The sequence below is a fragment of the Bacillus spongiae genome (assembly GCF_037120725.1).
In the GTDB taxonomy this organism is placed as follows: Bacteria; Bacillota; Bacilli; order Bacillales; family Bacillaceae_K; genus Bacillus_CI; species Bacillus_CI spongiae.
On record NZ_JBBAXC010000007.1, the window covers coordinates 1 to 219,093 of the forward strand.

The following is a 219,093-nucleotide window of genomic DNA, read 5'->3' on the forward strand; positions in this document are numbered from 1 at the left end:
ATTTCCCATAGCATTAGCTAGTAAGATCCCTGAAAGATGATCAGGTTGATAGGTTCGAGGTGGAAGCATGGTGACATGTGGAGCTGACGAATACTAATCGATCGAGGACTTAACCAAAAGAAAAAAGTGAAAGCGACTGTTCATGTGCGACAAGCACATAGGAGCTGTAGCTGGACAACGTAAGAACGGTGATTACTCACTCTTCATCAATCTTTATCTAGTTTTGAGGGTACAATCCCCAATTTAATATGTATGGTGGCAATAGCAAAGAGGTCACACCCGTTCCCATACCGAACACGGAAGTTAAGCTCTTTAGCGCCGATGGTAGTTGGGGGCTTCCCCCTGTGAGAGTAGGACGTCGCCATGCACATTTAAAAACAGCTCATCTTGAGCTGTTTTTTTGTTTATAATAAAAAAACTGAGTGATCACGAGATTTTCCTAAAGGTCCTTCTCTTACCATTATTTTTGTTATAATTGAAGAAATCTATTAAGTAGCAGGAGGCTTTTATGACATTAGTCGAAAATATTAAGAGAGGTCTTTTTTCTGATAATTCTTCCATACGAACGGTCTCTTTTCATATGCTTGAAGAAATACCGAAATTACCAGACCCATTATTAAAGGAATTGTTAGAGGCAGCGTGCGATTTTTCGGAAATAACGGAAGATGTATTGTATGTCCTTTTAGATCGAGATATTCCAGGAAGTTGTATGGATAGTTTATTAAAGCTAATTGATTTACAGAATGATTCGATATTACGTGAACAAGCCTTGCAAATATTGGAATATACGGAGCCGGCCACACTTGTTCGCCATGAAAAAGCAATATCTTCTTATTTCTCTCCAGAAAAGATTGCTTTTTTTCATTTGCTTGCCAACGGCAATGAGAAAGAGCTATGGGATGAATTTCATTTAACGCTCGTTGCATTAAACACAGGAGAAGGAAATCTTTATAAAAAGACTAGAATGCTAGCCAAGGTAATCGCTCAAAAAGGTTTGATAGACGATTTTACAATTGATTCTGTGATGAATGATGATTTAAACGAAGGTATTTTTACATTTGAAGGAATCATAATGGTTTATATTATTGGGGTATTAAAAAAATCGAAGTACATACCGATTCTTTCGAATTTATTGTATTCAGAGGATGATTTCTTATTAGATGAAGTGGAGTTGGCATTGAAAAGCTTCCAAACAGATGAAGTTGTTCACGTATTAATCCCTTATTTAACCGATCCTCATTCAATGATTTATGCCGCTTCAATAGTGGGTTCCATTCAAACACCCCTTGCTACGAAGGCACTTCAGAAGGCATATTTGGAGGTTCGTGACTTAGAAGAGAAATCGATTCTATTTGAGGTTCTATGCTATGGCTTAAGAGAGGATGCACTTCCAGAAATTAATGATTTTTTAGCAAAAGGTTATACATCACAGCTAATTGATACCGAGGAAGCTGCTTATGGATTTTTTAAGTTACTGGAATTAAAGCGTGAGGAATAAAAGTAAGAAGGGTATAAACATCACGTTTATATCCTTTTTTTGTGTGCGCTTCTCCTATAGAAGCATCACACATTTTTTTTCGTATAGTCAATCTCCATTTTTTTTGAACCTAAATTAAGCTCCAGATGAAGCCCTAGAATTATGGCATAAAAATGAATCCTTGAGCAAAACGATTTCGGTTGATAGACAAAGTGTGCAAATGGAGATTGAAGAAAAGCTGTTAATATTGTATAGTACAGTCAATGTATTAGAATGGAATAAAGGTATAAACAACTTTACCAGCATCGATATGAAATGAACCTGTGAATCGTTCAATCGATTGAAACAGAAGATATTACATTGTCACTAAATAACGGATGATATATGATCAACAAAAAGGAAGATGTTAAGATGGGTAAAAAACGATTTGAAGTGAAAGAATCTGAGTCAATTGAAGACTGTTTAGCGCGAATGAAGCAAGAAGGTTATGTTCCTGTTAAACGTATTGAAAAGCCAATTTTTAAAGAGGTTATTCAAAAAGGAGTAAAAAGCTATGAGCCTATTGGTTCACAAATCATGTTTGAAGGAAAGCGTTTTGAAAGTTAAAGGCGAACGATAGGAAGATTATTTATATGAAACGTTCGAATTTCTGTTGACTTTGATTTCCTCCTCTTGTTATGATTATGGAGGAAATCAAACAATTATATCCCCTCATATATCCACGGGAATATGGCCCGTAAGTTTCTACCCAATCACCGAGAATGATTGGACTATGAGGGAAAGTAGACATCTTGGTTAAATATACTGGGATAATTTGGTCCCAATCCTTGCCCCAAGTGCTCCTGCTTTCTCTCGTATAGAGACAGGGGCATTTGGGGTATTTCTGTTCAGACAAGAATGATAGAATGCAAGGTTTCTTAGCCTACTGTAAATTAAAGGAGGAATTATAGAATGTCAGTTGTTGGAGTTATTATGGGAAGTACATCAGACTGGGATACGATGAAGCATACATGTGACATACTAGAGGAGTTAGAAATTCCGTATGAAAAAAAGGTTGTTTCGGCCCATCGAACACCTGATGAAATGTTCCGATATGCAGAAGAGGCAAGAGAAAGAGGAATAAAGATTATTGTTGCAGGAGCTGGTGGATCTGCTCACCTACCTGGGATGGTGGCAGCGAAAACAACACTTCCAGTTATAGGTGTACCTGTTCAATCGAAGTCCTTAAATGGAATGGATTCTTTATTATCCATAGTACAAATGCCAGGTGGCATCCCGGTTGCGACTGTGGCAATAGGAAAGGCCGGGGCGACAAACGCTGGACTCCTTGCAGCACAAATTTTATCTATAGATGACGTAGAGGTCGCGAATAAACTTGAACATCGACGTGATACATTAGCACAAAAAGTGAGAGAAAGTAGTGAACAGCTTGTCTAAAACAATTATATCCCCTGGAAGTACGATTGGTATTATTGGCGGTGGACAATTGGGGAGAATGATGACCTTGGCGGCAAAACAGGCAGGATTTTCAGTCATTGTTCTTGACCCGACGAAAAATTCACCGAGTGGGCAGATTGCTGATGAAGAAATTGTGGCGAGTTATGATGATCGAGAGGCATTAGCAAAACTAGCGTCTCGCTGTGATGTCATTACGTATGAATTTGAAAATATTGACTATGAAGCATTGTGTTGGTTAGAATCGGTTGCTTATGTTCCGCAAGGAGCAGAATTAATTAAGGTGACTCAAGACAGGATCTTTGAAAAGCGAGCATTACTGAATGCAGGCGTAGAGGTTGCACCTTATGCTGAAATTAGAGAAGTAGACGACCTTTATCAAAAGATTGATACTATTGGATACCCTGCGGTATTAAAGACAGCGCGTGGCGGATATGATGGAAAAGGTCAAGTTGTACTAAAGGAAGCGAAAGATTTAGTTCGAGCACAAGAACTGCTTCAGAACGGAGAATGTGTGTTAGAGAAATGGCTCTCATTTGATAAGGAGATTTCAGTTATTGTGACAAGAAATCCAGATGGGGAGCTTACGATGTTTCCAGTGGCAGAAAATATTCATCGGGATAATATTTTATTTGAAAGTATCGTTCCGGCAAGAATATCGGATGAGACAGAAGCTGAAGCCTATATACTTGGGAAAAGAATTGCGGAACAATTTGGGCTGATAGGGACACTGGCAGTAGAGATGTTTGTTACATCGGAGGGGTCGCTATTTGTAAATGAATTAGCCCCACGGCCACACAACTCCGGTCACTATACGATCGAGGCTTGTGAAACCTCTCAGTTTGAACAACATATCAGAGCGGTATGCAATTGGCCATTGAAATCTACTGAATTGCTAAAGCCCGTCGTTATGGTCAACATTCTTGGGGAGCATATAGATTCCTTATATAAAGAAATCCCATCTCGACCGAATTGGTCTATTCACTTATACGGGAAAAAAGAAGCAATTGAAAAGCGAAAGATGGGTCATGTGACCATTATGACGGAAGAAATTGAGACGACTCTTAATGAAATTACCGACAGCGGGGTTTTTTCCCCCCTGATGAAAGTGGAGGCATAAAAAATGATTGAACGTTACACACGACCAGAAATGGGTTCAATTTGGACAGAAAAAAATCGATTTCAAGCATGGTTAGAAGTTGAGATTTTAGCTTGTGAAGCATGGGCAGAGCTCGGTGAAATTCCACATGAAGATGTAGAAAAACTTCGAGAAAAAGCTAGCTTTGACGTTGACCGTATTAAAGAAATTGAAGAGGAGACCAGACATGATGTTGTGGCATTTACACGTGCGGTTTCTGAAACATTGGGTGAGGAGAAAAAATGGGTTCATTACGGCCTAACGTCAACCGATGTAGTAGATACAGCCTTATCCTATTTAATTAAACAAGCAAATGAAATTCTACTGTCAGACTTGGAGCGCTTTATTACTATTTTAAAAGAAAAGGCAATTGAGCATAAGCACACAGTGATGATGGGTCGTACGCACGGGGTTCATGCAGAGCCAACAACATTTGGCTTAAAGCTTGCATTGTGGTATGAAGAAATGAAGCGTAATTTAGAACGGTTTAAGCAAGCGGCAGCTGATGTAGAGTTTGGAAAAATCTCTGGTGCGGTTGGAACATATGCAAATATTGATCCGTTTGTGGAACGATATGTGTGCGAAAAATTAGGCATTTCACCTGCTCCCGTTTCTACTCAAACGCTGCAACGTGACCGACATGCACATTATATGAGTACGATCGCTCTTATTGGAGCATCTATCGAAAAAATGGCTGTGGAAATTCGAGGTTTACAAAAAAGTGAAACGAGAGAAGTAGAAGAATTTTTTGCAAAAGGACAAAAGGGGTCCTCTGCAATGCCTCATAAACGAAATCCGATTGGGTCGGAAAATATGACAGGAATGGCAAGACTTCTTCGAGGCTATATGCAAACAGCATTTGAAAATGTTCCATTGTGGCATGAACGTGATATCTCCCATTCTTCAGCAGAACGAGTCATTTTTCCTGATGCTACGATTACGTTGAATTATATGCTGAATCGTTTTGGGAGCATTGTAAAGAACTTAACGGTATTCCCGGATAACATGAAGCGCAATATGAATGCGACATTGGGACTTATTTATTCTCAGCGTGTTTTACTCGCTTTAATTGATAAAGGAATGACACGTGAGGTAGCGTATGATACGGTTCAACCGAGAGCAATGGAAGCTTGGGAGACACAAGTGCCGTTTCGCACACTTATCGAAGGAGATGAGACGATTACGGCAAAGCTCTCTCCTGAAGAGATTGAGGCTTGCTTTGATTATCGCTATCACTTAAAGCATGTAGATACAATCTTTACTCGAATTGGATTAGATGGTTAATCATTATCGTGATAAAGGGAAAGGCGAATAACCCTTCGCCTTTCTAATATAAAAGTAAACTTCATATTTGGAGGAGTTTTAATGGAAAAAAGAGAGCTTCTATACGAGGGAAAAGCGAAAAAAATCTATGCAACAAATGACAAAGAGATCGTTTGGGTTCAATACAAGGATAGCGCAACAGCTTTTAATGGTGAAAAAAAAGCGGAGATTGGTGGAAAAGCCGTTTTAAATAATAAAATTTCGAGTTTATTATTTTCAAAGCTTTCCGAGAAGGGCATTGGTTCTCATTTTATTCGCTCCCTGTCAGAGACAGAGCAGCTCGTAAAGAAAGTAGATATTATTCCATTAGAGGTGGTTGTCCGCAATGTTGCGGCAGGTAGCTTATCTAAACGACTAGGGTTTACAGAAGGAACCCCATTAGCTCATCCTCTCGTCGAATTTTACTATAAGGACGATGATCTTGGGGACCCACTATTAACGGATGAACATATTCATTTACTTGAGCTGGTCACGGATGAAGAAAAAAATGTGCTAAAGGAAAAGGCACTTGTCGTGAATACGGTTTTACAGGAGCTCTTTTTAACTATTAACGTTGAGCTTGTTGATTTCAAGCTTGAGTTCGGAAAAGACAACGAAGGACGTATCTTGCTAGCTGATGAGATTTCACCAGATACGTGTAGACTATGGGATGTTAAAACGAAAGAAAAACTAGATAAAGATGTATTTCGTCGGAACTTAGGAGATTTAACGGAAGCCTATGAAACGATTTTAACGAGACTAGGAGGAGAATAGATATGGTGAAAGTAAAAATCTATGTAACTTTAAAAGAAAGCGTTTTAGACCCACAAGGAGCAGCTGTAAAAAGCTCATTACACAGTATGAATTATCATGATGTAGAGGATGTACGTATTGGAAAATATATGGAGTTAACATTACAAGATACTGAAAATGTGGAACAAAAAGTAAGGGAGATGTGTGATCGCTTATTATCCAATCCGGTTATTGAAGACTATTCGTTTGAGATTGAGGAGCGTGTAGGACGATGAAATTTGCCGTAATCGTTTTTCCTGGTTCCAACTGTGATGTTGACATGTTCCATGCTATTCAAGACGAATTAGGCGAGGAAGTGGAATACGTATGGCATGATGCTGATTCCCTTCAAGACTATGATGCTATCCTTTTACCTGGTGGATTTTCTTATGGAGATTACTTACGCTCAGGGGCAATCGCTCGTTTTTCAAAGGTAATGCGGGAGGTTGTGTTAGCAGCAGAACAAGGAAAACCTATACTAGGAGTTTGTAATGGATTTCAAATTCTTCTTGAAGTAGGACTACTTCCTGGGGCAATGAGACGAAATGAAAACTTAAAGTTTATTTGTGAAACGGTTCCACTTAAAGTCGAAAATAGGAACACAATGTTTACATCTGCTTATCAAGCAGGGGAAGTCATCCGTATTCCAATTGCGCATGGTGAAGGAAATTATTATTGTGATGCGACGACACTTGAAGCGTTGAAGGAAAATAATCAAATTGTCTTTTCGTATGAAGGTCACAATCCGAATGGCTCTGTTGAAAATATTGCGGGTATAACAAATGAAAAAGGAAATGTCCTTGGAATGATGCCACACCCGGAAAGAGCGGTAGATTCATTGCTTGGTAGTGATGATGGTTTAAAAATGTTCCAATCAATTGTACGACACTGGAGGGAATCACATGTCATTAATGCTTGAACCAAACATCGAGAAAATCAAGAACGAACAACTGTATAAAGAAATGGGTCTTTCAGACGAAGAGTTTTCGAAGGTAGAAAATATACTTGGTAGATTACCAAACTATACAGAGACGGGTTTATTTTCGGTTATGTGGTCTGAACATTGTTCATATAAAAACTCGAAGCCTGTTCTTAGTAAGTTTCCTACATCTGGAGAAAAGGTGCTACAAGGCCCAGGAGAGGGAGCAGGGATTGTTGATATTGGAGATGATCAAGCCGTTGTATTTAAAATTGAAAGTCATAACCACCCTTCTGCAATCGAGCCTTATCAAGGGGCGGCAACAGGTGTTGGCGGTATTATCCGCGATGTCTTTTCAATGGGGGCAAGACCGGTTGCGCTTCTTAACTCTTTACGCTTTGGAGAATTGGATTCTCCTCGTGTTCGCTACCTTTTTGAAGAAGTAGTAGCAGGAATTGCTGGATACGGGAACTGTATCGGGATTCCAACAGTAGGCGGTGAAGTACAATTTGATGCAGCATATGATGGTAATCCTTTGGTAAATGCCATGTGTGTTGGTTTAATTCAGCATAGTGACATTAAAAAAGGGCAAGCGCATGGAACGGGCAATACAGTTATGTATGTTGGTGCAAAGACAGGTCGTGACGGTATTCACGGGGCAACCTTCGCATCAGAAGAATTGAGTGATGCGTCAGAGGAGAAAAGGCCAGCTGTACAAGTTGGAGATCCATTTATGGAGAAGCTATTACTCGAAGCTTGTTTAGAGCTTGTGAAGATGGATGCTTTAGTTGGAATTCAGGATATGGGAGCTGCTGGTTTAACATCCTCTTCTGCTGAGATGGCAAGTAAAGCTGGCTCAGGGATTGAGATGGATTTAGATAAAGTTCCTCAGCGTGAAACGGGTATGACGGCATACGAAATGATGTTGAGTGAGTCTCAAGAGCGCATGCTCATTGTCGTGAAGAAAGGCAGAGAGCAGGAAATTGTCGATTTATTTTCTAAGTATAACCTTGAGGCGGTTTCAATCGGAAAGGTAACGGATGATAAAATGCTCCGTTTACTTCAACACGGAAAGGTAGTTGCCGAAGTTCCAGTCGATGCATTAGCGGAGGATGCTCCTGTGTACCATCAGCCATCTAAGGAACCGGAATATTTCTCTGAATTTCAACAAATGGAAAACGAAATTCCTAAGGTAGAAGATTACAAAGAAACCTTGTTAGCCTTATTACAACAACCGACGATTGCAAGTAAAGAATGGGTTTATCGTCAATATGATCATCAAGTGAGAACAAATACAGTTGTTAGTCCAGGTAGTGATGCTGCTGTTGTACGTATTCGCGGAACGAAAAAAGCCCTTGCGATGACGACAGATTGTAATTCTCGTTATCTTTATTTAGATCCAGAAATGGGCGGTAAAATTGCAGTGGCAGAGGCGGCACGAAATATTGTCTGTTCTGGTGGAACACCACTTGCGATTACGGACTGTTTGAATTTTGGAAACCCTGAAAAACCAGAGATTTTCTGGCAATTAGAAAAAGCAGTGGACGGGATGAGTGAAGCTTGTCGTGAATTAAATGCACCTGTTATCGGTGGTAATGTCTCTTTATATAATGAAACGAATGGAATCGCTGTGTATCCAACACCAGTTGTTGGGATGGTCGGGTTAGTTGAAGATGTGGATCATATTACGACTCAGTCCTTTAAACAAAGTGGTGATGTTATTTATGTTCTTGGTAAAGCGAAAGCAGATTTTGGTGGAAGTGAACTTCAAAAATTAACAGAAGGAAAAATTTATGGAAAAGCACCTGTTCTTGACTTAAACGTTGAGAAAGCAAGACAAGAGCTTGTCTTAAACGCTATTCGTGCTGGAGTAGTGGCTTCCGCTCATGACCTTGCTGAAGGTGGTTTGGCTGTCGCGTTAGCGGAAAGCTGTTTTAATACAAATGGTTTAGGTGCTAAGGTTGAACTTGAAGAATCTATAGTTGAGCTTTTTAGTGAAACACAGTCTCGTTATCTCTTATCTGTTAAACCGGAATACACAGCTCAATTTGAAGCAATCATTCCGGAAGCGAAGCGAATTGGAGAGGTGTACCAAACTGGAAGTCTAGCGATATCAAGTAATGACCGTGAAATTCTCTTTGCCCCGATTAAGGAGCTTGAAGAAGCTTGGAAAGGAGCTATTCCATGCTTGCTGAAATCAAAGGCTTAAATGAAGAGTGTGGCATCTTTGGAATTTGGGGAAGTGAAAATGCGGCACAAATTACGTATTATGGGCTGCACAGCTTACAGCATCGTGGCCAAGAAGGCACAGGGATTGTTGTTAGTGATGGAGACTCCTTGAAAGGTGTTAAAGGGGAAGGACTTGTCACGGAAGTGTTTAATACAGAAAGATTAAAAGAGCTTAAAGGGAAAGCGGCCATCGGTCATGTTCGTTATGCAACAGCTGGAGGTGGAGGGTATGAAAATGTTCAACCCCTCCTCTTTCACTCGCAAGAAGGGAGTTTGGCACTCGCTCACAACGGAAACCTTGTAAATGCAAACGCATTAAAGCACCAATTAGAACGACAAGGAAGCATTTTTCAAACAAGTTCAGATACAGAGGTATTAGCACATCTTATTAAACGGAGCGGATATCAAAGCTTTGCAGAACGAGTGGAAAATGCATTATCGATGCTTAAAGGAGCCTATGCCTTTCTAATGATGACGGAAACGGAGCTTATGGTGGCATTAGACCCGAATGGTCTTCGTCCATTATCACTTGGCAAGTTAGGTGATGCGTACGTAGTTGCTTCGGAAACATGTGCTTTTGATATCGTCGGTGCAGAGTACATTAGAGATGTCGAGCCAGGAGAGCTTTTGCGAATTAATGATGAAGGGATTACATCTGACACATTTTCTTATTCTGGTAACAAAGCAATGTGTACGATGGAGTATATTTACTTTTCCCGACCAGATAGTAATATTGCGGGGATTAATGTTCATAGTGCAAGGAAGAACCTTGGAAAGAAGTTAGCGGAAGAAGCTCCAATCGAAGCAGATGTCGTTACAGGTGTACCTGATTCAAGTATTTCAGCGGCGATTGGATATGCAGAAGCGACAGGCATTCCATACGAAATGGGTTTGATTAAAAATCGTTACGTAGGACGTACGTTCATTCAGCCATCTCAATCATTACGTGAACAAGGTGTGAAAATGAAGCTTTCTCCAGTTCGAGGTGTTGTAGAAGGAAAACGTGTTGTAATGGTAGATGATTCGATTGTGCGGGGGACAACGAGTAGGCGAATTGTCAAAATGCTAAAGGATGCGGGAGCGAAGGAAGTACATGTTGTCATTAGTTCCCCTCCAATTAAAAACCCTTGCTATTATGGAATTGATACGTCTACACATGAGGAGCTTATCGCCTCTCAACATTCCGTTGAAGAGATTCGTAACATTATTGGTGCGGATTCACTAACGTTTTTAAGTGTAGAGGGAACGGTAGAAGCGATAGGTCGAAATGAAAAAGCACCGAACTGTGGACAGTGCATGGCCTGTTTTACTGGCCAATATCCAACTGAAATTTATCCATCAACGGTCCTCCCTCATGAAAAAGAGCTTGTGAGGTAAATTTGTTGATTATGTCACCTACACGTCATCAAGTTTTTAATTAGTGAAAAGAGAAAGTTGACGTAATAAGTGACAATTGCAAAGGAGTAGTAGGGAAATACGGAGTAGGATGGATTAAGAAGTTCTCCATCATGACGTCTTTCCCTGTTACCAACACTCTACTTGTATATCATTCTTATAATCGTGTTAATAGAAAGGGAGGCAAAACGATGACGAACTCTTATCAAGAAGCAGGAGTGAATATAGAAGCAGGTTATGAATCTGTTAAACGAATGAGTGAGCATGTGAAGCGGACAGAACGATCAGGTGTGATGGGAGCACTAGGTGGTTTTGGTGGAATGTTTGATTTATCAACGCTAGGCCTACAGGAACCTGTTCTAGTATCTGGAACTGATGGTGTCGGAACAAAGCTCAAGCTTGCTTTTATGATGGACAGACATGACACAATTGGTATCGATTGCGTTGCTATGTGTGTGAACGATATTGTCGTTCAAGGGGCCGAACCGCTTTTCTTCCTCGACTATATTGCGTGCGGAAAGGCAATTCCTGAAAAAATTGAAGACATCGTTAAGGGTGTTGCTGATGGATGTGAGCAAGCAGGATGTGCTCTAATTGGCGGGGAAACGGCTGAAATGCCAGGACTATATGAAGAAAATGAGTACGATATTGCTGGTTTTAGTGTAGGGGCCTGTGAGAAAAAAGAATTGATCACAGGTGAGAAGATTCAAGCAGGTGATGTGCTAATTGGTTTAGCTTCTAGCGGACTGCATAGTAATGGCTTTTCACTAGTACGCAAAATACTATTTCAAGATCACTCCTTTCAATTAGATGACGAGGTCGAAGAACTTGGTGGGAAGCTAGGAGATGTTTTGTTAACCCCAACGAAAATCTACGCTTCCACAGTGATGGCTGCAAGAAGACGCTTTTCCATTAACGGTATGGCACATATTACGGGAGGAGGATTTATTGAAAACCTTCCACGTATGTTACCGGATGGTCTAGGTGTAGAGATTTTCCGCGGGTCTTGGGAGATTCCTACAATCTTTCTTTTCCTCCAAAAGCAAGGTGGACTTTCTCAGGAAGAAATGTTTAACGTGTTTAATATGGGGATTGGCTTTGTCTTGGTAGTGCCAGAAAAGCAAGTGGATACGATGGTCGAATTTTTTCATCAGCAAGGTGAAAAACCTTCCATTATCGGAAGAGTGAATAACAAGGAAGGCGTGGAATTTTACGATAAGTAGGAGAAAACGTTACCATGAAAAGAAAAGAGCGGATCATGATATGAAGAAAATTGCTGTATTTGCCTCAGGGAACGGAAGTAATTTTCAAGCATTAGTAGATGCTGAAAAACAAGGTGATTTGCAAGTGAGCATTGAATTACTCGTGTGTGACAAGCCAAATGCATTCGTTATTCAACGTGCACAAGCAGCTGGTATCCCTGTATATAGCTTTAATCCGAAAGATTATTCATCGAAAGAAGAATTTGAACGTGAGATTTTGCATGAGTTAGCCAATCGAGATATTGAGTTTATTGTGTTAGCCGGTTATATGCGATTGATTGGAAAAACCCTCCTTCATCATTATGTGAATAAAATTGTAAATATACACCCTTCCCTTTTGCCTGCTTTTCCAGGTAAGGATGCTGTAGGGCAAGCAATAGAGGCGGGTGTAAAAGTGATGGGGGTTACCATCCACTTTGTCGATGCCGGAATGGATACGGGAAAGATCATTGCTCAAGAAGCCTTTCCGATTCCGCCTACGGCGACAAGAGAGAAGATTGAAGAAGAAATTCATAAAATAGAACATTCGCTCTATCCAAAAACGTTAAATTATCTATTCTACCAGTAATTTAAAATATATTAATTGTGTTCAACTTGAGAGGAGATCGTTATGGTGAAAAAGCGCGCGTTACTTAGTGTTTCGGACAAAAATGGAATCATTGAATTTGCCCGTTCATTAGTAGAACTTGATTTTGAAATCATTTCAACAGGTGGAACGAAAGCAACATTAATTGAAAATGGTATTGATGTCGTTGGGGTAAATGAAATAACCCATTTTCCAGAAATTCTAGAAGGACGAGTGAAAACATTGCATCCCCATATTCATGGTGGACTATTAGCGAAACGAAATGACCAATCACATAAAGAGCAGTTGGAAGAACATCAAATTACACCGATTGATTTAGTATGTGTTAACCTATATCCATTTCAACAAACGATTGCGAAGCCGTCGGTAACGGAGGAAGAAGCGATTGAAAACATTGATATCGGTGGACCGACAATGCTTCGTGCATCCGCTAAAAACTTCGAATATGTTACGGTTGTCGTGGATTCTAACGATTATGACCACATTATTGAGGAACTGAAAAACGATGGAACCACTAGTCGTGAGACGCACATGAAACTTGCAGCAAAGGTATTCCGTCATACAGCCGCATATGATGCTCATATTAGTGAATATATGACAAAATGTGCGATGGAAGAAAATCCAGAGCAATTAACGGTCACGTTCGAGCGTCATCAATCTCTTCGATATGGAGAGAACCCTCATCAAAAAGCGACATTTTATCGAGCGCCACTTGGTTCTGATTTTTCAATTGCAAATGCCCACCAGCTACATGGAAAAGAGCTGTCTTACAATAATATTCATGATGCTGACGCTGCCCTACAAATTGTAAAAGAGTTCTCTGAGCCAGCTGCTGTTGCGGTTAAGCATATGAATCCTTGTGGAGTGGCGGTTGGGAAAAGTCCTTTTGAAGCTTTCCAACGTGCCTATGAAGCAGATTCGACGTCTATTTTTGGTGGAATTGTAGCTTTTAACCGCGAGGTGGACGCGGATACAGCCGCATTGCTGCATGAAATCTTTTTAGAAATTGTGATTGCACCAGCCTTCTCTAATGAAGCGATGGACATTTTAACAGCTAAGAAAAATATTCGCCTATTAACGGTATCTTTTGATAGTCAGCCAAAAACAGAGAAAATGTTAACATCCGTTGAAGGCGGACTTCTTGTTCAAGACCTGGATACTTTTTCTATAAATGATGCGGATATAAAGGTTGCGACAAAACGTGAACCAACAGAAGCGGAATGGAACTCGCTTAAATTAGGCTGGAACGTTGTGAAGCATGTAAAATCAAATGCCATTGTTCTATGTCAAGACAATATGACGGTTGGGGTCGGAGCAGGACAAATGAATCGCGTTGGGGCTGCGAAGATTGCGATAGAGCAAGCAGGTGAAAAAGCGAAATCAGCCGTGATGGCATCAGATGCTTTCTTCCCAATGGCTGATACGGTAGAAGCAGCCGCAAAAGCTGGGGTGACAGCAATCATTCAACCAGGAGGATCCATTCGAGACGAGGATTCAATCCAAAAAGCAGATGAATACGGAATTGCCATGGTATTTACAGGTGTTCGTCATTTTAAACATTAAAAATGGGCTGAATAAGTAGTCCGGACGGAAGGCGGGATGAGTGTGAACATACTAGTAGTGGGCCGCGGAGGTCGCGAGCATGCAATTTGCCAAAAGCTATCAGTGAGCGAGAGTGTAAACAACGTATTTTGTGCTCCAGGAAATGATGGAATGAAAGGAGACGCAACCTTAGTTTCAATCGATGAAATGAATTTTTCAGCACTCGTTGAGTTTGTCGAAAAGGAAAAAATCGATTTTACTATAGTCGGACCAGAAAATCCATTATTAGCAGGAATTGTCGACTATTTTCAAGAAAGAAAATTAGCCATTTTCGGCCCAACAAAGAAAGCGGCTGAAATTGAAGGAAGTAAAGCGTTTGCAAAGCAATTAATGAGCAAATATCATATCCCTACAGCCACCTTTGCCACATTTACCGACCTTCAAGCTGCGAAGGACTATGTTGAGCAGCAAGGTGTACCTATTGTAATAAAAGCAGATGGTTTAGCTGCCGGAAAAGGGGTTGTCATTCCCCACACTCTGGAAGAAGCTTATCGCACACTTGAAGAAATGCTCGTGCATAAGCGATTTGGAGAAGCTTCGACGAAAGTGGTTATTGAAGAGTTTCTAGAGGGGGAAGAGTATTCTCTTATGTCATTCGTAAATGGTGATAAAATCTATCCCCTTGCCATTGCTCAAGACCACAAACGAGCGTTTGATGGAGATCAAGGACCGAATACGGGGGGAATGGGAGCCTATTCGCCTGTTCCACACATTGGTGAGGATGTTATTGATAGGACATTGGCCAGTATTGTGAAACCTGTTGCTGAAGCGATGATAAGTGAAAATCGTTCTTTTACGGGCATTTTATATGCTGGGTTAATATTAACGACAGAAGGTCCGAAAGTGATTGAATTTAATGCCCGATTTGGCGATCCGGAGACACAGGTCGTTCTACCTCGCTTACAAAATGACTTGGCTCAAGTTATTCAAGGAGTGTTAGCAAGGGAAGAAGTGAGCATGGAATGGGATGAGAATGTCATGTTGGGGGTTGTACTTGCAGCCAAAGGGTATCCAAATGCTTATGAGAAGGGACTTGTGATTGAAGGAGTTTCATCAATCAGTGAAGATGCCTATGTGTTTCACGCGGGGACGAAATTAAAGGATGGTCAATTCCTTTCTAACGGTGGAAGAGTATTGCTAGTAGGGGCAAAAAATACAACAATTAATCAAGCAAGAAAGGCAGTTTACCAAGAGCTAGAGCAGGTTTCCACAGATGCTTTCTTTTATCGAAATGATATTGGTGAACGAGCCATTAAGAACGTTTCTTCGTCTTTCGAACGTACACATACAAGATAGCGATAATTCCACCAATTAAAGATACAAGTACGAAAGTCATATCCGTTACGTATTCCAAAAACATTTACTTCACTCCGTTTCTATGTGGGAGTCCCGTAAAGGACTCCCACTATTTTTAAGATGGGTTATATGGGATGTCTGGACCGTCTTGTTCGGTTTCTTGTTTTTGCTCAGCTTTTTCTGTGAATTTCTCTATCATATCGCTAAGGTCTAGCTTTTTATCGTCTAGCATAGGTGCTCCTTTTTCAAATAGTGCTGTGACAGGACAGTATTTTAAAATACCTTCACCAATTTTCATTCCAGCACACATGGCTACTAAAAGGTACGACTCACGCCAAGGTTTTTTGGAAAGCTTAGCAGTGGACCATGCTAAAAGAGTAAAACCAATCGTAATTCGGATTAACGCATTGATAATCCCTATGTTAGGAGACACTTTCATCAAAACACTTCCTTATACTGAATTTTTGATAAATTTACAATTTTAACCTAGTCTTGATTCTTGAAAATATGGTACGATAATAAAAATTAGAGTCGAAATTAGAGGAGTGTTTGAGTTGGAACGACATTATCGTTGGAAAATCAAACAAGTACGACAACAAATAGATGTTATGAATGGCAAACTTTCACCAACTGTTCTATTGAAGAACGCACGTTATCTCCACGGTATTTTAAAAAAATGGGTTCATGGTCATATTTGGATCTATGAGGATCGCATTATATATTGTGGTGAATCCTTACCCCCCACACTAAAGAATTGTGAAGTCGTTGATTGTAGCAACTATTTCATTGTACCTGGATACATTGAACCACATGTCCACCCATTTCAGTTATATAATCCCCACTCTTTCGCTAACTATGCATCCAAAACGGGAACGACAACAATCGTAAATGATAATTTAATGCTTGCTTTAGGTTTAGGTAAGAAGAAAGCGTTTTCTCTATTAGAGGAGCTAAAAAAGCACCCGGTAACGATGTATTGGTGGAGTCGATTTGATTCACAAACTGAACTGATAGACGAAGAAAAGGTCTTTTCTAATGAAGAGGTAAAGGGTTGGCTTGAGCACCCGGATGTTCTTCAAGGGGGAGAGCTTACTTCGTGGCCGAAGCTAATGGATGGGGATGATATGCTACTCCATTGGATGCTTGATACAAAAAAACTCGGAAAAAAGATGGAAAGTCATCTTCCTGGAGCCTCCGATTATACTCTCGCTAAAATGAAGCTATTTGGCGCGGATGGTGATCATGAAGCGATGACGGGAGAAGATGTGTATAAACGACTAGTACATGGGTACCAAGTAACTCTCCGTCATTCATCCATTCGTCCCGACTTACCTAAGTTATTAAAGGAAATAGAAGAACTCGACATTCAAACCTATGAGCCATTTATGTTAACAACAGATGGATCTACGCCAGCTTTTTATGAACAAGGTGTTTTAAACTGGTTAGTAAAAATGGTCATAGAATCAGGGATTCCAGAAATAGAAGCATACCAAATGGTCACGCATAATGTTGCCAAATATTACGGAATTGATCATATGCATGGCACGGTTGCAACAGGAAAAGTAGCAAACTTAAATATTTTAGCCGCAACGGATAACCCTACTCCAATCGGCGTGTTGGGAAAAGGGACATGGATCAAAAAGCTGACGGGTGAAATGTATGAAGCTCCTTCACCTAAATGGAGCCACCATTTATCACCGCTTCGCTTAGACTGGGATTTGACAGATGAAGAGCTCCAATTTTCGATGCCGTTTGGGATTGAAATGGTCAATGATGTTATTACTAAGCCCTATTCTGTATCACTGGATGCATCGTACGAATCCCTCTCAACAGACCATGATGAAAGCTTTTTATTACTTCTAGATCGTCATGGGAAATGGCGAATTAGTACGCTTATCAAGGGCTTTGCTCATTCGGTTAGTGGATTTGCTTCATCCTTCTCAAATACGGGTGACATTATCATGATTGGAAAGAATAAAAGTGACATGAAAAAAGCTTTCTCAAGAATGAAAGAAATGGGTGGGGGTATCGTTCTCGTTGAAGATGGAAAAATCCTTCATGAGATCCCCCTTCAGTTAAATGGAACGATGTCAGAAGTAGACATGGAAGAATTAATTGAGTCTGAAAAGACATTCAAACAGCTATTGCAGGATCGAGGATATAAGTTTTCAGATCCAATTTATACATTATTGTTCTTATCCTCAACCCACTTGCCATATATTCGTATTACACAAAAGGGACTATATGATGTAATGAAAAAAAGCATATTGATACCTTCAATCATGCGGTAAACTATAACAATTAGCTTAATCAGGACAAAATGGGGTGACAAGTATGTGGAAAAAAGCCTTCTTAATTATGAGCGTTACTCTGTTCGTTTCAGGCTGTAGGAGCGATGAAGAGCTATCAGAAGCAGAAAATGGCGACAATGTGCAACAAAAACCAAACGAAGAACAGCTTCCACTTGAAGAGGAGATAGTGGAGGAATTCGTCTTTCCGTTAACAGGAGAAGTAACGGGTGAACAAACTAACCAGCGATCAGTAGCTGTTATGATCAACAACCACCCGAAAGCAAGGCCACAATCAGGTTTACATGAAGCGGATATCGTCTATGAGATACTGGCAGAAGGGGATATTACAAGGCTGTTAGCAATCTATCAAAGTAGCTTACCAGATGTAGTTGGACCTATTCGCAGCGCCCGTGACTATTTTATTGATATCGCTAAAGGGTATAATAGTATGTATATTGCACACGGATACTCTCCTGAGGCAAAGAGCATGTTAGAAGACGGAGTGATTGATCATATTAACGGAATACAATATGATGGTACTCTTTTTCACCGTGAAGATTTTCGTGTTGCTCCCCATAACTCCTATATAACCAAAAACAATCTATTGAAAGGAGCCGACCAGCTAGGCTACAATATGGAAGGCTCTCCTGCAAGTTTAATGTTTAGAACAGATGAAAAAGAGTTGATTGAAGGGAATGTATCTACCTTTGCAGTCAGCTATTACGAAAACCCTTCTTTTACATCTAAATATCAGTATGTTGCAGGAAATTATGAACGCTGGGTAAATGGGGAACAAACGCTTGACCTTGAAACAGAATCCCCAGTGCACCTAAAAAATGTTCTCATCGTTGAAGTACCACATGCTACTATCGATTCTGCGGGAAGACGAGAGCTCTCCCTCACTTCAGGGGGAAATGGCCTTTTATTTCAAAATGGTGAAATGAAAGAAATAACATGGAAGAATGAAAAAGGACTCATTGTACCGTATAATGGAGATGAGCAGGCTAAACTTGTTCCAGGAAAAACATGGGTTCATGTCATTCCAACAAATCCAGGAATTTCACAAATGGTATCTTACTAATTCTGATATAAATTAAAGGAGTTTAAATACATGCAAATTGATAAATTAAGAGGGAAAGAGTTAGACCAGTTATTTCATGCGATCTTATCTCTTCAAGAACTTGAAGAATGCTATCAATTTTTTGATGACCTTTGTACTGTCAACGAAATTCAATCATTAGCACAACGTTTGGAAGTTGCCCGAATGTTACGTGAAGGAAATACTTACCATAAAATTGAAACCCAAACAGGAGCAAGTACGGCGACGATTTCACGAGTTAAACGTAGCTTGAATTATGGCAATGATGCTTATGAGTGGGCATTAGATCGTGCCAAGGAATTGAACAAGAAATAACCAAAAAGGGACTGTCTATTAAGCCCCTAAATCAAAAATCGGAGGGAAATGACCAGTATTTCTCTCCGATTTTTTCTTGTAGCTAAAAATCTCCATAGATATCGGGTCCCCTTTAAGAAAACGTTCTAAACCCCAATTTCATTTGATATAACAAATACACCTATCCACTTTTGTCTGACTTAGTTTACGGCTAAGAGCAATTTTCATTTTTCTTTCTTTTAACTTGTTTCCTTGACCTATTGTTTACTTATCGGCTATTTTAAGTTTTTAAGTAATGGTACACTTACTCCTTTTGCTTAGAAGTATGTTCTACTCAAAGCTCTTCTTGCTTTTCTTTTAGCGACCCGTTAACACATGCTATAATGAAGAAATGGACAAGAGTGAATGGAGGGAACAAGATGTATGATGTGCAAGAGTGGCGTCATGTCTTTAAATTAGATCCTAATAAACCAATCGTTGATGAAGACTTAGAGAAAATTTGTGAGTCTGGAACAGATGCTATTTTGGTAGGTGGAACAGATGGAGTGACGCTCGATCTCGTCCTTGACTTAATGGCAAGAATTCGCCGTTTTTCTATTCCATGTATATTAGAAGTATCCAATATAGAATCGTTAACGCCGGGATTTGACTTGTATTTTATTCCAACGGTGCTAAATAGCCCTAATCAGCAGTGGGTAACCGGTTTACATCATGAAGCGGTTAAAGAATATGGTGACATTATGAATTGGGAAGAGATTTTAGTAGAAGGGTATTGTATTTTAAACCCTGATTGTAAGGCCGCGAAATTGACAGAGGCATTAACAGATTTGGATAAAGAAGATGTTATTGCACACGCTCGTATCGCTGAAAAGATGTTTCACTTACCTATTTTTTATTTGGAATATAGTGGCCAATATGGAGACCCTGAGCTTGTTAAAAGCGTTAAAGATGTATTAGAAAGAACGACTTTGTTCTATGGGGGCGGTATTCGTTCTGTCAAACAAGCGGAAGAAATGGCGAGAATGGCAGATGTCGTCGTCGTTGGGAATGTGATTTATGATAATATTCAGGAAGCATTACGAACGGTAAAAGCTGTAAAACAACAAGTAAGATAGGATTTTTTCCTATTAATAAGGTATAATAAGAACAAATGTTCTAAAGTGGTGGTGACGAGATGCAATATTTATCAGAACGGTTAATTAGTGGGATGAACCCACAGCAAAAAGAAGCAATTCAAGCGACAGAAGGGCCACTGTTAATAATGGCCGGAGCAGGATCGGGAAAAACACGTGTCCTGACCCATCGGATCGCCTATTTAATGGTTGAAAAACGTATAAATCCATACAATATTTTAGCGATTACCTTTACAAATAAGGCTGCTCGTGAAATGAAAGATCGGGTTGGGAATATTTTAGGAGGAGCGAGTGAGGATGTGTGGATTTCAACATTTCACTCCATGTGCGTTCGAATATTGCGAAGGGATATTGATAGAATAGGCATTAATCGCAATTTCACAATTTTAGACTCGACGGATCAACAGTCTGTTGTAAAGCAGATTTTAAAGGAAAAAAATATTGATCCGAAGAAGTTTGACCCCCGAGCTATTCTTGGTATCATCTCGTCGGCTAAAAATGAATTAATGACAGCCGAGGAATATGCAAAGCAAGCTGGAAGTTATTTTGACCAAGTGGCGAGCGATGTTTACACAGAGTATGAAAAAAGGTTAAAGAAAAATCAGGCGCTTGATTTTGATGACTTGATTATGACAACGATTCAACTATTTCAACGTGTGCCTGAAGTATTGGAATTTTACCAGCGTAAGTTTCAGTATATCCATGTAGACGAGTATCAAGATACGAACCGTGCACAGTATATGCTTGTAAAACTGATGGCCTCAAGGTTTAAAAATTTATGTGTTGTTGGGGATTCTGATCAATCGATTTATCGTTGGCGCGGGGCAGATATAGCGAATATTTTATCTTTTGAAAAGGATTATCCAAATGCACGGGCTATTTTACTTGAACAAAATTACCGTTCAACGAAGCGGATTTTACTCGCAGCCAATCACGTCATTGAGAAAAACGCCAATCGCAAGCCGAAAAATTTATGGACTGAAAATGCAGAAGGGAATAAAATTTCCTATTTCCGTGCGGATAATCAACAAAGTGAAGCACAATTTGTAGCTGGGAAAATTAAAGAATTAGTTGATAGCGGGAAACGGAAGCCTTCTGAATTTGCCATTCTTTATCGTACGAATGCTCAGTCACGTGTTATGGAGGAAGTGCTACTCAAATCGAATATTGAATATAGTATCGTTGGCGGTATTAAGTTCTATGACCGTAAAGAGATAAAAGATATACTAGCGTACTTACGTCTAGTTGCGAATCCAGATGATGATATTAGTCTTCAACGTGTAATTAACGTCCCGAAGCGAGGGATTGGTTCTGGTTCTATCGATAAAATTGCACGATATGCCCAAACACATGACATTTCGATGTTTAAAGCATTAGCGGAAGCGGATTTTATGGGGTTAAGCCCGAAAATTACTAACGCCGTGTTAAAATTCCGTGATTTAATTCAAAACTATACACAAATGCAAGAGTATTTATCGGTTACAGAGCTTGTAGAAGAGGTTCTCGAAAAATCGGGATATCGAGAGATGTTGAAAGCTGAGAAATCCATTGAAGCCCAAAGTCGTTTAGAGAATATCGATGAGTTCCTTTCGGTCACGAAAAGCTTTGAAGAAAGCAACGAAGATAAAAGCTTAGTGGCGTTTCTAACAGACTTAGCACTTGTCGCAGATATTGACAGTCTTGGGGAAGAGGAAAATGTCCAAGACTCAGTGGTTTTAATGACACTGCATTCTGCAAAGGGGCTTGAATTTCCTGTTGTATTTTTAATGGGAATGGAAGAAGGAGTCTTTCCACATAGTCGATCATTAATGGAAGAGGAAGAGATGGAAGAGGAAAGGCGATTGGCGTACGTAGGCATTACTCGCGCAGAAGAAGAATTATTCGTAACAAATGCGCAAATGCGTACCTTATTCGGCCGAACGAACATGAACCCAGTGTCACGTTTTATTAGTGAGATTCCAGAGGATTTATTGGATGAAGTAGGCAATCAGCAGCCATCCTTCGGAGGAACATCCTTCAATGAGAGACCTAACCAACCGAGAAGACAACCAGTGAGACGCCCTGTTCAACCGACAACAGGTGGTGAAAAAGTAGGCTGGCAAGTAGGAGATAAGGCTCAACATAAAAAATGGGGGACAGGAACGGTCGTGAGTGTCAAAGGACAAGGTGATTCAATGGAGCTAGATATTGCTTTTCCAAGTCCGATTGGCATTAAACGATTGCTAGCTAAGTTTGCCCCGGTGGAAAAAGAATAGAAAGGGCTGTTTTTAGATGGAACGTCAAACAGCGGAAATTCGAGCAAAAGAACTACAAGCATTATTAAGTGGCTATAACTATGACTATCACGTCTTAGATTCTCCGTCTATATCAGACCAGGAGTACGATAGGCTGTTGAAGGAATTAATTGACATTGAGGAAGCTTACCCTGACGTACGTACACCCGACTCCCCTACTCAACGGGTAGGGGGGACCATTTTAGAAGGGTTCCAGAAGGTCGAGCATCGAACGCCAATGCTTAGTCTTGGGAATGCATTTAATGAGGAAGACTTGCGAGATTTTGATCGGAAAATACAAGAAACCGTTGGAGCGGATAGGTCTTACGTATGTGAATTAAAAATCGATGGTCTTGCTGTATCCCTTCGTTATGAAAATGGTTTTTTTGTTCAAGGAGCAACACGCGGAGATGGAACGATTGGTGAGGACATAACGGAAAACTTAAAAACGATTCGGTCAATCCCTCTAAAAATGAAAGAGCCGTATACAATGGAAGTACGTGGAGAGGCTTATATGCCCAAAAAATCTTTCCAAGCATTAAATGAGCAAAAGGATGAAAATGGAGAAGAACCATTTGCTAATCCACGTAATGCTGCGGCAGGATCTCTTCGTCAATTAGACCCTAAAATTGCTGCCTCACGTAATTTGGACGTATTTGTTTATAGCATTGCCGATGTAGGAGAAACAGGTGTTACTAGTCATAGTGAAGGACTAAGTCTGTTAGATTCTATCGATTTTAAAACGAATAAAGAACGAAGAGTTTGCGAAAATATTGATCAAGTAATTGAATATGTGGAAGGTTGGAATGAGAAAAGACCCCAACTTCCCTATGAGATTGATGGCATTGTCATTAAAGTAGATTCTCTAGCGCAACAAGCCGAACTTGGCTTCACCGCTAAGAGTCCCCGTTGGGCAATTGCTTATAAATTCCCTGCTGAAGAGGTCATAACAACCTTACGAGATATTGAATTAAGTGTGGGAAGAACGGGAGCGATTACACCGACTGCGATTTTAGAGCCAGTAAAAGTGGCAGGTACTACCGTTTCGCGGGCCTCACTTCATAATGAGGATTTAATTCGAGAGAAAGATATTCGGATTGGCGATCATGTCGTAGTGAAAAAAGCAGGCGACATTATTCCAGAAGTGGTGAATGTCCTTGAGGATCGTCGAACAGGGGAAGAGCAACCGTTTTATATGCCAACACAATGTCCTGAATGTGAAAGTGACCTAGTTCGAATTGAAGGAGAGGTGGCTCTTCGTTGCATTAATCCGAAATGTCCAGCTCAAATTCGTGAAGGGTTCATTCATTTTGTGTCAAGGAATGCGATGAATATTGATGGTTTAGGGGAAAAAGTTATTAGCCAGCTTTTCTCTGCCAACTTAATTATAGATGTCGCAGACTTATATTTATTAACAAAAGAACAGCTTATCGCCCTTGAGAGAATCGGTGAAAAATCAGCTGATAATTTATTAAAAGCAATCCACGTAACGAAGGATAATTCATTAGAAAGACTGCTTTTCGGACTAGGTATTCGACACGTGGGAGCAAAAGCGGCTAAAACGCTTGCTCAACATTTCGAATCGATGGAACGCTTACAAAGTGCGACACGTGAACAACTAACAGAGATTAATGAAATTGGAGAAAAGATGGCGGATAGTGTTGTCACTTATTTTGAATCCGAAGAAGCGAGAGAGCTTATTGGGAAGTTAAAAGAAGTCGGTGTTCAAATGGAATATAAGGGAACGAAGCGAGCAGAAGCTGGGGCAGTGGAGTCCCCATTTTCAGGAAAGACGATTGTATTAACCGGGAAACTGGAGCAATTAACTAGAAATGAAGCAAAAGAAAAGATTGAAGGCTTAGGTGGAAAAGTAACGGGATCTGTTAGTAAAAAAACAGACCTTCTCATTGCAGGGGCTGATGCAGGTTCTAAGCTTACAAAAGCACAAGATTTAGGGATTGAGATTTGGCAAGAAGAAAAGCTTGTGAAAGAACTTTTTGAGTAAGAGGTGTAATTAAATGAAAAAATGGCTAACGGGATCTTTAGCATTTGCTCTCCTACTAGGTGGTTGTGTTCCAGGCTTTCAAAAGGAAGACAAAGTAGTAGAAGAGAATAAAGAGGAAGAAGGACAAACAGGAATTATCCCCTCTTTTCAAGTTTCAGAAGACTATTATAAAATTCTTCTGCAGTCTCAAACAGGTGAGTCAAAGTTTCAACCAAGTGCGGCACGTGGAAGTGTTGTGACAAATATTAATACTCGTTTTGATGTAACAGAATTTGAAACAGGTCTTATGAGACTGGCTCAAATAGAGTTTTCTCCTGATAAATATTATTTTCGAGAAGGTCAGACGTTAGATACTGAAACAGTAAATTCCTGGCTAAGTCGAAAAATGACACCTGAACAATTAGAAGAAAAAGGGATGGAACCGGAGGAAAATGTAGGGTTAAACCCAGCGCTTTCCGATGAGGAAGCAAAGAGTCAAGAAGCGCATAAAGAAAAGCCTTTGTATATTGCACATATGCTAGAACATAATTATTACGTAAAATCTGAAGGAGATTCTGTAAAGCTTGCTGGGATGACCATTGGAATCGCATTAAACTCGTATTACTATTATCGTGAGTATCAAGAAGACGGGACGTTTATTTCAAGAGAAGTCGAAATTGATAAGAAAGATCGAAAGAAATATGGAGAACAGGCTGCGCAAGAAATTGTAAGCCGCCTACGTGCTGATGAAGACTTAAAGGATATACCGATAATGGTGGCATTGTTTGAACAGCAAGAGAAATCAGCCGTAATACCAGGAAATTTTATTGAGTATTCTTTTTTGGATAAAGGAACAACGAATATATCCAGCTGGGAATCTGTAAACGAAAAATATTTTCTCTTCCCATCAAATGAAGCAGAAGAAGCTCATCGAGATGATTATCAATATTTCCAAAATTTCAAAGGGGATGTAGAAGAATATTTTCCTAACTTTAATGGAGTTATCGGGACTGGTTTTTATCGAGGGGACGAATTAACCGAGTTAAAGATTGAAATTCCGATCCAATTTTATGGAAAAGCTGAAACGATAGGCCTTGCCCAATATATTAAAGAGCTGATTATTGATCATTTTCCGGATTATATAAAGTTACAAATCTCGGTAACGTCGGTCGATGGACCAGAGATTTTATTTGTTCGAGAAGCAGGGGAAAAAGAACCGTTTGTCCACGTATATGAATAAGAAAAAAGGAGGCTAGAATCACATTTGATTCTAGCTTTTTTCTTGTGTAAAGGAGTGCAAAAGGATTTGAAATCCTGATTCTTCCTAATTTAATTTTATTTAATTTATTGAATAGATATAAAAGAATAGATAAATAAAGAGTGGTTTATTTATAAAATGCGTATAAATATACAAGGGTATTTTAATATCAGAATGTTCATCCTGTTCTGTAAATTAAAGTATGTTACGGTTATGAATGCTGCTAAACGGATGTTCTAGAACAAATTTTAGCATACTTCCTATCTCTTAGAGGGATAGTATATATATGAAATATAAAAGTGAATGGATTCGCGGTCTATCACTTATTAGGTTTTTTGGGAAGGAGAATGCCACGTTAATATGGATACTGCTACATTAGTTACGTTTATTGTATATTTAGTTGCTATGCTTGTGATAGGGGTTGTTTCCTATCGTTTAACGAATAACCTCTCAGATTATGTGTTAGGTGGAAGAAGTCTCGGGCCAGGTGTAGCTGCTCTTAGTGCGGGAGCATCTGATATGAGCTCTTGGCTATTATTAGGTTTACCAGGTCTTGCGTATGCAACGGGATTAGATGCAATTTGGTTGTGTGTCGGTTTAATTATCGGTGCTTACTTGAATTGGAAATTTGTTGCTTCCCGTTTACGTTCTTATACGGAAATAGCAAATGATTCGATTACCGTACCCGATTTTTTTGAAAATCGTTTTAAAGATTCGTCACGAGTTTTACGGATAGTCTCAGCATTAGTAATCCTTGTTTTCTTTACGTTTTATGTTTCCTCTGGATTAGTAGGGGGAGCGTTGTTATTCCAAGAAACCTTTGGAATGAGCTATAATGCCGCTTTATTGATCGGTGCTATTGTCATTATTTCGTATACGTTTTTAGGTGGTTTTCTAGCGGTCAGCTGGACTGATTTTTTCCAAGGGTTATTAATGTTTTTTGCCCTCGTCCTTATTCCAATTGTTGCAATCGTGGAATTAGGCGGTATTGGTAGCACAGTGGATCAAGTGAGGAACATGGATCCTTCTTATTTAAATCCTGTCGATTCGGTGACGACTTTGGGAGTCATTTCATTAGTAGCGTGGGGACTTGGTTATTTTGGACAACCTCATATTATTACTCGTTTCATGGCGATTCGCTCGACGAGGGATGTACCGAGAGCCCGTTTTTATGGAATGTCTTGGATGATTGTATCGATTATAGGGGCCATTATTGTTGGAGTTACAGGCATTCCTTACTTTGCAGGAGACCCTTTAATTGCTGGGGATATTAATCAATCAGAAAAAGTATTTATTTTCTTTGCAGATTTGTTGTTTAACCCGTGGGTATCGGGAATCTTACTTGCTGCGATATTATCAGCCATCATGAGTACGATTGACTCCCAATTACTCGTTTCATCTAGTGCGTTAGCAGAAGACTTTTATAAAGCAATATTTAGAAAAGATGCTACAGATAAAGAATTGGTATGGGTTGGTCGCTTTGGTGTTGTCATTATATCAATAATTGCCATTCTTCTTGCCTATCAAGGTAATCAGACGGAAGGTGCATCCGTGCTAAATTTAGTTAGTTATGCATGGGGAGGATTTGGAGCAGCCTTTGGTCCTGTCATATTATTTTCTTTATACTGGAGAAACATGAACGGAATTGGTGCTCTAGCTGGAATTATAACGGGGGCTGTAACGGTTGTCGTTTGGAAGCAATTGACTGTTGCAAAATTCATTCCATTCAATTTATATGAAATTGTTCCTGGCTTTATTTTTGCGTCGTTGGCCATTATCCTATTTAGCCTCATTGGAAATTCGCCACCTAAAGCAATTCTAGATGAGTTTAAGGAAGCGGTAGAAAACGATAATGAAAAACCTCAAACATAATTAGTGTATGACGGTATTAGAAGATAGTAAATGAAAACACCTGTGAATGAGGGAATCGTTCACAGGTGTTTTTTGTAGAGAAGAAGTCTTTTACATAGGTTGTTTAAAAATAATACTTTCTATAGAGCATTTATCTGGAATTTGATAAGCGTTTTTTAGTGGGAAAATGATTGAATTGAAGGTTTTATTTTGAAATAATTGGTATTAGCAAACAGGGAGTATAGTTTAGTAATTAGGGATTGGAGATGCTGGGGATGAAAGCTGTTTTTTTAGACCGTGATGGTACTATTGGAGGAACTGGTGGTGGAATGCATCCGTTTGAATTTTCAATGTATGAATTTGCTCCTAAAGCTATAAGATTACTCAATGAGTCTGGAGTAAAAGTATTTCTCTTTACAAACCAAACAAGGGTTGGGAGAGGGTACTTTACAGAAGATGAACTATTAAAAGGATTCAAGATGATGAAACAGGAGTTAGGGAAACATTCTGCATTTTTAGACGACATTTTCTATTGTCCTCATAACCCTATTGATGAATGTGAATGTCAAAAACCTAATATTGGTTTATTGTTGGAGGCGCAGGAAAAATACAATTTAGACCTTAAAGAATGTTATATCGTTGGAGATACAGGAAATTCAGATATGGTAGCTGCTAGTAAAGCTGGTACCAAAAAGGTACTAGTTAAGACAGGCTGGGGAGAAGGTTCCCTTACTGAGTACCGTGATAGTTGGAAAGGGATTGATCCTGACTTCATCGCAAATGATTTAGTAGAGGCAGTAAATTGGATTACTAATGATTTACAAAATCTAGAGTTCAAGTCTTCATGAGACAGGGACCAATTTGTATTAAGAGAAGCGTAGTAATTCATAAAAGGGGTTATGGCAATGAACAAAACGGAATCACTCAAAATTAACAAAGAGGGTTGGGATAAGGTTGCTGAGGAGTTTTTTTCTGCCTGTGCCTTACCTGTTTATGGTCCCTTTGCACCTAGTGAAACGGAACTAAATCTTTTTGACGAAGTAAAATCGAAGAAAATATTAGAAATAGGGTGTGGAAGTGGTCACTCGTTACAATATTTGAACGAGAAAGGGGCAAGTGAATTATGGGGATTGGACTTATCGAGTTCTCAAATAGACACTGCCAATAAGTTATTAAAACAAAATCAAGTGAAGGCTAATTTATTTGTAAGCCCGATGGAAACAAACCCTGGAATACCAGAAAACTATTTTGATATAGTTTGTTCAATCTTTGCATTAGGCTGGACAACGGACCTTTCAGCAACTTTACGTAATATTTTTTCCTATTTAAAACCAAAGGGTACGTTTATATTTAGTTGGGAACACCCTTTATATAGTAAAATAAAGTATGATGGGGATCATTACATAATAAATGATTCTTATAATTCAGAGGGAGAGAATAAGAAGGAATCTTGGCGTGGAGTTCCCATTGTAATGAATCAAAGAAAAATGTCGACGTTTATAAATGAACTTATCAGTACAGGATTTATTCTTGAAGTGATAGTGGAAGAATTTAGTGGTGAAGTACATAATGATTGTAGTCCATATGATTGGTACTCATCTAAAAGAGCTTCTTTAATCCCAGCAACAATGATTGTTAAGTGTTATAAGCCTTTTTAACTAGCATTTATTTTTTCAACGAAAAGGTAGGATTGAGGAAGATATACATATTAGGGGGATTGTTTAATGTTCGTCGTAAATGTAGAAGGTGCTATATACAGCAACGGTAAATGGCTATTAATCTTGAGAAGTGAAAAGGAGGAACACGCTGGAGGCACTCTTTCACTAGTAGGTGGAAAGTGTGAAGTGGAAGGAGTTTCATCTGATATTCTTGAAAGGACGTTAAAACGAGAAATCTATGAAGAAGTAGGCAGTGAAGTGAATGATCTTAAATATGTTAATAGTTCCTCCTTTGTTACCGATTCAGGAATAAATGTCATTGATATTGTGTTTCTTTGTCACCATAAGTTGGGCGAACCTTATGCTAAAAGCAGTGACGAAGTGGAAGACGTTCTTTGGATGACGACTTCAGAGATTCTTGCTCATAGGGAGATACCTGCTTATTTAAAGAAAAACATTAAGCTTGCAGAAAAAACACTACAAGATAATTTGTAGTGTATTAATCATACATATTCTTATATCAGTAGAAATAACGCGGTCTCCTTTAGGGATCTTAAGCTTCTTCGTTCTTTCATTGGAAGGTTGAGTTTATCTAATAATGTGTTGATTCATAGCGAAGTTGTTGGGGGAAGGAACTTAGGCTTGAGCGGAAAGTTGTTTTAACACATTAACATCTATAATAGGCTCTACATAAAAAGGAGGATGACCGTTGGAATTTAGAAAAGGATCTTTACTGTCTTTTATATTGGTAGTCATTGCTGCTTTTGTAGTGTTCTTCGTTATGCATATTAACACTGATCATTATAATTTGACTTATATTTTTAATTTTTTTTCCGGTGGCTTAATAGGTTGCACAATTGTTAAAGGAATAAGAAAAATTATATTTTTTTATTTATTCGTTATTATCATAGTCATCATTATCAATCAATTCTTCATTACTGGTTTTGCAAATATAAATTATTTCTCCATTATCTTAATAGTGGCAGGGTTCTTTTTTGGCAGGTACATAGAAAATAAACTAGAAGGAAGCAATTAAATTAAAGGATAGTAGAAAAGATGCTTCTGCTTTATGGTGAAAATATGGAACATGTTTGCAGCACTTCATTAGAAGGTTAAATATTTATCAACAAAGAAAGAGCATTAGAATCCCTTATGAAAAGGAGAAATGGTTTTTCTGTAACCTTTACTATGCCTATAAAGTAAACATTTGTTTAATAAAGCATCCACATAAGCCTTACTCTACATCAAAAGTCGTATATAAAATCAAACAATTTCCTGAAGAGACTAATTAAACTAGCATGTATCCTATTTGTACGGAGTAGTAAGGACAACTCTGCTCTACACCCTCTACCTCTATTAGAGGGAACAAAGGACCGACGAATTTAGAGTTGTAAAAAATGAAGTACATCAGTAGTATGGTTTCAGATTATGTTACAGCAGGTATTTCAATTAAGATGGTGAACGAACAAGAATATATTTGTATGTGTTATGACAAGTATTGAAAAAACTTAACAAAGTTTTTTATAGGTAGGATTATCATATGAAGACAAACTAAGTTATGAATGAGGAAGGGGAATTTACATGCAATTATTCCATTATCATTGGTGGACAGACAAATTAGAGGATATGGAAAATTTTTATCATCAGTTAGGGTTTGAAACGACAATAAGGGTCGGTAAATATAATGGAGAAATGCAAACCTTTCATCCCCCTTTGAAATGGGATGATTTTAGGGATAAAGGAATTACTTTTAGAATTATTGAGATGGTAAAGGGTCAAACAAACATTACATTTGGTCACGGAAAAAAGGATATGTTTGACCATATTGGTTTATTAGTGGATGAAACAGAGTATACGGAAATTATGGGTAAGGCTAAAGAACTGAACTGGAGAATAAATGAAGGTGACCGAAGGACCTTTATTTTTACTCCTTGGCATTTTAAGATTGAATTGCAAAAACGAAACGATGTTATTTCCAAGGACAAACACACATTTATAGACACGATAGAGATTGACATACCTTTCAAAGAAAATCCTGAATTAATTGGGAGTCTATTAAATCTTGATACTTATCAACAAAATAACGATCAAGTAAAGGTGGGAGACAATAACTGGAATATTGTTCTTTGTAACAGTGCGGATACTAGATTAAAGTCGGTCTACTTTTCAGATGGTAACATTAATGAGAGCGATCCTGTTGGTGCGCATTTAAAAAGCAGTAAATAAAAACACTTAAACTTAATGGCAAATAGGTTGGAGCTAGTAAGAAAAAAATAGTAATAAAAAGCCTTGGAGAAATCCGGGCTTTTTTGTATTGAATGATGAATGATTCAACAAGAGAAAGAGTAATGTAGAAAAATGTCGAATGAAAATTCAGAAAAAATAAAAAGTTGCTGTTTCATTTTTGTGGTTGCTGTTATATAATACAAATGTATTCAAATAACTGTTTTATAACAAAGGAAACAAACAGATAAAAGGAAGTGACGAGGGAGAATGACCACAAAAACGGTTGGATTGACGATTATCGGTAAGGTGACGGAGAAGTACAAAGAGATATTGACACCAGAAGCCTTGCAGTTTATTGAACAGCTCGAAAGACGATTTGGTGTTCACCGTCAAGATTTACTGGAAGCGAGAAAGGAAAAACAAGCAAAGTTAAATGAGGGTGACACGTTTGCATTTTTACCTGAAACGGAACATATAAGAAGGTGCGATTGGACGATTGCTCCACTTCCTGAAAAGCTTCAAGACCGTCGCGTTGAAATAACAGGTCCTGTTGACCGGAAAATGGTCATTAATGCCCTTAACTCAGGTGCTAAAAGCTTTATGGCTTGTTTTGAAGACGCAACATCGCCTACATGGGAGAATGTGATTGAAGGACAACTTAACTTAAGGGATGCAGTGAATGAAACGATTTCATTTGAAGGAAATGGGAAGCAATATGAATTGAACGAGGAGACGGCCATTTTAAATGTGAGACCTCGTGGGCTTCATCTAGAAGAAAGGCACCTGATTTTAGATGGTAAACCAATTTCTGCTAGCTTAGTAGATTTTGGGCTGTTTTTCTTCCACAATGCTGCTCGTCTCGTACAGCAAGAGAAAGGACCGTATTTTTATTTACCGAAACTAGAAAGCTATTTAGAGGCTCGCTTATGGAATGATGTGTTTGTGTATGCACAAAAATATATTGGTATTCCAAGAGGGAGTATTAAAGCTACGGTATTAATTGAGACATTACCCGCGGTGTTTGAAATGGATGAAATATTGTTTGAATTAAGGGAACACTCGGCAGGGCTAAACTGTGGACGTTGGGATTATATATTTAGTTACTTAAAGAAACTTCGAGAAAAGGAAGAGATGATTTTACCGGATCGTTCACAAGTTACGATGACCGTTCCGTTCATGAGGAAGTATTCCTTACTCACGATTCAAACTTGTCACCGACGTCTAGCTCCAGCCATGGGCGGAATGGCTGCGCAGATTCCTGTGAAAAATGACGAGAGAAAAAATGAAGAAGCCTTTACGAAAGTAAGGGCAGATAAAGAGCGAGAAGCGATGGACGGTCATGATGGAACATGGGTGGCGCATCCTGGGCTCGTGCCAGTTGCCTATGAAGCATTCAATCGGGAGTTAAAAGACCTGCCTAATCAAATTGATACGAAAAAACAGGAGGATTTAACTGTATCAGCAGAAGAGTTAATAGAAGTACCTCAGGGTCAAATTACCGAAGAGGGTGTTCGGTTAAATATTAATGTTGGGATTCAATACATTGCTTCCTGGCTGAGCGGCCGCGGTGCAGTTCCGATTCACAACTTAATGGAAGATGCGGCTACGGCAGAAATATCAAGAGCACAATTATGGCAGTGGATTCGCCATCCAAAAGGTCAATTGCAAGATGGGCGTAAAGTGACGATGGAGCTTTATGACAAATTAAAGGAAGAAGAGCTTGAAAAAATTTGTATGGAAATAGGACATGAGGTGTACAAAGAGAGTCGCTTTGATGAAGCGGTCCAACTTTTTGACCAACTTATAAAAGAAGATGAATTCGTTGATTTTTTAACACTTCCAGGTTACGAGATTCTGACTAAATAATAGGAAAAAATATGAACTGTTTAGGGAGGAAATGAAAGTGAATAAACAAAATCGAGTAGTTAAGCTAACGGAAAATTGGGAAATGGACCCACGTTGGAACGGAATTACACGCACCTATACGCCAGAAGAAGTTATTAAATTAAGAGGGTCTGTTGATATTGAATATACATTAGCTCGTCGTGGCTCTGAAAAGTTGTGGAAGCTCCTTCACGAAGAGAATTATGTTCATGCTTTAGGAGCATTAACGGGTAATCAAGCGGTTCAGCAAGTAAAAGCAGGTCTAAAAGCCATTTATTTGAGTGGGTGGCAAGTTGCGGCTGACGCTAATTTATCAGGACATATGTATCCAGATCAAAGCTTGTATCCGGCGAATTCGGTCCCTCATGTAGTCAAACGCATTAATCAAGCACTTCAACGAGCAGATCAAGTTCAATTTGTAGAAGGTGACGATTCAATTGATTACTTCGTACCAATTGTCGCAGACGCTGAAGCAGGGTTTGGGGGACAATTAAATGTATTTGAATTAATGAAAGGAATGATTGAGTCGGGTGCAGCTGCCGTTCATTTTGAAGATCAACTTTCTTCAGAAAAGAAATGTGGGCATTTAGGTGGGAAGGTATTACTTCCAACTCAAACTGCGGTACGTAATTTAATCTCCGCTCGTTTAGCTGCTGATGTTATGGGTGTTCCAACGCTAATTATTGCTCGAACAGATGCAAATGCTGCGGATTTAATTACGAGTGATGTAGACCCAGTGGATGCAGAATTTATTACGGGTGATAGAACTCCAGAAGGATTCTTCCGAACAAAAGCGGGGCTGGATCAAGCGATTGCACGTGGGCTAGCTTATGCTCCTTATGCAGACTTAATCTGGTGTGAAACGTCAGAACCAAATTTAGAAGAAGCACGTCGCTTTGCGGAAGCCATTCATGAGAAGTTTCCTGGTAAGCTTTTAGCTTATAATTGTTCTCCATCTTTCAACTGGAAGAAGAAATTAGATGATGAAACGATTGCTAAATTCCAAGTGGAGCTAAGTAAAATGGGGTATAAATTCCAATTCGTTACTTTGGCTGGCTTCCACGCTTTAAACTATTCCATGTTTGAGCTTGCACGTGGTTATAAAGAGCGAGGAATGGCCGCATACTCTGAGTTACAAGAAGCTGAATTTGGAGTTGAACAACATGGATACACTGCAACACGCCATCAGCGTGAAGTCGGGACAGGGTACTTTGATCAAGTGTCCCTTGCCATTACAGGTGGAAACTCTTCAACGACGGCATTAAAAGGCTCCACAGAAGAAGAGCAATTTTCAAGCATTAAGTAACGATCTTTCAGGTTTAACTAGGTAGCTTATTCTCCTCTGTATCACCCGCCGTTTGTTCGGCGGGCTTTTTTATTTGTAGAAATAGGTGGGGGAGATGTTAAATGAAGGATGACAATAAGTGGGAGTGTAATTGAGTTAACGAAATGCTCAAGTTTAATCAAACGTTTGTTTAAACTGTTTTCATTACTTTTATCGAGTATTTTCGTTAAAATTATAGAAATTATGACAATTTACCCAAAAAATACAGAGGAGTTATGCTATAATACTAAGAAATTCGACAGGAACTAGGAGAATACACTTAATTTCAGGAGGGAATTATGGAAGAGACTATTAGTCTAAAGGATCTATTAGATACTTTGAGAAAGAGAATTCGATTAATCTTCACAATTACGTTAATAACAGTAGCGTGTAGTGGGTTTATAACCTTCTTTTTGTTAACACCTATCTATCAATCATCTACGCAACTTTTAGTTAATAAATCGAATACAGATGCAACGTTTTATAATACAAATGATATTCAGGCAAATTTACAATTAATTAACACGTATAGCGTCATTATGAAAAGCCCGGCGATACTTGAGATAGTAATTGAGGAGTTAAAGCTAGATACAACGGTGGAGGAACTCGATGAAAAATTGACCATCCAGAGCCAAAAGGATTCTCAGGTGCTAAAATTGTCTGTCCAACATGCGGATGCTGAAAAAACGGTCGCTATTGCAAATAAGACAGCGGAAGTATTTAAACGTGAAATTCCTACCATTATGAATGTAGATAATGTGACGATTCTCTCGGTAGCAGCTAATAGTTCTAAATTAACACCAATTAAGCCTCAACCTATTTTAAATATAGCGATTTCTCTTATTATCGGTTTATTGTCTGGTACTGGGATTGCTTTTCTATTAGAAATCATTGATAAAACAGTAAAGAAAGAAGAAGATATTGAAAAATCAGTAGGTATTCCAGTAATAGGAATTATTTCAAGGATGGATGGCCCACAGATGGAAACTTCCGAAAGACGAAAAAATCGAAATAGAAAATTACGAGGTGAGACCTTTGGTTCTTAGAAGACGAAAGAAGAAACCTGTACATAAACGAAATCTGGTAGCACATTTGAATCCAAAATCACCTATTTCCGAGCAATACAGAACACTTCGAACGAATATTCAATTTTCTGTAGTGGATGAGGAAATTCATTCTATAATGGTCACGTCAGCAGGTCCTGGAGAAGGAAAATCGACAACAGTGGCAAACCTGGCGGTCGTATTTGCACAGCAGGGGAAAAGGGTATTGCTGATTGATGCAGATATGCGAAAGCCAACAGCGCATTATACATTTAACCTAGGAAATGGTATCGGGTTAACGAATGTGCTGATGAGACAAGTAACGTTGCAAGAGGCTTCTCAAGAGACGTTCGTTCCCAACCTAGATTTACTTGCATGTGGGCCTATTCCACCAAACCCAGCTGAATTACTAAGTTCAAAATCGATGAAGCGTTTTTTAAAGGGTGTATATGATGAATATGATTTGGTCTTATTTGATTCACCACCATTATTGGCAGTAACTGATGCCCAAGTGATTGCGAACCAAGTTAGTGGAACGATATTAGTAGCTTCTTCAGAAGAAACTCACCGTGATGCTCTTGTAAAGGCGAAAGAATCACTAGTAACAGCCAAAGCAAAAATATTGGGGGTAGTATTAAACAACCTCAATATCGATGATACCAATTTGTACTATTATAATAGAAATTAATACATATACCTGACTAAAGTTTACTTCAATATATTAGTTCAAAAAAATGGGGGACATGTATGATCGATATTCATTGTCATATATTACCGAATATGGATGATGGAGCAGCAGAGCTTCAGCATAGCATTGAGATGGCACGTCAAGCAGTTAGTGAAGGCGTGAAAACCATTATTGCGACACCACATTTGAATAGTACATACTCTAATAAAAAAACAGATATACTTGCCGCTACAAAACAATTAAAGGTCGAGCTAAATGATGCTAACATCCCAATTAACATTCTTCCTGGCCAAGAGCCAAGAATTTATGGAGAGATATTACAAGATTACAATAATGGAGACATCTTAACGTTAAATCATTCTAACTATTTATTTATTGAGTTTCCTTCTAACTATATTCCTCAGTATTCAAAGCGTTTGTTATATGATATTCAGTTAGAAGGACTGACACCTATCATTGTTCACCCAGAACGAAATAAAGAATTTATGAATCATCCGAATAAATTGGTTGACTTTATTCAAAATGGATCACTTAGTCAGATTACGGCATCCAGTGTGGCAGGAGTATTCGGGAAAAAAATTCAAAAATTATCATTTCAATTAATAGAAGCTAACTTAGTTCACTTTATTGCATCGGATGCTCATAACCTTGAAAGTCGTGGGTTTAAAATGGTAAATGCTTTTGAAAAGATTGGTAAGAGAGTAGGGGCAGACTGGGTCAATTATTTTCATAAGAATGCGTATTTAGTCTCTGAAAATAAGTCAATTTACAAAGAAGTGCCTCAACCTATTCAGCAGAAGAAATTTTGGGGTATTTTTTGAGTAGTTAATGAAAAAGCCAAATCTCGTTATTTTTCTTACGAATTTTTTGCTCTAATCTAGGTCATTGGTCGTACGGGCTTTAGGTTATAGATGTATTAAAGGAGCGATTGATAAGCCTCGTTCTAATGATAAACACACCAAAATTAATAAAACAAATAAGAGTATCATTCTACTAGGTATAGAGAAAGAGTGTTACGTTCACTACAGCTTTGAGAGTAAAGGAGAGTAAACGTTCATGAAGAAAATTAGAAAGGCAATCATTCCTGCTGCAGGGTTAGGTACAAGGTTTTTACCAGCAACGAAGGCGATGCCAAAAGAGATGCTTCCAATCGTCGATAAACCTACTATTCAATATATAGTAGAAGAAGCGATTGATTCTGGGATAGAGGATATTATTATTGTAACGGGAAAAGGGAAGCGAGCAATTGAGGACCATTTCGATGTTGCACCAGACTTAGAAAGGAACTTGGTGAAAAAAGGGAAAATAGACTTACTTGAAGAAGTGCAGTATTCAAGCAATCTAGCAAATATCCACTATATACGGCAAAAAGAACCAATGGGGCTAGGACATGCTGTTTGGTGTGCTCGTAACTTTATAGGTGATGAACCTTTTGCCGTGTTACTCGGAGATGACATTGTTGTGAGTGATACACCTTGTTTAAAACAACTGCTGCAACAGTATGACGACACAGGTTCGCCTATTATTGGGGTTCAGACAGTAGAAGAAAACCAAACCCATCGATATGGTATCATCGATCCCTTAAAGAAGAAAGGAAAAAGATATCAAATAAATCATTTTGTAGAAAAACCAGCACCCGGTACATCCCCTTCAAATTTAGCGATTATAGGACGTTATCTTCTTACACCTGAAATCTTTGCTTTATTAGAAAAGCAACAAACTGGTGTATCCGGGGAGATTCAATTAACAGATGCTCTCCAAAAACTAAATGAAAAACAATCGGTCTATGCATATGAATTCACAGGTGAACGCTATGATGTTGGAGAGAAAATCGGCTTTGTTAAAACAACAATTGATTTTGCCCTACAACATGAAGAAATAAAAGAAGAGGTGTTGATGTACATGAAAGATATAGTAGGAGAGGTTGGAATTACGAAAAGGTAGCTCAAACGATATCTCATTGTAAAAATTCCACCTTCAAAGAATAGTATGACATATATTACCGAATTTAATAGGATTCTTGTGGAGTAGTACTCAATTTTGTATATATAAAGCGAGTGAAAATACAAAAACAATTGTTTAGTGTTTTTGTATTTGTACGTCATTAAATAAGAGTTTTTTTATACTAAGTAATTTTACACTTGGTTACGGTTTATACGGAACAATATGTCTATATAAATTATACGAGAGAGAATACCTACATACAGTTACTATTAATATCGGAATTCTACTAAAAATATAAATAGTAAACACTTATATTCTTTTTGAATAATAAAAAAGGCAGGGATATCTATTGACATACCACAGAAGATTAACATTACTACTGCTACTTGACTCTGTAATTGTGTTATTTGCGATTCACGCAAGTAACGCACTATTATATCCTTCCACTGTAAAGTATAGCTGGTCATTACTTCTCGTTAGTTCGCTATCTTTACTCATTAGTCACCATGTATTTGCATGGAATTATCGTTTGTATCATCGAGCGTGGTCCTATGCTAGCGTAGGTGAACTAATGGTAATTGTAAAATCAGTTACTGTATCTATTATAACTGCTGGAATAATCCAATTTATAATAGAACAACAAATCTATTATAGGGTACTTGCCTTGACTTGGATGGTCCATATCATTTTAATAGGAGGATCTCGTTTTTTTTGGCGCATTTACCGGGATTTGTTTATTAAAGAGACGCTTGGGAAGAAACGGGCGCTGATAGTCGGAGCCGGGGCGGCGGGCTCCATTGTTGTACGACAATTATTAAATAGTGATGAGTCTGATTTACAACCTATCATGCTAGTGGATGATGATGAGAAAAAAAAACGACTTCAATTGTACGGAATTACAGTAGAAGGGGCTATCTTAGATATAGCTGATCTTGTTAAAAAACACAGAATTGATCAAATTATTATTGCTATTCCTTCTTTATCTAAAATAGAACTTCAACGTATTTATCTTGAATGTGCTAAGACTAATGCAAGTACGAAAATTCTTCCACGCATCGAGGATGTTCTATCGGGAAAAATTTCTGTTAGTCAGTTTCGTGAAGTAGAAGTTGAAGATTTGTTAGGAAGAGATCAGGTACAGCTAAATATTCAATCGATTTCAAAGATGGTTACAGAAAAAACGGTTTTGGTGACAGGAGCAGGTGGCTCCATTGGATCTGAGATCTGTCGTCAGGTAGCAATATTTAACCCGAAAAAACTATTGCTGTTAGGTCACGGAGAAAATTCAATTTACTGTATAGAAATGGAAATGAAGAAACGATACGGAAATCGAATTGAACTGATTCCTATTATTGCAGATATTCAAGACAGAGAGAGGATTATGGAAGTGATGAAGGAGCATAGACCAGAAGTTGTTTATCATGCTGCGGCTCATAAACATGTTCCATTAATGGAGTATAATCCAAAGGAAGCTGTTAAGAACAATATACTTGGTACAAAAAATGTGGCTGAATCTGCAGATAGGTATGGTGTCGAAACATTTGTCTTAATATCCTCTGATAAGGCAGTTAACCCAACCAATGTAATGGGAGCGACTAAAAGAATTGCTGAAATGGTTATTCAAAACTTAGATCCAACTAGTTCAACGCGTTTTGTGGCTGTTCGGTTTGGGAATGTGTTGGGTAGCCGTGGAAGTGTTATACCGCTCTTTAAAAAACAAATTCAAGCAGGTGGTCCGGTTACCGTTACCCACCCAGAAATGACGCGTTATTTTATGACCATTCCTGAAGCGTCTCGCTTAGTACTACAAGCAGGATCGCTAGCTCGTGGCGGAGAAATCTTTGTGCTTGATATGGGTGAACCGGTAAAGATAGTCGATTTGGCCAAAAATTTAATTCAATTGTCAGGTTACTCCGAAGAAGAAATTGGAATCGAATATACAGGCATACGACCTGGCGAGAAGATGTATGAGGAATTGCTAGGAGAAAAAGAGGTTCATGTCGATGCTGTTTTTCCTAAGATTTTTATCGGTAAGTCCGTTGAGGTCGATTTTGAAAGAGTACAGGATTTGATAGTGAGCTATGAGCAATTTGACTACAATTATTTAAGGGAGTATGTGTTAAGTTTAGCGAATAACCGTGATCAAGGTTTATTAACGGTTGCTAAATAAGACGCAGTGGCGATAGAGCTATCCATAGGTGATTTAAGATAGTTGAGTCTTTCATTCATGTTTTTAGTGTTGGGTGGAGAGTGGAATTTAATGAAAGATAAAGCATAAATAAAAAATAAATTATCGTTAGTAGAAAGAGAAGGGAAGACGTAGTTCATGAACAATCGAATATATCTCTCTTCACCTCATATGAGTGATGAGGGGTACGAGATGGAATATATTAAAAATGCCTTTGATTCAAACTGGATTGCACCCCTGGGGGAAAATGTGAATAAATTTGAAGAGGAAATGGCCACTTTCGTTCGTTCGAAAGCAGGTGCAGCTCTTTCCTCTGGTACTGCTGCTATTCATTTAGCATTAAGAGCTGTAGGAGTAGAAGAAGGAGATATTGTATTTTGTTCAACCCTCACTTTTTCAGCAACGGCCAACCCGATTATCTATCAAAATGCTGTCCCAGTTTTCATAGATAGTGATGATAAAACGTGGAATATGTGTCCTAAGGCTTTAGAGAAAGCTTTCCGAAAATATCCATCTGTTAAAGCGGTAATAGTTGTTCATTTGTATGGATTGTCTGCTGATATGGATAAAATAGTTGAACTATGTAAGCGTTACAATGTTGCATTGATTGAAGATGCTGCTGAAAGTCTAGGTACTCTTTATAAAGGAAAGCATACGGGGACGTTTGGTGACTACGGAATCTTTTCTTTTAATGGAAATAAAATTATTACAACCTCCGGTGGAGGTATGCTCGTTTCTGATAAAGAAGAGAGAATTGAGAAGGTAAGGTTTTGGGCAACTCAATCAAAGGATCCAGCAAGACATTACGAGCATAGTGAATTAGGCTTTAATTATCGCATGAGTAATGTGGTTGCTGGCATTGGTAGAGGACAACTTAAGGTTTTAGAAGAAAGGGTAAAAAAGAAAAGGTATATTTATAAATTTTATAAACGAGAACTAGGCAATTTGGAAGGTGTTGAGATGATGCCAATGAATTCTTGGGATCATCCGAATTATTGGTTAAGCTGTTTGAGCCTAAAAGGAAAGGTAAGACCATTTGATATAATCGAGGCTTTAGAACAGGAGAATATTGAGTCACGACCTATTTGGAAACCTATGCATATGCAACCCTTCTTTGAAAAATATGATTATATTGGGACAGATATTTCTGAGACTCTATTTAATAATGGTATTTGTTTGCCATCTGATACAAAGATGGAAGATGAGGATCTGAGTAGAATCGTAAAGATAATAAAGAAATTGTGGTGATGACAGTGGGAATTCAACATAGAAGTATATACAGAACGTTTGTTAAAAGAAAGATTGATGTACTATTAGCTTTAATTTCAATCATTATACTAAGTCCTGTATTCATCATCGTGGCTCTCCTTGTGAAAGTTAAGTTAGGTAGCCCAATTCTATTTAAGCAAAAAAGACCAGGACTAGACGAAAAGATTTTTACAATGTATAAATTTAGAACCATGACGGATAAGCGAGATGATGAGGGACAATTATTACCAGATGATGTACGATTAACTAAATTTGGTCAGCTTTTAAGGTCAACGTCATTAGATGAACTTCCGGAATTATTTAATATTTTAAATGGGGATATGTCGTTTGTAGGTCCAAGGCCACAGCTTGTTCGAGATATGGTGTTTATGACTGAAGAGCAAAGAATGAGGCACAGTGTTTTACCTGGACTTACGGGGTGGGCTCAGGTTAATGGGAGAAATAGTGTATCATGGGAAAAAAAATTATCGTGTGATTTAGAATACATTCATAAAATTACTTTTAATGGTGATGTGAGAATTATATTAATGACAGTGGCTAAAGTAATGAGAAAAGATGGTATAAATGCTGTGGGGATGAGTACAGCCGAAGATTTGGGAGATTATTTATTAAGAAAAAAGAGAATTTCTGAGGAGAAGTATTACGCTGGATTAGATGAGAGTAATAGAATGTTATTATAGTAGTCTTTTAGCCTATAGAAAATGTAAGGGGCATAAAATAAGATGAGTCGTAAAGTTGATAACGAGCAACATGTAGAGTTTTCTGTATCAATGTGTGTTTACAAGAAAGACAATCCGGATCATTTCAAAGAAGCGTTGGGCAGTATAGTGAACCAAACTTTATTGCCGACTGAAATCGTATTGGTCGTCGATGGACCTATCCCTAGTTCGATAGAGAATGTAATAAGCAATTATGAAGGAGTCCCATTGTTTAAAGTAATCCGTCTTGCCAAAAATGAAGGCCATGGTAATGCGCGTAGGATTGGTTTAGACCATTGCTCTAATGAACTAGTAGCTTTAATGGATGCGGATGATATTAGTGTTGAAGATCGGTTCGAGAAACAGATTAAATCCTTTGAAGAAAATGACGAGATAAGTATTGTGGGAGGAAATATCACAGAATTTATCGATTCTGTAGATAATGTTGTAGGGATAAGAGAGGTTCCACAAAATGATGATGAAATTAAAGACTATTTGAAAAGAAGATGCCCCTTTAATCAAATGACTGTTATGTTTAAATTGTCTCATGTAATAAAGGCTGGAGGATATAAAGATTGGTATCATAATGAGGATTATTATTTATGGATTAGGATGTATCAAAGTGGGTCAAAATTTAAAAATTTAGAGGAGTCATTGGTTTACGTAAGAGTAGGAGAAGAAATGTATAAGCGAAGAGGTGGGATAAACTACTTCAGAAGCGAAGCCAAATTACAGAAGTACATGCTTAATCATAACATTATTCATTCAGGTACGTACGTAAAAAATATCGTCCTTCGTTTGGTCCTTCAAGTATTATTGCCTAACAAGATGAGAGGTTTTATATTTAAACAGTTTGCAAGAAAAAAAATTGAGAAAAAAGGGAAAGATTGAGATGTTTATATACCAACAATGGGATGAATTCTGTAAAAAGTTAAAGAATGAAGGGGTTGCTAGTGTTACAGCGTCGTCAGTATTGAAAAATCAATCTGACGACACTTTTATAATATTAAAACATGATGTGGAAACAAATCCTTTGAAAGCATTAAAACTAGCAGAGATTGAAAATAAATATTCACATAAGGGATCCTATTATGTTCAGGCGTATCTATTAGAAAATGAAAAAAACATTAGCATTCTAAAGAAAATTCAAGAACTAGGACATGAGGTTTCGTATCATCACGATGTAATGGATAGTAATCAAGGTAATGTAGCAAAGGCAAAAAAGGAATTTCAAGCAAATAAAGCATTATTTGAAAACAATGGTTTTACACTAGAGACTGTATGTCAGCATGGAAATCCTGTTATGGAGAGGGATGGTTACACATCAAACAGGGATTTTTTCCGAAATGCTAGCATCGCAGAAACATTTAATCAAATCTCTGAAATAATGGTGAATTTTAGAGGTAGGATTAAGCGGAATTATAAATATATTTCAGATGCAGGTTATGGGTGGAAGATCATATATGATCCGGAGAATAATGATATTATCAACAGTTCTGAAAAGGATATAGCACTAGGTCATTTAGATAACGTATTGAAGGTTATTCAAACGCAGAAATCAGTTATTGTCAGCACACATCCACATAGGTGGCATAGTAGTGCAATTCAAGCAAAGGCAACAAATATTAAATTTATTCTCGTAAAAAATACTGCAAAGCTCATGTTAAAGGTTCCATTTATGAAAAAAATAATGGGGAAATTTTATTTCTTAGCCAAAAAGATCTAAATTATTGCTACTTACGTATAGAGGAAGAATGGAAAAGGAATGAGAAAATGAAGCAAGATACAATACAAGACGTTCAAAAAAAAATACTAGAAATCATGAAGTTTATTGATAAAGTTTGTCGTGAAAATGATATTGATTACTATATTATGGGAGGAACTGCTCTTGGTGCAGTCAGACATGAAGGGTTCATTCCATGGGATGACGATCTTGATATATTTATGACTCCTAAAAATTATGAGAAATTTAAAAGGATATTTAATCAATTACATAGTGAAAAATACGCGTTACAAGAATGGAGAATAGTGGACGAGTATTTGGAGTATGCAAAAATTAGAATGAATGGTACGACATTTATTGAGGAACATTTTAAAGATCGTAAGGAAATGCACCATGGTATCTATGTCGATATTATGATCCTGCATAAATGCCCTACTAACCCTTTTATCCAGAGAGCTATTTATTATGCTTCTAAGTTTGTCACTTTACATGCGCTTTCTCAAAGGAACTGGAAACCAAAATCATTGTTTCAATCAGTAGCATTGCAGGCACTAAAGATATTACCGAATAAATTTTTCTCAAAACAATGTTATAAATTGATATATAAATATCAAAATCGTAAATCGGATTATGTGTATAATTATTTTATTACGAAGGCTAACTTTACCGAAGGAATATTTGAAAGAGAGATATTCGAAGAACCAGTAGACATTCCATTTGAATCAATAAAACTAAAGGGTCCAACTGAAATAAAAAAATATTTAAAACATAGGTACGGCGATTACATGAAGTTACCTTCAATAGAACAACAGGAATTGTCAATCCATGCGGAGATCTACGATACAAGGATTGGCTTTGAACACTATATAAACAATTAAAAGTGATGAGTTATATAAAAAGTAGAAATGAGAATAGATAATGAGATTAAGATTATGGCTGCAAAATATAAAAGACTATGGACTAAATATTTCAGCTTTTGGGCTTTATATTGTTATGCAACAATTAGTCATTTTGCCATTACTGTCAAAGGTAAGTAATGATTCAGATTTTTCGGAAATTGTATTCTTTATCTCAATTTTTAATATTATGTGTATTGTTTTTGGAGAGGAACTTGGTAACACAAGGATTGTACGTTCAAATGTTTATAAGAGAAATAACCTAAATGGTGATTACCACGTTATACTACTGACCGTCATTGTATTTATTTCTTCCATAAGCCTCATTGGAAATTATTATATTGGAGTTATGTGGTTAGATATTATTCTCTACGTGACAATTATTGCATTTGGCATTGTACGATACTTTTCGATGGCGTATTTCAAATTAAATCAACGGTTCCATCATATTTTGTTTATGAACCTTAGTTATGGTGTAGGAGCTATCATTGGCTTGTACTTTGTTACCATTTACGATTTTTATTTAGCGCCCTTTCTATTCGGTGAAATAGTGTCGGGAATTTATGTCCTGTATACCGTCTTGAATAATAAAGTGCAGCAACTGACATTAGCGGTTACAACTGAATTTCAGCATACTATGACTACTTATGCACAACTAGGAGGAGTTTCAATCATTATTAATGCCATTGCATACTTGGATAGAATAATCATTTATCCAATGTTAGGTGCAACTGCAATGGTTGTTTACTTTAGTGCATCGGCTATGTCAAAAATGATTTCGTTGGTCATCAACCCAATTTCAGGAGTGATTTTAGCTAGGCTAACACGGGTTGGGAAAGATAAAGGTGAGGAAATATTGTCTGGTCTAGTAAAGTATTTGTTTCCTTCTCTCCTTCTATTTTCGATAGGAAGCATAACCGTATCCTACTTTGGAGTTAAAATTTTCTATAGTAACTATTTTAGTGATGCGATCGTTTTAATAATACCAATAGGGTTCGCTACCGCACTATCATTAGTGTCATTTCTTCTTAAGCCATTTTTAGTTACCTACTATCAGACAAAGGGAATATTGATGATTCATGTTCTATATGCCATTGTTTTTTGTTTCTCAATGTACTTCTTTAGTGCTTGGTGGGGAATTATAGGATTTGCTTGGGCAAACGTCTTGGCACGTTTAACACAATTAGGATTATATTTCTTTATGGTATTTGCAGGAAAAAGTAGGGAGGAGGTTGAAGTTGCAAGTGTCTGAACAATTGACTAATAGAGAAAAGAGAATTCCGAGAGTATTATTCCTAGCCATATTATTCATGCAAATTCCTTTCATTATAAGTTATCATGTATTAGAAAACAGTAGTCTACTATTGCCTTTATTAACAGGTTCATATGTTGGATTAGTCTTGATGTTATTTTTTACTTTCTATAATGGCATAAAGAACTATCATCTTATTACAATTGGATTTATCGTTATTCAACTTCTCCCTCTTTATGTTAATTCAATGAAAGGAATAGAAATCAATATCCAGGATTATATCGGAACGGTTGCCAAGACACTCAATTTCTTTTTATTTTTTTGTTTACTATTTTCTGTTGGAGTAAAAAAACAGCAACTATCAAAATTTATGAAATATATTGTATGGTTTGCTCTTTTGGCTTGTATGTATAATTTTATTATCCATTTTTCAGAAATTATTAATTTACGATATATTACTTCTGGATATGAGTTAGATCTAAAGAGCTTTTTTGTTAATAGAAATCAATTTGGTGCTTTTTTATTTATTTCTATTGTCGCTCATTATTATCTAGTTTCAGGCAAGAAAATTCAACTTTATACGATTATTATATTCTTCATTCAATTATCAAACCTTCTATTAACCATGTCACGTGGGGCTATACTAGCTAGTGCTGTCTTTTTTGCCATACTATATGTACAGCACGTAAAGAATATTAAGGTAATAACAGTAATGATTGCTATAGTAATGGCTGTGCTCGTTTTCTTCCTTTCAAGTGAGGAACTCGTCGCATTCTTAACGAACAATATACTAAGGCTAGACTCTGGTGTAGCAGGACGTTCGGAAATTTGGGAGATGGGGCTAACAATCCTTAGGGAGAACAATATCATTAATGGTGTAGGATACTTTACTGGTATTGATCTAGCCAAGGCACAAGGGTTTCAGTTTGATGAATTTCATAGTTTATATATAGATACGTTAGTAAGTGGAGGCATCATTGAACTTATTTTCCTCCTATCGTTGATGATTTATATAGTTAGGCGTTGTTTAAAACAATGCTATGATCGAGGGTATAAAAAAATTTATATAGCTTCTTTCTTAGGGATTTTAATACTAGGCTTTTTTGAAAGCTTAAGTTTTTTCACATTAGGGTATGTTGGAACCTTACTGACGGTGTTTTATATATCGATTCCAATACTATTAGGGAATATGGAAGCAACATAGAACATTATTGTTGTTTAAGTTTTAGTTTTTGTAGATGTTTCAGAATTTAAAATTAGCTTAAAAGGATGGTGGGGTAAGTTGAGTAAAGTGATGGTTGATTTCAGAGAGAAGTTTAACATACCAGAATTAACAATGTTCGAAACCGAATACTGGATTTGGTCTTTAAGGCCGCACCAAGCAACTATTGGGGCTGGAATTCTTTCTTTAAAAAGAGAGTGTGCAAGCTTCAGTGATTTAAATCCAGAAGAACATTGTGATTTAAATACTATAATTAAGGTAATAGAAAAAACACTGAAAAATGTATTTGAATACGACATTATGAATTATTTAATGTTAATGATGGTAGATAAACAGGTTCATTACCATGTTATTCCTAGATACGAACATCCTGTTGAGGCGTTTAATGAAATATGGCATGACAGTGCTTGGCCTGGACTCCCTAATTTAGCTGGCGTTAAGCTTGAAGCTAGTAAACTTACGTCGATTTCTATGTTAATTAAGAATCAAATAATAAGTTAATAATATAATAATCTACGTCTATAATAGAGGAGGATTTCTTTGGATATCAAAAAAATTGGGTATACAACAGGTGTTTTTGATATGTTTCATGTTGGTCATTTAAACCTTATAAAAAGAGCAAAAGAGCAATGCGATTATTTAATTGTTGGGGTAACAACAGATGAATTGGTTTCGTATAAAAATAAAAAAGCAATAATACCGCATAAAGAAAGAATGGAAATTGTTGAAAATATTAAATATGTTGATCAAGTCGTACCTCAAGTCAATATGAATAAGATGGAGGCTTGGAAAAAATATAATTTTGACGTCATGTTTGTCGGAAGTGATTGGAAAGGGACCGAGAAGTGGAATGAGTATGAGAAACAGTTTGCTTCTATTGGTGTCGATATTATTTATTTTCCATATACAAAAGGCACATCATCTACTCAATTGAGAGAAACCCTAGAAAAAATTAAGAACATAGAAATTGCAGCTACAAAATAGATACTCTTACTGGGTCAGGACATATTGATGGAGAGGAAATATCAAGAGCTAGTCAAAATAAGTAGCTCTTTTTTTATAATTTTTCTCAACAATATCGTAGAACAAAATCTTTGTGTCGTTAAAAAGCGAATATAGGGTTTCTTATCTTCGATTTGTGGAAAAGAAGAGCATGAAAATGACGGAAGGATACATATCGTTCACATAAGACGAATAACAGTAAGCTATAGATGCCACATTTATGCCATACAGGGGTGGGGCGAAATTATATAATAGAAGTATCAAAAGCTGTAAGTATACTAATTACATATCAATTGTTAAAAACTGGAAATTCATTACCGTTTTTTCTTTTCAAAATATTTTTTGGAGAGAAACAGAGTGGCAAAGTATCGAAAAAAAAGTTGTCGTCGAAGCGCGAAAAAACAAAAGAAGTGGAATATATTAAAACGCTTAAAGGCGTCATGCATGCAAATGCAGGAGATTGTGTTGTTACAGGGATCGAGAGCGATAAGTATGAGATTTATGAAGTTATATACGAACAAGTAGAGGAATAGTTAAGACATCTTTTCAATAGTGGTTTTCTACAAAGCGCTTAGAATATTTCTAGGCGTTTTATTCGTATCACTATAACCATCGAAATTACCGGTTTTTGGGGGCACCTATTTTAGTATATCAATGCCTCGAATTGAACGATGACAATAATGAGGTCATGTATTTATCAATAAAACATCATTTTAAAGTAGATATTACTTCAAATTTAGAGAGAATAGATAGGTATAAATGATGGAAAAGTAGGGAAGTGATTTTGACATTGAGTAAATGGGGATGGGACGTATAAACGAGTTGAATAGAATGAGGAGGAGATTAGGTGAGAGATCATATCGTTGAAGTCATTAGAGCAATAGAGAATGACTATGAGGTCAAGATTCTATTCGCATGCGAATCGGGCAGTAGAGCTTGGGGATTCCCTTCCAAAGACAGTGATTATGATGTGCGATTTATATATATCCACAAGCCAACCTGGTATTTATCTATAGACCCAAAAAGAGATGTTATAGAACTACCTGGTAAGGATTCAATCTCCATTCCCGTTCACCCGTTATTGGATATTAGTGGCTGGGAGCTAACGAAAGCATTGAGACTTTATCGAAAATCAAATCCTGCACTATTTGAGTGGTTGCGTTCAAGCATTGTATATTACGAGTCGCATTCTATAATGGAAAAAATGAACGCTCTCGATCAGAAAATCTTTTCCCCAGCATCCTGTTTGTATCATTATTTAAATATGGCCAAAAAGAATTTTCACACCTATTTGCAAGGTAATGAAGTGCAACTAAAAAAATATTTCTATGTGCTTCGCCCTATTCTAGCGGCTAAGTGGATTGAAAAATATAGCGCTATTCCTCCCGTTGAAATTCAAGCATTAGTAGAAGATATTATATTACCTGGAGAGGTAAAGGAATCAATTATAGCTCTAATAAACAGGAAAATATCTGGTGAAAAAGGAAAGTTTGATTTAAAAGTAGAGGTTATTAACGAATATATTCTTAAAGAAATCGAGCATATCGAGGAATTTACGAAAGGGGTAACCAAATTCATTCCAGACCCCACGAAGGAGCTCAATAAATTTTTTAGAAATTCACTAGATGAAGTTTGGGCCAAATAGAAGAGGAACCTTCTTACTAGCAATAAACTGGATGAGGTTCAAAACTCTCTTTTTTCTTCCCTTTTAGTGAAGCTTGCTCGTGACTGGATCCGCAACAAAAGTCCTTTTGCAGCAAGATTTATGGTATGGTATTGACAGATAAGTTTAGTAGAGGTTGTGAGAAAATGGAGAGGAAAAAAGGGAAAAATGTTGCCGTAAGCTGGAGTGGTGGGAAAGATAGTTGTCTTGCTTTGTATCGTGTGCTTCAACAGAATGATAATGTCGTTTGTTTAGTCTCAATGGTGTCAGAAAAAGATGATCGAAATCATGCACACGGTGTACGGCTAGATATTTTAAGGTTGCAAGCTGCCGCATTAGGACTGCCTTTAATTTTAGTGGATTCAGCAGGAGAATATGAATTGTCTTTAAAAAGGGCACTCTATCTAATAAAAGAGGAATATGGAGTAGAGTCAATCGTTTTTGGAAGCTTATACTCAAAGGAAGATAGAGAATGGAATGAGAAAGTATCCTATCAATCTGGCCTTCAACCTTTATTTCCAGTATGGATTTCTCAAAATCATTCTTCTAATCTGCTTCATGAGTTTATATCCCTAGGTTTCCAATCTATCGTTTGTAGAGCTTCTACTAAGGTTTTTGATTCAACCTGGCCAGGCAGATTACTAGATTGGGATTTCTACAATGAAATTCATCAGACAGAGAGTTGTGTTATGGGGGAAGCTGGAGAATACCATACATTTGTGTTAGATGGTCCGATTTTTCAGAAGAAAATTGCAATTACACAATCAACGGTCGTGTTGAATTCCGGGCTATGGTCGTTGGATATTCAATCATGCCGATTATTGGATCATACATAGATTAAAAAGTAGTAAGTTTAATAGAGTCTACCTAATGCTATCAAAGGTTTAATGTAAGTGGATGGAATACATTTCTTTAGTGTTGACATTGTCTCAACGTGCATATCGAAGGGAAGGAGTGTTAAATAAATACGGATGAAAAAGCTGCAGCAAGTACTTAATCAATTTAAGTTAAATGTATTATCTGTAGACGATGTACCTCAATCATTCAGTTCAACCGTTTATAAACTTACCTTACTTGATGGTCGTACAGTTTATCTGAAAATTCCTTATTCACGAGAAAAGCTTCAAAGGGAGTATGCAGCGCTTACCCGTTTATATCATGAGTTTCCTGTTCCACAAGTGTTAGATTATTGGGAGGGGAATGACGATTTCACCGGTGCACTATTATTATCCACCATTCAAGGTGTGCCGTTAACGGGTAAGGTAGATACAAAGTTAGCCTATGATATAGGTGTGTACCATGCTAGGCTCCATGAAGTTGTTCCAAATGAACTGGATGCAACAAGCCCAGTAGAAAATGTGTATGATGATTGGTCTTCGTTTGTTGAAAGCAAATTTTATTTCTTTGCGAATGAAGTAAAGGAAATGATTCACCCACGTTTATATGAACAATCCTTACATTATTTTAATCATCATATGAAATCACTCTCGTCACCAGACGGTCCTTGCTTTATCCACCTTGACTTCCGACCAGGCAATATAATCGTCCATGAAAATCAAGTAGCTGGCATTATCGATTTTGAAAGTGTTCGTATTGGAGCTACTGAAATGGATTTTACAAAACTAAACCGAGATATTTTTATGAAATACCCAGGAACAATCGAAGCCTATCAACAAGGCTATCAGTCTATTCGTCCTCTCCTTGATTTGCAAACCATTTTACCTTTTTACCGTTTTTACGATGCTTTTAATTCCATTGGATGGGGCAAAAAGAGAAGCTTTGAAAAACACCGAGCTTTTGTAGAGGAGAATATGTCGATTTTAAAAACTATCTTGGTGGGCTTTCGATAGGGATATATAAAGCAAGTGAAATCATGATGCAACCATTGGTCTAGCACTTAAATTAATGGCAAAGTCATCATGATCGATTGTGTATCAGGATATTGAAAAGATGGTGGTTAAATGGTGAAAGTTCATACTTACCATTTCAGCATTGAGATTTTTACTCGTATTAGGGTTTTCGTGTAGTGGAGGAATGTACAAAGAGAAAAATTATTCATAAGGGGTGTGTATATGGAACTCATCGCATTTATTTTTACTTTATTAGTAGCAATCGAACATGTATACATTATGGTGTTAGAAATGTTTTTTTCAACTAGTAAAACAGCGCAAAGAACATTTAAGGTGTCAGAAGAGTTACTAAACCACCCAAAAGTAAAAACGTTATTTGCTAACCAGGGGTTATATAATGGTTTTCTAGCTGCGGGTTTAGTTTGGGGATTATTTTTTGTGCCAGACTCATTTGAAATAAGTGTTCAAGTTTTCTTCCTCCTATGTGTAATTAGTGCGGCTGTATTTGGGGCGTTAACAGCGAATAAAGGAATTTTACTAAAACAAGGACTTCCAGCGATTTTAGCTTTACTCTTCATATTGCTTTCAATATAACGAGGTTATTCTTCCGTTTTAAATGAAATGTATGCAGAATGAGTAGGTTGCTAGTGAACACTAGCACCTTTTCTTTTGGGGTCCGATTTTTATAGGAGGAAATATAATGGGACGTTCCTATTATGGTTTATTAATAAGCCAGACAACAACAAATTTAGGTTTTTCACTTTATACGATGTCTGTGGTGTTGTTTTTATACCATGCTACAGGTTCAACGACTTTATCAGCAGGAGTTACGTTGATAAGCGTCATATCCCGCATGGCAAGCAGTACACTGCTTCCTACTTTCTCAGACCGTTATCAACTGCGTTCTCTTTTGCTTTTTTCTCAAGTATTACAATGGTTTTTCCTTTTACTTCTTTGCTTTTTGTTTTCTATTGATATATCAAAAATGACAATCGTATTAACCTATGTTGTCATAGCGATTATTTCGTTCTTTAATGGCTGGTTTTCTCCATTAAAAAGTACTTTAGTACGTTCAATCGTTCCTGAACATGAAAGAGTAAAGGCAAATAGTTTACTTTCAACGATTGATCAAACATTTTTATTTGGAGGCTGGACATTTGGTGGGTTATTCCTATCCTTCTTTGGCGCAGCTGTAACGGTAGGAATGTCCGTATTTCTAGTGCTTCTATCGTTTTTATGTCTACTCACTGTAAAGGTTCAAAAGAAATCAACATTAAGTTCGAATGAATCATTTAAAGCCCGTTTAACCAATGGATGGAAATTTTTATATCGGCATAAAGGGTTACGAGTAATCGTAACAATGGACTTAATGGAAGCTTGGGTCGGAACCATTTGGATTGGTGCTGTTACTTTGGCATTTGTCAATGAAGCTTTGCAGTTAGGAGAGACTTGGTGGGGGTACATTAATGGAGCCTATTATTTAGGAACGATTATTGGAGGAGTTGTTGTCTATCACTTTTCAACCAAATTACGTGGTCGTCTAACCCCTTTTATGTTAGCTGGTGCTAGTATTTTTGGTGTTTTAACCCTACTTTATGGTTTGGTATCAAATCCTTATATGGCTTTACTATTAGTATTATTAATGGGACCAGCCTATCAACTTCGAGACCTTGCCCAAGAAACTATGTTTCAAAATAGTGCGGATCAAGAGACACTCACAAAAATTTTTGCAGCGAGATCCGTTCTCGTTCAATTTATTTTCATCTTATCTATCATTGGAATTGGAGTAGTGGTTGATCTTATAGGTGCACGCCTTGTTTATATCTTGGCGGGAGGTCTATTAATTAGTTCTTCAATTTATGGCTTCATGAATTTAATGGTAAAAAAGAATGGGATGAGTCTGGAAAGAGATTTATCTTAACATTGTCACGATAGGGACATCCATTCGTTCCCCTAGTATAGAGAGATAAATTTGATTCCTTTACTGCGAAAAGTGGATTCTTGCAAATAGTTAATGTTAATCAAACGTTTGTTTAATCTGTAGAATGTTAAATCTATTGACTGGATGGAGATAATCTTACATTAAAAAGGATGGCTAAACATGTTAAGTCGGAGCTGTATACGCTTGGTTAAGGAGTAGAGCATGTTTATTTACTCTTTATTGCCCACAAGCTTATACTGTTTAGAGAAAGGATGCAAGGTGATGTTATTTCTTCTAGGTAACATCAGTTACATTGTGTATGACCTTTTGGCTGTTGTTACATAAAGTAATAAGGAACCATTCATAATAGGTAATAAAGGAGATTTTCAAATGGTAAAAAAATCGGTCGATGATTATTTACAAGAAGGAATGTACGGGAAGAAAGAGCTCAAGCCTGATGAACGAAGACGGTATTTAGGAACATTTCGTGAAAGAGTACTTGTGGCGTTAACCAAAAGTCAAGTTCGAAAAAAGGGCGTTTATCAGGAGATTGAGGAATTAATGAAGAGCCATCCTAAAGCTCACCTTCTTCTAAATGGAAATATGAATTATTCCTATTTGTCGGATTATATTAAAAAGGCTAATCAATTTAATCTCCACTATACGATGGTGACGAATAAAGAGTATGATTGTGAATATGGCTTGGTTTTAGCCTATGATTATGCCATTAATAAAAAGGACATTTTACTATCAGACAATGAGGACTCGCCCAAAGCCTCATCTCCGCAGAAAAAACCATCATTATTTCATAAGCTCTTTAAAAAATAAGCTGTATCGATGAAGATACAGCTTTTTGTTTACGGAAACTTAGCTAGTTACTATGATACCTTCCATGAGGGTCACCTTTTTACTTTAATAGAATAAAAATTAGCTCAATTCATTGACGGATGTTGTCAGAATAAGGACAGGTTTGTTAAGATGTTTTTATTATTGTGAGAGTTCGAACATTTCGGAGGTGAAAGGATATGTCAAAAATATCAAAGGACGAAGTAAGACATGTAGCGAATTTAGCTCGGCTAGCTGTAACTGAAGAAGAGGTTGAAATTTTTACAAAGCAGTTAGGCTCCATTATTAGCTTTGCAGAGCAGTTGAATGAGGTCGATACGAGTCATGTTGAACCTACGTCTCATGTAATTCCATTGAAAAATGTCTTCCGTGACGATAAGCCGATGAACGGTCTTCCTCGTGAAGAAGTATTGAAAAATGCACCTAAGCATCAAGATGGGCAAATTGTGGTACCACCTATTTTAGAATAAGGAGGAAGAAGTGTGTCGTTATTTGAATCAAACCTAGTAGAGTTACAGCAGTTATTACATAAAAAAGAATTGACTGTGTCTGACTTAGTAAACGAATCGTTTAAACGAATTGCGGAAGTGGATGATAAAGTACAGGCGTTTATTACTTTAAATGAAGAAAAAGCTCGTCGCCAAGCAAAGGCACTTGATGAAAAACTCGGTACAGACGAAGGAAAAGGAATGCTCTTTGGGTTACCGATTGGGTTAAAAGATAATATTGTAACGAAAGGGCTTCGCACAACATGCTCAAGTAAAATTCTTGAGAACTTTGATCCTATCTACAATGCAACCGTTGTAAACAAACTTGAAGCAGAAGAAGCGATTACAATTGGGAAGCTAAATATGGACGAGTTTGCTATGGGCTCTTCCACAGAAAACGCTCGCTTTCAATTAACGCGTAATCCGTGGAACTTAGAAACCGTACCTGGAGGGTCTTCAGGGGGTTCTGCTGCTGCTGTTGCAGCAGGAGAAGTACCGTTTTCATTAGGGTCTGATACAGGTGGGTCAATTCGCCAACCTGCTGCTTTTACTGGAACAGTTGGCTTAAAGCCGACCTATGGACGTGTTTCACGCTTCGGTCTTGTCGCGTTTGCTTCATCGCTCGATCAAATCGGCCCAATTACACGTAACGTAGAAGACAATGCGTTTTTGATGCAAGCAATCTCTGGGTATGATGAAAATGATTCGACATCAGCAAATGTGGACGTCCCTCCTTTTACCCATGCCTTAACAGGAGATATAAAGGGGTTAAATATTGCAGTTCCGAAAGAGTATTTAAGTGAAGGAGTAGGAAAGGAAGCTCGCCAAGCTGTTTTAGCTTCATTAAAGGTACTTGAAAGCTTAGGCGCAACATGGGAGGAAGTATCGTTACCGCATAGCCAGTATGGTATAGCAGCCTACTATCTATTATCCTCCTCAGAAGCTTCGGCTAACCTTTCACGCTTCGACGGTGTTCGATATGGCTATCGTACAGAAAATCCTGAAAACTTACTAGATATGTATAAGAAAACAAGGGCAGAAGGATTCGGTGAAGAGGTGAAAAGGCGCATCATGCTAGGAACGTTCGCCCTAAGCTCAGGGTACTATGAGGCTTATTATAAGAAGGCCCAGCAAGTGCGCACATTAATAATGAACGATTTTGAAAAGGTATTAAATAAATACGATGTCATCATTGGACCTACGACACCTACCCCTGCATTTAACATTGGGGAAAAAATAGATGACCCACTTACGATGTATGCCAATGATCTATTAACGATTCCTGTTAACCTAGCAGGTGTTCCAGCTATTTCTGTTCCTTGTGGCTTTTCAAAAAGTGGATTACCATTAGGTTTACAAGTGATTGGACGGCATTTTGATGAAAGTACGATTTACCGGGTAGCCCATGCTTTTGAACAAGCAACCGATTTTCATAAACAAAAACCAATCTTGTAAGGGGGGATTTATTGATGGAATTTGAAACGGTTATAGGACTTGAAGTTCATGTCGAATTAAAAACAGACAGCAAAATCTTTTCATCTGCACCGAATCACTTTGGAGCAGAGCCAAATACGAATACAAATGTGATCGACCTTGGATATCCAGGTGTACTTCCTGTTCTTAATAAGCGAGTGGTCGATTACGGCATGAAAGCGGCAATGGCATTAAACTGTGACATTGCCGAAGTGACTAAATTTGATCGGAAGAACTATTTTTATCCAGATAACCCGAAAGCATACCAAATCTCCCAGTTTGATAAGCCGATTGGTGAAAATGGCTGGATTGACATTGAAGTGGATGGGAAGAAGAAACGAATTGGGATTACGCGTCTTCATTTAGAAGAGGATGCAGGGAAGTTGACCCATACTGCGGAAGGCTCCCTTTGTGACTACAATCGTCAAGGAACACCGCTTGTCGAAATTGTGTCAGAGCCTGATATCCGTACAGCGGAGGAAGCGTATGCTTATTTAGAAAAGTTAAAAGCGATTATTCAATATACAGGAGTATCAGACTGTAAGATGGAAGAAGGCTCCCTTCGTTGTGACGCTAATATTTCCCTTCGGCCGGTTGGTCAGAAAGCCTTTGGAACGAAAACAGAGTTGAAAAATTTAAATTCATTTAATTTCGTGAAAAGGGGATTGGAGTTTGAAGAGAAACGACAAGAAGAAGTCTTATTGGCTGGTGGTTCGATTCAACAAGAAACCCGCCGATTTGACGAAGCAACAGGCGAGACGATCTTAATGCGTGTAAAAGAAGGATCAGAGGATTATCGTTATTTCCCAGAACCAGATCTTGTCGAAACCCATATTAATGAGGAATGGAAGGAACGGATTCGTGCTGAAATTCCGCCATTACCTGATCAACGTCAACATCATTATGTAGAAGAGCTTGGCTTACCAGCCTACGATGCCAACATTTTGACAATGACGATTGAAATGGCCGATTTCTTTGAAGAAACCGTACAAGCTGGAGCCGATGCTAAGCTTGCGTCTAACTGGTTAATGGGAGAAGTATCTGGCTATTTAAACGCTGAACAAAAAGAATTAGCCGATCTTCCTCTAACTCCAAAAAGCTTAGCGGAGATGATTGCGTTGATTGAAAAAGGGGTTATTTCTTCTAAAATTGCGAAGACCGTCTTCAAAGAGCTCGTGGTGAACGGGGGTAGTCCAGAAGCAATCGTTAACGAAAAAGGATTGGTCCAAATTTCGGACGAAGATGAGCTATTGAAGCTAGTCGAGAGTATCCTTGACCAAAACGAACAATCCATTGAGGATTTTAAAAATGGGAAGAAAAAGGCCGTAGGCTTCCTTGTTGGTCAAATGATGAAAGCGACAAAAGGGCAAGGAAACCCACAAATTATAAATAAATTACTACTGCAAGAGTTAAACAAGCGATAGATAATGTTCGTTATGCTGGTAATGGAACGAACATTGTCATATGGAAAAAGAAAGCTCAGTGCTATTCGATAGCGCTGAGCTTTCTTTTTTTATTGCGTAGATTCTAAGAATAAACCATTATGAAGCAGTTTAGCCACCGGTAGGCCTTTAAAATATAGGCAAAAAGATTAAGACCATTTCAATCCCCATTTTATCGCCTCTTAACAAGTATAAGGTCATTTTCTTATCTATAAATTATTAAGCATTCCTCGAATTTTTGAATTAGAAGGAATTACTTAAAATAGAGCTCGATATTTGTCACTTGGAGAATGACATTATTCTTATTCATTCTACAAGACTAGACTACTAGGATATATGGCCTATTTGGTAAAAATAGGTCAAAAAGCGTCTAGTATTTTTTCTCTAAATAAAATATATTTTTTAGTGTTAATATTCCAAATATTAATAAAATTTAGAAAAGGAAGTGTTTTTATTTGAAAAAACAATTACTAGTTTTAGGTTTAGCAGCAGGATTGGTAGCAAGTCCCATTCTGTCTCAAGAGACGTTAGGTGCAGCGGATGTTCATGAAAAAATAAAGTGGAGCCAAAAGGTTGGAACACCAGAGTTTGTTGCAGGTAAGCTGACAAAACCATCTAGTAAAAACGCCGAAGAGGTTGTATTTGGATATATTAATGAGAATCGAACGAAGTTTAAAGTGTCAGGAGAGGCAAAAACCTCTTTCATTGTAAAGGAACAAAAGAAGGATGAGTTAGGGTATACATACCTGCGCCTTCAACAGGTATATAAAGGGACTCCTGTCTATGGTGCAGTCATGACCGCCCATGTAGATGGTGAAGGAGTTTTAACAGCTGTCTCAGGAGCAGTCCAGCCTGATTTAGATCAAAAAGGCGCGTTAAAAGCAGGAGGTAAGCTGAAAAAGCAAGAGGCAACAACGGTGGCAGAGCAAGACCTTATCGAATCATTAGGCTCTACTCCTGAGTACGAATATGCACCAAAATCAGAATTAGTCATTTTTGTTGATGGGGAAGAAGCTCACTATGCTTATCAAGTTAATTTAAATTTCTTATCGCCTGAACCTGGAAATTGGAACTATTTTGTTGATGCTGTTACAGGTAAGGTATTAAATAAAATCAATGAAATTCATACCGCCAAAGGTAAACCTGGAAAGCCTGGTGGGAATAATGGAACAGATGAAGTGGGAACAGGTATAGGTGTATTAGGAGGTCAAAAGTCGTTAAATACGTACTTATCTTCTTCCACCTATTATTTACAAGATAATACAAGAGGTGGGGGAATCTTTACGTATGATGCCAATCAGAGAACTCGCCTTCCAGGTAGCTTGTGGGCAGATGATGATAATGTACTGAATGCTAGCTATGATGGAGCCGCTGTTGATGCACATCACTATGCAGGTGTGACGTATGATTATTATATGAATGTGTTCAATCGAGATAGCTATGATGGAAAGGGAGCACCGCTTGAGTCAACTGTTCATTATAGCAGAAGCTATAATAATGCTTTTTGGAACGGTAGACAAATGGTTTATGGAGATGGCGATGGTTCGACCTTTATTCCACTATCTGGTTCACTAGATGTCGTTGCGCATGAATTAACGCATGCTGTAACGGATACAACAGCGGATCTTATTTACTCCTATGAGTCCGGTGCTATCAATGAGGCAATGTCTGATATTTTTGGAACATTAGTAGAGTTTGAGGCAAACAATAATCCAGATTGGGAAATGGGAGAAGATGTGTACACACCAGGTGTAAGAAATGATGCTCTTCGTTCACTAAGTGATCCAACGAAGTACAATGATCCAGATCATTATTCCGTTCGCTATACAGGCTCGGGAGATAATGGTGGTGTTCATATCAACAGTGGAATCATTAATAAGGCAGCCTATTTATTAAGTGAAGGTGGAAGCCACTATGGCGTCACAGTGAGGGGCATTGGTCAGGATAAGCTAGGTGATATCTTCTACCGCTCTTTAACACAGTATTTAACGCCAAGTTCTTCCTTTAGTCATCTTCGCGCGACGGCTGTACAAAGTGCAACAGATCTTTACGGTGCAGGTAGCGCAGAAGTGACGAGTGTCAATCAAGCGTTTGACGCAGTCGGAATCGAATAATATAGAATAAGGATAATGATAAAGAAGCGACCTTGGTCACGTACCAAGGTCGCTTCTGTTTTTTTATTCCCACCAACGCTTCCAATCCCATTTGCGTTTTTTCCCTTTACTGTTTTTTGCTAAAATATCGAATGTAATGTCGGCGTGAAGAGTGTTGTCAATCATGCCTCTGAATCTTTCACTTTGTGGTCCAAATGCAAAGACAGGTACTTCTTCCCCAGTGTGTCCACTTGTCGTCCAGCCTGAGCGAACGCGTTCGTTGGCAATGGCTTCAATGGCATTGTCGATAGCTTTACGATCACTACCCGCATCCTTTACGGCTTGGATTTCTTCTGGCGAAATCTCAAAATCGATGTTGGCCTTTAACGTATCTTCTACTGAAGCCCCATCAGCAATTAAGGAAGCCATATAATCTGGCGTGTGTTTAAACTTTTCGATTATGTTCCCATCAAATAAATACGGGCCACCACTCCCGATAGATAGTCCTCCTGTACTGTGATCCGCCGTAGCAACAACCAATGTCTCTCCATCTTGCTTCGCCCAATCGATGACATATTCGAACATGGTCGCATATTCTTCCATTTCACTCATAGCGGCAACGATATCATTGTCATGTCCAGCCCAGTCAATTTGACTTGATTCAATCATTAAATAAAAACCATCATCACTTTTGCTTAATCGTTCAATGGATTCCTTTGTCATTTCCAAAAGGGAAGGCTCCTCTTCATGGCGATCGATGGCTTTGCTTAAATCTTTCCCGAATAATCCTAAAATTTGATTGCTTTGGTCTTGTAATAGCTGAGAACGAGTTGTAACGTATCCGAACCCATCTTTTACAAATTCAGCTGTTAGGTCACGATCCTCCCGTTTAAAATATTGTTCTCCCCCACCAAGAATGACATCTACTGCATGTTGTCCATTAATCATATTGTCATAGAAATCATTCGCAATTTCATCGTAATTGCCACGATGCTCATTTTTGGCTACATAAGCAGCTGGTGTCGCATGGTTAATTCGAGAGGTAGCTACTAAACCAGTCGCTAATCCATCTTCCTTTGCTTGTTCTAGCACTGTCTTAACAGGATTGCCCTCCTCATCTACTCCAATGGCATTATTATATGTTTTAATCCCTGAGGCCATTGCTGTTGCTGTTGCAGCAGAATCAGGAATATTTTCTTCATGATCATGAGAGTAGACGGTTTGCATGCCAACAAAATAATCATCGAATATAGTCGGTTCTAAATCTTCCGTTGAAGGATCGTCTTTCATATAACGATAAGCCGTATAATAGGGTTGCCCAGCGCCATCTGCCACAATCATAATCATGTTTTTAACACCGGTTTTGTTTTTCTTCCCTCCACCCCAAGTGGCTGATGCTGTGGAACTAACGGTTAATGTAGTAAGTGCAAGAGTTGTGACTACAGCTAACGGAAGTATTTTTCTCTTAAACACACGTTTCAATGTAATTCCTCCTCTGTACTGGTTATTTCTATTTCAGCATAAAGCTAGTTTGTTAATGTAATATGAAGACAATTGGCGAATTTTGTTAAAAAATACTAAAGAAGCCATTACGTTTTCTATTAATAATCACAAAGTAATAGAATATATTTTTCAAAGAAACAGGATTTTCCGTCTAGATGGTTAAATTAATAGTAAAAGCTGTAAAAGAGGTGAGAGAATGACAAAAGAAGAATATTTACAACGACTTGATATGGCGCTTGTGGATGTACGACCAGAACGCCGAACAGAAGTCATCGACTATTATCGTCGACGAATAGAGTTAGGTTTTTCTTATGAAAAAGATGTAGATGAAATGGTGAACTATTTAGGAACCCCTGAGGAAGTGGCAGAAAAAATAATAAAAGAAGAACAACAGCCCGACCCTCAGCCAATAAAACGCAAGGAACCATCCCCACCATCCCCACCATCCCCATCGTCTGCAGGTCATGCTATTTTGGTTATCGGGCTTATGTTCTTTACTCTTGTTATTGTACTTGGTCCAGCGCTTGGGTTTGCAGGAGCCATTATAGGCTTTTTTAGTGCTGCCATTGCTCTATTATTCTCTGGAGTGATGATTCTTTTTGCAGAGCCTATTGGTGCACTATTACAGTTAGATGTAAATGTAGCAGGATTAAGCGGAGGGGAAAAATGGTTGACACTCATCTTTGCAAGCATGCTTACGGTAGGCTTAGGGCTTCTTTTTTGGGCATTTAGTGTTTGGTTAGGAAAAGGCTATCTGTTTGTGGTAAAGCAGTATTATCATTGGATGAGAAAAGTCGTAAGAGGTGACAGTCGATGAACAAACGTATAGCACTGTCAGGTTTGATTTTATTTTTAATAGGGGTTATTGGTCTATTCGTCATGCTTTTAACAACGGGCGGTTTTTCCATGGAAAAGAAACCTATTGCAATGGAGAAGGTTATTGAGATAAACGATTTAGAGCAAGTAACTGTTCAGTCCACAACCATTGACCTCCATTATCAATCACATGATAAGGAAAATGTCTTAGTGAAGCTTTCTGGTGACGTTTCAGAAGAAATTGAGGTAGACATAAGAGCAGAGCAGAAGGGAAAGACATTAGAAATCACGATTGATGAAGATAATTGGACTTTATTTTCTATTTTTCGCTTTTTAGATGTCGAAGCCACAATATTTCTTCCTAATAACAGTGTGAAGGCTCTTGACCTTCAAACGACTACAGGTGATGTATATGTTGAGGAGTTTGACGGAGCTGAAATAATGGCTGACGCGGTAACAGGAGATGTTAACATCGCCCATTTTAATGGGACGATGATGAAAGGGGAAACGACTACAGGGAAGCTTTCTCTTACAGATGTGGTAGCAGATACAAGGCTCATTAGCACAACAGGTGACGTTGAATTTAATGGAAAGCTAACAAGAGCACTTGATATATCGACGACGACAGGCAGCGTTCTCATAAGGGTGAATCCAACCCCGTCTGAATATAAACTCGTACTAGATTCTACCACAGGAGATTTTGTGATTGATTGGCCAGAACTTCAAGTACAAAATGATGGTCATTATACTCATTCCACTGGAGATGGACCAAAGATTATAGTAGGAACAACAACAGGAGATGTAAGCTTGCTCACGAAGTGAACATATTAGGATAGAGTAGTAATCACAGTATATTTTGCGATGAAACGGATTCAGGTTGACCTCAACATTCGCCAGTGAGTAGTCATGGCTCTTCTTTCGTTTGTTTTTTCCACTCATTCCCTATTCACGGAATACCGTTACTCTTGATAAAATGAGGAGGAAATGGGGGAGAATAATGATCCATCTTAAGACAAATGACATCGTGAAAGAACTACTCGAACAATTTCCTCATAAAGTGAATGTTAAGCTTGGGAGCATTCTAAAAGAAAGAGGGATGACTCAAGGAGATTTACACCGCTTAACAGGGCTTCGAGTTGCCACTATTAATGAGTTTGTTCATTTTAAGAAGAACTCACTAACGGTTGCGCATATTGTGACAATTATGATCGCCCTTCGTATTTGGGATCTTCGCGAATTAGTAGAAATCGAATTTGATGAAGAGGTTATTGAATATTTTAAGAAGGAACAGACGACTATGGTAGCAGGTTTCACGCAGGATTTGAAAAAAACAGCGGGTGAAAACGTTGCAAGAATGAACCAAAGTAAAGTATCTGTTTAGCCTTAATGAAAACAGCCATTGTGCTGTTTTTTTTTATGAAGCTGATTGGAGAGAGAGGATTTTACTATTTCGTCTTATTAAACAAACGTTTGATTAGTTCATTTGGCTTAAAAAAGCTTAATAAACAGGAGAATTCCACAGGGGAGAAGGAGTTCGAAAAAATGTATCGAAATAATTATTAATGAAACGCTTTATAAGGCCATTAAGGAAAAATATAGATATTATTTGAAAGCAGGGGACTTGATGAAAAGTATTGAGAGCGGGAAAGTGACACAGCCGTATATAAAGTCTCGTGATGAAATTCCAAATAGCTTTTTTGATAGCTTATTATTTCGTGGAATACAATTTAAAGGGAAGCGTATCGTTGACTTAGGGGCAGGTACCGGTACTCTCACTCGTAAAATTCATAAACGTGGAGGGGACATTGTCGGGATAGAACCTTCCTCACTTATTAATATTGCAGAGCAGTTGAATGAAAAATATATGACCACCGTGCCTTATCGGAAAGAATATGCGGAAAACGTATCATTAACAGAAAATGAGTGTGATATGGTGGTAGCTTTTCGTTCCTGGCAATGGTTTGAGCGACAAAAGGTATTGGGAGAGATAAACCGCATTTTAAAGAAAAATGGCATTTTCATTGTAGCGGATTCGACGATTTCGCAGAGAACTCCGGTTGTTGAAGAAACATTTTCTTTATTAAAAAGGTATCTTCCTGAAGGGTTCTGGGAGAATAATGCAAGGAAACCGCATATTAACAACCTTCCTGTTGAGTGGTTTACTGAATGGACAGATAGCGGATTTGATACGAGAGACGTGTACAAAAAATATTATGATGTGCCGTTTACAATTGATGAGTGGTGTGATTGTATTCGATTTGAGTTTGAGTCATTGACAATGGAAATGGATCGATTAGAAGAGGGTCTTCAAGCACTAAAGGAACATTTACGAAACGACTTCCAGATGAACGAGTCGTTTCTCATTCGTCATTCGTACCAAGTAGTGATATTGCATAAATTGGATGAATGATACATGGAAGCCGTCGTGGAACGATATGTGAATTACTTGTATTTAGCAAAAGAAGATCCGAATGTGAACTACTTACAGCGATTGATTCAGCACCATCTTCTTCGAGTACCTTATGAAACGGTCAGTAAATTTCACTTTTTTCTTCACGAAGATCAACGAGTACCATCTTTGGAACAATTTATTGAACAGCTTTGCCATAAGCAATGGGGCGGAACGTGTTTTACACTAAATATTAATTTTGCTCGTTTGCTAAAAGAGCTCGGTTTTGAGACAGACTTTGTACGTGTGCATCCAGGACATCTTGGTCTTATGGTGAAGGTTGCAGGGAAACGATTTTATGTAGATGTTGGATATGGAGCACCCATTATGAAACCAGTTGAGCTCGAGCAAAAAAAGCGGCATGTTCTCCATGGATTTGGGGAAGAGATTATTTTTACACAAAAGGATTTTGCTCAATTTGAAATTGACCGTCGCTCGAACGGAAAATCATTTGTGAAAAAGCTAATTGACTGGACACCGCTATCACAAAACGAAATGGATGTAGACATTCAACGGTCCTATGAAGATAAACCAGACAATCCAAACATGCGAAGAATCACAGCAGTAAAATTTCAAGGCAATACGTGTTTCTATTTACGTAATCAAACATTAAAAGTAATGACATACCGCAATCTTCGGGAATACGAGATGAGAAGTTATCAAAAGTGGCGTGACACCGTTCAACAAGTATATGGATTTCATGATCGACCATTAGAAGAAGCAGTCGAATTTTTGCAAGATCGAGGGGTTTCGCTATTTAACTAATTGTAGTTTTTTAAGAAAGCATTGAATGACTATACGCTAGTTAAATCGCCTGTTCAAAAAGAGCACCCTAGCGTTATGCGGATACGCTTGCTCTTTTCGTGGACACCCTCCGCATTTTGAGACTTTGTTTCATTTTCTTTGAAAAGAATTCAGATGAAAAATTACAGGAATGGATGATTGACACATAGAAAACTCAAACTTCCAGTAATATCTCACCTACAAAAAAGGACAATTACTTCATCCATAATAGTGAAACAGAAGTGGAGATAAGAATATTCACACTATAGAGCATACAATGAGACGGTATTTAATCAATTAAAAAAACGAGGAAATAAACTAACGGGTTTACTTTTGAGATGAAACCAACACCTTCAAGCAAAGTAATAATGAATTTATTTTTAAAAAACACACATTTTATGAACTTTTGCTATTTATTTACGAAGTTTTTAGGATATTTATGTTAAAGATTGAGATGTTATGTACTTAAACTAATGAGCAGGTTAGTAAAAAAGGATACCTACATAGTAATAACCAACTGTTGATGAACAGAGTAAAGATGAATAGTGATAAAAATGAAATGAAGACCGTGTATAGACATTTTCGTGACAAATTATATTTGTAGGGTGATAAGTCGATGATAGGAATAAGCATAGCAACGAAGTGGGAATACGAAGCAACATTGGAATACTTTAACATAAAAGATAACGAACGATTCAGTTATCCATATGGCGAGTATTTCATAAGGACAATTAATGGTACTGAACTTGTTTTTTATAGTACAGGTGTAAGAAAAGTAAATGGTGTTGGTGGTAATCAATACATGATTTCTAAATTTAATTTAACTAAAGTAATTGTTGCTGGAACATGTGCAGGAATAGATGATAAGTTTAGTAATTTAGATATTTTTGTACCCGATAAAGCCGTTCAATATGATTGCACAGTAAAAGAAGTTGAGCCTCTAATTAAACAATCCTTCATAGTTAATATTAATCTATCAAAATATGGGAATGATTTTTATAACGGAACAATTGGCACCGCTGATAAAGCAGTAGTTATGTGGAAGGACTATTTAGAACTTAAAAAGAACGAAATAACCATAGCCGATACAGAAGCGGGTGCAATTGCTTATATCTGTAAGAAGAATGATGTTGAATGCATTATTATTAAAGGAATATCTGATTTTCCAACAGATGAGAGAAACTCTGATAAATTCGAATCGAACATTGAACAAATTAATGTTTATTTAGAAAACACCCCCAAAGTAATGAACAAAATATTTGACGAATATTTAAATAGATTTATTTAAAAATAATGAAGGTGAATAGAAAGATGATGATTGTTGATATAACGAAAATCCGTGAATTATTATATGAGAAAAAGTAAGTATTACACCTTAAATATAGATATATTAACAAAAAACACACGGTAGTTACCGTGTGTTTTTTGTTGTGTTTTAACTGTTCGCACCTTTGAAGCCTGTTAGGAATAAACCTCAGGTTTTTCCAACAAATTAAATACCTACCTTATATTACTATACTGCTCTACAATCCCAAACTATAATGTATTGTCCTACATAAATTTTATCTGGATCAGTAATACTAGGGTTTAAGTCAAGGATGGTGCTAATTGGGATATTAAATTTGTTCGAAATAAGCCATAAAGTGTCCCCAGAGTGAACTTTGTAGCCAATTTTTTTACATCCAACAGGTATGGCTTTGTCTGCAGAAGGTTCAGCAGCTAAAGCAGTATTTGTGTTCACACTAGCCATCGAAGTTAATAGACCAAGAGAAAGAACAGAAGCCGTTACAATTTTTGAATTTTATTTTACCTCTCCTTAACATCCTTTTTTAAAACGCTAAACCAAGATAGCACTGACTAACAAATTATATTATTATTATTATTCTAATTTTTTATTCCATAATAATTAATGTATTGCAATATTTAGTATAATAGATACAAATATGCAATAAAGTCTTGCTTTGAAGTGAACTTCTGTCGGAGAAAAATAGTTATTGCTAATTTATAGTTGCAATGGAGAGGATTCTATGGATTTAGATATTGGCCAAATCATAAAATATAATAGGAAGCTATGTAATCTAACACAAGAACAATTGTGTGAAGGGATATGCTCCGTTACACATATGAGTAAGATTGAAAATAATGTAACTCATGTTTCAGATGAAGTCGTTCAAATGATTTTTAAAAGGCTTAATATAAGCATTGATTCTGAGGAAAAAAAATTTAAAGAATTAAAAAGTCAATTATTCTCTTTCTATAAGGCTTTGGAATATAAAAATCGAAATCAGATAGATTCACTCTATAAAACCCTAAAGAACGCTGAAAATTTTATAAAACAAACTAATCTTTATCCAATGTATCAAGTATGTAAGGTAAAGTACTTTTTTTATCATGGAGATATAAAAACAGGTGAAAGACTATTAAAAATTTTAGAGAGAAATATGAGTAAATTTCACCCCAAAATACAAAATTATATTTTTCATCTTTTTGGGATATATTATTTATTAATGATGAAAAATGAAAGTGCCTTAAAATATCTAAAAACTACATCAGAGGAATACAGAGAAGAATCAGAAGAATATTTCTACCATTTAGCGTTAGTATATAGTAACTTAGGTTATACATCTTTATCATCTTATTATAGTGAGAAAGCTATAAAAAGCTTTAAAGACCATAATAATTTTGAGAGAGTTTTTGATGCAGAATTTACTAAGATTATTCAACTTAATGTAAGTTCAATAGATGAAAGAGAATTCATTATTGAAAAATACCTTGACCTATTAGAGGTTATAGAGCAATATAACCCGGAACACCCTATGAGAGCAAGAATTTTTCATAATTTAGGCTATGAATATCTTCAGAATAAACAGTATGAAGTTGCAAGGGTTTATTTTGAAAAGTCTATGAACTTAAAATCACAAATTAGTAGTTTTTATCTTTCTTCTCTCTTTTCATATATCAATTGTATTAAACATATTCCTTCAACAACTCATAAGGAATTAATAATGTTAATAGAGAAAGGCTATACACTTTCTGATAAATATGATGTTCAAAAATACCTTTTATTATTTTCAGCGCAAAAATATGAAATCCTTGAAGAAGAGGAGAATTCTATGAACTTTATGGAAAAAACGTTGCTACCTTATTTTTTAGAAACTAATGAGCATAGTTATTTTGAGATTTATGGAAAAAAATTATACTGTTTCTACTTAAAAAACAATCATTATAAAAAAGCAGTAGAAATAGCATCCAAATTATTAATTTCAGAGAAGAATTAATATGAACGATTAGAAGAGTACTATTTTGTATTTTATAAGTGTGAATTCTTCAACCGATTTTACATTTTTCGAACGAGAAGAGCGTATCATATCACTTACTTTTTTATTGCCAGTATGAAATAATATGAATTGAACAAAATGAATATCGCCAATTAGCGCTTTCTAATGTGAAACTAGGAAGAGGCTATCATGGTAGGGATATTTATTCATAAAGTAGTGTTAGATAAAGCAAGTAGGAGCAGTATTGGTTTTTTCTAGAAATTACGATATGATGGTATGGAAAGTAGGAAATAGTGCTGAATTTTGGAATTTAGATGAGTAGGATGATGGTTTAATGAAACGAGCAAGAATTATATACAATCCAACTTCAGGTAGAGAGCTTTTTAAAAAGCATCTCCCAGAAGTATTAATGAAGCTAGAGCGAGCAGGCTATGAAACAAGCTGTCATGCAACAGAGTGTGAAGGGGACGCAACGAATGCAGCCAAAATTGCGGTAGAAAGAAAATATGACCTAGTCATTGCAGCGGGTGGAGATGGTACATTAAATGAAGTGGTCAACGGACTGGCTGAGCAAAAATACAGACCAAGACTAGGCATTATCCCGATGGGGACAACCAATGACTTTGCAAGAGCACTTCATTTGCCGAGAGACATTGAGGCTGCGGTGGATGTCATCATTAAAGGGGAGACCATTCCAGTTGATATCGGACGCAAGAACGATACATACTTCATTAATATTGCTGGAGGCGGGCGTTTAACAGAGCTAACTTATGAAGTGCCTAGTAAGCTTAAGACAATGCTTGGTCAGCTTGCGTACTACTTAAAAGGAATTGAGATGCTCCCATCCCTTCGTGCTTCAAATGTGTCGATAGAATATGATGGGAAAATATTTGAAGGAGAAGTCCAACTTTTTTTAATCGGACTAACGAACTCAGTAGGTGGTTTTGAACGTCTAGCACCTGATGCTTCCATAAATGACGGACTGTTTACGTTAATTATCTTGAAGAAATGTAACTTAGCCGAATTCATTCGCATTGCTTCACTAGCCCTTCGTGGTGAGCATCTTAACGACCCAAAAGTCATTTATACGAAAGCAAATCACGTGAAAGTGTACTCAGAAGAAAAAGTTCAATTGAACTTAGACGGAGAATTTGGTGGCCTATTACCAGCTGAATTCGTAAACCTTTATCGTCACATCGAAGTGTTTGTGCCACTAGATAAAATTCGTGAAGAAGATCGTGTGTAGAAAGATATGGATTGAAAACTCCTAGATGATAACTAGGAGTTTTTTGTACAATTAAACGTAATCAGTTTATCCATATAAAAAGGGTCCACACTAGCTGATTAATTTTGTGTTTAAACATAGAGAGGAACTATGAATGAGGGGGACGGATATGAATTTGACATTACATTTGGTCGTTCAACAGGAGAGGGAGAAGTACCTTCCTCTCCTGTTGTTAGCAGATGAAAGCAAAGAAATGGTGAGGGAGTATATCGGGGAAGGAGACATGTACACCATTAACAGTGAAAGGGGAATTGTGGGAATTATCCAAGTTACCTTCCTATCATCAAAAGTGGTGGAGCTAAAAAATATGGCCTTGTTGGAAGGTTATCGGGGAAAAGGAATAGGGAGAAAGGCGATTGAAAACATAGAGAAGCTGTACAAAGGAAAGGGCTACGATGAACTAATCGTAGGAACGGCTAATTCAAGCATCGACAATATTGCCTTTTATCAAAAGGCGGGGTTTCGAATGAGCGAAATTCGGAAAGATTTCTTTCTATCGTATCCGGAACCGATTGTCGAAAACGGTATTCAAGCGTTTGATATGATCGTGTTTCGAAAAAGGTTATCAAGTTCTTAAGGACATGGATGAAATTAGCTTTAGAACATCACCCCTTCTTTATTAGGAGTTATGATACAATCAATTAGGCGAAAACGAACGTAAAGGAAGTAGAAGCATGAGTAAACAACTCCCTGTAAAAAAAAATGATTATATTGAAGCATTATTTGAGGATTTAACCCATGATGGAAATGGTGTGATGAAAATAGACGGCTATCCGATCTTCGTCCCGAACGCTTTACCAGGTGAAAAAGGGAAAGTGAAGATTATTAAAACGAATAAAAAATATGGTTTTGGTCGTTTGATAAGCCTAGTAGAGGAGAGTCCTCATCGTCAAGAGCCACCTTGTCCTATTTATCATGATTGTGGTGGATGCCAAATTCAGCACATGAATTACGAAGGTCAGCTGAAGGCGAAGGAAAACAACGTACGAAATGTGATGAAAAGAATAGGCAAGCTCGAAAATGTTGTGATTCATCCTACACTAGGAATGGATGAGCCATGGCGCTATCGGAATAAATCGCAAGTACCTGTCGGTCTTCAAAATGGAGAACTGGTCGCTGGTTTTTACGCCAAACGAAGCCATGAAATCGTCGATATGCCGTATTGCATTATCCAAGACAAACGAAATGATGAAGTTGTTTCCCTTGTAAAAGAGCTATGTAAACAACACGGTATCCTCCCGTATGATGAAGAAAAACATCGAGGCGTTCTTCGCCACGTGATGGTTCGCTCTGCTTTTCAAACAGACGAAATTATGGTCGTTTTTATTACGAAAACAGCCGAGCTACCGAACAAAAAGAAAATAATAGAAGCTATCCGTACGAACATCCCTGGTGTGAAATCCATCGTGCAAAACGTAAACGCAAAACGGACAAACGTGATCTTTGGTGACGAGACGAAGCTGCTATGGGGCGAAGAAGTCATTTATGATTCCATTGGTCAAGTCAAATTTGCCATCTCTGCTCGATCCTTTTATCAAGTAAACCCTGAACAAACGAAGGTGCTGTACGACAAAGCGTTAGACTACGCACAATTAACGGGCAACGAAACTGTCATCGACGCATACTGCGGAATCGGTACTATCTCGCTATTCCTTGCCCAAAAAGCGAAAAAAGTGTACGGCGTCGAAATCGTCCCGCAAGCCATCGAGGACGCTAAGCGAAATGCGGAATTAAATGGATTCCGAAACGTTGAATTTGCCGTTGGCGCATCAGAAGACGTAATTCCAAAATGGTACGAAGAAGGCGTTCAAGCCGATGTCCTCGTCGTTGACCCACCGCGAAAAGGCTGTGATGAAAACCTACTAAACACGATTTTACAAATGAAGCCGAAAAAAGTTGTATACGTGTCCTGTAACCCAGCCACGTTAGCTAGAGATTTACACGTGCTAGAAGAAGGAGGATATCAGACGATTGAAGTGCAGCCTGTGGATATGTTCCCGCAAACGATGCATGTGGAGTGTGTGGCTCAACTCTTTTTAAAAGAAGGCAACTAACCTTTGTGGTTGTTGTCTTTTTTTGTTCTTCGAAAGGGTTTTCGAAGTTGAAGTGAATACTTAGATTACCATCATTGCTACAAGTGAATTTATTTGCTAGTAAGTGCAAAACTTGATGAGTTAAATCGTTAAGGATTGAAACCTCTTTGAGTCTTTTGCCTAATTAAAGTGCATAGTTAGAGATTCAGCTCAGTGCTATAATAGTAAAGAAACGATCTATATTCAATATTTAAAATCTTATAAATTAAGGGGAGAAAAAAAGGATGTCTTGGTATTTGGATAATGTTTTCGACCTAAACAAAGCGTCGCCGTATACGTTTTATGTTCCAAGTTCAAAGGTGTTAGAGAAATTAAAAATCGGTGATTTGGTAAAGCTAATTTTCGTAACTGAAAATCCTGAAGATGAAGGATTTAGAGGGGAGAGAATGTGGGTTCAAATCTCCACCATTAAAGGAGAGAAATTTAATGGAAAACTGGACAATGAACCTCAGCATGTACCTTTAAATCTAGGAGATGAGATTTCATTCGGAATTCAAAATATATGTGATACGGAATATGAAGACCCGAATTCAACAGACTGGGATTTTTACTTTGATGCCTTAGTAACGGTTAGCAATGATGTACTTGAAAAAAGGGAATTCAACTTTATGCTAAGGGATTATCCACATGGAGAAGGTGATTTTGGTTGGTCAATATTAAGTGGATATGAAGATGATGATTTTTTAAGTGATTCTGAAAACTTTCAAATCATCTCTATTGGGGTAATCTTGAATATCGATGATTCCATTTTAGACTTTATACAAGAACCGCCTTTATGTGCTTACGAAAGAAATGAAAGAGGCGATTTTTATAAAATAGATGATTATGATTGGGAAACTTATTTAAATGGTTAATAGGAATAAGGGTATATCTTGTCTTTATACTCTTTAACCTCACACGATGACCAGTCATACCTATTTTTGCGTCAGTAGTTGATGTTATATGGGTTACATTTAAAGTCAACAATTAACTAGCTTTGGTTTTCGACTGACTCCTATTTGTTTGATACTTAAATGTATCCTCTATTTTCATAATAATCACTTACTATAATTAATGGCCCTAATAATTACTATTTTAATGTTTCGCTTGATCGCCTCTCTCAAACGAAACAATCACCCTATTAAGCGTAGATAAACTAGAATTTAGAAAAAAAGAGATAACAAGATATTATCCCTTTTTAAACATCCATTGAATTAAATCCTTCCCTTGTTTAGGAGTTATTTGATTGATCGTTATTTCCTTAAGAATTGTTCGCCAAGAGGATATCAGTATAATCTCAATGGGAAGTTCCTGAATAGTACTTGTTAAATTTGATAAGAACTCTTCAATTTTATCATTTTTATCATAAGGCGTTTCTTCACTAATTAATCTACAGATGTTTAGTTTTACTGCAGCGTCTAAACCAGTAATTAATGCAGCTTTTAATGCTTCTTCTGGCTCATCAAATAAAGATGCCGCACCCTCCATTCTATCAATTAATCTTTGTTCCATATCAGTTCTGATTACTTCATAAAGCTTCGATTTTGAACCAAAATGATGATAGACTGCACCGGTAGTCATATTAGCTTTTTTGGCTAATTCTGTAACATTAACTCCGTTGTAACCCTTTTGGCTAAATTCCATTATTGCAACCTTAATTAATGTGTCTTTACTTGTTCCTGGTATTGGTATCCACTCTTTCATAATGTTGATTTTAGCATATTGACATAGTTTGGTAAATGATTTACGCTATACATAATCAACTTATGTTATGCATAATGTAATTACGTAACTAAAATTGGGAGGGGAAAATGAGATGAAATTAGTGTTTTTGTATCATCCAGTAAAAAACGTTAAGGAATCGCTTGCTTTTTATAGGGACACTCTTGGGTTTGAGGAAGCGTGGCGCGAAGGGGAGCATACAGTTGCCTTAACTTTACCCAATTCTGATGTACGATTAATGATTGAAGATGAAGAGGCAGATTTGTCAGCGGGTGGAGTTTTCTTAGTCGATAGTGTTGACGACTTCTATAATGAGAACAAAAATGTATTGGAATTTGTAAAAGAGCCAATTGACATTCCGCCTGGGCGTTATGCTATTTATAAAGATATCTCAGGTAACTATTTGAGGATTATTGACTTTACAAAAGAAAAATAAGTTAAAGAAAGAATAATTTCATTTCTTAATCAGACGACGCTTAGCACAAAAAGAACCGTATTTGGTTCTTTTTGTTTGGCTAGTTTTAGCTGTTAAAGTATTTGAGAATGTTTATGTCTTCCATTCCCTTAAAGAGCTGCGGTTATTTTCCTATTGATTTAGTGGTGAGAGCTGTAGGGGGTATACCATTGCTAAAGGGATTTTTTTGCAAGCTCCATTGTAAATGGAAATCTTACCCTTCAGCCAAGGGCTTATAAGGTATGGCACTTCTTAGACATGCGCGAAGGGTGTGATAGAATAGAGAGAGGAATTATATGGGAGGGAAAAGAACATGTTAATGGTGACAAATAATATTAAAATTAAAAAAGGTCATGCCCATGAGGTAGCGGAGCGCTTCAAACAGAGAAAAGGAATTCAAGAATCACCTGGCTTCATTCGCATGCAGCTATTAATTTCAACTGAATCAGAAGAACATGATCTATTAAAAGTAGGAACGGTGTGGGAAAACGAAGAGGCGTTTACACAGTGGACTCAAAGCGATTCCTTTAAAAAAGCTCATGGTCACGGTAAGCGAGGAGAGCAAAAACCTCAAGAAGAAAAATCTACACAAGAGAAAATCATGCTAGGTGCCTATTTAACAAAAGAGGAGCTTGTATACGAACTGTAGTGATGTATGTGGTCGATACGTTTGTTTTATTTTGCAGACGTATCGACCCTTTAATCAGTTCATATCTTGGCAACTGATTAAAAATGAATTGTCCTAAAGTATTTAATACAAGTTCTGTTGTGATGGAGCAGGAGAAAAATAGTGTTCAATTTCTTTGGATACAAATCTTAAGTCGTTTCCAAATAACAGCAGATACATCTACCAAAGTGGGAGTGAAGAGCTATCAGAGATCACTTTTTATTATAAAATCTTATTTTAGTCCATTTTCAGGTTCTATACGATGTACGTCATTTAATTGTGGAAAATAGCCTTTCGTTATATTGAATAGGGCATTCGGTTCTCCCATGATTTGTTGACCCTATTTTAAAGAAAAGGAAAGCCCTGACTCTATTTATAGATGTAGATATAGTACCAATTGCTGTTTTGTTTGCTGGAGATTTTTTATGTTTAGATTATAGAGAGTCAAGAAATAATCCTAAAGTTTGTGAGTGGGATCACGAGATTTCTGCTGAACTAGAACCGGTAAGGTAGCTTGTTTCAGACACCTTCAATGAATTTTTGGGTATTTTTTAATAATACATATAATGGAAAAAACACACGAGTAAAACGAGCTATATAAAACCTAAAAACATACAAATTTGTGTTATTTAAACCCAGATGAACTTAAGCACTTGGTTGTTCAGACAATAAGTGCTTTTTGTGTTTAAAGATAAAATAATTAAAAATACGCTCTAAATATGATGCATCCATCCATAGGCAAAGTAGCTACCTTCATCGAGGAAAACCAAGGGGAAAGCATCGATTCATGGATAGAAAGAATACAAGAGTCAAAGATTTATATAAAAGACGATCAAGAACAAGTTCAGGATCTTCTGTCCTTATTCGAACAATATGTCGCGGACACGACCGCTTATATCTCGCTGCTCGCAAGGCATGCAATGATGAGGGTCAACCGTACTTCAAATCGAACAAGGAATTGCAAGCAATGTCAAAAAAAGCACGGGCCATGGCGGATAAGGAACCGCACCATTCCTTCACATTCTTCAATGAGCCAACGTCATGTGAAATCTAACGAAGCCCCAGCAATCAATCATATTTGCCAAGAAATTGAGAGGTCCGAAAACTACCTGACATGAAAGTGAAGCCGTTTGAAAATGTTGATGACAGAATAAGGCCCAGCACATACAGGGGAAATCTACGAGCTTCTTCAAGCAAGGAGTTTTCAGAAATATAAGTACACTACTTATTTAGGTTTCAAATCTGCCGAAGGAGTCAACATAAGGGTGTCTAAGATATTGACTTAAGTCCATTTGTTTGCAACTATGTATATATATTTCTTACAACAATTTGATATGCTGAGGAGTGATTATGTTGAATATCAAACTTGATGATTTAACTGGCACTGAAATAACTTCATTAATAGAGGAACATGTCCATAATATGGGGGTTCATTACCCAGACGGTATTAATTATGGTTTTAATATAGAAGATTTAAAGAAAACAGAAATTACATTTTGGAGTGCATGGGAAGAGAGCGAATTAGTTGGTTGTGGTGCACTTATAGAACTCGATTCTCAGCACGGAGAATTAAAATCTATGAAAACAGTTCCTTCACATTTACGTAAAGGAGTTGGGAAGAAAATGCTTGAACACATAATGAATGAAGCTAAGAAACGAGGTTATAGGCGGTTAAGTTTAGGAACAGGTGCTATGGAGGCTTTTAAACCTGCTCGTAAATTGTATGAAAATTATGGGTTTGAATACTGCAAGCCATTTTCTGATTATGAAGATGATCCATATAGTGTATTTATGACAAAGGAATTATAGGTTTAAACAATTTGAAAATTTAATTTATTGGGTGATTACATGAATTACTATGTTACAAGTTTTGCAAGGATGTCTGTTTACCGAAAGGCTACGAGACTTTGTAGATTCTAAACTTTATTCTATGAAAGGCTAGACCAATATCCAGAAATGGAAAAGTTGCTACATGGAAGAATTAACACCTAACCCATTAAGGGTTCTAAACGGAGTGACCCCTGCTTCTCTCATCATGGGAGAAGTAGATTCTTATTCTCGTCAAAATACCCTTGCAACAGCTTTAAGAGGGAAGGGCTATAGATGTAACCTTATTTATATTTGACTATATTTCTAACGAAACAATACGTCGAACGAATTTAACACGAATCAAATAAGAGTGAAGCAAGGGAGCGCATTAACCTCTTAGTGAACATACATATAAATCTGAAATTCCAATTTTTTTAATTCATGCACAAAATTGGGGAGGCAGAAGCTACCTTACAAATAGGATACTGTATAACACGAAAGTGAAGCCGTTTGAAACTATTGGTGACAGTATAAGACCTAGCACCTTGGGAAACCCATTTTTTAAAAACGTATTAGTCCTCTAGATTTATAAAAAAAGACTAGCTAAACGCTAATCCCAAGGTTCACTAGTCAAGGTCTTTTATTCTTTTTGCCGGTACACCGGCATATAATCCATTCGGCTCACAATCATTGACGACTACGGCCCCTGCTGCAATCATGCATCCATCGCCAATGGTCACTCCTGGTAATACGGTGGCCCTTGCTCCCACCCAACAGCCTCTACCAATGGTAATGGGCTTCCTGTCCGATTCGCCTGCTCTTCTATATGTATCTGCTATTTTATGACTAGAGGTGCAGATCATCACGTCGAAGGCAAGCCCGGCATTTTCTTTTATAATGACTCTTTCCCAACTATCAATAAAAACGTTATGGTTCAATATAACGCCCTTCTCTAGTACTAAGCCTTTTCCTCTAAACACACAACCAGAGCGAATATTTGCTGTATCAGTTCTCATACCTGCAAGCTTATATAGAATATATCGAACTTTCTGAGGGATGAGAGCGGACTTCCCGATTGTATTGACAAGAACATTCCATACAATCAATGAGAGAGCGCTTTTTAGTTTTGGCATCAAAAGAAGAACTCCTTTTTGTCTATATTTTACCAAAAACGACAAAACCTTTCATTATAAATTGACATCTTGTGCAAGTGCCACTCAATTTTATTATGGAAGAACGAGAAAGTATCTGTACACCAAATCTATTAAAAACTTTGAGAACGAGCTCTTATATAGGAATAATTTACTGTCTCTCTTGCCTTTTCGGACATATAAGTACAAATACCTGCAAATTCACTTAGTGTCATGTAGTTAAAATAGCCTATTAACTGTAAAAAAGACACTCTAATTGTAATAATGTTTACGTTTACTAAATAGTAGAAGTAAAACATAATTTAGTAGAATGATAATATTTTATGTAGGGGGAATTTAATGTATCGAAAAAGCTTAGCGGTGCTCTTGTCGGCTGGACTCATTTTATCGGTAAATGGGGTATATGCAAAAAATATACCAACTTCTCAAGATAATCCCTCGGATACGGCTTTTGATAACAAGATTATTAAGAAAATCAAAGCGGATAATATGTATGACATTGTCGCGAAATTGTCAGAGCAACCCCGGGCGGCTGGTACAGAAGGGGAGTTAATAGGGGTCAATTTTATAAAGGATGAGTTTGAAAAATATGGGTATGAAACGGAATTACAACCTTTTACATTCCTTGATGTATTAGTAGGGACAGGCACGCTAGAAATTAATGGACAGGCGTATGACCCGTACGTATTTAGTGGGTCATATAGTGCGAAGGTTACGGCGGAGGTTCTTCATGTAGGAAAGGCACTTAATGGGGAAGTACCTGATGAAGTAAAAGGAAAAATAGCTCTTATAGAACGTGGTGATATCCCTTTTGTCTGGAAACTGCAAAATGTTTTGGACAAAGGGGCTGTTGGGGTCATTATGTATAATCATTCTGGTACCTCTAATCGTGTTGGTGTTGCAAATCCAGGACAAGATATCCCAGCTGTCACGATTACAAAGGATCAAGGTTTAGCATTAGTGGACCAATTGGAAGCAGAACCTTTAACAGCAACCATTGATGTTCGAGATTCCGGTTATGTAGAAAATACGTCTCATAATGTCATTGCTACGAAGAAACCACATAAAAATAAAGACACGGGACAAATCGTCGTCGTTGGAGCTCATCATGATTCGGTTAGTGGCGGACCTGGTGCAAACGATGATGCATCTGGTGTATCAGCCGTTTTAGAAATTGCGAGGGTCATGGCGAATATGCAGACAGATACAGAAATCCGTTTTGTGACATTCGGGGCGGAAGAGCTAGGGCTACTTGGCTCCTATCACTATGTTAGTACATTAGAAGAAGAGGAAATTGATAATATTGTGGCACAGTTCCAGATGGATATGGTTGGAAGTAAAGATTCCGGTGGAGATCATGAAGCTGGTGGGCTCATCATGTATACAATTGATGGTGAGAGAAATACCGTTACGGATTTAGGGGCTGCGGCAGGTGCAAGAACGTCTGAAGTGATTCCGTACGGACAGCTTGGACGTAGTGATCATCAGCCGTTTTACGAAGTGGGAATTCCAGCCGCATTATTTATTCATGCGCCGGTAGAGGATTCGTATCACACCCCTGCTGATACAATCGATAAAATTGATAAAAATAAATTAAAACAAACAGCCGATATTGTTGGAGCAAGTGTGTATCAAATTGCTCGATTTGATACACCTGCATTGGAGCATGCACGTGTTGCCCCAGGACCAGTGGATTATGAATATGATGATCGCCCTGTTCAATAATGTTGGCAAAAAGAGCTCTCGTCGATGACGTAGGGCTCTTTTTTATGCTTTTCCTTATTAAAGCGTATTTGCCAATCAATATGATTCTACATTATGAGTTCCCGTGCCAAATCAAGCTAGTGGATGGCAGGAAATTTAATCTTAACGGTAAATTCTTCGTCTTTGTAGACAAAATCTAAAAAGCCTTGATGTTCTTTTACCGTATCTTGAATGATTTTCGTTCCAAGTCCTTTGTGATGATCCCTTTTTGTCGTATGTCCGTGTTGCTGATATAGTTTATCGAGTATGTTCGTAGGTATTGGCAGGCTGTTATTTTTACAAATTAAGACGTACAATCCACTTCGCTTATAAAATTGGAGGGAAATATCCGCTTGCTTTCGATGCTGTTTTTGCCATTCCTCGCAGGCATCAATACTATTTGACAGAAGGTTCCCAAGCAAGGCTACGAGACGCTGGTCGGGTATTGGCAATGTAGATAAGGCGATATCAAGGTCATAGACAATAGAAATGTCTTCTTCTTTGGCACGACGGTACATTTGATGAAGAATGCCTGCAACGCTTCCTCGCTCTCCTTTAATAGAAAGGTTGGTTTCCTCGTATCCATCTACTAAATCATCTAAATAATGTCTCGCATCAGTATATTTATCATTTTCAAGCATGAAATGAATAGAGGCTATATGCTTAAGGAAATCATGTCGTTCACTACGAACAATCTGAAAGGTTTCATTCAAATAGATCTTTTCTTCTTCGAACTGACTAATTGCTTTAACTTGTGTAGCAATTGTATTAGAGAAGCTTAATCGCATTCCTTCAATTCCAATGAATAGAAAAAGAAGGATAGCGAGCTCCCAAATGAATGGAGCCTCTCTATAAAGGAAGAGAAGGAAAATTTGAAGGACAAACAGAAATCCATTCCAGCCATAGCCTAAGTGAAATAATCGAAGTGGGATTTGTTTATACAAATAATACATCACAGCTAGCAACACGAAATACGTAAAATAAAAGGGGATAGGCCATCGAAAATATTGAAAAAAAGCTTGAACATGGAACAACCCAAATAGGGATAACGTCAACCAATACGAGATGTCCCGTTTCACAGTACTTCCCCCTTAAAAATAATGTTGTTGCAAAAAGTCTACCTTTTCTTTTGTAATCATCGCTTGATCATCGATTCCTTCGAATGTGATGACGTAGGAGTTTTTTGCGTATAATGAGAAGTTTTTAACATAGTGAATATTTATAATAAATGAACGATGGGAGCGGATAAAATCTCGTTCCCTTAATTCTCCCTCTAGTTCATTGAGTGTTAGGTACGTTTTAATTTGTTGTCCTTTTGTATGGATCGTCGTCGACCTTCCAGAGCGCTCAATAAAGATGATATCCTTTTTCTGAACAATATGGATATCATTTTTTTGCTTTAAATAGAGTCTTCCTGATACTTCGGTTGATTTTGACTTTTCCTTCAGTCTTTCAACGGACTTTGTTAAGCGGTCTTGCGTATAAGGCTTCATTATATAGTCGTGTACATTTAGTTCAAAAGCGTGGACAGCAAAGCCGCTATTACCGGTAACAAATATAACAGAGATATTTAATGCGTGCGAGTGGATGATATCAGCTAATTCATAGCCCGATAAGTTTGGCATTTCAATATCTGCGATTAATACATCAATCGCCTCTTTCTTAATATGATCATAAGCTTCCTCTGCCGATGTAGTGGAGAAAACAATCTCGATTCCTTCAATTCTAGAAATAATTCCATTCAATTTATCCAAATCAATTACTCGATCATCAACTAAACCAACTTTCATTTTGTTCCCCCTTATACAAATAAAATGTAGTCGGTTAAATAGGTCTATTCCCATTTAGTAGTTATTTTACCAAAGAATAGACTGTTTCACGACAACAAACGGATATTTCACGACATACATACAGACTCTTGGTGGAATTGTTTGTATGATTAGAGCAAGAAATGAACGAAGAGGTGAAGAGAATGATTGAAATACAGGCAGTGACGAAACAATTTCAAGATAAAAAGAAATATATAACCGCATTAAAGCATGTGTCCTTTTCCGTGAAACAAGGGGAGGTTGTAGGCTTGTTAGGCGAAAATGGTGCTGGGAAGACGACTTTGCTCCGAACGATTGCGACCTTGTTAACACCATCAGATGGAAACGTAACCGTTGCGGGATACGACACAGTAAAGGATCCTTATAAAGTAAAAAAACAAATGGGTGTCCTGTTTGGGGGTGAAACGGGTCTATATGATCGGCTAACCGCACGTGAAAATCTTGAATACTTTGCAAGTCTATATGGGTTAAGTAAGCATGAAACGAAGGTGCGAATCGATGACTTAGCAAGAATGTTTGGGATGCGAGATTATTTAAATCGTCAAGTTGGTGGTTTTTCCAAAGGGATGCGTCAAAAAGTAGCGATTGCGAGGGCACTTATTCATAATCCCGATATCATCTTGTTCGATGAGCCGACAACAGGGTTAGATATCACTTCTTCAAACGTATTCCGCCAGTTAGTGAATCAACTAAAACATGAAGGAAAAACGATTATTTTCTCTAGTCACATTATGGAAGAAGTGTCCACTCTTTGTGATACAGTTGCCATGATTCATAAAGGGGAGCTCGTCTATCATGGACAGTTAAAAGAGCTGTATCAGGTAGAAAAAAGCAAGGATTTGAACTATATCTTTATGAGTAAGCTAGTAAGGGGGAACGATCCATATGCTTCTTAAAATCTATTTTAAAGAAATGAAGGACTGCTTTCGAGATCGCAGAACATTACTATTAACAGTATTGTTACCCATCATTATGATGAGTGGATTAACGTATTTTTACGAAAAGATAATTTCCGGGGGCGAGGGGGAAACCTACCGATTAGCTGTAGATGAATCATTGACACAAACGGAAAAGAATATTTTGACGTCTGTCGAAACCATTGAATTAGTTCCTACCTCAAATCCTGTCGAAAGCGTCGAGGAAGGAGAAGCGCTAGCCGCTCTTACGTTTAGCTCTAATTTTGTAGAGCGTGTTCAAGCAGGAGACGTAGCCTCCGTGATGATTACGGGAGACTCCTTCAGTCAAAAATCGAATAACTTAATGAGTTTAGTGAAAACAGCGCTTGCTAATTACGAAAAAGTTATTACATCGGAGCGCTTGCAAGCCCAAGGAACCGACCTTTCCATCATTGAACCCTTTACGATTAGTCAAGCGGAAATCTCAGCAGAAGATCCGAATGTGAATTTGGTAGCGATGTTAATTCCATTGGTATTAGCTATCGCCCTTGGCATTGGGGCTAGCCCGGGAGCTTCTGATTTATTTGCGGGAGAAAAGGAAAAGAAAACGATGGAAGCCCTCTTGATGACACCTGTGAAGCGCTCTACGTTAGTCTTGTCTAAATGGATGACCATCTCATCGCTTGGTGTCATTACTGGTCTTATTACTTTACTGGTAGTATCTCTTGAAATTGGCTTATTTACTGAGCATCTAAAGAAGGCAATCTCTCTAGATGAAAATGCCAGTTTAATTATTGGAATTGCTCTCTTTATTACAATTATCTATGCAATGTTTAATGCATCGATATTAATGATTACAAGTATCATTGCCAAAACAATTAAAGAATCGCAAAGCTATAGTTCACCTATTATGATGATAGCCGCTTTTCCAGTGATGATTACGTCAAGTATTGGTATCAATGAATTTACGTTTCAACATTTTGCCATTCCGATATTGAATATTTACAGCCTTTTAAAAGAATTAATATTTGGGATTGTCGATTACGAACATGTTTTCATCACCGTTGGTAGCAACGTTTTATGTATTATTGTCTTGTTTATAGTTGGCCGGGTGTTATTTATGAAAGATAAGTGGGTCATGAGTTAACGTTCAGAGTCTGTTGTCACGATACGGAAGTAAAGTGAACAACAGGCTTTATTTATTTTATGTTGATGTTGATGTGGGCCAAATACTTGCGGAAAGCTTTTCCTTCGAGAAAAGACCAATTTTTTTACAAAAAAGGCCCAAATATTCGCGATTGTATTGATTCAGAACTCTATCAAATCCTATTCCAATCACCTTTTGGAATTAAATTGATTTTACTATATGACATTTGTCATGTTTTGGACATGACACCTATGTCTACACAAAGACTTCTGCCTTCGATAGTATGGAGTTACTACTATTAGAAGGGAAAAGAATTTAATGACTAAACAACATTTCAAAGAGTTACGAAAGCAGATTGCACCTTATGAAAAACCGGATACATCGAAAAGTATTTGGCAGTTAGTCAATACCCTTGTCCCATTTTTCACGTTATGGTTTCTTGCTTATCAAAGTTTATCCATTTCCTATGGACTGACATTAGGAATTAGCGTTATTGCAGCGGGATTTTTAGTCAGAACGTTTATTATCTTTCATGATTGTTGTCACTACGCCTTTTTCAAAAGTCGGAAAGCAAATAAAATTCTTGGGATGATCACAGGAATTATTACATTATTTCCATATAGTCAATGGCAACATGATCACTCTGTTCACCATGCAACAAGCTCGAACTTAGATAAACGTGGTACAGGTGATATTTGGGTGTTAACGGTGGATGAGTATAAGGCCGCTTCTAATTGGAAAAAGTTTTGTTATCGTTTTTATCGAAACCCGTTCGTCATGTTTATTATTGGCCCAATCTTTGTATTTCTCATTCAAAACCGCTTTAATCGAAAAGGGGCTAGATTAAATGAACGCTTGAACACGTATGTAGCCAATCTACTCATGGTAGCATTGATCGGATTATTAGGGTGGACACTTGGCTGGCAATCATTTCTTTTAGTTCAAGGAACGATTTTCCTCATTTCAGGTGCAGCAGGCATTTGGCTGTTCTACGTTCAGCATACATTTGAGGATTCTTATTTTGAAGAAGATGAGAACTGGGAATATGTTAAAGCAGCCGTAGAGGGGAGCTCTTTTTATAAACTTCCAAAAGTATTACAATGGCTAACAGGGAATATTGGCTATCACCACGTGCATCATTTTAGTCCAAGAGTACCAAACTATCGGTTAGAAGAAGCTCATAATCATATTTCTATGCTACAAAATGTTCCAACGGTTTCATTAGCAACAAGCTTAAAGTCACTTCGTTTCCGATTATGGGATGAAAATATTCAAAATTTCATTAGCTTTAAGGACATGAATAAATATGTAAAGACAGAAGAAAGCGATTCTTCCTCTCAGGTTAATGTCGTTGAAAGGAAGAAACATGTGGTAAGATAACCTATAAGTAGGTTATTGATAAAAGGGGTACTACCATGCGGAAAAAATTAATGATATTTCAGAAGTTCCAGAAGGGTTCCGGAACTTCTCCTTATATTTGGGCCATAGTTAGTATTTTACCATTCTATTTTATTTTTCAATCGTCGTCTAAGATCGAGATTGTCATTGGCTTATTGCTAACAAGTATATTTTTTCTTACATTACGTTTTGCCTTTATGTCCAAGAAGTGGCCTGTTTACCTTTGGGCCTGTATTTTGATTGCGATTTCGATAACCATGGCTGTGTTGTTTCAGTTTATTTATTTTGCTTTTTACATTGCTTATTATAATGGTCATATACAAAATCGTATTGCTTTTTTTACGATTTATATTATCCATTTAATCTGCACAACATTTTCGATCAATTATAATGTATTTATCCTCCAGGATGCTTTGTTTTTTAAACAGTTGCCTATCATAATGATTATTTTGATTAGTATCATCCTTCTTCCTTTTAACATATATAATCGGAAAAAGCAGGAGGAATTACAAGAGCAGCTAGAAGATGCTAATAAGCGAATTGCTGAATTAGTGAAGCATGAGGAAAGGCAAAGAATTGCCCGAGACCTTCATGATACATTGGGGCAAAAGCTTTCTTTAATTGGTTTGAAAAGTGATTTAGCGAGAAAGTTAATTGTGAAAGCACCGGAACAAGCAAAATCAGAAATAAAAGATGTTCAACAAACGGCTAGAACGGCATTAAATGAAGTGAGAAAAATTGTCTCTCAAATGCGTGGGATTCGTCTTAAAGAAGAGATTATTCGGGTGAAACAGCTTTTGAAGGCGGCACAAATAGAATTTATTCAAGATCCCGGTGAAGGATTAGTAAATGTATCATTGTATTATGAAAATATTTTAAGTATGTGTGTCAAGGAAGCGGTTACGAACGTTGTAAAGCATAGTAAGGCGACGAGTTGTCGTATTTCCATTGAGCAAACGTGGAATGAGATTTGCATTAAAGTACAAGACAATGGAGTCGGCTTAAGCAAGGAAGAGGATCTAGGAAAAGGTAGCGGCCTGTTAGGAATTAAAGAACGATTAGAATTTGTCAACGGGAGCTTGGAGATCTTTACCGAAGAAGGAACAACGGTTATCATGAGAGTCCCGACAGTTGTTAAAGAAACTGAGAAGGAGGAAGAAGCACATTGATTTCCATCGTCATTGCTGAAGATCAAGGAATGTTGTTAGGAGCATTAGGATCACTACTTAACTTAGAAGAAGATATGAAAGTAGTTGGAAAAGCAAAGGATGGCGAGGAAGCCATTGCGCTTGTCCACGACTCGAAACCGGATGTATGCATTATGGATATTGAAATGCCGAAAAAAAGTGGGCTAGAAGCCGCCGAGGAATTGAAAAGCCTCGGGTGTAAAGTTATTATTTTAACGACCTTTGCACGATCAGGTTATTTTCAACGGGCGATAAAGGCTGGAGTAAGTGGCTATTTATTAAAAGACAGTCCGAGTGAAGAATTAGCCAATTCTATTCGTAAGGTAATGGACGGAAAGCGAATATACGCTCCCGAACTAATGGATGATGTTTATCGTGATGAAAATCCTTTAACAGAGCGCGAAGTAGAAGTACTTGAACTCGTTGCAGAAGGAAAAAACACAAAGGAAATAGCAGACGAGCTACGTATTAAGTCGGGTACGGTTCGAAATTATATTTCCACGATTCTCGATAAGCTTGAGGTAACGAATCGAATTGAGGCTATTAAACAATTTAAAGAAAAAGGTTGGTTTAAGTAGGAGGTAGGGATTCAGGAGTGAACCCTAACTCCTATTTTTTTGTATCATTTTTACTAAGACGAGATTGAGAAAAAACCTTCTGCAAACGAGATAGGATCTATAATCAATGCCAAATATATGATTTTATATTTATTGTTGCTTTAAAATAGGCCTAGGAATAATTCACATTTTGTGGAATTATATAGATACAGATGCTTATTCAGCGATAGGCCAGAATGGTAGAACGACTTATAAGGGAGTAGATTATGCTTAATTTACAAAAGGTGAAGGCAGAAGAAGAAGGTATATTACATAACATCATGCAATTTTATATTTACGAATTCAGTAAATATATCCCTACGATAAAACTAGAAACAAATGGGGATTTCAAGTCGTTTAATTTAGAAAGATATTGGGTGAAGGATAATTTCCATGCATATTTTATTAAGCTAAAAGGTGAAATGATTGGATTCGTACTTGTAGAGAGTGCTACTGAGTCAAGTCCCAATACAATTCAAGAATTTTTTATTATGGCTAAACATAGTGGAAATGGTTATGGAAAGAAAATTGCAAAAGAATTGTTTTCATTGTTTCCTGGTGATTGGGTGATTACCCAAATAGAAAATAATGAAAAAGCTCATGCTTTTTGGCATGGATTGATTAATGAAGTTTGTAATGGAAAGTTCACAGAGTGTTTTGAAGGTGGAAAGTATATACAAAGGTTTAATACTGAAGTGATAAATAGTAGTACATTAATAAAATAACCTTATTCAATAGAAGGACGCTTATCTGAAATAAGATAAGCGCTGTTTTTTTGTGAAAAATGGTATTAAACTAAAGGGTGTTAAACAAATGAAGGTGTGGCAAAACATACCGTTTTGTTCCTTAATTAAAAGAACCTTTTTCACCTTAAATCGTATTACTAGGTACTAAATAAAAATGGGAGAGGAATAAGATGTTTGGAATTATACCCAAGTGTTCTAAGAAATAAAAGGAAATGATATGGTCTACATAAAGATGAGCTACCCTGAGAATCGGGGAATGACAGAGATAAAAGCTTACTTAAATAACGAAGGTAAGTTTATTTGTGAGAAATGTTTTAACATCAAATAATAATGTTTTTAAATAGGGTAGTTTTATGGAAGACATAACTACAGTAAATAAGGAGGGCTTTTCTATGGAAGAAATGAAACCACAAATAATGATATTAGGTACCTTTCATATGCGATATACACCTGATATATATAGGTATGATGTAAATAATTTATTAAATAATAGAAAGCAACAAGAAATTAGAGAAGTTGTAGAGAAAATTAAAAGGTTTAATCCAACAAAGCTAGCGTTTGAAGTGGTTAAAGAGGAAGAAGAAGCGTTAAATAAAGATTATAAACAGTATTTAAAAGGTGAGCTTGAGTTAAAAGTTGATGAAGTTCACCAATATGGTTTTAGAGTGGCTTCAGAATTAAATCATAATCAAGTTTATGCAGTTGATTGGATGAAATCTGTTGGGAATAGGGGGATAGGTCAGGTATTCGATTGGGCGAAAAGTGAACAACCTGTCCTGTATAATTACATAAACGACAAATATCGTTCTAAAAAAGAATATAATTCAGCCGACAGAAACCTTGTGGAGTTAATGAAAGAACTAAATGAAGAAAGTAGTGTAAAGAAAGAGCACGAAATGTACATGGCAGTTGCACGTATTGGAAGCGAAGATGATTATGTAGGGATTGATTGGTTGAGGTGGTGGTACCAAAGAAATTTAATCATTTACTCTAACTTAGCTAAAATATCAAATTCTCCATCAGACAGAACTGTATTAATAATTGGGGCCGCTCATGTACATTTAGTCTCCCAATTCCTTAAAGAAAGTGGAATGTTTGATGTAGTTCCAGCAATTAATTATCTTTAAGATTCTATAAAAGATATTAAAAATAAAGCTGACGTAGTGACTTTTTCTAATCATGATGATGGCGTTTATCATGATTTAGAGAAACACTTATTCTAATGGGGGAGTTCATTTACGTTTTTACTATTGGGTGCTACTATCGAAGAAATACAACTTTAAGCAACTATTTTTAACCCCGCCTTACTAGTAGGACGGGGTTAAATAGTATTGTGGATTTAATACACTATGGTAAATAACAAGGACCTTTAAGAAGAGTCCCATTGGAGCATTTTCCATAGCAATTCCTATCATCTCTAGTCATTATAATAATCTCCAATAGCGATTATCAGATTTATCCATTTTCAGTTTATGCAACAGCTGCTCTAATGCACTAGCCTTGTTTGCTTTAGGGTGTATAATGTCCTGGAAAAATCCATCGCTAGTTTTGCGCAATTTCCTTAGTTTAATGTCTCTCCATCCATCTATCCTTTGTTGATCATCTACAGTAAATTTCATTACTTTATCGATCAGTAATGCTTAAGATGTCTTTATGTATTTTGGGAACAAGATTAAACTTTTTGTATAACTCTGTTTGATAAACGTCCATTCTTTTGGTATAAAAATCAAGGGCCGTACAAATAGAAAAGTGGAAATCATGTTTTCTACAGTATTTTATAATAGGTGCTACTTCTTGTATGTCATAGGAAAATTCGTGTAAGATCGATTTATTATCAGTCTTTAGAGTGGTTGCTCCGTTATAAGAGACGAGGATTCCTTTGCCCATTATAGCTTCTATTATGGGTAGCTCTTTCTTAAACTTAGAACACTTTTAAATGGTATGATTTTCTTAGTTGGGATGTTTAAGTTGATTTTCGAGCAATTAGTTGCAAATCGAAAAGGTTTGATAACGGGACAATTTGCTTATGAATTAAGTTATTTAGTAAGAAGACTGCTTTCTTTCCTAACTCTTTAACGGGCTGTTGAATGGTTGTTAGCTCGGTAATTTGTGCAATAGGCTGATTATCAAACCCTACAATCGCTAGATCTTCTGGTATACGTAATTCTTGATTGGCTAATTCATAATACAACCCAGCGGCTACTTGGTCGCTACCTACGATCATTGCTGTTGGTCGTTCTTTTTGCTCAATGAGATTTCTTGCAATCTCGCGGCCATGATCAATAGTATACTGTTCTGAGAAATACCACTCTTCTTGCCAATTAAGTTCATAGAGTTCTTGAAAGTGGAAAAAAGATTCTCTTCTAGTTACGCCTACACCACTTTGAGGATTTCCGATACATAAGCCCATTTTTTGATGTCCGCGCTCTCTTAAATGATCGATGGCTAGCTGAATACCATGTCCGTGATTAACATATACACGTGGAAGGATATTGCTATTAGAGTTTTCACAGGAAACAACGTTCAAATATTGAGCGAAATGATCGACGGTGGCAGTGGGCAGTACACTAGAACCTAAAATAAGCCCATCGATTTGTTGGTGTTTCAGTTTATCAAAAAACTGTAATTCTTTTTTAGGATCGTTATTAGACTGATACACAAGCAAGCTGTAATCAAATTGATGACATTCTTCACCGATACCTTCAATTAAGCTACTAAAAAATGGATGGCTTATTTTCGGTACTATTACGCCTAAAACGTTTGTTCGTCCTCTAGATAAATTGATTGCATTTAAATTTGGCACGTAATGCAATTCTTTCATTGCCTGAAAAACGGCTTCTCGTTTATCGTGCTTCACATAAGGATGGTGATTCAGAACACGAGATACGGTTGTTCGAGACACGTTCGCTCTTTTGGCTATTTCGGTAATGTTACTCATTTAAGGTTCCCTCCCTTCATCATCACGGTGTATTTTTTTCTACATGTCTAAGAAGTCTAGATAGACAATGAAATGATTGCTTTAAATCAGTGCGTCTATTCAACAGAGCATCAGGAAGTAGCATTCCCACATCGTTTTCGTTATTGTCATCAATTTAGGTAGTGAGCATCGTTTTCCTGTTAAGCTCATCATTTATCTCTTGGGCAATTTGATACTTAGACTTCAATAAGTCAGTCGATGAGATGAAGATAGCATCTGTCACGATGCTGTTCACTTTATACTTCTGGTTGTCTGTTCATGAATAAAATGATCAAATGCATAGGCCACTCCACAATCATCATTTGTTAACGTTTTATAGGTGGCCATATTTACTAGCTCATCATCAGCATTCCCCATGGCAATGCTTTTCCCCGCTACTTTGAACATCGGAATATCATTTTGATTATCGCCAATCGTTACAGTATGCTTCACGGATATACCGTAATACTCACATAGTTGATGTAAGGCAGTCCCTTTATCGATTCCTGACGTCATGATTTCTATATTAAAGGATCCGGAACTAGAAACCTCGATGCCTTCTAGCTTGTGGCAGAAAGCTTTTGCTTCCATTAGCTTCGTAGTATTTGGAGAAACGACCATTAATTTTATTATGGAAGGGTACGTTGTCGGGAGAATTGGACTTGGAACCTCTTCTAAACCGTATTGATATTGTTGAGCCTTAATAGAATTTAAAAAATGATCTGTATCAAATAGCGGATTTTGTGTAACGACATGTCTTAGCTGTGCTGTTAAATAACCATCCGACAGATCTGATAGAACAATTTTATCAGATAGATAGACTTGAAAATATAGTTTTTCTTCTTTTAACCACTGTAGCAGGGGATAGATAGTATTCTCATTTATATATTGTTCGTTCAACTGGAAACCATTGACGAAAAGCTGTGCTCCATTTGCAGCAATAATTGGAACTCGAAGTCCGTATTTTTCTGTTATATGTAAGGCGTCAAATAGGGCCCTCCCTGTGGCGATAGCGACTATATCCCCTTGTTGTTGTGCTGTTTTGATCGCCTCAATATTTTTCTCGTGAATTGATTGGTTACTTGACAAAAGGGTTCCATCTAAATCAATGGCAATGATTCTCAACATCTCTACCTCATTTCGTTTAATTGGAAGTAAAGACATTATAATGTGTGGAACGCGTTTCATAGCAATAGTAGTAAATAATTTTTGTACATTGACCTTCTTTCCCTTAAATGGAATCGTAGGAAATTCGTAATGCTAAAGCTGTCGGTTTGAGATATCATTGTGCATACGAGAAAACACCTGCTAGTCGATAACAGGTGCTGCTTATACAAAGAAGGGGAGTATTAACATGCCTTATATAATGAATTCACTACTTCCTAATCGTTATTAAGTATCCGTAATAATGCCTCCGTTTACGTGAAGCACCTGTCCAGTAACGTACGAAGAATCATCGGAAGCTAAATAAACATAGGTTGGGGCTAGTTCAAATGGTTGCCCAGCCCGTTTCATAGGTGTTTCGGTTCCAAATGTTTTGACATAATCTGCTGAGTAGCTAGAGACTGTGAGTGGTGTCCAAATAGGTCCCGGTGCCACAGCATTTACGCGAATCCCGTAGTGAACTAATTGCAATGACAATGAACGAGTGAATGACACCATCGCGCCTTTGGTGGAAGAATAATCAATTAACAAAGGTGCTCCTTTATACGCTGTGACGGAGCTAGTATTAATAATGGAACTACCAGGTTTTAAGTGGGGCAAGGCTTCCTGTGTGATGAAAAAGAGCGGATAAATATTCGTTCTAAATGTATCTTCCAATTGCTCCTTTGTAATATTCATAATACTTTCTTGTGGGAATTGTACACCTTGATTCAACACGAGGATGTTTACTTTCCCGTAGCAAGACAATGTTTTCCTGACGATATCACGACAAGCCGCTTCTTCACGAAGATCTCCTGGAAGAAGCAAGCACCTGCGTCCATATTGTTCAACCATTTGCTTCGTCCTCATGGCATCCTTATGCTCATATAGGTACGGAATGGCTACATCTGCCCCTTCTTTTGCAAAACTAATTGCCACCGCTCGACCAATGCCACTATCTCCTCCCGTAATAATCGCGACTTTATCCTTTAGTTTTCCGCTTCCTTTATAGTCTGGGTTGTTTGAAATAGGGGGAGGGTTCATTAAATATTCTAAACCAGGCTGTCGCTCCTGATGCTGTGGAGGAAACGTTATGGGTGTTTTTTTACAAACTGTCTGAACATCATAATAAGGGTAGGTGGGTATCATGGTCATATCACCTTTCAACTGTTATCTTCAACCCATGATATTCGTCTAGCTTTGAAAATGTGCTATTACCAAAATTAAGGCTATCCAATGAACAAGAACATCTATTCAAAGTGTTGCTTAGATAAAGCTTGTTCCATTTTGTGAACCTTATTTTATAAATGTGCCCCACCGGCTATGGATTTCTCATTTCAAACTTTATAATCATTTCGAAACAATAATGATTATAGCCCTTCATTATCTGCATCTACAATAGCTGCATTTACAATGATGTTGATAAAGCTTCCAACCTTTCCACAACCTATTATTGATTACTTACTATTCAACTTCTCTTTCTCCATAATATCCTTCACTACATCTTCTATTGTTACACCCTCAAGAGCCTTTTCCATGGCAGTTTGGGCTATGGTAAATAAAGGGCCTATCGTACATTGGATATTTCTCCCAACAGGACAATCAGGATTTGGATTTTCATGTATGCTAAATAGTTCATTTTCCTGAACAACATTCACAGCTTTATATACATCAAGTAAGGTAATTTCAGATAAGCTTTTTGCTAATTCAGCTCCTGCAATACCAGGCCTTACTTTTACCAATCCAGCATTTTTAAGCATTCCCATAATTTTTCTAATAACAGCAGGATTAGTGTTTACACTTCCCGCTAAGAATTCAGAAGTGCTGACACCATCTTTATTAATTTCAATAAGAGCTAATATATGAACTCCTACAGAGAATCGACTACTAATAGACATTTTCTTCACCTTTCTTTTTTGAATAGCTTTAGCATAATAGTACACCTGTAATTAATTTTATTACAAGTGTGTCTTGACAAAAAATCTAATTGTAATTAATATGATTACAGGTAATCGATTAAGTTACAATATAAAATTATAGGAGTGTTTTAAATGCCAACGAGTCAAGAAAAAGCAATGAAAGTATTACAAAGTCTTGAAAATGCAAATCCAACTGCCATACAAGAGTACATTAATCCTTCGAAATATATTCAACATAACTTAGCCTTTCCTGATGGAAGAGAAGTGATGGTAGGAGCTTTGGACGACCTTAAAGAAGCGGGAACAACAGTCGATATTAAGAGAGTTCTTGTAGACGGTGACTTTGTCGCTATTCACACAGATTATCATTTCTTCGGAGCAAAAGCTGGATTTGATATTTTCCGTTTTGAAAATGGTCAGATTGTAGAGCATTGGGATAACTTACAGGAGAAGGTAGAAAAGACGCCAAGTGGACATACCATGTTCGATGGGCCAACTGAGATTTTAGATGAAGCCAAAACAGAAGAAAATAAGACTTTAGTTAAACAATTTATTCAGGACATTTTGATGGGTCAAAATTCAGATAAGCTAACTTCGTATTTTGACAGAGATAAGTACATTCAACACAATCCAGCAATTGCTGATGGGCTTTCAGGTCTCGGGGCTGCTTTAGAAGCAATGGCAAAACAAGGTATTCAAATGGTCTATAATAAAATTCATATGGTTCTTGGGCAAGGTAATTTTGTCTTGACAGTAAGCGAGGGGACTTTCGGGGGAACTCACACGTCATTTTATGACTTGTTCAGAGTTGAGGACGGTAAAATTGCTGAACACTGGGATGTAATGGAGACAATTCTGCCAGAAGATCAGCACAAGAACGATAATGGTAAGTTTTAATCGAATCACTAATCAACCGGCCGATTTTTAGGTTAGGAGATGCAATGGATGAAAAATGATATTGAGACACGAATTCAATTAGCACAAAAAACAGTGAGTGATGCGGAATATATTTTAGTAGGTGGTGGAGCGGGGTTATCTGCTGCTGCTGGAATTGAATATAGTGGAAAAAGGTTTATCGAGAATTTTGCCCCTTTTATTGAAAAGTATGGATTGACCGATATGTATTCTTCTGGTTTTTATTCGTTTCCAACACAAGAGGAGAGATGGGCTTACTGGGCAAAACATATTTTCGTTAACCGGTATGAACCTAGTTCTACTCCTCTTTACAGAGAATTATATGAATGGGTGAAGGATAAAAAGTATTTTGTCATTACAACCAATGTCGATAGCCAGTTTGAAAAGGCTGGATTCTCTACTAATAAAATATTTGAAGTTCAAGGGAATTATGGTTACCTTCAATGTTCCAAAGGTTGTCACGATACTCTTTATGATAATGAAAAACTAGTAAAGTCAATGGTACAAAAAACGGTTAATTGCAAAATATCTACTGAACTTGTGCCAAAATGTCCTGTTTGTGGTGGAGATGTGGATCCACATTTAAGAATAAACCAATACTTTGTCCAAGATAAATCCTGGTACCAATCCAATAAAGCATATAATGATTTCCTTAAAGAGTCAGAGGGAAAGAAAATAGTTTATTTAGAGATGGGTATTGGATTTAATACGCCTGGAATCATTCGTTATCCATTTGAACAAATGACCTACCATAATGAAAAGGCGATGTTAATTCGCTTGAACAGAGAACACCCAGAAGGAGCAAAAGAAAACAGAAATAAAACCATTGCATTTACAGAGAATATGCAAGATGTAGTAGTAGGAATAAAGAAGTGAGGAGTGTGTGGGAATGCCTCAATTACAATTGCAAGACTATTCGTCATTGATTCATTTAGAGGGTGATTTTGTCCCATCTCTATTATTAACGAATGCTGAAAAGATTGTCGATGAAATAATTAGTCAGTTATTAATAGAACCAAATGCCCCAAAAGATGTAGAAATACCTGATAACTATCAGGGAAAACGAAATTTGTTAAGAGCTCTTTTAAATATAAGAGAGGCAAAACCATTAAATGCTGACATATTAAATAAGATTAACGCTCTCTTACAAACTGAGTTAAAAGAAAAAGGAATCGTTGAGGTCGAGAAACTTGATTCGGTTGCAAAACAATTCCCAAATAATCCTTATAGGCAATCTAATAAATTTAGTTTGTGGCAAGGAGATATTACACAGTTAAACGCTAATGCCATTGTGAATGCAGCAAATAAACATATGTTGGGTTGTTATCAGCCCTTACACGCCTGTATTGACAATGCCATTCATTCAGCTGCCGGTCCACAACTTAGGGATGACTGTGACATTATTATGTCTGCACAAAAGGAGTTAGAGGAAACGGGTAAAGCAAAAATTACTAGCGCTTATAATTTGCCTGCTAATTTTGTGTTGCACACAGTGGGTCCTATTGTTCCAAAAGGAACTGAATTAACTAAGGAACAAAGGGATGAATTAACATCTAGTTATATCTCTTGTCTGGAATTGGCAAATAAGATTGATAAGATTAAAACTGTTGCGTTCTGTGCAATATCAACGGGTGTGTTTGGTTTTCCGAAACCAGAAGCTGCACATATCGCCGTAAGCACAGTAAATCAATGGCTAGAATCTCAACCAAATCATTTTGAAAAAATTATATTTAATGTGTTTAGTGAGGGAGATTTTAATGAGTATGCAAAGGTTTTTACGAGCTAATAGGAGAACTTATTAGCCATACCAAAATTGAGATTGAATGAAATGTCTTTTTCATTTCAATTTTTAAACATAAAGATAGATGATGACCAAATCATCCTTGATTGAACACAAGAGGTATACTTGATGCGCTATTCCAATAAGAAAGGGAGCTCCAATACGATGGAGCTCCCTTTCTTTCATTTTATCCTTTAACTGGGGATCCATAGTTTAGAGAAGTCAAAGTGTCCGAATGAATGGATTTTCACATCCTTTATTAAAGGATGGAAGGTCCTTGTTTTAATTGGGTGGTGTTGAAAAATTAATAGATCGTTTTCACGAATATGAGCTTCGATTTCAGACATAATGACTTCCCTGTTTTCTGAATCTACCTGTTTGAAGGTCTCTAGCTTTCTATTAATCCACTGAAGGGAGTCTAGGGGAAACATTCGTCTGAATAGAAGAGTGTCGTTGTAGAAAGCACCTAAAAATGAAAGGTGAGGATCTAGAGAAGACACCTCCCCCATGAAGATTAAGTCTGCTTTCTGATCGATGTCACGGCAATAGAAATCGTGAAAGGTATACGATTGTAGTACAAATGTTATGCCGTATTTCTCTCCCTGCTCTTTAAACCAATTGGCTAGGTCAGAGGCTTTTTGGTAATTCATATGATAAAGCGAGAGTGGTTCACCATTATATCCCGCTTCTGCTAATAAAGCGGGAATCGCTGTTGGGTCCTTCTTCTGCGGAGAGGACCGCGAATTTACGAAGCTACTCGCTTCTACCCATTGATCCCAGTTGAGATCTGTTGCCAACTGCTCTATATCCATCAGATGGTAGAGGGCTTTGCGGACAGAAGGGTGCTGGACAACCGTTTGTTTTCTTAAATTAAACATTAAAAATCGAAAGCCTGTTTCAATTTCGTGTTTACTTCGTACCTCATCTGAAGGTGAATTTTGGACGGTGAAATCCACAATCGTTGCAGCATCATGACTTACTTTATAAAAATGAAGTTCGTCAAGAAGCGGCCTTTCAAGAAAATAGTGATCAAATGCTTCCAATACCATCTTATTTTCGGTACGTTCCTTTAGAGAAAAAGGGCCGGTACCAATCCACTCCTCTTCATTGAAAGGCTGATTTGACGGAAGGATACAGAAATGGGGTGAAGCGATGTACCTTAAGAAAAATGGATTTTTCTTATTTAATGTAATGATGACTTTATATGGATGAGGACAGTCGACTTTCTCTATATCCCCTGTAAGCCATTGATGGGAAGACTCATCGCTGTTTATTATTCTTTCAATTGTATAAGCGACATCGTTACTTGTCAGTGGCTTTTGGTGATGGAAGAAAACTCCCTTGCGTAAGTGAAACGTCCATTTTCTATCGTCTTCCTCTGATTCGAAGTGGTGTGCAAGATGGGGAAGAATCCGGTCCTTTTTTCTATCATATTTGACGAGTGTATCACCTAGGTATTCAATTAAATGTGATTCAAAGGAGATGGAAACCTTCAAGGGGTCGAGCGTTGTAAAGTCTCTTGAAATAAAGGAATGCAATACATCCTTGGATTCAGTTCCTTGCTGATAGCCAAACATTTCCCGAATGTCTGAAGACACCTTTAGAAGCCACGATTTTGGAATCGGAAGTCTGAGAAGCTGGGCAACCTGATCAAGCTTTCCGTTTTCTATACAATCTTTCATGAACTCTTCCACTTCTATCTGCAAAGGGTGTGAAAAAATCATTTCTGAAGGATTGCCTCGTCCTGCACCTGGAAGGTATGTGATTTTGTCTAACTCTTCAAATTGGCGGAGAATCCTTTTCACATTTTTCAATGAACAAAACCATAGTTGTTCAAGCTCTCTTAATTTAAAGAAACATCTTCCATTTGCTTCTCGTTCAAGAAAATGAGCTCTCATCGTAAAATAACGGTCATTCATTTTATTCTCCTCCTAAAAGGGGACATTTTTTAATATATTATACCCTTTTTACCCCTTTTCTCCTAGCACATAATGGAAGCATAGAGGAGATGATAATATGTTTCAAACCTTACATCCAAATATTAAGATTAGGATCTATACATCATTTTTAAGTAGGGTGGTAGGTTCAGCTGTTTTCCCATTTATGGCTATTTATTTTACGAAAGAAATGAATGCTTCGGTTGCAGGGCTCCTTATGCTCATCCAAGTTGTCGTTCAGTTTATAACTGGATTATATGGAGGATTCCTGGCAGATATTATAGGTAGAAAAAAGTTAATGGTAACAGGAGAAATCATAAAGGTCGGGGCATTTATAGGTATGCTTGCTGTAAATTCACCGGTATTTACTTCTCCATGGATTACGTTTATGATGATGCTTTTAATTGGGATATCAGCAGGGATGGTCAATCCTGCAGCAGAAGCTATGCTAATTGATGTCAGCACGAAAGAAACAAGGGCATTCATGTACTCAGTCAATTATTGGGCCGTAAACTTGTCCATAATGATTGGACTAATCATTGGAGGGTGGTTCTTTGAACATCATTTTTTTGAATTAATAGGTGTATTACTACTTATGGCTGTTGTGACTCTTTGGATGACGTCCGCCTTTATCATCGATACGTATAAAGTCAAAAAAGATAAAGAGGAAATGACTTATGGAATCAAGCCGTTGATCATGAGCTACGGCTTAGTCATGAAGGATTGGCCATTTATTGCTTTTACTCTCGGTGGGATTTCTATACTATCCATTGAATTTCAGCGGAATAATTTTATTTCTGTAAGACTCGAGAACGAAATTATCCCTCAGACGATTCAACTGTTTAACATTTTCTCCTTCACTATTGACGGAATTAAGTTACTGAGTTTACTGACAGTGGTGAATACAGTGATGATCGTTCTATTCACGGCAGCAGCGACTAAATGGATAAAAGGAAAGCAGGAGAAGTCCATCATGTATATTGGGTTTATCCTATTTGGGCTAGGCTATTTTATTATGGCGTTCAGTAATCATATTCTTACTCTGTTCCTCTCTGTTGTCATCTTATCAATCGGTGAGTTGCTTTATGTACCGACTAGGCAGTCGCTCTTAGCAGATATTGTCGATGATAGTAAAAGGGGAGCCTATATGGCCATGAACGGATTGGTGTTTCAAGTAGGGAAAATGATTGGTGCTCTCGGATTGATTGTCGGCAACATCATTGGGGGAATGGCAATGGGACTCGGCTATTTGCTGTTAGTGATGTTAGGTATCCTCTTTTCCCATATAGCCCTGAAAGGTTCACGGATAGAAGAATCCTTCATTAAAGTTAAAGCTGAGGTGGGGAAATAGGACAGAAATTTGTAGAAATAAGAGTGAAGAGTCTAACTACGCTAGGACTAAGGTATCACCCATTTAATCAACTGATTGATTACCTATTATTCTAGATAAGGGCTAAGATGGTTCTCCCCATTCCTCTTATGATAAAGTATGAATAGACAGCAAAGTTCAGAAAGAGGGAAGAATATGACGATAAAGCGATATTACCAAGATGCCTACATGAACGTATTTCAAACGGAAATCCAGAATCAACAACAGGATGAAAACGGTGCTTGGTATGTGGTATTAGAGGAAACAGCGTTCTATCCAACGGGAGGAGGACAGCCTCATGATACGGGCACATTGCATAACAGGAACGTAATTAATGTAGAAGAAGTGAATGGTGAAATCCGTCATTATATTGAAGAACCGATTGAAGATATTTCAACGGTTGTTGAAGGACGAGTGAATTGGGACCGTCGTTTCGACCATATGCAGCAGCATGCCGGTCAGCATATTTTATCTGCTGCATTTATAGAAGCACTTTCATACGAGACGATCAGCTTCCATCTAGGGAAAGAGATATTAACGATTGATCTAGACGTAAGTAATATTACAGAAACAGATGCTCTTAAAGCAGAAGCATTAGCCAACCAAGTGATTCAAGAGGGGAGGCTAATTGAGACGAAATGGATAACAGAAGCAGAATTGTCTGACTATCCACTCAGAAAGCAACCCTCTGTTACGGGTGAAATTCGACTCGTCCTCATACCTGACTTTGATTACAATGGGTGTGGTGGAACCCATCCCCGCTCTACAAGTGAAGTTGGGGCAATTAAGATTCTTGATTGGGAGAAGCATAAAGGGCATATTCGCTTGCAGTTTGTGTGCGGAAATCGGGTACTCAAACAGTTACACCAAAAGCATGGACTTTTAAAAGAGTTAACGGGCATGTTGCAGGCGCCGGAAGAAAGCATGGTACTGACCATTGAACGTTTACAAGCGAAACAAAAAGAACAAGAGAAGGCTATTGAAGAATTGAAAGAAGGTTTATTAATCTATGAGGCAGAAGAGCTATTGAAAGAGGCGAAGGCTCACGAAGGGCGAACGTTTATTAAGGCATCTTTCGTAGACCGTCCAATCAGAGAGCTCCAAAAGATCGCTCAGCATATCACATCTAGGAGAAATGAAACCGTCGTATTATTGGTTGTGCAAAATGATGAGAAACTTCAATTTGTAGCAGCAAAGGGGTCATCACCTCGTGTCAACTTAAGGACGGTCGCTCAAAACGTTTTCCCATTGATTAACGGGAGGGGCGGCGGAAAAGAATCATTTGTTCAAGGTGGAGGAGAGGCATTAATCAGCAAGGAAGAGCTACTGGAATCATTAACAAATCAAATATAAAGGAGAGGAAAGAGGCACCCAGTATAAAGGGGTGCCTCTTTCGTTACATTCGTGTATATCACGGATTAGTCATTTGTTAAATCGATTCGAAATACCTAATAACGTTCACCATGGTACTATTCGAGTTGAAAAGTACAACAATAAAAGCTAGGTGATCTGTCGGGAATATGAATATGAGACTTTTGTATTAGATTCAACTACCTGTAATTCTCAAAATATAACTAAGAAATATAGTTTAATAGTACCAGGCAAAAATCGCCAATATTTTCATAATATTGACGTCTATAGCAACCGGTGATAAAAATAGAATAGTAAAATTAAAATATTTTACAAATTATAGGTTTCTGAGATTAAATTAGGTATAATAAATTCCATAATATTCAAATTACATACTATCGGATTTGAAAATTATTAATTCATAGATACAGTGTGGAAGGAAAGAAGGCAAAGAGTGGTTCATCCACTTCAGAAAAGATTTTGCCCTAAACGAACCGACTTCAAACTTCTATACCAAACCTTTTGAAAACTTGAAACCAATAATATTTTACTTTGCAATGGAGTGACACTGGGAATGATTGAGTCCAAAAAAAGAGCATTTATATTCTTGTTTTTAGCGTTTCTGTTAGCTTTAAGTGTAGGCTACTTAGTCTACAACAAAGTTAAAGATCTAAATTCTGAATTAGGTGGAATGACGGAGATTTATGTGGCAAAAGGTGATATCCCGTCAAGAACTCCCATTAAGGAAAGTCAAATTGCCGTAATGGAGATACCTAATAAATTCGTTACAGAATCACACATTACAGGGAAACAACAATTGGAGAACAGAGCTTCAGTCGTTCCTCTTAAAGAAGGTGACATCATTACAAAAAACATGATTAAACCTGTTTCTAACTTAAATAATGAAGATAACCGACTTGTAGCGATTTACAGAAATGACAAAGTTCAATTCGATCAAGTCATCGAGGCGCTAGATAGAATTGATATCATCGTTTCATCTGAGGTAGATGGAGAAAGAAAAACAGAGCTGTTTATGAAGGATGTTCCGGTTTCCTATGCTGAAGGAGATGAGAAGAATTTTGCGGGGGTAGCTGTTGAGGTTCCAGAGGAAAAAGCTCCTGAGCTAATACATATGCAAAACTATGCTGAGCATATGAGAATCTTAAAGGCAAATGTCGGTAAAAATGATTTGCCATCAGAAGAACAAGTAGAGTCTAAGCCGGAAGCTGGATCGCAGAAAAACGAACAGCCTGTAGAACAAAAACCTGTTGATGAGAACAAACCAAATGAATCAAATCAAGGAGACGCATCAAATGGAAACGAATCTTGATATTCTACTAGTTAGTGAAGATGACGTAGTTACGAATCAAGTCTTGAACACTCTTGATCAAGAGGATAGTAGCTTGTCTGTCATTTCTGCTGAAGATACAGTAAGAGAAGTCAACAGACAAACAAGAGATATTATCGTTTTTGTACAATCAAATAATGATAATTCAGTCGAACTTATCCAATATATTAAATCAGTTAACCCTTCTACCTATATTATTTTTTTAGCAAGAGATTCAGATTTTACTATACTGCGAAATATCTCAAAAGCGGGTGCGGAAGATTTCTTTGTATTACCTGACGAAATGTCATTATTTCTTAGCAGATTCCCGACGATTAAAAAGAACTATGAAATGAAAAAAAGTAATCGAGAAGAAAGTACGGTGGTCTTTGGGAAGGGTAGAGGTCAAATATACTCCTTTTATAGCGGTAAGGGGGGGAGCGGAAAGTCGATCATTTCCTCAACTTTCGCCCAAACACTGAAACTTGAATCAGCTGCAGAGGTAATTTTAATCGATTTCAATATACAGTATGGTGGCATTGAAACGATGATGTCGATTGAAACGAATCGATCAATAGCGGATTTAACACCGGTTATCGAAGAGTTAAATGAAAGCCATGTTAGGAATGTCTCTCAAACTGAAACACATTCGCAATTAGAGATACTAGTAAGCCCCTGTGATGCAGAAGTAGGGGAAACACTCGATGATCAGTTTATTGCTAAGTTGCTTAGGACATGCAGAAGGTCATTTGATTATGTCATTATCGATTTACCTTCCGATATTAATCATTTAATGGTCACAGCAATGGAAGAATCAGACAAGATATATTATGTTCTATACCCTGAAACTTCGTCACTAAAAGTACTTAAGCATTACGAGGAGTTGTGCACTCGTTTGGGAATAGACCTTCAATCTCGATTGGAAATCGTTCTAAATGAGACTTCCAAAGAAAACGAGCTGCAGGAAGGTGACTTAAAGGATATTCTTAGATTTCCGATTACAGCAGCTATTAGAAGGGATTTAAAAGGATTGCAAACCTTTATTAATAAAGGTGAGCCAGTGAGGAAATCTCCAAATGAAAAGAGATTGATCCCTTTTGCGAAGGATATTAGAAAATTCACTAGGGCAGTTCTAAAATAGGAGGAAAAGAGATTGTCGTCCCTATTTGATAAACGAAAAGAAAAAATAAAGAAGAACAGGCCGACAACGTATGAGTATGAAAATCATTTAGTTGACGACCTTGTAGAACATTATAAAGCAAGGTTGCTTAGAGATACGAATCTTGAAGCACTCACCCAACTGACTCAAGGTGAGATGAGGCTAAAAATCGAACAGCTGGTTTCTCAATTCATGTCAGAGGAAAGAGTGATTATTTCACGACATGATAAAGAGCTATTAATCTCTCGAATTCTCGATGAAGCAGTAGGATTTGGTCCTTTGGAGCCTTTAATCAACGATGAAACGATAACGGAGATCCTCATTAATGGGTATGAAGAAGTCTATGTTGAGAGACTCGGTAAATTAGAGGTTAGTAATATTAAGTTTCGTGATGATGAACACGTGAGACATGTCGTAGATCGAATTGTTGCCCCATTAGGTAGGCGTATTGATGAGAGTTCACCGATGGTAGATGCAAGACTTCCTGATGGGAGTCGTGTAAATGCCGTTATTTCACCTATCAGTTTAAATGGAACGCTTGTTTCTATCAGAAAATTTAGAGCTGACCCTTTTAAAATGGATGATTTATTAAGCTTCAATTCGTTGAACGCTAGCATGGCCCATTTTCTAGAGGCCGTTGTTAAATCAAAACTGAACATACTAATCTCAGGTGGTACGGGCTCCGGAAAAACGACCCTATTAAATGTAATTGCTGCATCTATACCTTATGGTGAAAGGGTTATAACAATAGAAGATTCAGCTGAGCTTAGACTCGATCGTCCAAATGTTGTCGGTATGGAGGCAAGACCCGAGAATGTGGAAGGGCGAGGGGAAGTAACCATACGAAGTTTAGTAAAGAATGCCTTACGTATGAGACCTGATCGCATCATCGTCGGGGAGGTTCGTAGTGGTGAGGCATTTGATATGCTCCAGGCTATGAATACAGGGCATGAAGGATCAATTACGACGGTACATGCCAACTCTCCTGAAGATGCTTTGAGACGTGTAGAAGCAATGGTTGTCATGGCTGGAATGGATCTTCCTTCTAATATCGTCAGGGAATATATTGTAGGAGCATTGGATATTATTATCCAAGCCACGCGATTAACAGACGGAACAAGGAAAATAATCTCTATTTCAGAAGTTATGAAGCATCCTGATGGTCGTCATGAAATGAAGGAAATCTTTACATTTAAAAGAACTGGGATGAAAAAGGATGGTTCCATCGAAGGCTATTATACTGCCACAGGATATGTTCCTAAATGCTTGGAAAGATTAAATGTTTTTGGAAATAACATTTCTGAATCAGCCTTCACCCCTATTTTTGAGGAGGTGAGTACATGATACCTGCTGCCATTGCCACCCTTTCATCTCTTTTATTCATCATTGCCATAAGCTTTTATTTGGATTATCGAAAGGAAAAAAGAGAATGGAAAAAGCAAGTAACCGATTTTTACAGTAATGGTGAAAAACGAAAAAGCTATATCGTACTTTTAGGAGACAAGTTTGACCAAACGGAAACGGCAAAGCCGATTTTTGAGAAACTTAGGGAGTCCAGTATCCCTCTTACTCCATCTGAATATTTTGCTGCCCAGTTTGTTGCTTTTATGGGAATCGTCATTGTACTTATGAATTTTTTCAGCCTTAGCTTTTTAATCAGTATCTTTGTCTCTCTTCTTTTTCTCGAAGGGGGAAGAAGACTCCTTTTCCTACTGAGAAAAAACAAAATGAAACAACGACTGGTTGAACAATTACCTGAAATTTGCCGCCTTCTTGCTAATGCAACGAGATCTGGGATGACGTTAAATCAAGGCGTTCAACTAGTGGCACAGGAAGTAAATGAACCTGCAAAGGGAGAATTCAAACGTTTAGCTCAGGAAATTTCATTGGGAATCGATTTTAATACAGCGATTCGATCGATGGAAAAACGAATTGAGAATCGGGAATTTAAATTATTTGTTGCTACAATTCTCATCCAGAAAAAAGCGGGAGGAAATTTGTTCTCCGTTCTAGATGAAATGGGGCAAACGCTAGAAGAACGAAAGATTTTAACGCAAGAGATAAAAACAATGACAGCAGAGCAACGGTATGTTGCGTATATCGTCCCTGTTATTCCCATTTTCTTGGTTTTAATGATGAACAATATTATAGATGGCTTCCTCGATCCTTTGTTTACGGGACTCGGTATCATTTTGTTATTACTATTCATAGGCGGTACTTTATTAACGTTTATCCTCGTTAAAAAAGTAACCAATATTAAGGTGTGAGGCGATGGATGGATTAATCGTTATATTCCTAGTTTTAACCTTGTTGTTCCTAGGGTTAAGCTTGAGAAGTTTCTATACGTATATCATTTATAAAGATAATCTGAAACAAGAAATAGAAGAAAAAACATATATTTATAACTCTTTTGAAAAGAAGATTACAAGAAAAGAAAAGATGCTCACTAAAATTTTTGAATACGCAGATGATTTTTCTGCGATTGGACAAAGGGTGAATTTCTTCAGTGAAGATCACGATATTCAGAAGTTATTAATTAAAGCGGGGCATCCATATGGACTAACCGTTCAACGTTTTCAAGGATTAAAGATGTTCTTTCTTGTAATCGGCTTAATAGTTGGCGGTCTATGCCTCGTTTTGAGATTACCATTCTCAGAGGTTGCTGTGATTCTTTATCCCTTGGCAGGGTATGGGGCAACTATCCTATGGTTAAATGGGAAAGCAAAAAAACGTCAAGAGGGTTTATCGTTTCAACTGCCAGATTTTCTCGACACCATGAGTGTTACTCTTCAAGCGGGGGTAGGGCTGGATCAAGCCCTAAGGGATATTGTTCCATACTTTGAAGGACCCATTAAGGAAGAGTTTGGCCGTTTCATTCAGGAATTGAGTGTAGGTGTTCCAAGAGATGAAGCATATAACACCTTGTTAGAACGAAATGACAGTAGAGAATTTCAATTACTCATAAAATCACTAATACAAGGTGAAAGATTGGGAGTTCCTATATCTAAAACCTTCAAACTACAAGCCGAAGAAATGCGGAAAATTAAAAAAGAAATGATCAAAGAGAAGGCTGCTAAGGCTTCCCCAAAAGTAACTTTAATTACGACATTTCTAGTTTTGCCATCTGCACTCATCTTAATCGGTGGCTTGATGATTATAAATATGTTTAGTGAAAACCGAAACATTTTACAAATGTTTCAGTAAATAAAACTAACTTTAAGGAGAGAAAAAAATGATGATGAAAAAATTAACAGCACTTTATGTGAAACTAACAAACCCGGTGAAGAACGAAAGAGGAGCTCAATCATTAGAATGGTTGGGGTTAGCTGCATTACTTATTTTAGTGTTAGGGATTGTTTCGACTGCGGTTAGTTCAAGTTCGGGAAGTGTTACAGATATCATTAACAATATCTTCAAAAAGATTTCTAGCATGGTTGGGGAATAATCATTAATTGGGGGCAGAGACATGAAATATTTTAAAACAATACTGCCAATATTGATAGCAAGCTCTTTATTTATCATAGGTTGTAGTAACGAAGAAACAAAAGAAGAACAAAATGCAACAAAACAAACTACTAACAATAGTGAAAAATCTTCTAATAAGGCAATAGAAGAAACTACAGAAGATACGATAGAACAGCCTCAGACAGAAGACTTAGAGGTAAGGCACTTACCAACTACGTATCAAGAATTAGAAGCTCTGCCTGCAGGGAAGGATTCTGAATACATTCCAACGTTAACAAATGAAGACAAAGAAAAGGCAGTGGAACGTTTTAAAGATTTGCCAGATATTAAAGATAACCCTTCTTCCAATGAATTGGATTATTATTATCAAGAGTTATTGGAAAGATTGCAAAGAGATTATAAAGGGCCTGAAAGTTTAATAAAGCAACTTAAATTTCAATCGTTTGGAAATCCTCAGATTGAGGATTCCCGTTATCAATTTAAAGAGAATTTAAATGTCGAAGTGATTCTTGATGCTTCGGGAAGTATGGCGCAAGATGTAGGTGGAAAGACCAAAATGGAAGCTGCCAAAGAAGAAATCATGAACTTCGTGGAAGGATTACCAGAAGGAGCAAATGTAGGATTAAGAGTATATGGGCATAAAGGAAGTAATGCTGACAGTGATAAAAAATTATCCTGCAGTAGCTCCGATATTGTCTATCCAATTGAACCGTTTACTGAATCAAAATTCCAATCTGCACTAAATGGTGTTCAACCGACAGGGTGGACCCCGATAACCCTTGCTCTCAATGAAGCAAAGAAAGATTTAAGTAAATACGATGGAAGAAATAATACGAATATTGTCTACTTAGTTAGTGATGGGATTGAGACATGTGATCAGGACCCTTTAGTAGCAGCTAAAGAACTGTATAACTCGAATGTTAGTCCAATTGTTAATGTCATTGGCTTTAATGTTAATGGGGAGGGGCAACAGCAGCTGAAGGAAATTGCTAAATCCACTGAGGGAATTTATCAAAATGTAGAAGATCAAGCTGAACTAAAATCTGAGCTTGATAAGATCAATGAGATTGCAAAGGCTTGGGATGAATGGAAGGAAAAAGGTGAGCAGTCCATTGATATTAAAGAAACAAAAAATTCTTTAGATATTTTTGGATATATAACAGATGAACAAGTAAAAGTATCAGATGAAAGACTTCAAATAAATCTTCTTATGTATACATTTTACAAGTATGGATATATGGACAATGATTCAAGAATTTACCTCGAAGAAAAAAATAATAAGTATCATAAGTGGATTGATGAAGAAATATCTAAATTTAATCAAGAATTAAAGAGTTTAAACGAGAAAAATTACCAGGAAGCGAAAAAGGCACTAGAAGAGAAATACGAGATTAACACTCAATAAAGTAGTGGTGAAAACCTGATGAATAAAGCGAGCTTTTCCCAAGCATTTAGTGGAAGATTATTAAAAAGAATACTACCAATATTTATAGGGATCTTGTTATTAATAGTAGGTTGCAGTAACGAAGAAACAAAAGAAGAACAAAATGCGACAAAACAAGCTTCTAGCAATAATGAAAAATCTTCTAATGAGTCTACAGAAGAAACGTTAGAAAAGAATCAGACAGAAGACTTAGAGGTAAGACCATTGCCAACTACGTATAAAGAATTAGAAGCTCTACCTGCAGGGAAGGATTCAGAGTATATTCCGACGTTAACAAATGAAGACAAAGAAAGGGCAGTGGAACGTTTTAATGATTTGCCAGATATTAAAGATAATCCTTCTACAAATGAGCTGGATTATTATTATCAAGAGTTATTGGAAAGAGTGCAACAAGATTATGAAGGCCCTGAAAGTTTAATAAAGCAACTTAAATTTCAATCGTTAGGAAATCCTCAAATTGAGGATTCCCGTTATCAATTTAAAGAGAACTTAAATGTCGAAGTGATTCTTGATGCATCTGGAAGTATGGCGCAAGATGTAGGCGGCAAAACCAAAATGGAGGCGGCCAAAGAAGAAATTTTAAAATTTGTAGAAGGGTTACCTGAAGGGGCAAAGGTTGGGCTTAGAGTTTATGGTCATAAAGGGAGCAACGCAGATTCTGCTAAAGAGCTTTCCTGCAAAAGTTCTGAAATTGTCTACCCAATCAATATCTATGAAACTTCTAAATTTCAAACAGCTCTTGACCAAGTAAATCCAACAGGGTGGACCCCTATAACCCTTGCTCTCAATGAAGCGAAAAAAGATTTAAGTAAATACGATGGAAAAAATAATACGAATATTGTCTATTTAGTTAGTGATGGAATTGAGACATGTGATCAGGACCCTTTAGTAGCAGCTAAAGAACTATATAACTCGAATGTTAGTCCAATTATTAATGTCATTGGGTTTAATGTGAATGCAGAAGGACAACAGCAGTTAAAGGAAATTGCTGAATCCACTGAGGGAATCTATCAAAATGTAAAGGATCAAACTGAACTGAAATCTGAGCTAGATAAAATCAATGAGATTGCAAAGGCTTGGGATGAATGGAAGGAAAAAGGTGAGCAGTCCATTGATATTAAAGAAACAAAAAATTCTTTAGATATTTTTGGATATATAACAGATGAACAAGTAAAAGTGACAGATGAAAGACTTCAAATAAATCTTCTTATGTATACATTTTACGAGCATGGATATATGGACAATGAATCAAGAATTTACCTCGAAGAAAAAAATAATAAGTATCATAAGTGGATTGATGAAGAAATATCTAAATTTAATCAAGAGTTAAAGAGTTTAAATGAGAAAAATTACGAAGAAGCGAAAAAGGCATTAGAAGAGAAATACGAGATTAACACTCAATAATGTTGGGGTGAAAACTTAATGAACTTAACGAGACTTTTTAGTCTAATTTTAACCTGTACGATATTGTTTTGGAACGTGTTTCCTGTGGTAAGTATGGCTGGTTCGTTTATCACCCCAGGTAAGGCGATCACCCCAGGTAAGGCGATCACCCCAGGAAGTCCGATAAGCGGAGGGGAATTCTTGGTACCTGGTGACGTTCTTCAACCAGGGGAAGCAATTAAACCAGGAGAATCGTATAATGACGGTGAAACAATAAATTCGGGAAAGCCAATCTTGGAGAATTTTCCGTTAACGAACGGCACTTTTATTATTCCGAATGCTCCACCAGCGCTTCCGGACTTTTCATTTAATGGTGAAAGCTTCACCCCAGGAGAGCCAATCGGGCCTGGCTCTACGTCTGGCTCAGGTAATGCTGTCCAAGGAGGAGATCCGAATGGAGGCGGAACAGCCCTTCAAGGAGGAGATCCGAATGGAGGCGGAACAGCCCTTCAAGGAGGAGATCCGAATGGAGGCGGAACAGCCCTTCAAGGAGGAGATCCGAATGGAAGTGGTGATGCCCTTCAAGGGGGAGATGCGAATGGAAACGGAACTGTCCTTCAAGGAGGAGATCCGAATGGAAGCGGTGATGCCCTTCAAGGAGGAGACCCAGATGGGAGCGGAACAGCCCTGCAGGGAGGGGCTTCGAATGGAAACGGTGATGCCCTAAGAGGAGGTAATGGAGCAAGTGGTGAAGGTGTCATAACAGAAGGCGGTAGTACTAGCAGCGGAGACCAAAATCCTTCATTATTAAATCTATTTGTAAGTAGTACAGATAGTGAGAGAGGATTGATGGGCAATCTTATTGGAGGCCTCAAAGATTACAAAAGGTATGTACTTGGCTTTGGAGACAAAATAGCACAAGCTGGTGCATCTTACTATGCTGGATTCCAATTTAAAGATTTAGGTAATGGGAAGTATTCCGTTTATGGAAAAAACAAACTTAACAATAAAATTGCTGATTGGTTTTACACAAGATATAAAACTTTTAAATCTGACGGAAAAGACGCATATTTTCATAAAAATGCCCGTCGTATTGGAAAAGATAGATTTAATGATTTCTTAAAAAGTAAATCATTAGCCAGTACGTCGGGATTTTGGAGTAATGTTCGAACTACTACAATGAATTCGTTTAAAGAATCATGGTCTCCATTTTCCAAAAGCTTCTGGAAAGGTAGCAATATTAAAAAACTTGGCGGACCTGCAAACGTTGCACTAACATCCTTTAATTCCATATATGATTATGGATTTAGTGACGATGCTTCAAAACGAGAAAAGGGACTAGCTAGTACAGATTTTGCAGCTTCCTTAACTACAGATGTTGCGATTGGTGTAGGATCTACAGCAATTGGTAGCGTGGCATCCAGTATGGCTGTTGGTGCTTTAGCAGGGTCTACAGTTCCAGTAGTGGGTACTATTATAGGAGCCGGTGTTGGTTTAGGAGCAGGTCTCTTTACTACCTACCTAATAAATGGAACTAGCATTGGAAGGCGCTTCAAAGCAGGAACCACTAAATTGGTTAAAAAAGTATATGATCGAGGAATTAACTTAGCTAAGTCTGGATATAAATGGACAAAGAAAAAAGGGTCGAAATTGTTGTCTGATGGTTTAGCCGCTCTTCGCAATCCTTTCCTCCGTCTGTAAAGGAGTAGGTGGTATAATTGACTGGAAAAATAGTTACCTTTAAGGAAAGTAGAATTATTCAAACAACCTTTTTATTAATATTAATGGGCTTTTTAACAAGTTTTGTTCCTGAAGAAAACTGGATGTTATTAACATTCAATATGATATTAGCTTTAATTGGAGGTTTGATTTTCACCATGCTATGGCGACGCAATCGCCGTCATAGTGTGAGATATTTTTCATTACTTTCCTATGTTATGATTGTCACTTTATCATTTTATTTTGCAATACCTTTATTTAGAGTATTTGCAGGTACATTTATTTTTTGGTTAGGGCTATTATTAATTATCGTAATGTCAATCTTTCCTTATATTTATTCTGAAAAAATAGCTATAGGCGTCCAGAATCCATCAAAAACGGGACTTGGAAAGGTTTATTTACTATTCAGCTCTCTTATTATCGGGTTCGGTACGATTTTATTCTTTAATGCGAACCTATCATCCAATCCGGATGCATTCACAGTTGCGATATTCAGTTTTATGTTAGCACTATTGTTTCTTTTTATAGCACCAATTCTTCTAATTACACCTCAGCGAATGGATGAATTAAAAGAATGAGAAAGCATGCACAAAATGGAGGTAGACATGTTTAATTTCAAAGGTCTAATTCAATCAGTAGGCATCGTATTATTAATTACGATTCTATTTTCATTTTTTATTGGCTTTTTTAATATAGGCTCAATCCCAATCATAATCCTTGTACAGTTTTTTATTACTAATGCATTAATAGGATTGTTAGCACCATTCAAAAACATTCAAACACCATATACAGCGGCCTTTTTGGGGAGTATTACATTAACTGTAATAAATTATGTAGTCGCTTATTTTATTTTTAATATTTATGTATTAGCTAATCCTGCTCAGATTAGTAATAATTTATTATTGAGTACTTCGGTTGCGTTGATTACTGCCTTATTCTCTAAGGAATTCATAATTGGAAAGTTGAGAAAAGATTATGTTTAGAGAAACCTTAAGTATTTACAATAGAAACTTATTAATGATATTGCTTGTTGGGTTGACAATTGTATTTCCTGTATCATTTTTTTGTTTTCAAGCAATGATATATATTTTGACAGAAATGAATATGGAAAATTCATATATTTACGCAGCTTTTTTAATCATTATCAATTTCACCTTGCTATACCCACCTTTTGTCAGAATCACAATGCAAGATTTGTATGATGAAGAATCGCTGTCTATTACAGAACTAGTAAAAATCTTTGTGAATGAATTTGGATTAATCGTTATGTTTACGAGCGGCTTCTATTTAATAGCGGTATGGGGGCTAGGGTTAGCATTTATTCCAACGATAATATGCTTGGTTTCACTTGTAGTTTTCCCATTATTTGTTGATCAAAAGAAAGTTTCAGGTGTATTTAGAAAGCTAGGAAGAGTATTGTTAGCTGAAAATATTTTTATTCTAATTGATTTACTTTTAATAGTGAGTATTAATCTACTTGTGTGGGCAGGTATTTCATTTTTGTTAAATTCATTTGACAATAATCATTATGTGTTCGTGTTTTCTAGAGCGCTCATTAATATAGCGGTATTTCCTCTAATGTATATTTATCTCACAATTAAGTATAAGAGTGAAAGGGGAGACTTCTATGGATAAACCTGTTGGAAGTTTACCATTGAAGAAAACGAACGTATTTCTTGTTGTGTTATTTACAATTATTACAGCAGGTATTTATTTATCATTTTGGTTTTTGAGAAGACGAAAAGCTTTTCGTGAAAGTACAATTAATTCTTATATTCCCTTTAAATGGTGGACTGTATTTGCAGTGTACTTGATTCTCTCGTTTCTCATTAATTTAATTGGAGGAGTATTTCTTACGCCTTACGGAGAGACTGTCATTGAATCAATTAATCTTATATTAACGTACTATTTTATTGGTTTGTTATATTACTCTATATTTAGAGTGAAAGATGTAATTGAGTATCATTATAGTGAAACAGATATTAAATCAGTTTGGTTGGTTTTATTTCACGTATGGTATCTACAATTCAAAATTAATCGACTAGAAGAAAATTAGGAGAGGTTAAAATGAGGAAGTTCTTAAAAAAAATAAAAAACGAAAAAGGTGCTCTCACATTTGAATTTTTAGGAATTCTCCCTTTCTTCTTTATGTTCTTTCTTCTCCTATGGCAAGTTGTAGCGTCAGGGTATGCTATCTATACAGTAAAAACTGCAGTGAACGAAGGAGCTAAATCATATTCAGCAACTAAGGACGTTTTAGAGGCTGAGAACACTGTTAAAAAGGCGATTGGTACAAGTAACGTTATTACGTATGATGAAATGTCAATTATTCCTGATGTGAACGGGAAGTTTGAACTAATCGTTAAAGTAGAGCACCCCCTCGTCTTTATCCCTAAGCAATGGAAAGATGAGACTGCTTTAACATTTGACCAATCAGTAGTGGGTCAGGTATTGGTGGAATGAGAAAGTATGTAGATAACGAAAAAGGAAATTCAATTTTCTTTATTCTTTGGTTGTTTGGAATCGTGGCTATTGTGTTTCTTATTGTGGCGAATATTGCAAAGATCTACGTGGTTCAATCTCAGGCAAATAGTGCTGTAGAGCAAGCAGCGTTTGCGGCTACTTCCGTATTAATAGAAGAAACTACAAAAACAATTGAAGAATTTGATTGGGATGACATTTCGATGCAACAGAAAGAATTAGATGGTGGTAAAACCATTAACGAGCAAATTGAAGAGAAACAGCAGGAATACGTTGCCTCGGGAAAAGACTCTGATATTTCCTACCTGCAAGCTTTAAATGATGTATTACCAGGTGAAATAGACGATCACCCTGAACTGAAAGATTCTTTTAAAGCTAATTTTTCTGGGGTTAATAGTGAAATAATGAATGCAGCTCAATCTATCCTTAGTGCTAACGATGCTAACCCTGAAGATATCGAGATTAACTTATCTACAAGCAAATGGAGAATAGAAGTTAAAGCAACGGTAACCTACGAAAGCATAGCGGACAAAAAACTGATTGAAGTGTTTCAGAGCAAAATTCCTCAAAAGGGATATGGACCTAAACTGAAATATCTTGAAGAAGTATATGAATAATTAGATGAGAAGAAAACCTTGGAAAGAAAAATTTCAAGGTTTTTGCTTTTCTAATAAGAGAATTTCGCACTATCTAATAGTAAATATATAGAAATTATAGGAAAAATTATTCTCATAAGAGAGTTAGAAGAAAAATAGTATGGGGAAATGCTTTGCTACCTTTCTTGTGCTAGTTCGAAAAACAGGATATAAAAAAGCATCCAATTTTATAGGCAATTAGAAAAATAAGAAATAAAGTCAGTGAACTAGGAGCTAAATTGAAATCGGGAAGGAGTGATATTTTTGGATGAGAAGAACAATCTTTCTTTCAAAGAAAGCAGGATTCTACATGTAACGGCTTCTATTTTAATTGTTACATTTTTATGTAGTGCTGTTCCAGAATGGTATACTCCTCAATTTATAATGAATGGCGTTGTGTCCATCATATTAATCATTATTATTGTATTAGCATGGAGACTAGTTGAACTTAAAGCAAGATACTTTTCAATTCAAAGCTATTGTTTGTTATTTAGTCTTTCTTTTTTGTTTGCTCAGCCAATAATTAAATATTTTTGGCAAGCGGGGAATTCTTCATGGATTTTCTTATTAGGAATTTGGATAGCGGGGTTTGTCATTACAACCTTCTTAAAGGAGAATCTTTTTCAAGCCTTTTCAAAAACCTTTGAGAATAGGTTCAGCGTGGCCTTTCATATAGTCGTCTTTATTTGTATAACGGTTGGTCCGCTACTGATTATTCTCGGGAATGCAAATGATTTTAATCAGAACATTTCATATGGATTAGTGCTATATTTATTTTCTGCTCTATTACAAATTATGCTCCCTGAGTTTCTGAAGCACCCAAAAGATATTTAACCCATTTCTAGGTCATTAACTTAAATGAATGGTCTAGAACTTTATATAGAAGTAGTAGGTTATTGGTGCTAATTTTAAGTACTTGGATAGCACATGCAACCTCACCCATTTCTTCGAAAAAAAGCCAGTCCGTATGAATATGTCTAACATAGAGGAGACCTACATTCATTTTATTCAACCTTCCAAGTCAATATATCAAGTTAAGCAGAAAAGTGGAAAATTCATAAGTGGGCCACCAATTGCAAATACTAAACGTATGTTCAGGAGGTGATTTTATGGGTGAAAGAGGGTTTGAAGAAATTTATGAAGAGTATAAACAACAAGGAATGTCTCAAGCTAAGGCAGAAATGGCAGAAGAGATTCCATCAGAGGCAGAGAAAATCGTAGCCGTTCGTCGAAATGCGGAAGACGATTTAATTGCATTTAAGACTGAAAGTGGGCGTGAACTGGATTATATTACTGCTCTTGAGGAAGCGAAGGCAGGTAATTTAAGAAATATTGATGTCATTCATCGTTATGGAAGGGATATTATTCGAAGTGAACCAGACGGCTTGAAAGAAAATAACCTAAGTGAGCTGCCTTCCTTTTAATTAGAAAATCGATCTTAAAAGCTGAAAAAGGCTTTAAGATCGATTTTTTTGGTAGAGGTTGTTTATTCAAAAAGATTGTTGCTTTTCGAACGTGTTTTAGAAGCCTGAATAATGTGTGTTCACATGCTCCTTTCGAATTCAAGCTTAAAAAAGGATAAATAAACAATCGAAACCCAAAGTTCCGGTATTCTTTGGTTAGAAGCAACAAAGGATGCGAAAAGAGCTTTCTATACAACCTTCCCTTGTTGATAAAAACGAAATACCGATAAAGCTAACGATTATCATTTCTTAAATTAATGGCCATATCATGAGTGCTTTTCTTCCAAATCATGTGATCACGTCCCTCGCCCCAGTAGTCCTTCAGTAAGTAATCAGGCTTGCCAAATTTCTTCATCCATACTTTCTGTGCATTTTTATATCCGCTATCCAAACAAAATTCTTTGATGTCCCTATTCTGAAAGGTAAGAAATAGTTCGTTTATTAGTAAAGTGCCAATCCCACGTTTTTGATAGTCTGGATGTATAAATATAGTTCCTACCTCATACAACTCTTTCAACGCTCTACCAGTGCAGCTAATAATCAGCTCACTAGCTGGACCGCAGGCAATTGTACCGATAATTTTATGACTATTTTTATCTATAGCAATTAGAAAATAGCGATTTTCCCCATTGCTATCAAGGTCACATTTTAAGTATTGTTTCTTATTTTCAATTTCATTTTCTATAAAATCATGCATCTCCGATAAACCTTCTTTTGCAAAGGTATCTTTAATGACTGTACTAAAAAATTGATTTAGTTCTATACTGTCCTCACTTCGTGGCCTTCTTATCTCAATATTCTGCACCGAAAATCACTCCTCAACTATCCCATTCTATTTAGTAACAATTATTTCAAAATTGTATAATGAACTCAACTCTTTCATTTCGGAAAAAAAGAAGCATTTCTTTTCTTATAGACAAGAACCTTTATCAATTTGGCTCATATATGCAAAATATCTTTAGATAAATATATAAAGGGATTAGGGTGCTTTCCTACACCACTAACACTCAAGTAAGAATCTCTTATTGCTAAGAACTATTCTGCTATTTCAAATCTGGATTACTTATTTTATTGTTGGTATAATCAGTGAATACTAACGAATAGAAATGGAGCAATTTTTATGATGGGAGAAGAAAGAAGAGAAAAAATTATAGAATTATTGAAAAATGATGGACGAGTGATTGTTAAAGAATTGGCTGAAATTTTTGATGTGTCATTAGATTCAATTAGACGTGATTTAACAATACTTGAACAACAAAATAAATTAAAGAAAACATATGGCGGTGCCATACCATCTTTAAAAGTACGAACATCTCCTAAGCCTGAAAGTGAAAGATATAAAGACCCTTCTCCTAGCTTAGACGCAATTTCTAAAACTGCTGCTGAGTGTTTCATAAAAGAAAACGATACCATTTTTATAGGGGCAGCTGGAATACAATTCGGGATGATAAAACATCTCCCTACCAATATTAAACTGACGGTAATCACCAATTCTATCGTAATTGCAAATAAATTAAAGGACTTTGAAAATATAGATACCTTGCTCATAGGAGGTATCATAAACTCTTCTGGAAGCATAACCGATACAATTTCTATCGACTTCATTAAAAATTTTGTTATTGATGTTTGCTTTGTAACCGGTGGAGGTATTTCAAAGCGGGGAATTACAACTGCCTCTCCTCAAGGAGCTAGTTTTACAAGAACAATTTGTCAGATTTCTCGAGAAAGAGTTTGTTTAGCTCCTAGTTATAAAATAGGAGTAGATATGTTTGCTCACGCAGCCCCATTAGAACTTATTGATTCTATAATTCTCGATCCTGAAGCTCCAAGTGAGTTTATAAATTATGTTAACAATTCGAATATTAATATAAAGATTGCTCATGTAGATTCACTATAGTGCTGCTATAGTCCAACCTACTTATAATGGTTTTTAAAAAACAAAGGTTCTTCCTGGAACAGTTAGTCCAGGAAGAACTCATTAACCTCGTAATGTGAGCCTTTTCGTCTAGAATCATTTTCCCCCAAGAAAAATCTACTACATAATCTCCCTTAGTTATTGGGTATGCTCTACCACTACCTTCCTATTCCTTCACTCAATTTCTACTGCTGAATTAATTACCTTAATTGCTTCCTTGATTCCCAATAGTTCAAAACCAGTCCATTGATTTTATGCATAATTTCTCCAACTCTTCTCTCCATAACGATTAAGTAAACTTCATGCCCTATAACGTATTAGGAAGTTGTTATTTCATCCTGCTATTAACCTTATTAGTTTCTTTACTAATAGTCTTGCCTTAACCCTCTCTATTTTGCTTGTTCTCAAAGTCCACTTCTTTGTACCTCAAATGTCTATTGTTGACTAGTTAAAAACCATCGTAAATATAATCTAGAATTAAAAATTTTACAAAAACATTTCACTTAACATACTAGAAAAGCATAAAACAAAAAATGAAAAATATTGAAAAAAACAGAATAAAAATGTAATATGACTATATGAATAATGAAAGAAAAAGAAATTAATACGAGGAGTTAATAATAATGAAATGGTTAAGAGTAGAAAAATCAGGTCCAATAAATGGGACAATCAATATTCCAGGCTCTAAAAATAGTTCATTGGCAATTTTAACAGCCACATTGCTTTCTGATGACAAGGTCACATTACATAATATTCCAAAGATATATGATAATAAGATTATTTGTGAATTAATGAAAAAATGTGGAGCAGATGTTTTGTGGCAAAACGATGAAATAGTAATACATCCTCAAAACGTACAAACAGGAAATGTTGATCCAGTGAAAAGTTCCACTTATAGAGCATCCTACTATTTTATTGGTGCTTTATTAAAAAAAATGAAAAAAGTAACAATCGGTTACCCAGGTGGTGATAACTTTGTATCCCGGCCAATTGATCAGCATATTAAAGCGCTCACTGCCTTGGGAGCAACAGTAACTTTTAAAGAAAATGAATATATTATTGAGGCTGAAAAGTTAGTAGGAGCTCAAATTTATTTTGACACCATTACATCTGGTGCAACCATGAATACCATTATGGCTGCTGTTTTGGCTGAGGGAAAAACAATTTTAAAGAATGCTGCCAGAGACCCAGAAGTGGTAGATTTAGCAAATTTTTTAAATCATTTAGGTGCAAAGATTACAGGTGCTGGGACTCATACGATAACCATTGTGGGGGTTAACAAGCTTAAGGGTGGTAAATATTCCGTAATACCTGATAGATTGATTGCAGGTGCTTTTCTAATGTTTCCTGGCCTTAACAGAGGTAGGATAACGGTAAATAATGTAATTCCAGACCATTTGTCTTCTTGCATTAGTAAATTAAGAGAGATTGGATTAAAAATAGACATAGGTTTAAATAATAATAGTATTACCTCTACCTATATAGGCCCCCTTAAAGCAACAAGAATTAGAACAGGAATGTATCCTTTATTCCCAACAGATTTACAGCAACCCATGACGGCATTATTATTAAAAGCTCACGGAAAAAGTATAATCTCTGAAAAGGTGTATCCACATAGATTTAATCATTGCAGTCAGCTCTTAAGGTTAGGCGCTAAAATTGAAGTGAAACAAGGAGTCTCTTTTGTAAGTCGGAGTGAAAATTTAAAGGGTGCCGTATTAAAAGCAAGTGATGTTCGGGCAGGAACATGTTTAATAATGGCAGGGGCGATGTCAGAAGGGGCAACCATTATCTCCGGTGTTGAGCATTTAGAAAGAGGATATGATGATATTTTAAGGTCTTTCCGTTCAATAGGAATTAAAATCTCTATGTTTGAGGGGGAGTCGCCTTTTGAAAATGATGCCCAAAACCTAGACTTGAATAGTGGTGTGCCGTTTAATTAAAAAACTGATTATAAAGCCCTGGCGTTTTTACGTTCAAGCTCCATTTCTAGCATTAAGGTTATAAAACGAGAACTCCCCCAGCTAATGGAAGAATTCTCGTTGATAAAACTACCTCACACGACCAACATAAGGGAAAATCGGATCTCTTAACGAAAATTCATAAGTTTGTCCATCCACAATGCCGACTACTTTATTTCCGTCATATAGGTCGAGTAGAAAGTGTGCCATTTCTTTGGCAGTGTGGAATTGTGGGATAGTTCCTTCGTATTCGAAGGTGTCAATATCCATGGAGCGCAGGGCGAATTCTGTTTCGGTCGCTGCTGGTGCCAACACTTTGACTTGCATTTTGGCTCCTTTTGCTTGCAGTTCTTGGGCAAGACCCTCTGTGAAAGCACTGACGTAGAATTTTGTAGCACAATAGGTGATGGCATCTGCAACGATGGTGTAGCCGCCTGCTGAAGAGATATTGATTAGCTGTGTTCCTTCAACCTCAGAGTAGTCGCGAACATAAAGTGAGGAAAGAATGGTTAAGGCTTCATTGTTTAAACGGAGCATGGATTCAATCTTAGGCAGCTTTTGTTTGGCAACAGGATCGAAATTTCCGAAGCCGGCATTATTAATCCATGTTTCAATAGTGTATTCTTTTAAATTGTCATAAAGGGCGTATACATTTTCTGAGATAGATAAATCAGATTGTTTAATGATGACATCCACATCAGGATTGATCTGATGGATTGTTGCTTTTAATTCTTCTAGCTTTTCTTCTCTTCGTGCGACAATGATGACGTTTTTCCCGCGAGCAGCGAATGCAAGGGCAGTTTCATAGCCAATTCCAGAGCTTGCTCCAGTAATAACAGTATAGTTCATTTTTCTTCCTCCTTAATAAATAGCCATTGAATGGTTGTTACTAATAAGAGTATAATGGTTAAAGTGAACTCTAAGTCAACTGTTTTATGCCCAACAATTTACAATCTGGAGGTCTTATATGTATTCTATCGGTGAAGTGGCCAAAATGATTGGCGTAAGCACACATACATTGCGATATTATGAAAAGGAAAAAATTATTATTCCAAATCGTAATAAAACAGGGGACCGAATGTATGAGGTATCCCATCTAAAATGGTTATTATTTGTCCTTAAATTAAAAGAAACACAAATGCCAATCGCAAAGATTAAACAATATGCTGATCTCGTTCGTGAAGGTGAGCATACCACTTTTGAACGGTTAGCGTTATTAGAAGAGCATCAACGTTCTATTCAGGATCAGCTTGAAAATCTTCAATCCACTGAAAAGATGCTTCAGGGTAAAATTACGACATATAAAGCATTTTTGAATGATCAGTCTCCGTCTATGTCAAAGAGCACGTGATGATTTTTCAAAAGGATAAATGAATAGTGGAAGTCGTACGACGGATGGGCTTAGTACGACTTTCCTAAGTTTCCTAACTGAACATTTGAGCGGATAGACACTTCAATTTCCGGATATACTTCATCCCAATTCAACTTAGTCCATTCCTCATAACTAAGATGGCTTCTGACATATTGACCTAGTCCAATATTATCAACATTATTCTCTTGTAAAAAAGCAACAAGGTTTTTCGTTTCTTCATTGACGAACTCTTCGATTGTTTCCTCTAACTTTTTTTGATCGGCTGGGATTTCAATTTTTAAATCACCTGTATATTCTTCAAGGGAACCAGTGAAGTCAATGGAAATATCAATGGAAAAGGAATTATCCTCCTTTCTTTTTACTTTGACTTTATGATTATTTTGGACGTAGGCAAGATGAATATGTTGAGAAGGATCTCCTTTTTTTAAGTCTATATCTAATAAACCTTTTCGAAAGTTTTCACTTAAAAAAAATAGAAAGACAGCCCGTTCCTTCGGCAGCATGGTCACAAGCTTATCTTCATTAAATAAGGCGAATCCTTTAAATGAAAGGTGCTTGTCTATATTTTCAATGATGGGTAAGAAAGGGTCAATTCCATCATCGTAATAAGAACGAGTGAACTGGAATACATTTACAGACGGAAAAATAAAGGTTTTATCGAATTTTTCCATCATATCTTCTAAATACAAACCTATATTGGGCTGTCCCTCTAATTTTGTCTCAAGAATCCCTTTTGCGGATTCTTCTGCAACGGCAAGGACGACTCGCGAGCCAAAGCTTGGATCGCGAAGCGAAGTTTCTAAAATAGGGAAAATCCCCTGTTCGGCTAATTCCTCGCCAAATAACATAATCTCAAGCTGACCGTTTACAATTTCTAGGCTTGTTTGTCCCATTATCTCTATTGCTACATCTTTTGTGGAATTGCCTGTTGCTTGTAATATCTCATAAACAAGCTCATCTTCCATCGCATGAGGGTAGACTGCCGTAATATTTAAATAGTTTTCTTCCTCCTCTGAAAGATCGAATCCGAGTGCATTAATCATCGCTAAGTCATCGATGCCGTAATTATTGTAGCAACCACTTAATAGAAGAGTGGATGATAATAGTAGTAACAACAACTTGAGCATAATTTCCCTCCTATAGTGAATGTTCTTTCATACAATCTATCTTAGTGAATCTAATGTTTGGTAATCGCTTTATTTTTCTTTCGTGTTATTTTGTGAATGATTTATACTAGGACGATTCGTAAGAGCGGAAAAAGGCCCTCGTAAAATCGTATCTCTCCATCCACCCGTATTAAGTGGAGAGATTGGCCATAAATAAGGCGATTTCAGGTTCGTTAAGCCAGTAAGATGAATAATGAGGCAGGAAACAGCAAACAGAATACCTAAGTTGCCTAAAATTCCGGCAATTAAAATAAAAGCAAACCGTGTAATTCGAATGGAATTACTCATCACATAGTTAGGAATAACGAAGGATGAGATCGCTGAAATCGAAACCGCTATGACGAGAATATTACTCGTTATTCCCGCTTCAACAGAAGCGGACCCAATGACAATTCCACCGACAATCCCGATTGTTTGTCCAATTTTTGTTGGTAAACGCGCTCCAGCCTCTCGTAATAATTCAATCGTAAATTCCATTAATAAAGCCTCCAAAATAGGGGGAAATGGAACTTGGCTACGAGACGAAATGAGATTAATTAAGAGAAGGTCAGGTACCATTTCATAATGAAACGTCGTGATGGAGACATATATAGGTGTAATAAATAATGTGGTGAAAAGAGCAAAAAACCGTAGTAGTCTTGTTGCACTTCCTACGAGCCATCGTTGATTATAATCATCCACCGATTGAAAAAAATCAAAGAAATCAGTAGGAGCACTAAACGCGTATGGGCTATGCTCCATCATTCCGACTACTTTTCCTTCAGCTAATTTAGAAGCGACAACATCAGGTCGTTCCGTTGTATGGTATTGCGGAAAAGGAGAGTTAGGCGATTCATCGATTAGTTGAATTAACATATTCGTGTCATAAATCGCATCTATTTCTATATGATTAATTCTCTCTTTCAATTCTTCGACGATATCTGCGTTAGCGATTTTTTCGATGTATAAAAGAAATACTTTTGATTTCCCAATTTCTCCGACAGACAGCTTCACGATTTTTAAATGGGAACTACGAATTCTTCGTCTTATCAGAGAAAGATTCGTGTCAATTAGTTCATTTAATGCATCGTGTGGACCGGTAATAATCGTTTCGTTTTCCGCTGATTGGATTGAACGTGACTCAAGCATGGTAACGGAGTATATATATACGGTTTCATGGTGGAATAGAATTACTTTTCCCTCTAAAATGGCCTTTGTAACTTCCTTACTATTATGACTTACTTGAAAGGAGTGATGGTCTAGAAATGACTGAATTTCTTCTTTGGATAATTCTTGTAATTTTGATAGGACATCACTTAACAGTGCTTGTTTATTAACCATGTAATCAAAATACAGTAGCTTAATTTCTACATGAGGGTAGGACTTAAGCGTCATATCGTCGCAATCCGTGAATTGTTCATATATATGGGGAAACGTCGGTGGTTTATTGTCTTCTTCGTCTTTTGCTTTTTGCTTGCTCCACTCTGATTCATGCTTTTTATCATTTTTCAACCATCGCTTTATAATAGAAAACATTTTCTTCACCTCACGTAAATTGATTTTTGATTATGACGTTAGTCATGTTCTAAGTCTATGAACAATATTCGAAATCCCCATTAGAAGAAGTATAAAGATAGGGAGGCCAAAGGCCACTATAATCCCACCTGAACCGATAATCATAATCCATTTTTCAACTTCTCTAGTAATTTTAATGAAAAGCGTCAGAATAAAGGCAATGATTAGTAAAATCAAAATGGAAAAGCGAGAAGATAATTTAGGAATGGCTTGTTTAAAAAATTGGTCTGCTCCCCAAAAGTAGAGGATAATCGTAACAAGGACCTCAAAGATAAATAAATGAAAAATCATTCCTTCAATTCTTTCAAGAAAGGGAAGCTCGATATACTCAAACATTGTTAATAAAGGAAACGTGTCATTAAGCAGCTGAGGGAAACTAAAGAAACCAAAGGCAATAAAACAAGTGATTAAATAAATAAACGTAATTAATAGATGCCCAAATAACACAGGTTTATAGGCAGATTTCTTTTTTGTCAGGTAAGGAATGAGTAGTAACGAAAGCTCATATCCTAAAAAGGAAAAGTAAACTTGTAAACCACCCGTAAAGAGACTAGTCTCTCCTTCAAAGATAAATGAGGTGAGTCGAGTAAGTCTAAACTCCGCAAGCGGAAATAATAATATTAATGCAATGACGATAGTTGCCATGAAAATAACGGTTGTTCTCGCAATATGGACAATCCCACTCCGAACGAGCCAATAAGTCAAAATAAGTGCCATAATAACAAATACGGATGTAGGCATTGTAGGGTAGTATAATAAGCGCAAAATAAGTTCAAAATCTTTTGCAATAAGAACGGCAAGACAGCTCCATAACAATGCTATCGCTATATATATAGGGAAAAGCAATAGCTTCGGAATAGACTTTTCTAATAGTTGAAAGATGGTACGATCCTTTCCAAAATGAAAGACCAAACCGATAAGCAGAATATTAAGCACACCGATGAAAGAAACGAACAAGAGGGCTATCCAGCCATTCGTACCAAATGCCTCTGCTACAATTCGAGGTAAGGTAAAAATGCTAATACCAACTTGGATCATATAAATAATAATGGCCAATTGATAACGATGAATTTTCTCCTGCATGGCGGGTCTCCTCAAAATGAAATACATTTAGTCCATAACAGTGTTTAGTATGGGGGAAAGCGAGAAAAATATTCTAGTTTAAGTGATTCCTTATCAAGTAAATTCCTACTTAATGGAGAGAGACCCTTCAGCAAAAAAGGGTATCTCATTTACTAGAAGCCAACAAAAAATCCGTATTCCTCTCATGAAGGAATACGGATTTATAATTAATCCTCGTAGAATTTTAGCAATAAATTAACGGTGTTGCTGATGGGCTCTTGTTCTGTTTGTAACGATTAGAATTCACTCATCGTTTTAACCCTTGAGTAAATATTTGGATAAAGGTGTCAACGGCTTCTTCTCGTGTAACGGTTGTAAATTTATTCTCAAAACGTGAACGGACGACAAGGATTCCGATAATGCTTGAAATAACGTTATAGGTAATGGCTTCAGAGTTCAATGGAAGGTGTATCTTTTCCTTTTCTTTCATTACATCAAAGTATTCGATTAACAAATCACATAGGTCTTCAGGGATTAACGTATCAATTTTGTCTTTAAATTCTTTTTCTCTTAGTAAAATGCTAATTAACTTTCGATTTTTTATGAAAGTGTTTAAAATGATGAAAATGATTTCTTTTAAATCGCTTTCTACTTCATACTTTGCTTCTGTTTCAAGAAAATGTTTCATTTTAGGTATATCAAAGTGAAGCATTTTAATACTCTCAATTAAAATGTTTTCTTTGTTTTGAAAGTGCCTGACAACCGTCATTTCCGATACTTGTGCTTCTTGAGCAATGGTTAAGAGAGTGGTTGCTTTATACCCTTTCTCGGATAGGAGCTTAATGGAGGCTTCTAATATTTTTTCACGAGTATCCTGTTTCGTATGGTTCTTTTTATTTGTCATAGAACGTAGTCCTTTCTTTATTGTCTATCTTGATGAGTAAAAGACCTTTGCGAGTGAGGCATCTACTTTCATTTTACTAGAAAACGCTATCATTATTCAAAGCCTTTTCCAATAGTAACCCCCCTGCTTAAGTATAACAGGGGGGGTTTGCTTGTCTAGTTATGAAGAGAATGCTTCTTTAATGACTTGTTTGGAATTAAAAAGCCCCATAACAAGAATCATGGGTGTCCAAAGCTCTGTCCCATTTTCGATTCATTTAAATAGTGGGGGACAAAAGCTATGTAAAATATCAGTACATACGAGACTACTACACAGTCCTGTTTTAGTATTGGTCATAGTATATACTGAAAAGGCAAATCTTCCATACATATTCTTATACATCTCTCTAATTAAAGTGAGTTTTATCTTTATTGGATGCCATACTAATAAAAGGGAGGTAGAACGGCTTATATCTTATACAGCGGAGAATGAAAGATCATTCTAGTAGAAGAAACATGCACAGCCCACAATAATCAACAATATGAATAACACCACGATTAACACGAAGTTATTTTTATGACCATAGTCGCCCATTATATTGCCTCCTTTCTGGAGTATGGAAGATTAGCATATAATATAGTATGCAAATAAGTCATATTTGCATGGACAAACAACTAATTTAAGAGAATTTTCTACTTTTTTATGGAAGAAAAACCTCTTTACTGTTAATAGCTATTACATAATAGAAGAAAATACTAACGATAATGCGGTTCTCATTCTGATAAAAAACGATCTTTGCATGAAAGACAGCTTTAGTATTCTATGTTTAGCCGTCCATTTTGAGTAGAAAAAAGAGATGAAAAAAATGAGGGTTTGAGATGAGTAGAAAAAGTTTTCAACAGTATGATTTAAGTAAAGAAATTAAAAAGGCCTTATTAAATTTAGGATTTGAATCTCCTACTGAAGTACAGGAAAAAGTCGTGCCAGTTGCATTAGAAAAACGTGATTTAGTGGTAAAGTCTCCTACAGGAAGTGGAAAGACAGCTGCCTTTAGTATCCCTATTTGTGAGCTGGTAGAGTGGGAAGAAAATAAGCCGCAAGCCCTAATACTAACACCAACGAGGGAGCTTGCCGCTCAAGTAAATGAAGATATCACGAATATTGGTAGGTATAAACGAATAAAAGCGACCTCCTTATATGGGAGACAATCTTTCGAAAGACAAAAAATAGAATTAAAACAAAAAAACCATGTCGTAGTAGGTACACCTGGTCGAGTATTGGATCATATCGAAAAAGGAACTTTCGTGTTGGACCGTCTTCATTATGTTGTAATAGATGAAGCGGATGAGATGCTGAATCGGGGGTTTATCGACCAAGTTGAAGCAATTATTCGGAAACTACCGTTAAATAGAGTGACCTTTACTTTTTCTGCAACGATTGACGAAGAGGTAGAAGCTCTATGTCATAAATATATGAAGCGACCACTAAATATAGAGGTGAACAAAAATGGTCTTACGACAAATCGAATTTCGCACTCGTATTTACAGGTGAGAGAAGAAGAAAAGCTCGATCTTCTTCAGGGGATAACGACAGTAGAAAATGCAGATAGTTGCATGATTTTCTGCCGAACGAAAGAGAAAGTAGATACTGTTTACAAGAAACTAGCTGACCACCATTATCCAGTAAGGAAAATTCATGGAGGAATGGTTCAGGAGGATCGGTTTGCTGTCATGAATCAGTTTAAAAGGGGTAAATTCCGTTATTTAGTCGCTACAGATATTGCTGCAAGAGGAATTGATGTGGATAGCATCACGCATGTCATTAATTATGACCTTCCCCTTGAAAAGGAACGTTATGTTCATCGAATCGGTCGAACAGGTAGGATGGGCAAGAATGGAAAAGCGATTACATTTCTTACGCCAGGTGAACAAAATTATATGGATGAAATAGAAGAATATGTAGGGTTTACTATACCAAAAATGCTCCCCCCAACTGAACAGGAAGTAGCTAATGCAAAAACTGACTTTGAACGGAAGATTCATTCGAATCCAAAGTTAAAAACGGCAAAACACGAAACATTTAATAATGAAATCATGAAATTATATTTTAATGGTGGAAAGAAAAAGAAGTTGAGAGCCATCGATTTTGTAGGGACGATTGCCAAAATTAAAGGAGTGTCAGTAGCGGATATTGGAATCATTACCATTCAGGAAAATTTAACCTACGTAGATATTCTAAATGGAAAAGGTTCGCTAGTACTACGTGAAATGAAAACGAAGACGATTAAAGGAAAGCAATTAAAAGTTCACCAGGCAAAAAAATAGATTGATCTAAGCGTGCATGCTTGTAGGCGTTTTTTATTAAGAGTGAATAGCTGAATACTATTCACTTTTTTTAAATTGAATGATTAGAACTATTTCTTTAGGAACAAAAACATCCGACAACAAATGACAAAGACGCTTTTTCATTTCTGTTACGATAGGAATGATTGTACAACAGTCAGGCATCAATAAAAAGGTTAAACCGTACATCGTAAGGACTGGTGACGAAAGGGAAAGGTAACAAAAATGTACCGGTAAGTGTCCACCACCTGCATTGTGGCTAGTCTTTAGTTATTATCGTGATTATTATACAAAGAAAGGGAATCTATCCTATTGAACAACATCGAGGAGTGGGTCTGTCATACACGTGCACAAAATGACAGGTTCCAGAAATTGAGTGGTGCTACACTTGATATTGAAGGAGGGATGAGAACCGGTGGAAATGTTGAAAAGGATGAATGATTGTATTCAATATATCGAGGAACATTTAGATCAAACGATTGATTTGGATGAATTAGCACGTTTGTCAACTAGTTCAAAATTTCACTTTCAACGATTATTTCTCTTACTTACAGGTTATACTCTCGCTGAGTATATACGTAAACGGAGGCTAACGTTAGCTGCACAAGCGCTTATGAATTCAGAAGTCAAGGTCATTGATGTGGCACTAACATATGGTTACGAAACACCTGAGTCATTTTCAAAAGCTTTTCGTAAAGCTCATGGTGTGTCACCTTCTCAAGTGAAGGGTCCTGGTACGACATTGAAGGCGTTTCCCCGCATCTCCTTTCAAATATCATTAAAAGGAGAAAGTGAAATGAATTACAAAGTAGTTGAAAAAGAAGCGTTTAAAGTCATTGGGAAAAGTAAACGAATTTCATCCGTAGATGGACGTAATTTAAAGGAAATTCCAATGTTTTGGGATGAGGTTGTGAGTGAAGGTGTTATTGATCGCATATGTAATGTAGCTGGAACTGACGATACGGTTGGTGTATGTATGGAGTTTGACGATCAACATAATGAATTTACGTATGTGATTGGTGCGGAAACAGTCAAGTCCCAGAAGGAATTTGAAGAGAAAGAAATTCCTGCTAGAACTTGGGCAGTGTTTGAATCGGTAGGAGCTATGCCAGATGCCATTCAAGGGGTATGGAAACGAATCTACTCTGAATGGTTTCCTTCAACCGGGTATGAGCATGCGGGAGGACCGGAGCTTGAACTATACCCTCCAGGAAACCCGAATGACCCGAATTATCGTTGTGAAGTATGGATTCCGATTCAAAAAAAATAGTTTGTCTTTAAAGCTGCTGTACTTTTAGTGCTCTTCCTAGAAAGAAGTCGTATGATGGAGCTTGGACGGCAGAATGTGAATTAGTGTTAAAGTAAAAAAGGAAGCATGATTTGCTTCCTTTTTCTAAAAGAATTTTTTAAATAGTTCTTGAATGGATCGAAAAAAACGAGTAATCCAACTTTCCTCCTTAACAGATTCAGCCGCATACACATTTATACGATAATTTTCGTTTGGCTTTTCAATAATATACTCATCTGTACTAGGGTGCTGAAGAGTCATCTCGCCTATTTTTTCTCCTTTTTCGACAGGAGCTTTCAGCTTCCCTTCTTCGGTAAGCTTTTCTTCATCCATAACAAGGTTTAATAGCATTTTATCCTTCTTTGTTAAATTCATTCTAATGTTAAGCGTTTCATCTGAGTAATAGTTGATACTAGTGACTTTCCCACCGGAAACTTGGATTACTCGTTCTTGGGGACTTTGGTAGTCATCCAGTGTAAATTCAATGGCTCCATGCTCGTTAAAGCCGTAATCTAACAGCTGAGTGGTTTGGAGAAAACGATCGATACTACTTGGTTGGTTTTGGTCATCTTTAGCGTTCATAATAACGGTGATATAACGGATGCCATTTTTCAGGGCGGTACCTGTGAAGGTAGGCCCAGCAAATGGTGTGGTACCTGTTTTAAGTCCGTCCATTCCTTCATAAGCATATGGGAACCCTTTAAGCATGATATTTGTATTTTCCATCAAAAACGCTTCCGCTGTTCCTTCTCGAAATGTTTTAGTTGGAAGGCTTGCTGTTTCTAATACTTCAGGGAAATCGCGAATTAAGTGATACGCAAGAGTTGCTGTGTCTTGGGCGGATAACATGTTTTCATCATGTAAGCCAGTACCCTCTGGGTGAAGGCCCATCATATCTTCGTTACTAAGTCCAGTTGAATTTACGAATTGATAGTGTTTAAGGTTGAGAGTTTCTGCTTTTTCATTCATCATTTCGACGAACTCACCCTCTGATCCTCCCACCATCTCGGAAAGAGCAATGGAAGCCCCGTTGGCAGATTTAATCACCATCGCTTCATATAATTCTTTTACAGAATAAGCCTCACCTTTCTGGAGCGGGACATTACTTAGTCCAGGTGTATTCGCCAACGTATACACTTTTTCACTCGCTGTATACGTATCATCCCAGGAGATTTTTCCAGTGTGAATCGCTTCTAGGACAAGGTATTCTGTCATCATTTTGGTCATACTTGCGATGCCAAGTGGCTGATCTTCATTTTGTTTATATAGAATTTTTCCTGTGTCAGCTTCAACTAAAATCGCTGCATCAGCATTCAGCGCTAAGCTCTCATTCGCCTGTGTGTGATGGGGAAGAATAAAAGGCGTAATAAGGAAGAGACAAAAAATAAGTATTTTTTTATTCACTTTCATACCTCCCTCTATTTGGACAACTTTGTTACTGTATCACATTTTTTAAGGTAGCATAATGAATGCAACTGTAATAGAAAAATGAAAAAAGAAGAGCATTTTATTTGCTCTTCTCGGTGGTAAGGCTACTATTTCTTATTGTGATTTTTCTTATTCATTCAGATCTAAATGTGTTTTTAGTTCATCTTGAACGGCTATGACCTCTTCATCCGGAATGACTAAATACCATACTCCACCAATGGTTTGCCCTTGTCCCTTTGTGAATGAAATTTGTTCAACAGAGTTCGTTGCTTCTCTGTAATTTTTTTGAACATCCACCATTTCCGAGAAAGTAATATTTGTTTTTACGTTATTTCCGAGGGCTTCAAAAATATTTTGGAAATTCCATAAGCTAGATACACTTGCCCCTTCATTGATTACACCTTCTATGACTTGGCGCTGGCGGAGCTGTCGTCCGAAGTCACCACGAGGATCTTCTTTCCGCATTCTTGAGTAAGCTAAAGCTTCTTCTCCGTTTAAATTAAGCGTTCCAACGGGAAAGTTAAACCCTTCATAGGAGAAATCTAGGTCATTTTCTACTGTGACACCACCAACTGCATCAACGATATCGCGAAACCCTTCCATATTGATTTGAACAAAGTAATCAATAGGAATGTCTAAGAAATTCTCTACTGTATCTAAAGACATGTCGACACCACCGAAGGCATAAGCATGGTTGATTTTATCTGTCGTTCCATGGCCGATAATTTCTGTATACGTATCTCGAGGAATGCTTAACATTTTTACAGAATTAACCTTTGGGTTAACAGTCAAAACGATCATTGTATCTGACCGACCTTTATCACCTTCTCGCTCATCGACACCTAATAGGAGCACAGAGAAAGGTTCCTGTTTAGAAAAAGCTATTTCATCTGTACGTTTAGGGGAAAGGGTACGGTCTGAATCAGCTTGCATTGATGAAAGAGCTGCATTCAATGAACTATATACAGTAAACAGATAGGCAGCTAGTCCAATAAAGAGGATGCTGAACGTAATAATGAGATATTTAATCCATTTTTTCTTCTTTTTTGTATGTTTATCAGATCTCATAATGATTTATCCTTCCGATAGTATTCACATAATTATATTGTTCAGTTGTTTCTTATGTGTAGTATATGTGTAGTTTATGTGTTGTAAAGTATCACGTCAACCTTGAAGGAGAGTGAATCTAGAAAGGGTGATCGTACATATCAATAATAATTGTACCATTTATTCAGTCGTCCATCTATTTATGTGGTTACTACATGTATGGCTACAGTAATTAGAAAGAGTACTTATTCTTAGTATAGCTTTGAATTCAATGAAATAATTATATTTTTTTGAGAAATAAAAAATAAAAAGATCATAAATGCGTTTAAAAGGATTGTAACATCATTAGGAATTTGAAATAATTAGGATGTTAAAGAGTTCATGGAGTAGGTCGATGAACAATCTATAGGATGTGAAGGAGGGATGGCATGAATAATACTTAGAGAAGAATATACTTCTCGACATAAAGGAATTATTCCGTATACGTAACCTCGATGAATTGTGAATAAATGTAAGTCAGTCAAAAAATTTGCATTCTTTTCTTCAAAATACCTCCGAATTCAGGCTTATTCTTTTGTTTAAACTCCAGTCCAGTAGAATTTAATTTTAAGTAGTAAATAAAAAATGTCATCACAGTAGATTTATTCAAATATACATGTTAATTGTACGTTATCCTTTTAAAGGTTTAAGAATTTAAACGATTAAACGTATAATTTAACAAAGTATTTTTTAGCTTTACGTTCATATGAAAAGAGGTAGGAAGGGTAAAGCGAATAAAGGAAGAAGTACATCAATCCATAGGTCAAACAATCAAGTGTATTCGCTATCTATTTTTTTATAAAAAGAGGAGGAATACAAATGACACAAAAAACGGCACTAATAACAGGAGCATCTTCTGGGATTGGTCGAGAGTTCGTCTATTCCCTTGCAGAGAAAGGCTACAACATTGTTTTAGTATCGAGATCTCAAGACACATTGGAGGAAATCGCGGAAGAAATTAGGACAAGGTTTGCTGTAGATGCTTATGTTCTTGCAAAAGATTTGAGTCAGGAACTCTCTCCGAAAGAAGTGTATGAAGAGGTGAAGGGGCAGGAGCTGACAATTAACATGCTCGTCAATAATGCAGGGTTTGGAACAACGGGTGAACTATTACAAAGTTCAATGGAGAAAAACCATCAGCAGGTAATGGTCAACGTGAATTCTGTTGTTAACTTAACCCAGTTATTTTTGAAAGATATGGTCGATAGGGGGGAAGGGGATATTATTAATATCGCTTCGATGATGTCGTTCTTACCCTTTCCGTATATGTCACTTTATGCGGCGACGAAAGCCTTTGTCCTTTCATTTACAGAGGGAATTCATGAAGAATATAAACATAAAGGGATTCGTGTGTTGGCTGTCTGTCCCGGAAGTACTGAAACGAATTTCTTTGAAGACGCACCTGATTCACTGAAAGAAGGCAAGATGAGAACGCCTAAGCAAGTCGTTGAAACAAGCTTTAAAGCTTTAGCCAAAAACAGAAGCTTTATAGTTGATGGGACTCCTAATTACACGATTGCTAACCTACCTAGAATACTTCCGAGAAAAGTGATTACAAAAATTAGTGGTTCGATTATGAAAAAGAATATGTCCTAATGACTTTGCTTGCTCTCAAGTATTCATCTACTTAGGGCAGGCTTTTTATTTATGAAACATTGTCCTAATAAAACCGTATAATAGAATAAAAGGGAATAAATAACGAGTTAGTGCTATGTTCTAAAGGAGATGAAAGCAACATGATAGATGGGAGCAGTTTACTATATGCCTTTTATGTATTACTGTTTACGGGAGTGTGTACTTGGTTGATCTATTATCAATATCAGATAAGAAAAGCCATGCAGCTTACGGAAGAAGCTTTATTTCCACAAAAGGACCAATATGAAAAGGTATTAACCCCATATGCTTGGACTGAAATGAGACCGTTAACGAAAGATGCCAAATCATATAAATATTACAATTGGTTAACTGTTGTCATTGTGCTCCTTCTCATTGCAATGTTCTATTTTGTATTTATTGATAAAACCATTCAAGGAAACGTTATTGTGACAAGTTATTTATTACTCAGTATGACCAATCTAATTAGGCTTCCAGCAAGCTTTTACCTAATACCAAACGGACTCATCTTAAATGGATTTTTTTATCCTTGGTCTAAAATAAACTCTTACGAAGTAGAAAGGATAGTGAAATGGCATTCTATGTATGGATTACATGAGAAAATAAATAATGGCTACTGTGTAAGATTCCAAATAAAAAAGAGGTGGCTTCGTCCACAACCCATCGTTATCTCCGATTATGAAACATTTCATTTTATTAACAATTATTTAATTGAACGAGGAATTATTCAAAAGGAAGCGAAAGTAAAGAAAAATGAAGTTGTGTAAATGATTTACATTTAAAGTTAAGCACTCGAATAAGGGTAGTGGATGGTAATTGTTTCATGAAATAGTAAAGCGGTGCATAGGTCTGTAACCAATACATATTTGTAAATTATCAGGAGAAAAGGGGAGTTTTTTAATGCAGGAAATGTCTCCATTTGTAAAAGCGTTTCAACAAACTAAATTTCGACTAAACGGCCATGGGAAAAGAGAGGTGGGTGTGTTAAAAGAAGCACTTCTGTCTATTTCAAACCAACAAGAAAGTGATATATACGGAACTGGACAAGTAATTGAAGCGTTTCAAAGGAAGATGGCGAACTACTTGGGAAAAGAGAGTGCTGTATTCTTTCCAAGTGGAACGATGGCGCAGCAAATTGCATTACGAATATGGTGTGACGAAAAAGGAATGCAAAAGGTCGCTTATCACCCCCTATGTCATCTCGAAATACATGAAGAAGATGGGTTAAAAGAGCTTCATCATATTGACCCCATTCTACTTGCGGATAAAGATCGACTCATTGAGCTAGATGATATTTTAAACATTAATGAAGAGATAGCTTGTTTGCTGCTTGAATTGCCTCAGCGTGAAATAGGAGGGCAATTGCCGGAGTATTCCACACTTGAGGCTATTTCCTCCTATTGTAAGGAAAAAGGAATTAAGCTACATCTAGACGGTGCAAGATTATTTGAGATAACTCCATACTATGGAAAATCGGCTTCTGAAATATGTAAGCTCTTTGATAGTGTCTATATTTCCTTCTATAAGGGAATTGGAGGTGTAGCGGGAGCCATTCTAGCTGGTGACGAATCCTTTACAGAATCATCTAAAGTTTGGAAGAGGCGTCATGGTGGCGATTTGGTGAGTCTTTATCCATATATACTAAGTGCTGATTATTATTTTGAACAACGCGTAAATAGTATGAAGAATTATTACGAGGGGGCTAAGGAATTAGCACAGCTTTATAATGATTGTCACCAAATTACGACGAAACCGATTAAGCCCGTGTCTAATATGTTTCATGTTCATCTTTTTGGTCAAAAGGAACACCTTGAAAAGATCCTAATGGAAATTCATCATACGACAGGAATAGGATTTACCCCTTATTTACGTGAAGTAACAGATCATGAATATTTTTATGAAGTAAGTATTGGGGATCAGTATGCAGCTGTTCCGAGGGAAGAAGTAAAAAAGGCGTTTTCTCTTTTAAATAAACGAATGAAAGAATTAGATTTATCCATTTTGTAGAAATGAATATGAACTTTCAGTCAATTTGTTTTAATAAGGCAATATAAAATTATTTGAGAAAAACATTAACCGAAATAACCATTTGAATAAGGTGAAATTTTGTAAGGATAGAACTTGCTCCATTGATCAATGGACAAGTTTTTTTGTCTGATTTCTTCGATATTAAGCAGTACTCGACTTTTATGAAGGAAAAATGACAAAAAATAGACGAAAAGTTTACGTTTTCGTTAAAAAAGGGTTTACATAAGGTTAATATACAGAATATAATTAATAACGAAAGCGCTTTCGATTTAAGATGAGGTGAACCCCCTTTGGTAACAATCTATGATATTGCAAAAAAGACAGGCTTTTCTGTCACCACTGTTTCAAAGGCAATTAATAATTATCCGGATGTTAGCGAGAAAACGAAAAAGGCAATACTACAAGCTGTTGATGAAATGAAGTATCTTCCTAATTCATCTGCTAGAACGTTAACAACGAAGAAATCATGGACAATCGGTGTGGTTTTCGTTGAACCGCTTGGAATCGGGATGAAGCACCCATTTTTTAATGAAGTAATTGAAAGCTTTAAGCAATGTGTCGAAGTGTTTGAGTATGATTTGTTATTCGCGTCTAGAAACCTCCAAAATCGCCATAAAAGTTATTTAGAGCATTTTCGTTATCGCGGGGTGGACGGGATTGTGGTTGTTTGTTCCGATGTAGAAGATAGTCAAGCTCAAGAGTTAATGAACGCATCAATTCCATGTGTAGTCATTGACTTAAACAGTCAAAGCTCAAGTGTTGTGTTTTCCGACAATTTAGGTGGGAGCAAACTTGCAGTAGAATATCTTCATTCATTAGGGCATAAACGAATTGCACATATTGCAGGGCATGAAACGACCTTTGCTGGTCAACAACGCTTAGAAGGTTATCGAGCTAACATGAAAGAGTTGTCCTTAGAAGTACCCGAGGATTATATCGTAAGTGGAGAATACTTTTCTCAAGAAGGTGGATATGAAGCGATGAAGAAATTACTTCAGCTTAAAGACCTTCCTACAGCCATTTACGCAGCGGGGGATAGTTTAGCTATTGGTGCGATTGAAGCCATTCAAGAAAAAGGATGGAGCGTACCAAATGATTTTTCCATCATCGGATTTGATGACATTTCATTGGCGAAACATATGTCGCCTCGTTTGACGACGATTAGGCAACAAACGGATTTAATTGGCCAGAGAGCTGGCGAACTTCTGTTAAAGCAAATTAATGAGAAGCGAAAAATTATTGAGCAAATTCAAATTCCTGTAAAATTAATGATTAGAGATAGTTGTAAAAATGTTGATTAATAACAACTAATTATTTTTTACGCGAAATCGAAACCGGTTTCGGAAAGGTTTCGAAATAGTACTTATTTTATATTGTAAAATTAAAATAATAGATTGACAGATTAAACGGTCAATTACGAAAACGCTTACAAAAATGTGATGTTCAGGTAGAAATTTTACCTGTTTCAAATATTATTATTCAATTGGGAGGTAGCAAAATGAAAAAATGGTTTGGAATTTTATTAGCCCTTTCTTTAGTGGCAGGTATTATAGCAGGCTGTTCAAGTGATAAGTCAAGTAGTGAAGACAAAAAGAAGTTGACAGTTTGGTCGTTTACAGATGAATTGAAAAAGGGAGACGCCCTTAAGAAGTTTGAAGAAGAGCATGGTGTGGAAGTGGATTTAACGATCGTTCCAATCGCAGACTACCCGACAAAGCTTAAACCAGCTTTAGAGAGTGGAAAAGGAGCTCCAGACGTATTTACTGGAGAGATTGCATTCTTGAAACAATGGACAGACAGAGAATATTGGGAAAACTTATCTGAAGAACCTTACAATGCAGATGAGTGGGCAGATGATTACATGCCATATGTGTTTGACTTAGGAAAAGATTCAGACGGAAATGTTAAAGCGTTATCTTGGCAAACAACTCCTGGTGGTATCTTCTATCGTAGAAGTATTGCGGAAGAAGTATTAGGTACAGATGATCCTGCAGAAGTAGGAGCTATGATGGGAAGCTGGGATGGATTATTCGAAGTTGGAGAAAAGCTTAAAGAAAAGAACTATCGTTTATTCCCAGATGAAGGTGCGATTCGCTGGTTTGCAAGAGGAGCTGACCAACAACCTTGGGTTAACGAAAACAATGAACTTATTATGACTAGCGCAAAATTAGATTTCTTTGATCAAGCAAAAAAATTACGTGAAAAAGATTTAACAGCATTTGCTCCTGAGTGGTCTCCATCATGGACAGCTGCTATGAATGGTCCAATTGCTTATAATGGTGGATGGGACGATGTAAAAGAAGATGCTGATAATAAAACAGAAGTATTTGCCTATGCACTTCCAACATGGGGATTACACAGTGTTCTTAAAGAAAATGGAAAAGACACTGCAGGTGACTGGGCTGTAACGACAGGACCAAACCCATATTTCTGGGGAGGTACTTGGTTAGGAATTTATAGTAAATCAGAAAAGAAAGATTTAGCTTGGGAATTCGTTCAAATGATGACACATGATGAAGAATTCTTAACAGATTGGGCGCAAGAAACAGGTGACGTACTATCCTTCCTTCCTGTAACGGATAAAATTAAAGATGACTTCAGTGAAGAGTTCCTTGGTGGTCAAAACAACTATGAGTTCTTCTTAGAACAAGCGAAAGAAATTGATGCAAGTTCTGTTACAGAATATGACCAAGATCTTGATACATTACTAGGAGATCAAGTATCCGAGTATGTTGAGGGGAACAAAACAAAAGAAGAAGCTCTTCAAGATTTCTATGATGGCGTGAAAAACGCATATCCAGACATTAAAACACCGTAAATACAAAATTGTAAAAGAAAGCAAAAAGGAATAGATTGTCAACAATCTCTATTCCTTTTTGTTTCAACTTAGGGAAAGAAGGAGTACATGATGAAAAAACTAGATTACAAAGGATATTTCTTTGTAGCACCATTTTTCTTAGTCTTTCTGGTGTTTAATATTTACCCAGTTCTCCTGACCTTTTATTATACGTTTACGAAGTATGAAGGGTATGGAACTCCTGAATTTATTGGTCTAGAGAACTATCAACGAATTCTTACTGACAAATTTTTTCTAGAAGCCTTTATTAATACATGGAAAATTTGGGGGTTAAATTTCTTTTTACAATTAGGGATTGCCCTTTTATTAGCTGCATTATTCTCTGATTTACGCTTTAGAATGAAAGGGTTAGGGTTTTTTCGAGCTGTCTTTTACTTACCGAACATCATTACGATTAGTTCTGTAGCGATCTTATTTAATATCATGCTCGAATGGCATCATGGTTCTGTAAACCAATTATTATTAAAAATTGGTTTAATCTCTGAGCCGATTAACTGGTTAGGACAGCCATTTACCGCACAACTATCTGTTAGTTTAATTCTAACTTGGATGTGGTTTGGTTATACCTTTATTGTGTTAATGGCAGGGGTGTCAGGTATATCGAAAGAGTACTATGAAGCGGCATTAATCGATGGTGCGAACAGATGGCAAACGTTCACAAAAATTACGCTCCCATTATTAAAGCCAATTTTACTTTATGTAATGATAACTTCGTTAATCGGTGGTCTTCAATTATTTGATCTTCCGATGTTGATAACGGATGGGTTAGGTCAACCAGAAGGCTCGTTAAATACGATGGTGCTTTACTTATATAACCAAGCATTCAATTACAACAACTATGGATATGCTGCAACGGTTGCCTATGCATTATTCATAATTACTGTAGTATTCTCAGCCATTACCTTTAAATCTATGTATCGCGACGCGAAAGCAACAAAGAGGGGTAAATAAAAATGAAAAATAAAAAGAGTATCTCAAAAATTGCTATTTATTGTTTACTAGTTTTATTAGCCATTATTAGTATCATCCCCTTTTATATGATGATTGTTAATGCGACACGAGAGAATAACGATATTATCTTGGGATTTAGCTTTCTTCCAGGCAGTGCTCTTCTTGAAAACTATGAAACAATGATAAGTTATGTGAACATATGGAGCGGATTTAAAAATAGCTTAATTATTGCGGTGACAGTAACATTTTTAAGTGGCTACTTCTCAGCTTTAACAGCATTTGGATTTGCTGTTTACAACTTTAAAGGGAAGAATTATTTGTTTTTATTCATGCTGCTTATGATGATGGTTCCAGGTCAATTGGGTCTAATCGGATTTTATGAGCTTAATGAGGCATTAGGATTACTGGATACTTACTACCCATTGATCCTTCCGGCGATCGCTAGTCCATTTGTTGTCTTCTTCTTACGTCAATATTTAGCGACAACACTTCACCCTTCTCTCATCGAGGCAGCGAGAATGGACGGAGCAAGTGAATTAAAGATTTTCCACACGATTGCACTACCAATCATGATGCCAGCCGTTGCGACAATGTCGATTTTTACCTTCATAGGGTCTTGGAACAACTATATCGTACCGTTAGTAATATTATTCTCGCCAGAGAAATATACGTTACCTGTCATGATGGGCTTCTTAAAAGGGTCGCAAGTTGCAACAAATTTAGGAGCGTTGTATTTAGGTATCGCAATATCCGTAGTGCCTATTATGATCGCTTTTATCTTCTTCTCTAAGTACATTATTAGCAGTATTTCAGCAGGATCAATTAAAGGATAACGAGGTGTAGATTAATGAAACAATTTTCAAAAGAATTTATTTTTGGTACAGCAACCTCTTCTTATCAAATAGAAGGAGCAGCAGCAGAGGGAGGAAGAACACCATCGATTTGGGATACTTTTTCTAAAACCCCTGGAAAAATATCAGATGGCAGTACAGGAGATATCGCCTGTGATCATTACCATCGTACAGAAGAGGATATAGAGTTAATTAAATCGCTTGGAGTCGATTCGTATCGATTCTCAATAGCATGGTCTCGTATTTTTCCAACAGAAGGTACGTACAATCCAGAAGGAATGGCTTTTTATAAAAAATTAGCGATTCAATTACGAGAAGAGGGAATTGAACCGTGTGTAACCATCTATCATTGGGATATGCCACAGTGGGCAGATGAAAAAGGTGGATGGGTTAATCGTGAATCTGTGAATTGGTTTATGGAATTTGCGAAGAAATGTTTTGAAGAATTAGATGAATATGTATCAAAATGGATTACCCATAATGAGCCATGGTGTGCAGCGCTTCTTGGTTATCATACTGGTGAACATGCACCAGGTCATACGAATTTAGAAGAGGCAGTAAAGACCTCACACCACTTATTATTATCACATGGTCTAGCTGTTCAATATTATAAAGGTGAATTTGGTGGAACAGGAGAAATTGGTATTACCCTAAATTTATCTCCAGTCTATGCAGCAAGTGATAGTGTGAATGATCGTTTGGCAGCTAATAATCATGATGGATATTTAAACAGATGGTTCTTAGATCCAATTTTCAAAGCACAATATCCAACTGATATGCTGAATTTATATTCTAAATACGTCCATTCTTTCGATTTTATTCAAGAAGGAGATTTAGAAATTATTTCTCAACCAATGGATTTCTTTGGAATTAACTTCTATAGTCGTGCACTAATTGAATTTTCTGCTGCATCAGATTTACTGTATAAGCAAGCATATTCCGATTATGCAAAAACAGGAATGGGTTGGGATATTTCGCCACGCGAATTTAAAGATCTAATTTACCGTCTACGTGAAGAGTACACGTCACTACCTATCTATATTACAGAAAATGGAGCGGCTTTTGATGATGTATTAGAGGATGATGGCCAAGTCCATGATAAGGCAAGAGTAGATTACTTGGAAAAGCATCTATTATCGGTAGCTGAATTAAACGAAGAAAACATGAACATTGCAGGTTACTATGTGTGGTCTTTATTAGATAACTTCGAATGGGCGTTTGGTTATGATAAACGCTTTGGAATTGTTTATGTGGACTTTGATAATCAGAAAAGGTATGTAAAAGATAGTGCAAAACGCTTTAAGGAGATTGTTCAAGAGCGTTCACTATAATTTTTTGTCCCCTAGCCCGAAACCGGTTTCGGGCTAGGGGCATGATTGATAATAGAGGAAGTGATTTATAGATGACCAGAATTAGCGTAACATTAACTGCCAAATACTCAGACGACCGCTTAGCGGAGAAAGAGCCTCTCACATTTACCTCCAACTCATCTAATAAGAGCGCCGATATTCATGTGTCGTTAGATGAAACTTATCAACAAATCGTCGGCTTTGGAGGAGCATTTACTGAAGCTGCTGCATTCACGCTCTCTCAAATGCCAGAAGGTAAGCGACAAGAAGTGATAGAGAATTACTTCGATCAGGAAAAAGGACTAGGCTATACAATCGGGCGAGTCCATATTCATAGTTGTGATTTTGCTTTGGAAAACTATACGTATGTAGAAGACAATGATGTAGAGCTAAAAACCTTTGATATTTCTAGAGATCATCAATGGGTTATCCCAATGATTAAAGATGCAATGAACGTAAAAGGTGGCTCGATTCCATTACTCGCCTCCCCTTGGAGTCCACCTGCTTGGATGAAATCAAATGGAGATATGAATCATGGAGGGAAACTTCTTCCAGAATATAGAGATGCTTGGGCGACTTATTATACTAAATTTATTCAATCTTATCAGCAAGAAGGGTTAGATATTTGGGGGATTACTGTCCAAAATGAACCTGCTGCTGTTCAAGTTTGGGATTCATGCATCTATTCTGCAGAAGAAGAACGTGACTTCGTCAAAAATCATTTAGGACCGATTATGCACGAAGCAGGCTTTGAGGATGTCAATATTATTATTTGGGACCATAACCGAGATTTGGTTGTCGAGAGAGCCTCTACTGTATTAGAGGACGAGGCTGCTGCAAAGTACGTATGGGGAACAGGCATTCATTGGTACGTAAGCGAGGATTTTGAAAATGTAGGAAAGGTACATGAACGTTTTCCTGATAAGCACTTACTCTTTACTGAAGGTTGCCAAGAAGGTGGCGTTAAGTTAGGGGAATGGTTTACTGGAGAACGATATGGTCGCAATATCATTGGTGATTTAAATAATTGGGTGGAAGGCTATTTAGATTGGAACCTAGTTTTAAATGAGAATGGTGGACCAAATCATGTGCAAAACCTTTGTGATGCACCGATTATTGCTGATACGAGTACGAAAGAATTACACTATAACAGCTCTTATTACTATATTGGCCATTTTAGTAAGTTTATTCGACCGGGTGCGGTTCGTATCGAACTAAACACCGAAAATAAAGAGTTACAAACGACAGCCTTTTTAAATGAAGATGGGAACATTGCTTTAGTTGTTATGAACGAACAAGACCATCCTATTCCATTTTCAATCGGCTATAAAAATAGTAAATGCGAAACTGAGTTACCAGCTCATTCAATCGCAACTTATATCTTTGCTAAATAACATTATGTTAGAGGAATTGAAAGGCAGATGCCTTCCGTGTTTCTTAAATCTCACGGCCTACAGGATGTAGGTCATGAAGGTGTTGCGACAGGACGTCGCGAACTAAGCCTTCGTTCCTTAATGTTATCCAGCTCCGGCGGCCAGCGGCTAGTAAACTTGCCAACTCCTCCTTACGATAAGTCAACATCGAAAGGCAGAAGCCTTCCGTGTTTCCTATATCTCAATGCCTACAGGAAGTAGGTCATGAAGGTGTTGCGACAGGACGTCGCGAACTTAACCTTCGTACCTTAATAGTGCCAAGTATATACGTCGCTAAACGTCCGCCTTCGCTTTTAATGATATCCAGCTCCGGCGGATTGGGGCTCGGGGTCAAATGCCACATCACTCCGAAAATCAGGATTTTCTACGTGATGCGTCATTAGCCTGTCGCCCCATAACGATCCGCCTTCGCTTTTAATTTAAAAATCCATGTTTAAAGGTGGGCTATGCTCATGTCAAAAGGTAATTACTATTTCGATGATCAGAAAAGATTTGTTATTGAAAATTATGATAAAGCCAAAACATTTTCAAGTTTTTTACCAGGAATAGCTGGTTTCACAGGCATTCCAATGTGGACGTTTTATGTGAATAGAGGTCAAGGGATTAGCAGCTTCGGAGTAGAAGATAAAAATTCTCCTATTTTAGAGTTTTCTCCTGCCAATATTGCCTATAAAACGGTTGCAACAGCAGGGTTTCGAACGTTTATTAAAATCAATAATGATGAAGTGTACGAAGCGTTTCGTCCTACTGCAAATGCTGATTATATTCAAAGAAAAATGTACATTGAAGCGAATCAACTAAGCATTGAGGAAATTAATCAAGAGCTTGGTTTGAAAATAATGATCCAATATTTTAATATGCCAGAAGCTAAATTTGCGGGGCTTGTCCGTAAAGTATCTATTAAGAACTTAAAAGACGAGCCAGTAGAGTTAGAAGTACTTGATGGGCTACCTGAGATTCTACCGTTTGGTGTAACCAATGCTGCTTATAAAGAAGTCGGGAGCTTAATGAGAAGTTGGATGGAAGTGTATCACTTAGATGAAAAGGTACCATATTATCGAGTGAGAGCTAGCATTGGGGATGAAGCAGAGGTAAATGAAGTGACGAGCGGCCATTTTTATTTGTCCTTTTCCGATGATGAAAAGCTTATTACGCCAATAGTAGATTCAGAGATCATTTTTGGGGAAGACACATCTCTTTTATACCCAGAAAGTTTTGATGCTTTTTCTCTTACTGAGCTTACGAAGGCACAACAAGTGACAGCGAATAAAGTACCTTGTGGCTTTACACCAGTAGGAGGCTCTTTAAAGAAAGATGAGACGGTAAATATTCGAACTATCATTGGTCATGTTACAGATTTCTCGCTTATCAAAGATCATATAGAGCAAGTGGTGAGCATGAGCTATATTGACCAAAAGCAAAATGAAGCGATTATGTTAACGAGAGAACTAACTAATTCGATTGGTACAGAAACAGGTTCTCAACTGTTTGATGAATATAGTCGTCAAAGTTATTTAGACAATTTGCTAAGAGGTGGATACCCTTACATTTTTGAAAATGAAGAAGAAGACTTCGTGTATCATGTGTTCTCACGTAAACATGGGGATTTAGAGAGAGATTATAACTTCTTTAAGATTGCTCCAGAATATTTTTCACAAGGGAATGGAAACTTTAGGGACGCAAATCAAAATAGAAGGAATGACATATACTTCAACCCTAAAGTTGGAAGTTTCAACACGAAGATGTTCATGAGCTTTATTCAAGCAGACGGTTATAACCCTCTATCTGTTAAAGGGTGTTCTTTTGAAATTCAAGGTAAAAATGATGATCAACTCGATAAGATTTTGACGCAGCACTTTGCTAGTCACCAAAAAGAATTTAAAGCATTATTAGCAGAGACATTTACACCAGGTAAGTTAATTAGTTTTCTTACAGATAACCAAATACAACTTAAGGCAGAGCCTAATCAAATCGTATCAGAGGTAATGAAAATATCTAAACAAAACTTTGAAGCTAGTTTTGGTGAAGGGTATTGGATTGATCACTGGACATATAATATGGATTTAATTGAGAGCTATCTCAATATTTATCCAGATAAACAAAATGAGTTTTTATTTGAAGATAGTAGCTATACATTTTTTGATAGTCCGGTATCCGTTCTGCCAAGAAGTGAAAAGTATGTTCTATCCAACGGAAAAGTTCGACAATTTGGCTCCGTCATTGAAGATGAAGAGAAGATGAGTAAGTTAAGGGTTACCCTTGATGATACAAACTGGTTAAGAACGAAGCATGGGCAGGGAGAAATCTACCAAACGAATTTATTTGCTAAGCTCGTTTCTCTATCGCTTATGAAGTTTTCAACCCTTGACCCTGCAGGAATCGGAGTTGAAATGGAAGCGAATAAACCGGGGTGGAATGATGCGCTTAACGGCTTACCTGGAATATTTGGTTCTGGAGTTAGTGAAACCTTTGAACTGAAACGGATATTATCGTTCATATTAAATATGACGAAGGAGTATCAAGATAAAGAAGTTTCGCTCCCAATTGAAATGGTAGAACTTTTAAGAAGTATCAGTCAGTTACTAGAGCAAAAAAATAGTGGAAACTTGGATGATTTTGCGTATTGGGATAACGTATCTTCGGCGAGAGAAAAGTATCGTAAAGATATTCACTTTGGGATAGATGGGGAAGAAAAAGTTCTCTCTCTTCAAGAAATAGCAACCATTTATCAATCCTTTATCCAAAAGGTTGACTTGGGAATTGAAAAAGCAGAAGAGCTTGGAGATGGCCTTTACCCTACTTATTTAACCTTTGAAGCAGAAGCGTTTGAGTCTGTGAAAGATGAAGCTGGAAATGAAGTAGTGAGCTCTTACGGTCTGCCGAAGGCAAACGTGACCAAGTTTTCAAATCCGACACCACTTCCTTCTTTCCTTGAAGGTCCAGCACGCGCATTAAAGTCCATTGATGATAATAGTAAAGCGCGTGAAATCTATCAAAAGGTGAGAAACAGTGATTTATTTGATCAAGGGCTGAAAATGTATAAAACATCTGTCGGCTTAGAGAAGGAATCTCATGAAATAGGAAGAATTAAAGCGTTCACTCCTGGTTGGTTAGAGCGTGAGTCTAACTTCTTGCATATGTCTTATAAATATTTGTTAGCGTTGTTAAAATCGGGATTATCAGAAGAGTATTTTACAGAAATTCAAACTGCCCTGATTCCTTTCTTAGATCCAAAAATTTATGGTAGAAGTACACTTGAAAATTCGTCCTTTATTGCTACTTCTACAAATCCTGATGAAAAGATGCATGGAAGAGGATTTGTTGCTCGTCTAAGTGGATCAACAGCAGAATTCTTAAGCATGTGGAAAGTAATGATGATGGGGAAAGAGCTTTTCCAAGTAAAAGAAGGAAAGTTAACCCTTACCCTATCACCGATTTTACCGAAGTGGTTATTTAATGAATCAGGATTATTGACATTTATGTTCCTAGGACAAACGAAGGTAACGTATTACAACCGAAAGAAGCTTGATACGTTCGGTACAGAAAAGGCAAAAGTAACAGCATTTGAGTTAGTCTATCGAGATGGAACAACTCGAAAAGTTGAGAGTGCCTATCTTCAGGAGGATGATGCTCTATCTATTAGAAAGGGGGCTGTAGCTGAGCTACATGTGACGTTAGACTAAAGAATGTCCCTTTATGTTGAAGAGGTATTTCACCTCTTCAACGCCTTCCTTAAGAGGTTGCTATATAGATTGGAAGGCATTCCACTAGTGCTCTAGCAGAAATTATCTCTGATAGGATAATAGGTGAATCACAAGGTGTACATGAAAAATGTAAAAAAAAAGAAAAATGGATTAATGAGAAGAGGAGAATTAAATATGAAGAAAGTTGCAGGTATTGTGATGGCGTTCATTCTAACGGTATCGTTGATGGTTCCTCCTACTGCAAACGCGTTTCCTGGTGAAGTGTCATTAGGAGCTGGTAGTTATTCAACAGTAAAACCAAATGGAGTAAATGATTTGCCTTCAACAATATACAAAACAGGGAATGTTACAGGAGCAACTCCGACGAACGATTGGTGGAGTTCAACGGCTTGGGTACAATATTCAGAACAGCAATATCCTCACCCCCTAGCATTGAATAATCAGGCGGAAGGTCTTCGAATCTATAACCCTAGTCACCATATTAAAACAGAAGGTGCCATTACACAGGGGTCGATGAATGCGATTGATGATTTCATCCTTGGTCACTCAGGAACAAGCAATTTTAACGATACGAAAGTAGATCAATTTAGTGACTGGTTCGTAACAAATGAATATAAAGCAGGTGCTAATACTTTATCCGTTACTTATGGGCATGGTTCTCCGTATGTTTATGCAACGTATGAGGGAGGAAACCCACAAATCACACTGCCTTCTCTGCCACCAACAATTTGGTATGGAGACGCAAATAGTAATGTACTAGGAATCACAACCGAGAAAGGTAGTCATTACGCTTTATTTGGTCCAGAAGGTTCCACTTGGACAGGAATTGGAACAAAGAAATTAACAAACAACCTTAACGGGAAAAATTACTTTTCCGTAGCTGTATTGCCAGATAATTCAGTAGCCACTTTAGAGAAATTCAAGCAATACGCATATTCACATGTTGTCGATACGAAAGTGGATTGGGCTTATGACGAAGCAACTAGCCAAGTAAAAACTACGTACTCTTTTGAAACCGTTTCCAAAGAAGGGTCTACAAAGGGAACATTATTTGCTCTTTATCCACACCAATGGAAAAACACGGACAAAGGATTACTGAATTACACGTACCCTTCTGTTCGCGGTGTAATGAAAGTTGCGGAAGGTACATCTTTCACAACGAATATGGTCTTTAATGGGGTCTTACCTTCATTACCAGACTTAGGAACATATGATAAAAACGTACTAGCAGGCTATATCGATGAAGCACAGCATGGAAATTTAAATCCAATTGAGCCAGATACATATTGGGTTGGGAAGCATTTAGGTGTTTTATCTACATTAGCCCCAATTGCCGAACAAGTAGGGGATCAGAGTGCGGCAAATGAATTTAGACAGGAAATGAAGGATAGATTAGAAGATTGGTTTACAGCTAGTCATCAAAATGGAAGTTTAAAGAATCAATCGCTATTTTACTATAACCAAAATTGGGGAACTTTACTGGGGTACCCAGATAACTTTGGCTCCGTTCTGCATATGAACGACCATCACTTCCATTATGGCTATTATATTAAGGCGGCTGCAGAACTAGCACGTGTTGATAAAGAGTGGGCAAGTCAAGGTCAATGGGGTCAAATGGTTGAAATGTTGATTAAAGATATTGCGAACTGGGACCGAAATGATGATCGTTTCCCATTCCTACGAAACTTTGATATGTATGCAGGTCATTCATGGGCTTCTGGAGATGCTGTTTTTAATGGAGAATACATTGATGGGAATAACAATGAATCCTCTTCAGAAGGAATGAATGCTTGGGCTGGTATTATTTTATGGGGTGAAGCGACAGGGAATAAAGAGCTTCGCGATTTAGGAATCTATTTATATACGACGGAAATGAACGCCATTAATGAGTACTGGTTTGATGTGAATAACGAGAACTTCCCTGAGGAATATGTAGGGGAAACAGCAAGTATGGTATGGGGTGGAGCAACCATTGGAAATAGAGTATGGTGGACAGAAGGTGAAGAGGAAATTCACGGAATTAACTGGTTACCATTTACGGCAGCCTCTCTTTATTTAGCTCAATACCCAGAATATACGAAACGAAATTATGATGCTTTATTTGCTAAAAATAACGGAGACAATTGGGATAATTGGGAAGATTTAATTTGGATGTATCGTGCTATCGAAAACCCAGGAGACGCAATAAGACAATTTAATGAACGGAAAGATGTGTTTGTTCCAGAAGCAGGAAACACAAAAGCAAATGCGTACCACTGGATCCATAATTTAAATGCTCTTGGCTCTGTCGATCGTTCTGTTACAGCAGATTATCCATTTTATGCAGTCTTTAAAAAGAATAATGTGAAGACCTATGTTGTATACAATATGTCGAACGAAAAGAAAACGGTTACATTTTCGGATGGAAAAGTTGTGACGGCTGAACCAAATCAATTTAACACAGGGAATGGAGATACAATAGATCCAGTCACTAACAGAAATGCTTTTGAAAAAATAGAAGCAGAAGATTTTGATTTGAATAGTGGCGTTGAAACAGAAGGTACCACAGATGTTGGTGGTGGCGAGAATATTGGCTGGACAAGTAATGGAGATTATATTGCATTTAATAATGTAGATTTTGGAGATGGTGCAACAGGTGTTCAAGGAAGAATTGCTTCTGAATCATCTGGAACCATTGAATTGCGTCTAGGCTCCGTGAATGGCTCCTTAATCGGTGAGATTGACCTTAACTATACGGGAGGATGGCAACAATGGGAGACAAGCTCTTCTACTATTCTTCCAACATCAGGTATTCATGATTTATATTTGGTGTTTAAAGGAGACCCTTCAGCAGACATCGGAAATCTAAATTGGATTACCTTCACCAAAGAGAACAGTGGTGCGAATAACGATGTAATCGAGGAAGCGGATTACCGAATTGAGGTCGCTAATGCAGGAGCAGATCAATTGACCTTTACGTTCATTCCGAAATATGGAACTTCTGAATTTGTTCATTTTCACTATGTGAAAAATGGCGGCAATCAACAAAATGTCATTGCTACAAAAGTCGGTGATGCATGGGAGTATACAATTCAAGGCGTAAATAAAGGGGATTCTCTTAACTACTATTTCACATATAAAAAAGACCCTCTAGCGTATGATACGCCAAAGTATGATTATACTTACTAATTATTTCATTTAAAAGTCGTCTGAAAAAGTCATTCAACTAATGCTCTAATAGAAGTTCACTCTATTAGAGTATTGGTTTGAATAATAAATTTATTGTTTCAATAGTATTTGGGGAAAACAAAAAAATTGAAGAGGAGAGTTAAAATGAAAAAAATTGCAGCAATTATTCTTGCAATCTGTCTTACTGCCTCAGTCATGCTCCCGTCTACTGCATCAGCATTTCCGGGAGAAGTAGCATTAGGAGCTGGCAGTTACTCAACTGTTAAGCCTGCTGGTGTTAACGATGTTCAACCTGATATTTATAAAACAGATAATGTTACAGGAGCAACTCCGACGAATGATTGGTGGAGTTCAACGGCTTGGGTACAATATTCAGATGCTCAGTATCCTCATCCGTTAGCAATGATTAATCAAGCGGATGGTCTACGAATCTATAATCCTAGTAATAGTATTGAAGGATTAGGTGGATTTACTAAGGGCTGGATGAATGACATTGATGATTTTGTCCTTGGTCACTCTGGAACAAGTGCTTTTGAAGATACGAAAGTCGATCAATTTAGCGATTGGTTCGTGACAAACGAATATAAAAACGGGTCCAATTCTTTACATGTTACTTATGGTCATGGATCTCCGTATGTTTATGCAACTTATGAGGGTGGTAATCCAACTATCACACTTCCATCCATCCCACCGACCATTTGGTATGGTGATGCAAATAGTAATGTACTAGGAATCACAACAGAGAAGGGCAGTCATTATGCGCTATTTGGTCCAGAAGGTTCAACGTGGACAGGAATTGGTACAAAAGAATTAACGAACAATTTAAATGGTAAAGATTATTTCTCCGTAGCGGTTTTACCAGATAATTCGGTTGAGACGCTAGAAAAATTTAAGCAATACGCTTATTCACATATTGTTGATACAAAAGTGGATTGGGCTTTTGATGAAGCGACAAGTCAAGTTAAAACTACGTACAATTTTGAAACCGTTTCCAAAGAGGGGTCTACGGAAGGAACACTGTTTGCCCTTTATCCGCACCAATGGAAACATACGAACAAAGAATTACTAACATATACGTATCCTTCTGTCCGTGGTGAAATGAAAGTAGCAGAAGGTGTCTCTTTCACAACCAATATGGACTTTAACGGAGTTTTACCTTCATTACCTGATCTTGGATCATATGATAAAGCGACACTTGCAAGTTATATAGACGAAGCACAAAATGAAGGTGGACAACCAGATCCAGATACGTATTGGTACGGAAAACATTTAGGAAAGCTTGCTACATTAGCTCCAATTGCCGAACAAGTTGGGGATATGCAAGCGGCAAATGAATTTAGACAAGAAATGGCATCTGGGTTAGAAGATTGGTTTACTGCTAGTGATGCAAACGGCAATTTAGAAGGTGAGAGATTATTTTACTACAATCAAAACTGGGGAACTTTATTAGGATACCCTGATAGCTTTGGCTCTGTAGAGGAAATGAATGACCACCACTTCCATTATGGCTATTTTATTAAAGCGGCTGCGGAGCTTGCTCGTGTAGATAAGGATTGGGCAAGCCAAAATCAATGGGGTCAAATGGTAGAATTATTAATTAAAGATATTGCAAACTGGGATCGAAACGATGAAAGTTTTCCTTTCATGAGAAACTTTGACATGTATGCTGGTCATTCTTGGGCTTCTGGACATGCAAAATTCTTTGATGGCAATAACAACGAATCTTCTTCTGAAGCGATGAATGCTTGGGCAGGAATTATTTTATGGGGAGAAGCAACTGGGAATAAAGAGTTAAGAGATCTAGGTATTTACTTATATACAACTGAAATGAATGCGATTAATGAATACTGGTTTGATGTACATGATGAAAACCATGCTCCTGGATTTACGAAAGAAACGGCTAGTATGGTATGGGGTGGAAAAACAGTTGGAGATGCAGTATGGTGGACGGCTAACCCAGAGGAAGTTCATGGAATTAACTGGTTACCAATTACAGGAGCGTCTCTATATTTAACACAATATCCAGAGTATACGAAGCGCAACTATGATGCATTAGTGTCAGAAAATAACGGTACAAATTGGGATGTTTGGGAAGATCTCATCTGGATGTATCGAGCGATTGAAAATCCTGAAGACGCTATTCAACAATTTAATGCCCGTGCAGATGTGTTTTCACCAGAAGCTGGAAATTCAAAAGCGAATACGTATCATTGGATCCATAATTTAAATGCTGTTGGAACAACAGATTTATCTGTAACAGCCGATTATCCAGTCTATGCTGTCTTTAAAAAGGGTAATGTGAAAACATATGTTGTGTATAATATGACGGATGAAGTGAAAACGGTTACATTCTCAGATGGAAAAGTTGTAACGGTTGAACCACACGAATTTAATATTGGGAATGGTGAAGTGGATCCAGGAACAGATCCAGGAACAGATCCAGGAACTGACCCAGGAACAGATCCGGGGACTGACCCAGGAACTGACCCAGTCGATACGAAAGATGCGTTTGGAAAATTGGAAGCAGAAGATTTTGATTTGATGAGTGGTATTCAAACGGAAGCGACCACTGACACTGGTGGCGGTTCAAATGTAGGCTGGGCAAGTAATGGAGATTATATTGCCTTTGAAAATGTAGATTTTGGAGAAGGTGCGACAGGTGTTGAAGGAAGAGTAGCTTCTGAAACTTCTGGGACTATTGAATTGCGACTAGATTCTCCTGAAGGTACTTTAATAGGTGAGATTGACTTAATAAACACTGGGGGATGGCAACAATGGGAGACTAGTTCTGCCACAATTAGCTCGACTTCAGGTGTTCATGATTTATACGTAGTATTCAAAGGAGCCCCTTCAACGGATATTGGTAACTTGAATTGGATCACCTTTACAAATGACAGTGTTAATCCAGGTAATGGTGATGTCATTGAAGAAGGAGATTATCGAATTGAAATTGAAAAGGTAGGGACGGATAGCCTTAAATTTACGTTTAATCCTACTCAGGAACCTGCTGCTTTTGTTGACTTTCATTATGTGAAAAATAATGATGTACAACAAAATGTAAGAGCTGTTAAGGTAGGAGATGCTTGGGAATATACGGTTCAGGGAGTAAGTGTAGGAGATGACATTAATTTCTTCTTCACATATGAGAAAGGGTCATTAGCATACGATACGCCGAAGTATAATTATACTTTTTAATTTGATCGTTAATCCGAAAAAAGGACTGCAATAGCAGTCCTTTTTTCATTGTAATCTATTAGGTTTAAATGATTTAACGGACGGCAGATGTAGCTGAATGAGCGGTTGTTTTCTTCTTCTTTTTTAGCTTTCTGTTAATACTAAACGAAAAGCTAATATTAGCAAATAGTCGGTATACCGCCGGAATCAATAACAATGTAATGAATGTGGCAAACAATAACCCTGAAATAATAACAGTGGCCATCGGTGCTTGGTAGTTTCCTGCTGTTCCAGACGCTAAAGCCAATGGAAGCATCCCGCCAGCTGTTGTTAATGTGGTCATGAAAATTGGACGAATCCGATCTGTTCCAGCCTGCATAAGAGCCTCTTGGATCGAGTAATCTTGTTTCCGTAATTGATTCGTACGGTCAATTAATAATATAGCATTATTGAGAACAATGCCGATGAGCATAATTACTCCCATTCCTGACATCACGCTAAGCTCATGCTTTGTAATGAATAAGCCAAGGATTACGCCGACAATCGTCATTGGAATAACGGCCATGACAACGAGTGGATGAATGAGATGATTGAATTGAACCGCCATGACGAGATAAACTAAGAAGATGGAAATAATCAAAATGAGCAGCATTTCTATCATGACTTGCTGTTGCTGTTCGAGATCACCAGCAACGGAAATGTCATATCCTAACGGTGTTTCAAAATTATTGATTAATCGTTGAACGTCTAGGTTAACTGTCCCTAAGTCTGTTCCTTCAATGTCCGCAGAGATAGAAACAAAGCGTTCTCCATCTGTATGTGAAATTTCATTTGGTGTATTCATACTTTCTAATTCAATAAAGTGAGAAAGTTTTCTTTCTCCAATTTCAGTTGGTATGGTTAAATTTAATAAATCTGAGCGTTGAGCGGTCGTCTCTTCCCACCGTACCTTCAATGGAATGGTTTCATTATCTAAAGAAAGAGCTCCCACCTCCATTTGAAGAAAGGCTTGCTCAATATATTGTGAAATTTGTGATGGTGTTACCCTTGCTTCTTCCATTTCTTTTTCCTTTAATTTAATTTCTTCTTCAATCGTCGTTCGATCAACTGAAGTCTTTACTCCAACGACTCCTTTTATACTTTCCAGTTCATTTTGAAAGGTTGCTGCAATGGTTTGCAAGTCCTCAAAATCTTCGCCTGAGATGGTCACTTGAATAGGAGAACTACTACTACCAGTCAATGAACTAGCCACACTTTCGATTGGTCCATTTTCCTCCAATGTACGTAAAGAACTGAGTATTTCTTCATTGACTTCTTTTTGCTCGCGGGTTATTTCGTCCCCTTTTGTCATATTAATAATTAAATAAAACATAGTTCCATTGTCCATGATGTAAGTCGTTTCTACATCTTGAATACCAACTAATGTATTCGTTATTTCTGTTATTACTTCCTCTTTATCCTCTAGGGACAAGCCTGACTCAACATCAACCGCTAATTCAGTATAACGATTAAACATATCTGGCATAATGGTCATGGGAATTTTCGATATAAGTAGGAACGATCCTATAAATAGGATGAGGAATAAACCGATAACTGCTACACTATAGCGCTTTTTACTCACTATCCATTGGATTAATTTACGATAGGCTTTAATGATAGGACCATTCGTCCGCTTTTCAGCATGTTTTCGTAGCTTTAAGAATTTTTCTGATAACGTAGGGATTAAGGTAAAAGAAACGACTACAGAACTAATAAGGGTAATGGCTACGACAGCTGATAATATTATCATAAATTGCCCTATTTCACCGCCGAGCAATCCGATTGGAAGAAAGACAACGATGGTGGTAAGCATTGAGGCAAATACAGCTGTCGCGACTTCTTTCGTTCCATCCAAAACCGCAACAAAATTAGAAAGTCCTTGTTCCTTTTTCCTGTAAATGGATTCAAGTATGACAATGGAAGAATCGACCATCATTCCAATCCCTAAACCAAGTGCAATTAAAGTTAATATATTAAAACTGTAGTCAAACAGCCACATTGTCAAGAAGGTAAGTAGAATGGAGGTAGGGATCGAAAGCCCAATAATAAAAGTTGCTCGCAAATTACGTAAAAACAAAAATAAAATGACGATTGCAATGAGTCCACCAATAATAATATTGTTGGTTACTCCATCGAGGGAATCTTTAATATAGTCAGCTTGTGCCACGATTTCCATGATGTCGAAGCCATTGACTAAATTCTCATCACGGATCGCTTGAATTTCATTTCGGACTGCTTCGGCCATTTCAATTTGTGTTACATCAGTCACGCGTCCAACTTGAATAAAGATTAGATCTTTCGTCCCATCTTTCCAAACAAATGAAGATGATTCCAAAGGTTGAAGTGATATGTTTGCAATGTCACTAAGGGGTATAGAGCCAGATGGAGAAGGGATACTAATGTTTTTTACATCATCTATACTGTTTAAGGAAGTATTCCAACGAAGAGAGGGATTGTTTGCTTCACCGCTAAATGTTCCGAGAGTAGTGGTAGTATTAGTATTCGATATCGTATTGATAGCTTGCTGAAAATCAATACCGAGTTCAGTAATTTTGCTTCGATTAAAATCAATGGTCAGTTCTTGCTCGAAACTACCAGAAAGCATCACATCACGAACTTCTGGTAAAGCTTCTAATCTTGGTTCGAGTACTTCTTTTGCAAAAGTAGTCATTTCTTTCATGTCTCCACCTGAGATATCCATGAAAAATTCGTAACCTTGGTTTATACTGATTTGTCCAGCAATCACGTTCTTTATTCCTGGGTTGTTTGCTGCTGCAGAATTTACCACACTTTCTACTTCTGCTGAAAGTTCATTCCCCCTTCCTCTCTCAAACATGATTGTCATATTGCTCTTGCCGATAATAGTTGTGGAGTGGACATCTGTTACTCCATTTATTGAGAGGAGTTGCTTTTCGATAGGAGTCGTAATCGTACGTTCTACTTCAATCGCTGCCATATCTCCTGCATCAATTTCAACGAAAGCACTATCAAAGTCCATTTCAGGGAATAATTCTCTATCTAGTTGGAAAACGGAGTAACTACCAATCGCCAAAATGAATAGGACAAGTAAACCTACAAGTATCTTTCTGTTCAAAATAAACTTTAATAATTTCATTCTTTTTCTCCTTTTCGAATTCAGTAATGAAAAGCACTTGTTACGTGAACAGTATAACTGAATATTCCGGGATAAATTCAAAGTATTTTCATTATTCATAAAAATTACAACTGGAGGATGAGAAGAAGGTGCACCTCAAGTAGGAATTTTTTATAGGGAGATCTTCAGTAGGGGATTATTAGGAAAAATTACGCACAAGTTAACCTTTGTATGACATTGATAAAATGTGGCTAATTTAAGAAATCCACATTAAAAAGCAAACCATGAACGTTGATTTTATTATGTGTGCTATACTACGGAGTGTAGGAGGGATAAAAGATGATTAGTGAGAAATTAGCCAAAGGTTTAAATGATCAAATGAATTATGAGTTCTATTCTGCGCATGCGTATATGGCTATGGCCGCTTATTGCTCAGCAGAAAATTTAGATGGTTTTGCCAACTTCTTTTTAATTCAAGCAGAAGAAGAGCGCTTTCATGCAATGAAATTTTATAACTTTATTAATGATTTAGGTGAACGTGTGGAAGTTGATGGATTCACGGACCCAAATAACGAATTTACTTCTGTTTTAGATGCATTCGAAAATGGCTTAAAGCATGAAAAAGAAGTCACACGTCGAATTTATCAGCTAGCAGATATGGCACTTGATGAGAGAGAGCATGCAACAATGACGTTTTTAAAATGGTTCATTGAAGAGCAAGTAGAAGAGGAAGCGTTATTTGATGGATTAATTCAAAAATTAAGACGAATTGACCAAGATAGCAATGCATTCTTTATGCTAGAAAATGAACTTGGACAAAGAACATTTGTGGCTGAAGAAGAATAGGAACAACTAGAAGCACCTGATTTCATCAGGTGCTTCTAGTTGTTTTTCAGAAGATTCAAAGTATATTGTTATGCTTTAAAGTGGGAAAGTTAGGAGTGAAAAAATTCATCATCTTCGTTAAGAGGTGCTTTATTTTAAAAAACAACCCCTTTCATTGTAATAAAAGATGATGAATGTCATCTAGTTTCCTATGAATTAAAGGAGTATACTGATGATTATTTTGAATATCGAACATAAATAGTGCTTTACTCATAAACTCGTAAGCACTCTGCCAATCATTCAGGGCTTCATAATTATAGCCAATATGGTAGTGTAGTTCGGCAAACAAGTACATATTATCGGTTTCTTGACACCATTCTATTCCTTCCATGCAGTAATGTATCGATTGCTCGTACTCTTCCTTTCTCGTTAATCCTTTTGCTGTGTTATATAAAATACGGGTTTTAATTGTAGGATCAATTTGAGTATGCAATGAGTCTAGTTGACCCATAATTCCTTTATACTCGAGTAACATGAGGTCATACTCATGTTGTTCAAAGTAGATGACACTTTTACTATTAATGATTTCAATCTCTCTTTCGCTATAAACTTTAAGATGTTGATTTGTCAGTTCAATTGCTTGATTGAGTATAGAAATGGCTTCTTTTGGTTGGTTATCGAGGTGATAGAGACAAATTCCTTGGTGCCACAATAGTAACTGGAAATTGTATTTATTATTGATTACTAAAGGATTCTTTCGTTCATCATGAATAATGTCTTGAATTTTTTTGTACTCCATTTTCCGCCGATACTGTTTCAAAAGACTTTCAAGTTCCTTTATATAACTAATGTTTGGCGAGGAAGCAATGTCAAAAAAGTAGTTAAGGTCGACACCTAATTTTTTTGCAATTTGATAAAGGGTAGTAGCATACGGGTAAACTAGCCCTTTTTCAATTTTACTGATTTGAGCTTGCGTACAAATGCCTTTACTCAGTTCAGTTTGAGACATTCCAATTGACTTTCTTAACATAAAGATTTCCTCACCTATTTTAGAAAAGTCCAAGGCAGATTCTCCTTTCAATAGGGTATAAAATATTCCTATAATTATATTTTTGTTGTTTTTGAGAGAATATAGACGAAAAGCTATGAATAATGTAATTTAATTAAGAATTTTCAGAAAAAAGATAATATACTGTTAGTATATAATAAAACATATTCTAAGATTTTTGAAGGAGGAGATATAATGAAAAAAGTAAGTAAAGCAATAATCTTTTCAATTGTTATGATTAGTGTTAGTTTTGGAGCTTCCAACTACATAGGGGCTGAAGAGTTACCACCGGTTCATGCTGGTGAGCTACCACCGGTTCATGCTGGTGAGTTACCACCAGTTCACGCTGGTGAGCTACCGCCAGTTCACAGTACCGAACTACCACCAGTCCATTAATAGAAATAGGATAATAGTTAGTCTATTGAGATGATTGCAAGCGAATCTTCCTACTGAAAGGATATTCGCTTTTTTTATTTAAGGGACCGCTTACTAATTTAATTGTAATTTAAAATCTATCATAGAAATAATAATTTAATAGTCAATATTCCTATAAGAATAGTTTTATATAAAATAGTTAGAATAATAAGAAAAATAAGATAAGAAGCACTAAAATTTCGCTATTTATTACGGAAAATGAGAATTAACGACTTTATTTATTGATGATAGTCTTGTCTTAAGGAGGAGATAAAATGAAAAAAAGAAAAATGAAAAAGGTAGCAACAGCATTAACATTAAGTACGACTTTATTTGCAGCTGGAGGGATGGCATCAGCGAATGAATCTGGAAATTGGAGTCTAAGTCCTGAGATGGGAGCAGAATTGAAATCTTCAATTTCTGCATCCAATACGCCAGCCTTTGTCAAAGGGAATTTCTCTTCAGAAAAAATCAAATCTGAAAAGGATGTGGAGAAATTTTTCCAAGCAAATAAAGGTACGTTTGGAATTAATCCTAAAAAAGAGCTTATCTTTATAGAAAAAGAGACTGACGAGCTTGGTATGACTCATTATACTTTCCAACCAGCTATTCAAAATATCCCAATTGATCAATCCCAGATTATTCTACATGTTGATGAAAACGATAATTTAGTATCAATAAACGGAGAATTCCATGCAAACTCACCGTCGAAAGTAAAACAAAGTAAAAAACTGACTAAATCACAAGCATTGAATAAGGCTTGGAAGCATATTGATGTAGACCGAAAGCAAGCAGATAGAAAGATTGCAACACCAAAGGGTGAGACAAGCTTTCTTTCTGAGGATCAACAATTAGTTGTACTAGAGGAAAACGGAGAATATTCATTAGCTTATCATGTAACGATGCAGTTTTCTGAACCTTATATCGCAAACTGGAATGTATGGGTAAATGCAGAAAATGGGGAAGTCCTCAAGGCGGTTAACGAAGTGCATGATGTAGCTTCTACAGGAACAGGAACAGGTGTATTAGGTGACACAAAATCCTTAAATACGTATTTTTACAATAATACGTATTATCTGTTTGATGTGACGAAACCAATGGCTGGAGTTATTCAAACGTTTGATAATAACTATAGAACTTTTGGATTACCAGGAAGTTATATGACGGATTCAGGAAACACGTTCTTTAGTGACAGACAAAAGGCTGGTGTGGATGCTCATTATTATGCTGGTGAAGTCTTTGATTATTTCTATGAAACATTTGGACGTGAAAGCTATGATGATAGGGGAGCAGATATAACATCAACTGTCCACTACGGAAGTAACTATAACAATGCAGGTTGGAATGGAAATCAAATGATTTATGGTGACGGAGATGGATTTACCTTTACAGCTCTTTCTGGTTCAAAGGATGTCGTTGCACATGAGCTGACACATGCTGTAACAGATTATGAAGCAGATTTAGTTTATGAATTTCAGCCAGGAGCTTTAAATGAGTCTTTCTCTGACGTATTCGGTTATTTCGTAGATTCAGAGAATTGGTTATTGGGAGAAGATGTATATACACCAACGATTCCTGGGGATGCATTAAGAAGTCTATCGAATCCAACTTTATACGATCAACCTGATCATATGAATGACTTTGAAGTGTTACCAAATACGAGAGCAGGAGATTGGGGTGGAGTTCATATCAATAGTGGAATTCCAAATAAAGCTGCTTACCATACGATTAATGCAATTGGTAAATCAAAAGCAGAGAATATTTACTATCGCGCATTAACGGTTTACTTAACACCTAACAGTCAGTTTACCGATGCACGTCAAGCACTTATTCAATCTGCTCAAGATTTATATGGTTCAAGTGAAGCGAATTCTGTTGCTTCAGCTTGGGATAGTGTTGGTGTCTTTTAATTAGATAAAATCTATATGACTATCTAAATTAGGATTTGTCATGATGAACCCCCTCTATTGTATGGAGGGGGTTCTTTATTATGACACAAACATGGAGGGAGTAGGTATAGGAATGAAAGGTAGAGAGTTTCGTAAGCGTGTTCTTGACAGATGAATAGCATCATGGTTAGATGAGAATAACTATATGTTAACTAATATTATTAACAAGGTTAACAAAAAGGAGTGGAGAATGTTGTCTCATCACGAACAGTTGATAGAAAAGAGTAAGAAATACTTGTGGTTGCCGTTTACACAAATGAAAGATTACGAGAAGGATCCTCTTATTATTGAAAGTGGAGAAGGTGTGAAGCTAAAGGATACGGAAGGGAAGTTGTATTATGATGGTTTTTCTTCCGTTTGGTTGAACGTACATGGGCATAGAAAAAAAGAGCTAGATGAAGCCATTCGTGTACAGCTTGAAAAAATTGCCCACTCCACCCTTTTAGGTATGACGAATGTGCCAGCGACAGAGCTTGCTGAACGTTTAGTAAACCTAACACCTCCAGGGCTTGATCGTGTTTTTTATTCGGATAGTGGAGCCACTTCAGTTGAAATTGCCTTGAAGATGGCTTTCCAATATTGGAGAAATATTGGAGAGACGAAAAAACAGAAATTTGTCACAATGAATAATGGCTATCATGGCGATACAGTTGGTGCCGTTAGTGTTGGGGATATCGATGTGTTCCATAAAGTGTATAAGCCGTTAATGTTTAATAGTTATAAAACGCCTTACCCATATACATACCGTCATCCTTCGAATCAGGCTGAAGTGTGTCGTGATGAGTGTTTAAATGAATTAGAAACACTACTAAAGGAACGCCATGAGGAAATTGCAGCACTCATAGTCGAGCCTATGATGCAAGGTGCTGGTGGGATGATTAAAATGCCAAAAGGCTTTTTATCTGGAGTTTCAAAGTTATGCAAAGCCTATGATGTTCTTCTCATTACAGATGAAGTCGCAACAGGGTTTGGTCGAACGGGAGAACTGTTCGCGTGCAATCATGAAGGAGTAGTACCTGATATTATGACTGCTGGAAAAGGGCTTACCGGCGGTTATTTACCGATTGCGATTACGATGACAAGTGAACGTATTTATGAAGCCTTTTATGATGATTATACGAAGTTAAAAGCGTTTTTCCATGGCCACTCTTATACGGGAAATCAGCTAGGGTGCGCGGTTGCTCTTGCCAACCTCGATTTATTTGAAAGCGAAAAAATAGTCGAAAACGTGCAGCAGAAATCGAAAGTCATTCAAGAAACATTAACTAAATTTCATGAACTAAACCATGTAGGTGATATTAGGCAAATCGGTTTTATGACTGGAATCGAATTAGTGAAAAATAAGCAGACGAAAGAGCCTTTTCAGTGGGAAGAACGCATGGGATATCAAGTATCGTTGAAAATGCGAGAACTAGGCATGCTGACAAGGCCGCTTGGAGACGTCATCGTATTTATGCCACCATTGGCAAGTACGACAGAAGAACTCCAGGAGATGATGTCTATTATGTATGAAGCGATTTATACGACAACAGAAAGAGACCGTTCCTAAATGAGTAAAGGCATATTTGTAACAGGAACAGATACAGAAATAGGGAAAACCTTTATTACTGGAGGAATTGCAGCAGCTTTAAAGGAAGCGGGGCATGATGTTGGCGTGTTCAAGCCAATGCTCAGCGGAGTAAATAGGGAAAACCCTGAAAGTGATGCCTTTTATTTAAAAAGGATGTCACAAGATAATACGCCATTAGAGAAAATTAACCCCTATTGTTTTCCTGAACCGCTAGCTCCTTACGTTGCAGCCAAAAGACAGGGAGAACACGTAACGAAAGAAGAACTCGTTCGTGCTTGGGAACAAATAAAAAATCAACACGAGTTTTATTTTATTGAAGGGGCTGGTGGATTGGCCGTTCCATTAGGGGAAAACTATCTTGTTTCAGATCTGGCAAAAGAAATCGGCCTTCCCATTTTGATTGTCGCTCGTCCGAGCTTAGGAACTGTAAATCATACATTGCTGACAATCGAATATGCAAAACAAGCTGGACTAAACGTACTCGGTGTTATTATAAATGGATTGAAAAAAGAAAGTGGAATTGCGGAAGCGACCAATCCGAGTCTAATTGAACAATTCTCCGGTGTTCCAGTCCTTGGAGTGGTCCCATGGATGGAGCACTTCAACCGAGAGGACATTGTTAACATGATGATGGATAGAGTTAATTTGACCTATCTATTAGAACAAGCGAATAAATAAGGTTTATTTTATGTATAAAAGACAATACACATTGATTAAAATTAGATTGGCTAGAAATGAATCGAGTTTTTATTCAAATCGTTAGGCGATAATGAAAAAGGAGAGCGTATGTTGCATGACATATGCTCTTTCATAGTAGGGAGGGTATTGTCATCGATCATCAAGGCAGATGGGTAGAGGAAATGAAAGCTGAGCTAGAGGATTTAGGTTCCCGCTCTGCAAAACGTTCGCTCATTACGACAGAAAATGCAGATCAAGCGTGGCTTAAAATGGATGGACGTAAAATGTTGAATCTTGCCTCTAACAATTATATAGGGTTAGCTGGAGATCAACGTTTGAAGCAAGCGATGATAGAAGCGATTCATCATTATGGTGTTGGAGCGACAGCATCCCGGTTAGTTGTAGGAAACCATCCCCTTTATGAAGAAGCTGAAAAGAAGCTTATTCATTGGAAGAAAGCGGAGGCAGGTCTCATTATAAACAGTGGCTATTCTGCAAATGCAGGGATCATATCTGCTTTAATGGGTCGAGATAGTGTCATTTATAGTGATAAATTAAACCATGCAAGTATAGTAGATGGGGTTATATTAAGCCGTGCACATAATAGGCGCTATCGGCATAATGACTTAAATCATTTAGAAGCTCTATTAAAAAAGGAAGAGAGAAATAAACGAAAGTTAATTGTTACAGACACTGTTTTTAGTATGGATGGAGATATGGCAAATCTTGCCGGGCTTGTGGAACTAAAGGAGAAATACAATGCATTATTAATGGTTGATGAAGCTCATGCAAGTGGTGTTATGGGCGAAAACGGATGTGGATGTGCTGAACAGGAAGGACTTCAAAATAAAGTAGATATCCAAGTGGGAACGTTTAGTAAAGCATTGGGTTCTTTTGGTGCATATGTTATCGGAGATAAATGGTTGATTGATTATTTAACGAATCGAATGCGTGGATTAATCTATACTACTGCCTTACCACCAGCCGTAGTTGGGTCGATTGTAAGAGCAATTGAAATTGTTCAAACAGATAAGGAGAAACGCTGTTTATTGCAGGAACTAACGAATAGATTTCGTGTGAAATTAGAGGCGTTAGGGTTTAATCTTTGTGGAAGTCAATCACAAATTGTACCTATTCTAGTCGGGGAAAATGAAAGAACAATCCAATTTGCTCGTAGGTTGCAAACTAATGGAGTTGCTGCTATTCCGATTAGGCCACCTACTGTCCCAGAAGGAGAAGCAAGAATTCGCTTTACGATTACTGCAGCCCATACGCATCAAGATGTTGATTGGGCAGTGGAAAAGATTGCCCATGTTGGCAAGGAGTTAGGAGTGATCTTGTGATGAAACAAGCTTTATTACTGCCAGGTTGGGGAATGGAAAAAGATGTGTTTTGTTCGTTAATAGAGGCATTTGAAGAGAGAGTTGAGTTCACTTTTATCGATTGGCGTGGAATCAAGACGAAGGCTGAATATGAAGCTAGAGTTATCTCGACCTTGAGAGATATGAAGGATAAAGTTCACCTTGTTGGTTGGTCATTAGGGTCTATTGTCGCCTTAAATGTTGTCAATCAAGTGCCTGAAAAAGTAGCAGGCATCATCATTATTGGTGGAACAAGTCGCTTTACGATTGGTGATGATTATGCTTATGGTTGGCATAAGAGAATCGTAAATCGAATGAAAACAAATGTAAAACGAGATAAGGATCAAACATTACGCTCTTTTGATCTCGCAATGTTTTCTGAAACAGAACATAAGCAAGGCTATTATGATCAGTTTGTCCAAATACGCAACGAGCAATTTCAAGGGGATAGTACAGATTCGCTTGAAGTCGGATTACAATACTTGATTGAAACAGATGTCCGCAACATTTTGCCCATTATTAAAGTGCCATGCCTGATTATTCATGGAGAAGAAGATGGAATTACCCCTGTTGAAGCAGGAAAATTTATCAATGAGCAAGTTGGAAGTGAATCGAGTATATATGTCTTACAAGATACTGGACATATGCCGTTTTTCACAAAGGCAGATAAATGTGCGCAGCTTATGAGGGAGTTTATGGAGTAGGAGGGAAAACATGATCGATAAACAATTATTACAAAAGCGTTTTAGCCAACGAGCTGAATCTTATGATGATTTTGCAATAGTTCAAAAGAAAATGGCCATTGAATTAATTCATACGATTCCACCATTCGATGAAAATAGGAAGATTCGAATATTAGAAATAGGTTGTGGCACAGGATATTTAACTAATTTGTTGTGCGAGACATTTCCTCTGGCATCTATTATGGCAGTAGATTTAGCTCCCGGTATGATTGAAAAAGCAAAGCAACGAATAACGAACAATCAAGTGACATTTAGATGTGGTGATATTGAAGAAATGGTACTTAATGAAAGTTACGATATTATCATTTCAAATGCTACCTTACAATGGATAAATGATCTACCGAAATTGCTAAAAAAACTAGGGAACCAACTAGCAATGGGAGGGGTTCTTGCATTTTCTACTTTTGGAAATCATACCTTCCATGAATTACATACGTCTTTTGAGAATGCAAAAAAGTCACTAGCTTATGAACGTGCAAATCCACCAGGTCAATCTTTTTATACATTACAGGAACTATCCTATTTATGTAAGCAAGAATTAGGATATTTAGGGGGAGGAGATAATCCATTTTTCAGTTCTGAAAAGGTCTATGTAGAATACTTTGAAACAGTACGTATGTTTTTCTCTTCTGTAAAAAAGGTAGGTGCAAATAATAGTAACGTAGAAGGCTACTGCCAGCGACCATCATTTTTTAAAGAGTTAATGAGGCAGTATGACGGTCATTTTCGTGATATGAACGGAGTGAAAGCCACGTATCACAGTTTGTTTATAAGGTATATAAGGTAGTAGACTTCGGGTGAATTCAGTCTATAATCATTCAGTAAGACACTACCCTTTCATAATAAAAAGGGTGTTCTTAATGATATAGTTTCGGAACCTTAATATTTTGTTCTTTCTTTAAAGAAATTTGTAATTGGTGGTTTTTATTAATAGAAGCAAAAAATACGTCATCTAGCTGGCTAATCCCTTGCTTCGTTAATTGTTGAAAAAGCCAAGCCGTTGAAACATTAACATCCTCTAATACCTTTGGGTATAACTTTCCATCCATTATGACAGGCAATGAAATCGGTGAAGTGCTTTGCAGCATCCCTATACTTTCTAATGTAGCAAAGCGTTTTGCTGGTTTTTTTAAGACACTAATATTTCCGCTCGATTCAATGATAGCCGTTTCTACTTCTGACACATCAAATATATCCTTTTCTCTTAGCAGCTGAAGAATGTTATCAATAGAATATCGAATGCGTTTTAAATTTTTTTTTAGTAGCTTTCCATCTTGAATTACTATCGTTGGTTCAAAAGTCATGAGCCTGCCAATTTTCCTTTTTGATATTTTTACGTTCGCAGCTAGCCGCTGTAGGAGTCCGATAGCTAAAATTGCTACAAGGGTATGAATATGCTCAATTTTAGGATCTGCAATATCCGCCCCAACGACAGATCCCAGCGTTAAAATAATTAAAAAATCAAAAATCGGCAATTCTCCAATAGACCGTTTCCCCATAAAAATAGTCACAGCTAATAAGAGTGGTAAAATCGTGAAGATTCTTCCGATGACGAGTAGTGAATCCTTTAGTATTTCTAGCATAGTAAACTCCTTTGTGAATTAAAGGTTCATAGATGCGGTTAATTTTCCAAAAAAGCAAGGAAATTATACTAGATGAGATGGTGAAAATTTGAATGGAGCGTTGGTTTGGAATAAAGTTCAACCATAAATACCTCACACTTTAATACTATTGCTAACATAAAAAAAGCTATTTTGAAAATGGTTAATCAAAATAGCTTAAGGCTAAATGTTGGTTTTGTGAAAATTTTACCCTCCCCAATCCTTGAATAAAAGTAGAGTAGTCATGGCATTGATAGTTAATTCTTATACCAAAGCTGAAGACTTGGATTCGCGACACTATTAAAATTCATTCCCCGTGATGTTTATTTGTATTTGTTATTCTTTGAGTTTTATTAGATTCACTCAAGTAGTCAAAGCAGTTTTCGTCTTTGAGACATACGGATAAAGATTACCAATTAACTTTCAACCAACCGACCTCTTTAGGAAAATCATTTCGAGATAGTTTTTTTTCAGTAATAAATTGTCGATAAGAAGTTATTGTTCCGTCATGAGAAACTAAATAGATTCTATTTTTACCAGTACTCTTGCACCAATTCAAAAAGACGTCTGCAATTAAGACAAACTCTTGCTCTGGTAGTTTATTTATTCCTTTTGTCCACCACTCTTTTGAAAATTCTTCTACATCAATTTCAAAATCCTTAAATTCATTTTTAATTTTTTCTTTAGCTAAAAGTTCATCACAAGGAAGAGTAGTCCACTCCTGCTTTTGAGGAAACATTCTTGGAGATAAAAATGGACTAACAATTTTTCTACAGTGTATTCCTTCACTCCAAATTTCTACAGTTTGTAATGTTCTTCTCATAGGACTAATTAGAATTAAATCTGTCGATGATAAAGGAAACTGTGACCTAAGTGATACAGCTTGTTTCTTTCCTTGATTAGTTAATGCTGGGTCCCTCGTATTTAAGCTGTTAGGTAAATCGGTGGTATGTTCACCTTGTCCGTGTCTAATAAATACTAGTTCCATCCAACTTCTCCTCTCTAAAACCTTAACTCATATATATAACATTCCTGCTCAATGCTTGAATTGTATAAGACTTGTTCATATTTCCACAACTGCTTACTATGTACTAGCTAAAGCTATAATATCTAAGCTCGACATAAGAAACTGTATCCCAAGCTGTAGATTGTGATTTTTTCAAAGTGCTTCACTAAATAATTTAAATAGTAATTCAGGTCGTATTATAGAGCCTATGCGACTCATTAAAGTACAACCACCAATCCCACCCCTCATTTTAGCATATATAACAGGAAAGTTTTTACATCATTTTGAATTATCACAACCAAAGAGGCAAAACAGTGAAACATATATATGAGCGACGTTAATAAGTCATCGATTCCAAAAATAAACGATATGCACATAAATAAACGAAATTCGTATAGTATTTAATGAAGCGTTTCATAAATATATTTTAGGGGGATTAAAAAATGAATTCGACAGTAAGAATCTCCAGAATTGTATCAATTTATTACCTTATAACAGGTCTTGGATTTTCACTTTCAAGTGACTATTATGTAACGATGGTAGCCCATACAAGCTCAGATCCCGTTTTGATTAATCTATCAGGTATGGTCCATTTCTTTATTGGGATGACCATTCTTGTACACCATTTTAAGTGGAAGAAACCCCTTCAAATTGCAGTTTCATTGTCAGGTGTATTTTTCTTATTAAAAGGCGTATTTCTAATTGTGTTACCCGAATTGACTTTACAGACAGGGAACAATCCTGCGCAGTCCCCTTGGATCATGTCAATTAGTTTTATAGGAGTAGGATTATTAGTAGGCTATTTTGCATACTTTAGAAAATATGAAGATAAGTAAAAAGGAAATCATAATTGAATGCTCCATTCAGCTATTTAATCAGTATGGGTTTAAAAAAGTGACTGTAGAGGAGATTTGCGATACATCTAATTCGAGCAAAGGGACTTTCTATAAGCACTTCTCAAACAAAATTGATTTGATTATCCATATAGTTTCTGCTTTCGTAAATGAGGGAAATGAACGCTTTAAAAATTTAATGAAAGAAGAAATTGGATTCGAAATGCTTGTAAAAGAAGTTTTGTATTTAAAACAAGATATAATGGGAAAATACACCATTCACTTTCTTACAGACTTGTATGAAAGTGATACCCTTGAAGTTCAAGAAATTTTAAATAAGTTGCATGAGGATTCAATAAACAACTCTCTTATGATGTATGAATTAGGGATCAAACAAGGGAAAATTAATAGTCATGTTACGTCAGATTTTTTTCTTTATCAATTAGAAATTCTCGATAAAACTCGTACGGATCCCAGAGTAATTAAAATGTATCCTGACTTTAAAAAAAGAAACATGGTTATATTTAATCAATTTTTTTATGGCTTAGTGAAAAGAGATTAGAGACCTACTTAATTAGGAATCTCGTATATTCAATTAAGTTTTCGTTCTATGTGAACGAATGAATTCCAAAATAAATAAAATTAAAGGGAAATTTCCTTTAAGAAATGCGTCCTTCGGTATTATAAGGTCATCCAGATTTATAGTTTACCTGGCTGGCCTTATTTTTATAGACTACTTTTTAGATAGTCGGGGGAGAACGCTTGCGTCCATTATACTGTTCACTCTACTTGTAGAAATATGTTTGAGGATGGTTGGAGGAGATGCCCTCGCATTATAAGCAAAGCACAAGACGGATAGGGGATACCGACTCATCTATCAAAAAGAGAAACGTACGGAATCAGTGAATTACCTGAATGTGGAAAAAGGGCTGATACATAATGAAGCATGTAAAAAACGAAGGAAAATGGGAAAGATGAACTCACTTTAAAAGGAATCATGATGTGAATATCGAATATAAAAAAGACACGTCCATCAACTAAAATGAGGTGAAGCAAGTGAATCCAGAGTTCAGCAGTAAACACTTTACGCTTAAAAAGGTTAGAGATGGTGTCTATGCAACAATAGCAAAAGAAGGGAGCGGCTCTGTAGCAAATGCAGGGTTTGTGGATTTAGGTGACCAAGTCATTATTTTTGACACATTCAATACACAACAAGCTTCTGATGATTTAAGATATTGTGCTGAAAAAATAATAAATCGACCTGTTACACTTGTGGTTAATAGTCATTGGCACGGCGATCATATTCGAGGTAACCAAACGTTTAAAGATTGTGCGATTATATCAAGTCAGATGACCTTCTCCAAAATGAAAGACATTCATCCTAAAAGAATAAATAAGCAGAAAAAAGATATAAGAGGAATCTCAGCTTATAGACAATCTTTAGAAAATCAGCTTCATCAATCTGATGGAGATAAATTAAAGCACCAAATCAATTCATTAATTGAACTAGAACAATCGTTGCCGACATTGGAATTAGTATTACCAAACCAATTATATTATAAAGAAATAACATTTTACGGACCAAAACGGAGTGCAAAATTATTTACTTTCGGAGGAGGACATTCGCAATGTGATAGCGTACTCTATCTTCCAAGTGATAAAGTGGCTTTTATGGGAGATTTATTGTTTGTTAATTGTCACCCTACTTTTTTTCAGGAATCGAATCCAGAGAAATGGATTGAGATATTAAAAAAGATTGAAAGAATGGATATTGAAGTAGCAGTTCCAGGGCATGGTTCACTCGGAACGAAAAAGGATATTTTAACGCTGATGAATTACATCAGTCATTTAATTTCCAAAACAAGAAAAGACAATAATAAAGAAGAGGTTGTAATGCCTACTATTTATAATGAATGGACTTCACCAGAGATTTATCAAGAGAATAGTAAAATAATAAAAGAATGGTTGATCCTTAATAGTAAGCAATGACCATAAGAAATTTACTTAAACGGAGATGTATGTAAACAGAATATCAGAGGATTTTCTCTGCTAAGTAGCCCCGTCTTAATAAGAGCGGGGCTACTAATGGTTGTATGTAATTTGTATTATTCGTTTTCAGGAACAAAGGAAAGAATGACCATGCCAATAATAAATAAAATGACGAGGCTGAATACACCGTAATTTGAACTTCCTGTCATTTGCGCGGTAATACCGACGAGTAGGGGCCCCATGATGGAAGCAAATTTTCCAAAAATATTATAAAAGCCGAAAAATTCATTTGAATTCTCTTTTGGAACGAGTTTGGCAAAATAGGAACGGCTAAGCGCTTGAATTCCTCCTTGCGAAGAAGCGACGAGCATGGCTAAAATCCAAAAATCAATTGTAGATTCAATAAAAAACGCGTAAATACAAACAAAAATATATACCGTAATGCCGACATAAAGCATCTTCTTTCCAGTAAAAATTTCTGAAAGGCGACCATATAGAATTGAAAAAGGTGCTGCAACAACTTGTGTAACAAATAGAATGACTAACAAGCTCGTTGCACTGAGTCCAAGGTCAGTACCATAAGCAGTAGACATGGTAATGATTGTTCCAACCCCATCGATATAAAAGAAATAAGCTAATAAGAATAAAAATAATGGGCGATAGTTTCGTATTTCTTTGAAGGTTTTACTAAGGCGTATAAAGCTATTCATAATCGGCCTTGGTTCTCGTTCAATATAATAACGCTGTCGAATGTTTTTTAATAATGGAATGGTGAAAATTCCCCACCAAAGGGCTGTTATGATGAATGAGAGTTTACTTGCTGTTGTTGTAGAAAAGGGGAGTAGGTCATTTTGAGATGCCAGGATGATAGCAATACTCATAATAAACGGGATGGTACTTCCAATATAGCCAAATCCAAAGCCACGAGCAGAGATTGTATTCATACGTTCATCTGTTGTAACATCGACGAGAAAAGCGTCATAAAAAATATTAGCCCCTGCGGAGCCGATTGCTGCAACTGTATAGCACATTAATAGAAGCCACCACTGAGTAGTAGGAATAAAGGCGAGGAGTGCGGTGAAGCTTACACCTAAGGCGAAGAAAAATGTAAAGAATTTCTTCTTTAATCCATCATAATCGGCTATCGTTCCGAGTACAGGCCCAAGCATGGCCAAAATAAACGTAGAAATGGCAATCGTGTAGCCTAAATAAGCAGTTGAATTAACCGAACTTATACCAGCATTCGTTGCTGCTTCTTTATAAAACAGTGGGAATACGGCTGTAGAAATAATAATGGAATACGCAGAGTTTGCCCAGTCATAAAAAATCCAACTATTTTCTTCTTTAGTCAGTTTCTTCTTCAATGGAATCCTCCTTCGACATTCACGTCTTTCTATACTTCTATTGTACATGAAAAGTTGTCTAAAGAAGAAATGCTTCATCATTAAGTTTTGATGAAGCTAAAAAGTAGAGGGATTTTTAAATTTTATAGGATATTTTAGAACAGAAAAATAGAATAAATAAGTCATGTTAAACAATTATCTAATGACAATATACGGCCTCATCATTTCGTAGTCCTCATGTTCTAGTATGTGACAATGCCATACGTATAGACCTGTATATGGTCCAAACACCATTATAATTCGAGTGATTTCTGCTGGGTTTGCTCGAACTGTATCCTTCCAGCCTGCTTCATTCGTTTCAGGTCGTATTTTCGGACCAGTTGTTACGACTTTTCCATTTTTTTCGTAAACATCTTGATCAAATGATTGACGATCAAGAATTTGGAAGCGAACAAGGTGTAAGTGAATGGGGTGTGTTGCTCCAGTCATGTTTATGAAACTCCAAATTTCTGTCGTCCATAATGAAGGGTTTTCTGTTATAGGTTCAGACCAAAAGCGATCATCTAGGAGGTGTATATTCCGTTTCACAGAATCGGGTCTTGTATTCAGTAGGAGTTTTCTTTCTGTATAAAATGGCTTAGGTACAAGCTTAGGTACATAGGATAATTTTTTTGGTATGTGACTTTCATCTAGGTTGGATAATGGTTTATTCACACGAAATTTCATCACGAGACCATCGGAGGTAGGATCAGGAGGGTCTCCTTGTGGAAAAGGTGACATAGCATCGTTTCTCATCACAATTTCGTTCCCCGCTTCATGAGAAAAATCTATGATAATATCTGCCCGTTCAGCAGGAGCAAGTAGTAGTTTATCAACCTTAACAGTGTAAGGTAGGAGGCCTTGATCTGTTCCAACTTGATAGAAAGGTTGCGCATTTGATAGGGAGAGACGGTAAAAACGGGCATTTGCTCCATTTAAAATTCTAAATCGGTAACGTCGAGGCTCTACATTTAAATACGGCCATATTTTTCCATTAACTAGATTAACTTTGCCAAAAAAATCAGGAACAACAGAAGGATTAATACTTGGAATAGGGGGGTCTGGTTGAGAAGGATAAAAAAGAGCTCCACTTGAGTCAAACGATCGATCTTGAATGAGTAATGGAATATCATAAGAACCCTTTGGAAGAGGGAGTAATTGCTCTTCTTGATCATGGATAATATAAAAGCCTGCCAACCCAGCATATATATTTAATCTTGTAATTCCCATGGCATGGTCATGATACCAAAGTGTCGTTGCAGGCTGTTGATTCGGATATTCATACAGCTTAGTTCTAAAGTAAGGGCCTACAATCTCGAAATTATTAGTAAACCATGCCTCGGGATAGCCATCGCTCAAATCTGGTGTCACTCCACCATGAAGGTGGACGACTGTCCGGACTTCTGGTTTGTCTTCTTCAGCTCCGTGCACCGTCGTGTCAATCGGAAGGATATGTTGACATGGTAATTCATTAGTCCATAAAACAATGATTGGCTCATATCGCGAGACCCTAAAGGTAGGTCCAGGATATAGTCCGTTATAGCCCCAAATGGTAGTAGGAGGTAAATCACGATGAAGCTTTTGTCTACACTGTCGCATGCTGACATGGTAAAAAGGCATCCCGTTATAGGTTGAAATGGGATGAATAGGCTCTGTTGAGGGGAGTGGGTCAACAAATGGTTCAAGCATGTTATCCCTCCTTTCCCTAAATACTATTTTTCTTTCATTAAAAATATCCATTTAATGTGGATATTTTTAATGAAAGAAGATGTTATGACCTATGCTCCGTTTTTTTAGTGTAGCAATGTACATACACTTCAGGTGAAACCTCCTCTTGAATTTAAACGGAAGTCTAAGCGATTAGACGATAATTTCTTTTACACGGCCAACTTGTCCGTTTTCAAGGCGTACTTTTATACCGTGCGGATGGAAACTTGCATTTGTCAGAATATCCTTTACAACACCTTCAGTACGAGTGCCACTTCGTTGGTCTTTCTTCAAAACGATTGATACTTTTTGCCCTGTGGAAATATATTTCCGCTCTTGTCCGTTCATTTATAGGTCCTCTTTTCATTTGTTTCCCTTATTATAATCGATTCAACTAGATAATCGAAAAAAATGATCTCTGTGCATACGTGTTTTTTGGTTCTCTTCTGCCCATTTTTATCTCAAAATCTTTTGTGTTAGCAATAGCTGCTAGTGTTGCACCAGCGGTTTGTGCATAACTTCCAAATGCTTGAAGTTGTTCACCTAGTTTTTCTTTACCGCGTACAATTAATGTTGCGGCAATGGCTTCAATAGCTGCACCTAAAGTCTGTAGAGTAAGACCGTATGTTGCAAGAGCGGCGTAATCTGTTTTACTTTGACTATATGCAACAGCTTCAAAGGCTGCTCCCAATGATTGAAGTGAATCACCGATTACATCCAATTTTGTCCCTTCTAATTCTTCTTCACCTTCACCTTGAAGTTGGATTGCCCCTGCTACAGAGTTTGTTGTATTTCCAACAGCCTGGAACCATGCACCGGTAATACCCATTCCGTGTGCTTCACTTTCTGGTGGCATTTTTGAAAGCCCAATTGCTTGGATAGAGTTCCCTGTTGCTTCTAATCCGTTTCCTATGATTACTAATTTAATTCCTGATTTTTCGTTTTCATCGTTTTCTGGAAGGGCAATGAGCGTTTCGCCAACTGCAGCGATTGCCGTCCCAAGTGCCTGCAGCCAGTTCCCGATGACTAACAGTAAATTTCCGTACACCTCCTCTGCTTCAGTTTTTCTGTAACGTTCCATTTCCTCACCCCCTTCAGTGGCAATACTATATTGTATTCAATATTTTGAAAATAGGTAGCACTCTGTTGAAATTGTGCTAATGTATACATAGGAAGAAGAAAGTAAAAAGACAGGTGCATATAGGAAGTTCGAAGGATACGGTGGTTCTTGGTTATGGTTAGGCATTTGGTGAAGGCTTCAATAGGTTGTTTTCGCCATTTTCCATTCAAGTGGTACATAAATGAACCCAATTATTCCATTAAACTCAAAAGCCAAGATATCGAATGGAGAATAGCTCTATTCGCTATAAAATGATATGTGGCACACGACCTGTATCGAATCAACCATTTATACGAACATGAGGTGTGGAAGAGAAAGATTAATACATATCCGCCTTAAGGCGGAGGTGAAACCAATCGCAAGAGGTTAGAAGAGGTGATAAGCAAAATTTATAATTAAGTTAATAAATAATTAATAATTAGGAGTGAAGACGATATGTCGAGTGAAGCACGCGCTTTGGTAGAGAAGGAGCAGGTGAAATCCTCTGTTTTTCGCAACCGGAATTTCCTTTTATTGTGGATTGCAGCGTTATTATCAAGTTTCGGAATTTCCTTTTTTCTTTTTTCACAAAGCTGGTACGTTGTGAGTGTGTTAAATCTGGAAGCATCATTGGGACTAATTTATATTGCATCTAGTATACCTAGATTATTATTTATGATCATCAGTGGAACATTTGCTGATCGCTATAGCAAAACAAAGATTATGTTTATTTCTGATTTTAGTCGTAGTTTATTACTAGTAGGACTTATTCTATGGTTTATTTTTGGAAGTGTGAGTATTTGGACATTTGTCGTCTTCGCTTTCTTCTTTGGAATTTTAGATGCCTTTTTTTGGGCGGCAGAAAGTGCCATTATACCCTCGATTCTAAAAAAGGAAAATTTAACTCGTGGTAATTCCATAATACAAATGACAAATCAATCATCCTTTATATTAGCTCCAATGCTTGCAGCATTCATTATTTCGTTTGGAAACTTTGAAATTGTGTTTGGAACAACGGCTGTTATGCTTCTCGTTGCTTCTATTGCGATTTCCTTTATGAAAATTCCTAAATCGAAAGCGGAAGAAAATGCACAGAATCAAACATTTTGGGAAACGTTTAAAGAGGGAGTTAAGTATGTGAAAGAATCCCGCATGTTAACGCTCATTATTTTAACAACCGTTTTTATGAATTTATTCATAGTTGGACCAATGACGATGGGGCTTCCCCTCTTTGTGAGAAATATTTTAAACGGTGATGCGCAAGATTTCGGTTTCCTTGAGGCTGGATTGGCAGTTGGCATGCTGATCGGTTCCATTGTGGTAGCAGTCTTAAACCTACAGAAGAATAGAGGTATTATCGGTCTTTCCCTAATCGTCGTGTCAGGTGTGTTCTTTATTACTCTTAGCTTCTCTACAAGCATATGGGTTAGTATAGTTGCATTAGCTGGATTTGGTCTTTGTTTAGCTGGTTCAAATATTCCCATTGTATCTGCCATACAAGCTGCTGTAGAGGAGAAGGTTATAGGGCGTGTAATGGGACTTATCTCACTAGCTTCTATGGGGCTGATTCCCGTAAGCTATGCTATTACGTCTCTTGTTCTGAACGTAGGAATTTCGATTCATCATATTATGGCAGCTGGAGCGGTATTAGTTATGATGTATGCAATCTTTATTATGTTTCGATTTAAGGAAGTACGTGAATTACAGTAAGGACGGAAAAGGTGGATGTGTGGATAGTAAATGGTGCCAAGGAATTGTGGAATTAATTGAGTGAAAGTTGAAAATAAAGTAACCATGTACATAACCGTACATGGTTAACTCTATTGTCCATTCTGACTAGTTATCATGATATGAGTTGAAAGATATGTAAATTAAGGAGTGAAGGGATATGGGGAAGAATATAAAGTGGGGAATTTTAAGTACGGCTACAATTGCCGTAAATGCCATAATTCCAGCGATTTTGTCAGCAAAGAACAGTGAGGCTGCGGCCATTGCGAGCAGTAACCCTAAGGTTGATGAATGGGCAAGGAAATTCAATATTAAACAGGTATATAGAAGCTATGATGAATTGTTACATGATGAGGAGATTGAGGCTGTTTATATTCCCTTTCCTAACCATTTACATAAAGAATGGGTGATAAAAGCTGCTATAAAAGGGAAGCATGTTTTGGTAGAAAAGCCAGCGGCTTTAACGAGTGAAGACGTGATGGAAATGGTACAAATATGTAAAGAACACAAGGTGCTGTTTATGGAAGCATTTATGTACCAATTTCAGCCACAACATCTATTTGTTAAAGAAATAATCGATTCAGGTGAAATTGGAGAAGTACGTCACCTTTCCTCCACGTTTACGTTTCCTTTAAATATACATCAGCACACTCATGAATTTCGTTTAAATGCAAAACATGGAGGTGGAAGTATATGGGATGTTGGGTGCTATTGTATTCATGCTGCGAAAACGTTAATTAAAGAAGAGCTGAAAAGCGTCTATGTTTCCGGTAGATTTCATCCTGACCATCATGTTGACATGACTGCTACAGGCATTTTAACATTTTCACGAGACGTAACAGCAAGCTTTCATTGTAGCTTTGAAGAAAGCTTTAGAAATACTTATGAAATTCATGGAACAAAGGGGACAATTTTTCTTCCGAATGCGTTTTGCTCAGATCGAGTGGATGGTGGTTTGGGAGAAGTGACAGTTATGAACGGTGGCGGGGAAATCCGAACAGAATTATTCAAAGCTAATCAATATGTGCTTCAAATGGAGCATTTTGCTGAGTGTATCTTAGCGGGTAAGGAAGTGTGGTATTCCGGTACTGAGACTTTCCATAATACTAGAGTAATTGAAGCGTGCTATCAATCCCTAACGGAAGAAAAGATTGTTCACTTATAATTGAAAGGGTCTTACATGTATAATGAGAACGGACAAGGCTTTGTTTTCATTTGATCCATAAAGAGGTTAACAAGCACTCTAGTAAACATTCATTATTATCCGTGTTAGTAGTACTTATTACATCGTATAATCAATATTTTTTATCCGATTTCCATTAGATTTCCTTCCTTAGTATAGATGATAAAGTTATAATAGAAGAGAAATGATACACATAGAGTGAGGAAATGTGAATGTATTTAACCGTGAAAGAAACAGCAGCCTATTTGTCTTTTCCAGAAGCTTGGATTAATTCTCTCATATTAGAAGGGAAAATCCGTGCCGTTCATGATGGGCAGCAATATTTAATTAATAGAGAGCAGTTTCAGAACCATTTAGATCAAGTTGAAAAGTATAAAAAGCTAATGCTTGAATATTTAAATGAACCAATTCCAGAAGACATAGATATTAAGGATGAAGATTGACCTCCCACATAGGGAGGCTTTTTATTTTTTAACTGATTTCTACCCATTTACGGGAATAAATATGATATTATTTAGTGATTCGAAATATTCAACGGATGATATTTAATATAAAGTATGTGTATTTTTATAAGGGAGTGGCTTTTTTGGAAGAGAAAAAAGAGAAGCTATGGAATTCGGCATTTATTATGCTGATGTTGGGGAATTTATTCGTATTTATGAGCTTTCAAATGTTGTTGCCAACGTTGCCTCCGTATATTAAATCGATCGGAGCATCGGGGCTTGAAATTGGTTTAGTAACCGCATTATTCTCAATTGGTGCGGTGTTAAGTCGCCCGTTCATAGGACATATGCTAGAATATCAAAATCGAAGACCATTAGTCATTAGTGGGGCAGTGTTCCTCCTTGTCGTTACGATGGTCTACCCTATTTCTCAGATTGTAATTATCTTTTTATTATTCCGTTTTATTCACGGACTTGCATGGGGATGGTCCACAACCGTTAACGGAACAGCGGCTGTAGATGTTGTGCCAAGCTCACGATTAGGAGAAGGGATGGGGTATTATGGGTTATCTATCACTATAGCCATGATTATCGCACCTAGTGTAGGAATTTACTTATATCAAGTAACAACCTTTACTACCGTGATTATCATTTCGAGTATTTTAGGTTTGATTGCGTTAGGACTGCTTTCTATTGTCCGTTACCGTACGCCTGAGCTTGTTCAAAAAACAAACCGAGAGGATTTAACTTTCTCTTATTTCCGTTCCTTTATTGAAAAGTCAAGTTGGTACCCATCCCTCATTACACTAGCAGCTACACTTGCTTACGGTACGATTGTGACGTTTATCGTTATTTTTGGTGAAGAACGTGGGATTGAACATATCTTTCTTTTTTATTTAGTCAATGCCGTCATGGCGTCTATTTCGCGCCCGATAGCAGGGAAATGGTTTGATCGAAATGGACCAAAGGGACTCGTTATCTTTTGTTTATCACTTTCCTTTGCGGGGATGTGGGCGTTATCGCTATCTTATTCAGCCATAGGTGTTATGATTGCAGGGGTTTTATTTGGAATTGGGTATGGATCGCTTACTCCTACCTTACAATCATGGACCATTTCTATTACGCCAGCCAATCGCATTGGAGTGGCGAATGGAATGTTCTTTTCTTCTATTGACTTAGGGATTGGATTAAGCGGATTGCTGTTTGGTGCATTAGCAGCATACGTGGAAATATCTGCACTGTTTCAGATTTCTAGTTTCTTTTTAATTATGGGAATCATCTTGACTCTGTTAGAAAATCGGAAACAAAAAGCATCTTATCGTAATGAAGTGAAAACGGTAGAAAGCTAGCTTTTCATACCACGGGCTGAATGCCTGTGGTATTTGTATTATAATGTTGGAAATATAGTGAATTTTCGATATGATAGAATAGGAGAAAAAAGCTACATACATAGATGGAGGGATTCGATGGAGAATCAATTAAATAAATATGCAGAACTAGCTGTAAAAGTTGGTGCGAATGTTCAAAAAGGACAATATTTATGGGTCTCAGCTCCAATAGGCACCGAGGATTTCGTTCGCCGTGTTGTAAAGGAAGCGTATGCTGCAGGAGCATCAAAAGTTCATGTTGAGTGGCAGGATGATGTAATTACGCGAACACATTTTGAATTAGCATCAGAGGAGGCTTTTCGTGAGTTCCCGGAATGGATTGTTCAAGCATACGAAGAGCTAATAGAAAAACGTGGAACCCTATTACATATTGATGCATCTGACCCTGACCTATTAAAAGGCATTGATGTTGACCGCATTATGGCCTATCAAAAAATACAGGGAGAGGCGCTTGAGAAGTTTAAAGAGGCTATGCAAACGGATAAAATTAGCTGGTCCATTATTGCTTTACCTAGTCCAAAGTGGGCGACAAAAGTATTTCCTAACCTTCCTGAAGCTGATCGGATGCCGGCTCTTTGGGAAGCCATTTTCAAGTCGGTGAGAATTGATTTAGACAATCCTATCGAAGCTTGGAAAACCCATATTGAAACGTTGAAATCTAAAGCGACTCAGATGACAGAGAAAAAATTTAAAAAGCTACATTATAAAGCACCAGGTACGGATTTAACGATTGAGTTACCAGAGAAACACTTATGGGTAACAGGCAGTTCTGTAACTCCAGAGGATGTAACTTTCGTGGCAAATATGCCGACAGAGGAAGTCTATACAGTACCGGTAAAGACTGGAGTTAATGGATACGTTTCTAGTTCCAAACCACTTGCTTATCGAGGGAATGTTATTGATGAATTTAAGCTTACATTTGAAGATGGGAAAATCGTTCAAGTAGAAGCGAAGGAAGGACAAGAGTTACTTGAGAAGATGATTGCCACAGATGAGGGAGCAAGTTACATTGGTGAAGTTGCACTTGTCCCACATCATTCCCCGATTTCAAACTCAGGCATTCTATTTTTCAACACACTGTTTGATGAGAATGCTTCCAATCATTTAGCGATTGGTTCAGCGTACCCAACATGTTATGAAGGTGGCGCGGAGCTTTCTGAAGAAGAGCGTAAAGAAGCGGGAATGAACGACAGTATCGTTCATGAAGATTTTATGATTGGCTCTGAAGCTATGGACATTGATGGTATATACGAGGACGGCACGTCTGAACCGATTTTCCGTAAAGGAAATTGGGCATTTTAATTGTGAATAGGCGGTAAGAAAGGGTGACCATGTGAGGTTACCCTTTTTAAATGAGAAAAACCTTTGCTTACTCTCTTTCTCTTACAAATAGGGGAAATATTTGGCCAGTTTGAGTGTTTTTTTAAACGATTTGGAACAGCATGAAAGGGAAAATGGGAGATATATGATGTCATGGGAAGCCAATTCGATGATTAATTGCATTATAAAGACAAGATTTTAAAAAAAGAAAGGGAACATTTTTGAATTTCCAGACTTTTATTGATTTCACTTAATCATTTCTTTACACTATTAACGTAACGAAGAATATTTAGTGGTTAAATTAGTAGGAGACTTTCTCCTTAGAGGGTGATGGAGTTGGAGCAAGATAGAGAATTGATAGATGATGTGATGAAAGTATGTCTATTGGCAGGAAAGCTGATGCTGATGAGTGGAGCAGAAACGTATCGGGTGGAGGATACGATGATTAGAATTGCCGCAGCCTATGGGATGGATCAGTCCCATAGTTATGTTACCCCAACGGGCATTATTTTTTCCCTCGAGGGATTGGAAACGACAGAAACGAAATTGATTCGAATTGTGGAACGCTCGACAGATTTAAAGCAAGTAACGGTAGTTAATTCAATATCTCGTCAAATAAGTGGTGGTGAAATGACTGTCAGTCAGGCTTACGAAAGACTAAAAGAGGTAGAACAGAAAAGACAAACCTTTTCGCTTCCTATTCAAACAGTTGCAGCGGCCGTTATTGGTGGTTGTTTTGTTATTATGTTTCAAGGGAATTGGCATGATTTTATTCCTGCTTTCCTTGCTGGTGGTGTGGGTTTCTATAGCTTTATGTCCATTCATAAAGTAATCGAGATTAAGTTTTTTGCTGAATTTCTAGCCTCTGTCTTTATCGGATTATTAGCCAATGTTTTCGTTTTGACGGGTATTGGGCAAGAACTAGACAAGATTATCATTGGTTCGGTCATGCCACTTGTTCCTGGACTACTCATTACGAATGCGGTGAGGGATTTAATGGCCGGTCATTTAGTCTCAGGATTATCAAAAGGGGCGGAAGCCTTTTTAACAGCTTTTGCGATCGGTTCGGGCATTGCTGTCGTATTTACCATTATGTGAGGTGAGTGGGTTGTTTTACATTGAACAGCTTGTGACAAGTTTTATTGCATCAGCAGCTTTTGGTGTTATTTTTAATGCGCCAAAGGAATCTTTAGTTAAGGGTGGGTTTGTTGGGGCATTTGGTTGGATGATTTACACCATGTTGTCCTTGTTTGAAATGGATGATGTCCTTGCGACACTCATTGCCACGTTTTTTATAGCTGTCATGAGTCAAGTGTTTGCTAGAAGGTATCGAACACCCGTTATTATTTTTAGTGTCGCAGGAATCATTCCGTTAGTACCAGGAGGGCTCGCTTATGATGCGATGAGACGATTCGTGCTGAATGATTACGATACAGCAATTACGCTAGCGGCTAAAGCTTTAATGATTTCAGGCTCAATTGCGATAGGTCTTGTATTCTCTGAAGTTGTAAATCAGATGATTCGCCAGTCAAAATTTAAACATAGTCGACCATAAGAATAGTTACAGTTCCACCTGCTCTTTTTCATCTACGTGAAGTGTGGTTGGTTCTTTTTTATTGAAATGGATTTTACATATATCGATAGTCTGCTTTTGGTGAGAGTGAAAAACATGCGCTTCCGCTTTGTGACTAAGTACAAAGTGAGTGTGATTTGCCAAAGTCCTTTGATAAAGGGGATTTTTCACGGCGAGATGTCCTTGACCCTTTACGATCATGATAAGGTAGTCTTTCTCCGGTATAAAAGGAACATCTACTTGTAAAGTTGTTTTTTTGCCTAATATCGTTTGTAACAGGGGGATACTTTGCAAGAGAATACTTTGATGGTTTCCTTCAAGTAGGTACGTTTCGCCTGGTATTGAAAAAACGCTCCGAACAGTTGTGTTTCCATCACCGAGCTCTGTAGAAAGCGTCCCTATCACTTCACCGTCACCACGTTTAGAAGAGGTTGAAATTACTTTTAACCCATTGATGGTTTGTTGTCCAATTCCAGCAATTAGTGATAGTTTTACCTTTCTTTTCTTCAATAGTCGTGCATCTTTATTTAATGAATTGAGAAATTCATTTTTTGTCTTCATGTTGGAGATATTGCTCCAATGCCAATGGAGGGTGCCTTTTTTTAGTAAATAGTTTCCATAGTCTTCACTAGGAATGAGGTCGCGAAGGCCTTTAAATTGTTGATGAATTGTTGAAGTGATGTCTGTTTCATAAAGGTAAGAAAAGAGATAGAGGTAGGCATTCATAAATAAAGGAGTAAGTGTCGGTTCAGAGGGGGCTAGTTTTTCTCCACTCGTCCAATACATATAGTGAGGCGGGCAGCCGCTGTTTGGTGTTCCAATTAAAATAACTTGATGAATGTCTTTTTCGTAAACACGGCTTTCGATATATGCTCTCGTAAGTAAACCGCCCATACTATGAGCAACGATATTTACTTTTTTATGGTTTGTTTGTTTTTTTACCTTCTTAATCGTTTTCATTAAATACTCTTTAAATGAAACTCTCACTTTTTTTCGCCAATCATAATAAGCGATAAATAAATCTACATCTTTCTGATAACCAAGTGCTTGTTCTAGCGCGGTAATAAAGGGGTCGTACACAATACTTGCGATACCGAAATGCCATTTTCCTGTCCCTTGAATAATGTTTTCACTCATTGAACCGAAAAGGCCAGGGACAAAAATCAACGGAGTGGCTTCCTTTTTCGCTGATAACATCAAACCCTCCTTTCGAGAAGTTTTTTACTAGATTATATTCAGACAGGACAGAATCAAGAAGTGATAAATGAATCCGACTAATTTATGTAAACATCACTTATCAACAGGGTCCCTTTTTCAGTTTATAAAAAAGGGCGACTTCAAGATTGAAATCACCCACTTCCATTAAAGGCTAGTCATACTATTTTGTTGTTCAGCTTCTACACCAGTAGCGGGGCTATCGGTTGAACTAGGACGTTGACCGTTACGGTTATTAAATTCAATCCCTAATTCTTGTAGTTGTTCTTTTGCTTCTTCCTTCGTTAATTCACCCGCTTCGACTTGTTCCCGAATGGCATCAAGCGCTGCTCTTGTCTCATCATCTAATTGGTTCGGTCTTGCTTTAAACTTTTTAGGAAAAGTAATTCCAAGTTCTTCTGCCATTTCCTTTGCTTCTTCTTTCGTTAATTCACCATTTTTCACTTGTTCACGTAGATCTTTAATTTGGGCCTTTACCTCTTCATCAAATCCGTCGAATGATGAAGGAGGTAGTTGAATGCCAATTTCCTCAAGGAACTGACGTGCTTCTTCTGAGGTGATTTCTCCTGCTTCAACTTGCTCGCGAATATCATGTGTTTGTTGATGTGTTTCCTCATCTAACTTGGAATGGTTACTATTTTCATTTAAATGCTTAGGGTGTTCAACACCAAGCTCTGCAAATTTTTCACTCGCTTCTTCCTTTGTTAACTCTCCACTTTCAAGTAAATCACGAATCTCTTGTAGTTGTGCCTGTGTTTCCTCATCTAAGTTCTCAACCCATTCAGGTGCATTAACTGGAGTAGCTTGTTTCGGTTCATTTGCGATGGCCGTATAAGCGGTTGGAGCAGCAATAGCTGTTGCAAGTGCTCCAGCAACGAATTTCGTCGATAATAAATTTAACATTTTATCATCCTCCATAATTAATTTTATTTCTTCCTTCTTACACGTCTAATAGTAGGACAGGAATGTGTCAATAAAATGTCAGTATCCTTTTTTGTTTTTCTTTGAATGTCATCATTAGCAGTATTTTTTATGTATTTCTACTTTCTTAGATATCCTAGAAATGGGAATAAATAAGGAGAGGTTATAAAATATCATGATAGTGATAAAACAAAGGCATTAGGGGTATCTACCTCTTTATATTAATGAGAAGTATGTATATTCTTCATAAGGATTGACTTAATAATAAGGAAAAGTTGGACCTGACAAGTTTATTTTGCAATACGAATGAAACATAGGGATTACATAAACATGCTAGTATAAGTAGAGTAATGGTATAGCGTTACGTGTAAAACTATAGAAGGTTAAGGCGGTTTTTAAGAATGAAAATATTACTTGTAGAAGATGATAAAACGATTGCAACTGGACTTGAGTATTCATTACAGCAAGATCAGTTTTCTACGGTTCTTTGTCATGATGTCGCATCTGCAAAAAAAATAATTTCCGAAGGACTAAGTCAATTTGCTTTATGTCTATTTGATGTATCCCTTCCTGATGGAACTGGTTATGAATTATGCCAATATGTGAAAGAGATAAGTGATATTCCCGTTATCTTTTTAACTGCGAGTGATGATGAAGTAAATATCGTAATGGGGCTTGATATGGGAGCAGATGATTATATAACAAAACCTTTTCGAATTCGTGAGCTTCTTTCCAGAATAAAATCGGTGTTAAGAAGGTACCAAAAACAAGGTCAACCGAATACGATGATTGCCATTCATAATATAAAAATAAATACGCTTGAAGGCAAAGTATATAAACAGGGGAATGAAGTGGATTTGACTGCTTTAGAGTACCGTTTACTACTTATCTTTGCCAATCATATCGGTCAAGTTCTCTCTCGGAATCAGTTGTTAGAACGAATTTGGGATATTGCTGGAGACTTTGTAAATGATAACACATTAACGGTTTACATAAAGAGACTTCGAGAAAAATTAGAGGATAACCCCCAAAATCCAACGATTATTAAAACAGTACGTGGTTTGGGCTATAAGGTGGGGGAATAATATGATTCGAAATCGAGAAATCCAGCTTTTACTTATGGTTATGTGTTCTGTCAGTATTATAGCTATCATTATTGCTGCTATTCTTTCACCTATTTTCGCATGGCTGATGTTCATTGTGTCTATTATCTTAATTGGATGTTGCTTTGTCTTTACATGGTGGCGGTATCGCGAATTAGCTACATTATCTGGTTATTTACGCCAAATTAGTAGTGGTGATTACACATTGGATGTTCGAGATAATCGTGAAGGTGAGCTAAGTATTCTAAAAGATAATATTTATAAAATGACGAGAAAACTATCAGAACAGAGTGCTGTTTTACAGCAAGAAAAGTTGCAACTTACAAACGCCATTTCAGATATATCTCATCAACTTAAAACACCGCTTACCTCAATGACTGTGATGACTGATTTAATTAGTGATGTCAATCTTCCCGAGGAAAGAAGAATAGAATTTACCCGCAATATTGAGGTTCAGCTCGAGCGTATTGAATGGCTTGTGTCCTCTTTATTAAAACTATCGAAAATCGACGCAGGAACGGTGATATTTAAGAAAAACGAAGTCATCGTTGATGAGCTCATTCGACATGCTCTACAACCGGTTTTAATCACGATGGAAATTAAAGAACAAACTGTTTCTATTGAAGGCAATGAAAGGGTCTCTTTCTACGGTGATTTTAATTGGACTGCAGAAGCTTTAATAAATATTTTAAAAAACTGTGTAGAACATACGATGGAGGGGGGGAAGATTGAGATTTCTTTCTCAGAAAATGTTCTCTTTACGGAAATAACGATTTCGGATAATGGAAAAGGAATTTCAAAGGAAGACCTTCCCTACATTTTTAAACGATTTTATCGAGGAAAGAATGCTAATGATGATAGCGTAGGGATTGGCCTCGCTATGGCTCAAAGTATTGTCACTAGCCAAAATGGAACGATTGAAGTGGAAAGTGGAGAGGAGCAGGGGACCCAATTTCGACTAAAGTTTTATAAGAGTATTCATGGCTAACATCATGTGTTTATGTGGATTACCTCCTATTAAGTGACTTGAAAATGACGAAATTGTCACTTTCAAGTCACTTAATAGTCATGTTTGCTCACTATACTGTAGCTATCATGATAGTTGGAGGTAATACAATGGAAATTGTAAAAATAGATCATTTATCAAAAATATACGGAAAAGATGAAATGGCGGTTAAAGCACTCGATGATGTTTCATTTTCAATAGAAAAAGGAGAGTTTGTTGCCATTATTGGACCGTCGGGTTCTGGGAAATCGACGCTTATGCATATGCTGGGTGGGGTGGATCGACCGACGAGCGGAACGGTAAAAATAAATGATACAGATATATATAACTTAAATGAAACACAGCTAGCCATCTTCAGACGTAGACAAATCGGGTTAATTTATCAGTTTTATAATCTCATTCCAACGTTAACGGTTGAAGAAAATATTACCCTCCCGTTGTTGCTTGATGGACATACGGTGGATAAGCAGCGCTTATCGGACATCGTTACTACGTTAAATCTTGATAAACGGTTGAACCATTTACCAAATCAATTGTCAGGTGGGCAACAGCAACGTGTCTCAATTGGTAGAGCGCTCATTAGTCAGCCTGCCTTAATGCTAGCAGATGAACCGACAGGAAATCTTGATAGCAAAAATAGTCGTGAAATCATGGATTTATTACTAGCATTCAATAAATCCTATCAGCAAACATTAGTGTTGATTACTCACGATGATCGAATTGCCCTTCAAGCCGACCGAATTATCACGATTGAAGATGGTAAAGTTGTAAAAGATGAGAGAGTTCGCTCATGAATATTGTTAATAAGTTAACGGTCAGACATTTAAAGAAAAATAAAAAACGTACGCTTGTAACAATGATAGGTGTTATCATATCCGTTGCCATGCTAACAGCGGTTGCGACGATTGGCTTTTCCTTTTTAGACTTATTACAAAGGCAAACAATCGCTGACGAGGGAGAATGGCATGTTCAGTATGAAGATGTAAACAAAGACCAACTTGAAGCCATCCAAAAGGATGATGCTACGGGTACTGTAGAAATTGAAAGAGATCGTGGCTTTGCTTACTTAGAAGGAAGTCAAAATCCCAATAGACCGTACTTGTTTATAAAAGAATATAATGCGCAAAATTCTAAGAAATTTCCCGTTGAATTAAGTGAGGGACGATTACCGAAAACAGCGAATGAAGTGGTGTTGTCAGAAGAAATAGTGACAAATGCCAAGGTGAAATATGAGATAGGTGACAAATTAACGCTAGATGTAGGAAATCGTGTTGTCACTAATTCAGAAAATGGAGAGATGATGGAAGGATTTTCTCAGTTTGGATCACTCTCCCGAGATCAAAATGGGGAAATAAATGAAGAAATAAATAAACAAATAACCTTAGAATATACGGTTGTAGGTTTCATTAAGCGCCCTAATTGGGAACCATCATCAGCAGGTTATACGATCATTTCTTATTTGGATGAAACGATGGTGGGAGAAAATGACGTTGTTAATGCATCGGTCATATTAAAGGAAGTGGATCAATCTTTATACACTCATGCTGAAGCTTTAGCGAAAACGAATAACATCCAATCGGTATACTATCATAATAGCTTACTTCAGTATTACGGTGTCACGGATGATGATCCGTTACAAGGTACATTACTAACATTTTTCTCAATATTGATGAGTGTCATCATGATTGGTTCGGTATCTTTAATATATAATGCTTTTGCTATTTCCGTATCAGAACGCACCCGTCATTTAGGCATGCTCTCGAGTGTTGGCGCGACGGGAAAGCAGAAGCGCAACTCGGTCTTTTTTGAAGGGGCCTTGATTGGTTTAATCAGTATTCCATTAGGCATAGTGGGAGGACTGGCTGGAATAGGCGTAACCTTTTGGGTAATCAATTCACTTTTTCAAGAAGCATTTGAGGTAACAGAATCATTGAAGGTAACGGTCACACCGTTGACGCTTCTCATTACTTCTATTCTATCGGTGTTGACGATCTTTATTTCAACGTATCTCCCAGCAAGAAAAGCAGCAAAAATATCTGCTATTGATGCTATTCGTCAAGCAACGGAAGTGAAGCTAACGGGTAAAACGGTTAAAACATCGAAGCTTATTCGAAAGCTATTCGGATTTGAAGCAGAAGTTGGTCTGAAAAACTTAAAAAGGAACAAACGAAAGTATCAAGCAACTGTCTTTTCGCTTGTCATTAGTATTGTCTTATTTTTAACGGTCTCTTTCTTTACCGATAATTTAAAGAAATCGGTTGAGCTTACACAAGAAGGAATTCAATATGATATTGTGGTTCATGGAATACAAGATAAGCAGTTAGCAGAACAATTGGTTAAAGCAGCGGGGTCCATGGATGAAGTAACGGAGTATTACCCCGTAACATCTTTATCAGGGAGAGCTCTCATTGATCAATCAGAACTAAATGATGAACTAAAAAACCAAGTGAAGAATGACCCAAGTATTTTACAAAATGGTCATTACTCTTACTTTTTAAAATTGATTGCTCTAGATGAAGAAACGTTAAAGGCCTATGCGAAGGACGTAGGGCTAGATTATGAAACGTTACAAAGCACAGAAAATATAGCAGGTATTGTCATTAATAGAAGCTTCGAAATTTTCAATGATAACCGTATTGAATCAGAAACGATTCAGACAGCTGTTGGTGAAAAAATCGATATAAATACAAGAGTTAATATTGATCCAAGTGTAGAGCAAAACAATTCTCATATGCAAACAGTAGAGATTGCCGCTAAGACTGATCAATTACCTGTAGGAGTTAGCACAGGTGGGTTCTCTGATTTAAATGTGGTGGTTTCAAAAGCGGCCCTTGCTCAATTGTATAGTGAAAATGAAGAGGAAGAACAGTTCATTAATACACAATTATTTATTAATAGTAAGGATCCATTAGCTACACAATATGAGTTAGAAGCCATCGATCCTCTCCTTTTTGTATCCAATGAACATCAGTATAGACAGCAGGAAGAGAATATGATTTTGATCATCTCGGTCTTTACGTATGGTTTTATCGTGTTAATTACGTTGATCTCTGTTGCTAATATCTTTAATACGATTTCAACGAGTATTTCCTTACGTAAACGAGAATTTGCGATGTTAAAATCAGTTGGAATGACTCCGAAAGGATTTAATAAAATGATTCGGTATGAAAGTATCTTTTATGGCTTGAAGTCCTTATTATATGGTCTTCCGATTAGTTTGATCATTTTGTACTTGATGCATCGCTCATTGATGAACTCTTTTACGTTTGACTTAACGCTTCCTTGGGCAAGAATTCTCTTTGTCATTGCTGTTGTCCTCTTAATTGTAGGGGGGCTTATGCAATATTCAAGCGCGAAAATAAAGAAAGAGAACATTATTGATGCGTTAAAACAAGAGAATATTTAGGGGTACACAAAGAGATTGTGTATCTATCTAGTAAAATAAAAAATAAAAAGTCGATGATTCCTCCTTTGGTAGGGAAATCGGCTTTTTATTTATTCTCTTACTGTTTTAACATGATGGGGATTTACTATTAAAAGAGATTCTGGTGGTTCTGTATTGATTATAAGAAGGATGCAAATGATTGTTTCGAGCACAACATTTTTATCTCTCTTTCTCAAGTTCCATTAATACTAGGTAGTTGCTTATAAGACGATTCTCCGATCCAAAAAAATCATAGAGATGTTATACATCCACTCCAGTTAAGTGACTAAATTGTTATTTTTTGAGTCACTTGGTAGTCATGTTTGCTAGCTAAACTATAGTTACCAAGAAGACAATAGGAGGTTTTACAATGGAAATAGTGAAAATAAATCAACTATCTAAAATATATGGAAAAGATGAAACGAGCGTGAAGGCACTTGATAATGTGTCGTTTTCAATAAAAAAAGGAGAATTTGTGGCAATAATCGGCCCGTCGGGTTCGGGGAAATCTACGCTTATGCATATGCTAGGCGGCGTAGATCGACCAACGAGTGGAACTGTAAAAATAAATGATACTGACATATACGACCTAAATGAAACACAGCTAGCTATCTTTAGACGTAGACAAATCGGGTTAATTTATCAGTTTTATAATTTAATTCCAACTTTAACAGTAGAAGAAAATATGACACTACCGTTGTTACTTGATGGCCATAAAGTGGATCAACAACGACTTTCTGACATTGTCACAACGTTAAATTTACAAAAACGATTACACCATCTACCAAACCAACTGTCAGGAGGCCAACAGCAACGTGTGTCAATTGGAAGGGCATTGATTAGTCAGCCTGCTTTAATGCTTGCGGATGAACCGACAGGGAATCTTGATAGTAAAAATAGTCGAGAAATTATGGACTTATTATTGGCGTTTAATAAATCCTATCAACAGACGTTAGTGTTGATTACCCATGATGAACGGATTGCGCTTCAAGCAGATCGAATTATTACCATTGAAGACGGAAAAATAGCTAAAGATGAGGAGGTTTGATTATGCATATTATTAATAAGCTGACTGTCAGGCATTTAAAAGAAAATAAAAAACGAACGCTCGTGACGATGGTTGGTGTTGTGATAGCGGTTGCTATGCTGACAGCGGTTGCCACAATCGGATTTTCCTTTATCGATTTAGCTAAAAGGCAATCCATCATAAACAATGGAGAATGGCATGTGCAGTATGAGAATGTCAATAAAGCACAACTTGGAGGAATCTTAAACGATGATAATACAGAATCTGTCGTCATTTCAAGAGATGTAGGCTATGCTTCACTACAAAACAGTCAGAATAAAAAGAAGCCCTACTTGTTTATAACAGAGTACAATTCTGAGGAATTTGAAAAATTTCCAATCGAATTAAGTGAAGGGAGATTACCACAATCACCAAATGAAGTCGTTTTATCAGAGGAAATAGCAGAAAACGGTAAGGTAGAGTATATAATCGGAGATACGTTGTCATTAGGGGTAGGTGACCGCGTAGTAAGCGGAACTAACAATGAGTATAAACTACTTCAAAGCAGCCCATTTGGAAATGAACCAGAAGATTTAAAAACCAAAACAACTAGTGAGTATACAGTTGTTGGCTTTATTAAGCGTCCCACATGGGAACCATCAAGTGCACCAGGCTATACGATAATTTCTTATATTGACGAAGGGCTGATTAAGGAGAATGATATCGTTACTGCATCTGTTTTAGTAAAGGAAGTAGACAAGTCAATCTACGGCAATGCAAATGCTTTAGCTGAAAAAAACAACATTGAAGTCCTTAATTTTAATAATTCGTTGCTTCGTTTTTATGGTGTGACAGATGATGCAGCCCTACAGTTATCGGTACTATTAGTTATTGTCATTATGATCGGTGTCATTATGATTGGGTCCATTGCTCTTATATATAATGCTTTTGCTATTTCTGTCTCGGAGCGTACACGTCATTTAGGGATGCTTTCAAGTGTAGGAGCAACGAAACGGCAGAAACGAAATTCAGTCTTATTCGAAGGAGCATTGATTGGCATAATAAGTATTCCAATTGGTCTTATTAGTGGGCTAATAGGTATAGGCATTACCTTTTATTTTATCAATTCTATAATTAGCGATATATCTGAGTTTTCCGAGCAGCTAACGGTGGTTGTTACACCTCTTTCGATTTTTGTTGCCCTAGCCGTATCGGTGTTAACCATTTTTATTTCTACGTATATTCCTGCTAAAAAGGCATCAAGGATTTCAGCCATAGATGCTATTCGACAAGCGTCCGATGTAAAATTGTCAGGAAAAGCGGTTAAAACATCAAAACTTATTCGAAAGCTTTTTGGATTTGAAGCGGAAATAGGCTTAAAAAACTTAAAAAGAAATAAGCGAAAGTACCGTGCCACAATATTTTCACTTGTTATTAGCATCGTTCTCTTTTTAACGGTTTCGTTCTTCAATGATGATTTAAAGAAATCATTGGGAGGACAAGGCATAGATTATGATATTAGACTTGAATATTACGAAGAAAATGATTCCTATATTCAAAAGGTTGATGCAATGAACGAAGTAACGGAATATTCAGAGCTTCAAAGGATCTATGGAAGTGCCTCTATTGATATTAGTAAAGTTCCAAATGAGATACTAGAAGCGAGCAGTGGCAATACTTCTAAACAGTTCAACTACAGTTTAAATGTAATTGCTTTAGACGATAAAGACTTGATGGAATATGCAAATGACGTAGGGGCTAATTATGAAGGGCTACAAAGCACCGATCGTGTATCAGGGATTATCATTAATAGTAGTGTAGGTGAGATTGATGAGAAGCAAGTTCAATCCAAAACAATGAATGCAGAAGCTGGAGATCGTTTCTCCATTAAAATGGGAGGAGAAAATAGTCCGTCTACGGAAATCACAATTGCTGCCTTGACAGACCAATTACCTCTTGGCGTAAACTTTAGCAGTATGGGTGAGTTACAGGTGATTGTATCGAAAGCTTCATTCAATGAACTATATAATATGCACGGAGAAACTATATTTAAAAAACATGAACTTTTCTTAAAAAGTAAGGAGCCAATGGCAACTCAATACGAACTGGAACCATTTATTGAGTCAAGTACGATGTTAAATAATGTATACGAAGAAAGAGTGAGGGCAGAGCAGCTTCAATTAATCCTATCGATTTTCACGTATGGCTTTATCGTATTAATTACTTTAATTTCAGTAACAAATATTCTTAATACGATATCGACAAGCGTTTCCTTGCGAAAACGGGAGTTTGCGATGTTAAAATCTGTTGGAATAAGCCCGAAAGGCTTTAATAAAATGATCCAATATGAAAGCATCTTTTATGGACTAAAGGCATTGTTGTATGGAATTCCGATTAGCATTCTTTTCATGTATCTTATTCATTTATCTTGGATGAATAAATTTGTCTTTGAATTTGAAATTCCATTCACTAGAATACTATTCGTCATTGCTGTTGTTCTCATCATTGTCACGGCGCTTATGCGATATTCTAGCGCGAAAATTAAAAAAGAAAATATTATTGAAGCGTTAAAGCAGGAGAATATTTAATAAAAACTATTAGCAAGTAAAAGTTTATGTTCAAGTATTTTAGAGAAGCTATACGATTGTATGGGAAAAGCCGATGATTCCTTAGGAATCATCGGCTTTTTCTAAATGCTTGGGCGCTATTAGTAAAGGAACGCAGCTCCGACAATGATTAACAAGATAAACAAGACTACGATTAATACGAAGCTACTGCCAAGACCTCCACCGCCATAGCCGTATCCAGCATGACCGCCACAGAATCCACACATATAGTTCACCCACCTTCTTTTCGTATTAATAGTAGTATATGGTCGAATTATCTGAGAGGTGTGGACTAGTTATGGAAAACTAGGTCAAAAATAGAGAATATGGTCCATTATTTAAGAAGAACGCCGTTGTAAAAGGTCCTGAGGTCGATGCTTGTTTCTGTGAGAGCTGTGGATATGTTTTTTCTAAGAGTAAGATATCCCCAAAAATTTTTATGAATCTTACGAGTGTTTTTTGAGCATTCTAGCTAGGTTTTTAGTGTATTGTTCATAATGAATTAGGCTGTGTTTTGCAGAAAGAATGCACTCCATTTAGAGTGCATTTTGTTAAATATGCTTAATTCAAATTCTCCAAGTCTAGTTTTTTTGATGATATTCTGAACAAAATCTATAATTTTCAATAGAACTAACGCCAGTAGGGTACTTTTTTAATGTGTTTTATATGCTCTAAATGAACGATATATGGATATAAGTAATGTACACGAAAGAATGGTAAAGAATCCAATGAGTATAAGCTGTTCCGGAAGAAACACACAAAGTAACATTAATATCCCTCCAATAAAGAATGGGAAAGAAAAAGGGCGTAGTACAATGTTCCAAACTTGATGCGTTGATTTAGTCAATTGTGAGGAGGATGGAAGCAATTCTAGTTGAAATCTAGGTAGGGTGTTAGCTGTGGTGATAAATACGATACCTACGCTTAGTGGAACAAGCAGGATTAGATTAATTTCAATACCCATTACTAACAAAATCAAACCTAAATGGAGTGCGGTTAGTACTAGTGATAATGATAAAAAAATACTTTCAATTCCCTTTTGAAATCGAAGATAATCCTCTTGTGGTTTAATTAGTTTCGGAAGTAAGAACAGATTACTGTTTACAATGACCAGTGTAAAAGGAATACTAAATAAAAATACTTCCAGTGAGCCGTAGCTTGTTCGTTCAACTGAATTTGTAGCAAATACATAAATACTTACGCCAAGAGAAATAAGTGTTAAAAGACTTATACATATTTTTTTAATCATTCATTTTCCTCCTTTTTGTCTGTATGAAATTGAATAATCCATTTCAATACTTCTTGAAATACAGTTGAATTTAAAGAATAATAAACATACTGTCCCCTTTTTTTCGCATATACTAAATCAGCATTCTTTAAGACAGATAAATGTTGAGATACACCTGCTTTACTCATTTCAAAATGATTCGCAATTTCTCCAGCAGTTAAATCTCCATTTCTTAACAAATCTAAAATCTTTCTTCTATTTTCATCAGATAAAGCTTTAAATAATTCATTGATGGCCACATAATATTCCTCCATTACAATATTTAAGTAATTACTTAATTACTTAAATTATAACTGATTGGAATAAAGTGTCAATGGGTACGAGAAGTAGGTTTAAATAAGTATAAATCAAAATGCTTCTTCTCCTGAAGATTTAATGTTGGTTTTGTAAAACAATTGATTACTTTCACCAGAATGATAAATAATAATTTGGAACTGCTTCACAAAAAAGGCGGTCCTGGCTAACAGGTCCACCTTTTTTATTATTTTATTTTTATTTTATCCTTTCCTTTAATCCATTTAGGGTAATAAGAAAGCTCAATCGTAATCGGGTTTTGAGAACTAATTATTGCAGGCAGATTCATGCCTATTCTTCTTACGCCTTTTTCATAGGTACTCATTGATTGTGTGGAGTGTTCTAGTTCTTTCCCTTGTGCATCTATCACTTTGCTGAAGATAAAGTAATTGAATTCCCTATTGGTTCGTAAGTCAAAAACAAGCTCACCGTTCTCCTTCCGAACATTGTTTAGATGACTGCCAGCAGGCTGTTTTAGGATTTCGAGCTTTTCTGTATCCACTACAACTGTTGCATTGTCCTTATCAATTGCTTGAGCATTGTTTAAGACAAGGTACAACTCTTTAGGTTCCTTAAAATAGTTACTTTGCAAATAGATTTCCTGTTTTGAATCTTTATTACCTGACCCTGTTACCCCATTAGAAATCTTCCCCCATACCTCATTGTTCTCATCCACAAGACGCAGGTCTTCCAGATGAAGAATCTGCCTTTTATTATTTGGATCCACCTCCAAATGAACAGCTGCTCTTATGGGATAGATAGTTACCTTTTCAATATTTATCTTTTCTCCTTCTAACTCCAAAGATTGATTGACAGGGTATTCTTTTTTTTCTTTAAATTCATTAAGTGTAATCGGTAGAGAGTATTGCCGACCTTTCACCTCTATATCTACCACATACTCCTTAGCTGTCAGAGGCACTTCAAAGAAATATTCAATCTCTCCACTGTATGAGTACTCCCCTTCATCTGACCGATGGGGTTCTCCGTATGAACTAGATGCTTCATCAAGAGGGGTGCCGTTTTTAGCTTTCAAGTTCACTTTATCAATCCTAATATCTTTTATCTTTTTGTCTGATTCCAATGTATAAAAAAGAACGATTCCCATTTCATCGGATATGGCTCCATCGATTGTTACTTGCAAGCTGCCTTTTTTATCAGATACGCCAATCTCCTGATAGTATTCATGTTCAACAGCAGCCATTCTTCCTTTATCATCCCTGATCAGCTCGACAATTTTTTCCATCCCAGGTATCCCGGAAATATAGCTTGCAAAAGCAGGTGAAACCCGAATCGTAGAAAAGAACCCTATGAGTAAAAGTGCTGCCGCAAGGAAGCTATAGAAACCTTTCTTTTTTCTAGTACGCTTTTTTTCTTCTGTTTTCGCTCGATTGAACCCTGCCGTGATCGCTTTATCCAGCGAATCGAGTGAAACAGGGGTGTTTTCTAAATCCTGTTTTAAATGATGTAGTTGTTCCTCTTCCCGTTTAAACATTGAGATTCCCTCCGTTCTCCTCGAGCTTCTCCCGTAGCGCTTTAAGCGCTTTGTTTAGCCACGTTTTCACCGTTCCTTCAGGGCATTGCATTGAATCGGCGATATCCCTTATTTTTAGGTCATGAAAATATTTTAAGGTCAGGATTTCTCGTGACCGTTCATCAAGGCTTAGCATCGCGTCTTTTATTTCTAGGTTATTATGATTCTCTGAAACTCCTTGAGACTTTATAAGTTCATCATCAAACAGAACGTGCTTCTTCTTTTGTAGCTGATCATTACAATAGTTGATCATAATCCGGATGAGCCATGTCTTAAAGTAATAAGGTTTTTTTACGTTCCGAATCCCCTTGTATGCACGATAGGTGACTTCCTGTACAGCTTCTAAGGCTTCCTGATCGTTTCGTAAAAAAGAAAGTGCTGTTTTATATAAATCAATTTTAAACAGCTGGATGAGCTGTAAAAATGAATCGTCATCGCCTTTAATCGCTTTACTGGCTAATTGTTCAATCTCCAAATCCTCGCCTCCTAACCTACCTATATATTAGACCGTAAAGGTTGGAAAAAGTTTTATTTTTTTAGAAAAATTTTATTGAGGCCTACAGGATGTAGGTCATGAAGGCATTGCGACAGGACGTCGCGAATTTAGCCTTCATTCCTTAATGCACCCAAGTTTATACGTCGCTGAACGGGCAGTTCCGCATATCGGTGTTGTCCAGCTCCACTGCCCAGCGACTAGTAAACTTGCGCACTCCTCCTTTCGATAAGTCAACATCGACTCGCTTTGCTCCTCGTGTTTCCTTTATCTCAAGGCCTACAGGAAGTAGGTCATGAAGGCGTTGCGACAGGACGTCGCGAATTTAGCCTTCGTTCCTTAATGTTGTCTAGCTCCAGCGCCTAACGTCTAGTAAACTTGGTCACTCCTCCTTACGATAAGTCAACATCGAATTTCTTCGAAATTCGTGTTTCCTTTATCTCATGCGGAGTGGGTCAAGTTTATACGACGTTGATCAGGCGCTTTCGCTTTTCATGTATCAGGATTTCCTGCGTGCTTCGTCAAATGCCTGTCGCTGCTGAGCGACCCGACTCCGCTTAGGCCTACAGGAAGTAGGTCATGAAGGCGTTGCGACAGGACGTCGCGTATTTAGCCTTCGTTCCTTAATGCACCCAAGTTTATACGACGCTGAACGGCCGCCTCCGCTTTTCGGTGTTGTCCAGCTCCACTGCCCAGCGACTAGTAAACTTGCGCACTCCTCCTTACGATAAGTCAACATCGACTCGCTTTGCTCCTCGTGTTTCCTTTATCTCAAGGCCTACAGGAAGTAGGTCATGAAGGCGTTGCGACAGGACGTCGCGAATTTAGCCTTCGTTCCTTAATGCACCTCAAGTTTATACGTCGCTGAACGGGCAGTTCCGCATTTCTAATTCTAATTGGGTATTTTTCTTATTTTATGTATAAGCCCTTTCTTTTTTTGAGTTTCTTCATATTCTGTTAATAGGAAATGGGAAAGGGGTGATACTATGGCTGGAGCAGGAGCAGGTTTTGCTCTAATTGTTGTCTTGTTTATCCTACTAATCATTGTAGGAGCAGCATTCCTTGGAGGATACGGTTATTAATTCCATAAAAAGTTAGTGGCAATGACTAAGCTAAGCCATTACTAATGGGAGGGGGCACATTTCTGTTGTTAGAGCTGTGCCCTTTATTTTATGAGAGAAAAAATGTAAGAAAGTAAAAAAATTCGTTTTAAATAAAAAACAAAAGAATGGAGATAAATGCTCCATTCTTTTGTTTATGTTAGAGACTAACGAAAATTAAAACATCTCTATAGCTGAGTGAAACCTTCTTCTTCTAGATAGGAAGTTGCTTCTTCATATGTTGAAAACGTGGCATCTAAGTTCAAGCCAGCATATATATTCCACATTTCATCTTCGAAAATAAGAATGAGCGTGTGCTGATTTTCATCGACCCATTTTTCTTCTTTTTCTTCGCCAATGATTGCCGCTTCCACAGTTGATTTTGGTGAAAGGGAGGCAATTGATCTTTCAATTATGGTTGTAAGTTGTTCTTTGGTAAAGTCACGAATATTGACCATTCCCTTTGGTCCAAGTTCATAGCCGGAAAGTTCTCCAGCGTACACAAATCCATTTCCGTTAGGGTGTAAATGATAAACGACATTCTTTTTATCTGATTTACTTTCTTCATATTGAAAATTAATTCGTCCTAATGATACTTTTTTTTCTTTTAGTTGGGGAAAAGATGAAATGATGGTTAATTTTTCTTCAAAAGTAAGCATAGATCCTCCATAGATTAAATAGTTGATTGGCTAAGTATATCATAGCCTATCCATATGCCAAAGAGGTGGTTCGTGTAATGTATGGAGTAGTAAAATAAATGCCTGTTGAATAAAGGAATTTTTATGAAATGAACTTTTGCTCTTAAAATAATTATAGTAGTATTGTTGTAACTAAATCTTACCATTTTAGACGAGATTAGATCTTAGAAATGAAGATGGAACAATAGAACAGTCTTTATACTGAGAAAATCCGTGAATGATGATGTTGTTTCAAAACGGCTATTTTTATGTACTGAAGAGGAAATAAACAAACTCTATTCAAAATAATTTATATATTGGAGGGAATAGATTATGCAACAAATTATTGCTTTAGGTGGCGGGGGTTTTTCAATGGAACCGAATAATCCGCTCCTTGATACATACATTCTTCAACAGGTAAAAGATAAGGAACCGAAAATCTGTTTTATTCCAACAGCTAGTGGTGATGCTGAAAACTACATTGCACGCTTTTATAAATTTTTTGAAAAACAAGCATGTCTTCCTACCCATTTCTCTTTGTTTAAGCCACCAACGACAGATTTAGAAGGTTTTTTGCTGGAGCAGGATATTCTTTATGTAGGTGGAGGCAATACAATTAATTTGTTAGCACTTTGGAGAGAGTGGGGAGTTGATAAAATTATTCAAACAGCCTACAACAAAGGGATAGTTCTAACGGGACTTAGTGCGGGCTCTTTATGTTGGTTCGAAGAGGGAGTTACGGATTCCTTTGGTGATGAGCTCCGACCTATTAAAGGCCTAGGGTTGTTAAAAGGAAGTCACTGTCCACATTATGATGGAGAAGATAATCGAAGACCTTCTTACCATGAGACTATATCAGCAAAAAATATAAAAAGCGGGGTAGCAGCAGATGATGGTGTCGCTCTTCATTATATAAACGGTAAATTGATTAGAGTCGTCAGTTCAAGGCCCCAAGCGCATGCTTATCATGTTTCATTAAAGGATGAGAATATTATTGAAAAGCGAATGTCAGCAATGTATTTAGGAGATTAATAGTCTTGATTAATTTATAACTCGTGTGGAGAAACAGCATTTATTTTGTCAGCAAAGTTTATTTAATGTTACCAAATCATTAGCTCTGTTATAATTCTGATAAAGGGTTGAAACCGTAAGTCAACTAAATGGACTGTTTGAGGAAGTACTATGAAAATAAAAAGAGGTGAGATTAATGTCAAAAGCAACTAGAATTCCCTTAAGGATGTTAGGAAAGAGCGACCTGAATATTTCAGCAATTGGGCTCGGTACGTGGCAATTTAGTAAAGGGAATAACTTGATTGGACGTTACTGGTCTGATTTGAATGAAATAGATATTCAAAAAATTGTACAAATTAGCTATCAAGGTGGAATCAATTGGTTTGATACCGCCGAAATTTATGGGAAGGGTAAGTCTGAAGAAACCTTAGCTCAAGCATTAAATATGCTAGAAGATGGTGGAAAAGAAGCTTACATTGCGACGAAATGGTGGCCTATGTTTCGTAAAGCAAGTTCCATTACGAAAACAATTGAAGAGCGAATTTCTGTATTGAAAAATAGAACCATTGATTTATACCAAATTCATCAACCTCACTCCTTTTCAAGTATTAAGGCTGAAATGGAAGCATTAGCAGAATTGATTCAAAATAAAAAAATTCGCTTTGCAGGTGTTAGTAATTTTAATGAAAAGAAAATGAGGGAAGCACACGAAGAATTAAATAAACATGGATTCCCGCTTGTTTCAAATCAAATGAAGTATAGTCTTCTTGATCGTCGAATCGAACATAATGGTGTATTGGATGCTGCAAAAGAATTAGGAATTACTATTATTGCTTATTCACCTCTTGAGCAAGGGATTCTTTCTGGTAAATTTCATAAAAATCCTGAGTTGATAAAAAATATAAAGGGGCCACGTAAATATACATCTTGGTTTAAGAAAAATGGACTAGCAAAAACGGAACCTCTTATTGAGCTACTAGAAAAGCTAGCAAAGGAATATGAAGTGACCCCAACACAAATTGCTCTTAATTGGTTAATTCATTTCCATGGGGATACAGTAGTGGCAATTCCTGGTGCAACAAAGGTTCAACATGTTGAGCAAAATATTGGAACTTTAACATTCCAATTGTCGGACAAGCATTTACAGGAAATTGACCAAATCTCTAAAGGAATTAGTACAGATTAAGATAAAAAGAGGCTGGGACATAAGTATCCCACTCATAGGAAAAACCGAACTATAATGAAAACTCGAATATAGAGTTTAATTATAGTTCGGTTTTTAGTTTTAACTCTTAGTTTTATAAGAGATTATTCGGTTTTGAGAATGGTACATTTAGTTTTGTCCCAGCCTCTTTTTCGTTTAAACGATAAATAAATGTGCTAATTCAATGTATGAACAGAAGTCTTTTATAGGCTAACGGGAATATGTTGAAACGTTTTAACATCAAACAGCCCTTTATCCGTAAGCTTTAACTCGGGAATGACGGGAAGGGTTAAAAAGGATAACGTTAAAAAAGGATTAAACTCAGGTTGAAACCCTGACTGAATTAACGTTTTCTTTAACTGAACAAGTTCTTCATTCACTTTTTGATATGAATCTTCTGACATCAACCCTGCAAGTGGAAGAGACAAGGAAGCGATTACGTGACCGTCTTTTACAAATACTAATCCACCGTTCATTTTTTCAAGGGCAGAGATAGCACAAAGGATATCTTCATCATTTGTACCAGTGACCACTAGGTTGTGAGAATCATGCGCAATCGTGGTGGCAATCGCGCCTTCTTTTAGTTGAAACCCTTTGACAATACCTAGTCCAATATTTCCTGTTCCATTATGTCTTTCGATAACAGCTAGCTTAAGTTGATCATTTTTAAGTGATGGTAAAAAGCAATTGTTGGCTACATCAACTTCTTCCACCACTTTTTTTGTGACGAGGCTATTCGGAATAATTTCAATAATATTTGCTTTTGAAGATGTGGTTTTAATTTCTAATTGTTTAGTCGTTAAGTTTGGCAGTTGAACGGTATGAGTTAATGAATGCTTTGCAGGTGTTGATGAAATTGATTCTCCAACATATTTTCCTTCGGATGCTACAAGTTTGCCTGCTTTATAGACACTTGTGATGTTGAAGGAGTCAAGGTTATCAACGAACATTAAATCAGCCTCAAACCCTGGTGCTACAGCCCCTTTTGTCTGAAGGCCATAACATTGAGCTACATTGAAGGAGGCCATTGTCACCGCTGTGATGGGTGCTAAACCAAGCTGGATAGCAAGCCTCACATTGTGATCGATGCTACCTTCTGTAATAAGGTCATCTAAGTGCTTGTCATCTGTACAAAACATACAACGTGACATGTTATGAGGTGTCACAACATTAAGTAAAGCTGATAAGTCCTTGGCGACAGAGCCTTCTCGAATTAATAGATGCATTCCTCTTTGCAGACGTTCCTTCGCTTCTTGAATAGTTGTTGCTTCATGATCAGTTTGGATTCCAGCAGCACGATAAATATTAATACCATCACGATCCAAACCAGCTCCGTGACCATCAATTTGAGATGTCATCGTAAGCTTATCGAGAATAGAACTTTCTGCTGATTTAACGGAAGGAAAATCCATCACCTCCGCTAAACCGAGTACTTGCTTTTTCTGTAGAAGAGGTTTGAGATCTTCTGCCAGTAGTGTCGCACCATTATGTTCAAACGGCGTTGCTGGCACACTTGATGGGAGCATAAAAAATATTTCTAATGGAAGATTTTCTGAATTACTAACCATATATTGTATCCCCTCAACTCCAGAAACATTGGCAATCTCATGCGGGTCTGTGATAATCGCTGTGACACCATGTGGAAGGACTACTTTCGCAAATTCAGAGGGTGAAATTAATGAAGATTCAATATGCACATGAGCATCAATGAAGCCCGGGCATATATACTGATTTTTTGCATCGATGATTGTCTTCCCATCATATTCTCCAATGCCAACGATCATACCATCATGAATAGCGATGTCTCCAGTAAGCAATTCACCATTAAATACATCTACGATTTGTCCGTTCTTAATCACGACGTCAGCTAGTATGTCTTTACTTGCTGCTTTTATGAGTTGGGTAAGCTGTTGTTTCTTCTGCATAAAAAACCTCTCCTTCTCTAGACGTATGAGGAAGGAGAGGTCATAGGAATATTCTCTCTTCCTCGTAGTCAAACAATTTACGGTAGTTTGGTAGAAACTTTTGGACCATATTTCCAAGGTTATACGAGGTAGTAATTATTTTCTTTAAAAAGTATATTGTTAAACATTCTATCCAGTCAGCTATTGACTGTCAATCTTTTTTGGGAAATCTCTAATAAATAGAGTATATTCCAGTATAAGGAATGCACATAAAAACTATAAGATGATTAGCTATTGAAAGGGTGGGGTGTCCTATATAAGAGCGATTTCAGGTGTCATTACATATGAAAAGGATTTTTAATAATAATTTTTGAATAATAGAGTGATAGTAAAGATAGGTATTTCAATAAAATTAATTGTCTTTTATTTCCAATAAATGTGCTATTTAATAATGTAAATTATAGTAGTAATATGTGGTTATTTATCGTTGAAAGTGTATTCAATCACTGTCATTTATGGTAGAATAACCCTAGCTAAAAGAATATGTAAATGGGCAAACTAATTGAAAAATTAGGACGCAAAGCTAAAGGGGCTAACGCTATGTTATGAGCAATGCCAGCCAGTTGCGAAATTCAAAGGAATCGATTTTTATTGCTGCCCATTTTTTGAGGTAGCTATTTTTTATGGATTTGGCAGTTGATACAGAACCACATAAGTGGTTCACCCTCAATTTAGAGAATATTCTTATAAAAAGAGAAGGAGCGACAGAGATACTTATGATGAATGTTCCAATTGAGAAAATCGTTAAAGAGAGGTTATTCACACATGTCTTTCAACCCATTCACATTGTTCATACGGGGGAGATTACCGGTTACGAAAGTTTAATTAGATGTGAGTATTTTTCTTCCCCTACTGCACTATTTCAAGAGGCAGACAAAAAAGGACTATTGTTTGAACTTGATTGTGCTTCTATGTTAGAGGCAATGAGAGTGTACAAGTTTCACTACAGAAATGAATTAATCTATCCAAGGTTATCCGTCAATATTCTTCCATCTACGCTGCTCAATCCTTCCTTTAAATCCTTCTTAGAAGAAGCCATTGTAGATGTACAATTTCCGATGAACAGAATGGTATTCGAGATTAATGAAGCGGAAGCAATTCCTCATCTTGAAACATTAAATGACAGTATTCATGATTTAAAAAGTATAGGAGCGCTAGTAGCGCTGGACGATTTAGGAAAGGGACAATCTTCGATTCGTTCAGTTATTGAATTAGAGCCAAATATTATCAAGCTTGATCGTTATTTTGGTAAAGATTTATCTAAACACGCTCGTAAACAACATTTTCTAAAAAGTCTTGTTTATTTTTTAGCAAGGGACCATATCGTGTTAGAAGGAATCGAGTCAGAAGAAGATCTAGAATGTGCAAGGAAAATAGGCGTACACTTCGGACAGGGGTACTACTTAGGGAAGCCACATTCTGTAGAAAAATGTGAATCATTTCCGTTAAACTTTTTACCATAACAAGAAAATCCTACATCCTAGCGGTAAAAATAATTCTTAGGAATAGGTGATTTGATATATGAAAAGTCATGGGCGTACGCTAGTTCTATTTTTTATAACAGGTTTTATATTATTGTTTATCGCAAGTAGATATTATGACTTTAGTAGTATGTTTGCAATTGAAGTAATAAACATTAGCCTTGTTATTGCGTTTAGTTTACTTTGTATTCTAGGTTATTTATTGGCTTATTACTACGATAAATATCGCTATATAGCAAATATTGATGTTTTAACAAAGGCGTATAATCGCTATTATTTTTTGAAGGCTTTTGAAAAGAAAAAAAAAGCAGAGGCTCCTTTTTATATAAAGTTAATTGATCTAGACGATTTTAAAAGAATAAATGATCGTTATGGGCACCAAAAAGGTGATGAAGTATTGCAAACAATCGCTAAAGTATTGTTGGCTTGTTTTCAAGATAAAGGCGTAGTTGCTCGATGGGGAGGGGATGAATTTGTTATCATTACGACAAGTGAGGATGAGCATTTTCATGAGGAGATTGATCGTGCATTACAATCCACGTTCCCTGAAGAGTTGGTATCCCTTTCAATTGGTCTAGCAGAATACCCTTATGACGGAGCTTCACTTGAACAATTATTAAAAATAGCCGATAAAAATATGTATACACAAAAAGAAGAAAATAAGGGATATGTTATGACCAAGTAATAGGGGGGCAACATGAAAAATATTTTTAGAAAGTCAAAAAATGCAACTAAACTGATCCTAACGGATAATGTGAAAATTGAGATTAAAGATGAACAGCTATTAATGCAATTGAAGTTAATATCGCTATCTGAAAGTGATTTACAATACAGTTTAGCTTTAAAACCTATTGTAGAAAAAAATATAGACTCAATTGTAACAAGATTTTATCAAAATTTGCAGCTAGAGGATACGTTAACGAATATTATTACTGAACATAGCTCTGTAGAAGCTTTGAAAAAGTCGTTAACGACTCATATTGTCGAAATGTTTTCTGGAGTGATAGACGAAAATTATGTGAGGGCTAGACATAAGATTGCGTACGTCCATCAAAAAATAGGCTTGCAGCCAAAATGGTATATGTGCGCCTTTCAAGACTTACTAATGTCCATCACGACTCTCATTGAGCAGCATATTGATGATAAACAGGAATTTGCTAATGCTTTAATTGCGGTGACAAAGCTTATTAACTTAGAGCAGCAAATTGTTCTTGAAACCTATCAACAAGAGAATGACCGATTTAAGGAAGAATTAGACGCACAAAAGCATTCACTTCGTCAAAAGGTCTATGATATGTCTCAAACTTTAGCCGCTACTTCTGAGGAAACGAGTGCATATATTCAAGAAATAAGTGCACAAACAAGAGAAATTGCAAGCTTTTCTAAAACAAGATTGGAAGTAGCTGCGGAAACAGAAAAGGAAACAAATAAAGGAAAAGAAGACCTTACCATTCAAAAACAACTTATGGAGGATATTAGAAAAAGCACCGTCGATATTTCCACAGAAGTAGGTGTGTTAGAGCAAACAGCAAATGAAGTGAAAAATATTGTTACACTTGTTAACAATATTGCTGAGCAAACTAATTTACTCGCCTTAAATGCAGCAATAGAAGCTGCGCGGGCTGGAGAAGCTGGAAAGGGATTTTCGGTTGTTGCGAGTGAAGTTAGAAAGTTAGCAGAAGAGACAAAAAAATCTGTTTCTCATGTTTCTGAATTAATTTCTGGAATGAATAATCAAATTGACGTTATTGCTGAATCAATAAGTAAAGTGTCTGATGTAACCATTGATGGGGCTTCACGAATGAATGATATGAACGACTTCTTTAAAGTGATTGCTAGTATGATCCATAATAACATTGAAGACAGTACACAGCTAGAATCTGAACTAAGCCATATTGCTACAGTTATCGAAGAAGTGAGTTCAACCGCTACAACTATTGCAAATAGTGCTGATGAACTTAGTCAGCTGTCAGAGAACATGGGGTAATAGAAATGACTACAAAAAAAGCACTCCAATTACGTAATTGGAGTGTTTTTTTTGTGAATATCACCATGGATAAAAATAGGTCTATAATGTTGTTTAAACCATTAATAGAATGAATTCAAGAGACTTTAATATCTTACATATCTTAAAACAATAATACTAGAAGTTTGGATAAAAACCTATAGTAGTATAACTATGAATCCTATCATTGGAAAATGTGCTAAAATTAGGTGGATCATGGAGGTATCTATTACCAACTCCATATATGAAATAAATACTAGTAGAGGGACTAGATTATATAAATATATATTTTATCGACGTTAAAAAAATATGGGACTCTAGTTACCACTTAAGAGCCTATCTTGGTTTGAAATCATTGAAACTAAACGGTTTATCCTGCGTATTAACTAAGTGGAGGGATGGAAATAGGCCTACTTTAAGCATTAGCCAATTCAGTAAGGACTATTATAGCCAGGTGTAACCTCAATTTATGAGGAGGCAAGGTTCTTATCTGCTGAAAGAAATACTGAAGGGTAAGGTAGCGACTCATTCATTGTGCTGATGAAATGAATGATCACACACTTTGGATTGAAACAATAATAGCCTTTCAAGTGATAAATTGTTGTTGTATAAAGTGGAACTACCTATACGTTGAGATTAGATTGTTATAAATAGACCTTGATACTATTCCAACTGTAGGCTAACGTGAACGAGACTTCGGAAGGATATGTCAAAGAAAGAGGGATGATGTTGTCTAAAACGAAAAAAATGATGAAAGGTCTTTCTGCAGCTGCCTTAATTATAGGAATGACAGGTTGTGGCAATGACGTTCCAGAGGAAAATTCAAAAGAAGAGGTTGAAAATACGAATGATGTTGTGAAAAAAACAGAAGAAACACCTAGTGACGTGGAGGAAACAGAAGAAGTACCTAGTGATGTTGAAGAGATAGAAGAAACACCTAGTGATGTGGAGGAAACAGAAGAAGTACCTAGTGATGTTGAAGAGATAGAAGAAACATCAAGTGATGTGGAAGAAGAAGAAATCCCACCTCTACCAACTGAGAACAGTTATTGTGATGAATTTGAGTGGGATAGTGAAGAAGAGTACTATGAATGTGTAGATGATGAATCAGAGTATTATGAACATTACTTTTACAAAGAAGGATTTTACAGCACAGCTCTTGACATTCGTAAAAAAAGCAAGCCAGTCTTTGTAATAGGCGCAGCAACATCAAAAAAAAATAAGGACGCAAAGGCTTCAAACAAAGATACAACAACTGAGAAACAAAAAGAAAATACAAGCACAGTTTCAACATCTCAATCAACCTCAAGCAGTATTAGTAGCTCAAGTAGCACTTCAAAAAGCTCAGGATTCGGAAGTAGTTCTGGCTCTTATGGAGGATAAAATCAGTGAATAAGATGAACGCTGAGTATATTCAAAAAAGAAAGCAGTTTTATAGTCGTATATCGAATTTTTGGGCGGATTTGTATGGAGATGAATATGCCTTATATGATGTTAGAATGGTTAATCATGCCCAAGTGGAAAAAATTCGAATGATTTCAAAATATGTGTCAACAATTTTTCATAAAACAGCACATTTATTAAGGAATGCAGATGATGAAACTCTACTGGAACTTGGATTTTCAAAAAGTACGTTGCCCTTTATACGTCTACAGACAAACAACGCTGAAACCGTTATTAGTAGACTTGATTTGGTTGAAGTGGATGGAACTTATAAAGTACTAGAGTTAAATGCGGACACACCAACATTTATTAAAGAGTTATTTTACGTAAATAAAAAAGTATGTGAAGAATTTAGAGTGGTTGATCCGAATGATTGTGAAGAAGAAATCTTATCAAAGGTCGTTACATCCTCTATTATGAAAGCATGCACGAACTGTAATGACCCCTATGTTGTCTTTACTTCACATGAACATAATATAGAGGATCAATATACGTCTATGTATTTGCAAAGTGTGGCTAACCTTAAATCTACCTATGTGCCTTTATCAAAGCTACAAATAGATAAAGAAGGATTATATGATCCAAATGGTAGAAAGATTGATGTGTTATATCGTCAAACGTTCCCAATTGAACAACTTATTTTAGATCGAGGAGAACGAGGTGAGAAGATTGGAGAAATGCTCCTGGACTTAGTTTTAAACCAAAAGCTTGGTATCGTGAATCCACCTTCTGCCTTTTTGCTTCAATCAAAGGTCGTTCAAGCAGCCATTTGGGGATTGCATGAAGAGAACAATGCTTTTTTTTCGCAAGAAGAGCATACTTGGATTGAGGAATACTTTCTACCTACCTTTTTAGAAAAAGATCGGTTTGTTGAGGAAGGTCATAAATATGTAAAAAAACCAGCATTCGGGCGAGAAGGGGATACCATTGAAATATACAACTCGAACGGAGAACTTCTTTTTGAAGACAAAAGTAAGTCTTATACGGAGTATACGCCCGTATACCAAAAGTTTGTTGAGTTACCTATGTGTACCTTTCCATCCGTAAGAGGTAAACAAAGGGGACATGTCATGATTGGCTCGTTTTTGTTAAATGGTGAACCGAGTGCAATTGGGTTTCGTGTCGGGAATCCGATAACAGATAATCTATCATACTATTTACCAATTGGGTTGGAATAGAAGAAGTATGGAGAAATTGTCTGTAGGCTTTTGACTTAGAACTGTAAACTCTTTCATTTTTTCTCCAAGTGAAGCTATTAAATTGCTATTTTTTTAATAGAATGTGGTTTGGAGGGGAATAGTATTTAAATACACTCTATCTGGAATGGAATCATTCGTAAATAATTGGCCCGTTAGTATTTTATTATTAATATACAATGCCACATGCTACTGGATGAATTTTTACTTTAAATACAATCAAGGTAAAAAATGAGTAAGTTAGCGGGATGTTTGATTAGAAAAAAGAATATCAATAGGTGAAATTAAGTGTAATACATAAAAATTCATAGAACAACGATTTTAGGGAATGATGAGAGTATTCTATTCTATATAAGGAGTGAGAAATCAAATGCAGCAATCAATTGCACACGTCGCTTTAGTTGTGAGAGATTATGATGAAGCAATCGATTTCTATATAAATAAACTCAATTTTATATTAATAGAGAATACAGAACAACCTGGGCAAGATAAGAGGTGGGTAGTAGTTTCTCCCCCAGGGTCAGTAGGGACAACCTTACTATTGACGAAAGCTTCTAAAGAAGAAGGGCGTTACATAGGAAATCAGACTGGAGGAATAGTATTTCTAATTCTACATACTGACGACTTCTGGAGAGACTACAAGGAAATGATAGTAAAGGGTGTAGAATTTGTAAGCGAACCAAATGAACAACCTTATGGAACTGTTGCTGTATTTAAAGATTTATACGGAAATTTATGGGATTTAATTGAACGAAGTAGCGATCACCTTAGTCCCAAGTGAATATTTACTCGCACATTACAAAGTGCTAATGTTGGGCAAAAAAAAAGTCTAATATGTCCCTTACTAAAGGAACAAATCTTATTAAATTAATTAAGGAGTCTTAGGACTCTTTATTTTTTTGTCACGGTTTTCATACAATAGTTATTACTTGAAATCGAAGGCTGATTAACAGGTAGCTCACCACCACAGATAAGGCAGTTAGCTTTTTAAAAGAGTTCGGTACATGAATATAACATTTTGAAACATGACCTTTTCACAGCTAATTAGTATTTCCAGCTTCTATTATATCATTACTTACGAAGTTCTATAGGAATAACAATACGTTCTAATTTATCAACTTTTCCTCCAAAACATGTACGGATCAAATCTATTATTCTTCCTTCTTGACCTTTCGTTGTTCTACAAAATGTGTCAATTATTTCAATCTATTTTTTAGTAAAAAATCCTAAATTAGTTAAAAATACTTATTTTTTGTAAATTTAAGAATGCCCATAATGTCCTATTTTTGTGTTGTTGTTCTCAAACTTGTCTATTATTATGGTATTTATTGTCTCTTTTCAAGTATAATAATCAAGTATTTCAAGAAAGAAGAGAGATAGAAAACATGGGGAAAACAAAGGTAGTAACATTACTTTCTACAGCAATCCTATTATTAGCAGCTTGTGGAAATGATGAAAAAGCATCTTCAGAGGAAAAAGAAACGAAGCCAAAAATCGAAGAGACAAGCACAGAAGAAAAAGCAGAAGAAAAAGCAGAAGAAAAAGCAGAAGAAAAAGCAGAAGAAAAAGAAGAAGAAAACACAGAGACCACTGGTGAATTAAACCCATTTATCGCTGAAGAAACAGAAGGTAATGTTGAAGTAATTTACACTAACAAAGAGCCCAATTATGCTCATGATTTGGACGGCTTTAAAGTGAGTGTTGACGAATATCAGATCGTAAAAGTTACGGACATGAATACAGATTATAATATTGCTTTCGATGATCAAACAGAGGGCTATGTTATTACAACAAAGGTAACGATTAATAATACTACAGATAAACCAATGTATTATACAAATTTTCATAAAATACAATTAAGCAGTAACTTAGATTATATTCAAAATAACGGAAGAAAACTCGTGCCCGAAGATCAACAAATAGCTAAAATTAAGGAGAACAAAGATCAAATCAGTTTATTTGAAGCAGGTGAAACTGTTACCGGATTAATGACCTTTATCTTAACTAATGAAGAATTTGAAAAATTAAAAACGGTTTCTCCGAAATATATCATTGAAGGTGGAGTTGCCGACAATGATCAGTTCAAAAATAGTAATCATCAGCATTCAGATGCTTTTATTTTTGTTTTTGAAGACAATGAAACAGGTAATCAAACAACGTCAAACTTTTTACAAGATCGTTTAACAACAGATAATATGGCTGATAAGGAAATGATTTTTGAAGAGACAGGAATCAAGGATACAAAGAATATTGATAAGGTAGAAATTCAAGTAGATACTGTGCAATACACTGAAATTGAACCTTCAGAAGTAAGTAAACCACGTTTTGAAAATTTTGGAGATAATGGAATTGTAGCCTTAACTGTCAAATTAAATATCGACAATCAATCCAATGAATCTTTAAGACTTAGTGGTCTTGGCACTAAGCTTAATGTCGATGAAAATAGAGCAATCGTTTTAAGTGAAGGAATGGTGGAGCCACGTGAACTAGAATCGATTGCTCCTGGTGAAAAAGGGGAAAAACTTCATGTATTCCTTTTTAGAAAAGACGAATTTGAATTATATAAGAAAATTGATATGGAGTTTGGACCGTTTACAGGTGAGGACGGGAAAGACTTATTCAAAGGAAAATCAGCAACCTTTACATTACCAAAATAAAATACATTTTGTATTAGATTCTAACTAAATGGCTATACTAAAAATATTCCGAAAGTTAACCTCTTTGAACCCTTCTCTTAACTGAGAGGGGTATTTTTTGTGCTTCTGAGAATAAGTTTGTACCTTTCAGGTGTGGCCTCTGCTAAGGAGAAGTAAGCCAAAATAACTGAAACAATTTCATTTTATAAAAATAATATTATTTTTATTAGATAAAGAGTTTTGAATAATGATCATTTAAGTTGTGTCTGTTAGACCTAATTCGACAACATAGGGTATTTTTTTATTAAGATATTTTTGTATGGAAAGATAAAATGACTTCGGAAATATTCAACTAAGTCTAGAACATATGGAGACGTTCACTAGGTGTGGAGCTAACAATAGTAGCTTTTATTTTTTTGAAGAAGAGGGTTAGTTTTTCTGTAAGAAGGAAAGAATCATTCCCCATTATAGAAGCGAGGGGAATTTAGAGATTTCCCATTCTATACAAAACGTAGGGTTAAATGAGTCAGAATACCTAGGGCTCACATTATAAAATTAATAGAGGTAACCTATATTAATATATCTATTTCATGAATATAGTGCCAAATCCCCCCATGAATAATGAAGTTGTATTATTATTATCTTCTTTTATTTGGTAAAATACTACTGATGCCTTTTTATTCAGAATTATCAAAATTAATAATAACAAAAGGAGATTTATTTATGGAAGTAGGGGAAAGAATTAGACAACTACGTATACATAAGCGTTTAACTCAAAAAAATTTGGTAAAGGACATTTGTTCAATAACCTATTTAAGTCGTATAGAAAACGGTCAAATAAATCCTTCTGCTACATTTTTAAATAAAATATCAAATCGTTTAGGCGTAGATTTAGAAGATTTATATTACGCCAATCCATCAAATATTGAGAAAAGAATTTTAGAAATTATTCATCATTATAAAGAAAAAGAAGAATTAATAGAGGATGATCTTTCTTATCTACACATTCAAATCTTAGAAATGCATCCAACGGAAGTTTATCTTAAAATATTTGGAGTATTGTTAAGGTTCTATACTAAAAGTTTAAATGTTGAAGAAGCAAAAACAGTATATCATTTATCAAATAAATTAATCCCCGATAATGTTGATAATCTTTATAAAGAGGATTATTACTATTATTATCTTGCTTGTGGAAATTTATTTTATTCTTTGCAAGACTATTTGCAAGCAAATAATTATTATTTGAAATCAGAAAAATTAATCGCAGATCATAATGGAATAGAGGCGGCTAAATTATATTATAATATAAGTCTTGTGAAGCAAAGGTTGCTTACAAATACAGAGGTCAGTTTATATTATTCAAATAAGGCTTATCAAATTTTTAATAAATATAAAGATAAAGAAAATATTATCATCGTATTAATTACTCTAGGGGTTCAATTTCAATTAATTAATGATTTGGAAAAGTCGTCCAATCATTTACATGAGGCATTATCGATTATTAATGAACAAGACAACTCAAAATATATGAAGTATATCGCGATGATTAATTATAATTTAGGAAGAATACATGCAAAGAATAAGGATTTAAAATTAGCTATTTATCATTATAAAAAAAGTATCCAGATTAATCATGACATTCATTTTGAACAAGAAAATATTCATGCATTAAGAAGGATGATTGAGATATACATTGAACTAAAGGAATGGAATATGGTAAATGAAAATTTACAAACCGCAATCCATTTATCAAAAGAGTATAATTTAAGTCATGATTTTATTTTATTAACTTTATTAAAAGTCTCAGTTTATAAACTAAATGGGAATGACCAGCTTTATGAAAAAGAAATGACAAAAACGTTAAATGTAGCAAAACAGTCTAACCAATATACTCTAGTAAAACAAATATCACAAGAATTAGGAGAGCATTTTTACGATAAAAAGGCGTACAAAAAAGCAGCTGATTTCTACAAAAATACATTAAAATATGAAGAGGAAATCTATGAAAAAATTAAACTAATTCCTGATTAAGCAAGCAGGACTCTTTTTGTGTGAATGAAGTAGTAAAAGCTAAAGCGGCTTTCATAGCTTGAAAAGTATTTGAAAAATGGATGTATGTGTGAAGGAGATTCTTTAAGAAAAGCAGCAAAAATCATGGAAAACCTCTTTTGCAGAATCAAATGACTAACCTTTCATTCTAGGAATAAGCTATCTACTTAAATGTGGATAGCTTATTTTTGTATGATTATAATATTCCTTTTGTTGAATAGATATTCTACAAGTAATTGAAGCGGACTAGTTGTTTAAGAATAAATCTGTTTAATCCATAAATAATTATTCCTTTTAAAAGTTATATACCATAAGCTAGCGAGAGCTTTGGAGCCATTTAATCCACCACACTCAAATCTCAGAAATTCATTATCTTTGATTTCAAATTCAATTTTATTACTTCTACACCAGTCAATTTGTAGATATAGTGTATGTAAGCCTTGCTTTATAGGGTAGTCAAAAGTTTCTCCCGATTTAATTGTCCCAACCTCTTTCTCATCTATCATCACTTTATACCCTCTGAGTTTATCAACAAATCTTGTTTCTCGTTTAATCTCTATCATTCTAAATCTCCTTTTTAAAGTGTTAAGCAATGGACTCATAATAATCATTTGCCATGTCAGCCTTATTCAACTCAACATTGTCTATCTAATTCTTGCTCCAACTTAGGTTATTTTCATCAACATTTACTTTAACATAACCAAATATTAAAAAGAGGGATAAATCTATAGCACTTTATTCTGATCGCCCACTGCGTTTTTTTGTTTCATAGAACCCGTAAAAGGAAATTAGATTTTTATAGAGGATGTTGGAATGAAAAAATCCCTTATCAAGAAAATAAGGGATAAATTTATTCTAGCTCTACTCCTATATTTTTTAATGCTCTAGTACATACTTTCGTTTTACTCTACCATTTTCATGATACATTCAGTATCCAAAAAGAAATCCAGTTTTTGAATTAATTTGACTTTGTATTTTGATTTTTTTTGTATTTAGTAATTAATAAAAACAATACAAAGACTAAGCCAAAAAAAGTGTCAAGGATACTATTAAAATCCTTATAAAACCCTACCGCTATAATAATAAGTACTATTATTGTATAAATTAAAAAGCTTACTTTTCTCATTTTATTAATATAGTTATGCATGATAAGTTGAGAAATAATAAATATTAAGATTGTAACTCTTGAAATAATATAGCCCTCTATATAATGAAAGCTTGATAAAACTACTATTAATACAATAAGTTCCACTATGTCAATTAACCATTCTTTTAGTTTCATCATTATGATCATCTCTCTATGAACGTTTTATTTAGCTGCATTTTTCCATGTGATTAACCAAAATAACAATATAACGTAACGTTATGAATATCTACTTTACCATAATGATTTTTCAATAAAGTTAAAAATAGATTAAATTTTAGGTTTATTTAAGATTACATTCATAGATTGGTATTTATTCCGGTTCTGGTGCAAAAATATTAAGGTCCATGTAGGAATCTCAATGACTTGGATAGACTGATATTATTACTCTAAACAGGGATGTAATTAGAATAAGAAATCAATCTAAATGGAATCACCATTAGCCAGAAATGATTATCTTAACTGTAAGATAATATCTAACCTAGCAGTACAACCTTGTTTTCGTCATTTATGATGGAGGAACGAGGAATATCGGTGATTCCTACAACTATTTGGGTGAATCAATATGGTCTAAATAAAATGATATTAAAAAACTACCAAGAGTTTTTGAAACGTCTCTGAGAGTAGATAAATAAACAAAAGCAGCCAAGCGCTTTATACCTTTGCTGCTTTTCATGTTGGTGAACTTCATGAATAAATCAAACCTCAGTTTATCTTAAAGTTATTTAGCTTCTATGTGATAGAGCCCTTATATTACCTCACCTAATCCTCACTCAATCAACTGTTTTCCAATGGTTGGTCTCACACTTTCCGTTACGATTCCTTTGTAAATGAAAAAGTTTAACTCAATTTCTTAATACGTTTTTATATCTACGCCTGCTATTTCGGTGAAAGTAGTTTAACTTTTTATCTAATTATTTTTAGTACTTGTTCATTTGATTTCGTAGAAGTTATTTATTATAAAGCCTTTTGGTATCGTAGTTTTCTTACATGAAACTCAATACTAGTAGTGTTATGTAGCGTTCGAGCAGATTATATTTCGGGTCTGCTTATTAAATTTTAGTAGAAAAAATAGCATTGAATGGGAAAAAAAAAGACGAAATTTTACTACTTTTTATAAACAAGGTAATTCCATTATCTTTAAATTACAGAAAACAACTTAAAAGGGAGTGGAGATTTAATGAAAAAAATAGTAATGATGTTAGTGGTTATTTTAACGGTTTTATCTGGGGTAACTGGTGGGGAAGTATCAGCTAGTAGTGGAGAAACAAATACTGAATCTCAGCCCGGACCATATGAAACCCCACAAGAGAGTAATTAAATGAGTAATAATCAAATGATACGACATTTGAGTAAATATCCTCCAAACCATTTTGATCAAGAGGCATTTGTACTATCAAGCTCACATAGTGTGTCGTGTTCTATTCGAAAGCATAATCTTGAGAAGCAAATAATAAATAATAGCTTAATTCATAAAAACACACTGGCTCAAGTTTTATATGAAGTGTCTTATGAACTAGATTCAAAAAGTGAAGGAGAATTTTATCCAATAATTTTAGTTCTAAAGCCGTTTGTTATAAATGGGTTTGAGCAAACGGGCCTATATAAATTGGACTATGACAAGGAAATCTTCCATTATTGCAGCGGTTTGGAGAAAGATGTACTGAGAAACATTATGATTCACCAGGAGCAAAATAAAATTACTTCCGGTTTAGGAATTGGATATTATTCACCCAAAAATATGGTAGATCCAATTGATAAAATAATCTATTTTTCTAAAAAGGTAAACTACTATTTAAATTTACATGGAGAAATAAAAGAAAAGACTTTACCGGCAGATTTTACGAAAAATAATCAAAAAGAGCAATTGTTTCTTCCTCCAATTTGTTTCATTCAATGGTTATATCCTAACGATTAAGTTCGACAACAAAGATGAAGATGTAGCATTTATAAAATTTTATAGGAAGAAAAAACGTCCCATAACTTTTTTAGAGAATGGACTGAGCTGATCATAACAACTAAAAGGTCTTGCAGCCAAAGGCAAACACAATCTATTCTAATACACAAACTATAGGGAACAGGATTCCTCTTGAAAGTCTATTTTAAAAAACTTAATAAGATTTACACATACTTAGGAAAGAATGTAACACTTTGATACACAACCGAATCAAGGAGGGTTAAAGATTGATCAAGAAAAACTATGTTCAGACATCACCATTATCTGAGGGTCAAAAATCCTTTTATACTCACTATTGTATGACCCCAGAAAGTTCATTATATAATGAACGAGCTGCTTGGAATATCAGCACTGGAATTAATGTTCCTCACTTTAAACAAGCCTTAATTGAGGTAACGAAACGGCATAATATGATGCGAGTCAATTTCATCATGGAGAAGGAACCGGTACAAAAAGTATATAGTGAACCTATTCTAGATTTTGAACTCATTGATATGAAACATTGCGATCATTCGTATATAAGGGAATATCTTGATAAAGAAACACATAGACCTTTTAAACTAGAAGAAGAGCCCGTCTATCGATTTAGATTACTAGAAATTTCTAGCGATAAATATATCTTTCTCTTTATGTTTCACCATATTGCTGGAGATGGCGGAACATATTCAATCATTTTAGATGAAATAGGATATTTTTATAATAGATTAAATGAAGGAAAGGATCTTGATTTAGATTCTAATGTGAATAACTATTCTGACTTTATTGATTGGCAAAAGGATAAATTATCAGGTAAAAGAGGGGAGAAATTAAAATCAATATGGAAAAATAAGCTTTCAGGTAAACTGCCAGTTCTAGACCTTCCTAGTGATTACCGTCGACCACCTGTTCCTTCATATAGGGGAAATCTTTTTCCATTTAGTCTAAGTGATAAAGTCGTTAATAAGCTATATGAACTATGTAAAGAGAAGAACACGACTCTTTACGCAGGGTTAATGTCACTATATGCTTCCTTTTTATATCGATATTCTGGACAGGAGGATCTCATTATAGGTACCCCTGTATCCGGAAGGAATAATAAAAAGTTTCTATCAACAGCAGGGTATTTTGTTAATATTCTTCCCATTCGTGTTCATGTTTCAGAGGGTATATCTTTTTCGGATTTCTTTGATACAGTACGGAAGGAAATGTTTAGTAGCATTAGATACGGCGAATATCCGTTTCCTCTAATGGTTGAAGATGTGAAAGCAAACATTCACTCTAGCTATTCACCTGTTTTTCAGACATCTTTGGTAATTCAAAAGGATAGTAGACAAAAAGAAGCAACAATGCTAGGGAATGCGAAAAATATAATAAATGTGCACGGCTTACATTTAGAGCCTATATTCATTGATAAAAATGTTTCGAAGTTTGATTTAACCTTGTTTGTAGAAGAAGAAATGGATAACAGTGTATGCTGCAATTTTGAATATAATAGCGATATTTTTGAACACAATACAATTGCGAGAATGGCAAGCTATTTTGTGAACTTTGTTACGGAAATTCTTGATAATCCAAATATAGAAATTTCGAAAGTCAGCCTATTAGATCCAACTGAGCAGAAGCAATTATTGATGCAATGGAATGGAATAAAAGCGGAGTATCCAAGGGATGCATTAATCCATCAGTTGTTTGAGGAACAAGCCACCCGTCATCCAAAGGCCATTGCTGTTGTCTATGAAAATCAACAGCTGACTTACGAAGAACTGAATGAACAAGCCAATCAATTGGCTCATTAT

General features: G+C 36.7%; 197 protein-coding genes, 2 rRNA genes, 3 pseudogenes and 3 riboswitches. Of the genes and pseudogenes, 160 read left to right on the forward strand and 42 right to left on the reverse strand.

All coding sequences use genetic code 11. The features are described 5' to 3' along the window. From WAK64_RS09800 to purD, 16 genes are all read left to right on the forward strand, one after another. Nucleotides 1-117, forward strand: a 23S ribosomal RNA gene (locus WAK64_RS09800); the annotation flags it as partial. A gap of 134 nt (nucleotides 118-251) precedes the next feature. Continuing rightward, nucleotides 252-367: ribosomal RNA gene (gene rrf, locus WAK64_RS09805) — 5S ribosomal RNA — on the forward strand. A 141-nt stretch (nucleotides 368-508) separates the two neighbouring features. Then, complete coding sequence (locus tag WAK64_RS09810; protein WP_336586793.1) at nucleotides 509-1,498, forward strand: HEAT repeat domain-containing protein; 990 nt, start codon at nucleotides 509-511, stop codon at nucleotides 1,496-1,498. A 390-nt stretch (nucleotides 1,499-1,888) separates the two neighbouring features. Then, nucleotides 1,889-2,083 carry an NETI motif-containing protein gene (locus tag WAK64_RS09815; protein ID WP_336586794.1) on the forward strand — a complete coding sequence of 65 codons (195 nt, stop codon included), beginning with the start codon at nucleotides 1,889-1,891 and terminating at the stop codon, nucleotides 2,081-2,083. Between the two features lie 85 nt (nucleotides 2,084-2,168). Further along, nucleotides 2,169-2,270: riboswitch (purine riboswitch) on the forward strand. 158 nt (nucleotides 2,271-2,428) lie between these two features. Further along, nucleotides 2,429-2,914: a 5-(carboxyamino)imidazole ribonucleotide mutase gene (purE, locus tag WAK64_RS09820; protein ID WP_336586795.1), complete on the forward strand. Its 486-nt coding sequence runs from the start codon at nucleotides 2,429-2,431 to the stop codon at nucleotides 2,912-2,914. Then, on the forward strand, nucleotides 2,907-4,052 hold the full coding sequence (gene purK, locus WAK64_RS09825) for a 5-(carboxyamino)imidazole ribonucleotide synthase (RefSeq protein ID WP_336586796.1): 1,146 nt from the start codon (nucleotides 2,907-2,909) through the stop codon (nucleotides 4,050-4,052). Before purE ends, purK begins: the two co-directional genes overlap by 8 nt. Before the next feature lie 3 nt (nucleotides 4,053-4,055). Beyond that, a complete protein-coding gene (purB, locus tag WAK64_RS09830) occupies nucleotides 4,056-5,354 on the forward strand; it encodes an adenylosuccinate lyase (protein ID WP_336586797.1) in 1,299 nt (432 codons plus the stop codon). 81 nt (nucleotides 5,355-5,435) lie between these two features. Then, the gene (gene purC / locus WAK64_RS09835; RefSeq protein ID WP_336586798.1) at nucleotides 5,436-6,146 is read left to right on the forward strand and encodes a phosphoribosylaminoimidazolesuccinocarboxamide synthase; all 711 of its coding nucleotides are present in this window, start codon (nucleotides 5,436-5,438) and stop codon (nucleotides 6,144-6,146) included. Between the two features lie 2 nt (nucleotides 6,147-6,148). Next, nucleotides 6,149-6,400 (forward strand): phosphoribosylformylglycinamidine synthase subunit PurS, encoded by a 252-nt coding sequence (gene purS, locus WAK64_RS09840; RefSeq protein WP_336586799.1) that lies wholly within the window; start codon nucleotides 6,149-6,151, stop codon nucleotides 6,398-6,400. Further along, entirely contained in the window at nucleotides 6,397-7,083 is a 687-nt protein-coding gene (purQ, locus tag WAK64_RS09845; protein WP_336586800.1) for a phosphoribosylformylglycinamidine synthase subunit PurQ, read from the forward strand. The genes purS and purQ overlap by 4 nt, the downstream gene beginning before the upstream one ends. Then, the gene (gene purL / locus WAK64_RS09850; RefSeq protein ID WP_336586801.1) at nucleotides 7,067-9,292 is read left to right on the forward strand and encodes a phosphoribosylformylglycinamidine synthase subunit PurL; all 2,226 of its coding nucleotides are present in this window, start codon (nucleotides 7,067-7,069) and stop codon (nucleotides 9,290-9,292) included. Before purQ ends, purL begins: the two co-directional genes overlap by 17 nt. Beyond that, nucleotides 9,268-10,689 carry an amidophosphoribosyltransferase gene (purF, locus tag WAK64_RS09855; RefSeq protein WP_336586802.1) on the forward strand — a complete coding sequence of 474 codons (1,422 nt, stop codon included), beginning with the start codon at nucleotides 9,268-9,270 and terminating at the stop codon, nucleotides 10,687-10,689. Before purL ends, purF begins: the two co-directional genes overlap by 25 nt. Nucleotides 10,690-10,898: 209 nt before the next feature. Next, nucleotides 10,899-11,930 carry a phosphoribosylformylglycinamidine cyclo-ligase gene (gene purM / locus WAK64_RS09860; RefSeq protein WP_336586803.1) on the forward strand — a complete coding sequence of 344 codons (1,032 nt, stop codon included), beginning with the start codon at nucleotides 10,899-10,901 and terminating at the stop codon, nucleotides 11,928-11,930. A gap of 40 nt (nucleotides 11,931-11,970) precedes the next feature. After that, nucleotides 11,971-12,537, forward strand: a complete 567-nt coding sequence (purN, locus tag WAK64_RS09865) for a phosphoribosylglycinamide formyltransferase (protein ID WP_336586804.1) — start codon at nucleotides 11,971-11,973, stop codon at nucleotides 12,535-12,537. A 42-nt stretch (nucleotides 12,538-12,579) separates the two neighbouring features. Next, entirely contained in the window at nucleotides 12,580-14,118 is a 1,539-nt protein-coding gene (gene purH, locus WAK64_RS09870; protein ID WP_336586805.1) for a bifunctional phosphoribosylaminoimidazolecarboxamide formyltransferase/IMP cyclohydrolase, read from the forward strand. A gap of 42 nt (nucleotides 14,119-14,160) precedes the next feature. Next, nucleotides 14,161-15,453, forward strand: a complete 1,293-nt coding sequence (gene purD / locus WAK64_RS09875) for a phosphoribosylamine--glycine ligase (RefSeq protein ID WP_336586806.1) — start codon at nucleotides 14,161-14,163, stop codon at nucleotides 15,451-15,453. Here the strand turns inward: purD and WAK64_RS09880 are convergent. Then, entirely contained in the window at nucleotides 15,410-15,517 is a 108-nt protein-coding gene (locus tag WAK64_RS09880) for an EYxxD motif small membrane protein (protein ID WP_336586807.1), read from the reverse strand. The genes purD and WAK64_RS09880 overlap by 44 nt on opposite strands. Before the next feature lie 51 nt (nucleotides 15,518-15,568). After that, nucleotides 15,569-15,892, reverse strand: a complete 324-nt coding sequence (locus WAK64_RS09885; RefSeq protein ID WP_336586808.1) for a YgaP family membrane protein — start codon at nucleotides 15,890-15,892, stop codon at nucleotides 15,569-15,571. A gap of 169 nt (nucleotides 15,893-16,061) precedes the next feature. Between WAK64_RS09885 and WAK64_RS09890 the strand changes: the two genes are divergently transcribed. The 40 genes from WAK64_RS09890 to WAK64_RS10085 all read left to right on the forward strand — a co-directional run bounded on the left by WAK64_RS09890 (nucleotide 16,062) and on the right by WAK64_RS10085 (nucleotide 60,450). Continuing rightward, entirely contained in the window at nucleotides 16,062-17,744 is a 1,683-nt protein-coding gene (locus WAK64_RS09890) for an adenine deaminase C-terminal domain-containing protein (RefSeq protein ID WP_336586981.1), read from the forward strand. 43 nt (nucleotides 17,745-17,787) lie between these two features. After that, nucleotides 17,788-18,825, forward strand: coding sequence for a DUF3048 domain-containing protein (locus WAK64_RS09895; protein WP_336586809.1), 1,038 nt, complete (start codon nucleotides 17,788-17,790; stop codon nucleotides 18,823-18,825). 30 nt (nucleotides 18,826-18,855) lie between these two features. Next, complete coding sequence (locus tag WAK64_RS09900; protein WP_336586810.1) at nucleotides 18,856-19,158, forward strand: YerC/YecD family TrpR-related protein; 303 nt, start codon at nucleotides 18,856-18,858, stop codon at nucleotides 19,156-19,158. A 398-nt stretch (nucleotides 19,159-19,556) separates the two neighbouring features. After that, complete coding sequence (gene pcrB, locus WAK64_RS09905; protein WP_336586811.1) at nucleotides 19,557-20,252, forward strand: heptaprenylglyceryl phosphate synthase; 696 nt, start codon at nucleotides 19,557-19,559, stop codon at nucleotides 20,250-20,252. A 59-nt stretch (nucleotides 20,253-20,311) separates the two neighbouring features. After that, a complete protein-coding gene (gene pcrA / locus WAK64_RS09910; protein WP_336586812.1) occupies nucleotides 20,312-22,525 on the forward strand; it encodes a DNA helicase PcrA in 2,214 nt (737 codons plus the stop codon). 16 nt (nucleotides 22,526-22,541) lie between these two features. Further along, the gene (ligA, locus tag WAK64_RS09915; RefSeq protein WP_336586813.1) at nucleotides 22,542-24,548 is read left to right on the forward strand and encodes an NAD-dependent DNA ligase LigA; all 2,007 of its coding nucleotides are present in this window, start codon (nucleotides 22,542-22,544) and stop codon (nucleotides 24,546-24,548) included. A 13-nt stretch (nucleotides 24,549-24,561) separates the two neighbouring features. After that, entirely contained in the window at nucleotides 24,562-25,767 is a 1,206-nt protein-coding gene (locus WAK64_RS09920; protein ID WP_336586814.1) for a CamS family sex pheromone protein, read from the forward strand. Nucleotides 25,768-26,145: 378 nt separating this feature from the next. Continuing rightward, complete coding sequence (gene putP, locus WAK64_RS09925) at nucleotides 26,146-27,657, forward strand: sodium/proline symporter PutP (RefSeq protein ID WP_336586815.1); 1,512 nt, start codon at nucleotides 26,146-26,148, stop codon at nucleotides 27,655-27,657. 254 nt (nucleotides 27,658-27,911) lie between these two features. Next, nucleotides 27,912-28,484, forward strand: a complete 573-nt coding sequence (locus WAK64_RS09930; RefSeq protein WP_336586816.1) for a D-glycero-alpha-D-manno-heptose-1,7-bisphosphate 7-phosphatase — start codon at nucleotides 27,912-27,914, stop codon at nucleotides 28,482-28,484. A 57-nt stretch (nucleotides 28,485-28,541) separates the two neighbouring features. Beyond that, nucleotides 28,542-29,294 (forward strand): class I SAM-dependent methyltransferase, encoded by a 753-nt coding sequence (locus tag WAK64_RS09935; RefSeq protein ID WP_336586817.1) that lies wholly within the window; start codon nucleotides 28,542-28,544, stop codon nucleotides 29,292-29,294. 66 nt (nucleotides 29,295-29,360) lie between these two features. Then, the gene (locus tag WAK64_RS09940) at nucleotides 29,361-29,789 is read left to right on the forward strand and encodes an NUDIX domain-containing protein (RefSeq protein ID WP_336586818.1); all 429 of its coding nucleotides are present in this window, start codon (nucleotides 29,361-29,363) and stop codon (nucleotides 29,787-29,789) included. Nucleotides 29,790-30,003: 214 nt separating this feature from the next. After that, a complete protein-coding gene (locus WAK64_RS09945) occupies nucleotides 30,004-30,330 on the forward strand; it encodes a hypothetical protein (RefSeq protein ID WP_336586819.1) in 327 nt (108 codons plus the stop codon). A 545-nt stretch (nucleotides 30,331-30,875) separates the two neighbouring features. Continuing rightward, nucleotides 30,876-31,520 carry a hypothetical protein gene (locus WAK64_RS09950; RefSeq protein WP_336586820.1) on the forward strand — a complete coding sequence of 215 codons (645 nt, stop codon included), beginning with the start codon at nucleotides 30,876-30,878 and terminating at the stop codon, nucleotides 31,518-31,520. Nucleotides 31,521-31,787: 267 nt separating this feature from the next. Then, a complete protein-coding gene (gene aceB, locus WAK64_RS09955) occupies nucleotides 31,788-33,386 on the forward strand; it encodes a malate synthase A (protein WP_336586821.1) in 1,599 nt (532 codons plus the stop codon). A gap of 37 nt (nucleotides 33,387-33,423) precedes the next feature. Next, nucleotides 33,424-34,710, forward strand: a complete 1,287-nt coding sequence (aceA, locus tag WAK64_RS09960; RefSeq protein ID WP_336586822.1) for an isocitrate lyase — start codon at nucleotides 33,424-33,426, stop codon at nucleotides 34,708-34,710. Nucleotides 34,711-35,027: 317 nt separating this feature from the next. Beyond that, nucleotides 35,028-35,774, forward strand: a complete 747-nt coding sequence (locus tag WAK64_RS09965) for a YveK family protein (RefSeq protein ID WP_336586823.1) — start codon at nucleotides 35,028-35,030, stop codon at nucleotides 35,772-35,774. Beyond that, on the forward strand, nucleotides 35,764-36,459 hold the full coding sequence (locus tag WAK64_RS09970; RefSeq protein WP_336586824.1) for a CpsD/CapB family tyrosine-protein kinase: 696 nt from the start codon (nucleotides 35,764-35,766) through the stop codon (nucleotides 36,457-36,459). The genes WAK64_RS09965 and WAK64_RS09970 overlap by 11 nt, the downstream gene beginning before the upstream one ends. Before the next feature lie 59 nt (nucleotides 36,460-36,518). Next, nucleotides 36,519-37,280 carry a tyrosine-protein phosphatase gene (locus WAK64_RS09975; protein WP_336586825.1) on the forward strand — a complete coding sequence of 254 codons (762 nt, stop codon included), beginning with the start codon at nucleotides 36,519-36,521 and terminating at the stop codon, nucleotides 37,278-37,280. Nucleotides 37,281-37,515: 235 nt separating this feature from the next. Further along, nucleotides 37,516-38,403 (forward strand): UTP--glucose-1-phosphate uridylyltransferase GalU, encoded by an 888-nt coding sequence (gene galU, locus WAK64_RS09980; RefSeq protein ID WP_336586826.1) that lies wholly within the window; start codon nucleotides 37,516-37,518, stop codon nucleotides 38,401-38,403. A 349-nt stretch (nucleotides 38,404-38,752) separates the two neighbouring features. Further along, nucleotides 38,753-40,573, forward strand: a complete 1,821-nt coding sequence (locus tag WAK64_RS09985; protein ID WP_336586827.1) for a polysaccharide biosynthesis protein — start codon at nucleotides 38,753-38,755, stop codon at nucleotides 40,571-40,573. 156 nt (nucleotides 40,574-40,729) lie between these two features. After that, nucleotides 40,730-41,839, forward strand: a complete 1,110-nt coding sequence (locus WAK64_RS09990; protein ID WP_336586828.1) for a DegT/DnrJ/EryC1/StrS family aminotransferase — start codon at nucleotides 40,730-40,732, stop codon at nucleotides 41,837-41,839. Then, nucleotides 41,839-42,540, forward strand: a complete 702-nt coding sequence (locus tag WAK64_RS09995) for a sugar transferase (RefSeq protein ID WP_336586829.1) — start codon at nucleotides 41,839-41,841, stop codon at nucleotides 42,538-42,540. Before WAK64_RS09990 ends, WAK64_RS09995 begins: the two co-directional genes overlap by 1 nt. A 42-nt stretch (nucleotides 42,541-42,582) precedes the next feature. Continuing rightward, nucleotides 42,583-43,449, forward strand: coding sequence for a glycosyltransferase (locus WAK64_RS10000; RefSeq protein ID WP_336586830.1), 867 nt, complete (start codon nucleotides 42,583-42,585; stop codon nucleotides 43,447-43,449). A 1-nt stretch (nucleotide 43,450) separates the two neighbouring features. Continuing rightward, a complete protein-coding gene (locus tag WAK64_RS10005) occupies nucleotides 43,451-44,284 on the forward strand; it encodes a polysaccharide deacetylase family protein (RefSeq protein ID WP_336586831.1) in 834 nt (277 codons plus the stop codon). Between the two features lie 47 nt (nucleotides 44,285-44,331). Then, on the forward strand, nucleotides 44,332-45,159 hold the full coding sequence (locus WAK64_RS10010) for a LicD family protein (RefSeq protein ID WP_336586832.1): 828 nt from the start codon (nucleotides 44,332-44,334) through the stop codon (nucleotides 45,157-45,159). Nucleotides 45,160-45,199: 40 nt separating this feature from the next. Beyond that, the gene (locus WAK64_RS10015; RefSeq protein WP_336586833.1) at nucleotides 45,200-46,429 is read left to right on the forward strand and encodes a lipopolysaccharide biosynthesis protein; all 1,230 of its coding nucleotides are present in this window, start codon (nucleotides 45,200-45,202) and stop codon (nucleotides 46,427-46,429) included. Further along, complete coding sequence (locus tag WAK64_RS10020) at nucleotides 46,422-47,633, forward strand: O-antigen ligase family protein (RefSeq protein WP_336586982.1); 1,212 nt, start codon at nucleotides 46,422-46,424, stop codon at nucleotides 47,631-47,633. Before WAK64_RS10015 ends, WAK64_RS10020 begins: the two co-directional genes overlap by 8 nt. Nucleotides 47,634-47,720: 87 nt before the next feature. After that, nucleotides 47,721-48,152, forward strand: coding sequence for an HIT family protein (locus WAK64_RS10025; protein WP_336586983.1), 432 nt, complete (start codon nucleotides 47,721-47,723; stop codon nucleotides 48,150-48,152). Between the two features lie 39 nt (nucleotides 48,153-48,191). After that, on the forward strand, nucleotides 48,192-48,635 hold the full coding sequence (locus WAK64_RS10030) for an FAD synthase family protein (RefSeq protein ID WP_336586834.1): 444 nt from the start codon (nucleotides 48,192-48,194) through the stop codon (nucleotides 48,633-48,635). A 227-nt stretch (nucleotides 48,636-48,862) separates the two neighbouring features. Next, the gene (locus WAK64_RS10035) at nucleotides 48,863-49,186 is read left to right on the forward strand and encodes a hypothetical protein (protein WP_336586835.1); all 324 of its coding nucleotides are present in this window, start codon (nucleotides 48,863-48,865) and stop codon (nucleotides 49,184-49,186) included. 314 nt (nucleotides 49,187-49,500) lie between these two features. After that, nucleotides 49,501-50,298, forward strand: coding sequence for a nucleotidyltransferase domain-containing protein (locus WAK64_RS10040; RefSeq protein ID WP_336586836.1), 798 nt, complete (start codon nucleotides 49,501-49,503; stop codon nucleotides 50,296-50,298). Nucleotides 50,299-50,462: 164 nt separating this feature from the next. Next, nucleotides 50,463-51,152 carry a Dph6-related ATP pyrophosphatase gene (locus WAK64_RS10045; protein ID WP_336586837.1) on the forward strand — a complete coding sequence of 230 codons (690 nt, stop codon included), beginning with the start codon at nucleotides 50,463-50,465 and terminating at the stop codon, nucleotides 51,150-51,152. Nucleotides 51,153-51,287: 135 nt separating this feature from the next. Then, nucleotides 51,288-52,166, forward strand: coding sequence for a phosphotransferase family protein (locus WAK64_RS10050; protein WP_336586838.1), 879 nt, complete (start codon nucleotides 51,288-51,290; stop codon nucleotides 52,164-52,166). A 222-nt stretch (nucleotides 52,167-52,388) separates the two neighbouring features. Continuing rightward, nucleotides 52,389-52,760 carry a DUF1304 domain-containing protein gene (locus WAK64_RS10055; protein ID WP_336586839.1) on the forward strand — a complete coding sequence of 124 codons (372 nt, stop codon included), beginning with the start codon at nucleotides 52,389-52,391 and terminating at the stop codon, nucleotides 52,758-52,760. Between the two features lie 106 nt (nucleotides 52,761-52,866). After that, nucleotides 52,867-54,087 (forward strand): MFS transporter, encoded by a 1,221-nt coding sequence (locus WAK64_RS10060; protein WP_336586840.1) that lies wholly within the window; start codon nucleotides 52,867-52,869, stop codon nucleotides 54,085-54,087. Between the two features lie 390 nt (nucleotides 54,088-54,477). Then, on the forward strand, nucleotides 54,478-54,915 hold the full coding sequence (locus tag WAK64_RS10065; RefSeq protein ID WP_336586841.1) for a YueI family protein: 438 nt from the start codon (nucleotides 54,478-54,480) through the stop codon (nucleotides 54,913-54,915). 197 nt (nucleotides 54,916-55,112) lie between these two features. Continuing rightward, nucleotides 55,113-55,403 carry an Asp-tRNA(Asn)/Glu-tRNA(Gln) amidotransferase subunit GatC gene (gene gatC, locus WAK64_RS10070; RefSeq protein ID WP_336586842.1) on the forward strand — a complete coding sequence of 97 codons (291 nt, stop codon included), beginning with the start codon at nucleotides 55,113-55,115 and terminating at the stop codon, nucleotides 55,401-55,403. Nucleotides 55,404-55,415: 12 nt separating this feature from the next. Then, the gene (gatA, locus tag WAK64_RS10075) at nucleotides 55,416-56,876 is read left to right on the forward strand and encodes an Asp-tRNA(Asn)/Glu-tRNA(Gln) amidotransferase subunit GatA (protein ID WP_336586843.1); all 1,461 of its coding nucleotides are present in this window, start codon (nucleotides 55,416-55,418) and stop codon (nucleotides 56,874-56,876) included. A gap of 14 nt (nucleotides 56,877-56,890) precedes the next feature. Next, entirely contained in the window at nucleotides 56,891-58,318 is a 1,428-nt protein-coding gene (gatB, locus tag WAK64_RS10080; RefSeq protein WP_336586984.1) for an Asp-tRNA(Asn)/Glu-tRNA(Gln) amidotransferase subunit GatB, read from the forward strand. A 527-nt stretch (nucleotides 58,319-58,845) separates the two neighbouring features. Continuing rightward, on the forward strand, nucleotides 58,846-60,450 hold the full coding sequence (locus WAK64_RS10085) for a M4 family metallopeptidase (RefSeq protein ID WP_473700446.1): 1,605 nt from the start codon (nucleotides 58,846-58,848) through the stop codon (nucleotides 60,448-60,450). Between the two features lie 63 nt (nucleotides 60,451-60,513). Here the strand turns inward: WAK64_RS10085 and WAK64_RS10090 are convergent, their stop codons facing one another. Beyond that, the gene (locus WAK64_RS10090; RefSeq protein ID WP_336586845.1) at nucleotides 60,514-61,911 is read right to left on the reverse strand and encodes an alkaline phosphatase; all 1,398 of its coding nucleotides are present in this window, start codon (nucleotides 61,909-61,911) and stop codon (nucleotides 60,514-60,516) included. Nucleotides 61,912-62,128: 217 nt separating this feature from the next. Between WAK64_RS10090 and WAK64_RS10095 the strand changes: the two genes are divergently transcribed. The 12 genes from WAK64_RS10095 to WAK64_RS10150 all read left to right on the forward strand — a co-directional run bounded on the left by WAK64_RS10095 (nucleotide 62,129) and on the right by WAK64_RS10150 (nucleotide 73,490). Beyond that, nucleotides 62,129-62,749, forward strand: a complete 621-nt coding sequence (locus tag WAK64_RS10095; protein WP_336586846.1) for a DUF1700 domain-containing protein — start codon at nucleotides 62,129-62,131, stop codon at nucleotides 62,747-62,749. Continuing rightward, on the forward strand, nucleotides 62,746-63,570 hold the full coding sequence (locus WAK64_RS10100) for a DUF4097 family beta strand repeat-containing protein (RefSeq protein WP_336586847.1): 825 nt from the start codon (nucleotides 62,746-62,748) through the stop codon (nucleotides 63,568-63,570). The genes WAK64_RS10095 and WAK64_RS10100 overlap by 4 nt, the downstream gene beginning before the upstream one ends. Nucleotides 63,571-63,745: 175 nt before the next feature. Beyond that, complete coding sequence (locus WAK64_RS10105) at nucleotides 63,746-64,129, forward strand: helix-turn-helix domain-containing protein (protein WP_336586848.1); 384 nt, start codon at nucleotides 63,746-63,748, stop codon at nucleotides 64,127-64,129. Between the two features lie 243 nt (nucleotides 64,130-64,372). Then, nucleotides 64,373-65,158, forward strand: coding sequence for a class I SAM-dependent methyltransferase (locus tag WAK64_RS10110; protein WP_336586849.1), 786 nt, complete (start codon nucleotides 64,373-64,375; stop codon nucleotides 65,156-65,158). 3 nt (nucleotides 65,159-65,161) lie between these two features. Continuing rightward, nucleotides 65,162-65,962 carry an arylamine N-acetyltransferase gene (locus tag WAK64_RS10115; RefSeq protein WP_336586850.1) on the forward strand — a complete coding sequence of 267 codons (801 nt, stop codon included), beginning with the start codon at nucleotides 65,162-65,164 and terminating at the stop codon, nucleotides 65,960-65,962. A 634-nt stretch (nucleotides 65,963-66,596) separates the two neighbouring features. After that, the gene (locus tag WAK64_RS10120; protein ID WP_336586851.1) at nucleotides 66,597-67,268 is read left to right on the forward strand and encodes a 5'-methylthioadenosine/S-adenosylhomocysteine nucleosidase family protein; all 672 of its coding nucleotides are present in this window, start codon (nucleotides 66,597-66,599) and stop codon (nucleotides 67,266-67,268) included. A gap of 409 nt (nucleotides 67,269-67,677) precedes the next feature. After that, nucleotides 67,678-67,800: a hypothetical protein gene (locus WAK64_RS10125; RefSeq protein ID WP_336586852.1), complete on the forward strand. Its 123-nt coding sequence runs from the start codon at nucleotides 67,678-67,680 to the stop codon at nucleotides 67,798-67,800. 207 nt (nucleotides 67,801-68,007) lie between these two features. Next, on the forward strand, nucleotides 68,008-69,258 hold the full coding sequence (locus tag WAK64_RS10130; protein ID WP_336586853.1) for a helix-turn-helix domain-containing protein: 1,251 nt from the start codon (nucleotides 68,008-68,010) through the stop codon (nucleotides 69,256-69,258). A 334-nt stretch (nucleotides 69,259-69,592) separates the two neighbouring features. Beyond that, nucleotides 69,593-70,504: a diacylglycerol kinase gene (locus WAK64_RS10135; RefSeq protein ID WP_336586854.1), complete on the forward strand. Its 912-nt coding sequence runs from the start codon at nucleotides 69,593-69,595 to the stop codon at nucleotides 70,502-70,504. Between the two features lie 148 nt (nucleotides 70,505-70,652). Next, on the forward strand, nucleotides 70,653-71,120 hold the full coding sequence (locus WAK64_RS10140) for a GNAT family N-acetyltransferase (RefSeq protein WP_336586855.1): 468 nt from the start codon (nucleotides 70,653-70,655) through the stop codon (nucleotides 71,118-71,120). Nucleotides 71,121-71,217: 97 nt separating this feature from the next. Beyond that, the gene (gene rlmD, locus WAK64_RS10145) at nucleotides 71,218-72,597 is read left to right on the forward strand and encodes a 23S rRNA (uracil(1939)-C(5))-methyltransferase RlmD (protein ID WP_336586856.1); all 1,380 of its coding nucleotides are present in this window, start codon (nucleotides 71,218-71,220) and stop codon (nucleotides 72,595-72,597) included. Between the two features lie 263 nt (nucleotides 72,598-72,860). Continuing rightward, nucleotides 72,861-73,490, forward strand: a complete 630-nt coding sequence (locus WAK64_RS10150) for an immunity protein Imm33 domain-containing protein (RefSeq protein ID WP_336586857.1) — start codon at nucleotides 72,861-72,863, stop codon at nucleotides 73,488-73,490. Between the two features lie 313 nt (nucleotides 73,491-73,803). On the opposite strand, the gene WAK64_RS10155 is transcribed toward WAK64_RS10150, so the two are convergent. Then, nucleotides 73,804-74,319: a TetR/AcrR family transcriptional regulator gene (locus tag WAK64_RS10155; RefSeq protein ID WP_336586858.1), complete on the reverse strand. Its 516-nt coding sequence runs from the start codon at nucleotides 74,317-74,319 to the stop codon at nucleotides 73,804-73,806. Between the two features lie 112 nt (nucleotides 74,320-74,431). Here WAK64_RS10155 and WAK64_RS10160 point away from each other — a divergent pair, with 112 nt between their 5' ends. The 5 genes and pseudogenes from WAK64_RS10160 to WAK64_RS10180 all read left to right on the forward strand — a co-directional run bounded on the left by WAK64_RS10160 (nucleotide 74,432) and on the right by WAK64_RS10180 (nucleotide 77,267). Further along, on the forward strand, nucleotides 74,432-74,773 hold the full coding sequence (locus WAK64_RS10160) for a VOC family protein (protein WP_336586859.1): 342 nt from the start codon (nucleotides 74,432-74,434) through the stop codon (nucleotides 74,771-74,773). A gap of 331 nt (nucleotides 74,774-75,104) precedes the next feature. Continuing rightward, entirely contained in the window at nucleotides 75,105-75,440 is a 336-nt protein-coding gene (locus WAK64_RS10165; RefSeq protein ID WP_336586860.1) for an antibiotic biosynthesis monooxygenase, read from the forward strand. 405 nt (nucleotides 75,441-75,845) lie between these two features. After that, a pseudogene (locus WAK64_RS10170) lies at nucleotides 75,846-75,971 on the forward strand (SMI1/KNR4 family protein); the annotation flags it as partial. A 274-nt stretch (nucleotides 75,972-76,245) separates the two neighbouring features. Then, on the forward strand, nucleotides 76,246-76,512 hold the full coding sequence (locus tag WAK64_RS10175) for a hypothetical protein (RefSeq protein WP_336586861.1): 267 nt from the start codon (nucleotides 76,246-76,248) through the stop codon (nucleotides 76,510-76,512). Between the two features lie 299 nt (nucleotides 76,513-76,811). Next, entirely contained in the window at nucleotides 76,812-77,267 is a 456-nt protein-coding gene (locus tag WAK64_RS10180) for a GNAT family N-acetyltransferase (RefSeq protein WP_336586986.1), read from the forward strand. Nucleotides 77,268-77,893: 626 nt separating this feature from the next. Here WAK64_RS10180 and WAK64_RS10185 read toward each other — a convergent pair. Next, on the reverse strand, nucleotides 77,894-78,400 hold the full coding sequence (locus WAK64_RS10185; RefSeq protein ID WP_336586862.1) for an acyltransferase: 507 nt from the start codon (nucleotides 78,398-78,400) through the stop codon (nucleotides 77,894-77,896). 357 nt (nucleotides 78,401-78,757) lie between these two features. Between WAK64_RS10185 and WAK64_RS10190 the strand changes: the two genes are divergently transcribed. Next, entirely contained in the window at nucleotides 78,758-80,143 is a 1,386-nt protein-coding gene (locus tag WAK64_RS10190; protein WP_336586863.1) for a M20/M25/M40 family metallo-hydrolase, read from the forward strand. Between the two features lie 116 nt (nucleotides 80,144-80,259). Here the strand turns inward: WAK64_RS10190 and WAK64_RS10195 are convergent, their stop codons facing one another. Both WAK64_RS10195 and WAK64_RS10200 read right to left on the reverse strand, forming a co-directional pair. Beyond that, on the reverse strand, nucleotides 80,260-81,240 hold the full coding sequence (locus WAK64_RS10195; protein WP_336586864.1) for a sensor histidine kinase: 981 nt from the start codon (nucleotides 81,238-81,240) through the stop codon (nucleotides 80,260-80,262). Between the two features lie 12 nt (nucleotides 81,241-81,252). Beyond that, nucleotides 81,253-81,951, reverse strand: coding sequence for a LytR/AlgR family response regulator transcription factor (locus tag WAK64_RS10200; RefSeq protein WP_336586865.1), 699 nt, complete (start codon nucleotides 81,949-81,951; stop codon nucleotides 81,253-81,255). A gap of 182 nt (nucleotides 81,952-82,133) precedes the next feature. Here WAK64_RS10200 and WAK64_RS10205 point away from each other — a divergent pair, with 182 nt between their 5' ends. The 7 genes from WAK64_RS10205 (at nucleotide 82,134) to WAK64_RS10240 (ending at nucleotide 89,087) form a co-directional block, all read left to right on the forward strand. Beyond that, nucleotides 82,134-82,886: an ATP-binding cassette domain-containing protein gene (locus tag WAK64_RS10205; RefSeq protein ID WP_336586866.1), complete on the forward strand. Its 753-nt coding sequence runs from the start codon at nucleotides 82,134-82,136 to the stop codon at nucleotides 82,884-82,886. Then, nucleotides 82,876-84,033, forward strand: a complete 1,158-nt coding sequence (locus tag WAK64_RS10210; protein ID WP_336586867.1) for an ABC transporter permease — start codon at nucleotides 82,876-82,878, stop codon at nucleotides 84,031-84,033. The genes WAK64_RS10205 and WAK64_RS10210 overlap by 11 nt, the downstream gene beginning before the upstream one ends. 318 nt (nucleotides 84,034-84,351) lie before the next feature. Then, nucleotides 84,352-85,413: a Delta(5) desaturase DesA gene (gene desA / locus WAK64_RS10215; protein WP_336586868.1), complete on the forward strand. Its 1,062-nt coding sequence runs from the start codon at nucleotides 84,352-84,354 to the stop codon at nucleotides 85,411-85,413. Between the two features lie 35 nt (nucleotides 85,414-85,448). Next, on the forward strand, nucleotides 85,449-86,600 hold the full coding sequence (locus WAK64_RS10220; protein WP_336586869.1) for a sensor histidine kinase: 1,152 nt from the start codon (nucleotides 85,449-85,451) through the stop codon (nucleotides 86,598-86,600). Continuing rightward, nucleotides 86,597-87,196, forward strand: coding sequence for a response regulator transcription factor (locus WAK64_RS10225; protein ID WP_336586870.1), 600 nt, complete (start codon nucleotides 86,597-86,599; stop codon nucleotides 87,194-87,196). The genes WAK64_RS10220 and WAK64_RS10225 overlap by 4 nt, the downstream gene beginning before the upstream one ends. Nucleotides 87,197-87,441: 245 nt before the next feature. After that, nucleotides 87,442-87,939 carry a GNAT family N-acetyltransferase gene (locus WAK64_RS10230; protein ID WP_336586871.1) on the forward strand — a complete coding sequence of 166 codons (498 nt, stop codon included), beginning with the start codon at nucleotides 87,442-87,444 and terminating at the stop codon, nucleotides 87,937-87,939. A gap of 413 nt (nucleotides 87,940-88,352) precedes the next feature. Next, entirely contained in the window at nucleotides 88,353-89,087 is a 735-nt protein-coding gene (locus tag WAK64_RS10240) for a DUF5694 domain-containing protein (protein WP_336586872.1), read from the forward strand. 496 nt (nucleotides 89,088-89,583) lie between these two features. On the opposite strand, the gene WAK64_RS22410 is transcribed toward WAK64_RS10240, so the two are convergent. The 5 genes from WAK64_RS22410 to WAK64_RS10260 all read right to left on the reverse strand — a co-directional run bounded on the left by WAK64_RS22410 (nucleotide 89,584) and on the right by WAK64_RS10260 (nucleotide 93,957). Continuing rightward, a complete protein-coding gene (locus tag WAK64_RS22410) occupies nucleotides 89,584-89,862 on the reverse strand; it encodes an HAD hydrolase family protein (RefSeq protein ID WP_419465929.1) in 279 nt (92 codons plus the stop codon). A gap of 61 nt (nucleotides 89,863-89,923) precedes the next feature. After that, nucleotides 89,924-90,898, reverse strand: a complete 975-nt coding sequence (locus tag WAK64_RS10245) for a LacI family DNA-binding transcriptional regulator (protein ID WP_336586873.1) — start codon at nucleotides 90,896-90,898, stop codon at nucleotides 89,924-89,926. A 270-nt stretch (nucleotides 90,899-91,168) separates the two neighbouring features. Continuing rightward, nucleotides 91,169-92,044: a Cof-type HAD-IIB family hydrolase gene (locus WAK64_RS10250; protein WP_336586874.1), complete on the reverse strand. Its 876-nt coding sequence runs from the start codon at nucleotides 92,042-92,044 to the stop codon at nucleotides 91,169-91,171. A 264-nt stretch (nucleotides 92,045-92,308) separates the two neighbouring features. Further along, on the reverse strand, nucleotides 92,309-93,208 hold the full coding sequence (locus tag WAK64_RS10255) for an SDR family oxidoreductase (RefSeq protein ID WP_336586875.1): 900 nt from the start codon (nucleotides 93,206-93,208) through the stop codon (nucleotides 92,309-92,311). A gap of 308 nt (nucleotides 93,209-93,516) precedes the next feature. Beyond that, nucleotides 93,517-93,957: an Rrf2 family transcriptional regulator gene (locus WAK64_RS10260; RefSeq protein ID WP_336586876.1), complete on the reverse strand. Its 441-nt coding sequence runs from the start codon at nucleotides 93,955-93,957 to the stop codon at nucleotides 93,517-93,519. Nucleotides 93,958-94,110: 153 nt separating this feature from the next. Here WAK64_RS10260 and WAK64_RS10265 point away from each other — a divergent pair, with 153 nt between their 5' ends. Genes WAK64_RS10265 through WAK64_RS10275 form a run of 3 tightly spaced genes read left to right on the forward strand, consistent with a single transcriptional unit; the run spans nucleotide 94,111 to nucleotide 96,679 of the window. Next, complete coding sequence (locus WAK64_RS10265; protein WP_336586877.1) at nucleotides 94,111-94,875, forward strand: nuclear transport factor 2 family protein; 765 nt, start codon at nucleotides 94,111-94,113, stop codon at nucleotides 94,873-94,875. A 48-nt stretch (nucleotides 94,876-94,923) separates the two neighbouring features. Next, a complete protein-coding gene (locus WAK64_RS10270; protein WP_336586878.1) occupies nucleotides 94,924-95,769 on the forward strand; it encodes a Sir2 family NAD-dependent protein deacetylase in 846 nt (281 codons plus the stop codon). Between the two features lie 13 nt (nucleotides 95,770-95,782). Then, entirely contained in the window at nucleotides 95,783-96,679 is an 897-nt protein-coding gene (locus WAK64_RS10275; RefSeq protein WP_336586879.1) for a protein-ADP-ribose hydrolase, read from the forward strand. Nucleotides 96,680-96,867: 188 nt separating this feature from the next. Here WAK64_RS10275 and WAK64_RS10280 read toward each other — a convergent pair whose 3' ends face one another. Continuing rightward, nucleotides 96,868-98,592, reverse strand: coding sequence for an ABC transporter substrate-binding protein (locus WAK64_RS10280; protein ID WP_336586880.1), 1,725 nt, complete (start codon nucleotides 98,590-98,592; stop codon nucleotides 96,868-96,870). 97 nt (nucleotides 98,593-98,689) lie between these two features. Between WAK64_RS10280 and WAK64_RS10285 the strand changes: the two genes are divergently transcribed. From WAK64_RS10285 to WAK64_RS10375, 19 genes are all read left to right on the forward strand, one after another. Continuing rightward, nucleotides 98,690-99,961: an MDR family MFS transporter gene (locus tag WAK64_RS10285; RefSeq protein WP_336586881.1), complete on the forward strand. Its 1,272-nt coding sequence runs from the start codon at nucleotides 98,690-98,692 to the stop codon at nucleotides 99,959-99,961. Between the two features lie 174 nt (nucleotides 99,962-100,135). Then, the gene (locus WAK64_RS10290) at nucleotides 100,136-101,332 is read left to right on the forward strand and encodes an alanyl-tRNA editing protein (protein ID WP_336586882.1); all 1,197 of its coding nucleotides are present in this window, start codon (nucleotides 100,136-100,138) and stop codon (nucleotides 101,330-101,332) included. A 571-nt stretch (nucleotides 101,333-101,903) separates the two neighbouring features. Next, on the forward strand, nucleotides 101,904-102,659 hold the full coding sequence (locus WAK64_RS10295; protein ID WP_336586883.1) for a flagella basal body P-ring formation protein FlgA: 756 nt from the start codon (nucleotides 101,904-101,906) through the stop codon (nucleotides 102,657-102,659). After that, a complete protein-coding gene (locus WAK64_RS10300) occupies nucleotides 102,643-103,797 on the forward strand; it encodes a CpaE/TadZ family protein (RefSeq protein WP_336586884.1) in 1,155 nt (384 codons plus the stop codon). Before WAK64_RS10295 ends, WAK64_RS10300 begins: the two co-directional genes overlap by 17 nt. 12 nt (nucleotides 103,798-103,809) lie before the next feature. After that, the gene (locus WAK64_RS10305; protein ID WP_336586885.1) at nucleotides 103,810-105,159 is read left to right on the forward strand and encodes a TadA family conjugal transfer-associated ATPase; all 1,350 of its coding nucleotides are present in this window, start codon (nucleotides 103,810-103,812) and stop codon (nucleotides 105,157-105,159) included. Continuing rightward, nucleotides 105,156-106,082: a type II secretion system F family protein gene (locus WAK64_RS10310; RefSeq protein WP_336586886.1), complete on the forward strand. Its 927-nt coding sequence runs from the start codon at nucleotides 105,156-105,158 to the stop codon at nucleotides 106,080-106,082. Before WAK64_RS10305 ends, WAK64_RS10310 begins: the two co-directional genes overlap by 4 nt. A gap of 4 nt (nucleotides 106,083-106,086) precedes the next feature. Then, on the forward strand, nucleotides 106,087-107,019 hold the full coding sequence (locus WAK64_RS10315; RefSeq protein ID WP_336586887.1) for a type II secretion system F family protein: 933 nt from the start codon (nucleotides 106,087-106,089) through the stop codon (nucleotides 107,017-107,019). 28 nt (nucleotides 107,020-107,047) lie between these two features. Beyond that, the gene (locus tag WAK64_RS10320; RefSeq protein WP_336586888.1) at nucleotides 107,048-107,260 is read left to right on the forward strand and encodes a hypothetical protein; all 213 of its coding nucleotides are present in this window, start codon (nucleotides 107,048-107,050) and stop codon (nucleotides 107,258-107,260) included. A gap of 21 nt (nucleotides 107,261-107,281) precedes the next feature. Further along, nucleotides 107,282-108,685 carry a vWA domain-containing protein gene (locus tag WAK64_RS10325; RefSeq protein WP_336586889.1) on the forward strand — a complete coding sequence of 468 codons (1,404 nt, stop codon included), beginning with the start codon at nucleotides 107,282-107,284 and terminating at the stop codon, nucleotides 108,683-108,685. An 18-nt stretch (nucleotides 108,686-108,703) separates the two neighbouring features. Further along, complete coding sequence (locus WAK64_RS10330; RefSeq protein ID WP_336586890.1) at nucleotides 108,704-110,128, forward strand: VWA domain-containing protein; 1,425 nt, start codon at nucleotides 108,704-108,706, stop codon at nucleotides 110,126-110,128. An 18-nt stretch (nucleotides 110,129-110,146) separates the two neighbouring features. Beyond that, nucleotides 110,147-111,808, forward strand: a complete 1,662-nt coding sequence (locus WAK64_RS10335; protein ID WP_336586891.1) for an ICP22 family protein — start codon at nucleotides 110,147-110,149, stop codon at nucleotides 111,806-111,808. A gap of 17 nt (nucleotides 111,809-111,825) precedes the next feature. After that, nucleotides 111,826-112,404, forward strand: coding sequence for a hypothetical protein (locus WAK64_RS10340; RefSeq protein WP_336586892.1), 579 nt, complete (start codon nucleotides 111,826-111,828; stop codon nucleotides 112,402-112,404). A gap of 27 nt (nucleotides 112,405-112,431) precedes the next feature. Next, nucleotides 112,432-112,809 (forward strand): hypothetical protein, encoded by a 378-nt coding sequence (locus WAK64_RS10345; protein ID WP_336586893.1) that lies wholly within the window; start codon nucleotides 112,432-112,434, stop codon nucleotides 112,807-112,809. Next, the gene (locus WAK64_RS10350; RefSeq protein ID WP_336586894.1) at nucleotides 112,802-113,461 is read left to right on the forward strand and encodes a hypothetical protein; all 660 of its coding nucleotides are present in this window, start codon (nucleotides 112,802-112,804) and stop codon (nucleotides 113,459-113,461) included. Before WAK64_RS10345 ends, WAK64_RS10350 begins: the two co-directional genes overlap by 8 nt. Further along, nucleotides 113,454-113,882 (forward strand): hypothetical protein, encoded by a 429-nt coding sequence (locus WAK64_RS10355; RefSeq protein WP_336586895.1) that lies wholly within the window; start codon nucleotides 113,454-113,456, stop codon nucleotides 113,880-113,882. The genes WAK64_RS10350 and WAK64_RS10355 overlap by 8 nt, the downstream gene beginning before the upstream one ends. Nucleotides 113,883-113,893: 11 nt before the next feature. Continuing rightward, nucleotides 113,894-114,289, forward strand: a complete 396-nt coding sequence (locus tag WAK64_RS10360) for a pilus assembly protein (protein WP_336586896.1) — start codon at nucleotides 113,894-113,896, stop codon at nucleotides 114,287-114,289. Continuing rightward, nucleotides 114,286-114,924: a pilus assembly protein TadG-related protein gene (locus WAK64_RS10365; protein WP_336586897.1), complete on the forward strand. Its 639-nt coding sequence runs from the start codon at nucleotides 114,286-114,288 to the stop codon at nucleotides 114,922-114,924. Before WAK64_RS10360 ends, WAK64_RS10365 begins: the two co-directional genes overlap by 4 nt. Before the next feature lie 282 nt (nucleotides 114,925-115,206). Continuing rightward, nucleotides 115,207-115,776, forward strand: a complete 570-nt coding sequence (locus tag WAK64_RS10370) for a hypothetical protein (protein WP_336586898.1) — start codon at nucleotides 115,207-115,209, stop codon at nucleotides 115,774-115,776. 275 nt (nucleotides 115,777-116,051) lie between these two features. Further along, nucleotides 116,052-116,366, forward strand: coding sequence for a DUF3892 domain-containing protein (locus WAK64_RS10375; RefSeq protein ID WP_336586899.1), 315 nt, complete (start codon nucleotides 116,052-116,054; stop codon nucleotides 116,364-116,366). 271 nt (nucleotides 116,367-116,637) lie between these two features. Here WAK64_RS10375 and WAK64_RS10380 read toward each other — a convergent pair whose 3' ends face one another. Next, nucleotides 116,638-117,210, reverse strand: a complete 573-nt coding sequence (locus tag WAK64_RS10380; RefSeq protein ID WP_336586900.1) for a GNAT family N-acetyltransferase — start codon at nucleotides 117,208-117,210, stop codon at nucleotides 116,638-116,640. Nucleotides 117,211-117,525: 315 nt separating this feature from the next. On the opposite strand from WAK64_RS10380, the gene WAK64_RS10385 reads away from it, so the two are divergent. Beyond that, the gene (locus tag WAK64_RS10385; protein WP_336586901.1) at nucleotides 117,526-118,302 is read left to right on the forward strand and encodes a DeoR/GlpR family DNA-binding transcription regulator; all 777 of its coding nucleotides are present in this window, start codon (nucleotides 117,526-117,528) and stop codon (nucleotides 118,300-118,302) included. A 641-nt stretch (nucleotides 118,303-118,943) separates the two neighbouring features. After that, on the forward strand, nucleotides 118,944-120,263 hold the full coding sequence (gene murA, locus WAK64_RS10390; RefSeq protein ID WP_336586902.1) for a UDP-N-acetylglucosamine 1-carboxyvinyltransferase: 1,320 nt from the start codon (nucleotides 118,944-118,946) through the stop codon (nucleotides 120,261-120,263). Between the two features lie 108 nt (nucleotides 120,264-120,371). On the opposite strand, the gene WAK64_RS10395 is transcribed toward murA, so the two are convergent. Next, on the reverse strand, nucleotides 120,372-121,130 hold the full coding sequence (locus WAK64_RS10395; protein ID WP_336586903.1) for an SDR family NAD(P)-dependent oxidoreductase: 759 nt from the start codon (nucleotides 121,128-121,130) through the stop codon (nucleotides 120,372-120,374). A gap of 118 nt (nucleotides 121,131-121,248) precedes the next feature. Between WAK64_RS10395 and WAK64_RS10400 the strand changes: the two genes are divergently transcribed. Next, the gene (locus tag WAK64_RS10400) at nucleotides 121,249-121,632 is read left to right on the forward strand and encodes a MerR family transcriptional regulator (RefSeq protein WP_336586904.1); all 384 of its coding nucleotides are present in this window, start codon (nucleotides 121,249-121,251) and stop codon (nucleotides 121,630-121,632) included. 50 nt (nucleotides 121,633-121,682) lie between these two features. Here WAK64_RS10400 and WAK64_RS10405 read toward each other — a convergent pair whose 3' ends face one another. The 5 genes from WAK64_RS10405 to WAK64_RS10425 all read right to left on the reverse strand — a co-directional run bounded on the left by WAK64_RS10405 (nucleotide 121,683) and on the right by WAK64_RS10425 (nucleotide 126,912). Continuing rightward, the gene (locus tag WAK64_RS10405) at nucleotides 121,683-122,780 is read right to left on the reverse strand and encodes a Ger(x)C family spore germination protein (RefSeq protein ID WP_336586905.1); all 1,098 of its coding nucleotides are present in this window, start codon (nucleotides 122,778-122,780) and stop codon (nucleotides 121,683-121,685) included. A 69-nt stretch (nucleotides 122,781-122,849) separates the two neighbouring features. Beyond that, nucleotides 122,850-124,334, reverse strand: coding sequence for a spore germination protein (locus WAK64_RS10410; RefSeq protein WP_336586906.1), 1,485 nt, complete (start codon nucleotides 124,332-124,334; stop codon nucleotides 122,850-122,852). Between the two features lie 42 nt (nucleotides 124,335-124,376). Continuing rightward, entirely contained in the window at nucleotides 124,377-125,456 is a 1,080-nt protein-coding gene (locus tag WAK64_RS10415) for a GerAB/ArcD/ProY family transporter (protein WP_336586907.1), read from the reverse strand. Nucleotides 125,457-125,742: 286 nt separating this feature from the next. Then, nucleotides 125,743-126,339, reverse strand: a complete 597-nt coding sequence (locus tag WAK64_RS10420; RefSeq protein ID WP_336586908.1) for a TetR/AcrR family transcriptional regulator — start codon at nucleotides 126,337-126,339, stop codon at nucleotides 125,743-125,745. A 480-nt stretch (nucleotides 126,340-126,819) separates the two neighbouring features. Then, entirely contained in the window at nucleotides 126,820-126,912 is a 93-nt protein-coding gene (locus WAK64_RS10425; RefSeq protein ID WP_336586909.1) for a YjcZ family sporulation protein, read from the reverse strand. A gap of 284 nt (nucleotides 126,913-127,196) precedes the next feature. Here WAK64_RS10425 and WAK64_RS10430 point away from each other — a divergent pair, with 284 nt between their 5' ends. The 3 genes from WAK64_RS10430 to WAK64_RS10440 all read left to right on the forward strand — a co-directional run bounded on the left by WAK64_RS10430 (nucleotide 127,197) and on the right by WAK64_RS10440 (nucleotide 129,930). Then, on the forward strand, nucleotides 127,197-128,642 hold the full coding sequence (locus WAK64_RS10430; protein ID WP_336586910.1) for a DEAD/DEAH box helicase: 1,446 nt from the start codon (nucleotides 127,197-127,199) through the stop codon (nucleotides 128,640-128,642). Nucleotides 128,643-128,972: 330 nt separating this feature from the next. Further along, the gene (locus WAK64_RS10435) at nucleotides 128,973-129,101 is read left to right on the forward strand and encodes a hypothetical protein (RefSeq protein WP_336586911.1); all 129 of its coding nucleotides are present in this window, start codon (nucleotides 128,973-128,975) and stop codon (nucleotides 129,099-129,101) included. Beyond that, nucleotides 129,082-129,930: an AraC family transcriptional regulator gene (locus WAK64_RS10440; protein WP_336586987.1), complete on the forward strand. Its 849-nt coding sequence runs from the start codon at nucleotides 129,082-129,084 to the stop codon at nucleotides 129,928-129,930. The genes WAK64_RS10435 and WAK64_RS10440 overlap by 20 nt, the downstream gene beginning before the upstream one ends. Before the next feature lie 123 nt (nucleotides 129,931-130,053). On the opposite strand, the gene WAK64_RS10445 is transcribed toward WAK64_RS10440, so the two are convergent. Both WAK64_RS10445 and WAK64_RS10450 read right to left on the reverse strand, forming a co-directional pair. Beyond that, nucleotides 130,054-131,352 carry a serine hydrolase gene (locus WAK64_RS10445; RefSeq protein ID WP_336586912.1) on the reverse strand — a complete coding sequence of 433 codons (1,299 nt, stop codon included), beginning with the start codon at nucleotides 131,350-131,352 and terminating at the stop codon, nucleotides 130,054-130,056. 153 nt (nucleotides 131,353-131,505) lie between these two features. Then, nucleotides 131,506-132,444, reverse strand: a complete 939-nt coding sequence (locus tag WAK64_RS10450; protein WP_336586913.1) for an LCP family glycopolymer transferase — start codon at nucleotides 132,442-132,444, stop codon at nucleotides 131,506-131,508. A gap of 837 nt (nucleotides 132,445-133,281) precedes the next feature. On the opposite strand from WAK64_RS10450, the gene WAK64_RS10455 reads away from it, so the two are divergent. The 12 genes from WAK64_RS10455 to WAK64_RS10510 all read left to right on the forward strand — a co-directional run bounded on the left by WAK64_RS10455 (nucleotide 133,282) and on the right by WAK64_RS10510 (nucleotide 153,612). Continuing rightward, nucleotides 133,282-134,058 carry an SDR family NAD(P)-dependent oxidoreductase gene (locus tag WAK64_RS10455; RefSeq protein WP_336586914.1) on the forward strand — a complete coding sequence of 259 codons (777 nt, stop codon included), beginning with the start codon at nucleotides 133,282-133,284 and terminating at the stop codon, nucleotides 134,056-134,058. Between the two features lie 140 nt (nucleotides 134,059-134,198). Beyond that, the gene (locus WAK64_RS10460) at nucleotides 134,199-134,843 is read left to right on the forward strand and encodes a hypothetical protein (protein WP_336586915.1); all 645 of its coding nucleotides are present in this window, start codon (nucleotides 134,199-134,201) and stop codon (nucleotides 134,841-134,843) included. A 133-nt stretch (nucleotides 134,844-134,976) separates the two neighbouring features. Then, nucleotides 134,977-136,083 carry a threonine aldolase family protein gene (locus WAK64_RS10465; RefSeq protein ID WP_336586916.1) on the forward strand — a complete coding sequence of 369 codons (1,107 nt, stop codon included), beginning with the start codon at nucleotides 134,977-134,979 and terminating at the stop codon, nucleotides 136,081-136,083. 311 nt (nucleotides 136,084-136,394) lie between these two features. Beyond that, on the forward strand, nucleotides 136,395-137,405 hold the full coding sequence (locus WAK64_RS10470; RefSeq protein WP_336586917.1) for a LacI family DNA-binding transcriptional regulator: 1,011 nt from the start codon (nucleotides 136,395-136,397) through the stop codon (nucleotides 137,403-137,405). A 197-nt stretch (nucleotides 137,406-137,602) separates the two neighbouring features. Beyond that, entirely contained in the window at nucleotides 137,603-138,922 is a 1,320-nt protein-coding gene (locus WAK64_RS10475; protein ID WP_336586918.1) for an ABC transporter substrate-binding protein, read from the forward strand. Between the two features lie 90 nt (nucleotides 138,923-139,012). Next, nucleotides 139,013-139,912, forward strand: a complete 900-nt coding sequence (locus WAK64_RS10480; RefSeq protein WP_336586988.1) for a carbohydrate ABC transporter permease — start codon at nucleotides 139,013-139,015, stop codon at nucleotides 139,910-139,912. A 2-nt stretch (nucleotides 139,913-139,914) separates the two neighbouring features. Continuing rightward, the gene (locus tag WAK64_RS10485) at nucleotides 139,915-140,745 is read left to right on the forward strand and encodes a carbohydrate ABC transporter permease (RefSeq protein ID WP_336586919.1); all 831 of its coding nucleotides are present in this window, start codon (nucleotides 139,915-139,917) and stop codon (nucleotides 140,743-140,745) included. A 14-nt stretch (nucleotides 140,746-140,759) separates the two neighbouring features. Beyond that, nucleotides 140,760-142,094 (forward strand): GH1 family beta-glucosidase, encoded by a 1,335-nt coding sequence (locus WAK64_RS10490; RefSeq protein ID WP_336586920.1) that lies wholly within the window; start codon nucleotides 140,760-140,762, stop codon nucleotides 142,092-142,094. Between the two features lie 71 nt (nucleotides 142,095-142,165). Further along, on the forward strand, nucleotides 142,166-143,506 hold the full coding sequence (locus WAK64_RS10495; RefSeq protein ID WP_336586921.1) for a glycoside hydrolase family 30 protein: 1,341 nt from the start codon (nucleotides 142,166-142,168) through the stop codon (nucleotides 143,504-143,506). 491 nt (nucleotides 143,507-143,997) lie between these two features. After that, nucleotides 143,998-147,228: a cellobiose phosphorylase gene (locus tag WAK64_RS10500; RefSeq protein ID WP_336586922.1), complete on the forward strand. Its 3,231-nt coding sequence runs from the start codon at nucleotides 143,998-144,000 to the stop codon at nucleotides 147,226-147,228. A 195-nt stretch (nucleotides 147,229-147,423) separates the two neighbouring features. Then, complete coding sequence (locus WAK64_RS10505) at nucleotides 147,424-150,417, forward strand: glycosyl hydrolase (protein ID WP_336586923.1); 2,994 nt, start codon at nucleotides 147,424-147,426, stop codon at nucleotides 150,415-150,417. A 144-nt stretch (nucleotides 150,418-150,561) separates the two neighbouring features. Then, nucleotides 150,562-153,612 (forward strand): glycosyl hydrolase, encoded by a 3,051-nt coding sequence (locus WAK64_RS10510; protein ID WP_336586924.1) that lies wholly within the window; start codon nucleotides 150,562-150,564, stop codon nucleotides 153,610-153,612. A gap of 73 nt (nucleotides 153,613-153,685) precedes the next feature. Here WAK64_RS10510 and WAK64_RS10515 read toward each other — a convergent pair whose 3' ends face one another. Then, a complete protein-coding gene (locus tag WAK64_RS10515; RefSeq protein ID WP_336586925.1) occupies nucleotides 153,686-156,745 on the reverse strand; it encodes an efflux RND transporter permease subunit in 3,060 nt (1,019 codons plus the stop codon). 318 nt (nucleotides 156,746-157,063) lie between these two features. Between WAK64_RS10515 and WAK64_RS10520 the strand changes: the two genes are divergently transcribed. Next, nucleotides 157,064-157,570: a ferritin gene (locus WAK64_RS10520; RefSeq protein ID WP_336586926.1), complete on the forward strand. Its 507-nt coding sequence runs from the start codon at nucleotides 157,064-157,066 to the stop codon at nucleotides 157,568-157,570. Nucleotides 157,571-157,721: 151 nt separating this feature from the next. Here the strand turns inward: WAK64_RS10520 and WAK64_RS10525 are convergent, their stop codons facing one another. Next, nucleotides 157,722-158,612, reverse strand: coding sequence for a helix-turn-helix domain-containing protein (locus tag WAK64_RS10525; RefSeq protein WP_336586927.1), 891 nt, complete (start codon nucleotides 158,610-158,612; stop codon nucleotides 157,722-157,724). 180 nt (nucleotides 158,613-158,792) lie between these two features. Here WAK64_RS10525 and WAK64_RS10530 point away from each other — a divergent pair, with 180 nt between their 5' ends. The 7 genes from WAK64_RS10530 (at nucleotide 158,793) to bioC (ending at nucleotide 166,099) form a co-directional block, all read left to right on the forward strand. Then, the gene (locus tag WAK64_RS10530; RefSeq protein WP_336586928.1) at nucleotides 158,793-158,993 is read left to right on the forward strand and encodes a hypothetical protein; all 201 of its coding nucleotides are present in this window, start codon (nucleotides 158,793-158,795) and stop codon (nucleotides 158,991-158,993) included. Nucleotides 158,994-159,286: 293 nt separating this feature from the next. Next, on the forward strand, nucleotides 159,287-160,921 hold the full coding sequence (locus WAK64_RS10535; protein WP_336586929.1) for a M4 family metallopeptidase: 1,635 nt from the start codon (nucleotides 159,287-159,289) through the stop codon (nucleotides 160,919-160,921). Nucleotides 160,922-161,150: 229 nt separating this feature from the next. After that, nucleotides 161,151-162,509 (forward strand): adenosylmethionine--8-amino-7-oxononanoate transaminase, encoded by a 1,359-nt coding sequence (bioA, locus tag WAK64_RS10540; RefSeq protein ID WP_336586930.1) that lies wholly within the window; start codon nucleotides 161,151-161,153, stop codon nucleotides 162,507-162,509. After that, nucleotides 162,510-163,208, forward strand: a complete 699-nt coding sequence (gene bioD, locus WAK64_RS10545) for a dethiobiotin synthase (RefSeq protein ID WP_336586931.1) — start codon at nucleotides 162,510-162,512, stop codon at nucleotides 163,206-163,208. It begins immediately after the preceding gene. Between the two features lie 182 nt (nucleotides 163,209-163,390). Beyond that, nucleotides 163,391-164,551, forward strand: coding sequence for an 8-amino-7-oxononanoate synthase (gene bioF, locus WAK64_RS10550; protein WP_336586932.1), 1,161 nt, complete (start codon nucleotides 163,391-163,393; stop codon nucleotides 164,549-164,551). Continuing rightward, nucleotides 164,551-165,273 (forward strand): alpha/beta fold hydrolase, encoded by a 723-nt coding sequence (locus tag WAK64_RS10555; protein ID WP_336586933.1) that lies wholly within the window; start codon nucleotides 164,551-164,553, stop codon nucleotides 165,271-165,273. The genes bioF and WAK64_RS10555 overlap by 1 nt, the downstream gene beginning before the upstream one ends. Nucleotides 165,274-165,283: 10 nt before the next feature. Further along, nucleotides 165,284-166,099 carry a malonyl-ACP O-methyltransferase BioC gene (gene bioC / locus WAK64_RS10560; protein WP_336586934.1) on the forward strand — a complete coding sequence of 272 codons (816 nt, stop codon included), beginning with the start codon at nucleotides 165,284-165,286 and terminating at the stop codon, nucleotides 166,097-166,099. 70 nt (nucleotides 166,100-166,169) lie between these two features. On the opposite strand, the gene WAK64_RS10565 is transcribed toward bioC, so the two are convergent. Both WAK64_RS10565 and WAK64_RS10570 read right to left on the reverse strand, forming a co-directional pair. Next, nucleotides 166,170-166,895: a DUF421 domain-containing protein gene (locus WAK64_RS10565; RefSeq protein ID WP_336586935.1), complete on the reverse strand. Its 726-nt coding sequence runs from the start codon at nucleotides 166,893-166,895 to the stop codon at nucleotides 166,170-166,172. Nucleotides 166,896-167,322: 427 nt separating this feature from the next. After that, a complete protein-coding gene (locus WAK64_RS10570; protein ID WP_336586936.1) occupies nucleotides 167,323-167,901 on the reverse strand; it encodes a histidine phosphatase family protein in 579 nt (192 codons plus the stop codon). 461 nt (nucleotides 167,902-168,362) lie between these two features. Here WAK64_RS10570 and WAK64_RS10575 point away from each other — a divergent pair, with 461 nt between their 5' ends. From WAK64_RS10575 to WAK64_RS10585, 3 genes are all read left to right on the forward strand, one after another. After that, complete coding sequence (locus WAK64_RS10575) at nucleotides 168,363-168,755, forward strand: hypothetical protein (RefSeq protein WP_336586937.1); 393 nt, start codon at nucleotides 168,363-168,365, stop codon at nucleotides 168,753-168,755. After that, nucleotides 168,724-169,314 (forward strand): TetR/AcrR family transcriptional regulator, encoded by a 591-nt coding sequence (locus WAK64_RS10580; RefSeq protein WP_336586938.1) that lies wholly within the window; start codon nucleotides 168,724-168,726, stop codon nucleotides 169,312-169,314. The genes WAK64_RS10575 and WAK64_RS10580 overlap by 32 nt, the downstream gene beginning before the upstream one ends. Nucleotides 169,315-169,808: 494 nt before the next feature. Continuing rightward, a complete protein-coding gene (locus tag WAK64_RS10585) occupies nucleotides 169,809-170,741 on the forward strand; it encodes an MBL fold metallo-hydrolase (RefSeq protein ID WP_336586939.1) in 933 nt (310 codons plus the stop codon). Nucleotides 170,742-170,857: 116 nt separating this feature from the next. Here WAK64_RS10585 and WAK64_RS10590 read toward each other — a convergent pair whose 3' ends face one another. The 4 genes from WAK64_RS10590 to WAK64_RS10605 all read right to left on the reverse strand — a co-directional run bounded on the left by WAK64_RS10590 (nucleotide 170,858) and on the right by WAK64_RS10605 (nucleotide 174,911). Further along, entirely contained in the window at nucleotides 170,858-172,105 is a 1,248-nt protein-coding gene (locus WAK64_RS10590; RefSeq protein ID WP_336586940.1) for an MFS transporter, read from the reverse strand. 174 nt (nucleotides 172,106-172,279) lie between these two features. Further along, a complete protein-coding gene (locus tag WAK64_RS10595) occupies nucleotides 172,280-173,812 on the reverse strand; it encodes a multicopper oxidase family protein (protein ID WP_336586941.1) in 1,533 nt (510 codons plus the stop codon). A 171-nt stretch (nucleotides 173,813-173,983) separates the two neighbouring features. Beyond that, a complete protein-coding gene (locus tag WAK64_RS10600) occupies nucleotides 173,984-174,178 on the reverse strand; it encodes a YwbE family protein (protein ID WP_336586942.1) in 195 nt (64 codons plus the stop codon). A gap of 46 nt (nucleotides 174,179-174,224) precedes the next feature. Further along, nucleotides 174,225-174,911: a DUF6944 family repetitive protein gene (locus WAK64_RS10605; RefSeq protein WP_336586943.1), complete on the reverse strand. Its 687-nt coding sequence runs from the start codon at nucleotides 174,909-174,911 to the stop codon at nucleotides 174,225-174,227. A gap of 474 nt (nucleotides 174,912-175,385) precedes the next feature. Between WAK64_RS10605 and WAK64_RS10610 the strand changes: the two genes are divergently transcribed. From WAK64_RS10610 to WAK64_RS10640, 7 genes are all read left to right on the forward strand, one after another. Beyond that, nucleotides 175,386-176,639, forward strand: coding sequence for an MFS transporter (locus tag WAK64_RS10610; RefSeq protein ID WP_336586944.1), 1,254 nt, complete (start codon nucleotides 175,386-175,388; stop codon nucleotides 176,637-176,639). Between the two features lie 178 nt (nucleotides 176,640-176,817). Then, nucleotides 176,818-177,822, forward strand: coding sequence for a Gfo/Idh/MocA family protein (locus WAK64_RS10615; RefSeq protein ID WP_336586945.1), 1,005 nt, complete (start codon nucleotides 176,818-176,820; stop codon nucleotides 177,820-177,822). A gap of 230 nt (nucleotides 177,823-178,052) precedes the next feature. After that, nucleotides 178,053-178,283: an excisionase family DNA-binding protein gene (locus tag WAK64_RS10620; RefSeq protein WP_336586946.1), complete on the forward strand. Its 231-nt coding sequence runs from the start codon at nucleotides 178,053-178,055 to the stop codon at nucleotides 178,281-178,283. A 185-nt stretch (nucleotides 178,284-178,468) separates the two neighbouring features. Then, nucleotides 178,469-179,632, forward strand: a complete 1,164-nt coding sequence (locus WAK64_RS10625) for an MFS transporter (RefSeq protein WP_336586989.1) — start codon at nucleotides 178,469-178,471, stop codon at nucleotides 179,630-179,632. Between the two features lie 117 nt (nucleotides 179,633-179,749). Next, nucleotides 179,750-180,973 (forward strand): aminopeptidase, encoded by a 1,224-nt coding sequence (locus WAK64_RS10630; RefSeq protein WP_336586947.1) that lies wholly within the window; start codon nucleotides 179,750-179,752, stop codon nucleotides 180,971-180,973. Nucleotides 180,974-181,321: 348 nt separating this feature from the next. Continuing rightward, complete coding sequence (locus WAK64_RS10635) at nucleotides 181,322-182,089, forward strand: threonine/serine exporter family protein (RefSeq protein ID WP_336586948.1); 768 nt, start codon at nucleotides 181,322-181,324, stop codon at nucleotides 182,087-182,089. 10 nt (nucleotides 182,090-182,099) lie between these two features. After that, nucleotides 182,100-182,546: a threonine/serine exporter family protein gene (locus WAK64_RS10640; protein WP_336586949.1), complete on the forward strand. Its 447-nt coding sequence runs from the start codon at nucleotides 182,100-182,102 to the stop codon at nucleotides 182,544-182,546. A gap of 6 nt (nucleotides 182,547-182,552) precedes the next feature. Here the strand turns inward: WAK64_RS10640 and WAK64_RS10645 are convergent, their stop codons facing one another. Further along, nucleotides 182,553-183,761 carry an esterase/lipase family protein gene (locus tag WAK64_RS10645; protein ID WP_336586950.1) on the reverse strand — a complete coding sequence of 403 codons (1,209 nt, stop codon included), beginning with the start codon at nucleotides 183,759-183,761 and terminating at the stop codon, nucleotides 182,553-182,555. 165 nt (nucleotides 183,762-183,926) lie between these two features. Beyond that, nucleotides 183,927-184,682 (reverse strand): hypothetical protein, encoded by a 756-nt coding sequence (locus WAK64_RS10650; protein WP_336586951.1) that lies wholly within the window; start codon nucleotides 184,680-184,682, stop codon nucleotides 183,927-183,929. Between the two features lie 419 nt (nucleotides 184,683-185,101). Here WAK64_RS10650 and WAK64_RS10655 point away from each other — a divergent pair, with 419 nt between their 5' ends. The 6 genes from WAK64_RS10655 (at nucleotide 185,102) to WAK64_RS10680 (ending at nucleotide 193,827) form a co-directional block, all read left to right on the forward strand. Further along, nucleotides 185,102-185,785 (forward strand): response regulator transcription factor, encoded by a 684-nt coding sequence (locus tag WAK64_RS10655; protein ID WP_336586952.1) that lies wholly within the window; start codon nucleotides 185,102-185,104, stop codon nucleotides 185,783-185,785. 1 nt (nucleotide 185,786) lies between these two features. Further along, complete coding sequence (locus WAK64_RS10660; protein ID WP_336586953.1) at nucleotides 185,787-186,791, forward strand: sensor histidine kinase; 1,005 nt, start codon at nucleotides 185,787-185,789, stop codon at nucleotides 186,789-186,791. Between the two features lie 128 nt (nucleotides 186,792-186,919). Then, entirely contained in the window at nucleotides 186,920-187,603 is a 684-nt protein-coding gene (locus tag WAK64_RS10665; protein ID WP_336586954.1) for an ABC transporter ATP-binding protein, read from the forward strand. Beyond that, nucleotides 187,600-190,215, forward strand: coding sequence for an FtsX-like permease family protein (locus tag WAK64_RS10670; RefSeq protein WP_336586955.1), 2,616 nt, complete (start codon nucleotides 187,600-187,602; stop codon nucleotides 190,213-190,215). Before WAK64_RS10665 ends, WAK64_RS10670 begins: the two co-directional genes overlap by 4 nt. Before the next feature lie 388 nt (nucleotides 190,216-190,603). Continuing rightward, nucleotides 190,604-191,281: an ABC transporter ATP-binding protein gene (locus tag WAK64_RS10675; RefSeq protein WP_336586956.1), complete on the forward strand. Its 678-nt coding sequence runs from the start codon at nucleotides 190,604-190,606 to the stop codon at nucleotides 191,279-191,281. Nucleotides 191,282-191,283: 2 nt separating this feature from the next. Further along, complete coding sequence (locus tag WAK64_RS10680) at nucleotides 191,284-193,827, forward strand: ABC transporter permease (RefSeq protein ID WP_336586957.1); 2,544 nt, start codon at nucleotides 191,284-191,286, stop codon at nucleotides 193,825-193,827. A gap of 119 nt (nucleotides 193,828-193,946) precedes the next feature. On the opposite strand, the gene WAK64_RS10685 is transcribed toward WAK64_RS10680, so the two are convergent. From WAK64_RS10685 to WAK64_RS10715, 7 genes are all read right to left on the reverse strand, one after another. Beyond that, entirely contained in the window at nucleotides 193,947-194,072 is a 126-nt protein-coding gene (locus WAK64_RS10685) for a YjcZ family sporulation protein (RefSeq protein ID WP_336586958.1), read from the reverse strand. 425 nt (nucleotides 194,073-194,497) lie between these two features. Then, nucleotides 194,498-195,094, reverse strand: a complete 597-nt coding sequence (locus tag WAK64_RS10690) for an SdpI family protein (protein ID WP_336586959.1) — start codon at nucleotides 195,092-195,094, stop codon at nucleotides 194,498-194,500. Next, nucleotides 195,091-195,372: an autorepressor SdpR family transcription factor gene (locus tag WAK64_RS10695; RefSeq protein ID WP_336586960.1), complete on the reverse strand. Its 282-nt coding sequence runs from the start codon at nucleotides 195,370-195,372 to the stop codon at nucleotides 195,091-195,093. Before WAK64_RS10695 ends, WAK64_RS10690 begins: the two co-directional genes overlap by 4 nt. 242 nt (nucleotides 195,373-195,614) lie before the next feature. Beyond that, nucleotides 195,615-196,919: a DUF4179 domain-containing protein gene (locus tag WAK64_RS10700; protein ID WP_336586961.1), complete on the reverse strand. Its 1,305-nt coding sequence runs from the start codon at nucleotides 196,917-196,919 to the stop codon at nucleotides 195,615-195,617. Then, nucleotides 196,912-197,433, reverse strand: a complete 522-nt coding sequence (locus WAK64_RS10705; protein WP_336586962.1) for a sigma-70 family RNA polymerase sigma factor — start codon at nucleotides 197,431-197,433, stop codon at nucleotides 196,912-196,914. Before WAK64_RS10705 ends, WAK64_RS10700 begins: the two co-directional genes overlap by 8 nt. 135 nt (nucleotides 197,434-197,568) lie before the next feature. After that, nucleotides 197,569-197,691, reverse strand: a complete 123-nt coding sequence (locus tag WAK64_RS10710; protein WP_336586963.1) for a hypothetical protein — start codon at nucleotides 197,689-197,691, stop codon at nucleotides 197,569-197,571. A 337-nt stretch (nucleotides 197,692-198,028) separates the two neighbouring features. Then, nucleotides 198,029-198,190: a hypothetical protein gene (locus WAK64_RS10715; protein ID WP_336586964.1), complete on the reverse strand. Its 162-nt coding sequence runs from the start codon at nucleotides 198,188-198,190 to the stop codon at nucleotides 198,029-198,031. A 247-nt stretch (nucleotides 198,191-198,437) separates the two neighbouring features. Here WAK64_RS10715 and WAK64_RS10720 point away from each other — a divergent pair, with 247 nt between their 5' ends. Continuing rightward, the gene (locus WAK64_RS10720) at nucleotides 198,438-198,533 is read left to right on the forward strand and encodes a YjcZ family sporulation protein (protein WP_336586965.1); all 96 of its coding nucleotides are present in this window, start codon (nucleotides 198,438-198,440) and stop codon (nucleotides 198,531-198,533) included. Between the two features lie 206 nt (nucleotides 198,534-198,739). On the opposite strand, the gene WAK64_RS10725 is transcribed toward WAK64_RS10720, so the two are convergent. Continuing rightward, on the reverse strand, nucleotides 198,740-199,210 hold the full coding sequence (locus WAK64_RS10725; RefSeq protein ID WP_336586966.1) for a hypothetical protein: 471 nt from the start codon (nucleotides 199,208-199,210) through the stop codon (nucleotides 198,740-198,742). Between the two features lie 351 nt (nucleotides 199,211-199,561). Here WAK64_RS10725 and WAK64_RS10730 point away from each other — a divergent pair, with 351 nt between their 5' ends. Together WAK64_RS10730 and WAK64_RS10735 are read left to right on the forward strand one after the other, a co-directional pair. Further along, nucleotides 199,562-200,260 (forward strand): Type 1 glutamine amidotransferase-like domain-containing protein, encoded by a 699-nt coding sequence (locus tag WAK64_RS10730; RefSeq protein ID WP_336586967.1) that lies wholly within the window; start codon nucleotides 199,562-199,564, stop codon nucleotides 200,258-200,260. Nucleotides 200,261-200,435: 175 nt separating this feature from the next. After that, the gene (locus WAK64_RS10735; protein WP_336586968.1) at nucleotides 200,436-201,425 is read left to right on the forward strand and encodes an aldo/keto reductase; all 990 of its coding nucleotides are present in this window, start codon (nucleotides 200,436-200,438) and stop codon (nucleotides 201,423-201,425) included. Between the two features lie 221 nt (nucleotides 201,426-201,646). Here the strand turns inward: WAK64_RS10735 and ade are convergent, their stop codons facing one another. Next, a complete protein-coding gene (gene ade / locus WAK64_RS10740; protein WP_336586969.1) occupies nucleotides 201,647-203,368 on the reverse strand; it encodes an adenine deaminase in 1,722 nt (573 codons plus the stop codon). A gap of 45 nt (nucleotides 203,369-203,413) precedes the next feature. Next, nucleotides 203,414-203,515: riboswitch (purine riboswitch) on the reverse strand. A gap of 374 nt (nucleotides 203,516-203,889) precedes the next feature. Then, a riboswitch (cyclic di-GMP riboswitch) is annotated at nucleotides 203,890-203,978 on the forward strand. A 52-nt stretch (nucleotides 203,979-204,030) separates the two neighbouring features. Between ade and WAK64_RS10745 the strand changes: the two genes are divergently transcribed. From WAK64_RS10745 to WAK64_RS10780, 9 genes and pseudogenes are all read left to right on the forward strand, one after another. Beyond that, nucleotides 204,031-204,870 carry an EAL domain-containing protein gene (locus WAK64_RS10745; RefSeq protein ID WP_336586970.1) on the forward strand — a complete coding sequence of 280 codons (840 nt, stop codon included), beginning with the start codon at nucleotides 204,031-204,033 and terminating at the stop codon, nucleotides 204,868-204,870. 58 nt (nucleotides 204,871-204,928) lie between these two features. After that, the gene (locus WAK64_RS10750) at nucleotides 204,929-205,573 is read left to right on the forward strand and encodes a GGDEF domain-containing protein (protein WP_336586971.1); all 645 of its coding nucleotides are present in this window, start codon (nucleotides 204,929-204,931) and stop codon (nucleotides 205,571-205,573) included. A 12-nt stretch (nucleotides 205,574-205,585) separates the two neighbouring features. Beyond that, a pseudogene (locus WAK64_RS22415) lies at nucleotides 205,586-206,113 on the forward strand (protoglobin domain-containing protein); the annotation flags it as partial. A gap of 234 nt (nucleotides 206,114-206,347) precedes the next feature. Further along, a pseudogene (locus WAK64_RS22420) lies at nucleotides 206,348-206,875 on the forward strand (methyl-accepting chemotaxis protein); the annotation flags it as partial. Nucleotides 206,876-207,577: 702 nt separating this feature from the next. Further along, nucleotides 207,578-208,276, forward strand: a complete 699-nt coding sequence (locus WAK64_RS10760; protein WP_336586973.1) for a hypothetical protein — start codon at nucleotides 207,578-207,580, stop codon at nucleotides 208,274-208,276. 14 nt (nucleotides 208,277-208,290) lie between these two features. Then, a complete protein-coding gene (locus WAK64_RS10765; protein ID WP_336586990.1) occupies nucleotides 208,291-209,514 on the forward strand; it encodes a glutathionylspermidine synthase family protein in 1,224 nt (407 codons plus the stop codon). 388 nt (nucleotides 209,515-209,902) lie between these two features. Next, nucleotides 209,903-210,313: a VOC family protein gene (locus tag WAK64_RS10770; protein ID WP_336586974.1), complete on the forward strand. Its 411-nt coding sequence runs from the start codon at nucleotides 209,903-209,905 to the stop codon at nucleotides 210,311-210,313. A 604-nt stretch (nucleotides 210,314-210,917) separates the two neighbouring features. After that, nucleotides 210,918-212,189, forward strand: a complete 1,272-nt coding sequence (locus WAK64_RS10775) for a DUF5068 domain-containing protein (RefSeq protein WP_336586975.1) — start codon at nucleotides 210,918-210,920, stop codon at nucleotides 212,187-212,189. A gap of 702 nt (nucleotides 212,190-212,891) precedes the next feature. After that, nucleotides 212,892-214,199 (forward strand): helix-turn-helix transcriptional regulator, encoded by a 1,308-nt coding sequence (locus tag WAK64_RS10780; RefSeq protein ID WP_336586976.1) that lies wholly within the window; start codon nucleotides 212,892-212,894, stop codon nucleotides 214,197-214,199. A gap of 272 nt (nucleotides 214,200-214,471) precedes the next feature. Here the strand turns inward: WAK64_RS10780 and WAK64_RS10785 are convergent, their stop codons facing one another. Then, a complete protein-coding gene (locus WAK64_RS10785) occupies nucleotides 214,472-214,780 on the reverse strand; it encodes a hypothetical protein (RefSeq protein WP_336586977.1) in 309 nt (102 codons plus the stop codon). 1,761 nt (nucleotides 214,781-216,541) lie between these two features. On the opposite strand from WAK64_RS10785, the gene WAK64_RS10790 reads away from it, so the two are divergent. From WAK64_RS10790 to WAK64_RS10800, 3 genes are all read left to right on the forward strand, one after another. After that, entirely contained in the window at nucleotides 216,542-216,682 is a 141-nt protein-coding gene (locus WAK64_RS10790) for a hypothetical protein (protein ID WP_336586978.1), read from the forward strand. Then, complete coding sequence (locus WAK64_RS10795; protein ID WP_336586979.1) at nucleotides 216,683-217,279, forward strand: hypothetical protein; 597 nt, start codon at nucleotides 216,683-216,685, stop codon at nucleotides 217,277-217,279. A 266-nt stretch (nucleotides 217,280-217,545) separates the two neighbouring features. Beyond that, the coding region (locus WAK64_RS10800; RefSeq protein ID WP_336586980.1) for a condensation domain-containing protein at nucleotides 217,546-219,093 on the forward strand (1,548 nt) is incomplete at its 3' end.

What these genes read in the sequence shown, in the direction of transcription:
- WAK64_RS10050 (WP_336586838.1), top strand. Translation starts at nt 51,288, where the DNA reads ATGAAAAAGCTGCAGCAAGTACTTAATCAATTTAAGTTAAATGTATTA.
- WAK64_RS10790 (WP_336586978.1), top strand. Translation starts at nt 216,542, where the DNA reads ATGAAAAAAATAGTAATGATGTTAGTGGTTATTTTAACGGTTTTATCT.
- WAK64_RS10265 (WP_336586877.1), top strand. Translation starts at nt 94,111, where the DNA reads ATGCCAACGAGTCAAGAAAAAGCAATGAAAGTATTACAAAGTCTTGAA.
- bioC (WP_336586934.1), top strand. Translation starts at nt 165,284, where the DNA reads ATGATCGATAAACAATTATTACAAAAGCGTTTTAGCCAACGAGCTGAA.
- WAK64_RS10095 (WP_336586846.1), top strand. Translation starts at nt 62,129, where the DNA reads ATGACAAAAGAAGAATATTTACAACGACTTGATATGGCGCTTGTGGAT.
- WAK64_RS10400 (WP_336586904.1), top strand. Translation starts at nt 121,249, where the DNA reads ATGTATTCTATCGGTGAAGTGGCCAAAATGATTGGCGTAAGCACACAT.
- purS (WP_336586799.1), top strand. Translation starts at nt 6,149, where the DNA reads ATGGTGAAAGTAAAAATCTATGTAACTTTAAAAGAAAGCGTTTTAGAC.
- WAK64_RS10200 (WP_336586865.1), bottom strand. Translation starts at nt 81,951, where the DNA reads ATGAAAGTTGGTTTAGTTGATGATCGAGTAATTGATTTGGATAAATTG.
- WAK64_RS10720 (WP_336586965.1), top strand. Translation starts at nt 198,438, where the DNA reads ATGGCTGGAGCAGGAGCAGGTTTTGCTCTAATTGTTGTCTTGTTTATC.
- WAK64_RS10230 (WP_336586871.1), top strand. Translation starts at nt 87,442, where the DNA reads ATGCTTAATTTACAAAAGGTGAAGGCAGAAGAAGAAGGTATATTACAT.
- WAK64_RS10335 (WP_336586891.1), top strand. Translation starts at nt 110,147, where the DNA reads ATGAACTTAACGAGACTTTTTAGTCTAATTTTAACCTGTACGATATTG.
- WAK64_RS10290 (WP_336586882.1), top strand. Translation starts at nt 100,136, where the DNA reads ATGACGATAAAGCGATATTACCAAGATGCCTACATGAACGTATTTCAA.
- WAK64_RS10595 (WP_336586941.1), bottom strand. Translation starts at nt 173,812, where the DNA reads ATGCTTGAACCATTTGTTGACCCACTCCCCTCAACAGAGCCTATTCAT.
- WAK64_RS10770 (WP_336586974.1), top strand. Translation starts at nt 209,903, where the DNA reads ATGCAGCAATCAATTGCACACGTCGCTTTAGTTGTGAGAGATTATGAT.
- WAK64_RS10710 (WP_336586963.1), bottom strand. Translation starts at nt 197,691, where the DNA reads ATGTTGACTTATCGAAAGGAGGAGTGCGCAAGTTTACTAGTCGCTGGG.
- WAK64_RS10440 (WP_336586987.1), top strand. Translation starts at nt 129,082, where the DNA reads ATGTTGAAAAGGATGAATGATTGTATTCAATATATCGAGGAACATTTA.
- purM (WP_336586803.1), top strand. Translation starts at nt 10,899, where the DNA reads ATGACGAACTCTTATCAAGAAGCAGGAGTGAATATAGAAGCAGGTTAT.
- WAK64_RS10425 (WP_336586909.1), bottom strand. Translation starts at nt 126,912, where the DNA reads ATGGGCGACTATGGTCATAAAAATAACTTCGTGTTAATCGTGGTGTTA.
- WAK64_RS10055 (WP_336586839.1), top strand. Translation starts at nt 52,389, where the DNA reads ATGGAACTCATCGCATTTATTTTTACTTTATTAGTAGCAATCGAACAT.
- WAK64_RS10690 (WP_336586959.1), bottom strand. Translation starts at nt 195,094, where the DNA reads ATGATTAAAAAAATATGTATAAGTCTTTTAACACTTATTTCTCTTGGC.
- gatC (WP_336586842.1), top strand. Translation starts at nt 55,113, where the DNA reads ATGTCAAAAATATCAAAGGACGAAGTAAGACATGTAGCGAATTTAGCT.
- WAK64_RS10045 (WP_336586837.1), top strand. Translation starts at nt 50,463, where the DNA reads ATGGAGAGGAAAAAAGGGAAAAATGTTGCCGTAAGCTGGAGTGGTGGG.
- putP (WP_336586815.1), top strand. Translation starts at nt 26,146, where the DNA reads ATGGATACTGCTACATTAGTTACGTTTATTGTATATTTAGTTGCTATG.
- WAK64_RS09880 (WP_336586807.1), bottom strand. Translation starts at nt 15,517, where the DNA reads ATGTTTTTGGAATACGTAACGGATATGACTTTCGTACTTGTATCTTTA.
- WAK64_RS10280 (WP_336586880.1), bottom strand. Translation starts at nt 98,592, where the DNA reads ATGAATGACCGTTATTTTACGATGAGAGCTCATTTTCTTGAACGAGAA.
- WAK64_RS10410 (WP_336586906.1), bottom strand. Translation starts at nt 124,334, where the DNA reads ATGTTTTCTATTATAAAGCGATGGTTGAAAAATGATAAAAAGCATGAA.
- purL (WP_336586801.1), top strand. Translation starts at nt 7,067, where the DNA reads ATGTCATTAATGCTTGAACCAAACATCGAGAAAATCAAGAACGAACAA.
- WAK64_RS10385 (WP_336586901.1), top strand. Translation starts at nt 117,526, where the DNA reads ATGATGGGAGAAGAAAGAAGAGAAAAAATTATAGAATTATTGAAAAAT.
- purN (WP_336586804.1), top strand. Translation starts at nt 11,971, where the DNA reads ATGAAGAAAATTGCTGTATTTGCCTCAGGGAACGGAAGTAATTTTCAA.
- WAK64_RS10260 (WP_336586876.1), bottom strand. Translation starts at nt 93,957, where the DNA reads ATGTCTATTAGTAGTCGATTCTCTGTAGGAGTTCATATATTAGCTCTT.
- WAK64_RS09900 (WP_336586810.1), top strand. Translation starts at nt 18,856, where the DNA reads ATGCAAATTGATAAATTAAGAGGGAAAGAGTTAGACCAGTTATTTCAT.
- WAK64_RS10035 (WP_336586835.1), top strand. Translation starts at nt 48,863, where the DNA reads ATGCCACATTTATGCCATACAGGGGTGGGGCGAAATTATATAATAGAA.
- WAK64_RS10360 (WP_336586896.1), top strand. Translation starts at nt 113,894, where the DNA reads ATGAGGAAGTTCTTAAAAAAAATAAAAAACGAAAAAGGTGCTCTCACA.
- WAK64_RS10295 (WP_336586883.1), top strand. Translation starts at nt 101,904, where the DNA reads ATGATTGAGTCCAAAAAAAGAGCATTTATATTCTTGTTTTTAGCGTTT.
- WAK64_RS09810 (WP_336586793.1), top strand. Translation starts at nt 509, where the DNA reads ATGACATTAGTCGAAAATATTAAGAGAGGTCTTTTTTCTGATAATTCT.
- WAK64_RS10480 (WP_336586988.1), top strand. Translation starts at nt 139,013, where the DNA reads ATGAAAAAACTAGATTACAAAGGATATTTCTTTGTAGCACCATTTTTC.
- WAK64_RS09990 (WP_336586828.1), top strand. Translation starts at nt 40,730, where the DNA reads ATGAACAATCGAATATATCTCTCTTCACCTCATATGAGTGATGAGGGG.
- WAK64_RS10665 (WP_336586954.1), top strand. Translation starts at nt 186,920, where the DNA reads ATGGAAATTGTAAAAATAGATCATTTATCAAAAATATACGGAAAAGAT.
- WAK64_RS10165 (WP_336586860.1), top strand. Translation starts at nt 75,105, where the DNA reads ATGTTAATGGTGACAAATAATATTAAAATTAAAAAAGGTCATGCCCAT.
- WAK64_RS10780 (WP_336586976.1), top strand. Translation starts at nt 212,892, where the DNA reads ATGGAAGTAGGGGAAAGAATTAGACAACTACGTATACATAAGCGTTTA.
- WAK64_RS10610 (WP_336586944.1), top strand. Translation starts at nt 175,386, where the DNA reads ATGTCGAGTGAAGCACGCGCTTTGGTAGAGAAGGAGCAGGTGAAATCC.
- WAK64_RS10220 (WP_336586869.1), top strand. Translation starts at nt 85,449, where the DNA reads ATGCGGAAAAAATTAATGATATTTCAGAAGTTCCAGAAGGGTTCCGGA.
- WAK64_RS10345 (WP_336586893.1), top strand. Translation starts at nt 112,432, where the DNA reads ATGTTTAATTTCAAAGGTCTAATTCAATCAGTAGGCATCGTATTATTA.
- WAK64_RS10745 (WP_336586970.1), top strand. Translation starts at nt 204,031, where the DNA reads ATGGATTTGGCAGTTGATACAGAACCACATAAGTGGTTCACCCTCAAT.
- WAK64_RS10625 (WP_336586989.1), top strand. Translation starts at nt 178,469, where the DNA reads ATGCTGATGTTGGGGAATTTATTCGTATTTATGAGCTTTCAAATGTTG.
- WAK64_RS10015 (WP_336586833.1), top strand. Translation starts at nt 45,200, where the DNA reads ATGAGATTAAGATTATGGCTGCAAAATATAAAAGACTATGGACTAAAT.
- WAK64_RS10120 (WP_336586851.1), top strand. Translation starts at nt 66,597, where the DNA reads ATGATAGGAATAAGCATAGCAACGAAGTGGGAATACGAAGCAACATTG.
- WAK64_RS10185 (WP_336586862.1), bottom strand. Translation starts at nt 78,400, where the DNA reads ATGCCAAAACTAAAAAGCGCTCTCTCATTGATTGTATGGAATGTTCTT.
- WAK64_RS10060 (WP_336586840.1), top strand. Translation starts at nt 52,867, where the DNA reads ATGGGACGTTCCTATTATGGTTTATTAATAAGCCAGACAACAACAAAT.
- purC (WP_336586798.1), top strand. Translation starts at nt 5,436, where the DNA reads ATGGAAAAAAGAGAGCTTCTATACGAGGGAAAAGCGAAAAAAATCTAT.
- WAK64_RS10110 (WP_336586849.1), top strand. Translation starts at nt 64,373, where the DNA reads ATGAAAAGTATTGAGAGCGGGAAAGTGACACAGCCGTATATAAAGTCT.
- WAK64_RS09935 (WP_336586817.1), top strand. Translation starts at nt 28,542, where the DNA reads ATGAACAAAACGGAATCACTCAAAATTAACAAAGAGGGTTGGGATAAG.
- WAK64_RS10135 (WP_336586854.1), top strand. Translation starts at nt 69,593, where the DNA reads ATGAAACGAGCAAGAATTATATACAATCCAACTTCAGGTAGAGAGCTT.
- WAK64_RS10355 (WP_336586895.1), top strand. Translation starts at nt 113,454, where the DNA reads ATGGATAAACCTGTTGGAAGTTTACCATTGAAGAAAACGAACGTATTT.
- WAK64_RS10700 (WP_336586961.1), bottom strand. Translation starts at nt 196,919, where the DNA reads ATGTTTAAACGGGAAGAGGAACAACTACATCATTTAAAACAGGATTTA.
- WAK64_RS10245 (WP_336586873.1), bottom strand. Translation starts at nt 90,898, where the DNA reads ATGAGTAACATTACCGAAATAGCCAAAAGAGCGAACGTGTCTCGAACA.
- WAK64_RS10735 (WP_336586968.1), top strand. Translation starts at nt 200,436, where the DNA reads ATGTCAAAAGCAACTAGAATTCCCTTAAGGATGTTAGGAAAGAGCGAC.
- WAK64_RS10065 (WP_336586841.1), top strand. Translation starts at nt 54,478, where the DNA reads ATGGTAAAAAAATCGGTCGATGATTATTTACAAGAAGGAATGTACGGG.
- WAK64_RS10115 (WP_336586850.1), top strand. Translation starts at nt 65,162, where the DNA reads ATGGAAGCCGTCGTGGAACGATATGTGAATTACTTGTATTTAGCAAAA.
- WAK64_RS09895 (WP_336586809.1), top strand. Translation starts at nt 17,788, where the DNA reads ATGTGGAAAAAAGCCTTCTTAATTATGAGCGTTACTCTGTTCGTTTCA.
- WAK64_RS10395 (WP_336586903.1), bottom strand. Translation starts at nt 121,130, where the DNA reads ATGAACTATACTGTTATTACTGGAGCAAGCTCTGGAATTGGCTATGAA.
- WAK64_RS10455 (WP_336586914.1), top strand. Translation starts at nt 133,282, where the DNA reads ATGACACAAAAAACGGCACTAATAACAGGAGCATCTTCTGGGATTGGT.
- WAK64_RS10635 (WP_336586948.1), top strand. Translation starts at nt 181,322, where the DNA reads ATGGAGTTGGAGCAAGATAGAGAATTGATAGATGATGTGATGAAAGTA.
- WAK64_RS09815 (WP_336586794.1), top strand. Translation starts at nt 1,889, where the DNA reads ATGGGTAAAAAACGATTTGAAGTGAAAGAATCTGAGTCAATTGAAGAC.
- purE (WP_336586795.1), top strand. Translation starts at nt 2,429, where the DNA reads ATGTCAGTTGTTGGAGTTATTATGGGAAGTACATCAGACTGGGATACG.
- WAK64_RS10475 (WP_336586918.1), top strand. Translation starts at nt 137,603, where the DNA reads ATGAAAAAATGGTTTGGAATTTTATTAGCCCTTTCTTTAGTGGCAGGT.
- purB (WP_336586797.1), top strand. Translation starts at nt 4,056, where the DNA reads ATGATTGAACGTTACACACGACCAGAAATGGGTTCAATTTGGACAGAA.
- WAK64_RS10000 (WP_336586830.1), top strand. Translation starts at nt 42,583, where the DNA reads ATGAGTCGTAAAGTTGATAACGAGCAACATGTAGAGTTTTCTGTATCA.
- bioD (WP_336586931.1), top strand. Translation starts at nt 162,510, where the DNA reads ATGAGTAAAGGCATATTTGTAACAGGAACAGATACAGAAATAGGGAAA.
- WAK64_RS09940 (WP_336586818.1), top strand. Translation starts at nt 29,361, where the DNA reads ATGTTCGTCGTAAATGTAGAAGGTGCTATATACAGCAACGGTAAATGG.
- WAK64_RS10485 (WP_336586919.1), top strand. Translation starts at nt 139,915, where the DNA reads ATGAAAAATAAAAAGAGTATCTCAAAAATTGCTATTTATTGTTTACTA.
- WAK64_RS10275 (WP_336586879.1), top strand. Translation starts at nt 95,783, where the DNA reads ATGCCTCAATTACAATTGCAAGACTATTCGTCATTGATTCATTTAGAG.
- WAK64_RS10555 (WP_336586933.1), top strand. Translation starts at nt 164,551, where the DNA reads ATGAAACAAGCTTTATTACTGCCAGGTTGGGGAATGGAAAAAGATGTG.
- WAK64_RS10210 (WP_336586867.1), top strand. Translation starts at nt 82,876, where the DNA reads ATGCTTCTTAAAATCTATTTTAAAGAAATGAAGGACTGCTTTCGAGAT.
- WAK64_RS10160 (WP_336586859.1), top strand. Translation starts at nt 74,432, where the DNA reads ATGAAATTAGTGTTTTTGTATCATCCAGTAAAAAACGTTAAGGAATCG.
- WAK64_RS10785 (WP_336586977.1), bottom strand. Translation starts at nt 214,780, where the DNA reads ATGATAGAGATTAAACGAGAAACAAGATTTGTTGATAAACTCAGAGGG.
- WAK64_RS10270 (WP_336586878.1), top strand. Translation starts at nt 94,924, where the DNA reads ATGAAAAATGATATTGAGACACGAATTCAATTAGCACAAAAAACAGTG.
- WAK64_RS10520 (WP_336586926.1), top strand. Translation starts at nt 157,064, where the DNA reads ATGATTAGTGAGAAATTAGCCAAAGGTTTAAATGATCAAATGAATTAT.
- WAK64_RS10750 (WP_336586971.1), top strand. Translation starts at nt 204,929, where the DNA reads ATGAAAAGTCATGGGCGTACGCTAGTTCTATTTTTTATAACAGGTTTT.
- WAK64_RS10730 (WP_336586967.1), top strand. Translation starts at nt 199,562, where the DNA reads ATGCAACAAATTATTGCTTTAGGTGGCGGGGGTTTTTCAATGGAACCG.
- WAK64_RS09950 (WP_336586820.1), top strand. Translation starts at nt 30,876, where the DNA reads ATGCAATTATTCCATTATCATTGGTGGACAGACAAATTAGAGGATATG.
- WAK64_RS10530 (WP_336586928.1), top strand. Translation starts at nt 158,793, where the DNA reads ATGAAAAAAGTAAGTAAAGCAATAATCTTTTCAATTGTTATGATTAGT.
- WAK64_RS10795 (WP_336586979.1), top strand. Translation starts at nt 216,683, where the DNA reads ATGAGTAATAATCAAATGATACGACATTTGAGTAAATATCCTCCAAAC.
- WAK64_RS10465 (WP_336586916.1), top strand. Translation starts at nt 134,977, where the DNA reads ATGCAGGAAATGTCTCCATTTGTAAAAGCGTTTCAACAAACTAAATTT.
- WAK64_RS10430 (WP_336586910.1), top strand. Translation starts at nt 127,197, where the DNA reads ATGAGTAGAAAAAGTTTTCAACAGTATGATTTAAGTAAAGAAATTAAA.
- bioA (WP_336586930.1), top strand. Translation starts at nt 161,151, where the DNA reads ATGTTGTCTCATCACGAACAGTTGATAGAAAAGAGTAAGAAATACTTG.
- WAK64_RS10650 (WP_336586951.1), bottom strand. Translation starts at nt 184,682, where the DNA reads ATGTTAAATTTATTATCGACGAAATTCGTTGCTGGAGCACTTGCAACA.
- WAK64_RS10190 (WP_336586863.1), top strand. Translation starts at nt 78,758, where the DNA reads ATGTATCGAAAAAGCTTAGCGGTGCTCTTGTCGGCTGGACTCATTTTA.
- WAK64_RS10630 (WP_336586947.1), top strand. Translation starts at nt 179,750, where the DNA reads ATGGAGAATCAATTAAATAAATATGCAGAACTAGCTGTAAAAGTTGGT.
- WAK64_RS10350 (WP_336586894.1), top strand. Translation starts at nt 112,802, where the DNA reads ATGTTTAGAGAAACCTTAAGTATTTACAATAGAAACTTATTAATGATA.
- bioF (WP_336586932.1), top strand. Translation starts at nt 163,391, where the DNA reads ATGAAAGCTGAGCTAGAGGATTTAGGTTCCCGCTCTGCAAAACGTTCG.
- WAK64_RS09930 (WP_336586816.1), top strand. Translation starts at nt 27,912, where the DNA reads ATGAAAGCTGTTTTTTTAGACCGTGATGGTACTATTGGAGGAACTGGT.
- WAK64_RS10615 (WP_336586945.1), top strand. Translation starts at nt 176,818, where the DNA reads ATGGGGAAGAATATAAAGTGGGGAATTTTAAGTACGGCTACAATTGCC.
- WAK64_RS10005 (WP_336586831.1), top strand. Translation starts at nt 43,451, where the DNA reads ATGTTTATATACCAACAATGGGATGAATTCTGTAAAAAGTTAAAGAAT.
- WAK64_RS10505 (WP_336586923.1), top strand. Translation starts at nt 147,424, where the DNA reads ATGAAGAAAGTTGCAGGTATTGTGATGGCGTTCATTCTAACGGTATCG.
- pcrB (WP_336586811.1), top strand. Translation starts at nt 19,557, where the DNA reads ATGTATGATGTGCAAGAGTGGCGTCATGTCTTTAAATTAGATCCTAAT.
- purH (WP_336586805.1), top strand. Translation starts at nt 12,580, where the DNA reads ATGGTGAAAAAGCGCGCGTTACTTAGTGTTTCGGACAAAAATGGAATC.
- WAK64_RS10325 (WP_336586889.1), top strand. Translation starts at nt 107,282, where the DNA reads ATGAAATATTTTAAAACAATACTGCCAATATTGATAGCAAGCTCTTTA.
- WAK64_RS10300 (WP_336586884.1), top strand. Translation starts at nt 102,643, where the DNA reads ATGGAAACGAATCTTGATATTCTACTAGTTAGTGAAGATGACGTAGTT.
- WAK64_RS10510 (WP_336586924.1), top strand. Translation starts at nt 150,562, where the DNA reads ATGAAAAAAATTGCAGCAATTATTCTTGCAATCTGTCTTACTGCCTCA.
- WAK64_RS10285 (WP_336586881.1), top strand. Translation starts at nt 98,690, where the DNA reads ATGTTTCAAACCTTACATCCAAATATTAAGATTAGGATCTATACATCA.
- purQ (WP_336586800.1), top strand. Translation starts at nt 6,397, where the DNA reads ATGAAATTTGCCGTAATCGTTTTTCCTGGTTCCAACTGTGATGTTGAC.
- ligA (WP_336586813.1), top strand. Translation starts at nt 22,542, where the DNA reads ATGGAACGTCAAACAGCGGAAATTCGAGCAAAAGAACTACAAGCATTA.
- WAK64_RS10240 (WP_336586872.1), top strand. Translation starts at nt 88,353, where the DNA reads ATGGAAGAAATGAAACCACAAATAATGATATTAGGTACCTTTCATATG.
- WAK64_RS10535 (WP_336586929.1), top strand. Translation starts at nt 159,287, where the DNA reads ATGAAAAAAAGAAAAATGAAAAAGGTAGCAACAGCATTAACATTAAGT.
- murA (WP_336586902.1), top strand. Translation starts at nt 118,944, where the DNA reads ATGAAATGGTTAAGAGTAGAAAAATCAGGTCCAATAAATGGGACAATC.
- WAK64_RS10100 (WP_336586847.1), top strand. Translation starts at nt 62,746, where the DNA reads ATGAACAAACGTATAGCACTGTCAGGTTTGATTTTATTTTTAATAGGG.
- WAK64_RS10205 (WP_336586866.1), top strand. Translation starts at nt 82,134, where the DNA reads ATGATTGAAATACAGGCAGTGACGAAACAATTTCAAGATAAAAAGAAA.
- rlmD (WP_336586856.1), top strand. Translation starts at nt 71,218, where the DNA reads ATGAGTAAACAACTCCCTGTAAAAAAAAATGATTATATTGAAGCATTA.
- WAK64_RS10310 (WP_336586886.1), top strand. Translation starts at nt 105,156, where the DNA reads ATGATACCTGCTGCCATTGCCACCCTTTCATCTCTTTTATTCATCATT.
- WAK64_RS10500 (WP_336586922.1), top strand. Translation starts at nt 143,998, where the DNA reads ATGTCAAAAGGTAATTACTATTTCGATGATCAGAAAAGATTTGTTATT.
- WAK64_RS10405 (WP_336586905.1), bottom strand. Translation starts at nt 122,780, where the DNA reads ATGCTCAAGTTGTTGTTACTACTATTATCATCCACTCTTCTATTAAGT.
- WAK64_RS10140 (WP_336586855.1), top strand. Translation starts at nt 70,653, where the DNA reads ATGAATTTGACATTACATTTGGTCGTTCAACAGGAGAGGGAGAAGTAC.
- WAK64_RS10495 (WP_336586921.1), top strand. Translation starts at nt 142,166, where the DNA reads ATGACCAGAATTAGCGTAACATTAACTGCCAAATACTCAGACGACCGC.
- WAK64_RS10375 (WP_336586899.1), top strand. Translation starts at nt 116,052, where the DNA reads ATGGGTGAAAGAGGGTTTGAAGAAATTTATGAAGAGTATAAACAACAA.
- ade (WP_336586969.1), bottom strand. Translation starts at nt 203,368, where the DNA reads ATGCAGAAGAAACAACAGCTTACCCAACTCATAAAAGCAGCAAGTAAA.
- WAK64_RS10175 (WP_336586861.1), top strand. Translation starts at nt 76,246, where the DNA reads ATGGATAGAAAGAATACAAGAGTCAAAGATTTATATAAAAGACGATCA.
- WAK64_RS10600 (WP_336586942.1), bottom strand. Translation starts at nt 174,178, where the DNA reads ATGAACGGACAAGAGCGGAAATATATTTCCACAGGGCAAAAAGTATCA.
- WAK64_RS10660 (WP_336586953.1), top strand. Translation starts at nt 185,787, where the DNA reads ATGATTCGAAATCGAGAAATCCAGCTTTTACTTATGGTTATGTGTTCT.
- WAK64_RS09995 (WP_336586829.1), top strand. Translation starts at nt 41,839, where the DNA reads ATGACAGTGGGAATTCAACATAGAAGTATATACAGAACGTTTGTTAAA.
- WAK64_RS10155 (WP_336586858.1), bottom strand. Translation starts at nt 74,319, where the DNA reads ATGAAAGAGTGGATACCAATACCAGGAACAAGTAAAGACACATTAATT.
- galU (WP_336586826.1), top strand. Translation starts at nt 37,516, where the DNA reads ATGAAGAAAATTAGAAAGGCAATCATTCCTGCTGCAGGGTTAGGTACA.
- WAK64_RS10315 (WP_336586887.1), top strand. Translation starts at nt 106,087, where the DNA reads ATGGATGGATTAATCGTTATATTCCTAGTTTTAACCTTGTTGTTCCTA.
- WAK64_RS10420 (WP_336586908.1), bottom strand. Translation starts at nt 126,339, where the DNA reads ATGACAAATAAAAAGAACCATACGAAACAGGATACTCGTGAAAAAATA.
- WAK64_RS10450 (WP_336586913.1), bottom strand. Translation starts at nt 132,444, where the DNA reads ATGAGATCTGATAAACATACAAAAAAGAAGAAAAAATGGATTAAATAT.
- desA (WP_336586868.1), top strand. Translation starts at nt 84,352, where the DNA reads ATGACTAAACAACATTTCAAAGAGTTACGAAAGCAGATTGCACCTTAT.
- WAK64_RS10255 (WP_336586875.1), bottom strand. Translation starts at nt 93,208, where the DNA reads ATGATACCCACCTACCCTTATTATGATGTTCAGACAGTTTGTAAAAAA.
- WAK64_RS09920 (WP_336586814.1), top strand. Translation starts at nt 24,562, where the DNA reads ATGAAAAAATGGCTAACGGGATCTTTAGCATTTGCTCTCCTACTAGGT.
- WAK64_RS10775 (WP_336586975.1), top strand. Translation starts at nt 210,918, where the DNA reads ATGGGGAAAACAAAGGTAGTAACATTACTTTCTACAGCAATCCTATTA.
- WAK64_RS10655 (WP_336586952.1), top strand. Translation starts at nt 185,102, where the DNA reads ATGAAAATATTACTTGTAGAAGATGATAAAACGATTGCAACTGGACTT.
- WAK64_RS10605 (WP_336586943.1), bottom strand. Translation starts at nt 174,911, where the DNA reads ATGGAACGTTACAGAAAAACTGAAGCAGAGGAGGTGTACGGAAATTTA.
- WAK64_RS10130 (WP_336586853.1), top strand. Translation starts at nt 68,008, where the DNA reads ATGGATTTAGATATTGGCCAAATCATAAAATATAATAGGAAGCTATGT.
- purF (WP_336586802.1), top strand. Translation starts at nt 9,268, where the DNA reads ATGCTTGCTGAAATCAAAGGCTTAAATGAAGAGTGTGGCATCTTTGGA.
- WAK64_RS10715 (WP_336586964.1), bottom strand. Translation starts at nt 198,190, where the DNA reads ATGTTGACTTATCGTAAGGAGGAGTGCGCAAGTTTACTAGTCGCTGGG.
- WAK64_RS10675 (WP_336586956.1), top strand. Translation starts at nt 190,604, where the DNA reads ATGGAAATAGTGAAAATAAATCAACTATCTAAAATATATGGAAAAGAT.
- WAK64_RS10620 (WP_336586946.1), top strand. Translation starts at nt 178,053, where the DNA reads ATGTATTTAACCGTGAAAGAAACAGCAGCCTATTTGTCTTTTCCAGAA.
- WAK64_RS09975 (WP_336586825.1), top strand. Translation starts at nt 36,519, where the DNA reads ATGATCGATATTCATTGTCATATATTACCGAATATGGATGATGGAGCA.
- WAK64_RS10575 (WP_336586937.1), top strand. Translation starts at nt 168,363, where the DNA reads ATGAATTCGACAGTAAGAATCTCCAGAATTGTATCAATTTATTACCTT.
- WAK64_RS09965 (WP_336586823.1), top strand. Translation starts at nt 35,028, where the DNA reads ATGGAAGAGACTATTAGTCTAAAGGATCTATTAGATACTTTGAGAAAG.
- WAK64_RS10105 (WP_336586848.1), top strand. Translation starts at nt 63,746, where the DNA reads ATGATCCATCTTAAGACAAATGACATCGTGAAAGAACTACTCGAACAA.
- WAK64_RS10670 (WP_336586955.1), top strand. Translation starts at nt 187,600, where the DNA reads ATGAATATTGTTAATAAGTTAACGGTCAGACATTTAAAGAAAAATAAA.
- WAK64_RS10460 (WP_336586915.1), top strand. Translation starts at nt 134,199, where the DNA reads ATGATAGATGGGAGCAGTTTACTATATGCCTTTTATGTATTACTGTTT.
- WAK64_RS10250 (WP_336586874.1), bottom strand. Translation starts at nt 92,044, where the DNA reads ATGTTGAGAATCATTGCCATTGATTTAGATGGAACCCTTTTGTCAAGT.
- WAK64_RS10365 (WP_336586897.1), top strand. Translation starts at nt 114,286, where the DNA reads ATGAGAAAGTATGTAGATAACGAAAAAGGAAATTCAATTTTCTTTATT.
- WAK64_RS10565 (WP_336586935.1), bottom strand. Translation starts at nt 166,895, where the DNA reads ATGCTAGAAATACTAAAGGATTCACTACTCGTCATCGGAAGAATCTTC.
- WAK64_RS10680 (WP_336586957.1), top strand. Translation starts at nt 191,284, where the DNA reads ATGCATATTATTAATAAGCTGACTGTCAGGCATTTAAAAGAAAATAAA.
- WAK64_RS10725 (WP_336586966.1), bottom strand. Translation starts at nt 199,210, where the DNA reads ATGCTTACTTTTGAAGAAAAATTAACCATCATTTCATCTTTTCCCCAA.
- WAK64_RS10150 (WP_336586857.1), top strand. Translation starts at nt 72,861, where the DNA reads ATGTCTTGGTATTTGGATAATGTTTTCGACCTAAACAAAGCGTCGCCG.
- pcrA (WP_336586812.1), top strand. Translation starts at nt 20,312, where the DNA reads ATGCAATATTTATCAGAACGGTTAATTAGTGGGATGAACCCACAGCAA.
- aceB (WP_336586821.1), top strand. Translation starts at nt 31,788, where the DNA reads ATGACCACAAAAACGGTTGGATTGACGATTATCGGTAAGGTGACGGAG.
- WAK64_RS10010 (WP_336586832.1), top strand. Translation starts at nt 44,332, where the DNA reads ATGAAGCAAGATACAATACAAGACGTTCAAAAAAAAATACTAGAAATC.
- WAK64_RS10415 (WP_336586907.1), bottom strand. Translation starts at nt 125,456, where the DNA reads ATGCAGGAGAAAATTCATCGTTATCAATTGGCCATTATTATTTATATG.
- gatB (WP_336586984.1), top strand. Translation starts at nt 56,891, where the DNA reads ATGGAATTTGAAACGGTTATAGGACTTGAAGTTCATGTCGAATTAAAA.
- WAK64_RS10645 (WP_336586950.1), bottom strand. Translation starts at nt 183,761, where the DNA reads ATGTTATCAGCGAAAAAGGAAGCCACTCCGTTGATTTTTGTCCCTGGC.
- WAK64_RS10320 (WP_336586888.1), top strand. Translation starts at nt 107,048, where the DNA reads ATGATGATGAAAAAATTAACAGCACTTTATGTGAAACTAACAAACCCG.
- WAK64_RS10765 (WP_336586990.1), top strand. Translation starts at nt 208,291, where the DNA reads ATGAACGCTGAGTATATTCAAAAAAGAAAGCAGTTTTATAGTCGTATA.
- WAK64_RS09885 (WP_336586808.1), bottom strand. Translation starts at nt 15,892, where the DNA reads ATGAAAGTGTCTCCTAACATAGGGATTATCAATGCGTTAATCCGAATT.
- WAK64_RS10570 (WP_336586936.1), bottom strand. Translation starts at nt 167,901, where the DNA reads ATGGAACTAGTATTTATTAGACACGGACAAGGTGAACATACCACCGAT.
- WAK64_RS09890 (WP_336586981.1), top strand. Translation starts at nt 16,062, where the DNA reads ATGAATGGCAAACTTTCACCAACTGTTCTATTGAAGAACGCACGTTAT.
- WAK64_RS10515 (WP_336586925.1), bottom strand. Translation starts at nt 156,745, where the DNA reads ATGAAATTATTAAAGTTTATTTTGAACAGAAAGATACTTGTAGGTTTA.
- WAK64_RS10330 (WP_336586890.1), top strand. Translation starts at nt 108,704, where the DNA reads ATGAATAAAGCGAGCTTTTCCCAAGCATTTAGTGGAAGATTATTAAAA.
- WAK64_RS10490 (WP_336586920.1), top strand. Translation starts at nt 140,760, where the DNA reads ATGAAACAATTTTCAAAAGAATTTATTTTTGGTACAGCAACCTCTTCT.
- WAK64_RS10685 (WP_336586958.1), bottom strand. Translation starts at nt 194,072, where the DNA reads ATGTGTGGATTCTGTGGCGGTCATGCTGGATACGGCTATGGCGGTGGA.